Below are 230,686 nucleotides of genomic sequence, written 5' to 3' on the forward strand. Positions count from 1 at the left end.
CTAGCTGATGGCGTTAGCAGTACAGGTAAAACCGTAGGAGAAATAGATCAAGAGCGTTTTAACTGGCTAGAATACTACAAGGTGAAATTTGATGGTAAGTGGTATACTCCGCTAGTTGGTAAATTTGTCCTACAAACTGGGATTGAATTTGGATGGCTTGGAGCTTATAATCAGGACAGAGGCGTACCGCCATTTGAACGTTTCTTCTTAGGAGGAGATGGTCTAGGTGGCTTCTCACTTGATGGTAGAGAGATTGTACGACTTAGAGGCTACCCTAACCAAGCGGTAACTCCTATTGATAGAGGAACTGCGCTTTCTAGCACGGATCAAGCAAATGATGGAGCGACTATCTACAATAAATTCAGTCTAGAACTTCGCTACCCTATCTCGTTTAATCCACAAGCTACTATTTATGCATTAACTTTTGCAGAAGCTGGATCATCTTATGACAATTTTAGAGACTATAACCCGTTTCAATTGAATAGATCTGCTGGAGCAGGAATTCGTATATTTATGCCAGCCTTTGGTTTATTAGGATTGGATTTTGGATATGGATTCGACCCAATTCCTGGTACTGTAGGAGCAAATGGATGGGAGACACACTTCATTATTGGTCAGCAGTTCTAATTTTTGGCACGATTATTTCTAATGCAATTCTGAACTTATGAAGACACATGTTTTTCTCTTACTAATCGCAACAATGTTGTTATCTACTTCACTAGAAGCTCAAAGAGCTAGTGGTGTGCGTATAGGATACATTGATATGGATTATATTCTTGAAAATGTTCCTGAATACCAAGAAGCATCTACACAGCTAGATAATAAGGTAGGGAAATGGAAAGGTGAGATCGAAACTAAACTTGAAGAGGTTGCTGCAATGAAAAAGCAACTGGATAATGAAAGAGCATTACTCACAAAAGAGCTTATAGAAGAACGTGATGAGGAAATCACTTTTGAAAGAGATCAAATATTAGAATACCAGCAAAAACGTTTTGGACCAGGTGGAGATTTAGCCATCCAGAGAAGACAACTTGTTGAGCCTGTACAGGACCAGGTATTTAACGCTGTTCAAGAAATATCTGCAGCAAAGAAGTTTGACCTTGTCTTTGATAAATCATCAGACTTAATGATGCTGTATACGGCAGACAGACTTAATATAAGTGACCAAGTCCTTAGAAGTATTACTAGAGCTGCAAAACGTAATCAAATCAATAGTAAGAAGGACGAGAGAGATTTTGACATCGATGAGGCAAAAACAGTAGAGCAAGATAAAGCCAGTCAAGAAAGACAACGAGCAATAGACGCAAAGACTGCCGAACGTGATGCAGCACTTGAAGCCCGTAATAAAGATAGAGAAACGCAAAAAGCAGAACGTCAAGCGGCCTTTCAAGAAAGAAGAAGGTTATTACTTGAAGAACGCCAGCGTAAGAAAGATTCTATACAAGCTGTACGTGAAGCAAAAACCACAACATCTAGCGGAAGAGGCACGCCAACATTAGGCACGGATCCTGCAAATGCTAAAGCAGCCAAAGAAGCTGCAATTGCAGATAGAAAAAGAAAAAAAGATTCTATTATTGCTGTAAGAAAGGCAAAAAGAGATTCAATTTTAGAAGCAAGGAAAAAGAAAACTACGCCTCCAGCACAAAATGGAAATGACGGAGACGGTAGATAACCCTTATTAATTATTACACTTAACTCAAATTAGATTAAAATGAAACAGTTTACAAAAGTATTAGCAGCAATTGCACTTATCGTAGGAATGAGTAGCGCTATGCAAGCACAAAGCAAAGTTGCACACATTAACTCACAGTCTCTTGTAGAAGCTATGCCTACCTATAAGAACGCAATGTCTGAGCTTGAAAAGCTACAGAAATCATATGACACAGAAATATCTGCAATGGGTGCAGAGCTTCAAAAAACATACGAGCGTTATAACCGTGAGGCAGAAACTCAAACTGATGAGGAGAACGGAAGACGTATGCAAGAAGTTCAAGAAACACGTACTAACATTGCAAAGTACCAGCAAACTGCATTACAGACACTTCAAACTAAGGAACAAGAATTGATCAAGCCTATTATCGAAAAAGCAAGATTAGCTATTCAAAAAGTTGCTAGAGCAAAAGGTTTTGAATTCGTACTTGATTCTACACCTGGAGCTGCAGGAGTTATCATGGCAGATGGTTATGATTTAATGCCAGACGCAAAAGCTTCTTTAGGAATATAATTTTAAAATATTCTTTCGCTTAAGCGAAAACAAATATTAAAAACTGCCCTTTTTAGAGGGCAGTTTTTTATTTTAGATACATGCAAAATAAAGGTAACATTGGACTTTTTGATAGTGGTATAGGCGGCACTTCGATCTGGAAAGAGGTAGTCACACACCTACCATATGAAAACACCATATACCTAGCCGATAGTAAGCATGCTCCTTACGGTGCAAAATCAAAAGAGGAAATAATTGCGTTATCTATAAAAAACACAGAAAAGCTTATACAACTAGGCGCAAAAATTATTGTTGTTGCTTGTAATACCGCAACCACAAACGCCATTGATTACCTCAGGAAAATTTATGACATCCCATTCATAGGTATTGAACCAGCTATCAAGCCTGCAGCACTCAATTCTAAAAATAAGACCATTGGTATTCTAGCGACCAAGGGAACGCTAAACAGCAGCCTGTTTCAAGATACTTCAGAGAAGTGGACAAAGGGAACTAAAGTTATAGAAGTGATAGGAGAAGGCCTTGTACCGCTTATAGAAAAGGGAGATCTTGAGAGTACGGTTTTAAAAAAACTTCTTAAGTCATATGTAGACCCAATGATCGCCCAAGAAATAGATTATCTCGTTTTAGGATGTAGTCACTATCCATACCTCATCCCACTTCTAACTGAGTTATTACCTCAAGAGGTAACTATCATAGATTCTGGATTAGCCGTTGCTCGCCAGACTAAGTCTGTTCTTACTGAAATAAAAGCCTGCAATACTGCAACGACTGGAAATCATCAATTATTTACAAATGGGGATCCCCGTATTTTAGAAAAAGTATTAGTACGCTTTCGCGAAAGCGTAACCCCTCCACTTGATATCACTATCAAGAAACTTGATTTTTAGCTTACCTAATTATTGAAAATAGGTCAGTAAGTTTGCTTTTTGACTAGCAGAAACCATTACCTCTTTCCCACTACTCAACACGACGCTTCCTCCTTTACCCTTTTTGTAGGCGGTGATTTCGTTTACGTTCACTAAATATGATTTATGAACACGTGCAAATCCAAAATCTGTAAGCGCATCTTGAAAAAATTTAAGTGTTTTACTTACCAATTTCTTCTCGTCATTTTTTAGAAAAATCTCTGTGTAGTTATCATCTGCTTTGCAATATAAAATATCTTGTGCAGATAGCACTTCAAAACCATCTTGTACTGGAATAGTGATTTTACCTTGCTTGTCAATGGTATGTGCAGTGAGCACTTTACTATCTAAAGCATTTTCTTTTATCTTTACCTCGCTCACATAATCTACCGCTTTAATTAGCTCATCTATAGAAACCGGCTTTAGTAGATAGTAAGATGCGTGTGTGTTAAGCGCATCCATGGCATACTGATTATATGCTGTCACAAAAACCGTCTCAAAACTACGGTCGCCTACTTGCTCCAGTAAATCAAAAGCGTTGCCCTTAGGCATTTCTACATCTAGAAAAACCAAGTCAAGCTCATGGTTTCTTATGAGTACCAACGCTTCATCAACATTTGCTGCCTCACCTACGATGTCAACTTTAGGACAGTACTTAGTGAGATAGTTACGCAAGATCTCTCTACTAGTTTCTTCGTCTTCTACTATAATGGTTTTGAGTTTCATGTATTATACTTTTTTAAGCGTGAGCGTCACCTTTGTTCCTTCTCCAGTATCAAAAACATCAGAAACCGCGACAGCAATACGATCACCGTACATCTCATTGAGAATAGCAATTCGCTTTTTAATGTTTCCCATTCCCTTAGATTTTTGTTTCTTTTGATTCTCAGTCTTTAATGCTTTACTACGAGTACGTCCTACCCCATCATCTGATACTGTTATTATTGCTGTATTCTCATCTTTCTGATCAAAACTAATGCGCAGCATACCTTTCTCTTCTTTGTAGCGCATTCCATGCCACACAGCGTTTTCTACATAAGGCTGCAATAACATAGGTGGAATCATAAAGGAGCTTACATCTAGCGCTTCATCTACCTCAATCTCATAATCAAAGCGATCTTTGAATCTAAAATGCTCTAGCATAGTGTACCTCTTGATAAGGTCTATCTCACTAGACAGAGGTATAAAATCTTCCTCACTATTCTCTAGCACGGCTCTCATGAGAATAGAAAAATCTGAAAGATATTTATTGGCAGTACGTTCATCATTAGTTGCTATGAAGCTATTAACCGAATTCAATGCATTAAAAATAAAATGCGGATTCATTTGTGATCGCAAACTTTTGAGAGCAAGTAGGTTATTTGCGTATTGCTGCTTCTTACTACTTCTATACATAGAGAATGCAGTAAGCAGCAATAATGCCGTAACCAGTATGAGAGATCCAATGATTACTTTCTGCCTAGTATCTCTAGCCTCTACAAGTTCTTGTTCTTGGAAAGCAAGCTGATATCGACTCTCATTAAGTTGTCTGTCTTTTTCAAGACTAATAATTCTATTCTGCTTTTCGGTAATATCCTTTGCAAAGCGCGTTGCTTGGGAGATTTCTTGCTCTTTGCGGCTATAACTAAGGTCTACAATATTTTTATATGCCTCATAAGCTTCCTTGGCTTTATCGATATCACCTTTATCGCGGTATACCTCAGAGAGTCTACGTCTTGCATTTTTCTCGACTATGAGGTCTTCCTTATCACGTGCTTCTTCTATACTCTTCTCTAAAAAAGGAATAGACTCTTCATATTTATTCTGTGCTGCTAGCGCAAATCCTATTTTATAGTTTTGCTTTTGTACTGTTATCACATCATCATTAGCTATAGAATCTGGTGCAACAAGATTCATATCTTCTATTGCGGATTTACGTAGTTCAATCTCTGCGTCATAAGATTTATTCCTACTATAATAATCTGCTACTTTTGTCTTTGCTCTTACAGCAGACTCTGTTTTTTCGATATTAGATAACTCGGCAGCCTTAGAGTAATTTAGAGCAGCCGCTTGCGGTGCTCCTTGTTGATCATAAGCATCACCTATTTTGGTATTTAGTCTTGCTGCGTCTGATGGCTTTTGAAGTTGGGTGACTTTTTTCTCCACTTCTTCATAATTTGTAATAGAAGTTACGTAATCTCCAGTTGCAACATAAGCATCACCTAGCCCCTCTTTTACAGTTATTTGTTGTGTTGCAGTAAGTTTCTTCTCTGCAAGCTTCGTGTATAGCCTTATAGACTCTTGATAATTCTTATTGTCATAATATGCCTGAGCAAGCGCAATTTCTACTGCAATACTCGGCTCATTTTTAATACTCAACTTATAATTAGTCACCGCAAGATCGTACTGCTTCCAGTGTCTATAAATATCTCCCAGTAACTTGAAACTTCTAGCTCTTTCACTTGTGGTAATAGTAGGGACAGAAAGTGCTTTTGCAACATTATCAACACCAGCTGCGGCATTTGATTTGTAAACTAACGTTGCTTGATTAATAAGTGAGTTAAAAGTAATAGGAGGAGCTTGAACATCTAAAACCTCATCAAACTCAACCATTTTTTCTATAGGTCTCACCTCTAATTTTATGCGTTGTTGATCTTTAATCGTGTAAAAGACCGTCTCAAAATCTTCACTACGTATCACAAGCTCATCACCTACTTTGGCAGCTATTCTAAACTCACCATCACTCCCTGAAGTGGTGTAAGCTCCACCAGTGACCTCTACATTTGCTTTGGCAACAGGTTTCATATACTCATTATCAAGTATACTTCCCTTCAATATAAAAACTCTATTAGTGCTCCTACTAACCGCCTCGCGTTCCTGTTGCGCAAGAACTGTGTACGTCCCCAGCAAAAGAATAAGTATTAATAATATGTGATTTCTTGTTTTCATTGTAGTCAAACTTACTCTAAAAAAGTAGCATCTTAAAATCGTAAAAAATGCAAACACGCATATTTTCATGGTTTTACACATAAAAACGTTCCTTTCACTAAGCGCACAGGGTTGTTCACTCATTCATATGTTCTGTTTCCTCATTCTATCTAAAATTTGACTTTTGATAATAGTAATTTTGAATTCTATTCATCATAAAAATCAGCAAATGAAAACTCTTTTTATTCTAGCAATGACACTTGCATTACACAGCGGACTCTTAGCCACAAATGGAAATGTGAATGGGCACGCTTTCGCGAAAGCGGAAAAAAATCACGCCTCATCATTAAAAAAAGATCCCGTACAAAATACCATCAAAGTAGCACTACTCTTAGACACTTCTAATAGTATGGATGGGTTGATTGATCAAGCTAGAGCACAATTGTGGGAGCTAGTCAACGAACTAGCCGAAGCCAAATGCGGAAATGAAAGTCGTCCAGCTCTTAAAATTGCTCTTTATGAATATGGGAATGACAGGCTCAATGCAAGAGAAGGATATATACGTATGGTGAGTGCTTTTAGTACAGATCTGGATGAAATCTCTAAAAACCTCTTTTCTCTCACAACAAATGGAGGAAACGAATATTGCGGTAATGTGATTCAAAATTCGCTCAATCAATTAGAGTGGGGTAAAAACAAAAACGATCTCAACCTTATTTTTATAGCTGGTAATGAACCTTTTGATCAAGGACCAGTGCGTTACCAAGATGCTGCCAGCAATGCCTGCGGAAAGGATGTCACTATAAACACAATTTTTTGTGGTGATTATAATGAAGGGCTCAACACAAATTGGAAAGATGGCGCATCACTTACTCAAGGAGATTACATAGCAATAAATAGTGATCGCGCTACTGTACACGTACCATCACCATATGACGATAAGATCTTACAAAAGAATGAAGAGCTTAACAAAACCTATGTAGGATATGGAAATCTCGCCTCATCTAAGCTTGCTCTGCAAAGTAGTCAAGACAGCAATGCACAATCTTATGGTAATGCAAATGCTGTAAAAAGAGCAGTGAGCAAAAGCTCTAGATTATATAAAAATACTAGCTGGGACCTTGTAGATGCCATGGAAGAAAATGAAGAAATCATAGTAGAGCTCAAAGAAACTAGTCTCCCTCAAGAACTCAAAGGGAAAACCGAACAGGAAATAAAAAAGTACGTTTCTAAGAAAAAAGAGCAACGCATGGCAATACAACAAGAAATTGCTGATCTTAATGCAAAACGTAAAGAGTTTCTTGAATCTAAAACCAATGCTAAAGACAATGAACTTCGCAACGCACTAGTGGATGCCATAAAAAAACAAGGTCGATTAAAAAATTACAGCTGGGAATAACCAATTCAACTATTTAACTACAAACATCTTGCATATGTGGTTAAATGCAAGATGTTTTACTTTATGATATCCTTAACGTCTATACAAAAACCTCTCACCGTATAACTAAGAAGTAAACACTAAACTAAACACTTATGATTATTTCAAGAGTTACAAAGAATACCCTACTTATTGCAATGACTGCTGGAGCACTTACATCTTGCGTCTCAAAAAAGAAATACACTCAGCTTCAATCTGAGTATGACACTACAAAAGTTACTTTGACTAAAACTAAAGTTGAAAAAGAGGAAATAGAAGCAAAATATGCAGCTATTGAGCAACGTGTGGATGATTACAATACTAAAATCAATTCTCTACGTGATACTAACGTTGATTTGCAAGCTTCTAACGATGCTAAATTTGAGATTACTACAAATGGTACCGTAATGTCAGAAAACACAAAGCAGAAGTTAAGAGCAGCACTCGCAAATGTAGATCCAAGTGAGCTTGCTCAAGCACAAACACTAGAAGACTCTATGAACCTTGCAGTTTCTCATAAACTTAAACGTAACCTTGATAAAGATATTTATGGAGCAAATGCCCTTGATGATATTAACATTGATATAGATGATACTGTAGTACAGATTTCTATTTCAGATAAAATGCTATTTCGCTCTGGGAGTTATAGAGTAAGCAAGGAAGCAGATGCTCTTTTGAGACGTATTGCTGCCGTTGTAAATTCTGAACCAGCTGTAGAAGTAATGGTAGAAGGTCACACAGATAGTCGTACTGTAAAGAAAGGCTCATACCTCAAGGATAACTGGGATCTAAGTGTACAACGTGCTACAGCAATCGTACGTGAGCTGCAAACTAAGCACAATGTAGATCCATCAAAACTAATTGCTTCTGGACGTAGTAGCTATGTTCCTTTAGTAGAAAATGATAGTAAAGAGAATATGTCAAGAAATAGAAGAACTAGAATTTTAATTCTACCTAATCTAGATAAATTTCTAGCACTCATGGCTTCTAATGAATAAGAGATATAACCTCATATAATTATAAAACTAAAAATCCCTCGCCATGACTGGCGAGGGATTTTTTCATATTTTAAACTAGATATCTAACCGAATGCTAGTTGATAGCTGGACAGTTACAATCATAAGGTTCTTTATTTTTACCAAGGTTGATACCCAACGTAATTTGGTGAAAACCACCGTTAGTTAACACTACTGAGTTGCTTTGATATGAATACGTATATCCAAACATAAAACGATCATACATACCTCCTACAAATGGTGTTACATACTGAAGTTTTTGAGTGTCTACAGATTCTCCATTAGTAGTAAACTCTGCTCCGTCAAAACTTCTTCTATAAGAAAGACCTCCCCATAATCTACCCCAGTCTGTTTTATAATATGCCTTACCGTTTACATCTATTGTAGCTTCGCCTGTACTATCTGTAGCTTGAAACATTACAGATGGCTCAAAACTCCATTCAGAATAATTAGGAGAAATTGTATACGCCATAGATATTAAATAGCGACGCTGGTTGTTAGGCTCAAAATCTTCACTGAAAATATCACGCTTTACTGGAATGGCATTCTTAACAGTAAAATGTGTAGAGAAATTTAAAAAATTATAAGACATTCCAAAGTCTATATTTAAATAAGAATCACTCTGCTCTATCCCAGCTATAATAGGATCAAAATCTGTAAGGTCAAAATTAGTTTCATCAAGCTTACCTTGAATAATTCCTGCACTTATCCCAAAAGAAAGCTGATTTAAATCTACATAGTTACGCCCTAACATTAAGTGATATGCAAAAGTAGCGTACACCCCTTGTTGAGAAAAATAGCCATTACTATCATTAAAGAGAACACCACCTATTCCTATATTATCTCCTATTCTACCATTTAAACTTACTGTTTGAAGTGCTGGAGCATCATCTACTCCTGCCCATTGTGATCTAGCTGTCCCTCTTAACTTTGTAGTTTGAGAAGCTCCTGCCATTGATGGGTGAAGTAGATATAAATTATCCTGTAAATAATCAAGATATACTGGAATACCTTCTTGCGCCATCGCAAATTGTGCAAAAAACAATGCTATTAGAAAGTAGGATTTCTTTAAACTCATGGACTTTTCTTTTTCTATACGGCTACAAATCGAAGATATTATGACCCTTACGACTGTATACTTTAAACTTGAGTAAAATCTATAAAAGACAATACTTCCATAGCTCTCAAATATAGGACTTTTTACAATACATCACGCTATATAACTCCCCAACTACGATGTAGATACCCTCAATATTAACTAGTACACGCAAATATATGACACGTATGATAACAGACTTAAAGAGTAAATATTCATAAAGCCATTACCCATACTTTATATACCAAGTACGCTCCATCTTCCATACCTTTGTAAAAAAATTATCAATGTCAACATATAGTATATCTGTAGAAGGAACTTCTAACCCTGCTATTAAAAAATTTCAGGCAGATCAGTTTCTAGTTAATCATAACAGCTACGAATTTAAAAATATAGATGAAGCTGCAAATTCGCCGCTTGCTCAACAGTTATTTTATCTTCCATTTGTAAAGACAGTGTATATTACTCAAAACTTTGTTGCTATAGAAAAGTACAACATTGTAGAGTGGATAGATGTACAACAAGAAGTTGCAAATCAAATAGAAGACTATCTTAATGATAATGGACTTGTTATCATAGAAGATGTTGCTGCAAAAAAAATACCAGTAACAGTTTATGCAGAGTCTACACCTAATCCATCAACACTTAAGTTTGTTGCAAACAAGAAGCTTGTAACTACGGCTTTTGAATTTAAAAGTATAGATGACACTGCAAATGCTCCTATGGCAAAGGCTTTATTTCACCTTCCTTATGTAAAGGAAGTCTTCTTTGATGAAAATTATATTTCTGTTCAAAAATATGATGTTGCAGAGTGGGATGAAGTCGTAACTGAAACAAGAGAGTTTATACGTGATTACATCCAAGATGGAAAAGAAATTGTAACAGCAGCTCAACTTAAAACGCCACAGCAAGCAGAAGCGATTGCCGAAGAAAAGTTTGAGACTTTAGACGATATTTCTAAGGAAATAGTAAATATTATTGAAGAGTATGTAAAGCCAGCAGTTGCAAGTGATGGTGGTAACATCATGTTCAAAAACTACGATCCAAAAACACAGAACGTTTCTGTAATTCTACAGGGAGCTTGTAGCGGATGTCCTTCAAGTACATTCACACTTAAAAATGGTATTGAAAACATGCTTAAGCAAATGTTACCTGGAAAAATAAATATGGTAGAAGCTATCAACGGATAATTATCTTCTATTACTACTAAGTGAAAATGCCCTTTACATCATAAATGTAAAGGGCATTTTATTTATTCTCAATTAGTAGTCTCAACCACTAATTCAATTACTATTTAAAAGCATTTTCACCTGTTATATCTAAACCGGTTATAAGAAGGTGAATATCATGTGTTCCTTCATAAGTGATTACACTCTCAAGATTCATCATATGGCGCATGATGCTGTATTCTCCAGTAATCCCCATACCACCTAGGATCTGACGTGCTTCGCGAGCAATTTTTATTGCCATATCAACATTGTTACGTTTTGCCATTGAGATTTGAGCAGAGGTTGCTCTATCCTCATTTTTAAGCTGCCCTAATCTTAGTGCAAGCAACTGTGCTTTTGTAATCTCTGTAATCATCTCTGCAAGCTTCTTTTGTTGCAATTGGAATGCAGCAATAGGCTTCCCAAACTGGATACGCTCTTTTGCATAACGCAATGCAGTATCATAACAATCCATTGCAGCACCTATAGCTCCCCAAGCAATACCATAACGAGCCGAATCAAGACAACCTAATGGCGCTCCTAATCCAGATTTATTAGGCAATAAATTTTCTTTAGGGACTTTTACATCTTGAAAGATCAATTCTCCTGTTGCACTTGCTCTAAGCGACCACTTATTATGAGTTTCTGGAGTAGAAAATCCTTCCATTCCTCTTTCTACAATAAGTCCGTGTATGCGTCCTTCTTCATTCTTTGCCCATACTACAGCCACATCGCAAAAAGGACTGTTTGAAATCCATAATTTGGCTCCATTAAGAAGATAATGGTCTCCCATATCTTTAAAATTTGTGACCATCCCACTAGGATTAGACCCGTGATCTGGTTCTGTAAGTCCAAAGGAACCCATAAACTCACCAGAAGCAAGTTTAGGCAAGAACTTGTTGCGTTGCTCCTCAGATCCATATTTCCATATAGGATACATTACTAGGGATGATTGTACAGATGCAGTAGATCGCACTCCAGAATCACCACGCTCTATTTCTTGCATGATAAGACCATAAGAAATTTGATCTAAGCCAGCACCACCATATTGTTCAGGAATATAAGGACCAAAAGCTCCTATCTCTGCAAGTCCAGGGATGATTGATTTTGGGAATTTTGCATCTTGTGCAGCTTGTTCTATTATAGGAGAAACGTCTCGCTTAACCCAAGCACGCGCAGCATCTCGTATTAACTTATGTTCTTCTGTTAAAAGGTCGTCTAGATTGTAATAATCAGGAGCTTCAAAAAGATCTGGTCTCATAGCATTTATTTTAGCGTAGTAAAAGTAACGAAAACGTTTTCACTGCCCAAAATTCCTACTACATTTTGAGGTAGAAGTCTTTAACTAGAGAAATATAGTCATCTGTATAATCGTGACGTTTATGCTCTATAGTAAGCTCTTTGGTTTTTGGTTCGCTTTCGCGAAAGCGGAATTCCATCAAACTCCTTTTAATAGGCGAAGTTGGGTTACCCTTTACTCGTGTAATTCTAGATGGGAATAAACCAGCACGAGAGCATAACAATATAAAGTCATCCTCCCTTTCATGAGGAATAATCACACTAAACGCCCCATCTTCTGATAGTAACTTTGCCACGGCACCTACGAGTAATTCAAAAGGCATTGACTCTTCTAAGCGTGCTTGTTCTCTAGCTTCTATTGCCGCACCATCCTTAGTAGATCGTGAACGCTGCAATGCTGTGGACTCATCATTGAGCGTCTCCATATAAAAAGGTGGATTGCACACAATGAGGTCGTACTCATCATCTATCTCTGCGGCAAATTCGTATAAATGCGCATGGTAACAAAAGAGTCTGTCTCCCCAAACGCTATTTTCAAAGTTTTCGGTAGCCTGCTCATAGGCATTATCATCTAGCTCTACAGCGTCTACAGTCATAGCATCACTGCGTTGCGCAAGCATTAATGCGATAACACCAGTACCAGTGCCAATATCTAATATACTGTCTGGATACTGAGTCACTGAAGTCCAAGCGCCAAGCAATACACCATCTGTGCCTATTTTCATAGCACAGCGATCTTGGGCTACCGTAAATTCTTTAAATTGAAAAGGCTTTAAAGACATCTACAGGTATAAATCAATCAATCCATCAGGAAGTTCGAAGTGCATTTGCTTGTTCTCGCGGTCTACTTTCTTGATAAACTCGTCTACCATAGGTATAAGCACTTGACTACCATCTCTGTCAATTTCAAAAATGGCCTGCGTGTTACTATCATTTACATATGTGATTGTACCTATCTCACCAAAGTCTTTATCAACCGCAGTAAATCCTACCACTTCATGGAAGTAAAATTGATCTCCTTTTAACTCAGGAAGCAAATCTAGTGGCAGGTATAAACCTGCGCCTATCATATCATCTGCATCTTCTTCTGTATCTATATCTTCAAATTTTACTCGAAGTAAACTAGACTTATGTAACTGAGAAGACTCTATAAAATATGGCACAAGACTAGGACCAAAATCAATAAACACAGAGTCCATGTCTACATATATTTCTGGTTCGTCAGTATCAAGTTTAGCTAGGAGTTCACCTTTAAAGCTATACTTTCTAACTATTTTTCCGAGGTAGAAACAATCTTCTTTTTTCATAGGGTGTAAAAATACGGGATATCTTATAAAAAGATGTAAAAGTTAATCGATAAGCAATCGCACACAGCAAGCTTATTTTATAGGAGGCTTTAGCTACTATTTAGTAATAATAAACTTAGACCATAAAAAATGCCCCAATAATTAAATTAGGGCATTTTCAAAATTTTGCGAAAGCATAACGCTTCCACTAGATTTTTTACTCTTCAGAATCTGAAGCTGCTGCTTCACCTTCTGCAGGTGCATCTTCAGTCTCTGCAACCACTTCTGGTTGAGCTGCTGCGATACGAGCCTCGTTTACAGCTTTTTCAGCTGCAAGAGCTTCTGCTTTTGCTTTTTCTTCTGCTTGAGAAAGATTTCCTTTCTTAGCTTCTACTTTACCAGCTTTCTCCTCTACCCAAGCATTGAATTTTTCTTCTGCTTGCTCTTCAGTAAGTGCACCTTTACGTACACCACCAGCTAGGTGATTTTTAAGCATTGCTCCTTTATAAGAAAGAAGACGCTTTGCAGTCTCAGTAGGCTGCGCTCCGTTTTGTAACCATGTTACAGCAAGATCAACATCAAGGTCAATGATTGCTGGGTTACTGTTAGGATTGTAAGTACCTATTTTTTCTAAGTATTTACCATCTCTCTTTGCGCGAGCATCTGCTGCTACAACCCAGTAAAAAGGTTTACCTTTCTTACCGTGTCTTTGTAATCTAATTTTAACTGACATAAAAGTTAATTTGTGAGGTACCCGACCCCGTTTTTAAATAAGTCTGCAAATATACTATAATTTTTCTGGCACTCATCACGTTATATCTTTAATATAAAGTACTTTTGCCCTCTATTTCTGAATTTTTATTATGCGTAATTTACTATTTGCTCTCATCTCTATTGTTACATTTATTTCTTGTAGTACCATAGAAGATAACACACCTGCACTGCAAGGTGTACGCGACACTGTATTACTGCGTACTTCAGACAGTCGAGCAATTTTTGATGAAGACGGAGATTTATTGATACGCGGAGAACTTGGCGCAGAAGTAATAAGCTTTCAAATAGAAAATCAAGCACAAACTCAAATTACATTTGGCGGTCAGAACAATCCTAGTGTTGCTAGCTATGTTAACAAAGATGGAAAGGTTTTTACTACTGCATCATCCCAAGCTAGCGGTCTATTAGACTTTACATTTAACGGAAACAATACGATTTCTGGTGATTTTAAATTTACTGCCTTTACTCCGTCATTTGCAGATACTGTAGTATTTAGCAGAGGTGTCGTTTATAGAGTACCTATCCTTACTCCAGTAGTAATTCAACCAGAAATTGAGGATATAGATGATAATTTTGAAGCTCTTATCAATACAACGGTATTTAACTCAATAGTTATCAATCATGTTGTTTCTGGTAATGTTATTACGGTTCTAGGTCGCACATCTTCTACCAATATAGCTATAAGTTTCCCTATAAACAGCACACCTGGAACATACACCATTGGTTCAAATCCTGACTTCTCTGCCGCTTACACCACTCCTTCTGGAATATCAAATGCTGTATCTGGTGAGATTACAATTATAGCAAATGATCAAGAAAACAACATTGCTGTAGGAACATTTAACTTCATGACCGCTCAAGGCTTTTCAATTACTGATGGTGCGTTCACCATTAATTATTAGTAGAGCTGATATCCTATTATATCGCCTAATTTTAGTTTGCCCAACTAACAACTGATTACTTTAAATACCAAAAAACAACACTCTGCTATAGATAACCTTCTTAATTATCTATCGATTGTCGCTGCATATAGTTTATGTATTGTATTTACAATGGCAACAAATTACTCGCACTAGCATCAATCGCTTCCTATCTTATCATACTATTAAGACAATTAACATCGATTTACGTTAAAAGAAGCCAATTATAAATGTTTCTGGTTAAAGGTAGTTAAACTACTTATGTATAGTTCTTTATGCCTATATCTTTACATCAATACTAACAACAAAAACACATATTATGAACTATACAGAAGAAGTTGCAAATAAATTAAATAGCCTATTAACTAAGTCGTATGATGCAGAAGCTGGTTACAAGAAAGCAGCAGAAAATGTAAAAAATACTGGCTTAAAAAAATTTTTTCAAAATCGTGCACAAGACAGATATAACTTTGGACATGAAATTAAAGAAGAAGTAAGAAGTTTTGGACAAGAAGTAGATAAGGGAACAAGCTTCCAAGCAGACATGCACAGAGCATGGATGGACGTAAAAACTGCATTTTCTACAGATGACGATGAGTCAACACTAGAAGAAGCAATTCGTGGAGAAAAAGCATCAGTAGAAGCATATAACGAAGTACTCGCAGAGACGTCACTTCCAAGCTCAACAAGAAACGTACTAGAGAAGCAGCGCAATAGCATCCAGAATGCATTAAACGAAGTAAAAACTCTAGAAGAGTGGGCATAAGTATGTTATGCAACCCAGATAAAATTGAAAATCCAGCCATTATGGCTGGATTTTTTTTGTGCATAAAAGTTGATAACTCATAGCCGTAATCTCATGTAAAAAGCACTAAAATGTAGTACTTTTCATATCCACTTTTTCTACGCCTATGTACCTTATTTTTGACACCGAAACCACCGGACTTCCTAAAAATTGGAATGCTCCACTTACAGACTCAGATAACTGGCCTAGAGCGATTCAGATCGCTTGGCAGTTGCATGATGAGATGGGTAATGTCATAGAGCATCAAGATTATCTTATCAAACCAGATGGATTTGACATCCCTTATGATGCAGAGCGCATACACGGTATCTCCACAGCACTTGCCGAAAGAGACGGGATTGAACTTTCTGAAGTACTCTCAAAATTCAATATTGCACTCTCAAAATCAAAGTACGTAGTAGGTCAAAATGTAGGCTTTGATACAAATATCATGGGAGCCGAGTTTCACAGACTCAACATAGGTAATGATCTTCAAGAGTTACCAGTGCTAGACACTTGTACAGAAAAAACAGCAACCTTGTGCCAGCTACCCGGTGGACGTGGAGGTAAGTTTAAACTACCTACACTTACAGAACTACACAAGCACTTGTTTGGAGAAGGGTTTGGAGAAGCTCACAATGCCACGGCAGATGTGGAGGCAACTACACGTTGCTTTCTAGAACTTATACGCCAGCGTGTTTATACAAAGGAAGAGCTAGATGTTGCTCCAGATTATTTTGATAGATTCTCTCAATCTAATCCTCAGCCTATTACTTTTATTGGGCTTAAGCACATAAATCTTAAGAAGGCTTCGGCAAAAATTGCTCAAGCGCTCGCTGCTCAAGATGATACTCCAGAGATTTCTAAGGCAGAGATAGAAGAAAATAAAGAACAGCTTTCTGATGTAAAGTTTGCTCACCTTCATAATCACTCACAATTCTCCATATTACAATCTACCGCAAGCGTTCAAGATATTGTAAAAGCTGCTGCACTACACAAAATGCCCGCTGTTGCTATGACAGATATGGGAAATATGATGGGTGCTTTTCACTTTACAAAAGCGGTAAAAAGTCATAACGCTTTCGCGAAAGCGGAAAACACAAAACTCACAGAAGCTGGAGAAGCAGAAGAGCATGTGCCGCTTAAAGCCATCATAGGTTGCGAGTTTAATGTGTGTGTTGATCACAAAAACAAGAGCCAAAAAGACAACGGATATCAAATTGTCATTTTAGCCAAAAATAAAAACGGATATCAAAATCTCTGTAAAATGGCGTCTATAGCCTACACAGATGGTTTTTATTACGTTCCCCGTATAGACAAACAAGTTGTTGAGCAATACAAAGAAGATCTTATTGTACTTACCGGAAATTTATATGGTGAAGTGCCAAGTAAGATTCTTAATGTAGGAGAAAAACAAGCCGAGGAAGCTCTTATTTGGTGGAAAGAACAATTTGGCGACGACCTCTATGTCGAGATCATGCGTCACGGGCAAGAAGATGAAGATCGTGTGATGCCTGTTTTAATTTCGCTTTCGCGAAAGCATGATGTAAAACTTATCGCGTCTAACAACACCTTCTACATTGATAAGTCTGATGCAGATGCGCATGATGTTTTATTATGTGTAAAAGATGGTGAAAAAGTAGCCACACCAAAAGGTCGTGGTAGAGGATATCGTTTTGGATTACCCAATGACGAATACTACTTTAAGAGTGCTGATGAGATGAAAACGCTCTTTGCAGATGTGCCAGAAGCTATCTTAAATGTACAAGAGGTTGTTGATAAAATTGAACCTTACGAACTAGCAAGAGATGTATTACTTCCAGCATTTGACATACCACAAGAATTTGTATCTCCAGAAGACGCCATAGATGGTGGAAAACGTGGTGAAAACGCTTTCTTAAAACATCTTGTTTACGAGGGGGCAAAAAAACGATATGGCCAAGAGCTCTCTGAAGAAGTGGTAGAACGCTTAGACTTTGAGCTAGATGTAATTGAAAAAACCGGTTATCCGGGATACTTCTTGATTGTAGAAGATTTCATTAGAGAGGCTCGCAAGATGGATGTATCTGTGGGGCCAGGACGTGGATCTGCAGCGGGATCTGTGGCAGCATATTGTCTTTGGATTACAAATATTGATCCGCTTAAGTATGACTTACTTTTTGAGCGTTTCTTAAATCCGGATCGTGTAAGTATGCCCGATATTGATATTGACTTTGATGATGAAGGTCGCGGGCGAGTAATGCAATATGTAATTGATAAATATGGCGCAAATCAAGTAGCGCAGATTATTACCTACGGTACCATGGCTGCAAAGTCATCCATACGAGACACCTCTAGAGCACTAGACTTATCATTAGGGGATGCAGATAGAATAGCAAAGCTTATCCCTACGATGAGTAAGCTTAGAAAGATTTTTGGTAAAACAGATGCAGAGCTACGCAGCGCCTTTAGATCTGATGATTTACCTAAAGTACAAGAACTAATTACCCTAGAACAAGCCGACAATCTTGAAGGCCAGATGCTACGTCAAGCAAGACAGCTTGAAGGATCTGTACGTAACACGGGAATTCATGCCTGTGGTGTGATTATTACGCCTAGTGACATTACAAACTTTGTCCCTGTAGCACTAGCAAAAGATTCTGATCTCTACGTAACACAATTTGATAACTCGGTAGTTGAGGAGGCTGGACTACTAAAGATGGATTTCTTGGGTCTGAAGACCCTTACTTTAATAAAAGACACTGTAAAACTCGTCAAGTATAGACATGACGTAGATCTCGATCCAGAGAATTTTCCTCTTGACGATGAAAAAACGTATGAACTTTTCCAGCGTGGTGATACTGTAGGGATATTTCAATATGAATCACCAGGGATGCAAAAGCACATGCAATCTCTCAAACCTACCGTGTTTGAAGATCTTATTGCAATGAATGCGCTTTACCGTCCTGGACCTATGGAATATATTCCATCTTTCGTAAGAAGAAAGCATGGTGAAGAGGAGATAGAATATGACCTTCCTGCTATGGAAGAGTATCTAAAGGAAACGTACGGTATTACTGTCTATCAAGAGCAAGTAATGCTACTTTCTCAAAAGCTAGCCGACTTTACAAAGGGTGAGGCCGATGTACTTCGTAAGGCAATGGGTAAAAAGCAAATTGCCGTTCTTGATAAAATGAAGCCTAAATTTATAGAGCAGGCTTCTGCCAAAGGTCATGATCCAGAAAAGCTAGAAAAAATCTGGAAAGACTGGGAAGCATTTGCCGCTTATGCATTTAACAAGTCACACTCTACATGTTATGCGTGGATTGCTTATCAAACTGCTTACTTAAAAGCCCACTACCCTGCCGAGTATCTTGCTGCTGTACTTTCTAACAACATGAACGACATCAAGCAAGTAACGTTCTTCATGGAAGAAGCAAAACGCATGGGCCTTGAAGTATTAGGACCTGATGTGAATGAATCTTTTAGAAAATTTACAGTAAACGATAGTGGTGCTGTACGTTTCGGGATGGGTGCCGTAAAAGGTGTAGGTACTGGAGCTGTTGCGACCATTGTTGAAAATAGAAAGGATGGAAATTATAAATCTGTCTTTGACTTTGCACGACGCGTAGATTTACGAGCCGCAAATAAAAAAGCTTTCGAAAGTCTAGCGCTAGCTGGAGGTTTTGATGAAATGGATGGAGACACGCACCGAGCTCAATTCTTTAATCACGACGGAGATAACATTACCTTTTTAGAAAAAGCAGTAAAATATGGTGCACGCTACCAAGAAAATGAAAATAGCTCTCAGGTAAGTCTCTTTGGAGAATCTAGCGAAGTTCAAATACCAGAACCAGAAGTTCCTCCATGTGAGGAATGGGGAACTATGGAAAAACTAAAACGTGAGAAGGAGGTAGTAGGAGTATATATCTCAGGCCACCCGCTAGATGACTTCAAAACAGAAATGGAAACGTTTTGCAATGCAACGGTGTCAAACTTCCACCAGATGGAAGCTTATATTAACAGAGAGCTCACCTTTGGCGGTGTAATATCTGACGTACAACATCGTGTATCAAAAAATGGAAAAGGATGGGCTTCCTTTATAGTAGAAGACTTTACAGACACCTTTGAGTTTAGAATGTTTGGAGAGGAGTACCTCAAGATGCGTCACTTTTTGATTCCCAATAGCTTCATACACGCAAAAGTGTTTATAAAGGATGGCTTTACCAATAGAGAAACTGGTAGAAAAAGTGATCCAAGAACGCAGTTTAATAGCATCCAGCAATTGCAGGATGTAATGGAAACAAATGCAAAAAAACTAACCATTAATATCGATATTAATGAGGTTGCAGAGGCTCGCATAGAAGAAATAAAGAATATTCTTGACCTACATGTGGGTGAGGCTAAACTTCACTTTCAAGTCTTTGAACCACTTGAAAAACTCTTTGTGAAAATGCCCAGCAAGCGCATAAAAGTAAAAATCTGCCAAGAACTTCTTGACACTTTAGAAGAGAATAGCGTCCATTATAAACTCAACTAGTTACGCCACATTACGTGGAGCTACTAGCTCCCTTCGTACAAGTATAGTCACTTCCTCCTTGTAGCTCTCTGTCTGCAATGTGTAGGTGAACGCTTGTGGGTACTCGTTACTTTCGACACTTTGTATACTTGCTTGATGCAAAAGAAATGTTCCATAGTTAGGGTAGCCTAGGTATTTACAGAGCATCTCTATCATCTTTGCATTTGGCGATAGCTCTTCGTTATCTCCATCTTCTAGATAATTATTGTAATAATTAAGAAGTGTTCTTCTTGAGATTTGATAATTACACTCACACCAGAGACTATTTGCTAGGTGATCTGCCCATTGTGTTTTTGTGTTTCCAGGGGTTTCTGTTTGCGCTTTCGCGAAAGCGGACAAAACAATTTTTCTAAACATCATAATGGTAATTTTTGTTTCTAAATCATTCTTATATTTTTTTCAATTAGGGATTGGAAAGTATTTTCCATCGGTTTTCCATCTAGCACTCTTAACAAGCTAGATATTTACGTATCTAAAAGATAATCAGTACACAAAGAACGATAAATAGCAATAGGTTTCATAAAGGAAATCCATAAAATGCATCATATTTCTTTGTTTGTTAAGATTTTTCTTACAAAAAATATAACCCTGAAACATTAAAATTATGAAAGCAACAATTTACATCTTAGCATTTTTATTTATGGGAGTTACATTTACAGCATGTACTCCAGATACCGTAACAGAAGAAAGTGACCACATAGAAAGCACTTGGGGAGAGGATGATAACAATGAAGAAACAGAGGAAGATAAAGATGGTAATTAGACTATTTCTATCTTAATATTTTTTCCTTATTCGTATATTAGAGGGATGAAACAGCTTGTTCTGTCATCCCTTTTTTTGCTGTATAGTTTTACTGCTTACAGCGCCTTCCCACCTCAAAAACATAAAGCTGAGGATAGCTTACTGTATTACAAAAAGTTGAGCCGCACAAAAAAAGAATCTTACAAAGATAGGCTCGCCGCAAATGAAAAGGCTACTTACTGGTCAAAACAAGTATCAGACTCTGTATATCTTAAACAACTAGACTATAGGTGTAGCTTGTATAATTACGATAAGCAATACGACCAAGCTATTACCCAAAGCAAAAAGTTGTTATATGAAGCCACAAGACTTAAAAACAAAAGATTTATTGCTAAATCTTATTCTCTGTTAGGTGACTTTTATAAAAAGAAGCAGAATACCTCTGACGCTTTTACAAACTATGTGCACGCGATAGAGCTCTTTAGTGAGATAAAGGACAGCCTGCAGGTTATAAGAATTTCAAAAAAGGCTAGCTATATACAAGCCAGTCTTGGTGATATAGACGGAGCAGAATACACTATTGTTAATGCCCTTGACTATAGCGATGCACTAGAAGATCCCTCAGAAATTTCTTGGTTTTATGACATTCTAGGTAGGGTATATAGAGAGCGTGGCTTGTGGCAAGAAGCTATACGATATCATCGAAAAGCATTACAAATTGCAAATAACACAAGTAGCAAGGCTTCCCTTATTAACAATTATGCCATCACACTCCTAAAGTCTGGCGATAATGATGGGGCTATACAGCAGCTAGAAGTAGGTCTTTTATATAAAGACAGTATATCGCCTAACACGCTATTCCGTCTCAAAGATAATTATGGATTTGCAAAATCACGTGCTGGACACGATGACGCTATACCACTATTAAAGGAAGCATTAGCGTTGAGAAGTGGTATAGATGACATACCAGGAACATATGCAAGTCATATACACCTCGCCGAGGCTTATATGGCATTAGAAAATACCCAAGAAACTGCATATCACGCGCAACAAGCATATAATATTTCTTCCAAAGCTAACAATACAGAAGCTGTTATAAAGGCACTTGACTATTTAATACCTGTGACCAAAGAATCTAACGTGCTTTTTGAAGAATACACCTCCTTATCAGACTCTCTGACTAAAGCACAAAATAACGCTAAGTTTGAGTTTGCAAAACTTCGCTATGATGTAGAAAAGGCCGAAGAAAGAGAGAACATGGCCTTAAAAGAAATTACAGCTTCACAGCTGAGAGAGGGTGTAGCAATTAGAAAGATAAATTGGGCTCTCGCAGGTATAGGAGGTCTTTTAATCATTGGTGTTGTTTTTATACTTTACCAGCGTGAGCGATCAAAAAAACAGCGACTATTAGACCGTTATGAAACAGAAAAGCGTATCGCAAAAAAACTTCACGATGAGCTTGCAAACGAGATATACTTAGTAATGAACGAGGTTGAAAATGAAATACATTCTCCGGCTGTGGCAGATAGACTTGAGGATATCTACAAATTAAGTAGGGATCTCTCTAGAGAGACAAAACCTATACAGACTGATGAGAACTTTCCAACTGAGCTTGCAATGAACTTGCAAACGTATACCTCATCAGAACGTAAACTTATATTGAGGGGTCTTGAGTCTATAAACTGGAACGTTATTAAACCAGAAGTGAAAATCGAGATATACAGAGTACTTCAGGAATTAATGACTAATATGAGGAAGCACAGTAAAGCTTCTCTTGTAGCACTTGTTTTTAAAAGTGTAGATAAACTTTTAGAAATTAATTACAGTGACAATGGCAAAGGGGTGTCACTATCACGAGATAATCGCGGCAGCGGCTTATTAAATACACAAACCCGTCTAAAATCTTTAGGAGGACAAATAGAGTTTGACTCTGCCATAGACGAAGGTTTTAGAGCAGAATTATCAATTCCCATTTAATTTACGGTACCATGTTTAAAAAAATACTAGCGGCAGAAGATATAGATAACATTAAACTGGGTGTCTCTTCTATTCTTAAACAGCTCAAAATACCAGAAGTCGTACACGTTGAATATTGTGATGAGGCTTTTTTAGAGTTTAAAATGGCAATTCAAGACAATGCTCCTTTTGATCTTTTAATAACAGATCTTTCCTTTAAAGAATCTTATCGAAAAGAACGTCTTATCTCTGGAGAGCATCTTTTTAAAGCACTAAAAGATGTAGACCCTACTATAAAAGTAATCGTATACACTATGGAAGATCATCCTCAACGCTTTGACAGCCTCTGGAAGTCTGGCTTACTAGATGGTTATGTATGCAAGGATAGACGAGGGCTAGAAAACCTTAAAGAGGCCATAGAACAAGTTGCAAAGGGTGAGAAATACATCTCTCAACATCTTGCTGATAACGTTAAGCAAAAAAACCTGGTAGAACTTAACAACTATGACATTGAACTATTGAGTCTTCTTGCAGATGGTGCTACACAAGATGAAATACAGCATTATTTTAAATCTAAAAATATGAAACCCTTTAGCAGGAGTAGTATTGAGAAGCGACTACGCGAGTTACGCACGGAGTTTGGGGCAAAAACAACCATACATCTCATACGACTACTAGCTGATTTACGCCTTATTTAAAATAAATTTTAAATAAAAACACGCAAATAAAGGAAATGCGTAAAATTTTACCTCCATCCACTCCTATCTTTATAACACCATACAGTTCTCTTCCAAGAGGATATGTTTTTATTAAGTACTTGTAATTTGTTTTTTTGGAGAAACTTTATAGCATATTATACACAGTTTAATAATGCTCTGACGACTATTCTAAGGTCCCCCAACCGAAAAGCACCTTATCGATGTACCGATAGGTGTTTTTTTTTGCGCAAATAAAAAAAGCCTGCTCGAGAGCAGACTTTTTTGAAAGTTAAGATAATATCAATATTACATTTCTAATGCTTTCTTGATATCTCCATTCATTAATATATTGATAGGATCTTCTAGCGCTTCTTTTACTGCTACTAAGAATCCTACTGATTCTTTACCATCGATTATACGGTGATCATAAGATAGTGCCACAAACATAATAGGCGCTACAACAATACCACCATCTATTACAACAGGGCGTTCAACAATATTGTGCATTCCTAAAATTCCAGATTGTGGTGGATTGATTATAGGAGTAGATAACATAGAACCAAATACACCTCCGTTAGAGATAGTAAACGTTCCTCCTGTCATTTCATCTACTGTGATTTGTCCATCACGAGCTCTTATTGCAAGTCTCTTTACTTCGCTCTCTACGCCTCTAAAAGAAAGGTTCTCCACATTGCGCATCACAGGTACCATTAAACCTTTAGGTCCAGATACAGCGATAGAGATGTCCTTATAATCAAAAGTGATCATCTCCTTACCATCTATCATACTGTTAACAGAAGGATACATTTCTAATGCTCTTACTACAGCTAGTGTAAAGAAAGACATAAATCCAAGTCCTACACCATGCTTAGCCTTAAAGTCTTCTTTGTACTCCTTACGAAGATCAAAAATAGCTTGCATGTTTACCTCATTAAAGGTAGTAAGCATTGCAGTAGTATTCTTTGCCTCTACAAGACGCTCTGCTACTTTACGACGTAACATTGATAATTTAGTACGAGATTCTCCACGAGCTCCTGGTCCAGGAGTTCCCATAGATGGTCTAGCATTTACTGCATCATCCTTAGTGATACGTCCATCACGACCTGTACCTGTAACCGTTTTAGGGTCGATATCTTTTTCTGCAAGCACTTTCTTTGCTGCAGGGCTAGCAGATCCAGATGCATATGTTTTTTGAGTTTCAGCAGGAGCTTTTGCTCCAGTGTCTGGAGTTTTTGCTTGTTGCTTCTTTAGGTTCTTTTCGACATTTGCATCACCGCCACCTTCGTCACCACCTTCATAAGTAGTGGTTGCAGGAGCCTCTGCAGATGTATCGATAAGACACACAACAGCGCCCACCTCAACAGCATCACCTTCTTCGGCTTTGAGAGTAATTACTCCACTTGCTTCTGCAGGTAGCTCTAAAGTTGCTTTATCACTATCTACTTCGGCAATAGCCTGATCTTTTTCTACATAATCGCCGTCTGCAACGAGCCATTGTGCGATTTCAACTTCTGTGATGGATTCTCCCGGTGAAGGGACTTTCATTTCTAAAACCATAGTTGTTATAATTACGCTTTCGCGAAAGCGGAGTTTAATTCATTAATATCCATGTAAACAGCACTTTGTCTGTCATTATGGTGTTTGTTTATTAGCAATATTCTCAAAATTGAATATATACTAGACTAGTGTTGCGTCAAAAACGCTATCTATTACTTTTTTATGACGTGCTTTTGACCTTGTACTACTACCAGCTGCTGGTGAGGCATACACGCGGCGCGAGGCTACTCTAAGTTTTACTTGCTCAAAATTCATAAGCATATAACCCCAAGCTCCCATATTTTTAGGCTCTTCTTGTGCCCAAACGTAATCTGTTACATTAGGATAACTAGCAATAATCTCTTCCAGTTGCTTTTGTGGCAACGGGAATAATTGCTCGATACGCACCAATGCTACATCTTCACGTCCATTTTCTGTACGTCGTTCTAATAAATCATAGTAGAACTTACCTGTACAAAATACAAGAGAAGTAACCTTTTTCTTATCTACAGTTACATCATCAAAAACTTCTTGGAAGCTTCCAGTCGCAAGTTCTTCTTTACTACTTACTACTAGAGGATGTCTCAATAATGATTTAGGTGTAAAGACAACAAGTGGCTTTCTAAAATTCCACTTCATCTGGCGACGAAGCAGGTGAAAAAAGTTTGCTGGCGTCGTTACGTCTGCCATGATTAAGTTATCTGTAGCACATAGCTGAAGGTAACGTTCCATACGAGCACTTGAATGCTCAGAACCTTGTCCTTCATATCCATGAGGCAATAACATTACAAGACCATTCTGTGTCTTCCACTTAGACTCTGCAGCGCTTATGTATTGATCTAACATAATCTGAGCACCGTTTGAAAAATCTCCAAACTGAGCTTCCCAGATTGTAAGCGTTTTTGGGGATGCCATCGCATAGCCATAATCAAAACCTACAACACCATACTCAGAAAGTAGTGAGTTGTAAATATCCATTCTACCAGCAACGCCTAGACTATTGTGAAGATTAATCTCCTCAACATCATCTTCTGTCTTAATAATAGCATGACGGTGAGAGAACGTACCACGCTCTACATCTTGACCAGATATACGCACGTTAAAACCTTCTTCCATTAGTGAACCATAAGCAAGTAACTCACCCATACCCCAGTCTAACTTGTTAGTCTCTGTATATTGTTTATTACGATCTGCTACAATACGCTGGATTTTACGTATAAATTTTTTATCCTCAGGAAGCTTTGTAATACCATTTGCAATGGTGTCAAGCTTTTTCTGATCATAAGTAGTATCAATAGGAGCAAGGATATCTTCTCTACTACCTAACTCATACCCTTCCCAGTCATCTGCAAGAATTTCAGTAATGACTGTTTTATCTTTTTTACGGGACTCTTCTAGGTCTTCTTCTAGATCGTCTTTGTATTCTTTTTCTAGTTGTTTTACATGTCCATCTTGTATAACACCTTCTTTAATAAGGCGCTCTGCATAGATGTCTCTCGGGCTTGCGTGTTTTGCAATTGCCTTATATAAAAGTGGCTGCGTAAAACGTGGCTCATCACCTTCATTGTGCCCATACTTACGATATCCTAAAATATCTACAAATACGTCACGACCAAATTTCATTCTAAAGTCTAATGCAAATGCAAATGCATGACATACAGACTCCACATCATCTCCATTTACGTGTAGTACTGGTGATAATGTTACTTTACCAACATCTGTACTATATGTAGATGACCTTGCATCTAGATAGTTTGTTGTAAAACCTACTTGGTTATTCGCTACAATATGGATAGTTCCTCCAGTACGGTAACCTTCTAGTTGTGCCATTTGCACAATCTCATATACAATACCTTGCCCAGCAACTGCGGCATCACCGTGTATTGCTATAGGTAGTATTTTCTTCTCGTCTCCACCTAACTGATTATCAATCTTAGCACGAGACATTCCTTCTATAACTGCTCCTACAGTCTCAAGGTGAGACGGGTTAGGCGCTAGATCCATACGGATTTTTTCTCCTTTACTGCTTTCGCGAAAGCTCGTCCAACCCATGTGATATTTTACATCACCATCAAAAAGTTCATCTTCTGCATATTCCTTACCGTCAAATTCTGAGAAAATTGCCTCTGGCGATTTTCCGAAGATATTTGCAAGAACGTTAAGGCGACCACGGTGAGCCATCCCCACTACAAACTGTTCGATTCCATTATCTGAGCCACGCTCGATAAGCGTGTCTAATCCAGGAATCATAGCGTCAAGTCCTTCAACAGAAAAACGTTTTTGACCTACATATTTAGAATGTAAAAATCCTTCAAAAGAAGCTGTTTGATTAAGCTTTTTAAGAATATGTTTTTTCTCTTCGGCAGAGAATTCTGGGTGGTTATCGTTTTTGTTAAGCCAGTTTTGTATCCACGCAATCTCTTCTGGGTTACGTATATACATATACTCTATCCCAATGTGATCACAATAGATAGCTTCAAGGTGATTAACAATTTCGCGTAAGCTAGTTCTACCTAGACCTAAAATAGATCCAGCTTCAAACTGTAAAGTCATATCAGCTTGTGACAACCCAAAGTTTTCTATTTCAAGGGTAGGTGCGTACTTACGACGTTCACGCACAGGGTTAGTTTTCGTAAAGAGGTGACCTCTGTTACGATAAGCATCAATCAATTTTACAATTTGAAACTCCTTCTGTATTGCTTCTGGAATAGCAGCTGGAGTTGTTCCTGAATCGTCAGAAACTGGCTCAGCATTCTCTAGTCCAAAGTCAAAACCCTGGAAAAAAGCGCGCCAACTAGCTTCTACACTATCTGGATTTAGTAAATATTGATCGTAAAGCTCAGCAAAGTGAGCGGTATGTGCGGCATTCAGAAATGAAAATCTATCCATTTGATATTTTTGTTCTGCGTCTTGAGACAATAGAGACGCAAAAATACAATAATTAACATTTTCGTCCATATAATCCTTATATTTATAACACTTAATTATGATACGATTAACAATGAGAGAGAGAATTTCCTGCGCTATATTAGTTTTTAGTTTCCTGTTATTAGGAAACAACACCCTTTTTGCACAACAGACTACTACTACCCCAAAAAGTGATTTCTGGAGTAAGGTGCGTTTTGGTGGTGGATTAGGATTAAATTTTGGCCGAAACAATACAAACATCACGGTTGCGCCTAGCGCATTATACCAACCCAATCAATATGTTGCCTTTGGACCAGGGCTTAACTATACCTATCAAAAATTTGGTGATTTTAAAACTACACTTGTGGGAGCAAGTGCTATTGTGATTTCTAATCCTCTTGATTTCTTACAGCTTTCTGGAGAGTTTGAGCAGCTTCGCGTTTTTCAATCGGTTTCTGGACAACCAGATATTCCAAACTCTTGGAATACTGCACTTTTTCTTGGTGCGGGATACCGTCTTAACGTAGGAGGAAATAGCCTAGGCGCTATCGGAGTGCGTTACAATGTGCTTTTTGATAATGATGATTCTGTTTATGCAGATGCATGGCAACCTTTTGTGAGAGTATATTTCTAAAGAGACTTTTATAACAAGTCGTTTTTGCTAAGTTTGCTTGACATTACATGCAAGCTTTATTATGATACAAAAACTTCGCTTTCTCTTATTACTAGTAGCACTCTGTGTTCTCAATTCTTGTGGTTTCTCATCAGAAACTAAAACTCCAATTATAGAACTAAGTGACACAAATGAGCCTTTCGTGGGCAAAATTGTTCTTGAAAATATTGAAGGCAACACAAAAACCGAAGTTACATTTCACATAGATGTAAAGAGTATACGAAGAGAGCAAACTCACCAAGGCGGTGATGGCTTCCTAGGTGATAAAGCTGGTATCATCGTAAATTATGATAAGGACCAAGTTATCTTATATAACACATATGGAGGAGCAAAATGGACAACATACACTATTGAAGGGTATAAAAATGCATTAGCTAGAGACACCTTCCCATACGCACCTATTGTAGCATCTTACGATTACACCTATAGCTTCTTAAACGATTATACTGCTATTGTCGCAAAAGAAAATGCACTAGAGATTGAATCTCTCCAACTTGACTATAAGCTATATAGCAATCTTAGTATCCGTCAAGAGAATTTTGATACCGATGAGATAAAAGTAAGACGAGAAATGATAGCATTAGTTTTTCCTAACATGCCAGAAAATGTGCACTTCCCATTACTTTTTAAGGTCTCTAAAAACACTGGAGATAATGGGATTGACAATAATACTAATCTCTCAGAAAAGGGATGGAAAGACAAGATAACCCAAGTCTTTAATGAACTAAACACCAAAGAAAACAAAGTAAAAAGTATACAGCGTGGCGAGGTAGATCCTTCTTTATTTGAGTTTAACGATACAGATTTTATTGAAACGCGTCCAGAATATTTTTTCAAATCTCATAATAGCGGAAGCTCTTGGGGTGATGATTAATAGAAAATCACACCTCTAGTAAACTGCCTACAACCACATTCCACTCTTTAATTTCCCAAGAAGAAACGATGCCGTTTTCCACATAAGGGTCTCGAGAGATAAAGTCTTCTATAATACTTTTATCAGACACTTTAAAAATTAAGATTCCCTGGTCTGCAGGGTTTTCTGTGGCGCCACCTAATAATAAATAGCCCGCAGCAACTGCTTCTTTTGCAAGCGTAAAATGATCTGGGCGATACGGCGTGCGCTTCTCGAGATAATCTTCTACATATTGATATATAAGAAGGTAATGCTTCATTAGTTCATCATGATTTCTAGAAGACCTATTGCAGCCTCGCTAATTTTTGTTCCAGGCCCAAAAACTGCTGCAGCACCAGCATCAAATAGAAATTGATAATCTTGCTGTGGAATAACCCCACCTACAATTACCATAATATCTGGCCTTCCTAACGCCTTCAACTCTTCGATTACTTGAGGCACTAATGTTTTATGCCCAGCCGCAAGTGATGACACTCCTAAAATATGCACATCATTCTCCACTGCTTGTTTTGCTGCTTCCTTAGGCGTTTGAAATAACGGACCAATATCTACATCAAATCCTATATCTGCATATCCTGTCGCTACCACTTTGGCACCACGGTCATGACCATCTTGGCCCATTTTGGCAACCATAATTCTTGGGCGTCGGCCATCTTGTTCGGCAAACTCATTTGCGAGTTGTTGCGCTTTCGCGAAAGCGGGATCTTGTTTCATCTCTTTACTATATACACCACTAAAGGATTGGATTTGTGCTTTGTGCCTTCCATATACATCTTCCAGCGCATCTGAAATCTCTCCTAAAGTTGCTCGCTCCTGTGCAGCTGTAACCGCCAGTGCAAGTAAATTATCATTACCCGTACGAGCCGCTTCTGTAAGTGCAGCGAGGGCTTTTTTTACATTTTCGGTATTACGAGCTGCTCTAATATCTGCTAAACGCTTAAGCTGCCCTTCTCTTACTTTTGTATTATCTACATCAAGAATGTCTAGGTGCTCATCTTCTGTAGGTCGGTATTTATTTACTCCTACAATAATATCTTGCGCACTATCTATGCGTGCTTGCTTTCTAGCAGCGGCCTCTTCAATACGCAGTTTAGGAATCCCAGCTTCAATCGCTTTAGTCATTCCGCCTAGCTCCTCAACTTCTTCAATAAGCTCCCAAGCTCGGTGAGCAATATCATCTGTAAGTGACTCTACATAATAACTACCAGCCCAAGGATCTACTGTTTTTGTAATATGCGTTTCTTGCTGTAAGAATATCTGTGTGTTTCTTGCAATACGCGCAGAAAAATCTGTAGGTAAGGCAATAGCCTCATCCAGTGCATTTGTATGTAAGCTCTGTGTGCCTCCAAAGGCAGCCGCAGCTGCTTCAATGGTAGTACGAGCCACATTATTAAAAGGATCTTGCTCGGTAAGACTCCATCCACTTGTCTGGCAGTGTGTTCTAAGTGCTAATGACTTAGGGTTTTTAGGATTAAATTGCTTTACAATTTTTGCCCAAAGCATACGTGCTGCACGCATTTTGGCAATTTCCATAAAGTGATTCATCCCTATTGCCCAGAAAAAAGATAATCTTGGAGCAAAGCTATCAATATTCATTCCTGCAGCGAGTCCGGTTTTTATGTATTCTAGACCATCTGCGAGTGTGTAAGCAAGTTCTATATCACAAGTAGCGCCGGCTTCTTGCATGTGGTATCCTGAGATAGATATACTATTAAATTTAGGCATGTTTGCAGCCGTATATTCAAATATATCTGAGATAATTCTCATTGAAGGAGTAGGTGGATATATGTACGTGTTGCGCACCATAAACTCCTTCAGAATGTCATTTTGTATCGTTCCAGAAAGCAGTGCTGGATCCACTCCTTGTTCTTGAGCTGCTACAATGTAAAATGCCATAATAGGCAATACGGCACCGTTCATAGTCATGGACACAGACATCTTATCTAGCGGTATCTGATCAAAGAGAATTTTCATATCCTCCACAGAATCTATCGCAACACCAGCCTTACCTACATCACCTACTACGCGCTCATGATCACTATCATAACCACGGTGCGTAGCAAGATCAAAAGCTACCGAAAGCCCTTTTTGACCTGCAGCGAGGTTTCTTCTATAAAACGCATTACTATCTTCGGCAGTTGAGAAACCTGCATACTGTCGTATCGTCCATGGACGACGCACGTACATCGTACTATACGGACCCCTTAAGTGCGGAGCGACACCTGCAATAAAATCAAGATGCTCCAACCCTTGTACATCATCCTTTGTATAACGAGACTTTACATCAATCTTCTCTGCAGTAGTAGTGATCTTAACTTCTGCTAATAAAGGAGAATTTTCTTCTTGGGAAGAAAGTGTGATATGTTGAATATTTCTTCTACTCATTACTTTCTTTTATAGGAAGCTCAGTCATTGTAAGCTGTTGATAATAACTATCCAAGGCCACATACAAGGCAGTATATCTGCTTTTTGCTGCTTTACGTCCAAAATCACGCATTCTAGTGCTAAACAATTTTGGATCCATTGTGTTAGTCGCAACTAATGCTTTTACTGTAGTTGACAGCTGGGCATCTTCTATATTATCGATGGTACAATTAACTGCGCTATGGTTATAAGACAGATTGCTTTTAAAACCTCCATCTTTAATAATTCCTGCTTTTAAAAGTTCTTTTCTTATTGCTAATGTATGAGGCGTAGCTAGACGCTCATACTCAGCCGTCCCAGTAAATCCAACGTATAGAAAATTTGCATACCCTTTATTTAGAATTTTGGATTCTGGATCATAAGCATTAATAATATCTTGCTCAAATTGGTACAGTGCTTCATTGAGCAGTGCATTATTTTCATTTTCACAATTAATTACTTGTTCCTTATCTGCGTGTTTATACTCAAGTGAAGCTTGATTTTCACATGATACCACTCCAAATGCTATAACTATTGCAACAATAAGGTTATACACTTTTTTCATAAGACTACTTTTCTGCTTTAATACGTTCTTGTTCTAATGCCTCAGCTAGGCGTTTTGCAATTATAGGCTCCAATAAAGTTTTACGAGGATTAATTTTTACAAAAGGGTAAATTTCTAACTCACCTTTCATAACGTCTTTTGGATTAGGATGTTTATTTGTCCCCAAAAGAATCAACTCTCCTTCATCAAACTTAGCCTGTTCCTTTGCAGCACTTTCTTTTATTTTACGCTGGATAGTCCCTTCTTTAAGTTGTCTCAAAAATCCTCCTTGCGCTTCTATATCTTTATAAAGCGTAAGCGCTTTTTCAGCCAATTGCGAGGTAAGCTCTTCTACATAATAAGAACCATCTGCAGGGTTTTGAACTACATCAAAATAGCTTTCTTCTTTGAGAACGATGAGCTGATTGCGAGAAATGCGTTGTCCAAAATTATTAGTCTTGTGATATAGTGCATCATAAGGCATATTTACCACCCAGTCTGCGCCACCTAACACAGCACTCATACACTCCGTAGTGGTGCGCAGCATGTTTATATTATAATCGTAAATCGTTTTATTGCGTCTTGATGGGTGCGCTATTATGCTAATAGCTGCATCCGTATAATTAAATGCAGACAGCACTACCGCAGCAAGCTTCCTGAGTGCTCTTAGCTTTGCAATTTCAAAAAAGTAGTTAGTTCCTACTGCAACTTCAAAAGTGACAAGATTTACACTAAGCTTCTCTTTCTCACAATGGTTTAAATATTCGGTAAGATGAGCTATGCCGTAAGCTAGTTGCTGTACCATAGTGGCTCCAGCATTCTGATATAAGGTGGTGTCTACAGTAAGTTTACTTTCTTCTCCCTGTAGCAGACTGCTCACTATATCGTGATCCTTTTGCAAATTGTGATACCAGTTACCATCAAGTGCAAGATGATTAATGATATCGAGCTTTGTGGTGATATGATACGCTTTCGCGAAAGCGTGAAAACGTTTATAAAAATCTTCATCAAGAAAGCTGAGCTCAAAATAAAGAGGGATTCCTTTATGCTTTAAACTTTCAAATAACAACTCAAGATCAAACAAAGTATCTGCCTGAAAGTAGATAGCCTCTGCTCCGTTCTCTATAGCTTTATTTGCCGTTTGCGCCGACTTAGCCGCATCTACTATAAATATTTTCTCTCCTATAAACCATTGTTGTGGAGCTTGAACAGCGACGGTTTCTTTTATTTCATCACTGTGATAAAAAGGCTTTACATGTATCCCTTCTAGACTCTGCCAGACAAGCGTCTCATTATAGTCTGCCCCTTTGAGGTCAAACTGTATTTTTTGCTTGAAAGCCTTTGCCGAAACTGCGTCAAATTCTGAAAATAAATTAGTCTTCATTCTCTGTAGATAAACTATCTTGATATTCAATTATATAAATCTCCTCGTTATCCTTTTTCATAAGGTATTCTTCACGAGCAAATCTTTCTAAACCTGCACTATCTTTAAGTTGTAAGATTTGTGCATTATCCTCTGCTATTTCCTTTTTAAAGTATGCCCTATTACCTTCCAGCTTATCGTATTCTTGATTGAGCTCTCTGTGTAACAAGTAAGAACTTCCATCAAAAAACAGCATCCACACTATAAAAATGAAAAAAATGAGCAAGTATTTATTGCTCATTATTCTAAACCATTTTTTCTGTTTTAGTTCCTTGATGTTCATTGTTGTAAATATAACAAAACCTTAATGTAATCGTTCGTTTATGATACTACGAACGATATCTACAGCCACTGTATTGTACCTATTATTAGGTATAATGATATCTGCAAACTCCTTTGTAGGCTCAATGAACTGCTGGTGCATGGGCTTTAGTGTAGTTTGATATCTATTTAACACCTCATCTAGATCACGACCACGCTCTGCAATATCTCTCTTAAGACGGCGTATTAAACGCTCATCACTATCTGCATGCACAAATACTTTAATATCAAAAAGATTACGAATATTAGGATCTGTCAAAATAAGAATCCCCTCTACCACAAGCACGTTTGTAGGGCTAGTAAGGACGGTCTCATCAATGCGGTTATGCGCAACAAATGAATACATAGGCTGCAAAATATTTCTTCCCTCTTTAAGCTCAACAAGATGCTGGCAAAGCAAAGGAAAATCTATTGCGTTAGGGTGATCAAAGTTCACCTTCTTACGATCTTCCATCGATAATGCAGAGAGATCTTTGTAGTATGAATCTTGAGAAATTACTGTTACTTGTCCTTCTGGTAGATCTGACACAATCTGATCTACAACGGTAGTCTTACCACTTCCGGTACCACCGCCTATTCCTATAATAAGCATATAATATTATTTTGAGGTAAAGGTACTATTTACGGATTAGTCTTTTATGAGAGGTTTCAAAAAATCAAGAATAATAGTAAAAGCTCAACCATCGCTTTTGAGCAAAAAAAATCGAAGGCTTTAAGAAAGCCTTCGATTTTTACAATTATAAAGTATTGTATTATTTACCCTTAAATATTTTCACCTCTTTACCACTACTGTAAAATAAATCTTTGGTAACAGGATCATAATCATAGACTGGTTTATTAGTATCAACGGTGATTTTATCTAGCTCCTCACCAGTTTCTTTATCTACACGAATAAGAAGCTTCTCTCCATTTTCACCTTTTGCAAAAATGATAGCATACACATCTGTCTCTTGCAGTGCATTGTATCTGTCTTTTACAAACTGACTACCAATATTTCCTGCTATGAAACCTGCTTTTCCTATCTGTCTTGTCTTTTCGTCAAAACCTATTTCGCCAACTTTAGTAAGCTGCTCGTTTCCATTTTCATCTCGTGTAACTTGACTAATCTCAACATTTGTAGTGGCTACGGCACCAGCTGTTTTTACCACAGACATGGTACCTTTCAATAGTTTCCTGCCAAATTCACCTGGTTGCTTGTATTTATTATGAAAAAGCACTTCTCCATCTTCTTTTACACCAATCACTTCACTCTGTCCAGAAATAGATACGTTATTAGGAAAAATCTCCATGCTCGTAATTAACTTCTCATCTTTGAGTTTAAGCTTTGCATAAGGCTTTGGTCTTTCAGTTGAGTTTTCATTAAATCTATATAACTTTTCATCATTGTAGATTACAAAATCACCTGTGTTCTCGTCAAACTTTGCAACCGTAGGTCGCTTTTCGTTTAGCTTCAAGTTCCCACTCCATATTTTCTTTCCTGTATTATAGTCTACCATATTTGCATAGGTAGCTGTTACGTAGAGTACTTTTCCGTTTTTTGTTTTCTCTAAGAAAAAAACTGGATCTTCATCATCATCACAGATTTTTACATCCTTCTTCCACTTTTTCTGTCCGTCCTTATCGATTAACATCATCTCGTTGTCATACACGTAAAGAAAATCTGTTCCCTCTGGGATTACAGATTTAATATTCTTTCCTTTAGGATCTTTCTCCCACACTTTTTCTCCAGTCTCAAAATCATAGAAATTAAATCCCTTATAGTGCGCTAAGAGCATTTTATTTTTCCAATCTTCAAAAAGAACTAGCTTCTTTGTTTTAATAGGGTCTTCCCACACTGGACTTCCATCTTGTGCATTCTTGAGATATAACAATGACTTCCCTGCAAAGAAACCTTTAGACTCATTTAAAAGCACATACGTTGCATCTTGATTAGCATTAAAACCTGCATAATCATTCTCTTCTGCACTCCACAATAAACTACCAGACTCATTATCTAACACATAAAATTTAGATTTTGCGAGTAAGAAAATTTTATCTTCTATAAGCTCTAACTTATCTGTAACTCCTGTTTGATCCTTCCCTGCTGCTGCTGCGAGCTTCGAAAAAACAGTTCCAAAATTTTCTGAAACTTCTGTTTCCCATTGGTACGTTTCATTCTTAAGATCATACTTAGCAATCACTAAGCTTTTATCTTTCATCCCTCTTAATAGCAGTGCATTTTCGTCAAAAAGATATTCTGACTGGAAAAAGAAAACATCACTATCATCTGATGCAAAAATCACATTTCCATCAAAGCTATTTATAATATAAAGTCTGTTATCAAAAAACTTCTGAAGGAAAGGCGTGTCTGGTATTACGTCAAAACCTGATCCTTTTCTGTTTGTACTAAAAATACTTTCAACAGATAAGTCAGCATTTAGTAATGCAGACGCGCTACTCGCTTTTGGTATAGGAGTTACCCACAGACTCTCATCTGTATCTGGATTATACGCATTTAGATTTGTACCGTCAGAAATAACTACAATACCATTAAAAGGCACAATAATTAAGTCCGTGACTTTTCCGTCAAAATCAAGTGTTTCATCTGCAGCTCTTTGTGAAAAGACTGAGCATGATAAAAACAATAAGACAACAAGAGTAAGTTTATTCATATTTATAATTTTGTGGGAAATTACTGAATAATACTTAATAACTAGAAAGTTTTTTTACGCAAAAAAAATCGACCAACTTTTAAAGTTAGCCGATTTTTCTATTACGCTATTAAGAATAAATAACCCTATTCTTCCTCGCTATTTCCTACTTGCTCCTCATATTCTGGATATAAAAATGCATTGTAAGGAAATCTTGTTACGTGAATCTCTCTTACGCGTTCGTAGATTTTCTTTCTGAACTCCTCAAAGTTATTTTTGTTAAGTGCTGATATAAAGATAGCATCACCATTAGTACGTGACATCCATGTTTCTTTCCACTCATCAAGCGTGTAATGTGCACCAGTGCGCTCTACCATAAGATCCTCATCGTCATAAGCCTCTGCCGTATAAGCATCAATCTTATTAAAAACCATAAGCGTAGGCTTATCCATACTCTCAATCTCATCAAGAATCTGGTTTACAGCATTAATGTGATCTTCAAATTGCGGGTGAGAAATATCTACCACATGCAGTAGTAAATCTGCCTCACGCACTTCATCAAGCGTACTTTTAAAAGAATCTACTAGCTGTGTAGGCAACTTACGTATAAATCCTACCGTGTCTGAAAGTAGAAAAGGAAGATTCCCTACCACCACTTTACGTACGGTAGTATCTAAGGTTGCAAAAAGTTTATTTTCGGCAAATACTTTACTCTTACTTATTACATTCATGAGGGTACTCTTCCCCACATTCGTATAACCTACGAGAGCGACTCTCACAAGTGCACCACGATTACCACGCTGCGTAGCCATTTGCTTATCTATAGTAAGCATCTTCTTTTTAAGCAAGGTAATACGGTCACGCACAATACGTCTATCTGTTTCAATCTCTGTCTCTCCAGGTCCACGCATACCTATACCTCCGCGCTGGCGTTCAAGGTGTGTCCATAAACCTGTAAGTCTAGGCAACAAATATTCATACTGAGCAAGCTCCACTTGTGTGCGTGCATAACTCGTTTGAGCTCTCTGAGCAAAAATGTCAAGTATCAAATAGGTGCGATCTACAATCTTACATTTTAAGATTGCTTCTATGTTACGTTGTTGTCCAGGAGTAAGTTCGTCATCAAAGATCACAGTACCCACATCGTGCTGCTCTACATATGCAGCAACGTCTTCCATCTTCCCTGTCCCTATAAAAGTTTTGGGATTAGGTTTTTCTAATTTTTGAGAGAAACGCTTTAAAACTTCACCTCCTGCTGTATAAGCAAGAAACTCAAGTTCATCAAGGTATTCCGTCATTTTATCGTGTGATTGCTTTTGGGTAACTAGCCCCACCAGCACACACTTTTCATAATCTATTTTTTCTGTTTCGATCATATTAACAAAGGTAGCAAATGGATTGCAGTCTTTTTGACTAAATTGTAACACTCATAGACACTATTCATTATGGAGGATGATTCCGCTTTCGCGAAAGCGCAACAAGAAAAAATACAATGTGCAGTAGGCTTTTACAACCTAGAAAATCTTTTTGACACGACAAACAACCCAGAAACGCTAGATGACGACTTCACACCGAACGGTTTTAAGGAGTGGAATAGCTATAAGTTTAATAAGAAAATAGCCAAACTATCTAAAGTCATCTCAAACATAGGAAAGGATGACACTAAGACCTCACCTTCTCTCCTTGGCGTTGCCGAAGTGGAAAATAGATCCGTATTAGAATCACTTATTGCGACAGACAACCTCAAAGATGAAGGTTATGATATTGTTCATTATGACTCTCCAGATGAGCGTGGTATTGACGTAGCTTTATTATACAAAAAAGCAGATTTTAAAGTAACACAGAGTGAGCCCATCACACTCTACCTAGAAGCCGAAGAAGGTGGCAGAGACTATACGCGTGACATTCTCTATGTACAAGGAGAACTTTTAGGAAATCCTGTTCACATACTAGTAAATCACTGGCCTTCCCGAAGATCTGGTGAGAATGAAACCTCACAAAAGCGCATTGCAGCAGCTCAACGAAACAGAGAGGTTATTGATAAACTCATGAATGAAGATCCTAAAGTAAAGATTATCATCATGGGCGATTTTAACGACGGGCCACACAGCGAAAGCGTAAAAAACAATCTCGTTAAAACTGAGTTTTATAACCCTATGCTGTACTTAGGAACAAGATATGAGGGAAGTTTAAACTATAGATTTGAGTGGTTCATTTTTGATCAGATAATCTTTTCAAACAATTTTGTACAGCTACACGAAAACACACTTCTTTACGAGAAGTCAGATATTTATAATGACTTTTTTCTCACAGAATATGAAGGGAAGTTTAAAGGAACACCCTTCCGTACCTATGCGGGAAAAAGATATTTAGGTGGCTATAGCGACCACTTTCCGGTTTATAGCATTCTATCTACAAGACCTGACTAAAAGGATATTTTAATTTGCTTTAATTTGAATCTCGTCAAGTTCATAAGTACCGTCAAAACTTGCATTTCCAGATCCGTTATATCTAAATGCAACATAGCCAGTACCTGTGACACAAGAGAGATCTACAATACCAGAGTCAATCCAGTTTCCAAAGAAATCATTATCTGTCACAATATCTGCTGCTGCTAGCACATCCCAAGTAGAAGCAGCGATTGTTGTGACATCGCCATCCCAATCGTTAGAAAAAAGTATGGTCAACCTACTGCCGTCTGCAAAACTATTTGAGGTTCTAAAACGTAAGGTTTCTCCCGTATTTGATGTAAAATCTAATGGCGGAGTGATTAACCAAGATACCGTTCTCGCATCTCCAGAAAAAGCAGATGCAATTCTTGCAGACCTACCTAATGAGGCATTTTGACCTGTGCTCGTATAAGCTTCCCATGCTTGTGTACCTTCTTCTTGATAATTAGTCCAGCCATTACCTATTATAGGGTTGTTATTAGTTTGCGACTCAAAAAACTCTTCAAATAGTATATTTTCTCCCATTCCACTAGCTGGACCACAATCTATTTCTACAGGATCACAGCGGTCTGTCTCATCAAAAATGACTGCTTCTGGATTGTTAATCATATGTTTATATGTAGTCTGCAAAAAAAATGAATGTATTTTTACATTTATAATCTAATTAACCGAGATGTCTATTAAAACTATTTATTTTTGACAATTGAAGGAGTAGCTGATAATGAATGTAATAAAGTTATTTTACTAATAATCTACAGTCAAATACGGTAATGTTTTAGAATCTTAATAAGTTCTAACATTACAACAAATTGGATATCTCCAAATAATAAAGACTCCTCTTAAATTTTAAGACTTTAAAGTTATAAAGAGTAATACCTAAATTCAAAATGACAATAATATTTAAACTAGACGATTTTATATATAGTTTATTTCCACAAGCGAATAATAACTTAGAAAATCTTGAGAAGGAATTAATTGATTTTTATACAGTTAACAATATTAAACCAAGTGTAAATTTTGAAGAAGATGTAATTAAAATATCAATTGATGGTCTTCGTGTAGGTGAAGAAAATAGAGAATATAACGAATTGATATCTCTATGTGAGTCAGGGAAATTTGAAGCAGCAAAAATCATCTCTTTAAAATTAATTGAAAAACATCCAAATAATTCAGAATATTTTAGACTTAATGGTCAAATAGAATCTGAACTTGGTAATCAAGATGAGGCAATTAATTCATTAATAGACAGTCTAAGATGGAACCCTAAAAATGAGTGGGCACTTCTTATGATGGGTAACATTTTTGCGAAACACTTCAATGACACCCAAACTGCGATGAAATATTATAATCAAGTTTTGGTTATAAAGCCTGACGACTGTATTACACTAAATAATATAGGCGTGCAGTTAATGCAAACAAACAATAAGAAAGATGCTGTCAGTTATTTTGAAAAAGCATTAAGCGTTGACAAAGACTACCCAAATACTTACTACGCACTTGCTCTAGTCGCTAACCAAGATGGTAATAGTGAAAAAGCATTTAATCTAGCTTTGACCTCATTATCAAAAACAAACAAAAGTTTAAACAGAGAATTGTATCAAAATTCTTTCAATCTAGCAATAGAGAGCGCTAAGACAATAGCAACAGAAACAAATAATGAAAAAATTATAAGTGATTACGTTAGCAAGCTAGAATATCTGTCAGGAAGAACAATAAAAATTGAAAGCGATGATTCAATTGATACTGCAGCTAAAATTGAATTCGCAGAGAATTACAAACGTGACCACCACCTAGTAAAATATAAGTCTGACAGACTTGGCATCGACCATTTAATACTTCATGAACTCATACACCTTGAGTTAGTACTCGAAGCTAGAGAAAAAGAGTTAAATGAATTATTTACAACCAACGAGTCTAATAAAGCAAAATTTAAATATTCTTTAGAAAATGAAATTAAAAAATTTCAAAAACGTGGCGTAGCTCAGGATAATATCGAGAGCTATATAAACGCCCTTTTTAATGGGATAAATAGTCAATTGTATAATACTCCAATAGACTTATTTATAGAAGATAGAATTTATAATACTTGGAAATCCATAAGACCAATTCAGTTCTTATCTCTTTTATCAATATTACAAGAAGGTGTTGAAGCTAACACGAATAAGGATATTGTAAAAAACACCCCGAAAGATATTCTTTCAACATCAAAAGTTTTTAATCTTATCAATGCTATTCATTTTAAGAATTTGTTCAATATCGACCTATTAGAACTTTTCAATCACTCAAAACGAGAAATGAATCAAGCACAATCTTTTTACAGTGAATTCGAAGAATATAGAGACGACAAAAAACCAGGAGAAGAATATGAAATTATAAAACATTGGGGAGAAGATTTAAACTTAGATAACTTCTATTCATTAATACCAGAAACAGAATATAGAAAAAAAACTATTGATTCTGTATTGCAGGAAATCAGTGAAGATCCTCTAGGAATTAACCATAGTAACCCTTCGAATGACAGGAAAATGAAAAAATTCCTCGAATCGAACACTAATGATGAAATTAACAAAGCCGTAGCAATGTATATGGCTGATGCACTCAAATACTTTGGAAGTATACCTGTTGATGACATTAAAAAAATAGCTTTTGAAATAGCCACTATAGGTACACAAGGTATCGACCCTTCAAAGGACAATTACATAATACCATCAATTAGCAATAGCTATTTTTCAGGATATAAGACTTTAGCTTACTACTACGTTAGTTGGGCACTATCTATACCTGAAATGCTACCACAACTCCAGTTACCATTTGAAAAGGAGTACGAATTAGCAACGAAATTTTTGAAAAATTAATATCATGAGTGATTTAAAAGAAATAACGAACGCTTTATTGAAATTTAGAAATGAAAGGGATTGGGAACAATTTCACAACCCTAAAGATTTAGCTATCGCTATTAATATTGAATCAAGTGAACTACTCGAAGAATTTCTTTGGAAGAAAAATGATGAAGCAGATATAAATAAGGTGAAAAAAGAGTTAGCTGATGTCTTTTCATATAGCTTTCTACTGGCTGAGAAATATAATTTTGATATCAAGGAAATCGTTTTAGAAAAAATAGAGGAAAATGGAAAGAAATATCCAATCTCTAAATCCAAAGGTAATTCGACAAAATATACAGATTTATGATTATCTACAATAAGAAGAAAATCGACTTTAGTAGCGATATATTAACTAATGATATTGGAAATATAATAACTGAGCATATTTTAGAAAGAACTGGAAATAAAGTTTCCCCAAACGAAGTTCGTTCATTCCAGAACTCCTTAGGTTATATGGAAAGAGTTGTTTCTGACAATGAAATACCTAACGACTGTGGTATCTCAATAGAATATCACCTCCCTCACACTTCCAAAAGAGTTGATTTTATCATTACAGGGAATGATGGAAATCAAGAAAATGTTGTTATTATTGAGCTTAAGCAATGGGAAAATTCAGAATTAACTAGTAAGGATGGGATTGTAAGAACAAGATTCCAACACGGTAAGTCTGAAACAAGTCACCCTTCTTATCAAGCATGGTCTTATGCAGCTTTACTTACTTCATTTAACGAAACTGTAGATGAAGAATCAATATCATTATACCCCTGCGCATACTTACATAATTATATCCCTGACACTACAATTCGTAACGATTTTTACAACTACTACTTAGAAAAAGCACCTGTATTCTTAAAGCCAGACGCATTGAAGCTTCGTGAATTTATCAAAAAGTACATAAAACAAGGTGATACATCTGACATTATGTTCAGAATAGATAATGGCAAAATTAAACCGACAAAAAGCCTTGCTGATAGCCTAAAAAGCATGATTAAAGGAAATAGAGAGTTCATCATGATTGATGACCAAAAAGTTGTTTACGAGACAGCTCTCGACTTAGCCTTGAAATCACATGAAAAAAATAAAAATATATTAATTGTTGAGGGTGGTCCAGGTACTGGAAAATCAGTAGTGGCAATTAATCTTTTAGTAGAGCTTAACAGAAGAGGTAAAATGACACAATATGTTACCAAAACCTCCGCACCTCGAGATGTTTTTTTCGAAAAACTAAGAGGACAGAAAAGAATGACTGAGCTTAAATCTCTCTTCGTTGGCTCTGGAACCTTTATAAATGCTCCTAAAAACCTATTGAATACACTATTAATTGATGAAGCTCATCGACTTACTGAAAAAACTGGGTTTTTAAAGAGAGGAGATAATCAAATCAAAGAGATACTAAATTCATCATTATCTTCAGTATTTTTTATAGATGAAAATCAACGTGTATCTGTGAGCGACTACGCTACAATTGATGTGATTGAAGATATCGCTAAAGAATTAGGTATTAAAGTTCATAAACTTAAACTTCAATCACAATTTCGATGTAACGGATCTGATGGCTACTTAGCTTGGCTTGACAATACATTACAAATTAAAGAAACAGCCAACTATGATTTGAAATCTTTGGATTACGACTTTGATTTTAAAGTTTTCGATACTGCCAAAGAATTACAGCAAACAATTTATGCTAAAAATAAAATTAAAAATAAAGCTCGCATAGTTGCTGGCTACTGCTGGAAGTGGGTCAGCAAGAAAAATCCAGAGCAATATGATTTCAAAAATGAAGAATTTGGATTCGACATGCGCTGGAATATGATGGATTATGGCGGCAAATGGATTATTGAACCAGAATCAGTAACCGAAATTGGTTGCATACACACTTCACAAGGTCTAGAGGTAGATTATATTGGCGTTATCATAGGGAATGACCTTATTGTACGTAATGGAGAAATAATTACAGATTCAACCGCAAGAGACAGTGGTGACAGAACTATTTTCGGAGCAAAGAGTGGTTTAAAAAAGAACCCTGACTATTGGAAACCATTATTAGATGAGGTTATAAGAAACACTTATCGCACATTAATGACAAGAGGCATGAAAGGCTGCTATATATATTGTACTGATAAAGAAACCAATGAGTATTTCAAAAATTTATTATAATTTAAAAAAGGAATAGGAACCCTTGCATATCGCGATGGGTGGAACCTCTTTGACCAGATAATTATAAGTGCGCCATTACTAGATGATGACTACACCTCTTTCAGATATTATAAAGCCGGCATTTACAACAAAAGCTTCTTGAGCAACCCTAAGGGTCGCTACAAAGGATATCCTTACAGAAGCTTTGCAAATGGAGGATATACAGGTGGCTATAGCGACCACTTTCCGGTTTATATTTATGTGATTAAGAAAGAATTTGCAGACTAATAATTCAGCATACATAAGAAAGCCCAAAATCAATTAAGATTTTGGGCTTTCTATTTTTTCTATTGCGCTTTCGCGAAAGCGTAATAATAACCTTTATAAGTATTTAATCATGGCTATTAAAACCATTGATTCCATGGTATAATTGCTAGCACTGCGATAAGTGCAAGTGTGTAAAAGATTGCTATCTTCTTAAATTTAGGCGTAGATAGGCGTTGTTTTTTATGCTTAGAATAACCAATGGTTACAAGTACCACTGCAATGATCATTAAAAATGGATGTTCTACAGCAAGTTGTCTTGCTTGACTAGAGAGTCCTCCCATACCATTTGCTTTTATAGCCTGCAATCCATTAGGAGAAACGACCCACAGCACAAGGCCTATAAGCAGTTGTATGTGCATCGTTATAAGGGTGAATAAAGCCAAGCTCATATCCTTCCCGCCATACTCTTTTTTTCCAAAGAATTTTGTGAGTGCATTAAATGTGGCAACCACAAGAACGATAACTACAAGGTAAGCCCAATACGAATGGACAAATTGAACAACTGAGTACATAAATAAATGGTTTAATAAGTTTAAAGCTCAAAGATAATCCATAAAAACAAAAGCCGCTACTGTTTCCAGTAGCGGCTTTATTATTGCGATTGCAATTATGTGATAATAGTTCTTAGTTAAAGATATAACGAAGACCTATTTGCATTTGCCATCTTGAAGAGTTAAATCCTGCATCATCAATCTGATCAAGACCTCTTTCTACACCATCGTTAAATGTGAATTCTGGAGTAGTACCATCATCAGCAAATCCTTCAAAGTTGACAAGAGTAGCAGTATCAAATCCACTTGTAAAGTATCTTCTTCCCCAATCCTTGTTGATTAAGTTTGTGAAGTTAAATACATCTGCAGATAATTGGAAAGCATGTTTCTTCTCACCGAATTGAAGTGCAAAATCTTGAGTAAACTTTAAATCTACTACGTGACTCCATCTTGCTCTGTTTCTGTTACGTTGAGCAAATTCTCCTCTACGTGTGCTTAAGTAATCATCGCCTTCGATAAAAGCATTAAGTGCTACCCACTGCTCCTCTGCAGTTGCAGTTACGTTACCATCTCTATCTGTATCATCAATTAAGTTTGCGTCTGCAAAATTAGCTGGTACAAATGGTAATGGAGTAAATCCTTCACCTGTATCATTAATTAAGCGGTTACTGTTACCTCCACCTACAACATAGCTATATGGAGTTCCTTCTGCTCCTTCATAGAAAAGACCAATAGATGTTTTTATATTTTCTGACCATTTAATATCAACAACTGCGTTTGCAAGCGTTCTATGTCCTTGGCTAAAGTCAGAAACTGAAGTTCCAAGTTGGTTAGACCCATTTACACTTTCGTTAAATGCCCAGTTAGATATATTCTGAGAAGATGTCCCTTCAAATACAGTAGTAGAACGACCATAAGAATAAGTTGCACTAGCTCTCACGTCTACCATTGTAGAGTAAAAATTCTTAGATAATGTAGCAGATGTATTAAAAGCCTCACCATCATTTGTATTAGATATTAAGAAAATTCCTCCATAAGTACCGTCTACGTCTTGTCCACCATAGTTTGCACGGCTTCCAGCTCCTGTAGTCATAAACTGTGGTCCTTCTAAGTTTAAGTTTTCAAGTTGAAGACCAGTAATTACACTACTGTGAGAAACCTCAGCAGATACTGTAAATCCATTCCCTAATTTTTGATCAACCGCTAAACTCTTTTTAAATACCTGTGGTAATTTAAGATCTTCGGCAAGTAAATCAATGTTTCCTTGAAATTCTCCTTCTTGTTGAAATTGATTGTTAACATCAGGATTAAAAGCAGGAACTCCGTCTCCAAATATTCTTGTGTTTGCTACAACAGTACCTGTATTGTTATACGCTCCACCTGGCCACACTAATGGTATTCTAGAAGTAAATAAACCTAGACCTCCACGTATTTGTGTTGTCTTATCTCCTTTTACATCCCAGTTAAACCCTAAACGCGGAGAGATGTGTGCAGTTGTTTTAGGCCCTTGACCTACACGTGCACCTTGTAAATCTTTTCCAGCAGCTTCTAATAAACCAACAGTTCTTGTGTTGAAGTCAGAGTTTCCTCTTCCATCATCCCAAACCGGTAAATCTACTCTTAAACCAGCAGTCATTTTAAAAGTCTCAGACATTTGTACTTCGTCTTGAGCATAAAATCCTAATTGGAATAAATCAAATTCAGCAGCTCCAACAGAATCATCACCTATACCACCTAAAAGTGAATAACTACTGCGATATTCGTTAGCATCATCATTATAGAAATCCTCTAAAGAGTTATAAGTGTACTCTCCAAAGTTACGTCCAAAAAACACATTCTTTACTTTACTGTACTCGTTGTGAGTTCCTAAAGTAACTGTATGACGTCCAGAAAATATCTGAAAGTTGTTTGTTAGTGTGAAGATATCTTGCTCAAGTAAGTTTGCTGTTGAGAAAGGCTCAGATCCAGCAAAAATTCTTGCATCACCATCGTTAATCTCAATAGTAGGAAAAGGACTTCCATTAGTTCCTCTATCATCACGTACTCTTGTGTAACCAAGGATGAATCTGTTTGCATACTTATTACCAAAAGTAGAGTTAAGCTCTAAAGATGCAGTATTTGTATTAGATTCAAAGTTTTGAGCAGCTCCTGTGAAGTTAATTGTTCTTGAACTAGAACGACCTATTCCAAAGAAATCAGCTTTCACCAAGTTATTACGTACAGATAATTTATGATTCTCGTTGATGTTCCAATCTAACTTAAAAAGAATTTTGTTACTTTCTAAAGTTCTTGTGTTGTTATCAAATGTTCCTGGGTTGTATCCGTATTCATCAATTAAGAATTGCTTAAAAGTTGCAACTCCTTCTAGTCCTGAATCTCCTGCATAGTCACCATCAAATGGTTGTGGAGTTTCATCGTTTTGACCTTCATAGTTTACAAAGAAGAATAATTTATCCTTGATAATAGGTCCTCCTGCACGTATACCAAAAGTCTTTGCTGAAAACTCAGCAAGCTTTTCTCTATCATTATCATCTTCAAAATCACCAGGAGTTTTTCCTGCAAGAGATTCGTTTCTGAAAAGGTAGTAAGCAGAACCTTCAAATTCGTTAGAACCAGATTTTGTTACAGCACTAATCGCACCACCAGCAAATCCTCCAATAGTCACATCATAAGGAGCAACGTTTACTTGAAAAGATTCAATAGCATCAATAGAGATTGGGTTTACACCAGTCTGACCTCCATTTGTTCCTGATCCAGAAAGACCAAATGCATCGTTGTTTACTGCTCCATCTACATAAAGAGCATTGTAACGATTGTTTTGACCACCAATAGATAATTGGTTATCACCTCTCACCTGTGCTTCAGGAGTAAGACGTGCAAAATCTGAAATAGATCTAGAAATGTTAGGTAACGCATCTACTTGACGTTGACTAATAGCAGTTTCAGATCCAGTTTTGTTAGCATCAAAAATGCTGTTAGGCTGTGCAGTAATTACAATTTCATCTAGAGAATTTGCATTCTCTGCCATTGTAGTACTAACTCTCTTAGTCTCCCCAAGAGTAAGTGAAAAACCATTAAGTGCATAATCCTCAAATCCTACGTAAGTAATCGTAACATTGTAAGGACCACCTGGTCTTAAGTTCGTTAGACGGTAAAAACCATCAAAATCTGTTACTGCTCCATACACAGAACCTGTAGGTACGTGTGTTGCAACAATGTTTGCTCCAGGCAATGGACCTTCTGTGTTGTCTAACACACGTCCAGAGATAGAACTTGTCGTTACCCCTTGTGCTAATGACGATACCGTCACTAGAAACATGGCGATCAATGATAAAAATGTAATTTTCTTCATGATATTTGTTAATAATTAGCGCTGCAAAATTACTCTAAATTTGTGGAGTGCCAATATTAACTTAACGTTAACTTATACGAGAAGGTTTTTTCATTTCGTAAAACCAAAAAAACCCTTCAAACATTAGCCTGAAGGGTTTCTCAATAAAATACTAATAGTCAATCGCTTACTACACTTCTTTATAGTATTTCATTAAATTCTTAGTAGAACCATCATGATTTTCACTTGTTCCAGTACTAAACTCATTAAGCACTTTTTTTGCAAGTTGTTTTCCTAGTTCAACGCCCCATTGATCATAAGAGTATATATTCCATATCACTCCTTGTACAAAGATTTTATGCTCATACATTGCTACCAGTGACCCTAAGCTCTCTGGAGTAAGCTTCTCCCCTAAAATAGTGGTAGTAGGCTTATTTCCTTCAAAAACTTTAAACGGGGTAAGTTCTTCTATACGCTTTCGCGAAAGCGTACTACCTTCAAAATCCTGCTCCACTTGAGAAACAGTCTTACCATTCATGAGTGCTTCAGTTTGTGCAAAGAAATTTGCCATAAGCTTATCATGGTGATCTTGATTACCGTGAAGTGACTTTTTGAAACCAATAAAATCTGCAGGAATTAATTTCGTTCCTTGATGTATCAATTGGAAAAATGCGTGTTGTGAGTTTGTTCCAGGTTCACCCCAAATAATATTTCCAGTTTCATAGGTAACACGGTCACCGTTGCGATCTACGCTCTTCCCGTTACTTTCCATAATTGCTTGCTGCAAGTATGCCGGAAGTCTGTGTAAATATTGAGAGTAGGGAATAACAGCTTCTGTTTCTGCTCCATAAAAATTATTATACCACACACTTAAGAGTGCCGTAATCACTGGAATGTTTTGATCAAATGACGTGTTTTTAAAATGCTCATCCATTTTAAATGCGCCATGCAGTAAGCCTTCAAAGTTTTTATAACCAACAGCAAGCGCTATAGATAAACCTACTGAGCTCCAAAGAGAAAAGCGTCCTCCTACCCAGTTCCACATAGGGAATACATTATCTGAAGAAATACCAAAGCTAGCAATAGCCTCCTCATTTGTTGACACTGCAACAAAATGGTTACTTACCGCTTCTTCTCCTAGTTGATTTACAAACCACTTTCTTACTGTTGTGGCATTACTCAATGTCTCTTGAGTTGTAAACGTCTTAGATACTATTACAAAAAGCGTTGTTTCTGGATTAAGATTTTTAATGGTCTCCATTACATGATCACCATCTACATTTGATATAAAATGCGTAGTCAAGTGGTTTTTGTAATACTGCAATGCCTCAACAACCATCACTGGCCCAAGATCTGATCCACCTATACCTATGTTCACAACGTCTGTAATCTCTTTACCGGTAGCTCCTTTATGCTTACCAGAAATAACTTTTTCAGTAAAAATTTCGATTGACTTTTTTACTTCATTCACCTCTTCCTTAGCAAAAGCGTCACTCTTTTCATCACGTAGCGCGGTATGCATCACTGCTCTATCTTCGGTAGCATTTATTGCATCCCCACCAAAATAGCTGTCAATTGCCTCTTTTAAGCCAACCTCTTCTGCCAGTTGCACGAGTAGCTCACGAGTTTTTGTTGTGATTCTATTTTTACTATAATCTACATATAAAGAATCCCAAATGATTGTGAACTCTTCTGCACGAGCGCTATCCTTAAAAAGATCAACTAATAGCGTATCTTTTGTTTCCTTGTAATGCGTTTCTAATGCTTTCCAAGCTGCCGTTGTAGTTGGGTTTATACTTTTCATTAGGTAGGTTCTATAAGATTATTGTTGTTTTTCTTCTGTTTGCTGTTGTGCAAATTCCATTTCTGCTTCACTCATAAATGGAATATTATCTAATTGCAATCTGAGAGGCTTGCGTATACTATCGTAAATAGGCTTGAGTAGCTCATCTAGCGGTTTTGATGCTGGAAGATCTTCTCTAAAAGGATCCACTTGTTTTCCATTTTTCCAAAAACGATAACACACGTGAGGTCCACCAGAATTTCCTGTCATCCCTATAGTTCCTATTACATCTCCTTGACGCACAGACTGCCCTACTTTTACAGCTCTTTTTTGCATGTGTAGGTATTGCGTATCATAAGTAGCATTGTGGCGTATTTTTACATAATTACCGTTACCTCCACGTCGTTCAGATTTAGTCACCACCCCATCTGCAGTGGCAAGAATAGGAGTACCTATAGCTCCAGCAAAGTCTGTTCCCTTATGTGGACGCAACTTATAACCATAGTACTTTATACGTCGCTTAAGATTATATCTAGATGAGATTCTATTGAACTTAAGTGGGCCTTTTAAGAATGCACGACGTAGGTTGTCTCCATTTTCATCAAAGTAGTCAAAACCTCCAGCTAGCGAGTCATTTGCAAATCTAAATGCATAAATCTCACGTCCTGCATGTTCAAAAAGAACAGCTTTAATTTTACCTACTCCCGCAGGAATTGTATCATTTACAAAGCGTTCCTCATAAATTGCCTTGAAGCGGTCACCTTTTTGAAGTTTAAAGAAATCAATGGTCCACGCATAAATATCTGCCATTTTATAAGCAACATTTACACTTACGCCAAGATCATCAAAAGTAGAAGATAGATTGCTGTTTATTACTCCAGAGATTTCACGCTCATAAGTTGTTGTAGGATGTTTTCTTGCCGCAGCTTTTACATTTTCTTTAAAATCTACCACGACGTAATCTTCCCTATTTTGCTCATAAATAAATACCTGAGCAGCCTCAAGAGAGTCTTTTGATTTAAGTAAGACATATGGCTTTCCTTTTCTAATTTTCCGAGTATCAAATACCGACACAACAGAGTCAGAAATCTCTTCTATAGTTGCATAATCTACATTTGCATCAAAAAGAATTTTTCCAAAACTATCTCCAGACTGCACAGTATCTCGCTCTACAATATAATCATCAAGCACGTAACCGTACTCTTTGACTACTTCTGGTGGCGCCGTATAAATTTCTTCGTCATCTACCGTATCTGAGGTAGCGTCACCGCAAGCAAAAACTAAAAAACTAAAAAAAACTAAAAGATATAGGTGGTTATATTTCACAAAAAGTAAGTTGTCATTCATTATACATCATGCCCCCAGTTTGCAAGCTCTTCTGCAGTCCAGACTTCTGGAAAGAAAATACGTCGCTGGTATTTAGGGTGCATATATTTTGTCCATTCGCTTCCGCCTGTTGCCTCTACCACTTTCTCACCATTATTTAAGTAGTGATTTGCAGCATGATAATGAGACATTACCCAAGTAACATTTACTGTGTAATCGTAGTGACGCATAGCATCACGTAACTTTTGATTCTCACGGACTTCTTGAGGTAAACTTTTAAAGCGGGCATACAAATTTATAGTATTATATTCTTTTGTAAACGCTACAAAGTCGTTTTTATACTTCTCTTCAAAGGCTGTGAGCAAATAAGATTTTTTACCAGTATGATAATTCTTGCCGGCGGCTTGCCAATATAGATGTTCTAACGCATGTTCGTAAGGAGTATTGCGGTCTATGCTTTCGCGAAAGCGATTATCTATAAGATTTATTAAATCTGTACTTGCAAACTCAATTTTTCTATACTGCGCACTTTGAAAACCACTAGCTGGAGTAAGGGTTTTTCTAAATTTCATGTACTGCTCGACATCCATTCCTTCTTGCATAATCGAGAAAGAACTTGTAAGCATATCAAAATACCTACTTATGCGCCCTAAACGAGAACTAAAAAAATCTACTGTAAGATTAGGATGGTGAGCTACTTGCTCAATCTCCCAAAGTACCATTTTAAATAGCAGCTCATTAACTTGATGGTACATGATAAACACATTTTCATCTGGCATGCTCGTGCGTGGCAACTGCAAACTTAATAATGCGTCTGTATGGATGTAGTCCCAATAAGTAATAGGCTTACTTTGCAGTAATCCTTCAAGATGATCATCAAGATCTTGATCTATCTTCTCATACTTATCATCAAGCTGATTGATGATTTTTTCTATGTCTGGTTGAATGGGCTTTTTCATGAGTGATTATTGGACTGTAAATATTGAGCTTATCAAATACTTCATATTTGATAAACATCAACGCTGTGTTGCCTGATTTATTAAGTGGCAATTTACAAAATCCTTAATCAAACACGATCTCAAAAGGATGCTTAAGTCCTTTATAAGCGTCTAGATCTGCTTTAAGTGAGCCTACAGATAATTCCGCCTTAATACGAAGCGGTATTTTATTATCATCATCACTTACCCATATGGTAAGACTTTCTTTTTCTTGGAAAACACGACCAGACTGTACAAGTGGTCTAAAAACTAATGTCTTTACCTTCCCAAACTTCGTGCGAATCGTCTCTCTTTCCAAAAAACGCATTTTAAATGGATAGTTTTCCCCATCAAAAAACATAGTGAGATTGACTTCATCACCTGCCTTTAGCCCGTCTGTAGTAAGATTATTACGCAAGTAATACATTGCAGAGACCATGTCCTGAATGCCTGGCTCTGTATCAATAGTGGTTTTCTTATCACGCTTTATATCGTTTATATGCGCTTTATGTGCCACTTGATCAAACTCTATGACTTTATTCTTAGTATGACCACCCTCATCTATTTTACGAAGAAACTTATATGGCAAATCTGTCTTTTTATCTACCCAGCTTTCATAGTAATCTTCTACTCCGAAGGCTAATCCCACAATACCTGTAGTCTCGCCAAAGCCTTTTATGTGATGCACTGGCTTTCCTTTATAAGTAGCATCTTTAATGTCAATAGTAGCATAACCGCCAGTAAGAAGCCCGTAGTGTACTCTAAATTTGAGCCATTCTCCCGCTTGATATGTATCCTTATGTTTCATCACACCATTACTTACTGGCGCCTGCATAAAGGCAGTACTCACAAGAAGTACTATCATTATTAATAAGGCAGGTATGTATTTGTTATGTGACTTCATCTTAGGTCGTTATTTGGTTGTACAAAGCATATAATACAATTGTTATTCCAAAAATAGAATAACAAAAAACTCCGTCCTATTTCTAAGACGAAGTTTTAGTTAAATAATTGTAATTGTGTAAATAACAGCGTTACGCTTTCGCGAAAGCGCACTTAAGAAGTTATAAAGTTCCTCTCTGTGCTTGCTCTCTTTCTATAGACTCAAAAAGTGCCTTAAAGTTTCCTGCTCCAAATCCTTTTGCTCCCATACGTTGTATGATTTCAAAAAATAGGGTTGGTCTGTCTTCTAATGGTTTTGTAAATATCTGAAGTAAATATCCATCCTCATCTGCATCTACAAGGATAGAAAGCTCTTGTAAACGTTCTATATCCTCCTTCATCACTTTCATGTGCTCACCCAGCCTTTGTGGGATATCGTCATAATACGTTTGTGGCGGTGGTGGTAAAAACTCGATACCACGAGCCTTAAGCTGCGCTACTGTTTTAATAATATCATCTGTAGCAAGAGCTAGGTGCTGTACACCAGCTCCTTCATAAAAATCTAAATATTCTTCTATTTGGGATTTCTTTGCTGCCTCTGCTGGTTCATTTATCGGGAATTTAATACGACCGTTCCCGTTACTCATCACTTTACTCATAAGTGCCGAGTATTCTGTGTGAATTTGCTTATCATCAAAAGACAAGAAATTTACAAACCCCATCACCTCTTCATAAAATTTCACCCAAGTATTCATCTGGTTCCAGCCCACATTACCTACCATATGATCTACATATTTTAAACCTGTAGGCTCTGGATTATAATCTGACTCCCATTTTCTAAATCCTGGTAAAAATACTCCTTTGTAGTTTTTACGTTCTACAAACATGTGTACGGTTTCCCCATAAGTATAAATTCCTGCGCGTACAGTCTCACCGTGTTCATCACTCTCTACAAATGGCTCGCAATATGATTTTGCTCCACGTTTTGTGGTTTCTTCATAGGCACTTCTTGCATCTTCTACCCATAAAGCAACCACCTTTACACCATCACCATGCTTTACAATGTGATCGTTTATAGGTGACTTACTGTTAAGCGGTGTAGTAAGTACAATGCGTATTTTATCTTGCTTAAGCACATAACTTACCTCATCTCGAGATCCAGTTTCAAGACCTTTGTAAGCATATGATTGAAAACCAAATGCCGTTTTATAAAAGTGTGCTGCTTGTTTTGCATTACCCACATAAAACTCCACATAGTCTGTCCCTAGAAGCGGAAGAAAATCCTGCGCTCCTTCAAATATTTTTTCTAATCCGTAGTCTACAGATTTTAAGTCTTTGCTCATAGTTGTTACTTTTCGGTGAAGTTAGTTTAAGCTATTACTTCACTATTAATACTAATTGATAAGTCTTCTGCCTAAGCAGATTGTTATGTTGTTTTTGTTACGCTTTCGCGAAAGCGTAATTAATCAATACTATCTCTTTCTGAAAATACCTCGTTTAAGAAAATAGAATCTGTACTTATAGAGTCTACTTCTTCTTCCATAAACACATCATCATTAAAGTCATCTTCATACTCCCAGTTGTTATCTGTACTGTATGCGTCATTTGTAAGATCATCAAATGCTCCTGTCATACCAGCAACTCCTAAAAATGCAAGTGCTCCTATCACGATAAGTAAAAACAACCCATTTAAAATGATGGAAATAATATTAAGAACGCGTGCTATGGAAACGTTGCTCCTGCTCGACTCAGAAAATTCTTCTGGGTTTAAGCGATATAGTTTCATGCTCTTATTTGCCATCACAAGTCCTGCGATACTCAATCCTAATGGAATGATTGCTGTAAATCCATAACAGCAGCAACCGGCAATACCTATCACTAGGCCAACGATTCCTAATATTAATGCAGACGGATCTGCAGGTAATTTATTTTGCATATTGATGTTTAGTGGTCTAGCCAGCTTTGATAATAACTCTCGTCTGCAATTGCCATGGCATCTTTACAAACCATAAGTGGTTTAAAAGTATCTACCATTACTGCAAGCTCTTCTGTCCCCTCTTTTCCTATACTTTTCTCTGCAGTTCCTGGGTGCGGACCGTGAGGAATACCTGCTGGGTGTAAAGAAATATGTCCCGCCTCTACATCTGTACGGCTCATAAAATCACCATCTACATAGTACAACACCTCATCACTATCTATATTACTATGATTGTATGGCGCTGGAATACTGAGCGGGTGATAATCATACTTTCTAGGCACAAAACTACAGATTACAAAGGCATCTGTTTCAAATGTCTGGTGCACTGGTGGCGGCTGGTGGATGCGACCAGTTATAGGTTCAAAATCATGAATTGAGAATGCATATGGATAATTATATCCATCATATCCTACTACATCAAAAGGATGAGAAGCATATACCATCTCAAAAATATCGTCTTGCTTTTTAACCTTGATTAGAAACTCTCCTTTCTCATCGTTAGTTTCTAGCTCATACGGCTGTCTTAAGTCACGCTCACAAAATGGAGAGTGCTCAAGCAGTTGACCAAAATAATTACGGTAACGCTTAGGAGTATAAATAGGTCTGCGCGACTCTACTATAAAGAGTCTATTATCATCCGTATCAAAATCTATCTTGTAGATAACTCCTCTAGGAATGAGTAAGTAATCTCCATATTTAAAATCAAGATTTCCTAAGTGTGTGCGCAGTTTTCCGGTGCCTTTATGAACAAATATAAGTTCATCTGCATCCGTGTTTTTATAAAAATAATCTTGTGTGCGTTCTTGAGGGGCTGCAAGTATGATAGTACAATCACTGTTAGTAAGTACGGCTTTCCTACTTTCTAAATAATCCTTTTCTGGCTTTATTTGAAAACCACGAAAACGATACGATTGCATGTTATTTTCCTTTGCAATTTCTGGTTTTACCGAGTATTGCTTTAGTATTTCCTTTACTTGCGTAGGTCTATGTACGTGATAGCTATTTGTACTCATCCCGTCAAAACCTATGGTACCAAACAATTGTTCGGAATATAATGAACCATCTGGCTTACGAAACTGAGTGTGACGCTTATGAGGGATATCTCCCAACTTATGATAAAAAGGCATTGTTGTGTTTTTAGATTGTCTTAAAGTTACTCAAAATCAAGTAAAGCAATCTATTCTGGGTTCCTCTTTATGAGGAAATTAAGAAGTATAGGTAAGTTTATCCAGCCTTGTGCGTTCATGAGCGTAAATATAGGGGATTTTTACCGTGTTGTAAAAATGGAATTTAGAAAGTTCTATCTGGATGAAACATAGTCATATCCATACTAGGTGTTACCTCATCTATAATTTCTTGCACTAGTTTACCTGTACTAGGTCCTAACGTCCACCCCATCATTGCATGACCGGTTGCAATAGTGAGGTTTTTACATTTTGAGCTTTTACCTATATATGGAATTCCATCTGCAGATACTGGTCGCAAGCCACAGGCAGCACCAGCTTTTTCTTCTGCTGTAATATGCACTTCTGGAAAATACTTATTGACACCATCTGCAATAGAGTCTACTCGAGCCTTATTTATTGTATGATTGATTCCAGCGATCTCCATCGTTCCCGCAAAACGGGTAAATCCATTCATTGGAGTTATTGCCACTTTTGCTTCTGCAAGTATAGATGGATAGGTAATTCCTGTTTCTTTGGTGGTTTGGACACGATATCCTTTTCCAGCCTGAAGGAGTAGGTTGATGTTTAGCTTTCGCGAAAGCGTACTTGTCCAACTTCCAGCTGCCATCACAACCTCATCTGTTTTAAGAACTTCTTTATCCGTCTTTACACTGGTGATTTTACCATTATTGACTTCTAAATCAATCACTTTCTCCTCTTGTCGAATGACAACACCTTTTGATAAAAGATGCGCTTTCATTTCTGCCATGAATTCGCCAGGAGTGCTGTGATGATCACACTCAAAATACGAGGCGCCCACGATATCAAGCGTAGCATCTGGTATCATCCTCTTAACATCTTGCGCAGTAATGGTTCTTGCACTTAGCCCTTCTTTTATTGCAATTTGTACAAGTTGGTCCTCGTGATGAAGTGTTGCTTCTGTCTGGCAAAGCATAAGCAATCCTTTTTTTTCTAAGTGAAAAGAAAATCCTTCTTCTTGCTTGATCTGATGATATAAATCACGGCCCAGCACCGCAATTTCTTTCATTACGGGAACAGCGCTATTTACATGTTTCTGAGTACACGACCTATTAAAAGCTAGCGACCATTTTAAGAAATCTGTATCAAGACGTGGCTTAATATACAGCGGACTCTTTTTATTAAACATCCACTTTATTCCTTGCCTCATGACTCCAGGAGCTGCCAGTGGTACGAGATGACTAGGAGACATATACCCAGCATTTACATAACTCGCGCCGCCATCCATTTTAGATTGATCTATTACCGTGACTTGATGTCCAGACTTTTGTAGAAAGTATGCACAACTTAATCCTATAATCCCTCCACCTATGATGATAATTTCTTTTGACATAAATACTTCTTTTACCCAATGCTATATTACAGAAAACCCGAATGCATAAGGATCTTCCTCATCTATGGTAATGGTATTATGTCCATATATTCTTGCCCATCCTTGTATGCTAGGTATAATGGCCTGTTGAGTACCTGTCAATGTTTCTTTTGTTACACGACCTATAAATTTTGAACCTATAAAACTCTCGTGGACAAAAGGCTCTCCTACTTTTAATTTCCCTTTTGCATATAATTGTGCGAGACGAGCCGAAGTTCCCGTACCGCAAGGGCTCCGATCAATTGCTTTATCTCCATAGAAAACAGCATTACGCCCATCTGATGTTGCATTTATAGGGTTACCCGTCCATAACATATGAGTGACATCTCTTATGGTCTCATTTTCTGGATGGATAAACTGATTAGGATATTTCTCATTAATACGCTCACGCACTACTTGACTCATTTGTATAATCTGACCAGCCGTAAACTCGTGTACGCCAGCAAAATTCTTTTGTGAATCTACAATTGCGTAGTAATTCCCTCCATAAGCAACGTCAAACGAAATTTCGCCGAGATCTGGGCAATCGACGGTTAGATTTTCGGCAGCTAGAAAAGAGGCTACATTAGTGAGACGTACCCATTCTACTTTATCACCAGTTTGTTGGTATTCAATTTCAACTAATCCTGCTGGGGCTTCCATTTTAATAATACCAGGCACTCTAGGTGTGATGATCCCTTCTTCTATTGCAATTGTTATCGTCCCGATAGTTCCGTGACCACACATAGGCAAACATCCTGAAGTCTCTATAAAAAGAATAGAGAAATCATTTTCAGGATCATGCGGAGGAAACAATATGCTCCCGCTCATCATATCATGACCGCGTGGTTCAAACATCAATCCTTTGCGTATCCAGTCATACTCTTTAAGAAAATGCTGTCGCTTCTCGCTCATAGTTGCTCCCTTTAGATCTGGCCCACCATGAGCGACGAGTCTTACGGGATTTCCGCAGGTGTGTGCGTCTATACAAGTAAAAGTGTGTTTCATATTAAATAGGTGCTAACTATTTTTTTCAATCCAGTGTTTCACTCGTCTATCAAGTATAGCGAGTGTCACCGTTCCCTGCTCTAAGATTATCTCATGAAACTCTCTAATGTCAAACTTAGCACCTAGCTCCTTTTCTGCTAGTGTTCTCAATTCTCTTATTTTGAGTTCGCCCATTTTATAGGCAAGCGCTTGTCCCGGCCATGAGATATATCTATCTGTCTCGGTATTAATTTCATGTATGGAAAGTGCCGTGTTTTCAGACATATAATCTACCACTTGCTCCCTTGTCCAGCCTTTTGCGTGTAATCCTGTATCTACTACAAGTCTGCAAGCACGCCACATCTCATAAGTCAATTGTCCAAAACGCTCATACGGTGTTGTATACATTCCCATTTCGGCAGCGAGGTATTCGCAGTACAATCCCCATCCCTCACCGTATGCATTTACATACATGTTTTTTCTAAATGTTGGGATGCTATCGCCCAGCTCTTGATTAAGCGATCCTTGTAAGTGATGCCCAGGAACGGCCTCATGAACTGTAAGTGATGGCAGCACATACACCGGACGACTAGGTAAATCATAAGTGTTTACCCAGTAATATCCAGGATTTGTGCTTCCTTTTGCACTACCTACATATCGCCCTGTTGTATACTTAGGAGCAATTGCGTCTGGTACTGGCGCCACTCCGTATGGTTTGCGAGGTAAGGTTTTAAAAAACCGTGGTAATTGTGCATCTGCTCTTTTTGCCATGTCACGAGCAATCATAAGTAGTTCCTCTGGAGAAGTGGCGTAAAACTGTTTATCTGTGCGCAAAAATTGTAAAAAGTCTGCAAAAGAACCTCCGAAGTTTACTTCCTCAATAATTTTCTCCATTTCGGCTTTAATGCGAGCAACCTCAGCGAGTCCCTTGTTGTGCACCTCATCTGCAGTGATATCTAGGGTTGTATAATAATTTATACGGTTTTGATAATATGCTTTTCCATTAGGTGTTTCAGAAATACCTAGTGTAGTTCGTGTTTTGGGAAGATATTCTGTTTCAAAAAATATTTTTACACGCTTAAAAGATGGAACAACCTGTTGTTCTATTGCGCTTCTAGCAGCTACCAATAGCGAATCTCTTTGCGCGCCCGATATTGAGCTTGGTAATTTTAAGAATGGTTCATAATAGAAGCTATCCTCATAGTCAGATACAATTTGTGAATCATACGTACTCTCATATCCATTAAATATTACGCGCGGCTGTGAGACACCTTTTGCTACTCCTTCTCTCAACAATGGCAAATATTGATCTACTACTTCTGGTAACGCTTTCAGCTTATTGAGGTATGAAACAGCTTGCTTATACGTACTTATGGGACGCACCATATAATTCCAACTACTGTGGAAACCCGAGTCTGATAACAGCGGGTTTAGATAACTTTCGTATTCGTAATAATCTACCGTTTCCTGAAGTTTAAACTTCAAGAGTTCTAGAGATATACGTTCTGTCTCAGACAAAGTTGATGGTGATATAGCCTGTAGTTTTTTAAGTTGCGCTTTCGCGAAAGCGGACTCCTTTTCAAACCGTTCTTTTGAAAACACACCCATGGGATGTTCATCTGCTAAATCATCTTGCCACTTGAACTCCTGACTATCTTCTATAATTTTTGCAAGCTGCGCCAAAGAATTCTGAGCGCAAACATTCATTGAAATACAAAAAACGAGCAGTATAATTATATGCTTCATAAGATATTATTTTAGATAATCTGGCAACAGCGCCGAAGGAAAGTCTTGAAAACTAAAAGGTCTTACCCAACGCAAAATACTATGATTTCCTACCGCCGTAAAGCGACTATCTGTACTTGCTGGATATGGTCCTCCGTGTGTCATACCATCTTCTACCGCAACTCCTGTGGGAACTCCGTTATAAATGATGCGACCTACCTTGTCTTGTAAAGCTAGTGTAATATCTTGTAATGTGGCAACCTCTTCATCTTGAGCGATAAGAGTTGCCGTAAGCTGCCCTTCTAGATTTTTTATAATCGCTAACTGTTCTGCTTCATCTTTTGCAAGCACAACCATAGAAAAGGGACCAAAAACTTCTTTGTGCAACTGAGAATTTTTTATAAAATCTACTCCATTTACTACCGCCAGTGTGGGAGCTGCATGGTTTTCTTTACTGCTATCTGTACTCATCACAAAATTAACTTCAGGTACTTTTGCCATTTCTTTCTCTCCGCTACTATATCCAGCCTTTATACGTGGATGCAACATACACCCTTCCTCTACCTTGCTCAGATTATTTGCTAGATCTTTAACAAAAGCCTGAGCTTCATCACTCGCGATTGTAATAATAAGTCCAGGGTTTGTACAAAACTGACCAACACCTTGGGTTATGGAACCTGCATATGTTTCGGCTATTTGAGAGCCTCTATTACTTAAAGCCTCCTGCGTTATAATCACAGGATTTATACTTCCCATCTCTGCAAAAACTGGAATAGGAGTATCTCTTTGTGCAGCGAGATTATACAGTGCACGACCACCAGTATGACTACCCGTAAATCCAACGGCTTTTATTACCGTGTGTTTTACGAGTTGCTCTCCTACATCAATACCTGCACTATTAAGATTAGAAAAAACACCCTCTGGCATTCCTGTTTTTTGTGCAGCTTTTATAATTGCTGTTGTCACCATCTCTCCCGTACCTGAATGCATAGGATGTGACTTTACAATAACAGGACAACCGGCTGCAAGCGCACTAGAGGTATCACCACCAGCCGTAGAAAAAGCCAGCGGAAAATTACTTGCCCCAAAAACAACTACAGGCCCTATAGCAATCAATGCTTTTTTAAGTCCGCTGGTGTTACCAACTCCTATAGGATTACGCCACTTGTCTTGTGACACTAGCTCTGCAAACATTCTAAGCTGCCCTAAGGTTCTGCCTAGCTCTCCTTGTGCCCTACCTTCTGGCAGACCGCTTTCTTGCGTATACATATCTGTAAGATCTGAGCCAAGAGCCTCTATCTCGTTTGCAATAGTATTTAAAAAGCTTGCGCGTTTACTTCCTTTTATTTGACTGTAGGGATGAAAAGCGTTGTGAGCAAGCGCGCAAGCTGTGTCTATTTCTTGTTGAGTAGCCTCGTAAAATACGGTTGGATTTTCCTTATTTAATTGAGGATTTATAGTTTTATAGGTAACGGCGCCCTTAGCACTCTGTGTAAAACCTATTTGATTCTCTCCTGTAATCATAATGCTTTAATTTTTTGCTGGTGCAATACTACGTTTACTGGTTTATGCACTGTAATTGTAGATGCCGGATACTTTTGTAATAGATGCTCTGGTCGTATTGGTCTTTTCTCAAAACCACCTCCGCAGTTAGGACATACTTGTAATAATATATCATCTACACATTCTTTGCAAAAGGTACATTCAAAAGTGCATATCATTGCATCACTAGCATTATACGGCAATTGCTTATTGCAATGTTCACATGATGGTCTTATCTGTAACATTATAAGTTTTTATAGGCAGGTAAACTAGGTCTGCTAGCCAGTCCACTTTTAATTATTTGTAAGACATGTTCTCTCTCATCACCAGAAAGTGGCAACCTAGGTTTACGCACATTCTCTGTTCCTATCCCAGTGTGGACTTCTGCAAGTTTTATGTTTTGTACCAGTTTAGGATTTATATCTAATTCTAGTAGTGGTAAGAACCAGCGATAAATCTCAATTGCTTCTTTAATTCTACCAGCCTTTTGTAATTCATAAATAGCCACAGTCTCTGCTGGAAAAGCACATACTAAACCTGCGACCCAGCCATCTGCTCCCATCAACAATGACTCTAGCGCTAGTGTATCAACACCAGTCATTATTTTAAGCCTATCTCCAAAGTTATTTTTAATGCGTGTTACATTAGAAATGTCACGAGTACTTTCTTTTACAGCTTGAATATTATCCTGTTTTAACAAGGACTCAAACATGTTGAGCGTGACCTCTATTTTATAATCTATAGGGTTATTGTAAATCATAATAGGTAAGCTAGTACTACTTGCAACGTCTTGAAAATAAGTAACCACCTCTGCGTCTCCTGCATTATATCGCATAGGAGGAAGCATCATAAGACCACTTGCTCCGTCTTCTTCGGCTTTGTGTGCAGCAGCTATGGCGCCTTTTGTAGATTGCTCGGCGATGTTTATCATGACGGGTACACTACCTTTTACAAGTTTTACCGTCTCCGTAGTAAGTGTGCGCTTTTCATGGTCTTCCAGAGTGCTCGCCTCCCCAAGTGTTCCGCCTAGTACAATACCATGAACTCCCGCATCAAGTTGGGCTTTGATGTTTACAGCAAACATGTCAAGATCTAGCTCGTCTTTTTTTGTGAATTTTGTCGTTACCGCAGGCATGACACCTTTCCATTCTATGCTCATAATGATGTTATTTTGGTCAAAGATAATGGCGCCATAAGCTTAAGATTAAATACTGTTTTATCCATAAATAATAGTATATTATCCAAATTAATGTGACTTGCTAATTAATTAAAACAAAAAAGTACCTTTATATATGCGTGTACTTCCTTTTAAAATTCCGAAGCCTAGCAATGCTGCTATTCTATTTCAAGTAGATCAAGGTGTATTATACAATGCACTCCATCATCATGAGGAAATCCAAATAAGCTACATTAAGAAAGGAACGGGAACTCTAGTGGCAGGAGATACTGTTCATTCATTTTCGGCTGGAGAGGTAATTGTTTTAGGTAGCTTTCAGCCCCATGTATTTAATAGTGACACCGCAGATTGCTTGATGTATTCTGTGTTCTTTAGTGCAGCATCTTTTGGCGATACGTTTTTACAACTAGAAGAAGGAAAAGGTATTGCTGATTTTAACGCTTTCGCGAAAGCGGGATTTAAAACATCCGTAACTCCTGAAATTGACTCTTTGTTCCAACATATAAACACGGCTCAAGGAATGCATAGACTAGGGCATTTTATAGACCTAATTACTGTCTTGAAAATCAAGAAAAGCATCTCGCTCTCGACGTTTATCTATGAACGTCATATTTCTGAAAAAGATGGAAAACGCATGAGTGCAATCTTTGACTTTACACTAGCAAACTACAAGCAAGAGGTGCATTTAAATGATCTCGCATCACTCACATCTATGACGCCTCATAGCTTTTGCAAGTACTTTAAACAGCGCACAAACAAGTCATATTTTAGTTTTCTTACTGAAGTTCGCATTGCACATGCCTGCTCCTTACTAGAAGCTCAACAAGAAATTTCTATAGCAGATGTTGCAGATCGCTGCGGTTATAAGACCCTATCGCATTTTAATAAAAATTTTAAGAAATTGATGAAAATCACTCCAAGCGCCTATAGAGATAAGGATAGGACGTAATTATTTAAGTGTTTCTTTTCTTAGATTTTTATAAAAATGTTAAGAAAGCTACGATATAATATCTCATATCTTTACATAAACAACCTAGACTAACCAAAAATGATTGATACTCCACTACGCATACTTATTGTAGAAGACCTAGTATCTGATGCTTTTCTCGTACAAAAACAGATTAAACGCTTTTGTAACAATGTTGAGATCAGCATTTCAGACAAAGAGCTTTCACTCGCTGTGGCTCTCAAACAGTTTTTACCAGATATCGTAGTAAGTGACTTCAACCTTGAAGGATTTACTGGGTTTGACGTAATTAAACAAGTCAAGGAATTTAATAGTGAGATCCCAGTAATTATTATTACAGGAAACCTCAACAATGAAGAGAAAGCAGCAGAGCTTATCTTACAAGGGGCTTCTGGATTTTTCTTGAAAGAAAACCTTCAAAATTTACAACAAAAACTACAACCGCTTTTTGAGAAATTTATTTCAGAAAAGCAGGAGCTTATCACACGTTTAGAAAGACAACGTGAAAAAGATGCTAGAGAGCGCGAGCTTACAGATTACTTGCGTCATCATGACTTTGAAGCTTACGAGCACAAGGAAGCAATAGAATCACTTAAAGACAAAGTTCTCAAATTTTTATCCATAAAATAATCTATGGATACTACCGAATCTAAAAATATAGTCAGGTCACTTTACTTAAGTTTTTTTTCGACACTTGCTGTAATTGTTTTAGTTACGCTCTTATATCTCGCGTCACAGTATTCTCAAAAATGGATTGTTCATACAAATGAAACAACCACTCAAATACACAATGTATCTGAGACATTATTGAAAGCTGAGAGTATGCTGCGAGGGTATTTAATAAGTAAAGACCCTGAGTATCGCATTGACTACAAGGTTCAAATAGCAAAATTGAGAGGTGAGATAGATCAACTCGAAATAAAAACGCTTGAAAATCCTTCTCAACAAGAAAACTTAAGAAAATTTGAGGCGCTAGTAAATGAGCGCATACTGGGCATGGATAATAATATGGAGAATTATGTGCTCCGTACTCCAGAAGAAAATAGAAAACGCACCGGAAGAACAGAAACCTTGCGCCTTATAGACGCTATTGATAACATGAGAGACATCATGCTTATTGAGGAAAATGCATTGCTTCTTGAGCGTAAATCTACATATGATACCATTTATATTTTAAGTCTTATAGCATTATCTATAGCGCTGCTATTAATGCTATTTAATGTTTACGCCGTAAGAAAAAGGCTTATTCCGCTATTTACAAAGCTTGCCGAAAACAATGATGCCCTTACCGAGTTAGTTCACTCACGAGATCAAGAAATTGCTCTTAAGGAAGCGCAAATGGAAATGAATGAAGATCTCATTCACCAGATGGAGGACAAAAACAAGCAGCTTAATCAATTTGCCTACATAGCTTCTCACGATTTGCAAGAACCTCTGCGTACCGTAGATAACTTCATTGCACTTTTTGAAGAAGATTATGGAGACAAATTAGACGGCGAGGCTGCAACTTATTTTGACTTTATAAAAGGCGCTACGGCACGTATGAAGAGCCTCATTACCGGCTTACTTAATTACAGTAGACTAGGCAGGTCTGGCACTCGCTCAAAAATTGACCTCAATAAACTTTTAAACGAGATTAACGTAGATCTAAGCACACGCATAGAAGAGAGTGAAGCGGTTATTACTAACGATACACTCCCTACCGTATCTGGCTATCCAGTAGAACTACGACAACTTTTTGTAAACTTAATTACAAATGCCATCAAATTCACTCCGCCGGAACGAGCTCCAAAGATCCATATAAGTGTAAGCGACTCGAGACTTTACTACACGTTTAAAGTTTCTGATAACGGATTAGGCATTAAGAAAGAGCACTTAGATAAGGTATTCAATATGTTTACACGCCTTCACAGTGCAAAGGAATATGAAGGGACAGGCATAGGTCTTGCCTTCTGTCAAAAAATTGTAGAATTACACAAGGGAAAAATAAGTGTTGCATCTACCGTAGGTGAAGGCAGCACATTCACATTCACTTTAAAAAAATAATAGCATGCAACCACTAAGAGAGATATTACTTATAGATGATTCTGAGTCTGATAATTTTGTACACTCACGAGTAATCAAAAAGGCTAAGGTTACCGCTAGAGTAACCATCAAGTATTCTGGAGAAGAAGGACTTACCTACCTTAAAACTCTTATTGATGAAGATTATCCACGCCCTGACCTAATTTTCTTAGACATCAACATGCCAGGCATGGATGGATTTGAGTTTTTAGAGCATTATGAAGAATTAGAAGATGTGCAAAAAGCAGGAGTGGTGATTGCGATGCTTACGACCTCTACATCTCCAGTAGATAAAAAGAAGGCCGAAAAGTATGACCTATTGCAGCATTTTGACAACAAACCGCTTACTCAAGAAAATCTTTTTAAAATTCTAAAAGAGCAATTCCCTGGACGTTTTGACGATTAATTCCCTTTAATTCTCGTCCATAGATTACCTAATACAGCATTCATATTTGACGTATCTGGGCGGTCTTCTGTAGCTGTGATTGTCCCGTTATTTTCCTCTAGCTTGTATCTAAAAACAAACTGAGGATTATCTGGATCTATAGCGATAAGTCCAAAACGGAGATCATTATAGATCCACTCATCTTGAATTTTCTCAAGAATATACCAACCTTCAGAAATGGTAATGAGTCGTTGTACTTGTGACGTATTGACAAGCGCTTCACTTTCTGAGCGCTTTTTGGGATATGCCTTAAAAGCAATTGGCTTGGAATCAAAGAAAGAGTAATCACCTATAAGATAATTTTCGCCTGCATCAACATTTATATTCCACAACACAGTATTCATAGGGGCTGGACGCGTTGATATTTGAGTATATGCTATGTCCTGCTGTTCAAGATTTTCAACCACCTTTTGATGCGCTACATATTTTATCACGACTGTGAGTAATAAATATGCAGTACTCATGTAAATGCCAAGGTTGTTAGTACGCTTTCGCGAAAGCGAACCACGTTTTTTAGTAGCTGCTATAAGGACACATATTAAGAAAGGAACAGTGTATAATGGATCTATAACAAAGATGCTATTAAAAGCAACTCTCCAATTAAATGGCCAAAATATTTGCGTTCCCCATGTAGTAAATGCATCTAGCAATGGATGTGTAAAAAGACCCCAGAAAAATAGCTTTGACCATCCTTGCCACCCTACATCTGGTCGTTTCTTAAGCTGATGGACAAGCCATCCAAGCAATGGAGCTGCGAGTATAGAAAACACGATACTGTGGCTAAAACCACGGTGCATCTCGGTCGCTGTGATAGTATCTGTAAGATATCTCCACACAATGTCAAGATCTGGTATCGTACCCGCTACCGCTCCCCAGATCATTGCTCTATTACCTATCTTTTTGCCAAGTACTGCCTCGCCTACTGCGGCACCAAGAACTATCTGAGTTAAACTATCCATACTATCTTATTAAATAATGCTATGATACAATGCCCATTTTCTTCAATAAGAAACTAGCATTCATATTCTGGCAAATACCTTCTTTAAAGGTGTAATCAAAGAACAATTCGTCGTTTATAATTTGTGCGTCAAAGTAATAGTTCTTCACCTCCTTGAGATCATTTGCAGCCTCACATAAACTTAAATCGTGTGTAGCTATAATACCAGTCGCTCCTGCACCTACAAGCTTATCTATAAACTTACGAGAACCCTCTGCCTTATCCGTACTGTTAGTTCCTTTTAAAATTTCATCTAGGATAATAAAGTAACGATCTGTTTCTATCTGATCTACAATAAACTTAAGACGTTTGAGTTCGCTAAAGAAGTAACTCTCATCATCTGTAAGACTATCTGTGGTGCGCATACTAGTAATTAACTTTATAGGCGTATATGAAGCGCTCGTTGCAAATATGGGCAAGCCTACGTTACCCATCACAATCTGTAAAGCCACCGTTCTTAAGAAGGTACTTTTACCAGCCATATTTGCTCCTGTGATGATAAAGAACTCATCGTTTTTTATAGTGATATCATTGCGCACAGCAGTTGTAGGATCAAGAAGAGGATGCGCTGCTCCTGTAGTAACTAGTGTAGTTCCAGTTTCTGTAATCTCAGGAAATACATGAGCTTGATGATTAAAAGCATAATTACCTAAACTATTATAAGCATCAAAAAAGGCGATTACTTCAAACCAATCTTCTACGGCATCGCGATGTGTTGCAATCCATCCTTCAATGTTGTGTACAATACTTAAATCTCTCAGAAAAAATCCATTAGATATGAGTCCAATTATAAAATTATTACGTTGATCAAGTGCGTCTAGATGTTTTGAAAAAGCTCTTAAAATGGACGAACTTGATTGCTCTGACGTAATGACCATTTTACGCTTAATTACTAGCAGATCACTCGCAAATTCTTGCTCTTCTATTCTAGATAATAAGCTCGCATATTGTGTAAATGTGGTTTGAATTTTCCCCGTATGTGCAGAGAGCATATTGATTCTGCCAAAGAACCTGCCGCTTATTAACAAACCTATCCCAAACACTACAAACACCCACCATCCAGCAATAAATCCTATAAAATAAGCTCCAAGCGTAAGTAATGAGATTGCAGAAAATATGCGTGAAATAAGTTTCATGTGCTTAGGCACAAAGGAGGTGTACTCTTTTAACCACACGAGCACACTATCTGCAGAAATGTCTGTGGTGACCAATGATGCTATCGCACTAAATAGTTGTCTCCACTCTGGCAGCTCGCCTAACTCTTTTACAGCTTCTTGCTTTTGTGATATTGCTTCAATATCGTTTGAAAGAAGCATGGAAGCAAGCTTTGAAGAACCACTATCAAGGGCTGTCCTATTGAAGTACTGAAAGAAAGAGCCACGCCCAAAAAGGTCTATATCTTGGCTAAATACATGCTCTGGATTATGAAACTCACTTCCATCTGGCAGGTCATAAAAATCCCTGTTTAGTACTTTTAATTCTGTCTCATTACGCTCTAGAAGCGCTTTAGTAAGATCACGCTTGTGCTGTAACTGGCTGTGGCGACTCACGAGTAATAAAAAAGCTATTATACCTGCGATTATACATCCCATAAGTAATTGCGTGTTACCTAAAGTGAAGTACACACTCGCTCCTGTAGCCAAAAACACTACAAGTCTTATGGTACTTGAGATATTGAGTTTCCTTTTAATCTCAGATAATTCTTTCTGATATGTTTTGATTTGTCCTTCGTAGAAGGCTGTAGGTGCTGTCATATTATAGAGCCGCAAGTTCGGCTTGTTGTTTTTTTGTCATTTTTGATACGACCAGATTGTAAGAATGGTCAATAAGCTCTGCTAGTAATTGTGGTGGCAACTCTTCCAGAACACAGGTATTCCAGTGAGTTTTATTCATATGCCATCCAGGAATAATAGCTCCATCATGTTCTTCTCTTAAAACGACAGCACGATCTGGATCACATTTTAAATTTGCCGAAAGTGGAATTCGTTTCAAAGAGCAAAGTGTAAACATTTTACCCATCACTTTAAAAACTAGGGTGTCTGCATCAAAAGGAAACTCCTCCGTCACTCCTTTTTTATCAAGGCAATATGTTCTAAACGCTTCTATATTCACTTGGTAATTATTGTTGCTTCTATGAGTTCATCTTCTACAGGCGGTTCAAACCAGATTTCCATAAATTCAAAATCTTCCGCCGAAACGTCAAATTCGTAGGTGGCTCCTTGCTCTTTATTGCGCTCTTGTACTCTTTCTTTCCTCAATTCTTTATCAATATCTAAAAAGTGTAGCTCGTAAGGTATTTGGTGCGCTTTCGCGAAAGCGTAAAAATGTTCTCTTCTATCTCGCTTTGCAAAACCCAAATCTAAAATTGTGGGAGTATCAGCCTCTTCAAGCTGTAATACTAGTGATTGAATCATCTGGTCGCTACGCGCTATGCGTTCTAAAAACCAATCAACTCCGTCTGTCTCTTGTTTATCATCTAGAAATAGTGTCTTATTCCAATGATCAATGGAAAATAAGATACCATTAACGCTTTTCTTAAGATCTAATGAATACGTAGTTTTTCCAGCTCCTGTATTTCCAGTAATGAGATATATCACTAAGATTCAATTTTCTTAGGCTCCTTACTCGCAGGTATTTCAAGTGATGAGTAGTCTAGTTTCCAGCCTATGGTTTCTACAAGTTTTTGCATTAACTGTACTGTTTCTAGCGCCTGTGTTTTTGCTTCCTCAAAGAGTCCGCTCTGTGGAATTTTATCGCGTATGTGTTGCTTTGCCTCTCTGTTTATCTCTGTAAGATCTGTGCTTGTAAATGGATTTGCCCAGCCTTCTTTCTTATCATAATATTTAAAATCTGTCTCTACAGATAGTAGTTCTGGCTCTGGGAAATCAAATAGTTTTATGGTTCTATTCTTATCATCTGCCTCCATTTTAATCTTAGTGAGGTCAAAACCTATGTGTGCTTTTGCATCTATGAGGACAATAGCCTTTTTTGAACCTAAGAGCAGGTTCATCCATTTATTTTTTAAACTTTCGTAGTGATATATCTCTGCAAAGTCACCCTCTACGGTGATAAATTTACACACCGTTCTTATACGCTCCATAAGCACAACAGATTGTGCTTGAGCATCTGGCGTTTTAGATTTTCCAGATATAAAGTTAAATACAAAATAAGAGAGTATCGCTCCTACGGCGAGCCCTATAAATACTAATTCCATAAAGTAAAGATACTAAAAGCCCTCAAAGACTTCACCATATAAAATGCCAGTAACCACAATGGGACACTGGCATCATAATTTAATATCAAGAATCTTTATGCTAGTCTATTATTTACTCTCAGACTTAAAGCTTTGTATTGCCGCATTAGGCTCCATAATGGTATACCCTTTCCAGAAATTAGGATCATAATTAGACAAGTATGTTGCCTCCATCTCTTTAATTTCCTCTACAGCATCATAAGTACTTTGATCAATACTAGTGGTACTAAAAACAACTAGCTCCTTTTTTGAATAGCTAGTGTTTGCTATTTCAATCTCCATCGCTACTTCATTTTGCTTTCGGCGACCTCCTACATTTTTATTTTTTTCAATGATTTTTAAAGGCCTATCTATACCAACGCGTTCTCCGTTTTCTAGCTCCATAAATCGCAATGAGTAACCACCATTATCATCTTTTGCATAGATGCTTTTACCCTTATACAAGTACTTCTTGTAGCTTATGCCAAACATCCCAAAACTTGATAACTTACGTACATTTTCATATTCTAGTCGCATTACTGCAAAGTCATCAGTATTTACATAAAGGGTCCCCTTAAAATCTTTTCTTCCTTTAGGCTCAAAGTCTATTACGTAAACTATATCATCACCTATTGCCGTAAATTCTCTTTTGGTAAATCGATAACGATTGGATTTTGTTAAGAAGTCAAGTTTTGTATCCTCCTTATAAAACATAGCCTCAAACAGATCAGAAAGGTCAGATTTTATACTTTCTGTAATGGCTTGCTCCTTGTCATTTTCTTCTTGCTCTGTATCTACCTCTATTTTAAGTCCGCCATTTGAGCTGCCCATTTTTGTAGAGTCATCTACTTCAATAGTGGTACCTATGATTCCAGATTTTATTTTAAAATAAGAATCTGCTTTTACATTTTTCTCAATAATTTCTTCAAGCCTTTTTCCAAAACTCTCCACCCCTACATTTTCTTTAGTTTTATCGTAGAGCTTTGCGGCTTTATCTATAACGAGCTTTTGATTGTCATAATTTCCAGAAAGTGTTCCTACAGACTCACTGTAGTAATCACTCTTTTTAGCGACAGACCCCACTAGACTATCCATAAAGACTTGGTTAAATTCTGGAATAGTCGTTTTTTCTACTTCGATATCCATTTTATCAATACGATCTGACTCAGACTGTCTGAAGAATATTTTTTTCTCAGTGAGCGCATTAGGATAATTGACAACTATATTCTCTTTAACGCGCTCTATAATCTCCTCTGCATCTAGCGGATTATTTGTGAGAAACACATTATCCAGTTCGTTTGTTTTCACACGCAGCGATATAATGGTATCCATCACTTTCTTAGGAAAAATAGCCACCTCTTCATATCCCATAGATGAGATATACACAGAGTCCCTAAGTGCAGATAGCTTATGCTCTCCAAGAGTAAAGATGCCTTCTTCATTTGTGATTGTGCCTGTATTTTTAGATAATTTTACAGTCGCAAAAGGTATGGGCTCTTTAGTCCTTTCATCAATTACGGTTACACTATAAGATTGTGCTGCCGCTGTAGTAGCGCAGGTTATTGTAAGTAATGTGAGAATGAATTTTATAAGTGTCGTCATAAGATGGTTATTTAATATATAGACGCTAGAAAAATTAAAATAGTTGCCTAAACTATTAAAATGACGTCTTAATTGTCAATATGTTACGCTCTAAAACTAAAAAAGCGTCCATCGGGACGCTTTTGTTATTCTTCTTCTTTCTCTTTAAGAGCTTTCATCTTTTCTTTTGCTTCGAGTAATCGCGCTTCACTAGCGTCTCTCTTCTCACGCTCTTTCTTTTTCTTACGATCCATAAGCTTAGAATGCTTTGCTTTATTTTTCGTGTTTTTAGGAGTTCCTCGTTTTGCCATGGTGCAAATATAGTAAAGGTTAGGTATTCGCTTTCGCGAAAGCGTTTTTCATCTCAATAAATGCTGCTACGGGATCATCTGCATTCCATATGCCGCCTAGCGCTCCTACTCCTTTAAAGCCAAGTTTTAGTGCTTCTGGAGTCGTAGTTGCATTTATTCCTCCCATGCCTACTATATCTTTATTAATGTGACGCACATCAAAACCTCTTCCTTGCATATCACTCTTAGATATTGCCGAAAACACAGGACTTAATAAGGTATACGCAAAACTTACTGCTTGCGATGCTAGATCTTCTGGTTCGTGGTAAGAGGAAGATACGCTATTATCTTTGCTGGTAAATGAGTTCACATAGGCTTCTAGACGATCACCTTGGGCTCTCCACATCGCTTCTTCTAGATGCACACCCATAATGTTAAACTGACTACACAGCTCTTTATGAAAGTTATGCGTTATTATACGATTATGATACGTAGCATCAACCATATTCAAGTATGCTATGTGATCATCAAGACTCGCATCTGGTTTTCTAAGATGAAAATGAGATAACCCAGCTTCAAATAGTTGATGCAGTGTGGCAATCTCGTTTTCACTCGTTTCCTCAGGAGAAATTAATATGATCATCTATGCAGTTTTTACAACATCAATGATAGCATTTTTCTCTAGCACTCCAGATTGTCTCCACACCTGCTTTCCTGCTTTATAAAGGATCATAGTAGGTACTCCTCGCACATTATACTGTGCAGCAAGCGGCTGATTTTTATCTACGTCTATTTTTACAATTTTTACTTGATCACCTAGCTCGTCTTTTACTTGTTCTAGAATAGGCCCCAGTGTTTTACAAGGTCCACACCATGTTGCATAAAAGTCTACTAATACAGGAGTTTCAGATTGGATTATATCAAAAAAGGATGATTTCATCGTTGTGTATATTTTAGATTTATTGAAATATAATAAAATACCTCTGTACCATTAATGGCTTTAAGAGATTTATAACCTTAGTCGTTTTTGATGTGTGTTCCTTAATATCTAAACTATCACATTTTTGAACCAGCAAACATCCTCAGAATTACTCTATTCTACAGGTCTAATTTTCAAATACCTCCATTCACATTTTTTAACAATGGATGGTTAAGGTTTATTAATTGCTTTGAAAAAAATGAGGTTTCAAATTATCTTTAAGTGAACATTAAAAATTAAAATCATGAGTAATACAACACCTAATCCAGAGAAAACTAGTAAGAAAGAACAAGCGATTAATCTTGAAGCCACACATGGAAAAGAGATTAATAATCAGGTAAAAGATAAAAAAGAGTTTACCCAGCCACGAGATAATTTAAAGAGTTAATCACTCACTATATATAAGAAACCCCGAAGAAATAATCTTCGGGGTTTTATGTTATAATAGCGCGTTGTCCTTTACACTCTGCACAACCTCAGGATTAAGTAGCGTACTTATATCGCCTAGATTGTCTCCTTCTCCAGAGGCAATCTTGCGCAATATGCGTCGCATGATTTTACCAGATCGTGTTTTAGGTAATCCATCTGTAAACTGGATTTTATCTAGCTTAGCAATCGGGCCTATTTTTTCTGTGATAAGCTGATTAATTTCTTTGCGTAAATTATCATGATCACGCCCTTCACCAGTCTCCTTTAAAGTTACATAACCGTACAAAGCATTTCCTTTAATAGTATGAGGAAAACCTACAATCGCACTTTCGGCAACAGCTGGATGTTCATTAATAGCATCTTCTATAGGTGCTGTACCTAAGTTGTGACCAGAAACGATAATGACATCATCTACACGTCCTGTGATTCTATAATAACCCGTAGCATCTCTCAAAGCACCATCTCCAGTAAAATACATATTATCAAATGCCGAAAAATACGTGTCTTTATACCTTTTGTGATCTCCCCATATCGTTCTAGCTATACTAGGCCATGGAAATTTAATGCACAATCTTCCTTCTACTTGGTTTCCTTTTATTTCTTTGCCTTGTTCATCCATTAAAGAGGGTTGTATTCCTGGTAAAGGCAAGGTTGCAAATGTGGGAATTGTAGGCGTTGCAAAGGGGATAGGGCTGATCATAATCCCACCGTTTTCAGTTTGAAACCAGCTATCAACAATTGGACATTTTTTCTTCCCTATATTATCATTATACCAGTGCCAAGCTTCCTCATTTATGGGTTCGCCTACGGTTCCTAAAACCTTGAGAGATGATAAATCATACTTCTCTACATAACTCAAGTTCTCCTTTGCAAGTGCTCTTATCGCCGTGGGTGCTGTATAAAATTGGTTTACTTGATGTTTATCTATTATTTCCCAAAAGCGTCCCCAGTCTGGAAAACTTGGAACTCCTTCATAAAGTACAGAGGTGGCACCATTTGCAAGTGGCCCGTAGACAATATAACTATGCCCAGTAATCCATCCTATATCTGCACTACACCAGTACACATCATCCTCTCTATATTGGAATACATTTTTAAATGTATATGCACTATACACCATATATCCCGCGGTAGTGTGCAACATCCCCTTAGGTTGCCCTGTAGAGCCAGAAGTGTATAATATAAAAAGAGAATCCTCTGCTTCCATAGTTTCGGCAGGGCATTCTGTTGATGCCTCCTTTAACAGTGGTGCTACCCACTCATCACGCCCCTCTTTCATTATTACATCACCACTAGTGCGCTTTACAACAAGTACGCTCTCCACAGATGGAGTATTTTCTAATGCATCATCTACAATACTTTTAAGGTCAATTGTTTTATTACCACGATAGGAGCCATCGCTCGTAATAACCATCTTACAGCTTGCATCATTAATACGCGTGCTCAATGCAGTACTAGAAAAGCCGGCAAATACTACCGAATGTACCGCTCCTATACGCGCACATGCAAGCATAGATACCGCAAGTTCTGGTATCATGGGTACATAAATACACACTCGGTCACCGCGCGTCACCCCTTTAGCCTTAAGCACATTTGCAAACTTGCACACGCGTTCATGGAGGTCTTTATAAGTAATATGTTCGGCAGGATCTTCAGGGTTATTGGGCTCAAAGAGCAATGCAGTTTTATTACCACGAGTATAGAGATGCCTATCGAGACAATTTTCTGTAATATTTAATTGGGCTCCATCAAACCACTTTACTTCTGGCTTTTTAAAATCCCATTCTAATACGGTATCCCAGCGCTTACGCCAGACAAAGTTTTCTTCGGCAATTTCTTCCCAGAACTGCTCAGGCTTATCTACAGACTTTTGGTAGACTTGAAAATACTCTTGTAGACCTTTTATGTGGTAATTACTCATTATATATCCTATTTGATTGATAAAAGATATAGAGTATGACGCTAATAATGAAAACATTTAACGCTTTCGCGAAAGCGCACCACATACAACACCCATCACAATTTGCTTTAAATATAAAATTTTAACTAGTTAAGCTATAAATGTGCAACAGAGAGCCTTTTTATAACATTAAAATTATTCATTACTGATAATTAGCGGCTTACAAAAAATTTAAAATCAATCTTAATAAATAAAAAAACTCATCAAACATCTCAAACAATCGGTGAAAAGCAGTATTTTTTAGATTAAAAGAATATTATTAGTTAATTAAATACATTTTCTGATGTAACAACTGCTCTAGGGGCAATTGCTTAAATTTTAATTCCCAAATCAATATTTATGACTAGACTAACCATACTACTGCTAGTTGTTTTAAGTACTGTATACTCTTTTAAATCCTACAGTCAAGAGACAATCTCTCAAGAAGAAATCTTATTAATAAAAGAAAAGCAATTCACCGTAGCAGAGATAGACTCTCTGATGCCCGCCATACTTGCCTTATTTAATGAGTCCAGTTATGAAAAAGTTATTGAGGTTGTACCACACCTTCTAGATAACGCTAAGAGAGTCAAATCACCTATCACTACATCCCGTTTAAGAAGTATTCTAGGAAATGCATTTATACAAGTAGACAATTTTCAGGGTGCAGAAGATCTTTTTAATAACGCCATTGAAGAAAATAAAAAATCTAATGACACCTTTAATTTGGCAAGAAATCTTACTAATCTGGGAAATACTTTTTTTAAAGAAGATCCAGACAAGGCCATCACCTATTTTGAAGAAGCACTCGCCATAAGCCCAGAAATTGAAAATAGTATCCTAGTTGATTTTATATCAAATAACAACCTAGCTGAGTTATATGTAATAAAAAAGCAGCCAAATGAGGCGCAACACTATCTAAATCAAGCAAAGGAATTACTAATGAAAGGTGATTTTAATGGAAGGAAAAACAACTTTGAAGGAACCGTCTATCACGTTCAAAGTTCCATCTATCTATTACAAAATAGACCTAAAGAGGCGATTGAAGCAATTAATTACTCTATGGAGGTAGCTGGTGATGAACAAGATGACAACTACAAGATTGATAATTATAAAAACCTAATGAAGGCCTATGAAAGCATAGGCAACTACGAGCAAGTAAATAACATACGTAAAACCTATGACGTACTCGTCGAAAAGAGATACGAAGCAAACAAAATAAAGCAGCAAAAAAATGCTACCTCTCGCTTTAACCTCAATAAATTTAAACAAGAACTACGAGCCTCAAAATTAGAAAATGAGCTCACGCTTCAAAAGGCTGGTGAAAACAAATTACTTTTAAGAACTTCACTCGCACTAGCAGCCATCCTGCTCTTATTTATCGGGACTTTATTACATGGTAGAAAGAAGCGAAAAAGGCTCCTTGATAATTTAAAATCAAAGAACAAACAATATCTTCAAGCCAAAAAGAAATCTCAAAAACTAGCTAGAAGTAATACTAAATTTCTTTCTACAGTAAGCCATGAGTTAAGAACTCCGCTTTATGGAATTATAGGACTTTCTTCTGTGTTTCTTGAAGATCCAGCGCTCAAAAACCATACAGAAGATTTAAAATCTTTAAAATTCTCTGCCGACTATCTACTAGCGCTTGTAAATGATATATTAAGCTTAAATAAGTTTGACTCAAAAGAAGGCGAGCGTATCCAGAAGACTAACTTTAGACTACATAAATTAATACCTCACATTGTACAAACCCTTGAGTTTATAAATAAGAAAAATAATAACACTACAAAGGTGATTATTGATCCTAATATACCAGACACCTTACTAGGCGATAAGACTAAAATCTCTCAAGTCCTCATGAACTTATCGAGTAATGCTAGCAAGTTTACCGAGGATGGCACAATCACCATAAAGGCCACACTCCAAGAAAAGAATAAAGATGTAAACACCATACTCTTTAGTATAGCAGACACAGGACAAGGCATTGCCAAAGAAGAACAAGCAAAAATCTTTACTGAATTTGCTCAGGTAGGAGCTATGTCAAACCATCAAGGTACAGGCTTAGGTCTTCCCATTGTCAAGAAGATTTTACACATTCTTGGTAGTAAATTATCCCTAATAAGCAGTCCAAATAAAGGTTCTACTTTTTCATTTACAATTGACCTAGAAACCGGATCCGACTCCTACCTAGAAGTCCAATCAGATATCTCAAGTTACGAACGTCTCAAAGGCAAAAAAGTGCTTATCGTGGACGATAATAGCATTAACCAACTAGTTACTAAAAAGGTACTTGAACAATACGGTATAAAAAACGAAAGTGCCAGTGATGGACAACAAGCTGTGAGCGCAGTAAAGAATAATGCCTATGATTTCATATTAATGGATATTAATATGCCTGTAATGAACGGTATTGATGCCAGTATTGTTATTAGAAAGTTTGACAGCATAACTCCCATCATTGCTCTTACAGCCACAAGCTATAAAGAGGGAGATAAAGAACTGACAAAATACGGCATTAACAATAGCATACTCAAACCCTATAAGACAGAGATTCTTTTAGACATGCTCTTAATGTACAGCTCGACTTAAATGGTCACAAATGCATTTTCACTTAACCTCGCTGGCTTTTTGTAGAATCTGACCTGCTTATAATATGTTATCTTATTCTTTACGCTTTTGCAAAAATGGCTCTTTCAGTCAAGTTTTCTTCTAGCCTGAAGGTTATATATAACGGAGTGTTTTTTAATATCTAATCCTCTAAAAAAAAATAAAAACTTCAAATTTTCAAGGAAATTTAAGTCTCTTTCTCGCGCTATACCATGTAAACAACCTTTATTCTTCTAAAAATTCTCTAAAACAAGGAGTTCTAACTCAACAGACTACAAAAACCTCAACACACACTAAGTCAGTATATTAAAACGTTTTTAAACGTTTACAAATACTTACAAACGACTATAAACGTAAGTAAACGTTTAAAAGTCGGCTAGGGATTGTGAGCTGTCGCATATTTGCAGTGTTCTTATTTACAAGTGGTTATTATAATTTACTTACTAAGAACAAATGATTTTTTCGGGAACGGCTCGAGAAAGAAAAATAACTCAATTTGGTAGGCTTAACCTACTCAAGAAAAACACATTATTATGAATGCATTACGCAACAAAGTACAGTTAATTGGAAGATTAGGTCAAGAACCAGAAATCACAACATTTCCAGATGGAAATAAAATTGCCAAGTTCTCTATGGCAACAGATGATTCTTATAAAGATAAGAATGGTCAGAAAGTAGAACGTGCATACTGGCACAATATCATAGTACGCGGCGGCCTTGTCAAAGTGGTAGAAAGCTACATCCAGAAAGGACAAGAAATCGCAATAGAAGGAAAACTTACTAATCGTTCTTGGGAAGATAAAGATGGTGTAAAAAGATATATGACAGAGATTGTTTGCAACGAGTTATTAATGCTTAGTAAAAACAATTAATATTACATTTTTAATAATAAAGGCGCTCTCACGAGCGCCTTTTCTTATTTTATATGCTCTAGGATAACAATATCGTAATTACGTATATTTATATCTTAAAATACAAGCGATGAGCAACACCTATAAAACCACCGTAAACGAGGAGCATGAGTTCGAAGTTTCTCGTGATCAGCTATCTCAGTTAGACGCGGTACATACCTCTCAGAATTCTTACCATATTCTAGAGGATAATTCTTCTTTTAAAGCAACTGTGGTCTCCTCAGATTTTAGCAAAAAGACGTACAACATTCAGGTAAATAGCAACAACTATGAAGTTGTTATTAAAGACGAAATTGACATTCTTATTAAGGAGATGGGCTTCACGGTAGGAGCTTCAAAACAGCTCAACAATCTTATTTCTCCTATGCCAGGTCTTATTATCGATGTGCAGGTCACTGCTGGTCAAGAAGTAAAAGAAGGTGACACGCTGGTGATTCTAAGTGCCATGAAAATGGAAAACAGCTTTGTATCCCATACAGACGGAGTTATCAAGGCCGTGCACGTTGTAAAAGATGACGCGGTAGATAAAGGGCAATTACTTGTAGAATTTGAAGAAGAAAAATAGATGAAAACTATAAAGAAAATATTGATTGCAAACCGTGGTGAGATAGCCATCAGGGTAATTCGTACGGCTAAGAAAATGGGTATTAAAACAGTAGCCATTTACTCTACTGTAGACCGTAATGCACCACACGTGCGCTATGCAGACGAGGCCGTTTGCGTGGGTAATGCACCTTCATCAGAGTCGTATTTACTAGGTGATAACATTATTAAAGTTGCTCAAGAACTTAACGTAGATGCAATCCACCCTGGCTACGGATTTTTGAGTGAGAATTCCGCTTTCGCGAAAGCGGTAACCGAAGCACAAATGATCTTCATAGGCCCAGAGGCACAAGCAATAGAAATCATGGGAAGTAAGCTCGCAGCCAAAGAAGCTGTAAAAGCATACAACATCCCGATGGTGCCAGGTATTGATGAAGCCATCACAGATGTAGAAAAAGCAAAAGCTATTGCTGCCGAAATAGGATACCCTATTCTCATAAAAGCTTCTGCCGGAGGTGGTGGAAAAGGAATGCGCGTGGTAGAAAAAGACAGCGAACTAGCATCACAAATGAGTACGGCTATTAGTGAAGCGACTGCAGCCTTTGGCGATGGATCTGTTTTCATAGAAAAATATGTTGCATCACCTAGACACATTGAGATACAAGTGATGGCAGATAATCACGGTAATGTGATTCACTTGTTTGAACGTGAATGTAGCATCCAGCGTCGTCACCAGAAAGTAGTAGAGGAAGCTCCATCTGTAGTCCTTACTCCGCAACTTCGAGAAGAAATGGGGCAAGCTGCAATAAAGGTGGCAAAAGCATGTAACTATCGCGGCGCAGGTACCGTAGAGTTCTTGCTAGACGATCAACACAATTTCTATTTCTTAGAAATGAATACTCGATTACAAGTAGAACACCCTGTAACCGAACTTATCTCAGGTACAGATCTTGTAGAATTGCAGATACGCGTTGCTCGTGGTGAGCAATTATCTATCTCTCAAGAAGACCTCAGCATTAAAGGACATGCCCTAGAATTACGTGTGTATGCAGAGGATCCTCTTAATGACTTCTTACCTAGCGTAGGTAATCTATCTACTTACATACTCCCAGAAGGAGAAGGTATACGTGTAGATAATGGATTTGAGCAAGACATGGATATTCCTATCTATTATGACCCTATGCTTTCTAAACTTATTGTTTATGCTCCTACACGTGAAGAGGCAATAGAATTATTATCTAAGGCCATAGATGATTATAAAATAGAAGGTGTGCAAACTACACTTCCTTTTGGAAAATTTGTTTGTGAGCACGATGCCTTCCGTTCTGGAAATTTTGATACGCATTTTGTGAAAAATTATTATTCTCCAGAAGCTTTAAAAGAAGGGTTTAAAGAAGAAGCACGTATTGCTGCTCTTATCGCTCTCAAACAACATATTAAAGAACAAAATATCTTACGCCTACCAACTGTATAACCTATGGATGCTAACATAAAAACGCTTAACGAAAAAATTGAACTCGCTCACTTAGGTGGCGGTCAGAAACGTATAGACAAGCAGCACGAGAAAAAGAAACTTACTGCTAGAGAACGCATACACTACTTACTAGACGATGGCTCTTTTGAAGAAATAGGTATTCTTGTTACACACCGTACTACAGATTTTGGTATGGAAAAAGAAATCTATTATGGAGATGGTGTAGTTACTGGTTATGGTACTGTAAACGGTCGTTTGATTTATTTATTTGCACAAGACTTTACGGTTTTTGGAGGTGCACTCTCTGAGACACACGCCGAGAAAATTTGTAAAATCATGGATCTCGCTATGAAAACTGGAGCTCCATTAATAGGGCTTAATGATTCTGGTGGGGCACGTATACAAGAAGGTGTACGCTCACTAGGAGGTTATGCAGATATCTTTTTCCGTAATGTGCAAGCATCTGGTGTGATTCCGCAAATCTCGGCTATTATGGGACCTTGTGCGGGTGGAGCAGTATACTCTCCAGCAATGACAGACTTTACTATGATGGTAGAGAACACAAGCTACATGTTTGTAACGGGACCTAGCGTTGTAAAAACAGTGACTAATGAAGAAGTAACCTCAGAAGAACTAGGTGGCGCAAGTACACACAGTTCAAAATCTGGTGTGGCACATATCACCTCTTCAAACGACGCACAATGTCTTGAAGATCTTAAATCTTTATTAAGCTACTTACCTCAAAATAATACAGAAACACCGAAGAATTTACCGTTTACACTTAAGGATGAGGTGCGCGACCAGCTTGCAACCATTATCCCAGATAGTGCAAACAAGCCTTATGATATGCATGAGGTCATTACGGGTATCATAGATGAAGATTCTTTTTATGAAATTCATAAAGATTATGCTGAGAATATCATTGTAGGTTTTGCTCGTTTAGGAGGTCGTAGTGTGGGTATCGTTGCAAATCAGCCTATGTTTCTTGCCGGAGTGCTAGATGTAGATAGCTCAAAGAAAGCCGCACGTTTTACAAGATTCTGTGACTGTTTCAATATTCCTTTACTCGTTCTTGTTGATGTTCCAGGTTTCCTTCCAGGTACAGATCAGGAATGGAATGGAATTATTACAAACGGAGCAAAGTTATTATACGCACTTAGTGAAGCTACCGTACCAAGAGTAACAGTGATTACAAGAAAAGCATACGGAGGTGCTTATGACGTGATGAACTCTAAGCACATAGGTGCAGACCTTAACTATGCATGGCCTAGTGCTGAGATAGCAGTTATGGGTGCAAAAGGAGCCAGCGAGATTATCTTTAGAAAAGAAATAAGCGCAGCAGATAATCCTGAAGAAAAACTACTTGAAAAAGAAAGTGAGTATGCAGAGAAGTTTGCAAATCCTTATCGCGCAGCACAACGTGGATTTATAGACGAAGTGATTATGCCACAAGACACTAGACGCAAGCTTATAAAAGCATTTAGCATGCTAGAAAATAAGAAAGTAGAGCTTCCTAAAAAGAAGCATGGCAATATTCCTTTATAGCGCCTTGTTTTAAGAAAATAAATACATCATTGCTGTATAAAGAGGCGCTCATAAGAGCGCCTCTTTTAATTGGTATTAATAACTTTGTAAGATGGTTGCAACACAAGAATTACACTCCCTTTTAAAAACTCATTTTGGCTACGATAATTTCCGCCCTAACCAGCAAGAAATTATAGAATCTGTGTGCCGTGGAGATGACGCACTTGTCATTATGCCTACGGGTGGTGGTAAATCCATGTGTTTTCAATTGCCTGCACTTGCGCTAGATGGGGTTGCTCTTGTGATCTCACCTCTCATTGCCCTAATGAAAGATCAGGTAGATGCGCTACGTGCAAACGGCATAAAAGCAGCCTACTATAATAGCACACAACCACTTGAAGAAACTCAGCAAGTATTAGCCGATTTACAAAGCGGCGCGATAGACCTGATTTATGTTGCTCCTGAGAGCTTACAAATGTTAGACGGAGCACTTAATGCCGCAACCATTTCATTAATCGCTATAGATGAAGCACACTGTATCTCATCATGGGGTCACGATTTTAGACCCGCCTACACACAACTAGGCTATTTAAAAAGACGTTTCCCGAAAGCGCCACTTATTGCCCTTACCGCAACTGCAGACAGATCAACACAAGATGATATTGCAGATCAATTAGGAATAAGCAATGCAAAAAAGTACGTCTCTTCTTTTGATAGACCTAACCTCTATCTTGATGTGAGACCTGGCCAAAAACGTAATGATCAAATTCTTGATTTCCTTGAAGAGCACCCTGGAGAAAGTGGTATCATTTACTGTCTTTCAAGAAAAAGCACAGAGTCTCTAGCTGCCAAACTACAAGCTAACGGGTATAAAGCTGCTGCATACCATGCAGGGATGCACGCAGAGCAACGTTCAAAAGTGCAAGAAGATTTTATAAACGATACGACGCCAATAATCTGTGCTACCATCGCCTTTGGTATGGGAATAGACAAGAGTAACGTACGATGGGTGATTCACTACAATATGCCTAAAAATCTTGAAGGTTATTATCAAGAAATAGGTCGTGCTGGACGTGATGGTTTACCTGCTCACACCTTGCTTTTTTATAGTTATGCAGATACCTTGCAGCTAAGACAGTTTATAGACGGAGCAAAAAATGCCGACTACCAAATGGCAAAGCTCGATCGTATGCAACAATATGCAGAAGCGCTGAGTTGTAGACGTAAAGTGCTTATCAACTACTTTGGTGAGTTTCTCTCTGAGGATTGCGGAAACTGTGACATTTGTAATAGTCCGCCGGCTTATTTTGACGGTACTGTACTTGCTCAAAAAGTACTTTCAGGCGTTGCTCGTATGCAACAAAAAGAAGCGATGGGTACCGTGATTGACGTTTTAAGAGGTTCGCAAAACGCTCAAGTATATGACAAAGGCTATCAAGAAATAAAAACATATGGAGCTGCAAAAGATGTTCCCTGGAGAGATCTTCAGCAATATATTGTGCAGCTTATCAATCAGGGATTGTTAGAAATACGCTTTCGCGAAAGCGGAAGATTATTACTCACCCCACTTGCTAAAGAAGTGTTGTACGACGGGAAAAATATACAACTGGCTAAACTCACCAAGGTTAAAACCGAACCTGTTACCAAAGAACGCAAACCTAAAAAACCAAAAGGAACCCTCTTTGAAAAGCTGCGCGAACTACGCTCAGAACTGGCTAGAGATGCAAATGTGGCTGCATATATCGTATTTTCTGATGCTTCCCTCAAGGATATGGAAGATCAAGAACCCGTCACTCAAAAGCAGTTTTTAGACATTCAAGGTGTAGGACAAGCCAAAATGGAAAAATATGGCGCAGATTTTATTAAGGTGATCAAAGAGCATGTCCAGAAACCAAAGCCTAAAAGCGGTAGTAAAACGTATCTAGAGACTAAAAAACTCATACAGCAAGGCCTATCTCTAGAAGAAATTGCAGAGACTCGTAAACTCACTATAGGCTCCGTATACAATCACTTGATGAAGTTGCATGATGAAGGTATGGAGGTAGATTTTTACCAATTTATACAGCCCGTAGAAGTAAAGCAAGTACACGACGCCATCTTAAAAGTAGAAGACGCAGATAAGCTCAAATCTTTTTACGAATATTTCAAGGAAGAGCTACCATATTGGAAAATAAGACTTGCCCTATATTTAAAGGGGAAGTAGTATTCTTTTTTGCCTATTTTTAAGGCTATGAAAGAATTTACGCCTTCGCGAAAAGTAGGCTTTATCATCGGCCCTTTGCTATGTATTTTATTACTCGCAGCACCCGTTGAGCTCATAAATCCAGCGATAGACAAGGTGATTGCTGTCGCTTTGTGGATGATTATCTGGTGGGTTACAGAAGCTGTTTCCATCTCTGTTACGGCACTTATTCCGCTTGCTCTATTTCCCTTACTCGGTATTGGAGATATTAAGGAAGTCGCCAGTAACTATGCAAATCCTATTGTGTATCTATTTTTTGGAGGATTTGTAATCGCGCTAGCGCTAGAAAAAGTTAACCTGCACAAACGGATAGCCCTCTCTATTCTTAAAATTACGGGCACAAAGGCAAACGGAATCATACTAGGCTTTATGATTGCCACTGGTTTAATGAGCATGTGGATTTCAAACACAGCAAGTACTGTGGTGATGCTCCCAATCGCCGTTTCTGTGATTCAACTTCTTATAGATGACGAGGATGGTTTTACAAAAAACGACCGCAACTTTGCTCTTAGTATTATGCTAGGTATCGCCTTTGGCGCTAATATAGGTGGAATGGCGACCTTAATAGGCACACCGCCAAACTCTGTAATGCTTGCATTCCTTAATGAGAGTTATAATATAGACATAGGCTTTTTCCAGTGGATGAAAATGGGAGTTCCATTCTCCATCATACTGATGATCATCACATATTTTATGATTACAAGAGTCTTCTACAAGAATAACCTAGGCACCATTGGAAAGTCTGGAAATATCATACAGACCGAGTTAGATAAACTTGGTCCTATTTCAAAAGGTGAGAAAGTAGTCTTAGCCATATTCCTCATTACAGCAATCTCGTGGATGCTACGCTCTTATCTCAACCAGCTACTACCAGAAATCACACTTACAGACACAACCATCTCTGTGATTGCGGCGCTGTTGATGTTTATAGTACCTATTGATTATAAAAAAGGTTCTTTTCCGCTCAATTGGGAAGATACTTCTCGATTACCTTGGGGAATTTTAATCCTCTTTGGCGGCGGTCTCGCACTTGCCTCTGGACTAGCACAATCTGGATTTATAGATATGATAGGTTCCTACATATCACAGCAGGAAGACTGGAGTATGTGGGTAGTTACAGCAGTACTCATTTTCTTAATGCTCTTTATGACCGAGTTGATGAGCAATGTTGCACTTGTCACCATTTTAGTTCCGCTAGTCGTAGGTATTGCGATAGGGATGGATGTGCCCATTTTACAAATGGTGATTCCAGTGACCCTTGCTTCTAGTTGTGCATTTATGCTACCTATGGCAACACCACCTAACGCCATTGTTTTTGCAAGTGGTCACGTACGCGTAGACCAGATGGCGCGTGTGGGTGTGGTTTTAAATTTAATTTCGGTGGGCTTACTCTTTACGCTGGCTTACTATGTGGTTCCAGTATTGTTTTGATTTTTAATCATTAAAGGTATATTTGTAAGAAAAATCATTCTATGAAGTTAAAATTACTCTTTGGTTTATTAATGTTTCAGAGTGTCGTAGCTCAAGCTCAAGAAATTTTTACTGATTCATTTGCGGGGCAGGGAGCTCCATTTTCACTATACACCATAGATGATGAATTATATGTAGGCCTTTTCGACCTAAACGCTAACAATATGGCTTACATTCAAAAGGTGCCGTTTAACGACCCTACTAATAAAACTACAGTAGCTGAAGCCCCGCCTGCAGTTGGTTTTATAAAACTAGCTTATGACGAAGATTCTAACACTCTTATAGGTGGAACAGCTAGTACTTTGTACAAGCTGAATTTAAATGATGCATTACCTGTACAAGGAGAGGCGATTAACAACTCTGCTATAAATACCCAAATGGGTGTAGTATTATCTAACAGTGTACTGTACTTTGTACGAGGTAATACAATTTTAAAATATTCTATAAATGACACTAACTACACAGAGACCATAGTTTTTGAGAATAATAACTCCATAATTATTGGAGAGGTTTTTAATAATGAGCTTTATTTCTTTGAGCGCACAGGAACCACAAACAACTTAGCCTTATATAAAATCAATATTAATGACAGCTCTCCAGATTCTATACTAGTTTCAAATATGGATGGTTATGCTGGATTTGTGCAAGATGTCTACTTAAAAAATAGTTTGCTATACGCTACAATTGAACTCTCGGCAAACCATAGTATCATTAAGTTTGATCTAGACAACGCGCTACCAATTAGTCCCGAATTTCTTTTAACTCCGGACAATGCTCCTTTAGGCATCACTAGCTATGAATCCAATCTATATTATATCACTGGATCACAGAATATTTTCTTAATAGAAGATCCAGAATTATTAAATACAAAAGATTTCAAGAGAGAAAATTCAATCGTTTATCCCAATCCTGTGGTAAACGATAGACTGTACATAAGTTCGACATCTAGTGATAACTTTCAGTTAATTGATATTAATGGGAAAATAGTTTTACAAGGAACTCACAATCGCGAGGCAATTACTTTACCCAACCTAAATTCTGGCGTGTACTTTTTGAAACTATTCAATAGAGATGGTGAAGTTCTAGAAACACAAAAAGTGATAAAAAACTAGCCACTGCGTACTATAGATTTTGTAAAAGCAAATTATGATTTAACAGTATTGTTTTAAAATTACGCTTTCGCGAAAGCACACTCATATCATAGCTCTGTAGGTTGAATACCACTTACACTAATGCCCAGATTTGTGAGTGTTTTGGTTTTCTTTTCATTACCCGTAATCATCGTGATGGAATTTACTTCTAGATGTTTTAAGATTTTTGCGGCTGCACTAAAATCACGATTATCATTATGGAAACCTACAGCCTCGTACGCATCTGCTTGAGGCATACCTTGTTTTTTGAGCGGTAAGGTATTGAGGAGTGCATAATGACCATTTCCTTTTCCTTCTTGCTCTAGCCAGATTACAATACCCTTTCCTGCTCGTTCTATAAGTTGCTGTGATATTTCCATTTGCTCACGGCAATCACACTCTATACTATTAAAATGGTGAGCAAAAATGCACGAAGAATGTACCCTACAAAGCACATCCTCTTCTCCGCTCACATCTCCCATCACTAGCGCGTGACACTCCTTGATGCCATCATAAAAGAGAATCTCTTTATAGATGCCATATTTGGTTTTAATAGTTCCTTCGGCGAGTTGTACGATCATTGTGTTGCGATATTAGTAGATTTACTTTTTTACCATTGAGATAAACAACTCCTTACCTGCACGAGCAGCTACTGAGTTATAGGAAGTCTCCATTTTCTGAATGTCAAAGTATTCTGAAAACAAGTTTTTATATTCGGTAGTGCTTCCTCCGTATGGCGGTCCTTTTTCGGTGAGTGGGAAGTAAAAAAGCAAGCCTACAATCTTCCCTTCAGGTTTAAGCAATGTGTGCATATGTGAGACGTAAGCAGGTCTTAATTCTGGCTGTAATGCGCAGAAAAATGTTTGCTCTATAATTACATCAAACTGCCCTTCATATGTAAAGAAATCTTGTTGTATGAGTTGCGAACTAGGAAAATGTGGCACTCTCTGTTTCAAATTTTCTAATGCAAGTTGAGAAAAGTCTACTACATACACATTTTTAAACCCCTGCTCCCAGCAGTACTGAGCCTCATAGCTATAACCGCCACCAGGGATTAAAATTTTAAGGTCCTTATTTTCTAATTGATTGAGGTAGGCTTTAATAGGTGGAGACACCTTTTTTAGGTCCCAACCTGTACTTCCCTCTGCATAGCGATTATTCCAATAGGTTGACGTGAGTTCCATCTTTTAGGCTTTAGTTTTAAAACAACATCTAGTGCATAGCAATTTAAGTAAATTACGTATAGCGAGTGATAAATGTAGTATGTGTTACTTGTAGTTACGCTTTCGCGAAAGCATAAAAAATCACATTACTCAGCTTCAGGATTCATAGGGATAGTAAAATAAAAAGTGCTCCCTTCATTAATTTTTGAAGTCACCCAAATATTTCCTTTATGTATCCCGACAATCTTCTTACAATGCGCAAGTCCTATTCCGGTGCCTTTATACTGATCTGTTGTATGTAATCGCTGAAAGATAGAAAAAATACGTTCCTGATGATCTTTACGAATACCTATTCCGTTGTCTTTAAAAGAAAATTGCCACATCTTCTCATTAGGATTTTCTAGGCTCGCAGTCTTGCTCACTTCTATATGTAATGTAGGCGATGTACCTTCTGCACAAAACTTTAAAGCATTTGTAATTAAGTTTTGAAATAATAAGCGTAGTTCAACTTCTGAGCCCATAAGTATGGGAAGCTTAGCATATGTGATAGATGCTTTTTTCCTTTTTATAAGTGCATAGATATCCTTCTCTAAGTCTTCTACCAACTTGTTACAATCTACCTGCTTAAAACTTCTAGTCTTACCTATGCGTGAGTATTCTAGCAACACATTAATAAGCTTAGCCATCCTCTCACTTGCCTCTTCTATAAATTCAAGACTCTGATTACCTAAATCGTCAAACTGTGCACTATAATCATTCCTTATGAGCCCAATGAAGCTAGATATGGTATTGAGAGGTTCTTGTAAATCATGGCTTGCTATGTAGGCAAACTGCTCGAGGTCTTCATTTTTCTGACTGAGCTCTTCTGCTTGGGCTTGTATTTTTGCATTTTGCAATGCAAGCTGTTTTGCAAGATTACTTTTACTTTGATAATTCTTATAAATTATAAATCCTGCCACCAGAAATAAGAGAGCGATAATACCTAAAAGCCAGTTGATATTCTCTCTAAGAGATAGCTCTACAGACTGCTCATCAAGCACTTTTTTCTGGACACTGAGGTTTAAGTTTTGATTATCAATACTATCTTGATTGCGCTCTATTTCTTCTGCATTTTGAACTAAAATGCGCTGTCTTCTCTCAAGTTCTTCCAGTTGAGATTCATTTTCTACTTCAAGCTCTTTTGCAATTTCTTGCTTTTCTTCTATGGTTTGTTTTTGAATCTCATCCTCATCGAGCAAATCTTGAATGGAGTTATTTTTCAATTTTACAATCTCTTGAATTGTATCTATAATCTCGTTTTTGCTATTAATCTCTCTTTGATGAGCAATAATTAAAGAGTCCTTTCTCTTTGCGTTTTGCTTAGCTATCTTAAGTGAGTCTTGTGCTTCTATAAAAAGTGATTGCCACTTTTGCGAAGTTTTAATGGCGTAAAATTTTAAGGAAGGAGCAATAACAAAGTCATTACTGCGCAGTAGTTCCTCATTGATTTGATGTCTAAATGTATTTCCAACTCTAACAATATTTATCATCGAGGCATTGAATGCATATCCCTCAGACATTACTAATATACCCTTCCCTTCTGAAGACTGAAGGATATATGGCATTTGGAAATTATATTTTTTATTAACGTACAATATATCTACATCTGCTATATCTTTTACAGTAAGAAAATTGATGATTTCAACCGGCTTAGACTGTATCTGTCGTTTTTGAGCTATTGACTTAAAATCAATAATGGTTCTATCAGGACCCAGCACTCCTATCTTAAAGGTGTCTCCAGATTGAGGTGACCAGTTTACTTGTTGTGCAATATTAAAGACGTAGATAGCACGTTGAACTCTAGAAACTTGTTCAATGCTAGTCTGCGCTTGAATTTGAGTAGAAGACCCAAAGATTATTAAGGCGACCATAATCTTAAGTGCCGTTAATAGTTTGAAGTCTTTCATGAATAATACATCCTTATTATAAGCTTAGAGATAAACTTACAAAGTAGTTTCTACCTTGTACACCAAACTGGCCTACTCGTCTACTATAGGTAAAATTACCGTTGCTCGTATTTGATGAATGCGTGTGCTTATCTGGATACACATTAAAAATATTATTCCCTCCTATAGCAGCACTTACTCGTGAGTGGAACTGATAATGAATAGAGAAATCTGTGAGAACCTTTGCCGAAAACTTTTGATCTCGGGACTCTACATTTCCTGTAAAGTCATTTACAACCCAGTTGTCGCTATTTCCATCATCTGGGTGGAAATATTCTACAGGTCCAAATAAGGTGTTATTGAAGTGAATTTTAAACTTTTCAATATCATAAAAGCTTCTCCAGCTCAATTTATATTTAGGCTGTCCTTTCTCTAGCCTTCCAATTTCTTCTCTACTAAAAATGACTTCTTCTGCTCCCTCAAAAGCAATAGGCACTCTTATATCTTTTCCTACAGTTGTGGTATTGACATTAAAACCTAAAGAACTTTCTAGATTACCATTACCTACTTTGTTTTTATAAACTAACGCTAGATCTACACCTTGGGTATCTGTATCTATTGCATTTGTAAAGAACTGAGCTGCTCCAACCCCAAATGGCTCTAGAATTTCTTCATAACCATCAGATATGAGTCCTGAAAGTACAATCCTATCCTTGATTGCTATGTAGTAATAGTCAAGCGCAAGAGAAAAGTTTGCATTAATCTTACTACTTAAACCTATGCTATAGTGATTAGATAGTTCTGGACTTAGTCTATCTACATTAAAAGCTTGAGCAGCAAGAGCACTTTCATTATTAAAAGTACCTACCTGTAAGATATTACCATCAATAAACTGCGTGCTTATATTTTGAAAAAACACTTGATGTAGTGATGGCGCTCTAAATCCTGTAGCAATACCACCTCTCAAACTTGTATTATTAGTTAACTTATAACGAGAGGCCACTTTCCAAATCACTTGACTCCCAAAGTCATTATAAAGCTCATTTCTGGCTGCAAGTTGTATGAGCCACTTATCATTAACGTTTGCTTCGATATCTAGGTAAAACGAGCTGTTTGTTCTAAACTTATTAAGTTCATTTTCTGGTTGAATTCCAGGAAATACTTGCGCCCCTGCAATTCTTGGTGCCTCAAGCCCTTCACTATTCGTGAAGACGCTGCCGCCATTAATATACGAAGCCTCCTCTCCAGCACCTATCTGATAATTCTCTACTCTTAACTCTGCTCCAAAAGAGAAATTAAGACCTGATCTCCAATCAAAAGACTTTGAAAGATCTAAGTTTGAAGTATTCTGACTATATAAAAAGCCTCCTGCATAAAAAGTAGTAGGTGACGCAATACCTAAAGACGCATTATTAGAGTTATTAATAGTATAATCAAGAGCGTTCATCCCAATAGTATGACTAAAATCTATTCCCCAATTATGCTTACTTCCTCTTAAACCAAGTGTCACAGCGTCATCTTGAATGTCTGTTAGGATCTCCGGAGAAAATCCATTAGGAAACAAATCTGTAATTACACGGTCTTCATCTTTGGGAAATCTATAAAAACCAGCAGATTTTCCTTCTCTATAATTTCGTCCACCGTGCAGGTACACTTGGGCACTGTCTGAAACTTTAATTTCTCCATTAAAGTGAATGGCTAGATTCTGTGTTTCGGCATTACCTACCTGCATTACTTGCCTATCAGAATAACCAGTTTGATCAAAGAAATTATTCTGATCTATGAGCGCATTATCCTCTTCTTCATTATCTACATATACACGTCCAGTGTAATTACCAGCTCTATTAGTGGCTTCTCGTTTTCTATATTCACCTGTAATATTTAAAAATCCTTCCTTGCCTAACTTCATACCAAAATTTGCTCCTGCAAATTGTGTTAGACCATCACCCTCTTCATTAATTTTTAATAAATTATTTAAGGTAACAGCGTTAGTTTGTTTTTTTAGAATGATGTTGATAACCCCTGCAATCGCATCAGATCCATATTGAGAAGTTGCGCCATCTCTTAGTATCTCAATACGTTCTATAGCACTTATGGGGATAGCATTAAAATCTGTACCTACGGCACCCCTACCTATCGTACCATTTACATTGAGTAACGAGCTATTGTGCCTTCTTTTTCCATTGATAAGCACAAGAACTTGATCTGTACCTAATCCTCGTAGTGTCGCTGGATCTATATGATCCGTACCATCAGAAATTGTCTGTCTAGTCGAATAAAATGAGGGTGAGAGGTAATGTAATATTTGGCTTAACTCTATTTGAGAAGAGTTTGTAATTTGTTGTGGTGATATGATATCCACAGAAGCCGTGTTCTGAAATGAGGAAACAGGATCAGATCTTGTACCCAATGATATAGGCTCATCTACAGAGAAACCAGTCTCTAATTTAAAATCTACTTTTTGTGTTTCACCAGCTTTTACTACAACTGTTTTATAAAGTACATTATACATTACAAAACTTGCAGATAATACATACTCTCCTTCATCTACTTGAAAAGAAAAAGTACCATTAATGTCTGTTTGTGTAGTCTTATTGTAACCTTCTATACTTATGGTAGTACCTGGTAATATTCCAAAATTATCTGTAACCACTCCTTCTATCGTAGCTCTAGATTGAGCAAAACTAAGAGAAGATATTATGCACGCAATAAATAACGTAATCTTTGATAAAAAAGACATTAACTGGGGGTAATTTATGGTCTTAGCTCAACGGCTAATGTATTATTGATTATTTCTGTTAGTACAGTGTTAGAAAGCATCTTTTCTCTTATTCCTTTAACGCAATCATATGTATTCAATCTATCTTGATTTTCTTGTGACGGCAAAGTCCCTAAAAGCATTATAATTTGACTATTTCTAAGCTTTCTGAGATGATATTTATCAAGAAATTCCCATCCATTCATCACAGGCATATTAAGATCTAAGAAGATAATATCAGGATTAAATCCTGCATCTAATACCTTAATTGCCTCTTCTCCATTAACAGCTACCAGAATTTCAGAAAAAAGCGAAGACCTCTCTAAAATTATTTTATTAAAGAAAGTTATTGGTTTGCTATCGTCTATTATTAAGGCTTTATAAGTCAAGCTAGTGAATTATTCTGAGTACAATTAGACAATACATTGTTATATACTTTCAATACATTATCTAGTATGTCGAAGGATAGTGGTTTATTAATAAAGTCAATAACCTTATAATTTTGAATTGTTTTATTTACGTGCTCTGGGTTTGAGGAACTAGAGAGAATAATTACTTTAATATCTTTTCTGAAATCTGAGCACATCTTCTCGTATTCATCTAAGAATTCCCAGCCATTCATAGCTGGCATATTTATGTCTAAGAAAATAAGATCTGGCTTAGGCGCTTCTCCTGATTTTACCTGAGATAAAAATGCAAGACCTTCGTGTCCGCTTTGAACAGTCTTAATGTGTTCAAAGGAGTTGTGCTTAATAACGACGTGCTGATTAAAAAAATTTACGGCTTTATCGTCGTCTATAAGGAGGACTTTCATCATGTTATTGCTAGGGAGTATTTGAATTGCTCACAAATAACAAAAAGTTGAGCATTCATTTTAGCCAATCAAGAAAAATTTTTATTTATTCGACCAAATATCATATTTAAACGGCTAAATACCTAATCAAATAGCATTGTTTGCACCAACTATTAATAAAAGTTAATAAAATGAGCCATTTCCACACTTATTTACTCTTAATGTAGGGCCTTCTCATTTTTTTCATCTATCCAATCTTGTCCTTTTCGACGTCTCATGAAGTTGTCATAATGTCTCATGTAAAAGACATTGTACAAGGCTTTCCTGAGGTTAGAAAAATTTCGCGGAAGCGATCTTAAACTCATACTAAATCCAGGCGTTTCATACTTCATATAATGCCAATATCCTTCTGGCATATATAAGGTCTCACCGTGGTTGAGGTGGCATATAAACCCCTTAGCTTCCTTAAGCTTAGGGAACTCTTCATAATCTGGATTATCAAAATTGATATCCTCTCTTGTAATTAGAGAATAAGGTACTTTGTAAAGGTTAGGCGTTTCACTAGGAGGGAATAATACACATTGCTTTCTACCTTCAAAATGGAAATGCAAAATATTTGCCCAGTCTATATCATGGTGCATAAATACCTTACTTCCCTCGCCTCCAAAAAAGAGCATAGGTATCTGCTTGAGTAATCTCAAACCTATTTTAGGAAATTTAAAATCGTTTTTAAGAGAAGGGACCTCCTTCATAAGGTTATATAAGAAGATGCGATAATTAGTAGGTCCTTTTTTAAGTAAATCTATATAATCGCTCATACTCATTGTAGCATGAGCTTGGTTAAAGCCTTCATCATGCTTTACAGGTCTATCATCATAAAGAGGCACTTCTTTATCACCAGCCACCTCCTTGATGTAAGAAAGACGCCATTTCTCATAAGCATCCCAGTCATCTACTAGATGCTCGATCACTACAGGTTTCTGGGGCTTCACGTAATCCCTTACAAACTCCTTCTTAGTTATGGAATGTACTCTGGGAATGGATTGTAACTGCATAATAAATAGAATTAATTAACCTAAATAATCAAATACCTAAAAGCACTAACTCCCTGATGGGAGTTAGTGCTTAGTATAAAACTATTTTATATACCTACGATATTTACAAACCAGCAGTTCTCTTTATTTTAAAGATTTTCCTGCAAGCTTTGCTTCTTCGTTTCTATCGATTTTGTGTCCAGGTCTTGACCATTTTGGCTTTTCACCTAATGACTCAAACTTTGAATCCACGGCTTCTACAGATGCTGGCTGCGCCTTTTTTACAAATGGTTTTTGAGGAGTAAGACCTAGTAGGTCAAACATCTTCATATCCTCATTTACATCTGGATTAGGTGTAGTAAGAAGTTTATCTCCTGCAAAAATAGAATTTGCACCAGCAAAGAAGCACATTGCTTGCCCTTCTCTACTCATATCTGTTCTACCTGCAGATAGTCTCACTTGCGTTTGTGGCAATACAATTCTCGTAGTTGCTACCATACGTATCATCTCCCAGATAGAGATAGGATCAATATCTTCCATTGGAGTTCCTGGTACCGCAACAAGTGCGTTTATAGGCGTAGATTCTGGCTGCGGATCTAGTTTTGCGAGCGCTACAAGCATTCCTGCTCTATCTTCTATTGCCTCACCCATTCCTATAATTCCACCAGAACATACCGTAACATTTGTTTTACGTACGTTTGAGATGGTATCAAGACGATCCTCAAAAGCTCTTGTAGAAATTACATCTTTATAGTAATCTTCTGAGGTATCTAAGTTGTGGTTGTATGCGTATAATCCTGCTTCTGCAAGACGTTCTGCTTGATTCTCGGTTACCATACCTAGCGTACAGCATACTTCCATATCAAGCTTATTAATCGTGCGCACCATTTCTAGCACGTTGTCAAATTCTGGTCCATCTTTTACATTACGCCATGCCGCTCCCATGCATACACGAGAACTTCCAGACGACTTTGCTCTTAATGCCTGCGCTTTTACTTGCTGTACAGACATTAAATCATTTCCTTCTATATCTGTGTGATATCTCGCAGCTTGCGGGCAATACCCACAATCTTCTGGACATCCACCAGTTTTAATAGAAAGTAACGTAGAAACTTGTACTGTATTAGGATCGTGATGCTCGCGATGTGTAGTTGCAGCTTCATATAAAAGCTCCATCATCGGTTTATTATAAATAGCGAGTATTTCCTCTTTGGTCCAGTTGTGTCTTATTTCTGTCATAACGTAAAAATATGAAATAGTCTTAAGCAAGTAAACGGCTATCGCTTGATTTTTTTTGAGATTTTAATAACCCTTGCTTGTGTAATATAAGATATGGTGGTTCTAATTACGCTTTCGCGAAAAAGCACGCATAATTCACCTAAGCTCTCTCCACAATAATACTTACCGCATTTCCTCCGAAACCAACAGCATTCACAAGTATCTTTTTCAGTTCGCTATCCTTAGATTTATCTTTAAGATATGGAACTCCTATAAAACGTTGTTCTTGTAACATTTTTACAGCAAGCTCAAGGCTTAATAACCCACTAGCTCCAAAAGTGTGTCCTATTTTCCATTTATTAGTAGTAAGCATAGGCACCTCTTCTCCAAAAACTTTCTTTATTGCTGCCATCTCAGAGGTATCTCCCTTAAGAGTACCTGGAGCGTGCATTACAATTGCATCTATTTCTGAAAGATCAGTCCCATCAAGTGCCATTGCAATTGATTTCTGGAAACACTCACCTTCACTAGAAATAGAAACTGCATGTTCTAGCTTTTCTGTAGCATAACCTACGCTAGTCACGTATGCCAGTGCATTTTTCTTCTTGCCCAGTTCTAGACAGGCCATTGCTGCACCTTCGCCTAAAACCATTGTATTATTTTTCTTAAAAAGATTGAGCGCCATACTTGGATATGCACTTGTTCCCTCTTCTGTAGGTGTAAGTTTCATTGCTCTTATTTGAGCAATTGTAAATGGAGTAAGCGCTGCCTCAGAACCTCCTACTAAAAACTTTTTGGCCATTCCAGATTGTAACCAAGCCACCCCATTAAGTAATGCGTGTAATGCAGTACTACAAGTAATAGAGTGAGAAATATCTGGACCGTTAGATTTTAAATCATTTGCTAGCCATGAAGATATATTACCTAATGTAGTAGATGGAGATGCTTGTGTAGGTACAATATTACGTTCCTTATAAGTCTCAAAAAACTTTTCAAAAAGCTGCGTTGCTCCTCTTGATGACCCTACATTAATTCCAAAATCACCGTCTTTCCATCCTGCTTGTGCTACAGCTATTCTTCCTGCATATATAGCATAAAGAACAGATGGATCTATGCGTAAATAGTTTTTATCTTCTCGACGTATAGCCTGAATGGCTTTTTGCCCTTCTGGTGTTAACCTTGCCGTAAATGCTTCTAGATCTTCTTCCCAAGCAATTTTTGTAGTTGTTTCTTGGTATGCGTTCCACTGCTCTTCAGCATTTGAACCTAATGGAGAGATAGAACCTAGACCGGTAATGGCTATGGGAGTTTTCAAAGTATAATTTAATTTTAGTTTGCGTACACAAAAGTACAATTTCGCGTAAGCGTACCCCATCAATTTGCAAGTTTTCTTGAAAAGTTCTGTAACTTTTACAGCCAAAACGGTACCTATCTAAAAATCAATCACAATGGATAATCAAAACGAACTTATAGAACGCCCTAGCTGGTGGAAACGCAATTGGAAGTGGGCAGTGCCCGCAGGAGGATGCCTTACCATAATCATTATCGCAGTCATTTTGATAGTGGGTGGCGCCTTTGCTTTTGCAAATAAAATTAAAACAGCCTCTGGAAGCGACGAAGCGCTCATTCAAGTTCAATCCAATCAAGAAGTGATCGCTGTGCTAGGCACACCTATAGAAAGTGACGGTTTTGGGAGTTTTAACATCTCTATTAATAATGGAGAAAAAAGAAGTAACGCCACTACTCCCATAAAAGGCCCTAACGGAACTGGCGTCATACATATCATCACCAGCGGTGAGGATGATGAGAAAGTGTATGAGGTTTATAATGTAACTATAGACGGCAGCGACCAAGTCATTGAGCTGGAGCCAAAAGCGATAGAGTAATCCTTAAAAATGATCTAAAGCCTCTTGTATTGCCGTATAAACCTGAGTGAGCTCATTATCTGTAATCACATACGGCGGAAGCACATAAACAGTATTACCTAGCGGTCTAAGTGCCACGCCGCGTTTCATAAAAAATTGGTAGAGCTCATCACGTAAATTCCCATAGCGCTCCATTTCTATGTTGAGATCTATGGCTATAATTACACCTTTTGTGCGTACATCTCGCACTTTAGGATGCGCTGCTACTTGTTGTGCAAATACTTGATGTGCCTTTTCTATACGCTTTCGACTGTCTGTAATTTCTGAGCTTTGCAATACTTCCATTCCTGCAATAGCAGCGGCGCAGCCTACTGGGTGAGCGCTAAATGTATGTGCATGAAAAAAACCTTTGTGCACCTCGTCGCTCAAAAAGCTATCAAAAACTGCTTGCGTACAACTTGTAATACTAAGCGGAAACATTCCTGCAGTAAGTGCCTTGCTCAAGCACATTATATCTGGCTTGTTTTCCAATTGGTCACAGGCAAAAATGGTTCCCGTTTTTCCAAAACCAGTCATTATCTCATCTGCAATGGTGAGTACATTTGCCTCTCGGCATTTTTTAATGAGTGCATCAAGACCATTTACAGAGTGAAATTTCATTCCGGCAGCTCCTTGCACTAGTGGCTCAAAAATAAAAGCAGCGCATTTATTTGTTGCGAGTATCGCATCTAGCTTAGCCATCACTTCCTCTAGATTATCTTCTTGAGGGGTAGGTATTCTTACAACTTTAAGTAAAAAATCTTCAAAAGGTCCATTATACGAGCTCAATCCAGAGGCACTCATTGCTCCAAAAGTGTCTCCATGAAAACCGTCTTCAAAAGCGATAAGTGTATCTCTCTTATCACCTTTATTGTGATACAACTGGATGGCCATTTTTATAGCTGCCTCAACCGCTGTAGATCCGTTGTCATTAAAGAAAATCTTCTCTTGATTTTCTGGTAGTATCTCCATTAACTTTTCAGCAAGTGTGATTGCTGGAGGATGTGTAAACCCACTAAACATTACAAAATCCAGCGCCTGCATCTGCTTATGCATTGCCGTTGTAATATGCTCATTGCCGTGACCATACATGGCGGTATACCATGAAGCAATACCGTCTATATATTCTTTACCATCTTCATCATACATTACCGCTCCCTTTGCTCTCGTAATCACAACAGGATCCTGCGCAGTCTGATGTTGCGTGAGCGGATGCCAGAGATGTTTTTTATCTTTTTCTTGAGTAGTCACAGTAGTAAATTTTGAGTAAAGTTAGCTAAGGAATTGATTATCTTAAATCTCTAGTTAGTAAAGATCTATAGGGCTTGTAAGCTTTCGCGAAAACGTTCTGCATATTCTGCTATTACATTTTCATCAAAATAAGGCTCTTCATCAATGCGACCTATGATGGTAACACCAGTCATCTTCTCAATGATTGCCTCCGTTGTAGGATGTTCTTCTCCAGAAAAAATAATTCCAGCCACAGAGAGCCCTCTTGCTTTGAGTAGCTCGATAGTCAATAAGGTGTGATTTATACTTCCTAAATAATGACGAGATACTACAATCACTTTATCTGAAGGCACTATTAAATCGGCTATGGTTTCTGTATTATTTATAGGTACGAGTATACCACCGGCTCCTTCTACTACGAGAGGTTTAGTCGTTTCAGGACGCTTTATAGAGGCGGCAGTAACTGTAATGCCATCAATCGCTGCAGCAGCGTGCGGACTCATAGGTGTCTTGAGCGAATAACTATTATCGTGATATTGCGATATTTCATTATTAACTAGACGCTTTACTTTATGCGTATCACTATTATCAAGATCTCCAGCCTGTATTGGCTTCCAGTAGTCCGCTTCTAGTGACTGTGTCACGATTGCTGCAGCTACCGTCTTTCCAACATCTGTAGAGATTCCTGTTATAAAATATGTCTTATTTGATTTCATTAAATTTTGTTTTACAGTTATCACAGCGATACTCGTATTTTGTATAAAATGGAAGCGCGCCAAAAACAAAACCTAGGAGAAAAGCTCCTAGAGATCTAATATCTGAAACGGTTGTAAAAAGTGCAACTTCCTCACTATTACAATTGGGACAATGCACAGGTGAACCATCTTCGGCAACAGAATACGCTGAGATTTCACTTAAGATTTCTTTCGCTCTTGACTCTTGATCTGAGGGCACTCGTAGTTTTACACCTCCAATGGCATTACTCACTAGCGGATCTGTATCTATTGTATAATTATCTGCTAGAAAAGCCTCAATACCTTCTGCAAGTAAACGACCTTTAAAAATTTGAGCTTCACTTGAATATTGAAACTGAGCAATAGTTACAAATGTGTTTGACATAGCACAAATATAATCTTCACATTACATATTAGTAAGCTATAACTGCGCTTTTAAAATAGCCAGCAATGCTGTTATTTCATCTTTCGTATTATATGCGTGTAGGCATATCCGTAAGCGCTCTTGACCTTCTGGAACTGTGGGTGATAAAATAGGCTTCACTTCAAAATTTTCCTTTTCAAGCTTTCGCGAAAGCGTTCTAACCTTTTCATTACCCACCACCACAGCACAATGTATGGCAGAGTCACTCTCTATGAAAAAGCTATCAAGCCCTATCTTTTTGACAAGACTATTGAAGTGACTTATAAGTTGCTGTAAACTTCCCACTACTAGCAACTGCGTATCGCTCCGTACATCTAATTGCTCGTAAGCCGCCATTATCGTAGCTACAGCATGTGGTGGCAACCCCGTTGTGTAAATAAATGATCTCGCAAAATTAATAAGATACGCGCGCAATGACTCACTGCATAAAATTGCTGCTCCATGTGCTCCCATACCTTTTCCAAAAGTGATAATACGTGCAAAAACTTCATTTTCTAGCGCCAACTCTTGCACTAAACCAAGTCCTTTTTTACCCATAACGCCCGTTGCATGAGCTTCATCAATTATGAGGTAGATATTATGCTTTTTACAAATTTGAGAAATAGCAGTTAGATCTGGCGTATCACCATCCATCGAAAAAACTGACTCCGTAACAAGATATATCGCCGTTGAAGTTTCTTGATCATCTAGGTGATGCATCGCTTTAAGACGATTGACTACAGTTTCTATATCTGCAATATCATTATGTTTAAACTTATAACCTCTAGCAAGGCTCATCTGGATACCATCACGTATGCTAGCATGAATAAACTCATCATAAAGAATGAGATCACCGCGCTGTGGAACGCTTTGGAAAAAACCAATATTTGCATCATAACCGCTGTTAAACATAAGAGCAGTCTCACTATTATGAATACCAGCAATTAAGGTCTCTGCCTGACTATAAAGTGTATGATTACCAGATAACAGTCGGCTGCCGGTGGCGCCATTTGCAATAATTTGATGTTCGTCTAAGATCTCTTGTGCTCGCTGCGCAATATTTCTAGCAATAGGAAGGCTACTAGAAAAACCCAAATAATCGTTAGATGAAAAATCCACCAGACCTAACGAAGTATTAAGTGTTCGCAAAGAATCACTGTCTCTGCGTATGCTAAGTTTTTTCTGTAGTTTTTCTGGTAACATACGGTAAAGATACTTCACGTGTTTGACATATATAACCCATGGAAGTGATCTTAGTTTCTTACTTTTAAATTCTAAATATTCTACTATGAGATTTTTATGTATCGCCCTTTTACTCACTAGCCTTTGTTATGGACAAACTAATGCGTACGAGATATCTTTTGATAACGCACACCACCACGAAGCGCAGATAGCTATCACTTTTCCTGAACTCAAGAAAAAGACCATAGTGGTGCGCATGAGTAGATCCTCACCAGGACGCTACGCAATACATGAGTTTGCAAAAAACGTTTTTAATTTTAAGGCTACAAACAGCAAGGGAAAGGCGCTAGAAGCAACACGCCCAGATCCATACTCTTGGGAGATTAAAGATCATGATGGAGAGGTAAACGTATCATACACACTATTTGCAAATAGAGCAGACGGCACGTACTCGCAAGTAGATGAGTCGCACGCACATCTCAATATGCCAGCAACGTTCATGTTTATGGAAGGAGAAGACCACCGTCCAATTGAGATAAATTTTAAACTAAGGAAAGATTTGAACTGGAAAGTAGCGAGCCAACTCAAAAAAATAGACGATGCACGTTACAGCGCACCAAACTTGCAATACTTTTTAGACAGCCCGACGGAGGTAAGTGATTACCAGCTTAGAGAATTTACTGTAGATGGTCAGAACATACGTTTTGCATTACATAGTGATGACACCTCAGAAGATTTTGATACCTATTGGGAGAAGGTAAAAGCTATTGTACTGGCGCAAAAAAAAGTGTTTGGAACATTACCTACCTATGATTTTGGCGAGTACACCTTTCTTGCTTGTTATGCTCCGCACGTTTCTGGAGATGGGATGGAGCACCGCAACAGCACGATACTTACAGACAGAGAGTCACTAGCAGCAGGAGGAATGGAAGGAAATATAGGGACTGTCTCTCACGAGTTTTTCCACTCTTGGAATGTAGAGCGCATACGTCCTGCAGATCTGGAGCCTTTTGACTTTACAGCGGCAAATATGAGTGGCTCACTTTGGTTTGCCGAAGGTTTTACAAGCTATTACACAAATCTTATACTTGCCCGCGCCGGTGTTATCACTAGTGAAGACTATGTAAAAAGTCTCAACGGGACGTTTAACTACGTTTGGAACTCACCTGCCCGCAACTATTTTAACCCGATTGAGATGAGCTACCAGGCGCCCTTTGTAGACGCCGCGACCTCTGTGGATCCTGTAAATAGAAACAACACCTTTATCTCCTATTACTCATATGGTAGTGTACTCGGGCTTGCGCTTGATCTCTCACTACGCCAGCAAGGACTTAATCTTGACGATTATTTTAAAGCGGTGTGGAATCAGTTTGGAAAGAAGGAAATCTCTTATTCTATACAAGATCTTGAGAACGTCCTAGCTGAGTATGCGGGTGACGCTTTCGCGAAAACGTTCTTCTCTCAATATATTTATGATAGTCAAATGCCAGATTATCAAAACCTACTTACAAATGCGGGGCTCACAATCACACAAGAAGCAACAAAGCCATACCTAGGAATACGAATAAACGCTACTGAAACTGGATTACGCATTGCACGAGCTACCTCAAAAGGAACATCAGCCTATACAGCCGGCCTTAATGAAGGGGATCTTATTACTGCCATAGATGGCACGGAGTTAAGAACTAGTGAGGCTTATGAAACTTATTTGAATTCGCTTATCGTAGGACAGACGATAGCTGTAAACTATGAGCGATTTGGCAGAAAACTTACAACTAAACTAACAGTAAGCGCAGACCCCACCTACACAATAACAATGAATCCTAACCCAAGTAAAAAACCTAGCAAGCTCAGAAAATACTGGCTTCAAGAAAAATAAAAAGGTAGCTTTTACAAGTTATATCCCCAATACTAAAAATAGTATTGGGGATTTTTTATGCGTGATTTTTGAATAAAATTATTGTTTTTCAATAATTTTTATATCTTTGTTATTGTAAAACGATAATATATTACAATTATGAAAAAAATTAAAATTCTTTACGTAACTACCATTCTTATGGCGATTATGTATATAATAGGTTACTTAACCACATTTATTGTTATAGGAAGAGCTTCGGGTAATTATGTTTATACAGGAAAAGAACTTGTATTTGGAAGCTATAATATATACATGAATGATGCGCAATCTTTAATAATTTTTATCGGCTTAATTGTCAGTATACTTAGTCTAAAAAGTATAGTTAAAGAGGGCTACTTTTCAATAAACGCCAAAAGATTAATGAGTATAGCTGGATACATCTTTTTCTTCTCAGGCGTCTTGATGACCATTTTAGATATTGTAAGACTTAAAAGCGGCGGTGAGTCATTAACAATAATTTATATTATTTTAATGGATTTTATGTTTATACTACTTGGCTTTATAGTCCTTATCATTGCAGATATGGCTCAAACGGGATACCAACTCAAATCTGAAAACGATTTAACTATATAACCTATGCCTATAACTATTAACTTAGACAAGGTACTGGCAGATCGTGAGATGAGAAGCAAAGAGCTTGCAGAGATTGTAGGTATTACAGAAGCAAACCTCTCTATCCTTAAATCCGGCAAGGCAAAAGCAGTGCGCTTCTCTACGCTAGAAGCCATATGTGAAGCGCTAGATTGCCAGCCAGGAGATATTCTAGCGTACACGCACACTTAAAAAAGTGATAACATGGTCAACTATAAAAGGGCAGAAAGTGATAACGAACTCCAGCAAATTCTAAACATTCAGAAAAAAGCGCTAAAAACGAATGTATCACAAGAGGAGCAAAAGGAACAAGGATATGTTACTGTACCGCATACTTTTGAAATCTTAAAGAAAATGAATGACGCCTGCCCACATTTACTAGCAGTAGTAGATGGGAATGTGGTTGGTTATGCATTAACAATGCTCGAAAGCGCTCGCTATGAAATGCCAATTCTCACACCTATGTTTGATATTGCAGATGGACTATATCCTAATAAAAACTATCTCGTGATGGGACAAATCTGTATAGACAAACCATATAGAGGTAAAGGAATCTTTAAGGGGCTCTATTCATATTACAGAGATGAGCTTTCCTCACAATTTAAATGTCTTATTACTGAGGTCGCAACACTCAATACACGATCACTTAATACTCATAACGCCGTAGGATTTAAAATCCTAGAAAATCATGTTTCAGAAGATATATGTTGGGAAATCATCTCTTGGGAGTGGTAATCACTACCCTACTTGCACTTCTTCCCATCGTCCATTATAAGGATCTGTGCCCGCATCATACAAATCTAATGCTAGCAATTGTGTAATTTCTTTTGCTCCCATAAGTGCATCATCTAACTCAGCATAATTAGAAAGATTAAAACGTCTATTTTCATCGTACCACAAGTTGACTTCATAAAAATCTTTTGCATTGAGAAAAACAGCTACATAATTCAACTCATCATACTGCACCCAATCACCCCACTCAATAGGACCTATTGCAGACATGTCTCTAAAACGATTGGCTTTAAAATTAAACCGATAGTACTTGGAGATAGAAAATCGTAAACCCAACATAAAGCAAGTAGTACCAAAATAAGCATACCCTCCTACGTGTTTTAAATCTGTAAAACACCGGTATAAACAGAAAAGAGCTATCGTGTAACACGCAGCTGCAATGATATTCTCTAGAAGAGTTCTTGAGCCTTGGGAGATTACTACATCCTTTTTTTCCATACTTTAATAATACAAAAAAGCCCAAACTCTAGGTAGAGTTTGGGCTTTTAAACTTATTTCAATGCGCTTTAATCTGCTAGCACAATCACTTTATTGTTGTTCATCTCTACAGTACCACTTGCAATGACAAGTGACCACTTACCGTCTGGTGTTTTGGTAAATTTACCTTCCTGACCTGCGGCAATTGTAGGATTTCCTTCAAATTTTACAGTACCTGCTCCTAGTAAAGAAACCGTTGCTGCGTGATTATCTAACATTTGGTATTCACCATTCACACCTGGTACAGTAACCGATGATACTTCACCGCTTACAAGAGATGCCTCTGGAGTTACAATTTCTAAATGCATAGTATATTATTTTGAGTACGCTTTCGCGAAAGCGTAATTAAAAATCTCTTAAGCTTCTTGAAGCATTTTTTCTCCTGCTTCGATTGCCTCTTCGATAGTTCCTTTAAGGTTAAATGCTGCTTCTGGAAGGTGATCTAACTCTCCGTCCATAATCATATTAAATCCTTTGATAGTTTCTTTAATATCCACTAGACATCCTGGGATACCTGTAAACTGCTCTGCTACGTGGAATGGCTGAGAAAGGAAACGTTGTACACGACGTGCACGTCCTACTGCCATTTTATCTTCTTCAGATAATTCCTCCATACCTAAGATGGCGATAATATCTTGAAGCTCCTTATAACGCTGTAACAACTCTTTTACACGCTGCGCAGTGTTGTAGTGCTCGCTTCCTAATATCTCTGCAGTAAGGATACGTGATGTAGAGTCTAGAGGATCTACCGCTGGGTAAATACCAAGCTCTGCAATCTTACGTGAAAGTACTGTTGTTGCATCAAGGTGAGCAAACGTTGTTGCTGGTGCTGGATCTGTTAAATCATCTGCAGGTACGTAAACCGCCTGTACAGATGTAATTGACCCTCTTTTTGTTGAAGTAATACGCTCTTGCATCGCTCCCATCTCTGTTGCCAGAGTAGGCTGGTAACCTACGGCAGATGGCATACGTCCAAGTAGTGCAGAAACCTCAGATCCTGCTTGTGTGAAACGGAAGATATTATCTACGAAGAAAAGTACATCTTTTCCTTGTCCTTCTCCTGCTCCATCACGGAAATACTCAGCTATAGTAAGTCCTGAAAGTGCAACACGTGCACGTGCTCCAGGTGGCTCATTCATTTGACCGAAAACGAAAGTAGCTTTAGAGTCTCTCATTCCCATTTTATCTACTTTAGAAAGATCCCATCCTCCTTCTTCCATAGAGTGCATAAAGTCATCTCCGTATTTGATAATACCAGACTCAAGCATCTCTCTCAAAAGGTCATTTCCTTCACGTGTGCGCTCTCCTACTCCTGCGAATACAGAAAGACCACCGTGACCTTTTGCAATATTGTTAATCAACTCTTGAATAAGTACAGTTTTACCTACTCCTGCTCCACCGAATAAACCAATCTTACCTCCTTTTGCATAAGGCTCAATAAGGTCAATTACTTTAATACCTGTAAAAAGTACTTCTGTAGATGTTGATAAATCTTCAAATTTTGGTGCGCTACGGTGTATTGATAAACCAGCATCACCTGCCTTAGGCAAGTTATCCATTCCATCAATAGCATCACCTATAACATTAAAAAGGCGTCCATAAATATCTGGACCCACAGGCATTTGAATAGGCGCTCCAGTCGCAACTGCATCTACCCCACGGCTTAATCCATCTGTAGAGTCCATAGAGATTGTACGTACCGTATTTTCTCCAATGTGTGACTGTACTTCAAGAACAAGTAGTGCTCCGTTTGAATTTGTAACTTCTAGTGAATCGTAGATTTTTGGTAACTCAGATCCGCTCTCGAAAGCGACGTCTACTACCGGGCCTATAATCTGTGCAACTTTACCTGTAACTTTTGACATTAGTATCTATTTAATGTTTAGCGAAATAAAAGCGAAAAAATTATCGTTTTTCGTGGTGCAAAGATACTGTTTAATATTTTATACAAAAATGCAAAATGTAAGTTTTTATAAGCCTTTTCGTGATTCCGATGATTCAACGATTAAAGAATATACACGGCGGCTGTAATAATTTGATTTTCTTTAAAATAGATGCAAAATAAAAGGACTTATCCAGCTTCTAGCGAATAAGTCCTTTTATAAAAAATTAAATAATCTAGTTAGCGAGCATTCTAAAATACCCTAAGTAAAACAGTAGATTATTAAAATATTACTCAACCGTAACCGACTTTGCCAAGTTACGTGGTTGATCTACATTTTTACCAAGCATCAATGCTATGTGGTAAGATAATAACTGTAACGGAATAGTAGCCAAAATTGGAGTAAGAGGCTCTAGCGTCTCCGGAATTTCTATCACGTGATCTGCAAGTCTTTTAACCTCCGTATCACCTTCTGTAACAATACCGATAATCTTACCGCTACGTGCTTTAATTTCTTCAATGTTGCTCACCACCTTCTCATAATGACCCTTTTTCATTGCAATAACAAAAACTGGCATCATTTCATCTATGAGAGCAATAGGTCCGTGCTTCATTTCTGCCGCAGGATAACCTTCAGCATGAATATAAGATATCTCCTTAAGTTTAAGCGCTCCTTCAAGTGCCACTGGAAAATTATAACCACGTCCTAGATAAAGAGCGTTAGGCGCATCTTTATATTGTGCAGCAACAAGCTCTGCTTGATCATTACATAATAATGCTTTTTCAACTTTTGCTGGGATACGTTCTAATTCTTGTAGATATTTTCTAAACTCAGAATCGGCCATTTTACCTGTTGCTTGAGCAAGTCTTAAGGCGATTAGAGTAAGTATTGTTATCTGAGTAGTAAAAGCCTTTGTAGATGCAACACCAATCTCTGGACCTGCATGTGTATATGCTCCTGCATCTGTTATTCTAGAAATAGAAGAACCTACAACATTACAAACACCAAAAACAAACGCTCCCTGTTCCTTAGCAAGTTTAATTGCCGCCATTGTATCTGCAGTTTCTCCACTTTGAGAAATTGCTATGATAACATCATCCTTAAAAACTACTGGGTTACGATATCTAAATTCTGAAGCATACTCAACCTCTACCGGCACACGAGCAAACTCTTCAAATATATACTCAGCTACAAGTCCTGCGTGCCATGATGTACCACAAGCTATTATAATAATACGTCGAGCGTTTTTAAACTTCTCTATATTATCATCAATACCTGCCATTTTGATAATACCTTCTTTAACGAGCATTCGCCCACGGAAAGTATCTTTAATTGCTTGAGGCTGCTCATAAATTTCTTTAAGCATAAAGTGATCATAACCACCTTTTTCTATTTGCTCTAGATTAAGCTTCAACTCCTCTATATACGGATCAACTAAAGAATCATCTTTAATTTTACGTACTTTTAATTTCTTATGATTGCGTATTACCGCCATCTCACCATCCTTAAGATAGATGGTCTTATTTGTGTACTCAATAAATGGCGTAGCATCTGAAGCAATGAAGAATTCATCTTCGCCTACTCCAATAGCAAGAGGACTTCCTAAACGGGCAACCACGATTTCGTCAGGTTTTGTTTTATCAAAAACCGCAATTGCATAAGCACCTATGGTTTGGTTAAGTGCAATTTGCACTGCCTTACCTAGCTTAACTCCTTCATTTTTCTTTACATCTTCAATTAAGTTTACTAATACTTCAGTATCAGTATCTGATTGAAAAGTGTAGCCACGCTTTATTAGTTCTTGACGCAAAGCATCATAATTCTCTATAATTCCATTGTGAATGATTACTAATTCACCAGAATTAGATAAATGTGGATGACTATTAACATCATTAGGAACACCATGAGTTGCCCATCTTGTGTGCCCAATACCTATACTACCTGTCGTAGAAATTTCAGATTCTAGTTTTGAACGCAAATCTGCAACTTTACCTTTTGTCTTAGAAACCTTCAGATCAGTACCGTCATACAATGCAATTCCTGCACTATCATAACCTCTATATTCTAGTCTCTCTAAACCTTGAACGACAACTGGGTAAGCATCCCTATGCCCTATATAACCAACTATTCCACACATACTTAATAAATTATTATAGTCCTAAAGCTAAACCACAAGGGCTGTTAGGATCAATTTCTTCTGTTATTGTATAATACAATCTTAATCTTAATTTCTTCTCTTCATCAGAACTTGCCGTTCCATGTAATATAGTTCCCTCTGGAGAAATCACTCCAGAAAATGGAACTCTCTGCCCATCTTCCACACCACCTGTACCACCAATTAACGCTGTGTTATCAATAGTCACATTTTGAGAGACAGACAAGGCCAATCTCACATTTGTAGAGTCATTTTTAATGATATTATTTATGTGCTGTGTAAGACGTATTCTATAACTGACACCATTACTTGAAAGATCACCATCTATTTCTCTAGAAAGTCGACCTAAGTGGTTAGTTCTTGTATCAACTACTCCATCATCTCCTGTCGTATTATCGATAAGAGCATCTAGCAGTGTAGCATTATTTTCATAATCATAAATGAATATTCTCTCCGGCTCTAGCTCTCCACTACTACCAATACTCAGTTCGTCTTGTTGAACATAAAATTGCAAGTTTGCTTCGTTAACAATAATATTACATGATCTTAAAGCTTCCAACTGATCTGCTACACCGTTGTCATCCTCATCTGCCCCAAATAGATCAATTAACGCAATACTTCCATCACCACCTTTTAGATACAAGTTTTCTTCGCCATCAATTAAATTTTGAGAGTCATTAAAACTGGTAGATCCTATAGGACTCTGACTAAAATCGTTTTCATATGCTATTGCACGCACACCCGAAGACCTTAAAGATATGTTTCCAGTTCCTGTTGAAACCTCATCACCTGAATCATCTACTGTCGAATCCTCATTAGTAAAAGAATAGTATATAGTAACATTTAGGTTTGCAACATCAAATAGAATAGCACTTCCCTTATCGTCAATAGCTTCTGCTTTTAAATATAATCCTCTAAAATAATCGTTTACCGTATTTTGATTTAACAATGTACCTTGACCTTCTTGGTCAATGATTGTCTGTTTCCAATAATCTAAGACAGCGGCATCGCCAGCATTTCCGTTTGTGTATGAAAGTCTAATTCTTGGACTCAATCTATCTACCTCATTAGTTCCATCTGGATCGCCAGCATCGTCAAGATTTGGCGTAGTCAATACGATTTCGCTAGCATCTGGCACAAAACCTTCTGCTTGCGTTCCATTAGCTGACTCATCACGCACCTCAAATAACAAATCCCCTTCTACTCCTTGAAATTCAGAAATCTCATTAGAATAATAAATTGCTGAGCTTTCGAAGTCTTCAGCAGGATCCAGACTATTCAAAAAGAAATTTGATCTGTAAACAGATAATTTCATTTGACCTGGAGTATTCCCAAAAATAGAGTCTAGTGAATAAGTAGAATTTCCATCCGTATCCGTTTCTTCTAATGTAGAATAATACGGAAGTGAGAAAACAACAGAATCAATTTCAGTTTCATCACCAAAATCAGGATCAGTACTAGACAAAGCTACCTGAGTTAACAACGAACTAGTTGTAGAACCATAAGTTGGGTCTTTATAGAAACCAACAACTCCAACAGATGTACCACTAGTTTGAACCCCATTAAAACCTGAGGCATCTGCATAGTTCCGACTGTAAGCTGCGATTTTTAAATCTTGAGCAAGCTCTGTATCAAAGTTGACTTCCCCTACAATACTAGTCCCTATAGAACCAAACTCGTCCTCGCAGGAAATAATCAACAGCGCAAGCCCCAAAACCATGGCTGCTTGCTTAAGCATTTTATTCAATCTCATAAATAGTCTATTCTTCTAAAACTTGAGTAGTGTAAAAATCTTCGTAAGCCTGAGGGAACTCCTCTTTCTTCTTATACGACAAAACAGGAATTTTAGTCGTATTAAGGATTTTCATTAAGTCTTCATTTAACTCCTGAGAACCTACAATTGCAGCATCACTATTTTTAATAGTAACCTTCATAAGGTTTTCGTAAGTAGGATTTTCCAATTCTTTTATAGTTTCTGGATCTATACCATCAAAAGCGATTTTATTAATAAGCTCCTCATTAAGAGACCCCTCAAATCCTTGATTATATATAGAGGTCACTATTTTGCTCTTTGAAAATAATGGCTCACTTGCATAGTAATGCTTAAGATATAATGGCAATAAAGATGCTAGCCATCCTTGAACGTGAATAATATCTGGCGCCCAGTTTAGTTTTTTAACCGTCTCCACAACTCCTTTTGCAAAGAAAATGGCACGCTCGTCGTTATCAGGAAAAAGATTTCCTTCTTCGTCTGTAAAAGTCGCTTTACGCTTAAAATACTCTTCGTTATCTATAAAATATACCTGAATACGCTCCTTAGGTATAGAAGCAACCTTTATAATAAGTGGCATATCAAAATCATTGATAACCAAATTCATTCCAGATAATCTAATTACTTCGTGTAGTTGATGTCTACGCTCATTGATATTACCGTAACGCGGCATAAAAATGCGTATTTGCCCACCCTTGGAATTAACCATTTGAGGAGCTTCAAACGACATAGAGGCAATCTCGGTCTCTGGTAGGTATGGAATCACTTCAGATGACACGTATAATATCCTCTTATCTTTCATATATGTAAAAATTAGGTTGTTAATCTATTCAAAAAACACGCAAAAGTACAAATTTTTACGCACTTAGTCTTAATATTAGTAAGTTTGCATCCCGTTAAAATTTTAATAAAGTGCAAGCAATAACAGCTCATAAACAGATTTCTAAGATCGTCCATCAAGCAAAAAGCAATGGCAAATCCGTAGGTTTTGTCCCTACAATGGGCGCCCTACATCATGGACATGCATCACTTATTGATTATGCACTCAAAGATTGTACCCTAATTATAGTAAGCATTTTTGTTAATCCTACACAATTCAATAACGCCTCAGACTTAGACAAGTATCCTCGCACTCTCAATAAAGATCTAGACTTTCTAGCGCATTATGGAGATAAAGTGCTAGTCTACGCACCCACGGCTACAGAAGTTTATGGAAATGAGGTCTCCTCTACCCCTTATAATTTTGGAGCCATAGAGAAGGTTATGGAAGGAGAGCACAGACCAGGACATTTTGATGGTGTAGGCACTGTTTTAAATCTCCTTTTTAGACAAGTAAATCCAGACAAAGCATATTTTGGAGAGAAAGATTATCAACAACTCGCTATTGTGCGCAAGCTTGTAGAAAAAGAAAAACTACCTCTAGAAATTATAGGCTGCCCTATTCACAGACAAGAAGACGGCCTTGCCATGAGTAGTCGCAATGCACGACTTACTGAGACTCAACTTGCTATTTCGCCTTTTATTTATGAAGTGCTGCAGTATGTGAAGAATAATTTTGACACGCACTCTGCACTACAATTGAGAAAATATGTTTCAGCGGCTTTTGAGAAAAAAGAAGGTCTCGAGCTTGAATACTTTGAGATTGCAAATATTAAAAATTTAAGTACGCTTTCGCGAAAGCGTAAAAATCAACAATACCGAGCTTTTCTTGCCGTTTATGCTGGTGAGATTAGACTTATAGATAATATAGCCCTAAATTAAACTTATTATTACCTTTGCACTATGCTAGTAAATGTTGTAAAATCAAAAATACACCGCGTTAAAGTAACGGGTGCCGAGTTACATTATATTGGAAGTATTACCATTGATGAAGACTTAATGGACGCTTCAAATATAATTGAAGGAGAACGTGTACAAATTGTAAACGTAACAAACGGAGAGCGTCTTGAGACGTATGCAATCCCTGGACCAAGAAAGAGTGGAGAAATCACCTTAAACGGTGCTGCTGCTCGTAAAGTTGCAAAAGGAGATACGCTTATCTTAATTGTATACGCCTTTATGGAAGTAGAAGAAGCAAAAAAGTTTAAACCTACTTTATGCTTCCCTAATGAAGAAACAAACTTGCTCAACTAACGTTGATAAGTAATAAACATAAAAGTCTCGCGCTTAAAATCTTACTCCCACTCGTGGGAGTTTTTTTGGTTTGGTATCAACTTAGTAAAATGACTGCGGTAGAGCGCAGCGATATGTGGGAAGCGATAAAAATGGTCAATCCTATATGGATTGTTATCTCGCTGCTATTTGGTTTATTTAGCCATTTTTCTAGAGCATACCGCTGGAAATATTTACTAGAGCCTTTAGGGTACAAGCCTAAGTTCATCACCAGCTTTATGGCTATTATGATTGGCTATTTTGCAAATACATTTATTATTAGATCTGGCGAGGTTCTAAGAGGTGTAAGCCTTTCAAAAACAGATAACATTCCTTTTGAAAAAGCATTTGGAACTATTGTAGCAGAGCGTATTGCAGATCTCATCGTACTACTTCTCATCATGACTACCGCCGTAATATTACAATCTACAGCGCTCGTAGCTTATTTTCAAGAAAATGCAAACCCCACTGGTTTTGTCATACTACTTGCTGTCGGTCTTACTGCTGGAATCTTTGGTTTACGATTACTTAAAAAGTCCTCACATCCTTTTATTCAGAAAATTAGAAAGTTTGGACTCGGACTTCTTGATGGGGTAAAAAGTATTCTAAATATGCAGCATAACACTGCATTTATACTACACACCTTATTTATATGGGGTATGTATATAGGTATGTTTTGGATCATGAAATATACGGTACCTGGCACTGCAGAGGCTCCACTAGGGGTTATTCTTGCTTCCTTTGTAATAGGTGCATTTGCAATGAGTGCTACAAATGCAGGAATGGGATTATATCCCATAGCTATGGCTGCAATATTTACCTTTTTTGGATATGAAGATGGCGCAACCTTTGGCTGGCTCCTCTGGGGAACCCAAACTATTTTTAATGTAATCATAGGCGGCATTTGCGCACTTATCTTGCTACTCATTAAAAGACGGTAATTTTTCATATTTTAGGACTATCCTAATAACTAAAAAGTTATTCCCACATGAAAACAAACCTACTTACCCTAATACTCTGTATTTACAGTGTACTAGCTTCTTCTCAAATTGACTACAAAGAGATTCAATCAGAAATTCTAGGCACATCCAGACAGCTTAAAATACAGTTACCTCGCAATTATGATGAGAATATAGAAAAATCATATCCTGTAATTGTAGTTATGGATGGCGACTACTTATTTGAGCCCGTAGCTGGTAATGTAGATTATTATAGCTACTGGGAAGAAATGCCACAAGTAATTGTAGTAGGTATTAATCAAGTAGACAGTAGAGATGATGATACATTTTATGATGATGTAAGCAACCTTCCATCTGATACTGGAGCTTCATTCTTTGAATTTTTAGGCTTAGAAGTAATGCCTTATCTTGATGAAAATTACAGAACTAGTACTTTTAGAATTGCAGTAGGCCATGATATGACCGCAAATTTTATGAATTACTACTTAATGAAAGATCCTGCGCTATTTCAAGGATACATTTCCTTAAGCCCAGATCTCGCACCACAAATGGAAGAGCGCCTTGTTGCTAGATTAGGACAAGCAAAGCAAAAAATATTCTATTACCTCGCAACAGCAAGTGACGATATAAGTGTACTACGCGACCCTATTATCCAACTAGACGCTCAGATGAAACAGGTGCAAAATGAGAATGTTCAATATAATTTTGACAATTTTGACGGTGCTACGCACTACTCACTCGTAGGTCGCGCTATACCAAAGGCACTAGAAAACATGTTTTCTATTTATCGCCCTATTAGCAAAAAGGAGTACAAAGACAAAATACTACCTAGCGAGTCTCCTTATAACTATCTCATAGATAAGTATGCAACGGTAAAAACGCTTTTTGGCCTAGATGACCCTATACGTATTAATGACTTTATAGCAACATCTACAGCGCTTGAGAAAAAAGGAGACTGGGAAGGCCTTGAAGAACTTGGAAAAGTTGCTCGTAAGCAATACCCAGAAACGATGTTAGGAAACTACTACCTTGCATTATCACTAGAAAAATCTGGAGAACCTAAAAAGGCGATGCGTGCCTATCAAAATGCTTTCCTATTGGAAGAAGTATCATTTCTTACTAAAGATTTAATGCTAGATAGAGCAGACCAAATCAAACAAGACTTTGGTTACTAATTACTTCTAACATCTACTTTTTATAGCGCACTCTTGTGCCGTAGTTTAGAAACTATTTAAATCAAAATAATTTTAAAAGGAGGTGTGATTCTCTAATTTTGCAAGTACATTACTCATTTTATGGCCAAAATAAAAACTACCTTTTTCTGTCAAAACTGTGGCACACAGCATGCCAAATGGCAAGGCCAGTGTAATGCTTGTAAGCAATGGAATACCATTGTTGAGGAGGTTGTACAAAAAGTAGATAAAAAGGACTGGAAGTCTGAAACCGCAAAGGTTTCTGGACTTACTCGTACAAGCAAACCCCTTAAGATTGCCGATATTTCTACCGCTTCTGAGGCTAGAATGAATACTAAAAATGGCGAACTCAACCGTGTTCTAGGTGGTGGCTTAGTACCTGGATCTCTTACTCTTCTAGGTGGAGAACCTGGAATAGGAAAAAGTACTTTGCTATTACAAATATCACTAGCACTACCTTACAAAACACTCTACGTCTCTGGAGAGGAAAGTCAGCAGCAAATAAAAATGCGTGCTGAGCGCATTAATCCAGAAAGCGACCAGTGTTATATTCTTACAGAGACAAAAACTCAAAATATCTTTAGGCACATAGAAGAGATGCAGCCAGATATTGTGATTATAGACTCTATACAAACACTACATTCTGATCATATAGAAAGCACCGCAGGGAGTATCTCACAAATACGTGAAACCACCTCAGAGCTGATACGATTTGCTAAGGAAACAGCAACACCTGTAATTCTTATAGGTCACATCACAAAAGATGGAAATATTGCTGGACCAAAAATTCTTGAACATATGGTCGACACCGTCCTTCAATTTGAAGGAGATCGTAACCACGTTTATAGAATTTTAAGAGCACATAAAAACCGTTTTGGAAGCACTAGCGAACTAGGTATCTATGAGATGCAAGGCTCAGGATTGAGAGAAGTGAGTAATCCAAGTGAGATTCTCATTTCAAAAAATGACGAAGACTTGAGCGGTACAGCAATCGCAACCACAATGGAAGGTATGCGACCGCTTATGATTGAGATTCAAGCGCTTGTGAGTACTGCAGTGTATGGAACACCACAACGTAGCTCTACAGGATACAATGTAAAGCGACTCAATATGCTTCTCGCTGTATTAGAAAAACGAGCAGGTTTCAAACTAGGGGCAAAAGATGTTTTTCTCAACGTGACTGGAGGAATCACTGTAGATGATCCTGCTATAGATCTTGCAGTTGTTGCAGCAGTATTATCGAGCAACGTAGATATACCTGTAGATAAATCCATGTGTTTTGCAGCAGAGATAGGTCTCGCAGGAGAAGTACGCCCCGTAAATCGTATTGAACAACGCATCGTAGAGGCAGAAAAACTAGGTTTTACAAGTATTGTGATTTCAAAATATTGCAAAATACCTGATACTAATTATCACATCAATGTAATTAAAGTAGCCAAAGTTCATGATGTCGTAAGGCATCTTTTTGGATAAGCTACTAGATAAACGAGCATCATTTTACAGCAGTCTTTAAAAACGTTCACATAAAATCAATTGCGTCAATATCTGACTGATTCTTGTATGCACATGGCACCTTTTCTGTATAGTGGCTGCTATGTTTAAAAAGATTCTATATACCTTATTACTTCTTGCCATAGTAAGCTGTAACCAAATTCAAAAAGCCACAGACGCCATCACGCAACCTACGGCTCGCGAAGTTTATGCTCGTGGTTTTGAGAAAGATGATAGTATTTATAAATCATGGAATTCCGCTTTCGCGAAAGCGTATCAAAAAAAAGTACTTCCTAAAGACCAGAATGTACTCTCCGCTCTTCCTTACACTACTGTAGGCACTTATTCTTCTACCTATTTGATTCCCTACCGCTATACATTCACACTCGCTGCAGGTGAGATTTTTCATGCGGAAGTTGAAAACAATGTAGACTCAACCGCCATATTCCTTGATCTTTTTACATGGAAGAATGACTCTATAATGAATTCAACGCCTAGGTTATCCAATGCTCCTAATGAGAGAAAAATCACTACCGAGATTACTGCATCCGGATTATACACACTCCTCGTACAACCTCAAATAGGCGCAAGCTCATCCTTTGCATTAAAAATATACACAAAACCACAATACAGCTTTCCAGTACTGGGAAAAGGCAATAAGGCTGTGCAAAGCTTCTGGGGAGCTTCTAGAAGTGGCGGCAAGCGTAGCCATGAGGGTGTAGATATTTTTGCAGCAAGAGGAACCCCCGTCGTAGCGATTACTGATGGTATGATATCCTCCACAGGTAATCGTGGTCTAGGAGGTAAACAAGTGTGGTTACGTGACGGTATTTTTGGTCAATCCCTTTATTATGCCCACCTAGACAGCATCATCGCTACCACTGGACAGCGTGTAAAAATAGGAGATACACTTGGCTTAGTAGGCAATACTGGGAATGCCAGAACGACACCTCCACATTTACATTTTGGCATTTATAATCGTACAGGCGCCATCAACCCATATCCATACATTAAACAAACGGAGTCACCTCTTATTTCCGATTCGTTATCTAGCAATCTAGGTTTACTTAAGAACAATAGTACGATGCGCGTATCACCTACTTCAACTTCAGAAAAAATTGGCACATTAAAGAGAAAGGATACTGTCTTGTTGCTAGAAAAAACAGGCAATTGGTTTCATGTACGTGTTCATGATAGTTTACAAGGATATCTATATAAAACAGCTATCAAGCCCATTCCATATACTTAAGTATACATTTATAATTCCGCTTTCGCGAAAGCGTAAAAAGAAAAAGGCACGCTTTACAGCACACCTTTTTTACACACTACAATTTTATTTTATTATGGCGCAGGATTTGGTATTGCTGCGTGGACCTCGTCTATCGCTTTTAAAATCTCTTCAGATAGTGTCACATCTGCACTACCGATGTTTTCTTTAAGTTGCTCCATACTTGTAGCCCCTATAATATTACCAGTTACAAAAGGTCTATCTGTCACAAATGCAAGTGCCATTTGTGTAAGACTCAATCCATACTCATCTGCAATCTTTTTATAACGACGTGTTGCTTCAAATGCGTTGTCGTTATGGTAACGATTGTAGTTAGGGAACAAAGTCACACGTGCATCTTCTGGATAACCGTTTAGATATTTTCCTGTAAGTTGCCCAAAGCCAAGAGGAGAATATGGTAACAAACCTACATTCTCGCGATGTAAGCCTTCTGTAAGACCTATCTCATCCTTTCTATTAAGAAGGTTATAAGGATTTTGAACGGTGACCACCTTTGGCGCACCTTTTCTAGCTTCTTCTATAAAACGCATCAAGCCAAAAGGGGACTCGTTAGACAGTCCTATATTTCTAATTTTTCCTTGTTTTACATAGGTGTCTAGAGACTCAAGAATCTCTGCAATATTATCTTCCCACTGCTCATCTGGATTGTGAGTGTACCCTCGTTTTCCAAAGAAATTTGTGTTACGCTCTGGCCAGTGTAATTGGTATAAATCAAGATAATCCGTCTGGAGACGTTTTAAACTCTTGTGTAATGCATCATCAATAGCCTCTTTAGAAAAACCAAGGTTATCTCTTACAGAAGCAAATGTTGGACTAGGTCCAGTGATCTTAGATGCAAGAACAATCTGATCTCGATTCTTATTTTTTACAAGCCATGTACCTATTACCTTTTCTGTTGCACCATACGTTTTCTCTTGAAAAGGTACACTATACATCTCTGCCGTGTCAATAAAGTTTACACCCTGAGTAAGTGCATAATCCATTTGCTCATGACCTTCGGCCTCCGTGTTCTGTCGGCCCCATGTCATTGATCCCAAACAAATTTTTGAGACTTTTATATCTGTATTTGGTATTGTTGTGTATTTCATAAGTATTGGATTTGACGCAAATTATTGCGTCCGTGTACAACTATACAACTATCGTTTTATCTAATCAATATCATTAAGCAAAGCCGTCACCTCATCTAGTTTAGGTGTCAAGATTACTTCTATACGCCTATTTTTTGCTTTGTTCTCTGCGTTATCATTTTCGGCTACGGGTGCATATTCTCCACGGCCCGCTGCAGTTAGATTCTTAGGGTCTATATCTCTGTTTGTGCGTAAAATTTCAACAATAGCTGTTGCTCTTTTTGCAGAGAGATCCCAGTTTCCTGCTAGATTTCCGCTACCTCCGTAAGGCACATTATCTGTGTGTCCCTCGATAAGCACAGCAATGTCTGGATTATCTGCTAGCACGCTACCTAATTGCTTTACCGCCTTTGTTCCGTTTGCACCTACGGTCCAGCTACCAGAATCAAATAAAAGCTTATTCTCAAGTGATACATACACTTTACCATCACGTTGCTCTACGGTAAGCCCTTTTCCTTCAAAGTCTGTAAGTGCTTTTGAGATAGATTCTTTAAGGGCTCTCATTGTAGCATCTTTTGCTGCAATTACACCTTCTAGCTCATCTACTCTCGCAGAGCGTTCTGCTAGATCCTTTTGTAACTTTTCAAGACGAGTCCGTTCTGCTTCAAGAGCAGCAGTTTTTTCGGCAAGATCATTTTGTTTTGTCTCTAGTTCGGCTAGAAGTTGTCTGTTTTTCTGAGAATTTTCGGCAATAGTCGCACTACTATTAGATTCTAGTGCGTTATAACTTGCTTGTAGTTGCTCCAGATTAGCTTTCGCGGAAGCGTACTCCCCTTCTAACTCCTCTACTCTAATTATACTTGAGCCTAAATCTTTTGAGACTTTATCATACACTGCGTTCGTCTTTTTAAGCTCAGCTTTTAAGTCCTTTACATTATCCTCAAGGCTACGATTATCCTTGCGCAACCTGCTATAGCTTGCTTCAAGATCTTTAAACTTTTTTGCAGGAACGCAAGAAGTAAGTGCGCTTATCGCAAGTATTATAAGAAGGGATTTTTTAAACATTGTATTCATTTTTTTTAAGATAATTTTAATTCTACCATGTGCGGACAGTGGTCACTGTGCACAGCATCAGAGAGAATCACAGCACATTCAATATTATTTTTAAGAGGCTCGCTTACCATGTTATAATCAATGCGCCATCCTTTGTTATTTGCTCGCGCATTTGCACGATAACTCCACCATGTGTAGTTATCTGGCTCTTTGTTAAGATGACGGAAAGAGTCTATAAAACCACTATCCATAAAATTACTTATCCACTCACGCTCTACAGGTAAAAAGCCGCTCACATTTTTATTACGTACGGGATCATGAATATCTATAGCTTCGTGACAAATATTGTAATCTCCACCTATCACAAGATTTGGAACATCCTGCTTAATCTCGTTTACATAATCTTGTAATAACGACATGTATTCCAGTTTATGCTCTAAACGGGCAATATTTGTTCCTGATGGCAAGTACATGCTCATCACAGAAACATCGTCAAAGTCAACTCTTATATTTCTACCTTCAAAATCCATGGATTCGATTCCCGTTCCATAAACTACATTTTTAGGTGTTTTCTTTGTGAGAATAGCCACACCACTGTATCCTTTTTTTTGTGCGCTAAACCAGTAATGCTCATAACCTAGACTTTCAAAAACTGCTGTATCCACTTGGTCTGGCGTTGCTTTTGTCTCTTGCAACAGCACCACATCTGGATCTGTATGTTGCAACCAAGTCGCAAAATCTTTGCGCAAAGCTGCACGGATACCGTTTACGTTATAAGAGATAATTTTCATAGTATGCTGTATTGGACTGCTAAGTTATAAATTAGGTTTTTCCACACCTCGTAAAAAACTTATAAAGTTTACCTTTGAGTCATTGTAATATTTACCTCAGCCTAGAGTTTTACTATTGATGCGCGTATTTTACACAGTTCTTTTACTATTATGCACCAGTGCTGTTCTAGCACAACAAACGCGTACCAAAAGAATTGCAGTAAGAGACTCTGTACTTTTAGACTCTGTAAGTATAAATCCATCCTTATTTAAAATTACCACGCTACAAGGCACAACAATAGACAGTACAGCTTATAGTGTTGATTATGGAAAAAGTATCATTACGCTTAGCGCGAAAAATGGAGCACTTCCAGATTCTCTCATTGTTACATATAAAGTTTATCCAGATTTTCTCACGCGTGCTTACTCTCAGTATGACCCTAGCCAGATTGTGACGAGTACTGGGAGCCTTAATAAGGTGATAAGCCTAGGTGAGGACAGGAGAACAAATACTGTCACTCCATTTTCTGGCCTTAACGTGAGCGGAAGTATACTGAGAGGAGTCGCTGTAGGCAATAGTCAAAACAGCACCTTAAACTCAGAGCTTGACTTACAAATAAGTGGAAAGCTAAGTGAGCGCGTTACCTTACGCGCTTCTATACAAGATGCAAATATACCTAGCCAGCAAGGCGGATACTCTCAAAATCTAGATGAGTTTGACCAGGTTTTTATCGAGCTATTTTCTGATAATTGGAATATAAGAGCTGGTGATATTAATCTAGAAAACAAGGACACCTATTTTGGTAGGTTTACAAAGAAAATTCAAGGCTTATCCTTAGGTGGAACCTTGAATCACTCAGATGATAAACAGACAGATTTACATGCTTCTGGAGCTTTAGTGCGAGGTGTTTTTACACAAAGTACATTTACAGGGCAAGAAGGAAATCAAGGCCCTTATAAACTTACTGGGCCTAATGGGGAGCTATTCGTTCTAGTAGTTTCCGGGAGTGAGACTGTTTATGTTAATGGCATCCCGCTCACACGTGGAGAGAGCGAAGACTATATTATCGATTATAATGCTGGTGAAATTAGATTTAATGCCACTTATCCCATCACTAGTGAGATGCGTATCAATGTTGCTTATCAATTTTCTGAACGTCGTTACACGCGCTTTCTGGCGTATGGAGGAGGAAGCTTTCGCGAAAGCGATAAACTCAAAATATCTGCTCACGTATACTCAGAAAGTGATGCTAAGAATCAACCACTACAACAAAATCTCACCTCCGAACAGGTTGCTATTTTACAAGAAGCTGGTGATGATATGCAAGAAATGATTGCTCCTAGTGCAATCTCAGACACCTTTGATGAAAATAAGATTCTCTACAGGCAGATTATTATAAATGGCGTCGAGGTTTTTGAATTTAGCGCTGATCCAGAGGAAGAACTATTTCAAGTACGTTTTACTAATGTAGGAGAAAACCAAGGAGATTACATTTTAAGCACGACAAATACTTTACAGCGTACATTTCAATATGTTGCCCCTATTAGTGGTATTTCGCAAGGTTCTTTTGCCCCTCAAGTACAACTTTTTGCTCCTACCGTATTACAATTAGGCGTAGTAAATGGAAGCTATACGCCCTCAGAAAAAACTACGATAAACTTTGAAGCTGCGGGAAGTAACAATGACACCAACACATTCTCTACGCTAGATGATGATGACAATAATGGTTATGCTGCACATGTAGACATAAATCAGCTGCTTTATAAAAAGGATAGTTTATCAAGCTTTCGTGCTTTTGGAAGTTGGGACTTTATACAAGAAGATTTTAGAAGTATTGAAGGGCTTTACAATATAGAATTTAACCGTGACTGGAATGTAGAGAACTCGCTTGCACAAGCTGGAGGAACCTTATTAGGAACTCAACACTTTACTACGGTAGGACTCAATTATGCTCGTGCAGAACAAGGAGCTATTACTTATCAATTTCAACATTTAAATTTTCAAGATGCTTACAATGGTTACAGACACAGCTTAAATGCCAACTGGCACCTTGGTAATTTGAGAACTGCGATTAATGCAAGTACGCTTAGTACAGATGATGTACAACTCAATACAGACTTTACACGAGCAGACGTAAATGCCATTTACGGATTTAAAAAATCATGGATTGGCGCTTCATTTAATATGGAGGACAACGTTAGAGTCACAAAGAGGAATGACTCTATAACGGCAAACAGTCAGCGATTTAGTGCTTACAAAGCTTTTGCTGGCGTGGGAGACAGCACAAACGTCTATATGGAAGCTGGATATAAATATCGTATAAATGATAGTGTGCGACTTAATCGCATCGCACGTGTAAATACTTCCAATACGTATTACTTAAAATCCCAATTGATAAAAAATGAGAAAACGAACGTCTCACTCTTTCTAAATTATCGTAATCTTAGTTATGAAGATCAACGAGAAGATGAAAATTCGCTCAACTCAAGACTACTTTATAATCAGCGATTTGCAAATGACATCATCCGTCTCAATACGGTTTTTGAAACCAATAGCGGAACACAACCTCAGCAAGAATTTACTTTTATTCAAGTAGATGAAGGTCAAGGAACCCACACATGGAATGATTATAATGGAGACGGTATCCAAGAGCTGGAAGAGTTTGAGATAGCGCAGTTTCAAGATCAAGCAGATTACGTGAGAATACTACTCCCAAATCAAGTATTTGTAAGAACTCATCAAAACAAACTAAGCCAGCAACTCACACTACAGCCTGGACAGTGGTCTGGACTTAAAGGAATAAAAAAGTTTCTTTCCCACTTCTACAATCAGTCTAGCTATATCTTAGATAAACGAGTATTGCGCACTGATAACGATTTTAGCTTGAACCCATTTAATGAGGATGAAAATGAAATAGGCGCTACGGTTAACTTTAGAAATACATTGTTTTTTAATAGAGGAAAGCAACGCTACACGACCTCCTATTCATTTCTATCAAATACATCAAAAATTCTTCTCTCTACGGGATTACAAGAAAGTGTAGTACAAAGTCATCAACTCAACTTCCTACACAAAATAAAGGAGAGCTGGCTATTTAATGCCCAAGGAGATTTAGGCTCGACAGAAAGTAGTGCAGAGAATTTTACCACTCGTAATTTCAGTATAGACAACTTCGGTGTTAATCCTAAGCTCTCATATCTCTTTGGCAAACAATCGAGGGTCTCACTTTTTTACGAATACCAAAATAAGAATAACACGACGGGCGAGCAAGAACAACTTGACCAACAGAATCTTGGTATCTCCTTTGCGTTAGCAGATTTAGAAAAAGTATCATTAACTGGGGAGTTTACGTATATCAATAACGATTTTAGCGGAAGCGCATTTAGTCCAGTAGCATATCAGATTCTAGAAGGATTACAACCAGGAACAAATTTTACTTGGAATGCTATCGCACAAAAAAGAATTACCAAATTTTTAGATTTGAATGTATCTTATTTTGGGCGTAAAAGTGAAGAAACACGAACTATCCATACGGGTAACATTCAGATTAAGGCTTTCTTCTAAATTTTGACGACCTTTAAGGAAACGAAAACTACCTAATTATGAAAACAAGATTATACATTAGCGGTATGTCACTTGTTGCAATCATGGCCTTTTCTTGCTGTGGGCAAAAAGCGGTTGCTACAGAAGACACTAAAACAACACTTATGGATTTTGACACGACTGGATATACATCTGGAACTATTGTACATTCTAAAGCGGAAGGCGATTGTGAGTGGACAATTAAGCTTGAAGATGGACGTCATCTTGACCCTATGACCATCGATAAGGATTTCATGCAGGATGGAGCAAGCGTTTGGTTTAAGTATAATCCACAACGACGCATGAATAGATGCGACAAAGCTAGCCCTGTAGGCATTACGGAAATGAAGATGAATATGTAGATTGAGAATGTACTTAGCTTTTCTACAAAAAGAAAGCTCAACAAGAAATTCCTTGTTGAGCTTTTTTTATTTAATGGATACTTACGGCCTATGTTTTAGCAGTATCGATTATTTATCTAACTACTATCTTCTCTACTAATTTAGATCCACCATCTATATCTGTAAACTGAACGATATAAACGCCAGCTGCAACGTATGACATATCTAAATCATATGTATAACCATTTCCTTCTTTATTAAGATTGTTGTGGGCAAGTCTTTGTCCAAGAGTATTAAAAACAGAAATAGCAGCTCTTCCCTCAAATGGTGTGTTCACATTTATAGCAAAGTATTTATTATCTGTGCTTGTAATATTTAAAGAAGTTTCTAAAAATACATTGTTCTCTACCGCGAGCACTTCTGGGGTAAATGTTGCCGTATAATCATTAGTTCTTCCATATTGAAGATCATCACAAGGATTATTAACATCACCAGCACCACTTTCATCTTCTCCTCTCACACGCATAGTCAATGGCCCTGCGGTAAGCTGTGCCATATCAAAACTTGTAACGTCAATTGAAAATGCAAAATCAGTATCTGCCGTTGGAACTTGTCCAGAAGAAACAAGCTCGTCTTCGCTAAAGGTTGCATCATCATTTATATCAATCCAAATTGCAAATGCAGAGTCCGTAAAGCCAACTTGCAGAATTCCAGTTAATGACTCTGGACTGTCAAATGCAAATTCAATCCCTGAATCATCACTATATCCTGTAGACGTACAATTTGTTACTAATGCATTTTGATTTGCTAATGTAATGGTAGTCACTCCGTCACCAAAGCCTTCACAATCTCCATCGGGTTGACATGCTAGTCCCACAGTATTTGTTGCTACACACACCAATGAATCATTATCAACATTGCTATCATTACTTAATAAAGTAGATACATTAAGTGTATAGTTACCTGGCTCAGAAAGATCTGCGCCTTGAGCAAACGTAAATTCGGTACTTAGCCCTGGCTCTATAGTTCCTGTAAAAGTTTCTACTACTGCTGCTCCACCATTTACAGTGTATTGCACAGTTGGATTTGTGATTGCATTTGATCCGTAATTTCTTATAGTTACAATTATATCCTCATCACCTGTATATTCTCCTTCTCCTACAGGAGTTACAATACTAAAAACACTAAGGTCATCTGGCTGGGCTGCGTCTAGTGTAAAATTAGCAACCACATCTCTACGCGTTGGATCGAACTGCTCTGTAATAAACCAGAATGACTCGTTCTCTGGATCAAGAGTTAAGTGTACATAATCTGCAAATCTATCACTAGGAGACGCTGCTGTACTTCTAAAAAGTTCTTGCTCATATACTGTCATTACTCCTAATGGATCCCCATCAAAACGACCAGTATAATTCATTGCTATACGATCTTCATCTGATGATGAAATATAGCCTAAGGCAATATTTCCTTGAGAATCCATCGCCATACTTCCTTGATATGCGTTACGCTTTCCTGGAGTAACATAAGTGCCTTCTTGATATATAGACCATGGTTGTCCATCTCCATCTTGTCTTAGCTCATACCATCTTATTCCTGCCTTTTCTCCTGGGTCTAACACATCGACTACAAAATTCATTACAACCGTGTTATAAGTAGGAAAACGTCTATATTGTACTTGGTTCATCATCGTAGCTTGCAATGCATCTACATCTGGACCTCCACCTCCTTGTGGAATATTTGAGAATGATCCTCCATCAAAAACGCTTACAAAATCTGCCGTTGTGATTTCTTGAGCCAGTTCTATACTTGCATTTGCAGCATCTGCCCAATCTATAGTAGCTTCCCATACTTTAAGGTGGTCATCATCGACTCCTCCCCATGCGTCATCTTGAAGATAAACTACAGGAACTGGAGTACCTGCTGGAGCGCTCTCATCTCCTGTAGTATGAAATCCTTGTGGGCTATAAAAACCATTTCTTTCAATTCCAGGAAGTCCAAAAGCTACAAACTGAGCCGCTTCATCGTTTAACATTTTATTACGCTCGAGTAAGAAAACTTGCTCTGTAGTTGAGTTTATATTTGCCGTAACTACATAAGATTCACCGAATACAGAAAATTTTGTATAATCAGGGAATGCTCCTGCATTAAATTGTGCTTCATAAATATACCATGGGTCATTCACTGGATCGGGACCCGCAGATATTGCTACATCAAATCCATTACCTCCAGGCGCTCCTCCATTACGGAATTCTGTGATAACGTATCTTCCTCTAGGTTTTCCTGCACCATTATCTACGTTTGCATCAAAGAAAACAATTGGATCTCCCGTTGAATTTCCAGGAAACAAAGTACTTAAATCCATTTCTGGAGTAGCATCTGTCCCGTCCTTATTGAATATTTTGAAACCTACATTCCATGCAGCTATATAGTGGTTAGGTCCCGCCGCACCTGTAGGGTCAGAAGGTGTAAAAGAAGATACATCTGCTACAAATGTAGTGAGAGGTGATCTTGTTTGTGTCATGCTAACCTCTTGACTACGTTGTGCGTTTACGAGAGGATCATTACCTACAGAACCCTTACCTGGAACAACATTTGGAGACCCTATGCCTTTGGCACGACCTAATTTTGGTGTATCATCTGCATATATAAGTGTCCCTGCTTTAATTTGATCTGCAATGCTGGGTATTACAACAGGAGTGGAAAGTAGCCCACTTTTACTGGCTTTATTAGTTTGCTGAGCAGACACCCCGAAGCTAAAGGCTAAGAGAGCTGCGACCAGCAGTGAGTAAATTTGTTTCATAATGTAGTTTTTTAGTGGTTTGTTTGTTAAATAGTTATTAAAAATACAAAAATCCAAACCTAAAGCATAAAAAAACACCCATGAAATGAGTGTTTATAGTATAATCAGCAATTAAATTTAAGCTATCCAATGTCTAAAATTCACCTTTTTATTGAGAATATCTGGTAAATCTGTGATTAAAACACGTTGTTGTTCCATTGTATCTCTATCTCTTACTGTCACCATATTGTCTTCTAGTGTATCATGATCAACAGTGATACAAAGTGGTGTTCCAGCTGCATCTTGACGTCTATAACGACGACCTACTGCATCCTTCTCATCATATGCTACTCGATAATCATATTTTAAATCATCTATAATTTTTTGTGCTACTTCTGGTAGTCCATCTTTCTTTACTAGAGGCAAAATTGCAGCCTTTACAGGAGCTAAAATTGCTGGTAATTTTAATACTACTCTTGAAGTTCCATTTTCTAACTCTTCATCTTGAAGTGATGCAGAGAATACTGCTAGAAACATTCTATCAAGCCCTATTGAAGTTTCTACCACATAAGGCACATAACTCTCATTAAGCTCTGGGTCAAAAAATTGTAATTTCTTTCCAGAATGCTCTTCATGTGCTTTAAGATCAAAGTCTGTTCTAGAGTGTATTCCTTCAAGCTCTTTAAACCCAAATGGAAAGTTGAATTCTATATCTGTTGCTGCATTTGCATAGTGCGCAAGTTTCTCATGATCGTGGAAACGATAATTCTCTTCTCCAAGGCCTAATGATTTATGCCATTTTAAGCGTGTCTCTTTCCAGTGCTCATACCACTTCATCTCCTCTCCTGGACGCACAAAAAATTGCATTTCCATTTGTTCAAATTCTCGCATACGAAAGATAAACTGACGCGCAACAATCTCGTTTCTAAATGCTTTTCCTGTTTGAGCAATTCCGAAAGGAATTTTCATGCGTCCTGTTTTTTGGACGTTTAAGAAATTCACAAAAATACCTTGAGCCGTTTCTGGACGTAAGTATAAATCTGTTGCTGTCTCTGCAGATGCTCCTAGTTTTGTGCCAAACATCAAATTAAACTGGCGTACATCTGTCCAGTTTTTTGATCCAGACTCTGGACATCCTATTTCCAGTTCTTCTATAAGTGCTTTTACTGCTGGTAGATCTTCTGCATCTAGATATTGCGCAAGTCTTGCAGTTGCACTTTTTTGCTTCTCGCGATACCCCATAACTCTAGGATTTGTCGCTTCATATTGCACTCTATCAAAGCTTTCTCCAAAACGTTTTGCAGCCTTAGCAATTTCTTTCTCTGCTTTCTGATTGAGCTTTTCTGCGTAATCTTCAACGAGCACATCTGCACGGTAGCGCTTCTTTGAATCCTTGTTATCAATAAGTGGGTCAGAAAATGCGTCTACGTGACCAGATGCTTTCCATGTAGTAGGGTGCATAAATATTGCGGCATCTAGACCTACAATATTTTGGTTCATTTGCACCATACTCTTCCACCAGTACTCGCGTATATTTTTCTTAAGTTCAACACCGTTTTGACCGTAGTCATACACAGCACTTAGGCCATCATAAATCTCACTACTACCAAAGATGTAGCCGTATTCTTTTGCGTGAGATATTACTTTTTTAAAATGATCGTCTTGTTGAGCCATAGTCTGTAGATTAATTATGCAATCTATTAATATTGATGAGGTATGAGGTCACGCTTTCGCGAAAGCGTAAAAACCTCTCAAACCAATAAAATAAAGTTATTTGTTTCCGTTTGTAACAAGCTGTAAAAATAGCAATCCCTCCGAAATAACGGAAATTGCGATTGCCCTATTTTAAAGAAAGTATGGTAGAGAGTAGCATGGAGCCTTCGTGGTAGACATTTATAGTGTAATCACCACCTTCCATCTGTTGCACAGGCAGAACAAGCTCGCAGATGGTATATGCGGTTTTATTAAATGCAATCGTAGTTTTTGTATTATAGCGTACCACAGACCCGTCTTCAAACTTTTCATTACGTTCTACGCCTATCATGCGACCTCGCCCATTAAGTACCTGTACGTAAAAAGATTTATTTTCTGCTTCTGCAAGTTGATTATCGTTTACGGTAAAACATACCTGCATCATCTCAACGCGACTCGCTCTAGAAGTCATAAAAAACTTACCGCTATTACGCTGGATCACTCCTCTTGCTGCGAGATTACTTACTGTAAGACGTGCTCCCTGTGTAAGTCTCTCTGCTAGATCTCTATTAGATTTCTGTATGCTGTCTTGAGATTTTGTCGCTAGGTCAAGTGCTTTTTGTGTTTCTTGTTGCAATGCAACAAGACGTTTTGTTTCTAATTGTAAACTATCATTTGCACTTATAAAAAATTCTCGCTCTCGACGCAGTCTTTGTATTTCCATTTGAAACTGCTGCATTTTTGACCTGCTCAGGTCGTCATCTCTTAATGTTTCCTTGAGTTGTAGGAGTCTTGATTGCGCTTGTTTAAGCGCTCCTTTTAATGCATCTCTCTCTTTTATAAGTGTGCTGTATTTTGACAACTCTTCATCTAGCTGTGCTGTAACTCTTTCTTTATCATTCACTAGCTGTGCCTCACGTTGCTGCACTTCATTTTGAAAATTATAGGTATGAAATCCTAGGCCCGCTACAACTAAGCAGAGTAAGATTACAAGGAGTAATAAGGTGTTATTGGTACTTTTAGTACGCATAGATGTTCTATTATTCACATAAAGGGGTTAATTTAGAAAAAAAAAGTATAAGCCATTGCTACAATCGCTCCGTTCTCTATTTTTTCCAGAAACCTGTAAATCTTGTGACAGCGAACTCATCGCTGCCGAAAATATGATATGTACACATTGTAGGCATACATTACCTCTCACAGATTTTCATAGGTACAACGACCCTGCAATTAAAAAAGTATTTTATGGACGTCTCAATATAGAAAATGCGACAGCATTATTTTATTTTGAAAAGAAAGGTCCTGTGCAAGAACTCATGCATAATCTCAAATACCGAGGACAGCATGAGATAAGCGGCTTTCTAGGAGCATGGCTAGGTGAAGATCTTAAAATTCTTGAAGAATATAGTCGTATAGATGCAGTAGTTCCAGTACCTATACACCCAAAGAAGAAAAGAAAAAGAGGGTACAATCAAGTGGAAGGCTTTGGTAAATCACTAGCCAAAGCATTAGATTCTCATTATGTAGATGATGTGCTTGTCAAATCAAAAAACACAAAAACGCAAGTATTTAAAGGACGTTTTACACGCAGTGATGAAGTACTTGATGCTTTTTCAATTGTAATGAATAGCAATCTTGAAGGTAGACACATCTTACTATGTGATGATATCCTAACGACTGGAGCAACATTAGAATCATGTGCGTTACAGCTTCTTAAAATACCTAATCTTAAATTAAGTATTGCCGTGATGGCAATAGCACAATAGGTATTTCGTTTTGGTTAAAATAATTGTTTCTTTGTAGTCGCATGACAGATAATCCTTGGTATCATTTTAATAGAAGACGCGTAGCTACATTTATAGTAGTTATGGTGAGTATGGCACTTACTCTCGTAAACTGTGCAAAACGCGGATCTCCTACAGGAGGACCTATGGATAGTTTGCCTCCAGTTTTTGTAAAGTCTACACCTCCAAACTTTACTACAAACTTTGAAGGAGACGAAATTCGAATTTATTTTGATGAGTACGTAAAACTCAAAGATCTTAGAAAACAACTTATTATCTCGCCTCCTATTATCAATAGAGTAATCTCTCCACAGGGGTCTGCATCAAAATACATAGAGATTAAAATCCAAGATACACTTGCTCCTAATACGACCTATGTTTTCAATTTTGGACTCAGTATTGTGGATAATAATGAAGGAAATCCTTTTCCTTCGTTTAAGTATGTGATGTCTACAGGAGACTATATAGATAGCCTTACTGTGTCTGGAACAATTGTAGATGCGATCTTAGACAAGCCTGATAATTTTGTAACCGTGATGCTTTATGAAGCAGATAGCACGTATACAGATTCTACTATTTATAATAAGCCTCCATTATATGTTACAAACACTTTAGATAGCCTCAACACGTTTGAACTAGACTATCTAAAACCTGGAACGTATGCGCTTGTAGCTTTAAAAGATGAAGACGCAAATTATACTTTTCAACCTAAAAAAGATAAGGTTGCTTTTATAGAAGATTTTGTAACTGTCCCAACTGACTCGTCTTATACACTCAAGTTATTTTCAGAAACACCCGCTTATAAAGCCTCTCGCCCTAAACATGCTGCCGAGGGTAAAATAGCCTTTGGTATTAGTGGTTATACAGATAGCATTGCTATAAACCTCTTAACGGATGTGGGAAATAATCACGAAACCACCATCACAAAAAAAGGAGAGGACACTTTATATTACTGGTACAAGCCACGAGTATCACTTGACTCGCTCGTCTTTAATGTTACTGCACCGGGTTATAGTGACACCCTGCAAGCTAGAATACGTAAGCCAAAACTAGACTCTCTAGCCTTTTCTTCAAAATACCGCAATGCCGTGTTGTTAGACAAACCGTATCGCATACTTAGCAATATTCCAATTGACACTATTAATCAGTCTTTAATAACCGTTGTAAAAGACTCTGTCGAGATTCCTTTTACCTATTCTTTACAAGATAACAGGACTTCTTTAGATATCGATTTTGAGAAAGAGGAAAAAGCTAGTTATAGTATCAAAGCGCTACCTAATGCGATTACAGACTTTTTTGGCCAGAAGAATGATACTCTTTTCTACAAAGCAAATACTAAGGAGTTCTCAGATTATGGAGATATAGAACTCACCCTCAAAAACGCAAAGAACTTCCCGTTCATCATCCAGCTAATGGATAAAAGTGATGAGATCATAGAAACACAATACTCCCTTCAAGAAACGGTGTTTAATTTCAAACTCCTCAAACCAGGCTCGTATAAAATACGCCTTATAGAGGATGCCAATAATAACCGTCTTTTTGACTCTGGAAATTATTTACAGAAAAAACAACCAGAGGTGATTATCAATTTCCCTGGAGAAATTGATGTGCGACCTAGTTGGTTTGCCAAGGAAACTTTTGAACTACTTCCTAAAAAGACGAAGGTTAAGGATACTATTCAAGAGTAAATCTGTCTTTGTCTTCTAGAAAAGGCAACTTACATCTGGTTTCATTTACATGCGCTTTGGTTAACATAGTGGTCACTACGCCTTCTTGAGTGTGTGCTGTCACCATCTCATCTCCTAGCACATCATACACAGCAGAGTGACCTATGTATTCAAGGTTATTACCATCTACTCCCACGCGGTTTACTCCTACACAATAAGACATGTTTTCTATAGCTCTAGCTTTAAGGAGCGTATCCCAAGCCGCTATTCTAGTTTTTGGCCAGTTTGCAACGTAGATAATGAGATCATAATCAGATATATTACGCGCATACACCGGAAAACGCAAGTCATAACAAATCTGCGGAAAAATCTTCCAACCTTTATAGTTAATAAGCACCTGTTTATCACCCGCTTTATACTGCTCTCCCTCACCAGCCATATTAAATGTATGGCGTTTATTATAGCTCGTTATTTCACCTTCTGGAGTGACAAATAAAAACCGATTGTAATAGAGACCTTCTTCACTTATTATTAAACTTCCGCAGATGGCTGCTTGTGACTTAAGAGCCTGTTGCTTCATCCATTGGACAGTTTCTCCATCCATAGTTTCGGCCAGCGATTGCGGACTCATAGAAAATCCAGTAGTAAACATCTCTGGCAATACAACAAGATGAGTTCCTTCAGACACCTTTGCTATCAATGTTTCTTGATGCGCTCTATTGCGATTTGCGTCTTCCCAAAAAAGCGAAGTTTGTATAAGACTTACTTGTAATGTTTCTGATTTCATAGTATAAAGATACATTTATGGTAGAACTTTCCATCTGTACTATCTTTACAATGAATACGTACCCGCTATGCAAAACACAATTGCTCAAAGAATCTATGATTTTTTAAAACAGTTTCCGCCGTTTCAATTTATGGCAGAGAGTGATTTGCTGGATATTTGTAGCCAAGCTTCTGTGCTTTACCTTGATAAGGATGAAGTTATTTTTAAACGTGATCAGGCCTACAGTGATCGTTTTTATATCGTTCAGCAAGGGGCTATAAAGCTTACGAGACCATCCAAGGATGTGATTAAGGTAGTAGACATTTGTGATGAAGGAGACCTTTTTGGCCTCAAAGTGACCTCTACAGATACTTATAGAACGACTGCTACGGCAAACGAGGAGACGATACTCTATACATTACCTATGGAGGAGTTTTCCGCTTTCGCGAAAGCGAACAAAGCCATTTCAAACTACCTCATCGCTAGCTTTGCATCAAACATAAAAGATCCATATACCTTACAGCAAAGTGGCTCTTTACTGAACACCTATGAGCCCGAACGTAGTGCACATTTATTAGGGTTAGAACAAGCACGATATAGCACATCTATCATCACTTGCTCTCCAGAAACTTCCATACAAGAAGCAGCAAGATTGATGCAACAACACCGTATAGGATGTTTAGTAATTACAGTCAATGCAATTCCAGTAGGTGTTCTCACAAATCGAGAATTGCGCAATGCTATTGCAAATAATATCATCTCTAGTGATCACGTAGTACGCGATGCAATGATTACTCAGGTTGTCTGTGCCGTTACAAAAGTAACCGTAGCTCAAGCACAACTTATACTGCTCAAAAATGGAATAAGTCATCTCATAATTACCGAAGATGGTACAGCCAGCACAAAGGTAGTAGGCGTGCTAAGCAAGCATGACATCGTGGTCGCTTACGGTAACAGCCCCGCCGAACTCGTTAAGGAAATAAAACGAGCAAAAAAGACAAAAATGCTGCGCTTTACTTGGGAAAAAGCAACGCTTCTTCTTGAGCGCTACCTAGACCAAAACTTACCTATATCACATATTCTTAATATTTTTTCTGAGCTTAAAGACGCTCTCATGCAACGTACCATGGAGCTCTCATTAAGTAAAATGACACATGATCCTCTAGTACCATTTACATGGCTTGCATTAGGTAGTCAAGGGCGAGAGGAGCAATTACTATATACAGATCAAGATAACGCTCTTATTTATGAGGATGTGTCTCCAGAAAACAATGAGGCGACTAAAAATTACTTTCTGCATCTAGCAAATAGGATGAATAAACGCCTACATAAAATAGGTTATGATTACTGCCCTGCAGATATGATGGGAAGTAATCCGCTATACTGTTTATCACTTTCTGAGTGGAAAGCGCAGTTTTCTACATGGATTAAAGATCCGTCTCCAGAAAGCATGTTAATGTCAGGCATATTTTTTGATTATAGGTTAGTGTATGGAACTCAGGAACTAGTAGCACAACTCACTACTTCTATCTATGACCAACTATCTACATCTTCTGTCTTTTTTAGATTTATGGCAAAGGATGCACTTAAAAATCCGCCGCCGGTGAGTTTCTTTCGCAACTTTCTTGTGGAGTCAGATGGTGCACATAAAGATGAATTTGATATAAAAAACCGGGCTATGGCTCCATTAATAAGTGGCGCCAGAGTGCTTTCTCTTTATCATAATTTACGCACCATAAATCACACCTCAGAACGTTTTGAAAAACTTGCAGAGCTCGAACCTCAAAACAAAGAACTCTTTGAGAGCTGCGCTTATGCATTTAAAGCACTTCTTAAATTTAGAGTCAAACAAGGATTGCGCAATGATGATAGCGGCCGTTTCATTAAACTAGCAGATTTATCTAAAGAGGAACGCCTCAAACTAAAACGATGCTTTAAGCCACTGCGCGATTTACAAGAAGTGTTACGTGTACGCTTTCAAACTCAAAATTTGAGCTAGATGGGATTATTTACTACATCACCTCAAAGAGATTATCCGTCCTTCTGGACACAGTATCTTGCTGCTTTTGCTCAGGAGAAGAGCCAGGCAGGGTTTTTAGGTAGTACTCTAGATGGAAAAAAGCTTCACACCACTCGTTTTGTAGTATTTGACACCGAAACTACAGGCTTACATTATAAAGAAGATCGTATTCTATCTATAGGAGCGGTAACCGTGATTAATAATGAGATTTCTATAGCACAGAGCCTAGAGCTATATCTCAAGCAAGACATATATAAGCCTGAAAGTGCAAAAATACATGGCATCCTCCGCAATGGAGGTTATGAGCAAGTAAATGAACAAGAGGCAATAGAAAGATGCTTAGAATTTATAGGAACAGATATTCTCATAGGGCACCACATAGGTTTTGACGTTGCAGTAATTAATGCAGCACTCAAACGTGCCCAGCTTGGAAAATTAAAAAATAAAGTACTCGATACAGAAACGTTGTACAAAAGACTTGTGCATCCTATAAATAGACCTTTACAAGAAAAAAGGTACACGCTAGATGAACTTGCCGAAGCGCTCAAAATTCCTCTACACGATAGACATACCTCTGCAGGAGATGCGCTTATTACAGCCATAGCTTTTATAAAAATTGTGAAGCGGTTGAACAGCGATGGCTCACTCACAGTAAAACAATTATTCAGAAAAAACTAGATGATTACAAAAGACACACTTTTCGTTTTTGACATAGACGGAACACTTACAGATAGTATTCCAACATATCTACCTGTTATCACCAAAGTTCTAGCAGATATAGGACTTCAAGATATAGACACCGATTATGACAACTATCTACACCACACAGATCTGTATGCGCTAGAGTATAATTACGAGCGTACTTTTAACAAGAAAGCTCCAGCCAACTTAAGATATGAGCTAGACCACTTACTGGGTGAAGAATTATCTAAATGTAGTCCCGTTACCGAAATTCCAGGCGCTCGCTCACTGCTATTAAAATTACAAGAAATGCAGATTCCATTTGCTTATGGAACGGGTGCTTTCCCAAAAGCTACTGTTATAAAAATGGAGGGTTCTCAAGTTCCTTTTATTCCAGAGGTACTTGCAACTTCGTTACATAATGTTTCTCGAGTGGGATTTGTAAAAGAAGCTATAGAGAAGTCTAAAGAATATTACAATAGAACGTCCTTTGATAATATCATTGCTGTAGGTGACGGACTTTGGGATCTAAAAGCCGCGCAAGAACTCGATATTTCGTTTTTAGGAATAGGAACAAAAAATCGTAAAGCAATGCTGGATAATGGCTGTAAAAACTGGATAGAAGATTATAGAAAATTTGACCTGAACTCACTAAAGTAAGAAGCGCATAAGGGTCTAGCTACGAACTATTTTTAATGAGTCACATTTTCGCGAAAGCGAAATTACTCATACTAACTTATTTCTCTTCTAAGATTTCCATCAGGTTTGTAGATCCTTGCATTTTTGCGTGATCAAAAGCGGTGTTACCTTTCTCATCTTTATGAGACAAGTTGGCTCCATTTTCAATGAGCATTTGTGCAATTTCTGACTGGGCAAAAGTGGCTGCATAAATAAGCGCTGTCGCCTGGTTAAGATTTACAGCATTTACATCTGCCCCACTCTCGATAAGAAGTTTTGCAATCACTGGATATCCTTTAAAACAAACACCCATAAGCGCTGTATTTCCAGAGCTATCCTTAGCGTTAAGATCTGGCTTATGCTTTAAAATAGCCTCGCTTATGTCTTGGTTTCCGTAGTAAGTGGCAAGTAATAAAGGTGTAGAACCACGTTGATCTTTAATATTTACAAGTTCTGGATGCGCAGTAATAATTGCATGTACCATCTCTAGATCTCCGTTGCGTATTGCATCAAATAATTTGTCATTCATAACTTACAGTCTATACTACATGGAGTTGCTTTTTGTGATTACTCCGAAAACATAAAGATAAAAACAAAAATGATATACTCCATTTAAATTAACGTCTCTTGCGAGAATTGATACTTATTATTTTACTGCAGTTATATATTAAGGCAATAGTTATTTAATTAATTGTTAATTATAATTACCTTAAGAGCTCTACTACATCTTAAAAAGTACTTTAGAGTTATAAAACGCAAACTAACTATGAGTAATACTGCACTTTCTAACTGGCTTGAAAAAGATAATATAGCATCTACCGCTACTCGCGGAGTGATTGCTGGAGTATTAGGTGGTCTAGCAGGTACCATTGTTAAGAGCGCTATAGAACGAGTATTACCAGTAAGACAACCCAATACTGAAAGTGCACAACTTAAGCTAGTAGATAATATCTCTGAGAAGCTCACTGGCGAACCTATAAGCACATCAAATCGTGATCTTGCAGAACAATTAGTGAATATCCCTATTGGCCTTACATTAGGAGCTAGTTTAGGCTATGCAAAGCGTGATAGACCAGAAACCAACCTTGTAGAAGGAGCGCTCTTTGGCACCACAGCATATCTAGCAACACATGAAACCTCACTACCATTAATGGGCCTAGAAGACGAGCCTAAAGATATACCAGTAAAATTACAAGCAAATGAATTTCTTGCACATGTAGCTTTTGGGGTTACAGCAGAGCTTATACGTGGATGGGTTGCTCGTAAACTAGACGACTAGATACTAGTTAAAATTTCGGCAGCTTTTTTTAGTGTTTCGTCATCTTTGGCGACACAAAATCGTAGCATTTTAAAATCTTCTTGATCCACATTAAATACAGAAGTAGGTATAGATGCTAGTTTATGGTCTATAGTTAACGCTTTCGCGAAAGCGGTATCACTCTCACTAGTAATAGCAGAATAATCCAACATCTGAAAGTAGGTGCCTGCGGCAGGCTTTGCTGTAAATCGCGAACCTTCAATTAGGTTTAAAAATAAATCTCTTTTCTGCTGATAAAAATCGTTGAGTTCTAGATAATGATTAGGCTCCTTGAGGTAATGAGCGAAGGCTCTTTGTGAAGGATGGTGTACAGAAAACACGTTAAACTGATGTACTTTTTGAAACTCTGCCATCAACTCCTTTGGAGCTACAGTATATCCCATTTTCCATCCTGTGTTATGAAAAGTCTTCCCAAAGGATGCCGTAATAAAACTGCGTGCTCTTAATACTGGGTAACGAGCCACACTCTCATGACGCTTGTCATCAAAGACGATGTGCTCATACACCTCATCGCTTAGTAATATTATATCTGTACCTTCAAGAATGCGCTCTAGCTCCAGCATATCTTCCTTATGAAGAATAGTTCCCGTAGGATTGTGTGGGGTATTAATAAATAACATTTTAGTCTTAGGCGTGATAGCATCTTCCACAGCTTTCCAGTTCACCTTATAATCTGGCGCTTTGAGTTGGATAGGAATCACTTTACCGCCATTTACAATCACTGCAGGCTCATAACAGTCATAAGCTGGTTTCAATATAATTACTTCATCATCTGTACGTATAAAAGCAGATACGATTGTGTAAATAGCTTGGGTAGCTCCAGCAGTTACTGTAACTTCTGTCTCAGGATGATAATCACTTCCATATAAGGTATTGAGCTTTTGAATGATTTGTTCTCGCAAGCTGTAAACACCTTGCATAGGAGCATACTGATTATACCCATCACTCATTGCCTTTGTAACAAGCTGTTGCAGTTTTGGATCACTATCAAAGCCTGGAAATCCTTGTGCGAGATTAATGGCTTGATGTTCATGTGCCATCTTACTCATCACCGTAAAAATGGTAGTACTAACGTCAGGAAGTTTTGAATGAAAGTGCATGTATTGTCTTTGTGATTAAAGATAATGTATCTCAAAAGATTACATACATACTTTGTAGTATAGGACTTTTATGTCCGTACAGGATACTACATTATTTACCCATTTCTTGAGCGGTCTTCTCTAGTTCTGTATACCACTCTTCTCCAAATTTACGTATCAATGCATCTTTAGTAAATTTATAAACAGGCACAGATAGTTCTTTCCCTAGAGAACAAGCATCACTACAGATAGGCCAGCGATGATAATTTACTGCAGAGAATGAGCTATATTTTTGCACGCGAATAGGGTACAAATGACAAGAAATAGGTTTGCGCCACGAGACTTCACCAGCATTGTAAGCATCCTCTATACCGCAGCTTGCCCATCCTTTATCATTAAAAGTCACATAAGCACACTCGGCTCCATTTACTAGTGGTGTCTCTAGCTCACCGTCACGCACAATACTCGTTCCTTGCTCCTCAATTGCCGCAATTCCTTCTGGACGCAAAAAAGGTTTTACCTTATCGTAAATATCTGCCATGATAGTAACCTCATCTTCTTCAAGTGGCGCGCCAGCTTCACCTGCAATGCAGCACTCCCCTTTACAGGCATTAAGATTACAGACAAAATCTTTTTCGATAATGTCTTCAGAAACGATGGTTTTTTTGAGTTGAAACATAGTTGGGCAAAGATACTTGGAAAGTATGAAGTAAGAATGTGTGAGTAGCGAGATTATTAATGGTTATATAAAATTACGCTTTCGCGAAAGCGTAACATCTCACACTAACTACTCTGCGTACATCTTATCAATGAGTTCTTTATATTTTTGCTGAACTACTTTGCGCTTTATTTTTAGTGTAGCCGTGATTTCACCAGCTTCTATGCTGAACTCACGAGGGAGCAATGTAAACTTCTTTATCTTTTCAAATGTTGAAAATTCTTGCTGTAACTCGTCAAATCGTTTTTCAAAAAGTGCTACGACCTTATTATTCTTTATGAGCTCCTCCATGCTCTCAAATGAGATACTTTGCTCATTTGCATACTTCTTTAAGTTTTCAAAATTAGGAACGGCAAGTGCCGTCACATATTTCTGCTGATCACCTATTACCGCAATTTGTTCAATGAGAGCATCACTGATAAGTGCTGTTTCTAATTTTTGAGGAGCTATGTATTTACCTCCAGATGTTTTCATTAAATCCTTGATTCTATCTGTGATGTATAGATTTCCATGTTCATCTAATCTCCCTGCATCACCTGTACAAAACCATCCGTCCTTAAAAACCTGAGCTGTTGCTTCTGGCTTTTTATAGTAGCCTTGCATGACTCCAGGGCCTTTTACAAGGATTTCATCATTATCTCCTATTTTAATCTCAGTACCTTCTATGCTTTTTCCAGCAGAGTTGAATTCAAAATTTGTGTATCCAAATAAAGAAACTGTTGCGGTAGTTTCTGTAAGGCCATAGCCACATTTTACATCAAGACCAAAGGAGTGAAAAAATGAAACCATCTCTGCCGCAAGAGGTGCTCCACCACAAGGCATAAATTTAATACGCCCTCCAAAGAGTGCACGCAGTTTGCTTAACACAAGCTTATCTGCAATTTTATATTTGAGATTTAGTGCTAGTGGTACATTTTTCTCTAGTCGCTGGTGGTTGTTATAATAATCGTTACCTATCCCTAGTGCCCAGCTAGCGAGTTTCTGCTTTGTAGGCGAAGCTTCTTTTGTTTTAGCTTGTATCGCTGCATAAATTTTTTCAAAAATACGAGGCACCGTACACATAACTGTTGGCTGTACTTCTTTGAGCACCTCTGCAATTTTCTTTGGGTCTTGGTTAAAATAAACTTCAATCCCCATGTGCAAACAGAAAAACACCCAACTACGTTCAAATATATGACTGAGTGGTAAAAAGCTTAACGACACATCTTGGTCAGATATATCTAATTCATATTTATGCGCTGCTAGGGAAGCTCCTATATTAGTATGGTCTATCATCACACCTTTAGGTTCTCCTGTAGTTCCAGAGGTATAGATGATACTCGCTAGATCCTTTACATCAAGATTTTGCTGTCTTTTTAAATAGATCTCTTCAATTTCTTGAGTAGGGCTAGCGGCAACAAAATCTTCTAAATACATAGAAGAAACAGATGACTTTAACTTTATGGTATCTGTAAGAGCTACTATAAGCTTTAAATAGGATGAACTTTCTAGAAGCCCATAAGCCTGATCGTATTCATGCTGATTACCCACAAAAAGCAAACTTACCTCAGCATCATTAATTACGTAGTCTACTTCCTTTGTAGAGCATGTTGCATAGATAGGTACTGTTACTGCTCTTATGCTCATTATCGCAAGATCTGCAATAATCCAGTTAGGCATATTTTCGGCAAAGATGGCTACGTTATGCTGTGTTCCAATCCCAAATTGCAGCAAACCTTTAGCAAGGTTTTCTACTTGCTCATACATTTTCTTCCAGCTTATACCTTCCCAAGTATTAAGTGTCTCATTCTTTACGTAAAGCGCATTCTTGTTTTCAAAGCGTAGCGCATTTTCCTTGACATTTACTACTAGGTGTTTGTAATCCATAAACTGTAATTAATTACGATATTTAATCATTGAGGTTTTCCAAAATTAAACATTAATAGCCCGTTTCTTCTTTTATTAACCGTAGTAGCGTGTATTAACACGCTTTTATTAACCTCTGTTAATAGAAATGAAGCATCCCTGTAGAAAACCTTATATTTATCTAACATACAGTTGTACTTAACACAGCAACTATTCTTAAAATTCTCTTCTATGAAACTCTGGCCTCTCTGTCTCTTTTTTACTGCTCTTATAGGTACTGCTCAAACTCCTACAGATGTACTCATAGACCAAAATCTCAAGAAAACTCTTATTGAACATAAAGCATTTGTGAGCATTCCTAATTTGCCTTCAAACCCAGCTTTGATGCTAGAAAATATTGCTTTTGTAGAAAAGCGCTACAAGGCGCTAGATTTTACAACCAGCTTATTAGAAACTAGCACGCTCCCTATTCTTCTTGTAGAGAAGGTATATGACCCAAATTATAAAACGGTGCTCTTTTATGTTCATATAGATGGACAGGCAGTAAACCCCGCAACCTGGGATCAAGAAGATCCATTTATACCTGTACTCAAGGAGAAAAATAGCTCTGGAGACTACAAAGCTATTTCTTGGGATCAACTAGATAGTAAAATAGATGATGACTGGCGTATATATGGCCGAGCCGCTGCAGATGATAAGGCACCTATTATGATGTTTATTACTGCGCTACAACTTTTACAAGAACAACAAAAAGAGCCTGCTTTTAATATCAAGGTGATTTTTGACCCAGAAGAAGAATACAACTCGACGGCTTTGCTTTCTACCCTAGACACTTATAAAAATAGATATGCAGCAGATTATTTTGTGGTAATGGATGGTCCTGCTCATGATTCTAACAAGCCTACACTCACCTTTGGATGTAGAGGAATTGCTACTGCAGCAATTACCACTTACGGTGCCCGCCTACCTCAACATAGCGGTCATTATGGCAACTATGCGCCTAACCCTGTTTTTAGACTTGCAAACTTACTTACAACGATGAAAGATGATGATGGCAAGGTGCTCATTGAAAATTATTATAACGGAATTACCATCACTCCAGAGACGGCTCAGGTACTCTCTTCTGTACCTTTTGAGGTAACTGAATTTAATAAAAAACTTGGTGTTCACACCGCCGAAAAAGTAGGAAGTTCATACCAAGAAGCTTTGCAATTTCCTTCTCTAAATATTAGACAGATAGGTACTTCATGGACTGGCGAAGGTTTAAAAACTGTAGTTCCAGAGTATGCCATAGCACATCTAGATATACGCCTTGTTCCTGAAACAGACGGTGATGCACAACTGGAAAAGATTAAAAATCATATCACTAAACAGGGTTATTATCTTATAGACCGAGCACCCATAGATGAGGAAAGGCTTACCTACCCTAAAATAGCCACTTTTACGGGCAAGACCTCCGTAAACGCGTTTAGAACAAATCCAGATGATGCTTTTGGTAAAAAGATGAGGGGAGCACTATCACAATCTTTTGGTGAAGACCCCATTACTATTAGAATGATGGGCGGCACTGTGCCTATTGTTCCCGTGATTAAGGCGCTAGATGTTCCTACAGTCATACTTCCGCTGGTTAATATGGATAACAATCAGCATAATCCTAATGAGAATATACGCATAGGGAATATTAGACAAGGCATCAAGGTATGTCTAGCTTTACTTGAGACAGCTTTTTAAGGAGGTTTTTATGCTGTTACGCTTTCGCGAAAGCGAACTAACACGCACTGGTGAGAAGCAATGCATAAAAAGCAAAACGTCCAACTTATAATAAGTTGGACGTTTTTATTGTGTACTTACGCTTTCGCGAAAGCGTTATTTATTTACTTAATATCAAAACGATCTGCGTTCATCACTTTAGTAAATGCACTTACAAAGGTGTTTACAAAACGCTCTTCACCATCATTTGCTCCATATACTTCGGCAATTGCTCTTAGCTCTGTGTTTGATCCAAAAATAAGATCTACTCTTGAGCCTGTAAACTTCATATCTCCTGTACGTCTATCTGTTCCAGAAAATAATGTATCGTCTGATGATAGTGCTTTCCAAGTATAGGTAAAGTCTAATAGGTTCTCAAAGAAATCATTAGTAAGGGCTCCTACTTTATCTGTAAATACTCCTACTTTAGACCCGTCATAGTTACAGCCTATCACACGCATACCTCCTACTAAGGCAGTCATCTCTGGAATAGAAAGTCCCATAAGATTTGCTCTATCTATAAGAAGCTCCTCTGCGGCAGTTTCCATACCACCTTTCTGGTAGTTTCTAAAACCATCTGCTCTAGGCTCTAGGTAACCAAAAGAGTCAATATCTGTTTGCTCTTGACTAGCATCAGTACGTCCCGGGGTGAAAGGCACCGTTATTTTATGGCCAGCATTGTGAGCGGCACGCTCAACACCTACTCCACCTGCAAGTACAATAAGGTCTGCCATAGATACATCAAACCCAGCATTATCTTGTACATCTTTAAGAGCATTAAGCACTCTTCTTAATTGTTCTGGGTTATTTACTTCCCAGCTATTTTGTGGTGCAAGACGTATACGAGCACCATTTGCTCCACCACGCTTATCACTATTTCTAAATGTAGAAGCAGATGCCCAAGCTACGCTTACCATATCTGAAGCAGATAAATCTGTTGCGTCGATAGCCGTTTTAAGTGTTTCCACCTGACTATCTGATAATGTATATCCGTTTGCTTCTGGGATAGGATCTTGCCATAATAATTCTTCTTTTGGTAATTCTGGACCCAAGTAACGTGATAATGGTCCCATATCACGGTGTGTCAATTTATACCAAGCTCTCGCAAATGCATCTTCAAATGCCTTGTGATCCTTATGAAATCTCTCCGAAATCTTACGATATTCTGGATCCATTTTAAGAGCCATATCTGCTGTAGACATCATTATGCCTTGAGTACCATTTCCTCCTGCAGCTGGTGCTTGTGGTGCATCTGCATTAGACGGTTTCCACTGGTGTGCTCCTGCTGGACTTGTAGTAAGTTCCCAATCTAAATTAAGTAATACGTCAAAGTACTCTGCATCCCAACGTGTAGGGTTAGGTGTCCAGGCTCCTTCAAGACCAGAAGTAATAGTATCATCTAGCACCCCGCTCTTGTACGTGTTTTTCCACCCAGTACTCATTTCTTCTAGAGTTGCTCCGTGTGGCTCTGCTCCTACATACTTTTCTGGGTCTGCCGCTCCATGTGCTTTTCCGAAGGTATGCCCTCCAGCAACGAGTGCCACTGTTTCTTCATCATTCATTGCCATACGACCAAAGGTCTCTCTTATATCATATGCACTCCCTATAGGGTCTGGCTTACCGCTAGGTCCTTCTGGATTTACATAAATAAGTCCCATATGAGTAGCACCTAAAAATCCTTTAAGCTCTCTATCTCCCTCGTGACGCTCTTTTTCTCCTAGCCACTCATCTTCATAACCCCAGTTAATATCTTGTTCTGGCTCCCATACATCTTCTCTTCCTCCTGAAAAACCAAAGGTTGGGAATCCCATTGACTCTAAAGCCGCGTTACCCGCAAGGATAAATAAATCTGCCCAAGAGAGATTTTTACCATACTTCTTTTTGATAGGCCACAAAAGTAAACGTGCCTTATCTAAGTTACCGTTATCTGGCCAACTGTTAAGTGGCGCAAAACGTTGTGATCCCGAACTAGAACCACCACGGCCATCACCTATTCTATAAGTACCTGCACTGTGCCAAGCCATACGTATCATAAATGGCCCATAATGACCATAATCTGCCGGCCACCAGTCTTGTGATTCTGTCATTAGATTTATAACCTCTTGCTTTAATAGTGGAAAGTCAAGACTATTAAAAGCTGCGGCATAATCAAAATCTTTATCCATAGGGTCACTACTTGTACCGTTTTGACGCAGGATGTTTAATTTTAACTCATTAGGCCACCAGTCTCTATTTGTTGTACCCTTACCGGCTACTAACTGATCTGGATTACCAAGAAATGGACATTTTGCTGCTGCACTGGGATCATTTATGTCCCATACGTTTGTGTGTTTACTACTCATAATGCGAAGTTTTACTAGGTTGATGTGGTAAAAATATTTATAATAAGCTAAGTAGACTATAGTTTATCATTAGAATAAATTAAAGTTTAATAGTTAAAAACTATGACGTGGATTTATATAGAACATTACAAATGTTTTAAAATAAAATGTTACCAGCTTATTAATAGCGTATTAAGTTACGCATAGTATTTATAATTCTCCTTGATGATGCGTTAAGTATCCTTTAATTAAAGTTACCTTTGCGCGCATTTTAAAATGGATATGCAATGAAAATAGATCTTAAAGAAATACTTACTGCCGCAATGGTACTTTTTGCTGTAATTGATATAATAGGGAGTATTCCTATTATATTAAAACTGCGAAAAAAGGCAGGACATATACAGAGTGAGAAGGCCGCCTTAGTAGCACTTATTGTAATGATCCTATTTGTATTTGTAGGGGAGAGCATACTAGGACTCATAGGTGTTAATGTATATGAATTTGCAGTAGCAGGTTCTTTTATTCTATTCTTTATAGCCCTAGAAATGATCCTAGGTGTTAGTATTTTTAAAGATGATGATGGCATTAGTGCAAAGACCGTATCTGTGTTCCCACTCGCCTTTCCATTAGTAGCAGGACCAGGTACTCTTACCTCGCTTCTTGCATTACGCGCAGAATATGACCTTAGCAATATTATAATTGCTATCATACTCAACATCTTGCTAGTCTATATCGTATTAAAAACTTCTAAACACATAGAACGCTTCTTAGGAAAGAACGGTATTGCTGTAATACATAAAGTTTTTGGTGTAATTTTGTTAGCAATCGCTGTAAAGCTTTTTACCGCAAACATTCAAGAACTCTTTAAGTAATACTATGAAGTTTATAATCCCTATTGGAATCTTACTGGCGCTAGGCCTTCTTATTTATAATGTAACGTTACTAGACTTTTCTAATCTCCTTGAAGGTGAAAGCAGTATTGCTTTAATAGGAGTTATTGCGTGTGCGTGTGCGATATTGTTATTACTTATTTTACGCACCTCTCGCAAGATTGCAGAGAAACATAAATAGCATACAGCTACATTAGGTATATAATGTATGGGTTATATATCTCGTAAACAATTCCAACAATTAAAGTGAGTATTGCTAGTGCTGTAAAAGCAATGTGCAACTTTTGATACCATAGATTACGTCGCAATTTCCAGATGAGTTTCTCATCATCTAAATCTTCTATTTGGGCTAGAATAATAGGTGGCTTTAGATAAAAAGGACTTACAGATATACCGTGACGTATAAGTAGTGCAGCGCTATTATCTAGCAATCTAAAGATGATTGCGATAATATACACATATATAGCTACTACCATTAACATAGGTTATTCTTTTTCAAGGGTAAGTTCTATTACTTTTTGAATTACGGCGTCTTCTTTATTTACCATCATCTCAAAAGCATTGTTGTCAAAAAGCTGTCTAGCCATTGTAGCTTTGAGGTATTTCTTATACAAGTCTTTATACTTACTTGCTTTCAAATTAATCTGTCTAAACTGTGCGAAAGATATAAAATCTTCTACTACTTGATCTGATATAACAACCTCTTCTTGAAATTGCTCCATACTCAAGCTGTTGTAGTACGTTCTATCTTTTTCTAATTGCTCAAATATAAATAAGCGCATATATCCAGAACGTAGCACGTAATTGAGATGCTCAACCTCATAGTCTGTATTTTTAGGAACAAAAATGTCTGGTATGATTCCGCCTCCGCCGTATACAATTTTACCTTTAGGAGTTCTAAATTTAAGAGAGTCTGCCACTTTGATACTATCTACACTGCGTAGCTCGCCATTTTCATATCTATTGAGATAATCTTCAAAATAATCTTTATCTCCTAGCTCATAAGGCTTCTGTATAGAACGTCCAGTAGGAGTGTAATAACGAGCAATAGTTAATCTTACAGCACTGCCATCACCTAAATCCATTTCTCGCTGCACAAGTCCTTTACCAAAGGATCTTCTCCCCACTATTACTCCCTTGTCATTATCTTGTAATGCTCCCGCAACAATCTCACTAGCACTTGCAGAGTTCTCATTGATAAGTATAAACACTTCTCCTTCTTCAAAAATACCACCGTCATCGGTGTAGCTATTTGATATGTTTCCTGTTTTATTTTTTGTAAAAAGTATGAGCTTGTCCTCTTCTAAAAATTCATCTACCACTCCCTCTGCACTAGAGATATAACCTCCTGGATTATCCCTTAAATCTAATGCAATTTTAGTCGCTCCTTTATTTTTAAGATCTATGAGCGCTTTCTTGAACTCTTCATGAGTAGACTCTGCAAAACGGTTGATCTTGATGTACCCAAGATTATTAGTAAGCATATAACTGCCTACCACACTAAAAATAGGCACATGATCACGTTTAAAATTAAACGTCAAAAGGTCTTTAACTCCAGGTCTTTTTATTTTAATTTCAATAGGTGTTCTTGCTTTACCCTTTAAAATACTAGATAGAGAGTCATCTGTAATTTCTTTGGTAGATAAATTGATGCCATCTGCATAAACAATGCGGTCTCCACCTTTGATTCCGGCACGAGCACTAGGCCCTCCTTTAATAGCCTGTATTACCGCAAGCGAATCATTATAAGGATAAAAACTCACTCCTATCCCTACAAAATCGCCTTTCATATTCTCCTCCATAGCGCTATACTCATCTGGCGGTATATAAGTAGAATGTGGGTCTAGATTGTCTAAAATACCATTTACAGTAACATCTACAATGCTATCTGTATTAATGACATCTACATACTCATAATCTATGTAATCGATAAGCTTATTAAGTTTATCCTTTTTTGCATTTGAAGTAAACAACGCGGTATCATTATATCCAAAATCTAGTAAGCTTCCTAGCAAAATGCCTAAAGCAATGCCCAAGCCAAAGAGTAGGGGAATATATTTGCGTTGTATTTTCATTTATGAATCGATATCTTGAAGATGTACTATCTCAACGCCTGCTTTTTCTAAAAATTTCACACCCGTTAAATCTTTATAAGCATTATGATATACAACACGCTTAATACCTGCTTGATGGACTAATTTACTGCAGTCCTTACAAGGACTCAGTGTGATGTATAACGTAGCTCCATGGCATGATTGTGTAGAGCTAGCAACCTTTAAAATTGCGTTTGCCTCTGCATGCAATACATACCACTTCGTATTATTTTCATCGTCTTCACAAATATTTTCAAAACCAGTAGGTGTACCATTATATCCGTCAGAGATAATCATCTTGTCTTTTACAATGATTGCTCCCACTTGCTTACGGTTGCAGTACGACAGTTTCCCCCATTCTCGAGCCATTCTCAAGTAAGCGATGTCATATTTATGTTGTTTTGAAGCCATTAGCTATTGTGATGTATGTATGTACGCTTTCGCGAAAGCGTAAAAAAATATAATATATAACTTATTTACACACTACTAAAAGCATGCAAAACAATTATTAAAAATTAATGCTAGAAAGTGCTGTTTTAAACACTGGAATGGCGACTCCAATCACTATGGATGAAATAACCATTACCCAATCCCTAAGTGAAAATCTAAAAATTGCCTGACCCACAAAACTTATAATAAGCACTACAAATACAATGATTAATTGTGCTGCTTCAATACCTAAAGTATATTCTATTAATGGTAGCAGCTTACTTTCTGAGCTTGCTGTCATCATTTTAAAATATGTAGAAAAACCTAGCCCGTGAATTAATCCGAAAAAGAGCGCTGCAAAAAGGTGAATACCTATCTTCTGATTGCGATTCTTTTTACCAGCTGTAAAAATATTATATAGAGCAGTAATTAAAATTGTTATAGGTATAAGAACCTCTACTAATGATGAATTAACTCTTACAACTCCATAAGCCGATAGTGCCAGCGATAAGGTATGACCCAGTGTGAAAATGGTTACTAATGTCAATAGTTTCTTCCAGTTAGAAAACAAGTACGGCACTGTCAGTACTACTAAAAAAAGTATGTGATCATAGGCGTTCCAATCTAGTACGTGGAAGAGGCCTTCTTTAAAATAAAATAAGAATGAATCCATCTAAAAAAATTAGGGGTTTTATCAAATGTACAAATTAAAAATCTTGATTAAATAGCTATCTTTGATGCTTACTTTAAATTAAGAAATATGTCTTTTTCAGATTTATATGATAGCGGGTTCCGCAAGAGAAACGAAGATCACTTTGCATCTATTGTGAGAGTGGCAATGGATGATGGTGTAATTTCAGACAAGGAAAAAGCTTTTTTAGACAGGCTTGCTCGTAACCTTTCTATATCTGCAGAGGATTATGAAATTATTTTAGGAGACTACATGTCTCACCCTATTAACCCTCCTACTACTTATGACAGAAGGTTAGAGCGTTTATACGATCTTACACGTATGATTCACATTGATCATGATTTTGAGGAAGAAGAGCCTCTTTTAATAAGACTTTCTATAGGTTTAGGTTTTGCTACAAGTAATGCACCTTATGTTGCACATAAAGCACTTACTCTTGTAAGAGAAGGCACTGATCTTGATACATTTCAAGATGAAATCAAAAATATGAGCCGCTAGATTGTAGCTTTTATCATAAATCAAAAAGGGGAAGATCTTCATGAGATCTTCCCCTTTTTGATTGTTTTTTAAGAAGATTTTACTCTTCCTCTTCTTCTAAAGAAAGTACTTCTTTACTTTTTCTTTTATAACGCGTTAAGAGTCTCTCTATTGTTTCAAAAAGAAGCTCTGCATCTATAGGCTTTGTTAAGTAAGCATTCATACCTGCTTCCTTTGCTGCATCTTGCTCTTCTTGAGCCGTTCTAGCAGTAAGCGCTATAATAGGTAGTTTACTTATTTTACTATTAGAATGACTTCGTATCTGTACTGCAGTATCAAGCCCATCCATTATAGGCATCGTAAGATCAAGTATCACTAAATCATAAGTGTTTCTATCTAAAAATTCTAGAACACGCTCACCATCTTTTGCAATATCAATACTATAAGCACCATGGTCTACAAATAGACGAAGCATTAACAACTGATTCACCTCAACATCTTCTCCTAATAAAATACGTGGCTTTTTACCAGCAGCTTTTTTATTCTTTGTCTTCTTAGTCTTTTCTTTCTTCTCTCGTTTCTGGTTATGAGAAACCCCCATATACACCGTAAAACTAAATGTAGATCCTTTGCCCTCTACACTGCTTACCTCTAGATCACTCTCTAACAAGTGTGTGAGTTGTTTTACGATACTAAGTCCTAATCCAGACCCTCCAAAAAGACCTCTTTTTTCTAACTGTGTAAAGCTATCAAAAATACTATCTATCTTCTCCTTAGGTATTCCTATTCCAGTATCTGTTACTTCAAAAGTGACAGGGATTCTTCTCGCATTTTGAGAATCTGTTTTTACACAGAATTTTATATTTCCTTGATGCGTGTATTTAAGTGCATTCTCTAATAAGTTTACAAGGATCTGATTGATTCTAAGATGATCGCCCACTAAGAAACGTGGAATCTTTGAACCCATCTCAAACTCAAAAGAAAGTCTCTTCTCATCTGCCCTGAGTTGATAGGTTTTCCCTAAAACTTCTATAAATTCTTTAAAATCAAAGCGCCTCTTTTTAATTTCTAACTTGCCTGCTTCAATCTTAGATATATCCATCAAGTCATCCAGAATAGTCACTAGGTTCTTAGATGAATCTTTTACAATATTAAGGATGTCTAGTTGTTCTCTTGTGATATCTGTATTTTCTAGCACAGAAAGAAAGCCCACAATACTATTGAGCGGAGTGCGGATTTCGTGGCTTACGTTTGCAAGAAACTTATTCTTAAAACTACGCTGTATTTCTAACTCTTGATTAAGTTCTTGTGTAATATTAAAACCTATAATAGACTCATTACGCACCTGTTTAATCTGATGTACCGTCTTATAGTGATCTGTGAGATCGTTTAAAATTACGACTAACGTATCGTCATCTCTTAATATGGTCTTTATATCTAAGAAATAAAGTTTTCCTAGCACCTCTACTTGAACACAAAAGAAAGTATGTTCTTTTTTTGTCTCCTCAAAGACATTCATCAGTGAGTAGAAAAATGGGTGAAACTCTGTTATATCAGAGTTTTTGCTAATAGAAAATAGGTTTTGATCTGAGTCTACAACGTTCAGTCCTCTATTAACAATAAGTAATTGTATGGTTTTATTAAAAAAATCCTGTCTAAGGTTATCAAGCATTTTTAAGCAATTGCGCTGCTACATCATTAAACAGCTGTTCAACATTTTCTCCGGTTTTTGCACTGGAAAGATAGCTATGTTGAACATCTTGAGCCTTGAGAGCTGCCATGATTTCATCCTTGTCGACTAAGTCTACTTTATTTCCGATAATGTGCACAGGCACTTGGGGATACTTATCTTTTAAGTGACTTAAGTTATATTTTAAATCACCATATGTTACTGCTCTAGATGCATCAAACACATAAATAAAGCTAGAAGCTCCCATTAAGTATGATGGTCTGTATTTTGTAAAATCATCTGTCCCTTCTACGTCCCATATGATTAACGTTACTTTATCGGAGTTAATAGTTACCTCCTTCTTCATTATATGCACACCAATAGTCACTACATAGTTATCTGAGAAGTTATTCTCAACAAACCTGCGAAGCAGTGAAGACTTACCAACACCAAAATGTCCTAGTAATACTATTTTTTTAGATACGCTCATCTGTAAAATACTCTTTTAATTTTTTGGTAAATTTTTGATTGTCACTTAAATCATCTTTGTTTATCACAAACTGAGCAAAGTCAAGTAACACATCATCAAGTTTATTTTTATATTCATCATCATAAATACCGCTCAAAATTACGGCAATATAATATTCTGAGAAATTTTGTAAATGAATAGTATAGAGCTGATAATCTATCCTCTCTAATTCCATATCCCCTCTCTCAAAAGCATCCTCTGCAAAGCTTTTTATCGCCGTGAGCATACCCGCCATCATATCCTTGTCCATCGTTTTGGTTTTTGAATAGCTTGCTTTAAGCAATCCAGAACCTTTTTCGATTACAAGTATTTGTTCAATATACGCTTTATATTCTTCTTTAAGCAGTGCCGCTGCAGTAGGTCTTTCCTTACCCTTAGACTTAAACATACTTCTAAATGAAAATGCATTATCTATTTTCTCACTTATGGAATCGTTAAGCTTTTTTATTTCTGCCTGGACATACCTTTTTATCATTTTACCCATAATAGGGTATAATGCTTCTACCACTGCGTCTTGAGAATTTTTAATTTCAGATTTTAATGTTTGGGTAATAGTTGGCCCTAGAGTTTCGGGCATCTCTTTTACAAAGTTCAACAAACGTTCATCTAGAATGGGACCTACTCTATCTGATAAATGTTGCTGTCTCTCTTCTAGATCCTTGAGTTTTCTGTATATATCATTCTCAGGCTTTTTCTCATCTGTGAGTAAAAGCTCTTTTAAAATTTCAAGACGTTCATCAGTTGTCATTAAAAATTTTCAGAGATTGATCTAAGCTTTTATATTCTCACCAAGACGTATGAGCATATCACCTAAGCTATCACGGCTTACCTTTCTATTATCAAGGTCTTGAGTTTTATCATCAAGTGCTTGTTCAAGATCAGAAATACGAATATTTACATCTGTACTTAGATTATCTATAGCCGTCATGATCTCTTTACGAGCATCATCTACATAAGAGAGCATTTCTTCACGCTTTTGCGTGATATCTGCCTTTAGAGTGTCAAATTCGTGATTATATTCTTGAATATTTTCACCGAAAATGAGGTTCTTGATAGCCTCAATTTTAGAATTTGCAACATCAGGAAGTTGGTCATTCTGTGTAGGGTCTTTTTTAGCCATAATAGGAGAAGCCTTGATATTTGTTTAATCAAAGATAAAAAAAATCCCCCGCCTTATGAGTTTTAATCCTTCTTAACTCAACAATTAAGACTCCTTCATAAAACTTTCGGCTTTTTCGACCATTAATTTGCTTCCACAAAAGAAAGGAACTCGTTCATGCAGCTCTGTAGGTTGAAGGTCTAAAATAGCTTCAAAACCATCACTTGCTTTACCTCCTGCTTGCTCTGCTATAAAAGCCATAGGGTTGCATTCATACAGTAAGCGTAGTTTACCATTGGCTGCTTTTGAGCTTTTTGGATACATATAGATCCCTCCTTTTATCATATTTCTATGAATATCAGAAACTAATGAACCTATGTACCTAGACGTATAAGGACGGTCATCCTTTTCTTCTTGACAGTATTTTATGTACCTCTTAACTCCATCTGGGAAGTGTACATAGTTACCTTCATTTACAGAATAAATACTTCCTGTTTCTGGAAACTGCATATTAGGATGAGAAAGATAAAAAGTTCCAATGGCTGGATTAAGAGTAAATCCATTTACACCATGACCTGTAGTATATACAATCATGGTAGAAGTTCCATAAATGATATATCCTGCTGCTACCTGCTCTCTACCTTTTTGTAAAAAGTCTTCCATTGTTACAGGAGTTCCTGCAGGAGTTACACGTCTGTAAATTGAGAAAATCGTTCCCACAGAAACGTTTACATCTATATTAGAAGAGCCATCTAGAGGATCCATAAGTAATACATACTTATTATTGTTATCCCCATTTTGACCTTGTATTGAAATAAAATCATCATTTTCCTCACTTGCGATTCCACAAAGAATGTTACGATTAGTAAGGGTACGTATAAAGGTATCATTAGCCATTACATCCAGCTTTTGCTGGTCTTCACCTTGGATGTTTGTCTCTCCCACAGCACCCACTATATCTACAAGGCCTGCCTTGTTTACTTCGTGGTTTACTACTTTGGCCGCAAGGCGGATAGAGTTGATCAAGCGAGAAAGCTCTCCAGAAGAATACTGGAACTCAGCTTGATTTTCAATAATAAACTCTCCTAATGTTTGGTTTTTTCTTGACACGATACGTGTTTTTTGATTTAGTGCAAAAGTAACTTTAATCTTAAATTACTACAACGTTTTCGTTTAAGAATAGTTAATGTAATTATTTACCTTAGCGTCGCTTAGACAAAAACAACCCTATATATGAACATCTCTATTCAAAAAGCAACACCAGAAGATATGCCCGCTGTACTGGGTCTCATAAACGAACTAGCAGTTTATGAAAAAGAGCCAGAAGCTGTAAAGATTACAGAAAAAACACTCTTAGAAAACGGTTTTGGTGAGCATCCTCTTTTTACTTGTTTTGTAGCCAAAACAGCAACCGAAGTTGTAGGTATGGCATTATGCTACTTCCGCTTTTCTACTTGGGATGGAAAATCACTACACCTAGAAGACCTGGTGGTAAAGGAATCTTTACGTGGCAAGGGAGTAGGGCAACAGCTCTATGATCAGGTTATGATTTTTGGAGCAGAGAGCGGTGTAAAACGTGTAGAATGGGTTGTGCTAGACTGGAACACTAGCGCTATCGAGTTTTACAAAAAAAGTAATGCAAAGTTTTTAAAAGATTGGCATCTTGTACAGATGGATGAGCAACGTCTTAAAGATTACATTAAAAAAATTAATGCTTAACAATTCTTAGAACTGTTGTGAGGTATACGCTTTCGCGAAAGCGTAACAACAACCCATACAACAACATATTCCCATTTGTTTATTAATAAGCTCTCTCTTGAAAGGAGCAACTCACTTAGAAAAGTAAGATTACCAATATGCAGGTATTTAAATTTGGAGGAGCATCTGTAAAAGATGCAGATGGCGTAAAGAATGTAGCAACTGTGCTGCAAACTATGGGGGCTGGAGAAAAGCTCGTTATAGTCTCTGCAATGGGAAAAACGACTAATGCCATGGAGGCTATTGTTACAGCTTACTTTGATGATAAAAGCAGTCTTCCAGAACATATAGAGCACACGGTAGCTTATCACAGAGAGATTACTAATCATCTTTTTGAAAAAGGTGATGAAGTTTTTGAAAAAATAAAAAAACTTTTTGCCGAACTCAAAGGCTTTCTTGCCTGGAACAAATCGCCAAAATATGATTTTGTTTATGATCAAATCGTCTGTTATGGCGAGCTTATATCTACAACCATCATAAGTGCATACCTCAACAAGCAAGGGCTTGCAAATACCTGGCTAGATGCGAGACGTCTTATAAAAACAGATAGCAGTTATCGCGATGGACGCGTAGACTGGAAGGAAACGCAAGCAGCGATAAAAGAGCATGCAAACCCAAAGGTGCTTACTATCACTCAAGGATTTATAGCATCAGACAGTAATAACTTTACAACCACATTAGGCAGAGAAGGATCTGATTATACGGGAGGCATATTTGCATACTGCCTCGATGCAGAAAATCTGACCATCTGGAAGGATGTTCCTGGGGTATTAAATGGCGATCCTCGAGTTTTTAACAACACCGTTTTATTACATGAAATCCCATACGAAGAAGCGATTGAGCTTGCATTTTATGGAGCTTCTGTTATTCACCCTAAAACGTTACAACCGTTGCAACGTAAAGAAATACCGCTTTATGTAAAATCCTTCCTCAACCCTACGGCAGCTGGCACGATGGTAAGTAGCGTATCTACGCTAGCACCTATGGTTCCGTGTTATATTGTCAAGAAAAACCAAGTACTCATATCACTATCTTCACTAGATTTCTCCTTTATGGTAGAAGATAATATTGCCGAGGTTTTCCAGTTGCTTTCTACTTACAAGCTCAAAGTTGACCTTATACAGAACTCTGCGATAAGCTTTTCTGTATGCGTAGATAACAAATTTAATGGCCTAGAAAAGCTTACAAAACAGCTCAAAGGGAAATTTAAAGTAAGAGTTACCACAGGGGTTTCTCTTTATACAATAAGGCATTTTGCACAAGAAGCTCTTGATAAATTTCAAGAGGATAAAACCGTGCTTCTCAAGCAAGTTGCTCAAAACACAGTGCAACTTGTGACACAAAACTAGAAGTATGCGGTCTCTAGGTTAATAAAATGTAACTATAGCAAACCCTATTTGTTATATTTGCCTACTTAAAATAACCACAAAAATAATGGGTCTAGTCACCGCCAAAGAAGTTGCACGAGCTATAAATGTCGATAAATTTGGCTTTATAGGCACCTTTGCTGGGTGGTCATTAATGAAGATTCTTAAAATCTCTTCTCTCAATAAAGTCTACGACCGCAATAAACATTTAGGAGACCTTGAATTCCTTAATGCATTGCTTGATGAATTTAATATCAAGTTTGAAATCCCAGAAGAAGATTTAAAAAGGTTACCTAAGGATGGTGCTTATGTAACGATATCAAATCACCCACTGGGTGGTATAGATGGCATATTACTACTCAAATTAATGCTTGAGCAACGTCCAGATTTTAAAATCATCGCAAACTTTTTACTACACCGCATTGAGCCGCTTAAGCCTTATGTAATGCCAGTAAATCCTTTTGAAAACAAGAAGGATGTAAAGTCAAGTATCGCAGGTTTTAAAAGTGCGATATCTCACCTTAGAGACGGTCATCCTCTAGGTATTTTTCCTGCAGGAGAAGTCTCTACTTATAAAGATGATAAACTTATTATAGACAAACCATGGGAAGAAGCAGCTATGAAGCTGGTTAAAAAGGCAGAAGTCCCTATTGTGCCCATATATTTTCACGCAAAAAATAGTAGGCTCTTTTATCAATTATCACGCTTAAGTGATACACTTAGAACGGCTAAGCTACCTAGCGAACTCCTCACGCAAAAAAATCGAGTAATAAAAGTACGCATAGGAAACCCTATAAAGGTCACAGCTCAAAAGGAACACGAGTCTCTTGAAGACTTTACAGAGTTTTTACGCAAGAAAACGTACATGCTGGCAAATTCCTTTGAGAAGAAGAGTATTTTAAAAGAGATTCCTCAAAAATTAAAAACTCCAAAGGAACCTAAAAAGATTGTTACAGAAATGAGTAGCGATCTTATAGAAGACGAAATTTTACGCTTGCGCGAAAATGATCGTCGCCTTCTCACTAGTAAAAACTATGAAGTATATCTAGCTCCTGCTCAAGAGATGCCTAGCATTTTGAGAGAAATAGGAAGGCTTAGAGAAATCACCTTTAGAGCGATAGGAGAGGGAACAAATGAAGCTATAGATCTTGATAAATTTGATAGATACTATTACCACATGTTCTTATGGGACAATGAAGCAAATGCACTTGCAGGAGCCTATAGAATGGGTCTTGGTTCTAAGATTTATAAAGAGCACGGTATTGACGGGTTTTACCTTCAAGATCTTTTCCGTTTTGAGCCAGAGCTTCACAAAATGATGAGTGAGAGTATTGAAATGGGTCGTGCCTTTATCATAAAAGAATACCAACAAAAACCTATGCCACTTTTCCTTTTATGGAAAGGTATAGTACATACTACATTACGCTTTCCAGAGCATAAATACCTCATAGGTGGAGTGAGTATTTCAAATCAATTTTCAAACTTCTCAAAGTCACTGATGATTGAATTTATGAAATCACACTATTACGATCCTTATATCGCACAGTTTATACGTCCTAAAAAGGAATGGAAAGTAAACCTCAAAGATGCCGATAAGGAGTTTGTTTTTGATGAGAGTAAAGCAGACCTTAATAAGTTTGACAAACTCATTGAAGAAGTAGAACCAGGGTCGCTACGTCTTCCTGTGCTCATAAAAAAGTATATTAAGCAGAATGCAAAGGTTATTGCCTTTAACGTAGACCCACTGTTTAATAATGCCATTGATGGGCTTATGTATATCCGCATTGCAGATCTACCAGAGAGCACTGTAAAACCTGTTATGGAAGAGTTTCAAGCAGAGCTCGAAAAAAAATATAACCAGCGTAATACAGAAGAGGAGTAAAATACACCTACTCCTCTTTCTATATAAATCTTATACTACCTGTATTCTGGATTTTCAAAGTTCCAGCGAGTACCATCATCCCAGTCACCTCGAGAATTCCCATAAGCTGGATATCCCCCTTGTGCTTTGAGCATACTTGCAAGATGCAGTAAGTTATATGTCATGAAGGTCGTGTTGCGATTTGTAAAGTCATTATTTTTTGCTCCACTTTCCTCATCATTATAGCTAGCACCAGGACCAGCTTCACCTATCCATCCGCAATCTGCTTGTGGCGGGATACTATAACCTATATGTTGTAATGAATACAGTGTACTCATGGCTACGTGCTTAATACCATCCTCATTACCTGTGATGATACAACCACCTGCTTTTCCATAAAAATAGTATTGCCCTTTCTCATTTCTGTTACCACTTTCTCCGTATAAACGTTCTATAAGCTTTGTTGCAACAGAAGATTTCTCACCAAGCCAGATAGGAGTTCCTACTACGAGAATATCTGCCTCTTCTATTTTTTTAAAAATTTCTGGCCATTCATCTGTCTCTTCTCCATGCTCTGTCATGTCATGATACACCCCAAAGGCTACATCATGATTTACAAATCTTAAATATTCTACAGTAACACCTTCAGCCCGCATAATATCTATAGAGACATCCATGAGTGCCTTAGTATGACTCATGTGAGGTGTTTTTTTGAGCGTGCAATTTATATACAGCGCTTTTAGGTTTGAGAAATCAGGTTTTTCTTTCATATCTAAGATTTGACGTTTAAACTGTTAATAACTTACATTTTTTAAATACAAATTATATTAAAACTCAATTTACATAGCTTCAGACTTCTATTTACTGTGGATAGTACGCTTTCGCGAAAGCGTAAAAATCAACCTTCCATTTGCGCCATCAAATCGTTGAGCTTATCTTGAGTAATAGGCTTGACAATAAAGTTTTTTACATTACTGTATGATTTGGCTTTCTCTTTATCTCTAGGATCTATGGAACTTGTTACAATAAAGATGGTAATTTTCTTAATTACTTCTATAGTAATAATACCATCTAAAAATTGCCACCCATCAAGAATAGGCATATTTATGTCTAACAGTATCACATCTGGAATTGCAGACTCTACAGTACCTCGCAATACAGGAGCAAGGTGATTGAGTGCTTGTTCTCCATCATGAAAAATTAAAAACCCCTTACAGAAGTTACTCATTTTCATTAATCGCTGTGCTCCAAAAACAAAAATTGGATCATCGTCTATTATGCAGGCTATATCTATTTGCTTCATCGCTTTAAATAAATTTTAAATGTAGATCCTTTACCTACTGTACTGTCTACTTGAACACATCCTCCTAATGCTTCAATCTGGTTTTTTACAATATATAAGCCTAAGCCTCTTGAACTTTCATTTCTATGAAAAGTCTTGTAGAGACCAAAAATTTTACTTCCGTGTAGATCTAAGTCTATTCCAAGTCCATTATCTGTAAAATGTATGATTGTATAATTATCATCTTGTGTAGCACTAACTACAACTTTTAACGGCTCATTCTCACGTCTGTATTTAATAGTATTAGATAGAATATTTAAGAATATACTTCTCAGATATTCTGGTATCGCCATAACCCTGAGCTGAGGAGATACGCTTACTGTTACAGTACCACAAACCTCATGAAATAAAGTGTTTAGGCTTGTGAGTGTCTTATCTATAATCTGGACTACATTGATCTCTACAAAATCATCTGAGGTGACATTTTCAAAAGAAGATACTTCGCTTAAATTCTCAATAGTTTCTTCTAGATTTCCAAATGCATTTTCTAGCATTTGAAATACAGAGGATTCTTCTATTTTAGGAATATCCTGTTTTAAAAAAGTCAATAACATATCCAAATTACTGGTATGTGATCTTAAATTATGCGAGACAATGTGTTTAAAATTTAATAATTTCTCATTTTGCCCTTCTGTCTTACTTAACAAATCTTCTATTTGATGGTTTGCATTTTTGAGAGATGTTATATCTGTAATCTGGCATATATAATAATCTGGACTTGAAATCTCAGATCTTACTAATGACACAGAAATAAGCGCCCAGATAGTTTTACCCGTTTTATGTATAAAACGCCTCTCTGCTTGATAGTTCTCAGTATCTCCAGATAGCAATTTATCTTTGAGAATTATATTAATAGCAAAATCTCCTGGGTAATTCAAATCGCGAAGTCTTAGTGCACTAATTTCATCTACTGTATATCCAAAAATCTTAGATACCTGAGGATTAAATTGCATCCACTCTCCTTTAAGTGAAATGAGAGCCACTCCATTAGGCGCATTTAGAAAGGTTTTTCTAAATTTTTGCTCTTTCTGTTTAAGCTCTAATTGTGCTTTTTTTTGAGAATCTATATCTTGAAAAATACCATAAATTTTGGTGCACGATCCATTTTCAACTACTGGAACTCCTACAGATCGAACCCACTTCTCTTTACCACACGCGGTAATAATTATATAATGACCATCAAATTTTTGTGCGTGAGTAATAGCATTTTCAAAGTCTCGCTGTACCTTATCACGATAAAAACCTTCTTTATAAAATTTTATAGCCTGCATCACTGTAGGCTCAAAATCACAAGAAACTCCGTGTAACTTTTTTGTACCTGCACTCCAGTGCACTTTTTCTCCTCCCACATTAAACTCCCACATACCAATTGAGGCCGCTTCTTGTAGCAATAATGATACATCCTCATCAAGTGATGGGAATATTGAAGTGGGGGAATTAGAAGTTTTCATTTATAGGGTTGCTATAACATTCTGATTTACAGAGCTGTTATATTACATTAGTAGACTAAAGTAGTTATTTTTAGTTCCATAGCATTCTAAAATTAATTTTAAATTTGGCAAATGCGAATGATTAACATTTACTTAACGCTACTGTTGCACAATAAAAAAGTCTAACTAATCAATCAAAAAATAGATTATATCCTGAATAATTAACTCAACCCTAGAAAAATCATTTCCAAATTATTACAAGGATGTTGTGGCGGCAACTTCTCTAATAACATTAAGTAGACGCTCTGTGTGCTTTGTTGTCGTAAAGGGATTCATAAATGTGGTTCTTAAATAGAATTCTCCACGTAAAGAGGTTCCCACAATATAAAACTCTCCATCCTCTAGCAATGCTTTTCGTATGTTTTGATTGATACGATTGATATCACCAGCGCTCGCTTTGTATCTAAAACATACAATATTTGAGACAGGAGCTAGCGCCACCTCAAAATCTTCTTGCTGCTCCACCAGCGCACCAAAATCCCTTCCCGCATCATAAAGCGTAGTAACAAAATCATCAAAAAACTGAAGTCCATATGCATTTATAATAGCATAAAAACGCAAACTCATCATGCTTTTTGTACACTCAAAAGTCCTTTTGGCTAGGTTAAACCAGTCTGCATCTTCGTTCTTTTCCCAGAGATATTGTGCTTTTTGCTCAAAAGTAGCATAGCTCGCCGTACTTTCTTTAAAGACCACTGCGGTTGCCAGCGCACTTGTGCCCATCATTTTGTGACCGTCTATAATGATAGAATCGGCTTTATCTGCTCCATTTAAGAGATGTTTATACTTTGGTGAAAAAATAGCTGCTCCACCGTGTGCTGCGTCTATGTGAAACCATATTTTTTTTGCTTTCGCGAAAGCGTGAATCTTTTCTAAATCGTCATAAACCCCAGTACTTGTGCTAGGTGCACTACCCACAATGGCTATCACTTCATAACCCTTTCCCACAGCCGAATCATAATAAGCATCTAGCAACTCTGTGCGCATCTTGTAACCGTCATCTGCGGGCACTTTTATAATGCCTTCACTCCCAAGACCCATAATTCTAGCGGCTCTATCTACGCAATAGTGCGCCTCCTCAGATACCATAATAGCAAGTTTACTACTGTGCCCTTCATTCCAAACATCATCTTCTGCCATCACTCTACGAGCAGCAAGTAGTGCCGTAAGGTTTGCGAGCGTCCCTCCAGAAGTTAGAAATCCGTCGCCATTTTCAAAACCAATAGTTTTTGCGAACTGCTCGATTATTAAACGCTCAAGCGCGGTAGATGCCGCGCCCATCTCATAGACTGCCATCCCATTATTAAGCTGTGCGCTTAACAATGTGGCTAAAGCAGATACAGGCACCGTAGGCGCCACCTGATGGCCTATATACTTAGGATGGTGCGTATGTATAGATCTCGCGATAACAGTCTTAAAAAAGTCTGAGGTTGTATGAGCAGCTGAGATATACTTTTTCCAAAATTGATACTCATTTCCTGGCGTTGTCCAAGTGATGACTTTCTCAGACTTTCCAGAGGTAGTGTCAGACAGATATTGAGATATCTGATTTACGAGATCTGTTCCTTCTTCTTTGAAGAGTGAACTATCGTACGCTTTTTTTAATAGGGATGTACTCATTACTTCTCAGACATTTTTGATTTTGTATGCTCAAAAAAGTCGTAAAACAGTCCTTGCAATTGCTCCCATTTACGGGCATCTATGCTGTAATATTGAGCCTTGCCTTTAAACTGACTTTTTAAAACTCCTGCTCTTTTAATTACTTGTAGGTGTTGTGAAGTAGTAGGTTGCGATAGCCTTATTTTTTCAGAAATATCTTGACATAGGCAGCCATCACAATCACCTATGTATTCTATGATAGCCACACGTGCCGGGTTAGAGAGAATCTTTGCCAGATCTGCAATCTGATTTGCCCTCATAGAATGTATATGCCTTTTTGTAACTCCCATAATATTGCGTTGTTTATACTCTAAAGATATACATAAATTGTAATATCGCTATATTACGATACAATATTTAACAAAAAAGCCCAGACTAGCTGGGCTTCTATTATACTAGAACCAAGGTTTTCTACCTACTTGGTATGTATTATAAAATTCTTCATCAGATTTCGTTAGATAAATAATACCCTCGATTAATCCTATTAATCCTGTTGCCCAGACTACTAGTACACCTATCCCTACACAAGAAAGAATAATACCCACAATACTTATAACAAGCATAATAATTCCTTCCTTTTGATATCCCAAAATAAACTTATGTACTCCAAATGCCCCAAGAAAGATCCCTAGAAGACCAGCGAGCATTTTTTTGTTATCAGTACCGTTAGTTACTTTATTCCACTCTTCTTTTGCACTATTGCCAAATTCATTGGCAGTATCTTTTGCTTCGTTAGCAAAATCACTTGCAGCTTTCTTTGCATCGTCTGCCATGTTTTTTGCATCATTACCTGGCTTGTCACCCGGTATTTTTTCGTCTTCTAAACTCATCTGGTTGGTTGTTGGTTAATTAGCTCTAAAACTACAAAAAAGATTGAGATACTTCTACGCTATTCTTCCTTTAAAAACTCACTATCAATAGGCTCCCACAATTCGATTTTGTTTCCTTCTGGGTCAAGTATCCAGCCAAATTTCCCATAGCTATATTCTTCTACCTTACCTACAATTGTTACACCTTCTTCTTTGAGGACAGCTAATAAAGCAATTAAATCATCAACCCTAAAGTTAAACATGAATTGTTTTTTACTAGGAGAAAAATAGGTAGTATCATCATTCATAGGACTCCATTGTGTAGAGCACTTCTTTCCATTCTCATCACGCCACCAGAATGTCCAGCCGTATTGATCTGTAGGAATGCCTAGGTGATTTTTATACCATGCCTTTTGTGCATCTGGATCTTCACTTTTAAAAAACATTCCTCCTATACCTGTGACTCTTTTCATAACGCTATATATTTAAGTGACTTACTCTTTCTTGAGAATAAATGCTGCAATAAGACTAACCACAAAACCAAGTATAAACGTCATTACAAACATCATAAGTCCAGCAATAAATGACATCTCTGTCCCGCTATATTGACTATACATTTCTCTTTGAGCCTTAAGCTGAGAGATAGCAACTGGATTCTTCGACTCCACAGCAAGCTCCATAGCATAGTCATTATACTCTATAAAAAAGGATGGGTTTACAAATAAGGTATACACAATGTCTGCTAGCGCCACTCCTAACCCTCCAAGAGCCGCAATAATAATTCCTGTTTTTAAAGCTTTCCCGAAAGATATTTTTCCAGCATATACCGTATCACGCTGATAAGCAACACCAAAATACACCATAGCCGCTGTCATACCCATAACTCCCCATCCTACGAGCTCTTGTGTGCCATAATCAAGACTCTTACCCAAATACAGTGCTAGTGAAAAACCAAGCAAGCCTATAAAAAAGGCAATCATTCCAAACTTCTTTATTACTAAACTCATAGTATTATATGTATAATTAATAGATTGAATCTAAGCGAATCGTTTCAGTATCTTATCTACAATCGTTTGAGATAATTTGATTTTACTTTCTACTGTCCAGCCCGCGATGTGCGGAGTAAGTAGTACATTGTCTTGCTTAATAAGGTATTCCAATGGTGCTGGCAGATTTGAACTTCCGTCTGTGGTAAATAAATTCTCAAAAGAGAGCTTTTCATACTCTAGCACATCAAGTCCTGTACCTAATACTTTACCACTTTTCATAGCTGATACCAGATCTGCAGTAACTACAGATTTCCCCCTAGCGGTATTTATGAGGTAAAATGGTTTTGCAAATGCATTCATAAAAGTGGCATCTACCATTTTATCTGTTTGCGGAGTCCAAGGTGTGTGCAAACTCACAACATCTACTTGCTCTTGAAATTCTTGTAATGATACTTGGCGTGCACGCTCGTCTCCCACATTTTCTTTAATATCATAGCAGAGCACCTCACAATCAAAACCCTGAAGCTTCTTTGCAAAAGCCTTTCCCATGTTACCGTAACCTATGATTCCGACCGTCTTGCCTTCTAGCTCAACACCTCTGTTTGCTTCTCGGTTCCAGTTACCTGCTTTTACTTCTGCATCTGCACGATTTAAGTTATTGAAGAGACTCAACAACATTCCTAGCGCTTGTTCTCCTACGGCATTTCGATTACCCTCTGGCGCACTTATGAGATAAATTCCCTTGCTCTCTGCATAAGGAATATCAATACTTTCCAGTCCCGCACCCACACGAGCAATAAATTTGAGATTGGGCGCTGCGTCGATAAACGTTTTATCAATATTAAAACGGCTTCTTATCACAATCCCATCATATAAAGCAATGATAGCTTCTGTCTCCTTTTTTGTAATTGTGTAATTCTCCACATTCTCATGACCCGCAGCGGTGAGCTGCTCCATAAGGAGTGGGTGGTTATTATCTAAGTGTAATATCTTCATTAAATGTTTTTTATTTTTTTCTCACAGGAATCCAGCCTAAAAAAAGACCTAACCCTATTGCCATCATTATTCCAGACACAAAACCTATACCTCCAGTTACATCGTCAAAACCAAAAATCAACACTCCAGCAATTGCCATGATAATAACACCTACAATTTTTTTATTGTTCATAATCCTAGTTTAAATTTTAGGGTAGCTAGTTTGTGTTTTTTCATGACTTACTTCACCTGTATGCGCAGTACTTGTTTTCTCAAAAAGTAGTAGGTGCACTTCTTCACCTTCTTTGGTTGTAGGGCAGTGCTCTACACCTTTAGGCACGACAATTATTTCGCCTTGATTTACAATTTCAGACCACTCATTTTCTGGGTTTCCGCTTTCGCGAAAGCGCATTTCTAACACCCCTTTTTGCACATAAAGCAACTCGTCTTCATCCTTATGACTATGCCATACAAAGGATCCAGAAATCTTAGCAAGCAAGACTTGCATATCATCTACCGTGGCAATCTGATGTGGATGCCATTGCTTATCAAATTTGGAGTGCTTTTCTTTTATGTTGATGGGTTTCATCGTATCGTATTTACAATAAAGGTATTTAAAGTGGTTGTTTAAAAGCAATAGAAGTTATTAAAAACTTAATTTTTTGACCTATCGACTAAAATACAGTAGTTTACACATTAAATAATCATCTATATGAAAGTACCATATTTTATGCTGGCAATTTTGGGTATTGCATTGCTCGTAAGTAGTTGCCAGGAAGAGAGTCCAGAACAGTTAACAATCATAAAAGGAACATTTAAAAACGCTACAACCACAGAGGCATATCTTTGGGGTAATTTAAGGGTTTCTCGCCTAAGTGAATTAGATGAAAATGGCAGTTTTACTGATACACTAGATATAGATGCTGATGCATATTTAACAACAGGCGCAGGTGGGATTGATTTTCCGTTGTTTATAAAAAAAGGAAGTACTACAGCATTTACAGTAGACCTTAAGACAGATAATCCCTCACTGCAAATTACAAGAGGTAATCAAGCTATTGTTGACTATCTAGCTAAGAAATCCAATACATTAACAATAACACGCGACAACTCATCCGAATTAGTTGGGAAAGAACCAGAAGCTTTTAAACAAAAATTGGACAGTATATTCAATTCTTTAAAAAAAAATCTTTCTAGTCTCACTGCAGATACGTCCTTTAAAATACTAGAAGAACAAGCTTTAAAATTTGATCAAATATATATTTACAATGAATATCCACTCTGGTACAAAAACATTCATCAACTAGAAACTTTCGAGGTTCCCGCAGCATTCAAGGACATGTACAATAACTTAGATAAAGACAATGAAATGTATGCCTCTAGTTTTCAAAAGTACCGATGGATGATTACAGATAAAGTAAAGGATGATGCTTACAAAAGAGGCGGAGATGAAAGATTGACTGAAGAAATTATCAAAATTTTGAAAGAAAAGAAAAGTCCTTCTATACGTGATGCCAGCATTTATGACATTTTGTTTTTATATATCCCTAAAGAAAATAGTGCAGAAGTCAAAGAAGAGCTACTAAATCTAGCAACTGCTAATGAGACTAAGAAAGCGATACAAGATCGCTTTAAAAAAGTGAGCAATCTTCTTAAAGGAAAAAGCTCTCCCACTTTTGATTTCGAAAATTTTAAAGGAGGAAAAACTAAACTTGAAGATTTCAAAGGTAAATATGTTTACATAGATGTTTGGGCTACATGGTGCCGTCCCTGCATTGCAGAGATACCAAGTTTAAAAAAGCTAGAAAGCGAGTATAAAGATGCAAACATAGTCTTTGTAAGTATCTCTATAGACTTCGAGGAGGATTATGATAAATGGAGAATGATGGTGACTAACAAGTCTCTTGGTGGCTCACAACTAATCGCAGACAACAACTTTGAATCTGCGTTTGTTAAGGATTATGCCATACGTGAGATTCCTAGATTTATTTTAATAGATCCTAATGGAAATATTCTAAGTGCTGACGCGCCAAAACCCTCTAGTGAACAACTTACAGCAACCTTCACTCAACTGGGAATTAAATAAGAAAAAGTATTAGAAATAATAACTATAAAAAAGTGCTGTCATCTGACTGCACTTTTTTTTATTAAAACAATTCTAATATCTCCTTAGGCACACGCATAGGTCTGCCTTCGGGCATTTTGAGTAAGCACCAATTAGTTACTGCGCTTACAAGAATTTTTTCTTCTCCCTTACGTCGTATTTCTGTGTGACGGACAGAGGTTGCGGCAGTAAACATTTTCACGAAAGTGGTGACCACAATCTCATCACCCTCAAAAGCTTCTGCTTTATATTTGATATGGTGATCCATAACGACCCACGCCATTTTATGAATCCCTAGACGTTCTTCCTCTGGGTCTTCATCCTTGAAATAAGTTGATGTGGCAGCATTCCAGTGTTTTGATGCAGCTACTTGCACCCAATCTAAGTATACTACATTATTCACGTGACCCAATACATCTATAGCAGATGGTGGAACGGTGAGGTGATATGAAAACGGTTGTTTTTTCAAATACCTAACACCATTTTTGCAATCCAGAAGTAAATTAATATTCCGAAAATATCATTACTTGTAGTAATAAATGGTCCCGTTGCAATCGCTGGATCAATCCCACGTTTGTGCAGAAATAATGGAATAAACGTACCTATAATTCCTGCCATGATAATTACTACAAAAAGTGATGCAGAGATTGCAATCGCTGCTCTCACATCTCCATACCACAATGCCGTAAAGGCAAACAACGCAAGTCCTAATAGGAGTCCGTTAAGTGCTGCTAGTAGCATTTCCTTTACAAGACGATTACCTATACTTCCTTTTACATCATCATTAGCCAATCCTTGCACAATAATCGCACTAGACTGTACACCTACATTTCCAGCCATCGCTGCAATAAGCGGTGTATAGAAAAAGAGCAATGCGTAGCTCTCTAGTATATCTTCAAATCCCCCCATGATAGTCGCAGCTCCTACTCCACCTACTAAGCCTAAAAACAGCCATGGCAATCTTGCTCGTGTGAGTGTAAGAATACTATCATCTGCCTCAACATCTTGAGAGATACCTGCAGCCATCTGGTAATCTTTTTCTGCTTCTTCTTTTATAAAATCTACAATATCGTCAATGGTAATACGTCCCATTAAAATATTTTTATCATTCACCACCGGTATCGCCTCTAGGTCATACTTCTGCATGAGCTTAGCTACATCTTCTGCACTGTCATTAATATTTACAGAATCAACCTTAGGAATATATATTTCGGCAATTTTAGTTTTTGTATCAGAGGTAAGTAAATCCTTAAGAGATAAGCGACCTATAAGCTCGTCTCTTTTTGTAACTACATAAATGGAGTGTACTCTAGTGACTTCTTCTGCCTGACGACGCATCTCACTTACACAACCACCTACAGTCCAAGAATCCTTTACTCTTATGAGCTCTTTTGCCATTAATCCACCAGCACTATTCTCATCATATTGCAGCATCTCTCGTATGTCTGCCTTGTGCTCCTCATCTTCTATTTGATTAATAACAGCAAGCTGCACATCATCATCAAGCTCTGCAATCATGTCTACCGCGTCATCGGTATCCATTTCATCAACTTCGTCTGCTATTTCTGCTGGAGTAAGATTGCCCAGTAATTTTTCGCGTACGTCCTCGTCAAGCTCCATAAGAGCTTCTGAGGTTTGCTCACTATCTAGTAAAAGAACTAGGTATGCAGCTTCATCTGCATCTACCTCATCTAATACTTCGGCAATATCTGCATGGTGAAGCTCAGAGAGCAACTCTTTAAGTGCGGTCTCATTTTGAACAGCTACATATGCTTGTATTTGATCGATAAGATCGCTAGTGAGTTCAAATTGCATAGGGTAATTTTTGGTAGTTGGGCAAATATAGGAAAAGCGCTTACGGAGATAGAATAGTTACCTCATAGAATTTATGAAGTAGCGATATCATCTGTAATTGCTGCCGTAAGTGCTATAAATTCTTGTACAGATATTTGTTCTGGTCTCCTCGTTAAGATTTCTCGCTCTCTAAACTCATCACTTAGTCCCATCCCTTTCAGACTATTTCGTAAGGTCTTTCTGCGCTGCTGGAAAGCCATTTTTACAACCTTAAATAGCATCTCTTGTGTACAACCTATATCTTGATATCCTTCTTTTCGCTTTAAGCGTAAAACACCACTATCTACTTTTGGTGGCGGTATAAATACGGTAGGCGGTACCGTAAATAGGTATTCTGCATCATAAAAAGCTTGTACTAGTACAGACATAATTCCGTAAGTCTTACTACCGTGATCTGCACAAATACGAGCAGCCACTTCTTTCTGAAACATTCCGGTAAACTCTGGTATGCGCTCCTTATGTTCTATGGTCTTAAATACGATTTGAGTACTAATATTATAAGGGAAGTTGCCAGTAATTGCAAGTTGCTCCCCTGGATATATCGTATCGAGATCATATCGTAAAAAATCTGCTTCAAGAACCGTAAAATGCACATCATTGAGCTTATGCTCTAGTGTAAAAGCACTCTGTAAATAAGCAATAGATTCTCTATCGAGATCCATCACACTAAGATGTGTGGGTTTTTCAAGAAGATACTTTGTAAGTACTCCTGTACCAGGACCTATTTCTAGCACATGACTATATCCCACATAAGTAAGGGTGTCTGCAATATTCTTTGCAACAGATTCATCTCCTAAGAAATGCTGTCCTAAGTGCTTCTTTGCCTTAATGCCTTGATCGTGCGTATCACGATGTGCATGTGGCTTTTCAAACTTACGTTTTGAGCTGTGCTTCGCCATTAGTGCTGACTGATTATTTCTAGTTCTGTTCTAAAAGCGACAAACTTACCAGCAAACTTATTACTCGCAAGTCTTAGTCTATCTGCATCTTGCTCGTAGTAAGCATCTAGATGTTGCTGGCTAGGGCAACCATATTGAACAGAGTATGTCACTCCGCCCATTTCTTCCTCCGTGCGCACTCTAGTCATTAATGCTTTTACAAATTTACCTGTAGCAATCACCTCTGGAATATGCACTTGTTGCATCCAGGCAAGCCATTCTTTTTCTACAGATTCTTCTATGTTTATGGTAACGTTATATATAAGCATTTTCTATGTTTTCTAATTAATTGCATCTCCTCTCAGGTTCCTAAATCGCTTCTGTGCCTCTACATAATAGATGCTGTCTGCTAGGTCAAAAATAATGCGTTCGTAATTATTTTTTGCCTTTTCTGGTTGATTGAGTGGTCCTTCGTATAATCTTGCTAAGCCATAATAAGCATCATCTGCTAGTACGCCATCGCTATAATATTCTATGATTGTGAGGTAGTTTTTTTCTGCTTTCGCGAAAGCTTCTTTACGCTCATACAGTTTAGCCTGAGAAAGCAATGCCTCGTCTTCTATCTTTTCTCCCTTGTGCTTCCCTAAAATATCATCGTATAATGCGATAGCCTCTTCAGGCTTGTTTTGGAAAGCTAGCAAATCTGCAGTGGCATATTTTTTAAGTGCCGTTTGTAAACTATCATCCATAGAGTTATCTCTAATAACGAGTAATAACTCTAGTGCATCATTTGCAATAAGTTGTGTTGCACCAGCCTTCAAGACATTGAGTTGCGACTCTGCCCAGTCAAAATCTCCTTTGTAATAGCTCGTCTTTGCCACCTTAAATCGAGCTTCCTGCGAGATTACATTATTCTGGATCTCATTCTGAATTTGAGAATAATAGATAAGTGCCTGATTAAACTTTTCTGTAAGCACCAAAATATCTGCTAGCTCCATCTTGAGACGAGCGTGGTCAAATCTATCACGAGGGATTTCAATTCCCTTTTTAAGATATGAAATAGCCTCATCTGGCTGCTCCATTTTAAAAGCAAGAAAATGTGCATAGTCTATTTGCAAAGGTACCGTGTATTCTTTCTTGATATATTGATCAAGTAAAGCTTCAAAACGTGTTTTGACAAGCGCTTCATCTTCTGCCGTGACTGCCTTTTTTACCGCTAGTTGTATTAACTGTTGCTCTGCATAAAGCTTAACACTACCCGCAACTACGTTATCTCTTAGAAATTCTAATATCTCTGTCGCATCTTCAATAGCATTTTCTTCTATCGCTATTTCGGCTAGATTTACGATGCCTTCATGTCTTCCTTCTGTACGACGATAAATCGCCTTTTCTTGTGCAAATGCTTTTCTATAATCCTTTTGCTGTATAAAAAGCCAACTAAGCAACTCATTATAAAGCACATTTTGTTCTGCTTGTAATCGTTTTAACAAGGTCTTTCTAAAGATGATGTTAGCCTCATTAAGCGGGTCGTCATTTACGTAAATCGCAAAGTTGCGTTGTGCGGCTTGTACATAGTTTTCACTCTTATTAATAAGATCTAAGTAGGCATTAAACATCTTCTCTACCTCTCCTAGCTCTCCATAAAGTCTAGCTAGTTGCACATTGTAGTTTGCTCTTGGATTATTTGCCATCGCAATCTCGTATGCTTGAACAGCCCTTGTAAGCAAGCTATGCTCTTGAAAAGCCCGAGCAGCGCGATATGCACTCATAGTATTACTCTCTATACCTGCAATTACTTGGTTATAATAATCCTGAGCGATAGAGTCTCGCTGTTGTAATTGATGATTATAACCTATCTCTACATAATAAAAACCTTTATCGCGAGTAGCGGCAAGGTTTTCGTTAAGCACACTTTCGGCTTCTTTATATTTTTCTAACTGCTGGTAGCTTTTTACAAGACCGGTAATGAGTACATGATTACCCTTCTGCTTAAGTAATGCTTTTTTATAAGAAATGATGGCCTTCTCAAACTCACCTTGATCTGCATAGTTGCGAGCAAGTTGTTCTGTTTGCGCTTTCGCGAAAGCGAAAAAACCAAACACACAGATGAGTATTAAAAACCAATTTTTCTTCATATCCTAAAGATAACGAAAAACGTGCCATAGCAATTGCTCTGACACGTTTCTTATCACTGTTAATGCGTTATTAGTTAATCATATCAAATCCGCAATAAGGGATAAGTGCCTTAGGAATTTTTATTCCTTCTGGCGTCTGGCAGTTTTCAAGAATTCCTGCAAGTACGCGTGGCAGCGCTAGTGAGCTACCATTAAGTGTATGTGCAAGCTTGTTCTGACCATCTTCATCCTTAAAACGAAGTTTTAAACGGTTTGCTTGAAAGGTTAAGAAGTTGGACACAGAACTAATTTCTAACCAGCGATCTTGCGCTGTAGAAAATAATTCAAAATCATAAGTTAGGTGCGCTGTAAACCCAAGGTCACCACCACAAAGACGTAAAATTCTGTATGGTAATTCTAACTCATCAAGTATTGTTTTTACGTGATCTACCATCCCGTCTAGTGCAGCCGCACTATCTTCTGGACGTTCTATACGTACAATCTCAACTTTATCAAACTGGTGCAAGCGATTTAAGCCACGCACGTGTGCACCATAAGAACCAGCCTCACGACGGAAACATGGTGTGTACCCAGTACATGTAATAGGCAGTTCATTATGATTGCGTAAATCACCGCGAAACATATTTGTCACAGGTACCTCTGCCGTAGGGATTAAATATAAATCATCTTCGGTCACGTGATACATTTGCCCTTCCTTATCTGGAAGTTGGCCAGTACCAAAACCTGACGCCTCATTTACAAGGTGCGGCACTTGGTATTCTGTATATCCAGCCTCTGTATTTTTGTCTAAAAAATAAGCGATAAGCGCGCGTTGTAGTCGTGCTCCCTTGCCTTTATACACTGGAAAACCAGCCCCAGCAATCTTAGTCCCTAGTTCAAAATCAATAATATCATATTTCTTTGCAAGCTCCCAGTGTGGCTGTGCTGCTTCATGCAACTCAGGAATATCTCCCTTGCGAAAGATTTCTTCATTATCCTCATCACTGTTACCCTCAGGAACACTATCATGTGGGATGTTTGGAATTTGATAAAGCAAGTTTTGCAAATCCTCAGAAGCAGTGTTTAATTGCTCTTGGAGGGTTTTAGATTGCTCTTTTAAACCTGCAGTTTTCTCTTTGAGAATATTTGCTTTTTGAGCTTCTCCACTTTTAAAAAGCATTCCTATTTCCTTGGAAAACTTATTACTATCTGCAAGTACTTCATCAAGTTGCGCCTGCGAACTACGGCGAAGATCATCTGCCGCCACTACTTGATCAAGTAAGGTTGCGGCGTCTATATTTCTTTTAGATAACGCTTTCGCGAAAGCTTCTTTGTTTTCTCTAATGTGTGCTACTTCTAGCATAGTGGAATGGTTTTTAAAGGAAAAGGTAAATTTAAGGAAATGTACTAAAGAAAATGAATCTTTTGCTAATTGATAAGTACTGATTCTACGAACTGCTTAAGTCGCGGTTGTAATCTCATAATTTTTTAGAATCTTCCTCTTCAGAAATACTCTTAAAACTAGGAAACAACCCCTTATCATCCAGATAACCATCGCTATCTAGCACCCAAGGATTGTGAGAGAACCAGTTCCAGTCTACACTCGCCAGATCCACTCCTGGATCTATGAGCTCCTGTGATTTACGGCCGTTTATGCGAATTCTACATTTTACGTAGACCGCTACATCTTGCCCTTCTGTCTTCTTGAGCTGTTTAATGTATTGAGCAAATTGCCATATCACATCCGGCTTTGATCTGATATTGCGTTGTTGGTTTTTTGTAAGGTACTCTTTATGGTCTAGTGTAGTTCGCTTACCAGTTGCCTTATCTTCTACTGTAAACGTAACCGTTCCACCTTTAGAGCGCAGCATCATACGCCAACTCAAACGATGTCCTTCCTCAGACCACAACACATTGTCTTGTATAAAATGCTGTCGCAGTGGCAAGCCTATTTGAACTATAAAATATACTGCAAACACAGCAAGCATTGCTGTTTTATATTTAGGAATAATTAAAGTTTGAGGTGAGTCACTAAATGAATCAGTTGTAATTTCTTGATGGTAAGAGTTTACTTCGCTGCGCTCGTAAAACGGTTTCCAGCGTTTAAGAAACAAATTATGAATGGTCCTCGGCTCAAAAAAGAATACCGTAAATGCCAGTGACATATATGGAAAAATCCCAATCTGAAACACAAAAGAGTTAAAGAGATGAAAGAATATAGATATAAAAAATGCCCACGTGCGTGTTCGTTTCCACAGCAATAGTGGGATGATTAGTCCATCAAATGCGATTCCTACGTAAGAAATAATCCAGTGTGTCCAGTTCTTTTGAAGCACACCACCCACGAGCCAGTAATCCTTCTTACCACGCATTAATATCTCTGGTACCGTCGCATCTAGCCAGTCTGGATATATTTTGGCAATAGACGCGTAGGTATAGACAATCCACAGTTGGAGAATGATAAACAAAGTCACCCAGCGTGGCATACTTATGTTTCTTATGCTTTCGCGAAAGCGTGCATCAAGAGAAAACGCAGCGTTTGCAGGGAGTATTGCCATAATCCATAATAGCAGCATTAATAGATAATAGTGGTTATTATAGGCTGTTTTTTGCATGAAATACACGGTACTCCACATAATTGCATAGCCAATAATCGCTACACGATATTTAAAACCAAGCATTACCATCACCCCAAAGACTCCCATTAAACCAAACCACAGATACATTTGTGGTCCAGGTCCTGGAAATGTTTGTAAAAAGTCAAAACCTATAAAGTTAAAAGTAAATTCTGGTGTTACGAGTATACGTCGCACCCACCCGGTAGCAAGCGCTCCCCAAGCCTCACAAATAATAAGAAAACCAAAAAAAACGCGAAACACAATGAGCGCGCTGTTATCTATTCTAGTAAAGAGGAGCTTATTAAGTGACATCTTATTTGATTAGAGCTTATTTATATAATCGCGTGCATACTTCTCATCCTCTTTCATCGCTTTTACGAGTTCATCTACACTCGCAAAGGTTTTCTCATCGCGTATACGGTCTAGCAATTGTATTTCTAGCTCTTGTCCATATAAGTCCTTACTAAAATCAAAGAAATAGGTTTCAATAGTTTGCGCACTTCCTCCTACTGTTGGGTTTGTGCCTATATTCATCATTCCGTAGACAACGCCTCCATTAATACGAGACTGCACGACATAAACGCCTTGCGCGGGTATTAGTTTATAATCTTCGGCTATGTCTAGATTTGCGGTAGGATACCCTATCGTTCTACCTAGACTTCTGCCTTTTACAACGGTTCCCGTAAGCATAAAAGCTTGATCGAGGTAGCTATTTGCAAGTGCTACGTCTCCTGCTTCTAGTGATTTACGCACTTTAGTTGAGCTTACAGCTACATCCTCTAGTTCTTGCTTTGATATCTCTTCCACCTCAAAACCTAGTTGTTCTCCAAAACGTTTGAGGTCCTCAATATTTGCATTACGATTGCGTCCAAAACGGTGATCGTATCCTATAATTACTTTCTTTGCGTTAAGAGAATTTACAAGAATCTCTTCAACAAAAGTCTCTGCATGATACCTTGAGAAATCTAAGGTAAAAGGATGAATCACGAGGTGATCTAGACCTAGACCTTTCAATAGTTGCGCTCGCTCATCTATGGTGTTTATAAGCTTGAGCGAAGTGTCTTTTTGTAACACCATCCTAGGATGTGGAAAAAAGGTAAGTACACATGACTCCCAGTCATTTGCCCGCGCACTTTCGTTAAGCCTATTAATAATCTGGCGATGCCCTAAATGTACTCCGTCAAAGGTACCTATCGTAACGACAGTTCCTTTTTCTGAGTTAAATGTATGTGCGCTATTGTGAGTTTTCAAGATTATTTACCGTTGTACGCGTTCATTGTATTATTAATTCCTCCACTCACAAAAGAAGTGATTACCTCACAACTCATATCCAGTCGCTCTGGAAGGCTTGCTTGCTCCTCTGGCGTCCATTCTCCTAACACATAATCTACCTGACGTCCAGTTGAAAACGCATCACTTATGCCAAAACGAAATCTATTATATGCAGAAGTATTAAGTTGAGCTTGCGTGTCTTTTAATCCATTATGTCCTCCAGCAGAACCTTTTGTTTTCACTCTTATGGTTCCAAATTCCAAGTTCAAATCATCTGTAATCACAAGAAGATTTTCTACAGGAATTTTTTCTTGCTGCAACCAGTATCTTATAGCCTTACCACTTAAATTCATAAAGGTATTAGGCTTTAATAAGATAACGGTTTTGCCTTTTATTTTGGTACGCGCGATGTCACCTAGTTTTTCAGTTTCGAAAGTGGTTTCTTGCGCTTTCGCGAAAGCGTCTGCCACCTTAAATCCTATATTATGCCTAGTTTCTGTGTACTTAGGACCTATGTTTCCTAAACCAACGATGAGAAATTTTTTCATGGGGTCTATTACTTCCTCTTCTACCGTTACTCTACCAAATAGTCTACCGAAAAAAGAGCGCATCATTTGCTGTTTATTATCTTATAATTTACCGCTACTATCCATGGTGTCCCATAATAGCGAGCGTTTTACTATTGTATAAAAATAAAAAAAGCATCTCGAAGAACGAGATGCTTTTGTATTAAATATAACGGATTGATTACTCTGCTGCTGCAGCTGCATCATCTGTTTGAGAAGAAGGAACATCTCCAGCTTCAGTTTCTTCTTCATCATCGTCATCATCAAGGATTGCCGTACGTGAAGTTCTTACTTGACACACTACTGTATTATCAGGGTGCATAAGAGTTAAGTTTTCTTGTGGTAAAGCTCCTATGTATAATTTGCTTCCTATTTTTAAGCTAGTAATATCTGCAACTAGGTAATCTGGAAGATCTTTTGGAAGTGCTTTAACACGTAACACACGGTTAGTTTTACGTAAAACACCACCATTCATTACTCCACGAGAGTTACCTGTGAAGTGTACTGGGATATTCATAGTTACTTCTTTACCATCAAAAATCTGGTAGAAGTCTATGTGTAAAATACGATCAGTTACCGGGTGGAACTGGATATCTTGAAGTATCGCCTTTACGGTTACACCGTCTAATTCGATTTCTACTGTGTGCGCGTCTGGAGTGTATACCAATTCTTTGAACGCTAGTTCTGGTGCGCTAAAATGCAATGGCGTGTCCCCTCCGTATACAACGCAAGGTACCAGTCCAGCATTACGTAAGGCCTTTGTAGCTTTCTTGCCTACGCTTTCTCTTTTAGATCCGTGGATCGAAACTGATTTCATATTAAATAATTATAGTTAAAAAAATATTACATAATAAACTTCGAAGCAATACTCGTGTTACTATTAACACGGTGCATTACATCTGCAAAAAGTGGCGCACAGGTCAATACCCTTACTTTTCCACTTTTGTGTTCCTTAGGAATTGAATCTGTCACGATTAATTCTGCCAGTTTACTGTTTTCTATTTTATCATAAGCGTTACCACTTAAAATAGCGTGGGTACAGATCGCTCGTACACTAAGCGCACCCTTTTCTATCATCAAATCTGCTGCCTTTGTTAAGGTTCCAGCAGTATCTACCATATCATCTACAAGCACTACGTGCTGCCCTTTTACCTCACCTATGAGTTCCATGTGTGAGATTACATTTGCTTTTGCACGTTGCTTGAAGCATATAACTACATCACTCTCCATCGCCTTGCTATATGCATAAGCTCTCTTACTACCTCCCATATCTGGAGAAGCAATCGTAAGATTTTCTAATCCTAAACCTTTTAAATAAGGCAAGAATATAGTAGACGCAAATAAATGATCTACCGGCTTCTCAAAGAAACCTTGTATTTGATCTGCGTGTAAATCCATCGTGATAATACGAGTAGCACCAGCTGTTTCCAGTAGGTTTGCCATAAGCTTTGCAGCTATAGGCACTCTAGGTTTATCCTTACGGTCTTGTCTCGCCCATCCAAAATAAGGTATCACTGCCGTTATGTGTCTTGCACTAGCACGCTTTGCAGCATCTAGCATCAATAACATTTCCATCATATTATCTGATGATGGCATTGTGCTTCCTATTATAAATACACGTGATCCACGTACAGATTCTTCAAAAGAAGGTTGAAATTCTCCATCACTATATGTCGATGTTATGACGTTACCCAGCGGCTGCCCAAAGGCTTTTGCAATTTTTTCGGCCAGTGGTTTGCTGTTTTGACAAGCAAATATCTTCGGTTGCGGTACGGTAGCGGTCATCAGTTGTGACAGTTAAATGGTTTAATTACAATTCTTTTCCCTCTAAGGAGGTGCAAAAATAGGAATTAAAAATGAGTAGAGCAGTACAATAAATGATGTTTTATACGCTGTATTTTAATTAATTCTTTAATTTTGCACTTCCAAAAAGCCTAGGTGGCGGAATTGGTAGACGCGCTCGACTCAAACTCGAGTTTCTTTGAAGTGTGGGTTCGATTCCCATCCTAGGTACAAAAGCCTCAATCTGTAACGATTGAGGCTTTTTTTATTCCATATCTCGTAGCTGTATAGAAAGCGCCTTTGTAGAAAGTTGTACTTCTATTAATGAAAGCACAAGCGACAGAATTAATGCAAATAGACTAATCCCAAAGACAATCTTTGCATAAAAAGCCTCTTCTATATAAATTAAGAACATCGTAATTACCGCGAGTAGAAAGCTCACAATCGCTACTGCTTGCATGTTTTTTATTATTGTAAGGCGTTTTCTTAACTTTTTAACCTGTAGTCCTACTCCTTCTGAGTGCGTTTCTTGATAAGAAGCATGTAAACTACGTATCAAACCTGCAATTGCAAGATAACGGGCATTATAAGCTAGCATCGTAAGTGATATTGCCGGAAATAGCAATGCGGGAATACTTAAGGATAGGTTCATCTTTTTTCTTTTTCTCAAAGCTACATCATCACTCTTACATTTATAATAATGAAGTTATAAATCCTCCACAGTATCATGTTGTTAATTTTTCATACCCTTAACATTCTCTCACAAACAATGGTTAATTAAAAATCGATAGGCTAAGACTAGCGCTATATTTATACTCAGTAAGCAACTATATCAGCTTACCGAAGCTAACTAAACCATCGATATTATGAAGACCATACTTATATTATTCAGCACTGTTTTATTAGGAATGAGCCCTTTTAAGACAACAGAGAATTCTAAAGAAGCATTTACAGAGCATCTCACATTTGACGCTTACGAGGGAGGATATTTCTTCTTTACTGATGGCGACAATGAGCCTAGAATTTTAGAAATTGATGCTACTACAAGTATTAATGGTAAGCTACTTACAAAGAATGATAATGTAGGTCTAGAATATTTAGTTCACTATAAAACCGTAGACAAATCTAAAGACAGCTCAAGTGATGGAATCATACTCCATTTAGAAGTAATCGAATAATAATTGATCTTAAAATTCATAAAAGCCTCTTGCAATAAAGAGGCTTTTTTATGCCCTAAAGTTTTCCTAAAACCCTAATGTAAAGGTATGTCGACCCGTATCTTTAAGATGAAAAAGAAAAAAACTTGAAAAAACCACTTCTAGAATTTACAGATAAGGGCATCTACTGCCCGCCCGCAAAGGTCTATCTAGACCCGTGGAAACCTGTAGATAAAGCCCTCATCACGCACGGCCACGCAGACCATAGCCGGTGGGGACATAAACAGTACATCACACACGAGAGCAATGTGCCTATCATTTCTCATAGATTGGGAGATATCAATGTTTCTGGGGTACGCTTTCGCGAAAGCGTAAACATCAACAATGTAAAATTCACCTTTCACCCAGCTGGTCACATTCCTGGATCTAGTCAGATACGTGTAGAACACAAGGGCGAAGTGTGGGTGTTTACAGGTGATTATAAGACTGAAATTGATGGCGTTTCTGAGCCCTACGAACCCGTAAAATGTGACACTTTCATCACCGAATGTACCTTCGGACTCCCAGCCTTCAAGTGGACTCCACAAGCCGAAGTAATGCACGACATAAACACCTGGTGGGCACAAAATAAAGCCGAAGGGAAATGCTCTGTACTTTTTGCCTACAGCTTAGGTAAAGCGCAACGGCTGCTCAAACATCTTGACCCGAGCATCGGCAAGATACTTACACACGGCGCTATAGAAAAAATGACAGAGATCCTGCGCCCTATGATTGATATGCCTGCTACAGAACTCATTACTAGAGATACTAAAAAAGAAGATTTTAAAGGAAGTATTGTCCTTGCACCACCAGCAACTCACGGCAGTACGTGGATACGCAAGATGGTACCGTATGTAACTGCAAGCGCAAGCGGCTGGATGGCTTTTAGAGGAGCGCGAAGACGCAGAGCTATTGACAAAGGATTTGTAATGAGCGATCATTGCGATTGGCCTAGCTTACTAGAAAGTATAGAAGCTACAGGTGCAGAAAAAATCATTTGTACTCACGGATACACAGATATATTTTCCAAATACCTACGCAGTATAGGGTATGATGCGCGCACAGAAGAAACGCAATATGAAGGCGAACTAGCAGAAGGAGATGCAAAAAAAGAGGAGGAGGAAACTAGCGTATGAAATTATTTGCAGCACTCATAAAGACACTCGATTCCACAAATAAGACTAACGAGAAGGTCAAGGCACTTGCGCATTACTTCAGAGAAGCGCCAGATGAAGATAAGGTGTGGACGATTGCCATCTTATCGCACCGTCGCCCTCCACGACCTGTAAACACAACCTTACTTAGGGAATGGGCGAGCGAACTATCTAACATTCCATTATGGCTTTTTGAAGAAAGTTATCACATCGTGGGTGACCTAGCAGAAACGATTGCACTTGTGGTTCCAGCGGCAACAGCATCTTCAGAGAAGTCGCTTACTCAGTTTCTGGAAGAGATGATTTCGCTTAAGCGAAAAACGGATGAAGAGAAAAAGGAATACCTCTTTGATAACTGGGCAAATCTCAACTATTATGAACGTTTTGTATTTACAAAGCTTATTACCGGAGGATTTAGAATAGGCGTGAGTCAAAAGTTAATGACACGTGCATTATCACAAGCAACAGATATAGAAGAAGACGTGCTTGCTTATAAATTAATGGGCGACTGGAAACCGCAGACGGTCACCTTTCACGACTTGGTTATCGAAGAAGATGCAAGTCAAGAGTTTTCTAGACCGTATCCATTTTATCTTGCCTATGCAGTTGAGGACGAACCTTCTGTTCTAGGGAATGTATCAGACTTTCTGGCCGAACATAAATGGGACGGTATACGCTCACAAACCATCTTTCGTAATGGGGAGATTTTTATCTGGAGTCGCGGTGAAGAGCTAGTGACAGATAAGTACCCAGAACTAGAGATTCTCAAAGAACACATACCAGACGGAACGGTCATAGATGGTGAGTTACTGCCTTTTTATGATGGGCAGATTGGCACATTTAACGACTTACAAGCGCGTATAGGACGTAAGACGGTGAGCAAGAAAATGCTCAAAGAAGTGCCTGTGATTATCAAGGCTTATGACATTTTAGAATGGGAAGGAAAAGACTTGCGTGAGATCGCTTTCGCGAAAAGGAGAACAATACTCGAATCGTTATATCGCAATATCACAGATAAAGTTCTGCCTATAGGCATTTCTGAAACAATGGAGTTTGATAGTTGGGAAGCAATGGCACAAGAAAGAGACCGTAGTAGAGAGATGCGCTCTGAAGGATTAATGATTAAGCGCAAAGACAGCCCCTATCGCGTAGGTAGAAAAAAAGGCGACTGGTGGAAATGGAAAGTAGATCCGCTCACCATTGATGCTGTGCTCACCTATGCAATGCGTGGTCACGGTAGACGAAGTAATTTATTTACAGATTACACCTTTGGGTTATGGAATGAAGATAAAACCGAGCTCGTTACTTTTGCAAAAGCTTACTCAGGACTAACAGATGCCGAGTTTAGAAAAGTAGATAACTGGATTAAAAAAAACACGTTAGAACGTTTTGGCCCAGTGAGATCTGTAACTCCGCATCACGTGTTTGAAATTGCCTTTGAAGGTATAGCGTTATCCAAAAGACACAAAAGTGGTATAGCCACGCGCTTCCCAAGAATGCTGCGCTGGCGACACGACAAGAAGATAGAAGATGCAAATACACTAGAGGATTTGAAAGGGATGATTCCGAGCAACGAGGCCGAAGGGCAAGTTGTGAAGGAATCTCTTCCGTCCACAAAATAATTGTGCTAGAAAGCAACATATAAATCTCCGCATAAGAGTAAGAACATTTGCAATATCAACTTCATTAAGATACCATATTACACTTATATACTAACTAATAAGAATAAAACTGTTCTTTATGTAGGAGCGACTCGCAATCTTAAAATACGAATGGCTCAACATAAGACTAAATATTACCCCAAGTCTTTTAGCGCGCAATACAATTGCTACAACTTGATGTACTACGAATTATTTGAAATGCATAATGAAGCTCTCGCAAGAGAAAAGCAGTTGAAATCTGGAAATAGAAAACGGAAAATTTCATTAATCGAAAGTAAAAATCCTGATTGGTTAGATTTGGCAAGTTCCTACGCTTCGCTTGGGAATGATGATTATTTAATAAAAGAAATATGGTAATAGGTGTATTTGGTTTGGTGGTTATTGAATCGCAACAGATTACTTCGCTACACTCGTAATTATGAATAATAAGCAACTACTAGATATCGCAAATAACTGGTTCCAGTCGCAAGACTGGAAACCTTTTCCGTTTCAAAAACAAACGTGGAAGGCGTTTCTTGCGGGTAAAAATGGATTGCTTAATGCGCCTACGGGGAGTGGTAAGACGTATGCACTTTGGTTTCCGGTGGTTCTTAATTACATCAAACGAAACCCTGATTACAAGACCAAACATAAAAAAGGATTAAAGGCCATTTGGATCACTCCGCTGCGCTCGCTTTCTAATGAGATTGAGCTTTCGGCTTCTCGTATTACACAAGATCTCGGCACACAGATGACGGTAGGAATACGCAATGGCGATACTTCTCAGTCTGAACGTGCCAAGCAAAAACGTTCTATGCCAGACTTGCTCATCACCACGCCCGAGAGCTTGATGCTTTTGATTGCTTCCAAAGGGTATGAGAAAGTTTTTAAAGACTGCTCTGCCGTAATAGTTGATGAATGGCACGAACTTCTAGGGACTAAGCGCGGTGTACAGATGGAACTCGCCTTGAGCCGATTGAAAACTGTCGCTTCAGATATGCGTATTTGGGGAATTTCGGCTACTATTGGCAATCTAGAGCAAGCTCGAGAAGTATTGCTGGGTTATGAAAGTGACGCTTTTCGCGAAAGCGTAATTATCAAAGCAAACATCAACAAAAAAATTACTGTCAAGTCTATAATTCCAGACGAGATGGAAACCTTTCCTTGGCGTGGTCATTTGGGATTGCATTTGCTGGAATACGTAGTACCCATTATCAACAACAGCAAGACGACCTTACTGTTTACGAACACACGCAGCCAGTGTGAAATCTGGTTTCAGCGTATTCTTGCGGCACATCCTGAGTATGCTGGAGAGATTGCAATGCACCACGGGAGTATCAATAAAGAGACGCGTACCTGGGTTGAGGGCGCTATTCGGAATGGCTCTCTCAAGGCGGTAGTTTGTACTTCTAGCCTTGATCTCGGAGTAGACTTTGCGCCTGTTGAAACCATCATCCAAATAGGCGGCCCGAAAGGTGTCGCTCGCTTTTTACAACGTGCTGGGCGATCTGGTCACAGCCCTGGCAAGGAGAGTGTGATTTACTTTTTGCCTACACACGCCATAGAGCTAGTAGAAGCCTCTGCGTTGCAGCGCGCCGTTAAGGAAAGCACGGTGGAAGATAGAATTCCGTATCTCAATAGTTTTGACGTACTGATTCAATATCTCGTGACGCTAGCCGTGTCTGACGGATTTTTACCCGAAGATATCTGGCCAGAGATACAGACTACGTTTTGCTTTCAGGCAATGACAAAAGAGCAATGGGAATGGTGCCTTAATTTTATGACGATGGGTGCGCAATCTCTACAAGCTTATGATGAGTATAAGAAGGTGGAGATTCTTGAGGACGGCAGATTTAAAGTGAATTCTCGTATGGTGGCAATGCGCCATCGCCTACAAATAGGCACTATTGTGAGCGATGCAAATCTTGTAGTCAAATATCAAAAAGGTGGTTACATAGGCACTATTGAGGAGTTTTTCATCAGTAAATTAACGCGTGGTGATGTGTTTACTTTTGCTGGTCGCAACCTAGAATTTATCCGTATCAAAAATATGGAGGTGCACGTGCGTAACAGCTCAAAGAAAACTAACAAAGTCCCCTCGTGGATGGGCGGCCGACTTACCTTGAGCAGCCAAATGTCCCAACTACTACGGGAGGAACTTTATACTGGGAATTCGCTTTCGCGAAAGCGGTCTCTAGAGATTAATGCGCTAGAGCATATTTTTAGACAGCAAAAGGTAGAGAGCATCATCCCGAGTGATGAGCAACTGCTCATTGAGACTTTTAAAACACGCGATGGCTACCATCACGTTTTTTACCCTTTTGAAGGTCGTTTTGTGCACGAGGCAATGGGAAGTTTACTTGGGTATCGCCTGAGCCTGCTAGACCCTATCACCTTCTCCCTCGCCTTTAATGACTACGGTTTTGAGCTACTTTCAGACCAACCTATAGACATACAGCAGTTACTAGATAACGACTTATTTACGACGGCATATATGCACGACGACTTGCAAAACAGTCTTAATGCTACGGAGATGGCCAGACGAAAATTTAGAGATATTGCGGTAATCTCTGGGCTTGTTTTTACTGGCTTCCCAAACAAGCAAATCAAACAGAAACACCTACAAAGTAGTAGTCAGCTGTTTTTTGATGTGTTCCGAGATTATGAGGCAGAGAACTTACTGTTTCAACAAGCATTTACAGAGACTTTTGAGCATCAACTAGAAGAAGGTCGATTGCAGCAAGCGCTTGAGCGTATAGAGACGCAAGAAATTGTCTGGATGGATTGCGAGCAACCTACGCCATTATCTTTCCCTATTATTACAGACCGCTTACGCGAAAAATTGAGCAGCGAAAAACTAGCCGATAGAATCAAAAAAATGACTGCGAAGTTGATGCGGAAAAAGAAATAATTGCTTTACGAAAGATTGCACTAAAAGTAAATATCTTGTGCCGTTCTAAAGGTATTTGCGTGCGCGTCAATTATCACTTTTATATCTGGAGAATAGCCGCCGCCCATACTACATTGTACAGGGATTTTTAAATCATAACAGGTTTGTAACACAAACCGATCGCGCTCTTTACAACCTTCTATGCTACATCCCAATTTACCCAATTTGTCACTCGCTAAAATATCGACTCCGCACAGATAGAAGATAAAATCTGGTTGTTGTTCTTTAATGAGATTAGGCAATGTTTTTTTAAGAATAGTGAGGTACTCCACATCACCTGTATCGGTCTCTAGTGCAATATCGAGATCTGAGATTTCTTTTCTAAAAGGATAGTTTGCCTTACCGTGCATAGAAAACGTAAACACCGAATCGTCACCCGTAAAAATCTCTGCCGTTCCATTACCTTGATGAACATCGAGGTCTACAATGAGAATTTTTTTTGCAAGCTCGTTTGCTTGTAAATATCGCACAGCAATTGCTTGATCGTTGAGAAGGCAAAATGCCTCTCCGTGATCTGTATAAGCGTGGTGCGTACCTCCAGCAATATTCATCGCAATACCATTTTCAAGCGCGTAGTGACACCCATCAATGGTTCCTTGAGTGATGATTAATTCACGATCTACAAGTTCTTGTGAGAGCGGAAAACCGGTTTTTCGCTGTACTCTTGGGTCAATAGTAAGTGCTTTAAGACTCTCTACATATTCTGTAGTATGACATCGTAAAATATGCTCGTGAGCTACCTGTGTAGGGACAAAAAAGTTATCTGCATCACACGTACCTTCATATACTAACTGCTTAGGAAGCAAATCATACTTCTCCATAGGGAAGCGATGCCCCTCCGGCAATGGGTGTTTGTAAATGGGATGGAATGCGATTTTGAGCATTAAGTATATTATGGTGAGTATACAAATATACAATCACTCGTCATTTCGAGCTTGTCGAGAAATCGCATAAGAGTGAGCATATAAAAAAAGAAAGTGAGGAGCTACTCGTGTGATCTCTCCTATCGTCGAGATGACAATCCCTCGTCATTTCGAGCTTGCCGAGAGATCTCATAGGAGTGAGAACATAAAAAAAAGAAAGTGAGGAGCTACTCGTGTGATCTCTCCTATTGTCGAGATGACAATCACTCGTCATTTCGAGCTTGCCGAGAAATCGCATAAGAGTGAGTGTTAAAAAAAAATGAGGAGCTACTCGTGTGATCTCTCCTATTGTCGAGATGACAATCACTCGTCATTTCGAGCCTGTCGAGAAATCTCATAGGAGTAAGCGCATAAAAATTTAGTCGTGTGACCTCTCGACCCGCTCGAGGTGACAAGAATGCTTTCTTACAAATACGCTATATTTATGATTTACAATCTATTATGTTTACCAATTACTATATCTACATAACTACAAACCAATACCGAACGACTGTATATATAGGCGTAACAAACAATATTCAAAGAAGGATTAGTCAGCATTATTTTGACTCTCAAAATGAGAAAAAATCATTTGCAGGTAAGTACAATTGTTATGAACTCGTCTATTATGAGGGTTTCCAATATGCAACAGATGCTATTGCTAGAGAGAAACAATTAAAAAGGTGGAGTAGAAAAAAGAAAAACCAGCTTATAGAAACTGTTAATCCTACCTGGGAAAGCTTAAACAGTGAAGTGTTTTAAAGAGTAAATTCTTAGTTTCTCGTGTGATCTCTCCTAACGTCGAGATGACAATCCCTCGTCATTTACAGACTGTCGAGAAATCTCATAGGAGTAAGTGCGTATCTGAGCAACTCGTGCGACCTCTCGACAAAATCGAGGTGACTGCGGCTACAACACAAACAATCAAGTTTTCTGGAAGTTGTGCTCTTGAGCTACTTTCTTGATCTCCCCTTACGTCGAGATGACAATCCCTCGTCATTTCGAGCTTGTCGAGAAATCACATAGGAGTCAGCGCTCAAAAAAACAAAATGACTAGCTACTTGTGAGACCTCTCGACACGCTCGAGGTGACAAAATTTTTACTTCTCCAACTTCAATTGTATCCTCTTTCTTGCGATATCAACTTCCAGTACTTTTACAATCACCTGCTGTTGTAAACTTACGTGTGCGCTTACATCACTCACAAAACCATCTGCAAGGTTTGAGATGTGTATGAGGCAGCTTTCTTTAATACCTATGTCTACAAAGGCTCCAAAAGCGGTTACATTATTTACAATCCCTGGTAGCAATTGACCTGGCTGTACATCTTCTATGGTGCGTATATTTTGATTAAAAGTAAACACCTTTGCTTTTTCTCTAATGTCTAGCCCAGGCTTTTCTAGTTCGCTTATAATATCAGTGAGTGTAGGAAGTCCTACCTCATCGGTTACATATTTTTGAAGGTCTATCGATTTAAGAAGGCTTGTATTTCCTATCATTTCGGCGACAGAGACTTTTTGGTCTTTGGCGATACTTGCAACGAGCTTATACCTTTCTGGATGTACAGACGAGTTATCTAGCGGATTTTCGGCACCTGTGATTCTTAAGAAACCTGCGGCTTGTACAAATGCTTTACCTCCCAGACGTGGTACCTTTTTAATCTCTTGACGTGTTTTAAAGGGTCCTTCGCTTTCGCGAAAGCGTACTACGCCCTCGGCCAGTTTTGGTCCAATACCTGATACATAGCTCAATAGCGGAGCACTTGCAGTATTTATATTGACACCCACGGCATTTACACAGTTTTCTACCGTTTGATCCAATGATTTCTGAAGTGCGGTTTGATCCACATCATGTTGATACTGGCCTACACCAATTGACTTTGCATCTATCTTCACAAGCTCTGCCAGCGGGTCTTGCAACCTACGACCTATAGAAACTGCACCACGAACTGTCACATCATAATTAGGGAACTCATCACGGGCAATCTTACTCGCACTGTAGATGGATGCACCTGCCTCGCTCACCACAAAAACCTCCATCGCATTCTTAAAGTGAATGCGTTTTACGAGTCTTTCGGTCTCGCGGGAAGCCGTACCATTACCTATGGCGATTGCTTCAATTTTATAAGCATCTGTAAGACTAGAAATCTTCTTTATAGCGCCTGTATCATCGTTTTTTGGTGCGTGTGGATAGATAGTTTCATTATGTAACAACTGTCCCTGTGCATCAAGGCACACCAGTTTACAACCCGTTCTAAAACCTGGGTCTAGTGCAAGAATACGTTTCTCTCCTAGAGGCGAACCAAGGAGTAACTGCTTTAAGTTTTTTGCAAAAACTTGAATAGCAGTTTCATCTGCAGTTTTCTTTGCTTCAGATAGCGTTTCATTTGAAAGTGCAGGAAATAGTAGTCGCTTGTAAGCGTCTTTTATAGCAAGCTCAATCTGTGCAGCGCTATCTCCACGAGAGCGTATGAGTTTGCGTTCTATTTTGTCAAGCGCGCGGTCATCGTCAATGACAACTTTCACACGAATGTAACCTTCATTTTCGGCTCTTAAAATAGCGAGGAGCCTATGCGAAGGACAGCGGCTTAATGACTCAGACCAATCAAAATAATCACGGAATTTCTGCGCTTTTTCCTCATCTGCCATTTTTTTTACCACCTTCGTCTCTATGGTGGCAAAACGCTTTAACTGCTCACGGATGTTATCGCGTATATCTATGCGCTCATTAATCCACTCAGCTATAATGTGACGTGCTCCTTCTAGCGCACTTTGTGCATCCGGAACCTCCTTATTAGTATATCGATGCGCTAGCCCTTCTGGATCTTGCGCATTTTGAGACATAATGATTTTGGCAAGTGGTTCTAGTCCGTTTACACGTGCTGTCTCGGCTTTCGTTTTACGCTTTTTCTTGTACGGTAAATACAAGTCTTCTAGCGTAGTAAGATCTTGCGTTTTTTCAATCTTATCTTTGAGTTCGCTGGTAAGAACGTCTTGCTCTTCTAGCGATTTAAGAATTGATTTTTTACTTTTTTCTAGGGCTTCAAACTGCTCTTTAAGCTCGATAATCTTTCCAATCTCTACCTCGTCTAGTCCACCCGTCGCTTCCTTGCGGTAGCGCGCTATAAATGGAAGTGTGCAGTCTTCGTTGAGGAGATCTAGTGTGTTTTTTACACCTTTTTCTGATAAGCCTGAGCTTTTGATTACGTATTGTAAAACCTCCACACGCTTAACTTATCATATTCCCATTACTCACCCCATCCGTATCAGGGTTTACAAACACCAACTTACCAGAGGCATCCTCCGTCATTAAGATCATTCCTTCACTCTCTACACCGCGTAGTGCTCTAGGAGCTAGGTTTACAAGTACCGTTACTTGTTTCCCTATTACTTCTTCTGGAGTAAAGCTCTCTGCGATACCAGAAACGATAGTACGCACATCTATACCTGTATCTACTTTTAAGATGAGGAGTTTCTTCGTTTTCTTCATCTTTTCTGCTTCAATGATGGTACCTACTCGCATATCGAGTTTTGTAAAATCGTCAAAGTTTATAAGTTCTTTTTGTGGCTCTACTACCGCATTTTCGGCAGCGGCTTCTGCTTCATTTGCAGCTTTACTTGCTTCTAGTTTATCTAGTTGAATCTGAATTTGGCTGTCTTCTATTTTTGAGAAGAGCAATTGAGATTCATTAATTGTATGTCCAGCTGATAGTAACACTTCTTTAGATGATATATCACTCCATTGCAATGCGTTCTGAGCCTCACTCGCAGGTAGACTAAGAATGTTTTTAAGCTTTACACTTGTATGTGGTAATAATGGTTCGCTTAACACAGCAAGTGCTGTTGCAATCTGCAATGCAACATACATCACTGTTTTAGTGCGTTCTTCGTCTGTTTTAATAGTCTTCCACGGCTCTTCGTCTGCTAGGTATTTGTTTCCTAGACGAGCGAGGTTCATGAATTCTGTTTGGCTTTCGCGAAAGCGGTATTTTTCAATACTACTACCTATCACCGCTGGATATGCTTTTATAGCATCTAGCACTTCTTTATCTAGCTCATTAAAAGCTCCAGGCGTAGGCACAACACCTCCATAATACTTATGTGTAAGCACCGTCACGCGGTTAATTAAATTACCAAAAATCGCCACGAGTTCGCTATTATTTCTAGTTTGAAAATCCTTCCAAGTAAAATCATTATCCTTAGATTCTGGTGCATTTGCGGTAAGTACATAACGCAACACATCTTGCTGATCTGGAAATTCTTCCAGATACTCATGTAACCATACTGCCCAGTTTTTTGACGTAGAAAGCTTGCGGCCTTCTAGGTTTAAAAACTCGTTTGCAGGTACGTTATCTGGCAAGATATACTCACCATGTCCCTTTAACATTGCAGGAAAAATCAAACAGTGAAAAACGATATTATCCTTCCCAATGAAGTGAAGTAATTTTGTGTTTTCATCTTTCCAATAAGGTTCCCAATCCTTTCCTTCACGTGCTGCCCACTCCTTTGTAGAAGAAATATAGCCAATAGGCGCATCAAACCAAACGTACAATACCTTGCCCTCTGCTCCTTCTACTGGCACAGGGATTCCCCAGTCCAGATCACGAGTTACGGCACGAGGACGTAGTCCATCATCTATCCATGATTTACACTGCCCGTATACATTAGTTTTCCAGTCTTTTTTATGTCCTTTTATGATCCACTCCTTAAAGAAGTCATTGTATTGATCTAGTGGTAAAAACCAGTGTTTTGTTTCCTTAAGTGTAGGTACAGCTCCCGTAATCGCACTCTTAGGATTAATTAAATCTGTTGCGTTGTGCGACGTACCACAACTCTCACACTGATCTCCATAAGCTTCTTCAAAGCCACACTTAGGGCAAGTTCCCGTCACAAAACGGTCTGCAAGAAACTGGTTTGCCTCTGCATCATACAACTGCTCGTTAGTTTCTTCTATAAACTTACCTTGATCGTACATGTTTTTAAAAAACTCAGACGCTGTGTCATGGTGAATTTTTGCAGAGGTACGTGAGTAGTTGTCAAAAGTGATCCCAAAATCTTCAAAAGATTTTTTGATAATCGCATTGTATTTATCTACTACATCTTGCGGAGTTACCCCTTCCTTTTTTGCCTTAATTGTAATAGGCACTCCATGCTCATCACTACCACATATAAAAGCAACATCTGCTCCCTGCATACGCTGGTAACGCGCATAAATATCTGCCGGAACATACACTCCTGCAAGGTGGCCTATGTGTATAGGTCCGTTAGTATACGGCAGTGCCGCTGTAATTGTATATCGTTGTGGATTCTGAGACATATTGTGTTCTTTAAGAAGCGACAAAAATAAAGAAAAACAAGCAAGGAGTATCTATAAAGTAATCTAGCTTTAACTCGGTATTGTTATGCTAGGAGCGCTGCAGTAGTTGTAATAAGCAGCTGCCTCTTCCCGCTATTCATTACAATTCCTCACCTTGCTATCGCTAGGTTGCGGGATTTTCATTGCTATCGGGGCTATGGAGCATGGTTTAGGAGTTATAAGCACCTCTCAAATCACCTAGTTTTAAAATAATAAGTAATTAACCTTTTCACCAAATTACCAGTTGGTTTAAAATCCAAACTGCCGTTAAGTTAGTATATTGAGGTGTGAAAAATACACTAATGATTACACCTCCTTATCTTGTACAAGGCGACAAAGTCGCAATCGTTGCTACGGCTCGTAAAATTTCTAAAGAAGAACTCAAAGACGGCATTGCTTTGCTTAAAAGCTGGGGCTTAGTTCCCGTGTTAGGCAACACCATTGGACTAGAAGATAATCAGTATGCTGGGACAGATTTTCAGAGAGCACAAGACTTTCAGCAAATGCTGGATAATACGGAGATTAAAGCTATCTGGTGTGCTCGTGGCGGCTACGGGACGGTGCGCATAGTAGATGATCTAGATTTTTACAAGTTTGTCAAATATCCTAAATGGATAGTTGGCTACTCTGACGTGACTGTTTTACATAGCCACATTCACAAAATCGGGTTCAAAACGATACATGCGACCATGCCTGTATCTCTTGATGACAATACCGCTTTCGCGAAAGCGTCATTAAAACAATCCCTTTTTGGCGAGCAACCTAACTTTGATTACAACACCACAAATAAGCTTAACAGACTAGGCACTGCAAAAGGGACGCTCGTAGGCGGAAACCTGTCTATTCTTTACAGCCTTTGCGGAAGCAACTCTGATCTTGATACGACTGATAAAATATTATTTATAGAAGACCTCGATGAGTACCTCTATCATATAGATAGAATGATTGTCAACCTAAAACGCAACGGGATGCTGGATCACTGTGTCGGCATGGTGGTGGGCGGCATGACTAAGATGCACGATAACAGAATCCCTTTCGGTAAAACGGCACAAGAGATTGTGCTAGATGCTGTAAAAGAATGTGACTTTCCGGTAGCTTTTGATTTTCCTGCGGGACATGTAGATAATAATAACGCATTGAAGTTGGGGAGCGAAATAACCTTAGAGGTAACTAAAACAAACGCAACAATTTCTTATGAAAATTAAAGTCACCTTAATACAAGATAGCCCTGTTTTCTTTGATAAAGAAGCGACCCTTCAAAAAGTAGAAACCCTCACAAAAAAACACGCCGCACAAGGAAGTGAGCTCATCGTTTTTCCAGAATCCTTTGTTCCTGGATATCCACGTGGATTCATGTTTGGCACTAAGGTAGGAAGCCGCACAGAGGAAGGAAGAGCGACATTTGCCACCTATTACGAAAATAGTTTTGACGCAGAAAGTGAGGACTTAACCAGAATAGAAACGCTGGCAAAAGAAAATAACATCTACATTGTTCTTGGTGTTACGGAGCGCAAAGCCATCAACGGGACGTTATATTGCAGTATGCTTTATGTCTCTCCTAAAGTAGGTTTACTAGGTATACACCGTAAAATAAAACCTACTGGTTTTGAACGCATCATATGGGGAGAAGCCGGAGGAGAAGGTCTCGTTACTTTTCATACAGATATAGGGAAGCTAGGCGGTCTTATCTGTTGGGAAAACTACATGCCAGAAGCTAGAATGGCTATGTACAATAAAGGGGTCGAAATTTACATTGCGCCCACAGCAGATGCTAGAGATAGCTGGACTTCTACCATGCAACATATTGCGCTAGAAGGAAGATGTTTTGTACTAGGATGTAATCAGTTTTTTACAAAATCTATGTATTCTAAGGAACATCAATTACTGGCCGTAGACGAACCTGAAATGATGTCTCGAGGAGGTAGTGTGATTGTGAGTCCTAGCGGTAAGATTATAGCAGGACCTTTGTTTGATAAAGCTGGTTCCTTAACTGCAGAGATTGATTTACAAGAAATCACTCGTAGTAAATTAGATTTTGATGTGATAGGTCACTATGCCCGCCCTGATATTTTTAAATTTAATGTGGTTGACCAACCTCAAATGAAAAAGGAAGAATGACCCCAAAAGAACTAGGCGAATACGGAGAAGAACTAGCAACCCTGCATTTAATAAAGCAGGGTTACACCATTCTTGAACGCAATTGGTTTTTTGGCAAATTAGAGGTTGATATTATCTGCCAGAAGGAAGAAGGCGTCCTCGTTGTAGTAGAAGTAAAAGCCCGTAACTCAGATTATTTTGGCGATCCGCAGAGTTTTGTAAGTCCTGGAAAACAGAAAACAATCGTTAAAGTAGCAAATGAGTATGTACTAGAAAATGATTTAGATGTAGAAGTACGTTTTGATATTATCGCAGTACTCAAAAACTCAAAGCAAGAACGCCTTGAGCATTTTGAGGATGCGTTTTACTTTTTTTAAAATGATAGTTCTTATTAACCTACTTGCTTTTTTATTGTCTCATACACTTTTAGTATAAGTGCGACATTTATAGCTTGTGCCAGTATACTTGCCGGTCCTGCTACAATAGCAAGAAATATTGTCAGCATCATAAAACCGAGTACCATTTGTATAATACCAGATGTTTGTGGCAACTGCCCTAGGCCTTTAAGCTTAAACAAGCTATACCCAAAAAAAATTGACATCACACCAAAAAACACTACGTACATAATACCGTAAGCCTTCATAGGCATGACAACATAATTCATGTCAATAAGGGCATATCCTGCAAGAATTGCATTTATGATAATAAATAGCGTGGCAATTATTTTTAAAAAAGTATTCTTAAATAAGTTTCCAATAAGTATGAAAGTGCGCATAAATACTGAAAAGAAAACAATAGAAAGTAACCCAAGTATAATAGTAAAAACTTTCCCGAAATAATAAGTTTGTTGAGTGACTAGATAAATGTCGTCAATAGATTCAAAAACAAAAACGATCATACTTAAGATTCCTGCAATCCATCCAATATGTAATTGTGTGAATAGAAATGACACATCTTTTGTCTGATCTATCTCAAAAAGCATCACCTCTTTGACCTTGGTCTCAAAGACCGTATCTTCTCGTAAATCATCTAGATCTCTATCTAGTGCAGAGAGGATTGTTTTAATCGTGTAAATACGTGGCATTGATTCTCCAGCTTCTATGCGTTGTATTGTGCGCACAGAGATATTACACTGTTCCACAAGTTCTTCTTGTGTTAATCCTTTCTGCTTGCGCAGTTCTAAAATCTTTTGTCCTAATTCTGGTTGTTTCATCATAAATGTTTTGCCTTGCAATGATGCGCATCAAATGTACAAGAAGTTCTACACTACAATAGTATGGCTCGTTTATGATTTGTTTCATTTTTTGAGCAGTATTTAACCCGACATTTGCATGTCACTTCAGTAAATACAACGTTTTGCACGTTTTACGCTTTCGCGAAAGCGTACCCTTTAATACGTATCTAACCATCCAAAATGCTTCTCATTAAGCGCTGTTTTATGCTCCTCGAGGTAACTCACAAAGGCTTGTGCGGTGGGAGAAAGCTGCTTGCTTTTTTGCCAGATGAGATTCCAGTGTGTGGTAATAGGCAATCCTTTGCTCGGGATGATTTGAGCATCACCGCTCGTAAGTGCATTTTTAAGCCCTACTAACGGGAGTATAGAAATACCTATTCCAGAAATGACAGCTTGCTTTACCGCTTCATTTGAGGTGAGTTCTATTTTTTTACGGGTGGGAAGTTGTCTGTCTGCAATATAATTTTCCATAGCTGCCCGTGTTGCAGATCCTTTTTCTCTATACACCACAGGTAATTTATCAAAGTCTTTTTTTGATATGGCCTTACCAGAATAAGTATGCTGCCTGCCTCCTACTAAGAATAATTTATTGGGCATGAGCGCGACAGTTTCTATAGCGATATGATCTGGAACTACAGATACCAGTGCAAAATCTGTTTCATTTTTCTCAAGATGGCGCACCACGCGAGTCTTATTTGTCACATCCATTTCTAAATCTACACCAGGATGCATATTCATAAAATCTGCGATGTAATAGGGCATTAAATATTTACCCGTGGAGACGATGGATATCTTTAATTTACCCGACAGCTGACCCTGATAAGCCATCGTTTTGTAATTAATTGCATCCACTTCGGCTATTATTTTACGTGCTGCAGCTGCAATTTCTTCGCCAAAATCTGTTACAAATAATTGTCTCCCCACGACCTCCGTAAGCGGAATAGGAAACTGATTTTGAAAATTTTTAATCTGTATCGAGACCGCTGGCTGCGTGAGATGTAGCTCCTCTGCAGCTTTTGTGATGCTCTTAAATTCTGTGACCTTCAAGAAAACTTGAAGCTGGTGCAATGTATAATGCATAAAAATAATTTATGTAATTCATTATAAATATAAATAAAAATATATGAACTCCAGCCCACATCTTTGCACCATCAAAAAATAGAGATATGTTACACAAACTTAAAATGACCACACTCAACGCTCGTGATTATTCTCAGAAAGAAGGCACTTCACAACCTGAAATACAATGGGCTTCCCTTTTTAAAACTATTCAAAAGGTAGTGCTTATAGCGATTCCCATCATGGCCGTAGCGCTATCTGTCCTTAGTGATTTTCTCTTTTTTAAAGAAATAGCATCTGCTTCGTTTTTAATCTTACTCATCTCGTTTATCAATATTGCTGGCGGAAAGTCATAATTCATTCACATTTTAAATACATACTATCATGAACACACAAACAACAGACGTACTCACAATGACAGATCAAAAAATCAACCTTATAGATGGAGTATTTACAGCAACCGAAGCTGGAGATATTTTACACGCAATGCTTGACAAGAAAATAAACTTTCACAAATTACAACGCTTAAGCCGCACAGAAGGCAACATAGGCGATGCATGTGAGTATGATAGCGGCCGCATCATCGAACTTATAGATGAGAAAGGAAAATTAAAAGACTTTTTAAGCGCCATACGAGCAGAAGGTTGCAAACTAGAAATAAAAAGCACCGTTCAAATAAATCTAAAAAAGTAATCACCTCGCGACAATATCTAACCCATATTTATGGACTTACACCTACTAGTTGATAACTTGACTAATCCAGCACTCTTGTTTTTCTTTTTAGGATTACTAGCGGTACAACTCAAAAGTGACTTAGCCATACCGCCTAGTTCTTCAAAATTTATATCGCTATACCTACTATTATCCATAGGATTTAAAGGAGGTCAAGAGCTAGCTCACTCAGAGCTTAATATGGAGATTGTCTGGTCCTTAATTTTTGGAATCGTTCTAGCTCTTGTGGTTCCATTATATGCGTTTTTTACGCTCAAAAAGCGCGTCGGAGTTCAAAATGCTGCAGCTATCGCCGCTGCTTACGGCTCCGTTAGCGCAGTGACTTTTGTAACTACTGTAGCATATCTCGATATGGAGCAGATATCCTACAGTGGTTATATGGTCGCAGTTATGGCAATCATGGAGGCACCATCCATTATTATAGGTGTATTATTAATGATGGTCTTTACCGCAAACCGTGACAAGACAGTATCTATGGGTAGTATCATAAAGCACTCGGTGACGAATGGTAGTGTTCTTCTAATTATAGGAAGTCTTATCATAGGTTTTATGGCAAGTGACGCACAAGCACAAGGTATTGCACCTTTTACCACAGATATTTTTAAGGGATTTCTCGCCGTCTTTTTACTAGATATGGGAATCTCAAGTGGTAAAAAAATAGGAAGTCTCAAGGAGTATGGTGCTTTTCCCTATGTATTTGCAATCGCTGTTCCTATTGTAAATGGTATTATCGTGAGTTTACTAAGTGGGTTTATAACAGAGTCTGTAGGCAACAGGTTGTTGTTTGCCATTCTCGCCGCTAGTGCCTCCTATATTGCAGTCCCTGCAGCTATGAAACTCGCTGCGCCTAAAGCAAACGAAGGCCTATACTTACCTATGGCACTCGCCATTACATTCCCCTTTAACATCACCCTAGGGATGCCGCTTTATCTCTGTATTATAAACTGGAGTTAATGATGTTTTGAGGTTGCGCTTTCGCGAAAGCGTACCTAAAACCAAAGCCATAGAGAATGAACGCTCCTAATGATTGTTCAATGCCGTTTTAAGTCTTAAAAAATGAAATAATGGCTACCTTAACGCAAAACCACCAAGGTATGACAGCTATATTAAAATCACTTTCTGAGTATGTACAAATAGCAATAGGTATCGCCCTTGCGAGTATAGGCCTCAAAGCCTTTTTACTGCCTAATGGTTTTCTGGATGGTGGAGCGACGGGTATCGCGATTTTATTAAGTAAAAAATTAGATCTAGACATCTCCTTACTGCTCTTTATTGTGAGTATTCCGTTTCTTGTGTTGGGTTTTTATAAGCTTTCGCGAAATATTCTATTAAAAAGCACGGTGTCCATCTTAATACTAGCAGTGCTTATCGGGGTTGAGTCCTTCCCAGTAATAACAGAAGACAAGCTGCTTATTGCAATTTTTGGCGGTATGTTTCTAGGAGCTGGTATCGGTATTAGTATACGCAACGGTGCGGTACTCGACGGATCTGAAATTCTAGGAATTTATGTCTTTGATCTTTTTGGTATAAGCATAGGTAAGACCATTTTGGCTTTCAATATTATTCTATTTATTATCACCGCATTAGTACTTAGTGTAGAGGTAGCGCTATATTCCATACTTACCTATATCGTTACGGCAAAGTTTATCGATTTTTTTATAGAGGGATTTGAAGACTTTATAGGTATTACTATCATATCACCGTCATCTGAAGAAATAGAACAAAAGATTCTTAATGAGCTTGGCACTGGTATTACCGTCTACAAAGCCGCGGCAGGTTATGGAAGTACGGGTCATAATAATGAACGCCGCGTGATACAAACCGTGATAAACCGCATACACCTGCGCAAAATACACAAACTCATAGACTCCTGCGATCCCGATGCTTTTATCGTAGAGTTTGATGTAAATAATGTGAAGGGAGGAGTTTTGAAAAGATATTTGAATCCTAAAAGTTCAAAAAAGCTGGCTAGTCTTTAGGGTTTCTCCAAATCTCAACATTGTTTTACACCTCAAACACAGAATTTTACAATATTAAAAGCATGTTAATTCGCTATTGATTGTGGATTTCCTTTTTTCTACTTCTGTTTTATGTGCTATTTTGCTGACTAACATACAAAATCACGCTTTTAAAGCTATATTTTGCAGAGATGAGCTCAATAATCCACTAAATAAAGTCAGATGTTTTTAAAAAAAGTAATTGTTCTATTATCTGTTTTTATATCTAGTACTTTATTAGCTCAAAACGAACTACATATATTTGAATATGAAGCTCAGTATAACTTAGGTAAGTCCTTAGTAAAGAAAGGGTCCCTTTTTAAACATAATAACCAAGTACGTTATCAAACTAGTGCTCCTATCTTTCTAGAAAACCTCCCCAAACTTAATCTAGATACAGCAGATGGAGTCCCAGAAATAAATATAAAGTTTGGTCACTCTAATGAGAATACAATCATAAATCTAGAAGAAAAAGTACTTCTTAATGTAAACTCCATAGGCAATGATGTGTATGTAACTGAAGAAGTTATAAAACCAAACACTTGGATACCTACGGGAATTTCTAAAAAAATAGCAAATAGAAATTGCACCGAATTTGCAACCACTTTTAGAGGAAGAGATTACAAAGCCTATGTTGACCTCTCAGTACCTGTCAACTACGGCCCTTGGAAGTTACAAGGACTACCTGGTCTAATTGTATATGCCGAGGCAGATGATGGAATTCTCAAATGGCAATTAGTTACTATTACTAAGAAAAAGGTAACAGAACTCGCATCCTTTATACAAGAGCAAGATGCATTTATAACTTCTCATGAGGTCATCTCTTTAAAAGAATTTGTTTCGCTAGATGATGAGTGGAGAGCAAATGGCTCTCCAGTGATTGCGTCTCGATTACCTAGAGAGTACAGACGCTCTGGTTCAAGAAGAGCAAGAAAAAGAGGTGGTAAGGAAATAGCTTATGAATGGGAAGAATAAACACTTTATTACTTCTATTATTCATCCTTTGCACATCTATTACTTCTTTACGAGGACAAACGTCTTTGAGAGGTAAGGTTATTGACACTTCTGGACTAGCCATAAGTCAGGTTAATTTGCTTTTATTTCAAAATGATAAAATCATTAGTTATACAAGTAGTGACCTTAAGGGTAGCTTTACTCTTACAATTCCTAGCGCTGGCAAGTATATTTTAAAAGCAACTAGCTTAGGCTATAGCGCTTATCAAAAAGAGTTAAATATCACCGCTACAGAGACACTTCCTATTGAAATTCCTTTAATTCCAGAAACTACAAGTCTAGATGAAGTTGTGCTTAATGTAGAAAAGAATATAGAAGTACGTAATGACACCCTCATTTTCAAAGCGGATGCCTTTAAAAGGAAAAGCCAAATAGTTCTTGAAGATTTATTAAAAAATATACCTGGGATACAGATAGGAGATAGTGGTAATATCACTTTTCAAGGAAAAGCGATATCAAAGATAAAGATTGATAATGATGACCTCTTTGGTCAGGGTTATAAAATTTTATCAAAAAACTTAAACTCAGAGGTAGTTGATAAAATAGAAATTCTACAAAACTACAACGATAGCAAAATTTTGAAACAAGTTCAGAAAAACGACGAAGTAGCTATTAACCTCACACTTAAAGATGATAGAAAAAGTAGCCTGTTTGGTAATGTAGATGCTGGAGCAACCTTTAATGGTCGCTATAAAATCAAGTCAAATACAATCTCATTACTAAACAAGAATAAGGCATATCTTTTTCAAGATTTTAATAATATAGGAGATGAAATAGCAGACAATATTGACGGAATCTTATCGCCTTCTTCAAACAACCGTCTGTATAATTTTGGCACAAATGCAAATGCTACATTTTTTATTGATGTGGATAGAGTTAGACCCACCTTTGACGATCGTATCTCAAATAGAAATAACGCTCAATTTTTATCTCTAGCAGACATCTACACCTTTTCAAAAGACCTTAAACTTACCGTAAACGGAGTTCTTACTTATGATAAAAAACGCTATAATCAAGAAGAGTTTACCACATTTTTGGTGGAAAACCCATTTACACTAGAAGAAAGCTATGACATCCAACAAAAAGACAATCTAGCAGCTGGTAAGATAGCGCTAGACTATAACCGTAATAATGATGAAATACATTTTGATGCATTATACTATACAGGTAACCAGCGAATAAATAACAATTTAATTCAAAATGAAATAGACATACGTGAACACCTTAAAAACAATGCCTCGGTGTTTCAATTACAAGGAAACTATACCCGAAGTATAAATAGTAATAAAGCTATTGTACTCACCAGCAAATATAAAAAAGACAGTAAGCCTCAAGGATATAATATAAGCCCTAATATATATGAAGATTTTGTCACAGATAATGAAACGGTCTTAGGGATTGGTGCTCGAAGCAAAGAAGTTTCTGAATTTACTGGTGCTCAAGCTGCTTTTGTGACTAATTCTGAGAAGTCAAACTACGAATTTGTCTTAGGACTGGACAGCCAAAATCAACACTTAACAAGTGATATAAATAGCGTTAACACTGCAGGTGAAGAGCGAGCATCAGATGCTATTTTTAATAACAATTTTACGCTAGAAAATCAACAAACTTATGCAGGCCTAAGAGCAAGCTATGATCTAGATAAAGTAGATATTCAATTCTCCTTAGATGCTTCTCTCAAAAAAACAACTCAAAAAGATAATGCAAATTCAACCTCACAGCATTTCTTTCAGATAAATCCTTTTTTGAAAATAGATCTTACTCCTATCAAAAATCACAAATTTGAAACAGTACTCGCAATTAATCAGAACACAGCGGGCTTAGGGAATTTATATACGGGTTATATCCTGAGAAATTATCGAGCTTTCATTCAAGGAAATGCAAAAAATGACATTATAAACACTTTTCAATCAAGTTTGAAATATACATACGGGAATTGGACTGACAGATTTACTGCATCTGCCATTGCAGATTATAGTAGCACTAAAAATTTCTACTCGGTAGACGCTTTACTCTCTCCTCAATTTAATACCGTGACTGCGGTATCTGGACAGAAATCTGAACAATTCAAAGCAGAGGTTCACACTGATTACTTCTTAAAGTTTATGAAAACTAACCTCAAACTTAACGGGCAGTTTTTGACAAATAATTATAACGACATTATCAATAATCAAGAAAGAAATGTCATTTCCAATCAGTTGGGGTATGGATTCTCTTTAAGGTCAGATTTTAATAGTATTTTTAATTACAATCTTGGTGTAAACTGGATTAAAACTGCATTTGACATAGGTACATTTAATAATAGCGTGACTAATAACAAAATGTTTTTAGACATCGATTTAAATATAAATGACAAGTTTAACATGTACTTCAAGAATGAAAAGTACTTCTTTGGGAACCTACCTATTGATTCTAACTTTTACTTTAGTAGTATAGAGGCAGATTATGATGTCATTCCAAAAACTATAAGAGCTCACGGGAGAATTCATAACTTATTTGATAGTGACTCATTCAATATTTCATCACTCACCGGAGTATCCACTTTCACATCTCAAACCCAACTTATAGGGCGATATGTAATGCTAGGTCTTGATTATAGGTTTTGATATATTTCATAATGGATTCTCAACATTTCTAAGTAAACCTCTTTTATTTGTCATAACCTTTCCATCATCTAATATAGAGATACGCGGGTTTACAATTCCCAGTTATGTCTCAAGGCATGACAGACTATAATTATTAATCAAAAATGAATTTCACTTAATTCATTTACGCTTTCGCGAAAGCGCAACCCTACAAACTCAGATAATATCCCAGATTTATCCAGAATCGATGATTTGCAGTAGCATCGAGAAATGAATCGATACGGTAGTCTACGCCAATCTCAAGTTTATTTGCATCGTTTGCGAAATAGCCTAAAGTAGGAACAATCCTGACTTCCAGATCTGTTACATTTCCTTGGATAGAATACACGTACTCATTTCCTAGTTTTAAATACACTTCTCCTGGGTCAATAAACTCGCCATTGAGCGATATATCTGAAGATAGTCTGTATCGCGCACGAAACTCAGCTTTCTGGTTAGCACTAAATGTTTGATCTGTACGGAAGCGATGTCCCAAACGGAAACCAAAATAAGGGACGGTAAAAGAGTACTGTTGTATCGAGCGATGTATAAGTTTTTTATCACGGAAACGGGCTAAATATCCTATCCCCACTTTTGCATCTACTCCCACAGTGCGCGTGGCAACCGTCGTGACATCTAGCAAGGAGTAAAATACATCTGTATCATTAGCACCCTTAAAATCGCCTTCACTTACTTCAAAACGTGGCGCAAATTCTACATTGATGTTCCACAGCGCATTGATTTTTGTGCCAATATTTACTTCTGGAAGTATACCCACTTCATAAAGCGATTGCCCGTAAAGCAACGTGCTCGTAAAAAATATGAGTGTAAAGGATGAGAATTTAAACATACTTAAAAGCGTAAAATATTATCACGTCGTATGCTTATTTGAGACCTACTTATGAAGGCTCCTTTCTCGTTAAAGAGAACTTCATAACGCTTTGATTTTCTACCCGAATTACGTGTTTTTACAACGACCTCATAATGCGGAATGAGTGTTGAGGCTACGAGCTTTTTTGCAGTCCTATTTATTATTTCTTTTACCGTATTATTATACTGTGCTTGTATTTTTTCTACCTTAAAATAATCAAATTCTTGCGTAAAATAGCTGGTTATCTCTTGTTTTGTATCTTCAGGTAAGTCTCCTAACCCAATAACTATTTCTACATCTTCTAGGTCTCCATCTCTAGTAAACTCTACACTATGACGTTTTCCTTGATGTCTAAATTTTGCTTCAATACTAGCGCCATCATCACCTACTTCTTGTAGCCATTTTACAGAACGATTTATATGGAAGGTGGCAATAAAGTCTTTTGCTTTTTGTGGAACAAGCTCGGGTTTAATTCGGTATTCTCTTTCCGTTTTTACAGCATCTTGTACTTGCGCACGACACATAGATGTCTGTAGCAAAACACAAATACACATTAAGGAGAAAGAATATCTAGTCCACACGATCTTCCTTTTTTGAATTAAATAGCCATCCTAAGGGCAGCCATATCACAAAGAAGAGGAACTTCCCAGTTACCAAACCTATAATGGTGATAATTGCAGCAATTACTGCAAGCGTTGGTTTCCAAGATTTACTCGCCATCATCCATAGGCAGCTCTGCTGCTTTTTTCTTTGTACTCTCTGGCATTAATGGTCGTAGCAATGCTACCACATCATTTACCGTCTTAGCATCGTCAGATTTTAAGAGTAATCGCAGTCCCTTAGATAGTTTTTTCTCTTTTATCCCAATACGGTATGCGTTTTCTTGTACAAATTTAAGCACACGGCCAAAGGCTGGGCTTTGATAGAAGGCACTCTGCTGGTCTGCAATAAAGAAGCCAGTGAGTTTTCCATTTTTGAGAACCACTTTCTCGAGACCTATTTTGGTCGCTACCCACTTGATACGAACAGAATCTAGCAAATCTTCAGCTTCTTCTGGTAATGGCCCAAAACGATCTACGAGTTGGCGTTCAAAATCATCCAGTTGCTCCTCTGTTTTTACATTATTGAGCTGCGTGTATAAGTTTAAGCGTTCTGTGATATTGTTTACGTAGTCATCTGGAAATAGCAGACTAAAGTCAGTATCAATTACAGTGTCTTTTACATAATCCTTTTCTGCTTTCGCGAAAGCGGGATCATCATTATACAACTCTGAAAATTCATCCTCCTTAAGCTCTTCAATGGCTTCATTTAAGATTTTCTGGTAAGTATCAAAACCTATCTCATTGATAAATCCGCTCTGTTCTCCTCCTAGTAAATCCCCAGCACCACGTATCTCAAGATCCTTCATCGCGATATTGAAACCACTTCCTAGTACAGAAAATTGCTCCAGTGCTTGGATGCGCTTACGAGCATCATCTGTCATGGCACTATATGGCGGTGTGATGAAGTAGCAGAATGCTTTCTTGTTGCTACGTCCCACACGCCCACGCATCTGGTGAAGGTCTGACAGACCAAAGTTATTTGCGTTATTTATAAAAATCGTGTTTGCATTAGGCACATCTAGTCCGCTCTCAATAATAGTGGTAGATACTAGCACATCAAACTCGCCATTCATAAACGATAGCATCTTTGTTTCTAACGTTTTTCCTTCCATTTGCCCGTGACCTACTCCCACTTTTGCATCTGGCACAAGGCGCTGAATAAGACCCGCAACTTCCTTGATATTTTCAATACGGTTATGGATAAAGAATACCTGACCGCCACGTTGTATTTCATATTGTACCGCATCTCGTATCACCTCCTCAGAGAAGCGCACTACGTTACTTTCTATAGGATATCTATTAGGTGGCGCTGTATTTATGGTACTTAAATCCCTTGCTGCCATGAGCGAGAACTGCAACGTTCTCGGGATAGGAGTTGCTGTAAGTGTGAGCGTATCTACAGTTTCAGAAATAGTTTTGAGCTTATCTTTTACCGCAACGCCAAACTTTTGCTCCTCATCTATAACGAGAAGTCCTAAGTCTTTAAAGTTTACATTTTTGCTAGTAAGTTGGTGCGTGCCTATCACTATATCGATGGCTCCGCTCTCGATGCCCGCTAGCACTTCGCGCTTTTCTTTAGCCGTTCTAAAACGGTTGAGATAATCAATTTTTACAGGAAAATCTTTGAGACGCTCCTTAAATGTACGTGCATGCTGATAGGCTAGAATCGTTGTAGGAACGAGTATTGCCACTTGCTTTCCTCCGTCAACCGCTTTAAATGCGGCGCGAATTGCAACTTCTGTTTTTCCGAAACCTACATCACCACACACCAAGCGATCCATAGGTCGCTCACTTTCCATATCGCGCTTTACATCTTCGGTAGCGCTACTTTGATCTGGCGTGTCTTCATAAATAAAACTTGCCTCTAGCTCATGCTGCATATGCGTATCTGGCCCAAAGGCATAGCCTTTTTGCAACCTACGTTTTGCATATAATTTAATGAGGTTAAACGCAACGTGCTTAACTCTAGACTTGGTCTTTGCCTTAAGTTTTTTCCAAGCCTGGCTTCCTAGTTTATATATTTGTGGCGGCTTGCCATCTTTACCGTTATACTTTGTGATTTTATGAAGCGAGTGAATACTTAGGTACAAAATATCACGCTCGCCGTAAATCAATTTGATTGCTTCTTGCGGCTTTCCTTCTACATCAATTTTCTGTAATCCACCAAATTTTCCAATCCCGTGATCAATATGCGTCACATAATCACCTACGGAGAGGTGGCTCAATTCCTTAAGCGTAATGGATTGCTTTTTTGCATACCCATTCTTAAGATTAAACTTGTGATAACGCTCAAAAATCTGGTGATCTGTGTAGACCGCTATTTTCTGCTCATCATCTATAAATCCCTGATATAATGACAGTACCACTGTTTCATATTGCTTTACAATCGCATCTGCATCATCAAAAATGTCATGAAAACGCTTTGCAGCTTGCTCTGTCACACAGGCAATATAATTCTTATAACCCTTTGCCGAATTTTCATTCAAGTTTGCAATTAATAAGTCAAACTGCTTATTAAAAGAAGGTTGTGGTTGCTGCTCAAAAGTGATTATTGTATCTGCTGTGGCGCCGTCAATTTTTGCGGTAAGATCTACCGTAGTAAATTGACCTAACTGCTGCTGTAATGCAGCTCCATGCATAAAAAGCTCCTCTGGTGAGTTGCGCTTTATCTCTGAGTCAAGGTTAGAAAATGCTTCTTCCGCTTTCGCGAAATTTTTATCAGTACGATCTACTAGAAGTGATCTGTTTTTTATAAAAACTATCGTTTTAGGCGAGATATACTCTAGAAAACTCTGTCGCACTTCTGTTAATGCCTTGTTCTCCACATTAGGCATCACCGAAATCTTTTTTACCTGCCCAGTTGAGAGTTGGCTCTCCACATCAAACGTCCTTATACTATCTACCTCATCACCAAAAAATTCAATACGATACGGCTCATCATGAGAAAATGAAAACACATCTACAATCCCTCCACGTACTGAGAATTCTCCAGGCTCTGTTACAAAATCAACACGTTTAAATTTATATTCAAACAGCATCTCATTTACAAAATCCAGCGAGAGCTGATCACTCACGGCTATTTTGAGTGTCTGTCTATCTAGTTCTTTACGAGTAACTACTTTTTCAAAAAGCGCATCTGGATAGGTAACTAGCAATGCTGGCTTGCGACGAGAGTTTATTCTGTTTAAAACCTCTGCCCTCAGCAGAATATTTGCGTTATCTATTTCTTCTATCTGGTAAGGCCTTCTATAGCTTCCTGGATAAAAAAGTACATTTTCTTCTTTACGTAATTGCTCTAAGTCATTAAGAAAATAGGCAGCCTCCTCCTTATCATTTAAAATGATGAGAAAAGGCGTTTCTGCTTTTTCAAAAGCGCTGCTTATCATAAATGACAGTGCAGAGCCCACAAGGCCTTTGGCCTGTATATTTGCAATATTTTCCTTAGAATAGGCAATAGATTCCCCTAGTTTCTGCAGTTGCAGAGACTGTGCAAAGTGTTGCGAGAGTTGGATGTTACTCAAGTAATTAGATTTTTTACAAAGATACGGAGTGCAACAGCTTTCGCGAAAGCGTTATTTACTTTTTACCATTTTCATAACACTACGCTACCTTAAGGTTCTATAATTTTAAATTATGAAAAACTGGACAGATCATCAGCTTGCATTTGTAATCGCGCGTATTACAATAGGTATTAATTTCTTATTGCACGGTGTAGTGCGACTTCCTAAAATGGAAGGTTTTGCCAGCGGACTATCAAAAGGTTTTGAAGGAACTATGCTGCCTCCTGCACTTGTAGAGCCTATTGCTTTTGGACTTCCTATTGTAGAACTTGTACTAGGAGTGCTACTCATCATAGGTTTTAAAACACGTCTTGCTGCGGCACTTAGTTTTATATTAATCACATTATTAATGGCGGGCACTTCTTTTAAAGAAGACTGGGATCTGGTAGGCTCACAAATGATTTATGTGATTTTCTTCTTCATTTTTATTAAAAATTTACGTCACAACACCTTTGCAATAGATGGCACATCAAAGACGGTAGTAGATGGATTTACAAGCTCACAGTAATTACAACTACACTGGTTTGTCGTGGTTAATCATACGCTTTCGCGAAAGCGTGATTGACATTTTACCATTTTCATAACAGCAACAAAAGTGTGTGCTCCCTACCTTTATAAAAAAAGGAAAAGATGGGATTTGAACATTACGACATATTTGTTATAGGTACAGGAAGTGCGGGAAGACAGGTGGCAACGCGCTGCGCAAAGGCAGGAATGAAAGTAGCTATTGCAGATAATCGTGAGTTTGGCGGTACATGTGCAAATAGAGGCTGCGATCCTAAAAAAGTATTACTCAACGCTAGCGAAATTATTGCTCGCACCTCGCACATGGCAGAGGTAGGAGTTACAGACGTAGCTACTATAAACTGGCAAGCGCTGCAAAAATTTAAGGAAAAATTTGTTTCTGCAATGCCTGTAAAAACAGAAGATTCTCTCGAACAAGCTGGGATTACCATGTATCACCAGTCTCCAGAATTTATAGAAGAAGGATTACTCATTGTAGAAGGCAAAAAGGTGACTGCAGATAAAGTGGTAATTGCCACCGGACTTATCCCAAGACCACTTCACTTTAAAGGAGCTGAGCTTTTTAAAACATCAGACGATTTTCTTGAGCTTCCAGAGCTTCCAGAAAGCATCATCTTTGTAGGTGGAGGTTATATCGCCATGGAATTTGCACATATTGCTGCTCGTTGTGGTGTAAATGTTACTGTAATAGATCGAGGCGAGCGTGTGCTAAAAATGTTTGACGAGCAAATCACAGACCAGCTCCAGAAAGCATCTTCAGATATAGGAATTAAGTTCATTTTTGAAGCAGATGTAATAGGGGCGGAAATGCTTCAAAAAAACACACGTGTCTATTACAAGCAAGACGGAAAAGAGCATGAACTAAAAGCCGAAATGGTTTTTAATACTTCTGGACGTGTTCCTTCTATTGACATGCTCGCCCTTGACAAAGGTAACGTGGAAGCAACCTCCAGAGGAATCAAGGTGAATAAATACTTACAGAGCGTCTCTAATCCTAATGTGTATGCATGTGGTGATGTGGCAGATAGTGGCTCTTTACCATTAACTCCGCTTTCTAGTTTAGAAGGAAAACATGTAGGGATACAACTCGCAACTGGCGAGCGCAAAGCATATACCTTTCCTGCGATTCCTACCGCGGTTTATACCACGCCACAACTCGCTATTGTAGGTTTAACCGAAGAACAAGCAAAGGCACAAGGAATTGAATACAAAGTGCTAGAAGAGCATGTTCCAGACTGGTTTAGTATAAAGCGTCTTAACTCACCAGACTATTGCTACAAAACCATAAAAGGCCCTAACGATGAAATCTTAGGCGCAGAGATACTTGCACCAGAGGCAAGTGAGATGATTAATCTATTTGCTATGGCAATACAGCAAAAGATGACGTGTACACAGTTTAGAGAAACGATTTTTGCATATCCTACGTTTGCTAGTGATATGCAGAGTATGGTTTAATTATCAAGAAACCGTTCCTTGAATTTTAAATGAGGAGCGGTTTCTTTATTCTTAAAGGCGTGTAACATTGTAATTATTACTAACACTACTGCTCCTAATAATGCATAATAAGCAATGCTTTCATGCTGATCTTTATGTCTTATAAATATCGCGACAAGTGCCCACACAGCTACTAGTGCAAACTCGCGCATATTGCGCATCCACACCATAAGTACGTTTATAAGTACTGCAATTGTGATCATCACCATAGTCCATACTACTTCATTAAGCGGTCCTCCGGTCCAACCTATACTTGCAAAAAAGGCGGAAAAATTTGCAATAGTTGCTACTGCAATCCATCCAGAATAGATGCAAATAGGCCACCACACAAGTCCTATAACTTCAACAGGAGCATCCCATCGTTCCATATTAGTACGCGAGATTACTAGAATTAAGCTAGACAAAATTCCTAGCATGATAAGTACAGATAATCCTATGTAGTCATACGTAAAGGCAACCACCCATGCCGCATTAAGAAAATTTGCAATAGCAAACCACCAGCCAGTCTGTACAATGAAAGGAGATTCTTTTTTACTAAAGAAAGCGCGGCGAATTTGAAAAAGTGAATACCCTAATAGCATTAAGAAAATGACACCCCAGATAGAAAATGCATATCCTGCTGGCGTAAATAAATTCTCATACTTATCAGATGCCTCGCCTATGGTAGTATCGTTCCAGCGCTGGGCTTGTGAAAGTCCGTTTACAGCAAGAACCAATAACACAGAAAGAAAATTTACAATCGCATAGGTCTTTTTCATAATCACTGATTTTTAGTAAAGTTACATAGGCTACTATCTTCAAACACCCATAGCTACTGCTAAAATATTCACAAAACCAAGGCTTTGCTTATCCTAAAATCTCATCTGCAAATTTCTCGCAAAGTGTAAGCGTATCTTGTACGTCGGCAAAAGTAGTGCGCGGATTAATTAAACACATACGCAGCACTACTTGCTTATTAAGTATCGTAGTTACTAGTTGAGCCTCACGAGATGCTGTTACCATACCAGAGATTTTCTGGTTGAGTTCATCTAGTTGCTTCTCTGAAAATTTATTTCCTAAGGGATTGTACCTAAAATTAATAATCGCAAGCGTAGCAGGTGATACAATCTCCCACTTTTTACTTTTACGGAGTAGCTTTTCGGTCTTTTCGGCTATTTTAATGTTGTATGTAATGGCATTTCTAAATCCTTCTAGTCCAAAAGTTTTTAAAGACATATAGAATTTAAGTGCTCTAAAACGTCTTGTTAGTTGGACACCGTGATCATAAAAATTAATCTCAGATTCATTACCTTCTATATCTCTTAAGTACTCTGGCTTCTCAACAAAAGTACTTTTCAGGTATTTGTGATTGCGTATTAACAAGCAACCCATCTCATAAGGTTGGAAAAACCACTTATGCGGATCTACAGTAAGAGAATCTGCTTTTGAAATACCTTTTAAAAGTTCCTTTCCGTTTTTTGCAAGAATCGCCGCTCCTCCATATGCTCCATCTATGTGGAACCAAAGTTTCTCTTCTTTACAGATTTTTGAAATTTCAGTAAGAGGATCTACTGTTCCCGTATTTGTAGTTCCTGCGGTAGCAATTACACAAAACGGATTGTATCCTTCCAGTCTATCACGAGCGATAGCACTACGAAGTTTTATAGTGGAAAATTTAAACTCTGAATCTGTTGGGATTAATCGTATTTGATCTTTCGTAAAGCCTACGATACGTAGCGCCTTAATATTTGATGAGTGTGCTTGATCTGAAAGATAAATAACTGCATTTGCAAAATCTTCTCCGCACATCACACGACGAGCAGTAACAATAGCAGTAAGGTTTGCCATAGATCCTCCACTTGTAAAGATCCCTCCTCCTTTTTTTACTGGAAAACCAAAAATCTTGAGTAACCAACTTATAGTTACAATCTCTAGCTCTGCTGCAGGTGGTGATTGTGACCAGCCTCCAGAAAATATATTAAATCCTGTAGCTAGCGTGTCAGACATAGCACTCACGTAGTTACTAGGTCCCGGAACAAATGAAAAAGACTTAGGATGCGTAGAAATCGCACTTTGTTTCATCACTTTTTCTATCACAAATTCAAGTACTTCTTGTGGATCTGAAGCTTTTTCTGGCGCTTCTTCTAGAAACATCTTATCCATTTCTTCACGAGTTCCAGAAGCCAAAGGAAACTTACTATTTTGTGTGTCAAAATGTTCTACTACGGCATCTACAATACGGTATCCGTAGGCAGTCATTTCTTCTTTTGAAAGCTCTAATTTGTCTTTATCCATCACCTGTTGTATTAAAGCTGCAAAGTTAGACTATTGCTCAGACCATTAAAAATGTGTGCCGTGGTAATTAAAAAGAAGATTGCAGGAACTAGTATTTCCTCATGATGCTGCACATAAATTATGCTATTAAAATTACTTCATTTGGAGTTAGTACAAATACCTCATCTCCTTCTTCTGGTTCTAATAAATAATTACCTGTAAAAGTTCCAAAGGCAGGTAATATGAGTTGGCTTTTCTTCTTGAAAAAACAAGGCATTTTTAGCGCTTGTCTTCCCATACCCTGCAGTCGAACTCCTGGGTGAATATGACCACAAAAATTATATAGCCCATCTCGTTCTTCAGGATGGTGCGTGAGTAAAAAACCATCAATGATTCTTTCGTCATAAATTGTAATGCCCAGTCCTTCAAATCGTAATGGAGAGATGATGTCATGATTTCCAATCACCAGCGTGAATCTCACAGTCTGGTCACTTATCCATTTTTCAAAATAAGCCCATTCTATATTAAGATCAGAGTGAAATAAGTCTCCTAGAAAGCAAACCTCCTTAGGGTTATAATAAGCAATTGCTTTATCCAACTGCTCAAAATTAGTTTGTATCGCCTCTTGAGGAACGGCACTACCGTGTTTTCTAAAATGAGCTACTTTCCCAAAATGCACATCGGCGATGAGTAATACATCTTGCTCCTTCCAGTACATTGCGCCAGTAGGATGTAGTAAAAATGTATTATTAAATATTGTAGTTTGAGTCACTTTGTAAAGTTACAAATGACGCTACTTCTTTTACAACTTCCCCGTATCTTTATCATGTGCAAAATCAATACGATTATATTATTCTAGGTGCTGGTCTTTCTGGACTAACAACAGCGCTTCGTATGGCAAGAGATCCTTTTTTTAAAAATGTGTCTATTGCTATCATCGATCAAGATCTCCATAAAAAAAACGATCGCACTTGGTGTTTTTGGGAGACCATTCCAGATCTATTTGAAAGTGTCGTTTCTTACTCTTGGCCTTCGGTGCTCATTAAAGGAAATAAACAAAGTACGACCATAGACATATCTCCATATACCTACAAAAAGGTGGAGAGTGAACAATTATACGCTTTCGCGAAAGCGGAATTATCGCAACATAGCAATATCACGTTTATACAAGGTAAAGTAACACAAGTCACTGAAAAAGAAAACGGAGCAATAGCAAAAACTGTTGATCTTGAATATCATGCTACCACAATTTTAAATAGCATTTACAAACCAAAGCAATTAGAAAATCAGCAAGAAGCTGTGGTATTGCAACAGCACTTTATAGGCTGGTTTGTAAAAACTGACAAGGCTGTTTTTAACCCTAAAGTAGCAACGTACATGGATTTTAGCATACCTCAAAATGGTAATTGCAGATTTATGTATGTACTTCCTACTTCGACTCACGAAGCACTTGTAGAGTACACATTGTTTTCTAAAGATTTACTCCCAAAGGAAGAATATGAAAAAGCTATAAAAGATTATTTAAATAATCTTGGAGTAACAGATTATGAAATCACAGATCAAGAATACGGGAGTATCCCTATGACCACTTATGATTTTGCTCAACATAATAGCAAGCATGTGCTACATATAGGTACCGCAGGCGGGTGGACTAAAGCGAGTACAGGATATACTTTTAAGCACACCTTGAAAAAATCGGCAGCGCTTATTGATTTTTTAAAAAGTGGTAAACCTCTAAAAAATTATAGCCTTAAAAACCGCTGGACTTTTTATGATGGCGTATTACTTGAAGTGCTTGCTGCGCACAATGAACGTGGTGCAGAGATTTTCACACGCATGTTTAAAAAAGGAAAAGCCGCACATATCTTTAAATTTCTAGATGAAGAATCATCCTATAAAGACGAGCTTGCAGTTATTTTAAGTGCGCCTAAAATTCCTTTTATAAAAGGAGCATTTGAGGTGTTATTTAAAAAGTAGTAGGTTATTTATTTGAAAAGATGTCTACCAGACCATCGAGTGTATCGACAGTATAATCTGGCTTTTGAGCTAGTGGATACATTTGTTTACCTGGCCTGCTTATAAACGTAGTTTGCATTCCTGCTTTTTTTGCACCAGTAATATCCCAACCGTGAGCAGCAATCATCATAGCATCTTCTGCTTGTACATTCAATTTTGAAAGTGCCCAACTATAAACTTCTAAGCTAGGTTTAAAAGCTCCTACAGTCTCGCAACTCAACAAGGTGTCAAAATTATCTTTTATTCCAGCATATGCTAACTTATCGGCTAGTCCAGAAGTTGATGAATTTGTGAGCGCAACGAGCTTGAAGCCTTGATCCCTGAGTGCCTCTAATGCTTGTTTTACCTCTTTATAAGGCATCAAACTTTTAAAAGGCTTAATTACCGCATCTTCAGCTTGCTCCTTTGTAATGGTAATATCATTGCCTGCGGCTACCATTTGCAATGCTGCGACACCTATCTCGCTAAAATCTTTATAATCTCCTGTTACGTTTTCAACTAGTGAGTAATGTAATAACGTGCTGAACCATAATGGCACAAGCTCCTCTCTCCCATCTAAAACAGTAGTGATACTTTTTTTTAAAGCTGTAAGCTCTAAAAGTGTCTCGTTAACATCAAAAAATAATACGGAAGGCGTCTTCATAACATTGTTTTGCTGCAAAGTTAGTCAGTGCTTTACACAATGTATCTTAAAGAAATAGTAAGGTTATACTAAGAAAGACGTTAAATGCCACGTTCTTTTTGAATCTGCTCGTAAGCTTCTTGCACGTTTCTAAACTTCTCCTCGGCACCCTTTCGGTAGGCTTCATCCATGTCCATAAGTTTATCTGGGTGATATTTTTTGGCCATGGTTCTAAAGGCTTTTTTCACCTCATCATTACTAGCAGATTTATCTATTTCAAGTATTTTATAGGCACTGTCTGCTTTCTTAACAAACATGTTTTTGATACTCTCAAAATCTTGATGGTTGATTCTAAAATATCCTGCAATTGTACCCAGCACATTTACCTCTGGCTGACTTATTTGCCCATCTGCTCCTGCGATGCCAAATAAGAAGTGTAAAATCTGTAATCGCACCTCATAACGTGTTCTCGCATTAAGGTATGTACATATGTTTGATGCCGAAATCTCACGATTTTTAATCACATCATTAAAAGTTCTAAAGGTTGCATTTGCTCGCTCCTTTCCATATGCTCTCACAAAGTAGGCTCTAGCATAGTCTAGCTCTGTCTGGCTTATTTTTCCATCTGCCTTGATCACGATAGATGCGAGTGAAAGCAAGTTAAGTTCAAAATCGCCAGGTGAGACATTCTGCTGTGTGGCTTGCTCAAAAACGTCTTTAAAGCGTTGCCCACGAGATCCACCTTCAGATTCGCCCTTATTCTTACTCATCATCATGTCTATCGCACTACCGATAAAGTAGCCTATGACAGCGCCAAAAAACCCACGTGCCAAAAACCAACCTACTACGGCTCCTATATATTTAGTCATATGTACTTTTCAATCTTTTAGAACTGCAAATCTACGAGTTCTTAAGATTAGACGAGAGCAAATTCTGTTTGTTACGCTTTTGTGCCATAGTTACAGCTTGTTATAAAAGCGGTAGGAAATAATTGTAAGAATCTGCCATATTTTCCGTCATACAAAGGAGGAACACTTTTTGTACCTTTGTTATCAAAATATATTGATTATGTATCCACCAGATTTAGTAAAACCTATGCGTGAAGATCTTACCAGAAATGGCTTCACAGAATTACATACAACAGACGACGTACACGCTGCAATGAAAAAAGAAGGAACGACCCTTATGGTTGTAAACTCTGTTTGTGGTTGTGCTGCTCGTAATGCACGTCCAGCTGCTGTACATGCTACAGTAAACGGGAAGACGCCAGACAACTTATTTACTGTGTTTGCAGGAGTAGACGGCGAGGCAACAGATCTTGCTCGTTCTTTTATGGTACCATTTCCTCCATCAAGCCCTTCTATGGCGCTTTTTAAAGATGGCGAATTAGTACATATGTTAGAGCGTCACCACATTGAGGGAAGACCTGCAGAAATGATTGCAGAAAACCTTATGGATGCTTTTAACGAGCACGTAAAGTAGTCTGTAGACTTTAGTCGCTAGACGGCAATAAAAAATAAGCCACTCTTTTTAGGGTGGTTTTTTTATGCGTATGAATTTTGTTATCAGTGCGCTTTCGCGAAAAAGTAACAATTCAAACTGCATAGTTTTGCCGTAAGTAACCTTGTAGGTATGAATCAAACTGCCGACATTTGAGATTATAATCTATCCTATTCCTTCTAAAGATGACACAAGAACACCAAGAACTCATAGACAACACCATCACCTTTGTAAAAACTACCCTTGCAAACGCCGAAGGTGGTCACGACTGGTTTCATATAGAACGGGTGTATAAAAGCGCCGTAAAGATTGCCGAAGGAGAAAAAGTAAATCCTCTCGTAGTAGCTCTTGGTGCATTATTACATGACATCGCAGATTCCAAATTTTTTAATGGTGATGAGACCATTGCTCCAAAAATGGCTACAGAGTTTCTGTTAAGTCAAAACTGCGATAGTACCGTGATTGAGCATGTCGTACAGATTATAAAAAACATCTCTTTTAAAGGAGGAAACAAAGCACAAGCGTTTACATCCCCAGAGCTTGATGTAGTACAAGATGCAGATAGACTAGACGCAATAGGAGCCATAGGGATTGCACGTACCTTTAACTACGGTGGGTTTAAAAACAGAAAACTCTACGATCCAGCAATAGCGCCTCAGCTAGATATGACAGTAGAGGAGTATAAAAAAAGTACCGCTCCTACCATCAATCACTTTTATGAAAAGCTATTACTATTAAAAGATAGAATGAACACCAAAACCGGTAAGAAAATGGCAGAGAAACGTCACCAATATATGGAAGGCTTCCTAGCCCAATTTTATGCCGAGTGGGAAGGATTAAAATAGCAGATTATATCTCATTAAAAACCCTGAATGTCAAATGACATTCAGGGTTTTTTTTATTCAAATTTTCGCGAAAGCGTAAAATATAATCTACTTTTTAAGAGCAACAACTTCTTCTTGTTTTAAGTGCTCTGCAAAGAAGCCCATCATTGCTTTGTACAATTCTAGCGTGTTTTCTTCTTTCCCAAAACCGTGACCCTCATCATACTTCACCATGTATGGCACCTCGACTCCGCGAGCTCTTAACTGCTCCACAATTTGATCTGCCTCGTCTATATTTACTCGAGGATCATTTGCTCCTTGCACTACAAATAGTGGCTTTACAATCTTGTCCACATGCAAGGCTGGAGAAATCTCATCCATGATTTTCTTCTCTTCTGGTTTGTTTGGATTGTACCAGATGGTATGCAACATATCACGATACTTCTCCCAGTACGCCGGGATAGTTTCCATAAAAGTATGCAAGTTACTTACACCTACATAATCAACACCACAAGCATATTTTTCTGGTGTTTTGGTCATTCCGCGTAGCACGGCATATCCACCGTGACTTGCACCGTAAATAGCAACTTTATCTTTGTCAATCTGTCCAAGGGAAACTGCATAATCAACACCATCTTCTACATCATCCATCGCTTTACGACCTATTTGTCCAAAACCAGAGGTGTAAAATTCCTTACCATATCCGCCAGAAATTCTAAAGTTTACTGCTAGCGTAGCATACCCTCGGCTTGCAAATAATTGTGCTTCTGGGTTGAAACCCCAGCTATCACGTATTCCTTGCGGTCCTCCATGCGGATTTACAATCATAGGCACTTTTTGACCTTCTTTAACTCCATTAGGCATGGTAACATACCCGTGTAATGTAATCCCATCACGACTCTTAAAAGTGATAGGAGTCATTGCAGCCATATCTTGCTCCTCAAGCTGAGGAAGAATTTTATACAGTAACGTTACCGTATCCTCTTCCACATCATAGAGGTGATACTCGCCTATAATGCGATCGCTCGTTACTACCACCATCATTTTACTCTCATCATCTGTGCGTCCTACAACGTAAAAATCTTTGTCGCCAAAATCTTTCTGCAAACGCTTTTGCACCTTTTTATAGGTGTCACTTACAGGTACGATAACCGCTTTCTCACCATTGTGCGAAAAATAATCAATCTCGTAGTTACGCTTTCGCGAAAGCGTAATTCCGCTCACATCATATGTCTCATCCTTGTACATCGTTGCCAGCACCTTATTTGCTCGCAAGTCATAACGCTGAATCTCTATTTTATCTGTCTCAAGATTAGAAACCACATAAGCCGCATCCGGATTATCTGAAGCATAATCAAAACGACTGATACCGAAAGTTTCTCCAAAAGGGACTTCCATTATTTTTACAAACTCACCGTCTATATTGTAAAGCAACTCCATGTCTATCCCATTGATAATTCTTGAGATTGCACGTAAGTTTCCATGCTTGTCAAAATCGTATCCTGCTACCGGTGCATCTCCCTCATGTACGGTGTACAGCTTCTCAATAGCACCCGTGTTGATGTTTAATTTATAAGGCTCCTCTTGTGCAGGATTGTCCTTATTCATCTGCACGATAACGTGATCTTTATCTTCTTTAAGAACAGCTAGTACGGCTACGCGTACCTCATCAAAAGGTGTTAACTCTTCATTACCGCTACCGTCTAGATTTACTCCAAAAAGATGGTAGTTTTCATCACCTCCTTTATCTTGAGAGTACACAATGCGATCTTCACTTGCCCAGAAGTAGCTACGTATTAAATCTTCCTGCTGTTCTACAAGCTTGATTTCAGTTTGTGTAGCAGTATTTTTAAGAAATAAATCTCTTTTTCCATCTTCTCTACGCTTCATGTACGACAAGTACTTTCCATCTGGTGAAAGTTTAAACGCATATGCTTCTGGCGTCTGGAAGTAATCTTCTACTTTATATTTAAAATCCCCATCTTCTTGCGCAATTAGCTTTGCAAGTGCCTCGCTTGATGACGGTAATGATGTATTTCCTGGAAGTGTTTTTTCTGTTTTCATTAATTGTAATGGATAGTCAGTACCTAGCTGAGTGTAGGTTCCTGAGATGTTATCATTTGTAATAGTCCCAAGATACTTCATTTTTAGTTTTACACTTGTTATAGAAATCTTATTTTCTTCAAGTGTGGCGCTGACTGCTGTATTTTTACAGGCCTTTTTCATAGCTCCTCTATTACGCTTTCGCGAAAGCGTATAACATAGTAAAGTATAAATTACTTAATGAAAAGAAGCTTTTATAATAGCAATCTACATTGTGATTTTTTGAACTGTGTATTTTTGATCTAACTGAGAGATAGGTATAATCAAGATTTGTTCTTGCTCATCAATACCGCCATAGTTCGATTGTATCGTCATCTTTACGAAGAGAGGTACTCTTGACTTCTTAAAAGTGTTATTTGTGATATTTATAATCCACTCACCTTTATTAGAGTCATCATCAATTATAAATTCCTTTGATAACAAACCATTAGTGATAACATCAGATTTATCTGGTGTACTCAAATTTTGTGACCAATTGTAGAATTTTTTTGCAGGGTTTACAAACTGTAAATCAAACTCCATTTGAGGGTCATTCCATTCAATTAAAATCCTTTTATCAATTAATTGTACCGTCTCATAAAATGCCGAAGGCACTTCATCATAATTTATACGATCTTTATTTTTAGTAAGAAGATGTCTTAGTTCTGTGTCAGCTATCTTAATGAGTTCTGGAGAAATATTATAAGTGGTAGAATCTGCAGAGAGTATCCTTTTGAGAGTTTCAAAACTCTTAACAAATTTACCTTCTCTTTTATACGACTGTGTAATATCGAGGTGTGACTGCGACTCTTCTGGAGCTAATTCTAAAACACGCTCATGTATTTTTAAAGCTTGTTTATATAAATTCTGTTCTTCTAAAAAAAAAGCAAGCGACCTTAACACCCTTGTATTACTGTCTGCTATGTCTAAGATTGTTGTTAGTCCTCTAACTGCTTGATCTTTGTCTAGCGGTTCTAAAACCCTATAATAAGCTATATAGTTATTTACATCTAAAGGATCTTCGTCAATTTTATTCAAAAACTGCTGCTGCAATGTTTTTAGATTTTCCGTAGTTGCTGCATTGTATATTCCAGTCTTTCTAGACGACGAAAAAATTTTTGCACCTTCTTGATAATCATTATTTTTTGCGAGTGCACTTTGTGATTCTTTAGTATCTATAAACTCTCCACCCATAGTTGTAATTTCTATAACTCCGTTTCGTCCTAGCGCACCATACTTATTGGTTCCCGCTAGTGTAGACTTAAATGTTATATTTTCAATTCTATTTAAATCAAGAAATGTAGGAGGTGTTTGAGTCAACACTCCATCTACAGCAAATAGAATCTCATCACCTTGTAGAATTGATGATCGCTTTCTAGTATGATAGGTTGCTTGATCACCTTCTCCTTTAACGAGAATAGTAAGAAAACGTCCTCTTATTAGGTCTGCTAGAAATGAAAAACCACCTGGATTAAAGTCTTCCTTATCTATCGATTGATATCCTATCCCGGATCTATCTTTTTGGGCAAGTCTCTTTTCCTTATCAGTTAAGTTTTTATCTTTCTTTTGTTTTGCCTCACCAGTAAGAGCTACTTCATTTAATATCTCATACTGAGATTCTAGTTCCACTTTTAAGAACGAGTTATCTAAAATAATGGTTTCCTTTGCCTTAGTGTCTTTATACTCAAAACTTAAAATAGCACCCTCTTGAGTAGTGATTACAAACTCACCATTACTATCTGTTATCACCTCATTAAGTGATCCCTTTTCAATAACATAGCATCCATAAACAGGTTTGTTATTTAATAAAACTTTTCCTCTAACTTCAATTTTTTTATCAACACCTATCACCTTGTCAGAAAGTTTTTTCTCAAAACTATTTATTGAGTTAGAATAGTCTAATTGAGAAAGGTTTCCTTCATAATCATTCCCTTTTACTAAGGCGCTATTTGCCTCTTTATTTACTATTGTATTGATTATGATTGCTCCATTGCTGGCTGCAGATCCATATTTAAAGTATGCCATATCACCTGGCATTACATATATGCTAGAAATAGAGCTAGCGTCGAGATATAGTGGCAATGATGTAAAAGGAATATCATCTACAATAAAATATCCTATTGGATTAACATTAGTTATAAATTGAGCAAATCGACCAGTTCCTTTTACCGTTAATCCCGGAACAATTTTTAAAACATCTGCTACATACTTTGCTCCTGAAGGAAAATCCTCTTTTGTCAATATACCATAAGCTTCTTCAACAGAAGATTGCTTATTCTTATTTACAGCACCACTACCCGTTAATACCACCTCATTGAGAACATCAAATGATTTAGTTAACCTTATCGAGAGATCTCTTATATTGTCCTCAACAACTACTTGTTTTGAGTCCATACCTAGGAATTCAAAATTTAATACATCCCCTTTTTTAGTAGAGATTTTAAAACGCCCACTACGATCTGTTCTAACCTCCTTAAAAGTATTATTCATACTTACTAAAACTCCCGAAAGTGGTTGCTCATCAAAGTACACGGTTCCTGATATCGTATTATTATCATTTTCCGAAATCTCAATAGTCTCAATAAATACACCGTCAGATGTATTCAGTAAACTTTTGGCTTCTTTTATTTTTCTATTGTACAATGGTATGTACTTACCCTCATTATATTGAGCCCATTCATTGAGAACTATGTGATTAGCACTCGGAGTACTGCTCACAACTATAAAATCCCCGGATGTATATATAGGATCATGACTCCCCAAATTAATATACCCATCAGAAAATAAAAAAGTCACATCAGAATTTTGAGGAGTTTCTGCCAATTCACTAACATCTGTATTACCAAAATATGATTGATTCTCTAAAAACCGATATAAGTCTTCCTGCGATGATCCGTAATTAAAAGATTTTTTATCATTTATTGTATTACTAAAAACAATTACATCAACCTCTGTAGGGTTGACATCACCTAAATATTCTTTCAAGAGTTCTATTTCCTTATCTAAAGATCGATCCATCATTGACCTAGATACATCCCAAAGAATAGAAACACGATCCACCTTGATGTTAGAAATCTCAGAATCATTTTGAAGTGATGGCTTTGCTAGTATAGATAAATCTACACCGTTTGAATTTTGTTTAACCCAACCGTCTTGACTGACCGACCTTAAAAAAGATCGTTTTGAATTAAGACTTTGAGAGATTGCAAGACCTAACTCTTCACCATAAACTTCTAGGAGCTCTATGCTTAGAACTATATCTTGACTTACAACAATATTAGCTGGTATCAAATCTATAGTTTCAATACCACCCCTAGAAGAAATAGTATGGTAGATAGGCTTAGACAGAAATTGCTCTCTTGGGAATCCTTTATCGTAATTATAAATATTCACACGTATTTTTATACTATCGGAAATATTTTCAACAACATTGAAGCTAACCTTTGATAATTTATGCCTTCCTTTTGGAATCTTAATAAAGCTAGCTATTTCTCCCCCTAATGCCTCCTTATCTTTCCAGTAGGCTAATAATTCATTAGTGCGCTGTTTAGACCCAAATCGCACTGCTTTTCCCCATTTTGAAGTCAGCATCACTTCATCTAAACCATAGACATCTTTAATGAGTTCAATAGTGTTATCTTTTTGAAATTTACTAACCAATTCTTCAAAAGAATAGCTCTGTGTTTTATACCCTACAACTGAAAATTGGATGATATCGCTATCTACAATTTTACTTTCATCAAATTGCAAGGACATTAAACCATCTTTATTAGTTACGGTTCCAATTGCTTTACCCACGAAACCAGCATTCACATATGGAATACCTAAACGAGTATCGCTGTCAATAATATTAGCCTCTATAGTTATTACATACTGAGCACTACATAGAGAACTAAAAAAAAGAATGATTAAAAAAGTAAATTGTTTCATAAAAGTGATTTTTGATTGATTAAGCTATTTTAACAAAAAAGATGCCAAAACCACTATAAATTTACATTTACTCGCTCATTATCTTCACTTTACATATAATTAGCATGATATAATTGATATTAGTAGACATCCACATATCAAACATTTAATCTCAAAAAATAATTGGTTTACACCAAGTAAACTTTACTATTTACATAATTATTCAAAATACAATTTAGCCAATGCTGCCAGTGGTATACCGCTCACAAAGAATATTTATTCTTTTTAAATTATGGTTGTTGTGTACGCTTTCGCGAAAGCGCAACAACCCCTATTAAACATTATATCCAATTGATTTTCAATATCTTTAGGAGAGATTCAAACAAGCAACCCTTATGAAACGTCGTTCCTTTCTTCAAAAAAGTGCTGCAGCTAGTGCTGCTTTTACTATCGTCCCCAGCTTTGTGCTAGGTGGAAATCACGTGCCTCCTTCTGATACTTTGTATATAGGAGCAATAGGAGTGGGTGGTCGCGGAGGTGGCGTGGTAAATGATCTTACAAACTATGGTAAAGTGAAGTTTGTAGCTATGTGTGACGTAGATGATAAGATGGGTGCTGCGAGCTATGCCATGCATCCTAAAGCCAAAACGTATAGAGACTTTAGGGAGTTATTTGACAATCATATTAAAGGAATAGATGCTGTAATGGTGGGAACACCAGACCACACGCATGCTACCATCGCATTACCTTTTATGCGTGAGAATAAACATGCCTATGTAGAGAAGCCTCTTACGCATAATATTTATGAGGCTCGCTTAATGGCAACCGTAGCACAACAACAAGGCATTGTAACCCAGATGGGAAACCAAGGAGCTTCTGGCGATGGGATTAGAATAGCGCAGGAATGGATTAACTCCGGAGTAATTGGCACTGTATCCCGCGTAGATTGCTGGACTAATCGTCCGGTGTGGCCACAAGGATTTAAACACATAACAGAAGGACATCCAGTGCCCGAAAACCTAGATTGGGATTTATGGTTAGGACCTGCTAGTTATAGACCTTATAATGAAAATTATCTGCCTTTTAAGTGGCGTGGCTTTTGGGATTTTGGTACAGGAGCCATGGGAGATATGGGTTGCCACATTATGGAAACTCCATTTAAAGCATTAAATTTAGGTTTTCCTTATGAAGCCGAGGCTAGTTGTACGAGCATTTGGTCTGGTGATTTTGTGGAGGCAGATTATCGCGAGGCTTGCCCACCAAGTTCTATAGTACGATTAAAGTTTAACTCGCCTACGCAAGGTGACGTGGGCCTAAACTGGTATGATGGAGGGATTATGCCGGATTTACCTAGCGAACTAGGAGAAGGTGAGAAGCCAGGTGATGGCGGTGGTGGTAGCATTTTTCACGGTAGTGATGGGATTATGGTTACAGATACCTATAGTGCAAACCCGCGACTACTACCTAGCGAGCGTATGAACGATATGGCGGAAATACCGCAAACTATAAAAAGGGTAACCGCTGGTCACGCAGGAGAGTGGATTGAGGCCTGTATCAATGGCGGTACTACCTCATCACCATTTTCTTATGGAGGGCCGCTTACAGAAGCTGTACTTATGGGCAATCTTGCGATTAAAGCTTACCAACACAAAGAATTGAAAGAAGGTAAAAAATCAGGAGACTGGGATCCGTATAATTATCCTGGACGTCGTACGATTAAGTGGGACGGAGATAATATGCGTGTAATTAATTATGAGGAAGCAAATGCTTGGGTGAAGCGTGACTACCGCGAGGGATGGGAGTTATAATTATTTCATTTAAAAACAAAAAAAATCCGCAATCATACAATTACGGATTTTTTTATGGAAATGAATAAAATGGCCTATTTTGCTTTTTTCTCTCTCTTTTCTGCTTTTTTCTCTTTGGCAGTTTTAGTAGGTTCTTTCTTCACGTTCTTCTTTGAATCTTTACTCTTTGCCATAATACCTGATTTTAAATAGTTGTTTTTAAATAATCATCCATTTCAGTATCCCAATCTATTTATCAAGAACGTAGCGTTGTGATTATTTTATCTAAAGATAGACGAACCTCTAAATTTATAACGAGATATTACTCTTTCTTTCTAAAACTCAGCCTTTCTCTTCTCAAGAAATGCTGTTGTTCCTTCAATAAACTGGTCGGTTCCAAAACAACCTCCAAATTCTTCAATTTCCGTGTCATAACCATCTACACCATCTTCAAATCCGGCATTTACTGCGTTAATTGCTGCTGCGATTGCCATAGGTGAATTACGCATGATTTTACCTCCTAGCTTTTCTGCAAGTGGCAGAAGCTCTTCTTGTGCTACAATATGATTGATAAGACCGTAATCAAGTGCAGTATTTGCGTCTATCATTCCTGCAGTCATAATCATCTCCATTGCACGTCCTTTACCTATTAATTGTGGTAAACGTTGTGTACCTCCATATCCAGGGATAACTCCTAGGCCTACTTCTGGCAGTCCCATACGTGCATTATCACTAGCTATTCTAAAATGTGCCGCCATCGCAAGTTCTAGTCCGCCGCCTAGCGCAAAACCATTAATTGCAGCGATAACTGGAGTTCCCATATCTGCTACATAATCAAATAGCATTTCTTGTCCCATGCGAGCAAGTTCTGCCCCTTCAGACTCTGAGAAATTTGCAAACTCAGAGATATCTGCTCCTGCTACAAAAGCTTTTTCGCCAGAACCGGTTATAATTGCAACGCGTACGGTTGCATCTTCTTCCGCTTTCGCGAAAGCGTTATGAAGTTCCTCAATAGTCTCTTTGTTTAAAGCATTAAGCTTAGATGGACGATTGATTGTGATGGTAGTGATACCGTTTTCTGTAGTTGAAAGAATATTATTGTACATAGTACTATGTTGATTTTTAATGTTGGTTCGTATAAGCCTTAATCGCTACGCCTTGAGACGTCTTATTTTGGAAAAACAACCTTAAAAATGGTTCCTTTTCCTTCTTCTGAAGTAAAGGTAATACTTCCATTATAGGTCTCCATAATATTTTTTACCATTGCTAGTCCTAGTCCCATCCCACTTGATTTGGTAGTAAATTTAGGTTCGAATATTTTAGCTTCATTTTCTTTTGTAATGCCAGTTCCATTATCTATAACACTAATCTCGACCTTAGTATCTAGCTCTTGTACTGCTACGATAATATTAGGGTTATCTGTGTCTTTTGTAGCTTGTACTGCATTCTTCACGAGATTAGTAACCACGCGAATCAGTTGCGTCCTGTCAAAATTTGCAAACAGCTCTTCCTTTTCACTAGAGAAATAGATGTAACGCTCATTAAATATATCTACGGAAAGCTTTACAATATTAGGCACATTAAGAATCTCGCTTTGCTGCGCTGGCATATCTGCAAAGTTCGAAAAAGCACTAGCAATACTACTCATCGTGTCAATTTGCTGAATAAGTGTCTTGCTATATTCCTTAATTTTACCGTGAACCTCTGGATCTTCTGGGTCAAAACGGCGCTCAAAACTCTGCACCGTAAGCCGCATAGGCGTGAGCGGATTTTTAATCTCATGAGCCACCTGCTTTGCCATCTCTCTCCAAGCGGCTTCTCGTTCATTTTGCGCAAGCTTCACAGCACTGCCTTCTAGCTCATCAATCATACGATTATAGGCATTGACCAATGTTGTAAGTTCTGATGGGAGCTCTGTAGTATCAATTTTCTCGTTACGTTTGTCTAGTTGAGTTTCTTTGATATTATCCTCTACCGTTTTGAGTGTTTTTGTAATATATCTAGCCAGAAAATACGCTAGTAGAATAGCTGTGATGACCATCAATATATTTACAACCACAAGACGCCATAAAATCTCACGAAGCTCCTTATTGATAAAAGCCTCGCTATCTTCATACTCGATTTCTAATATAGCCAGTGGTTTATATTTGGGATCGTTTATAAATGAGTATGAAAGCTGTTGTGATACTTCTCCATCTAGCTGATTTACGTATCTCTTTTCTTCAGATTCTTCAAGATTTTGGAGTGTTTCTAGACAAAGCTTCTTTTGTTCTGGGCTATCAAATAGTTGATCCTTTGATGATATCAATGGCTCTCCCTCAAGGTCATACATACTGATATTCTCACCTTGTATACTTGCAATCTCATAGATCTTTTCCTTAAAGATATATGGGATTTTTTCGGTTTTGAGTTCGTAGCTAGTATTATTCAAAACAAAATCTATTGTCTTTCTTATGGAAGACTCCTTGCGCTCTAATCGCTCCTCATTATAATCTCTTATCTGCTCTTTATATTGAAAATAAGTGACCCCTGCTATCATTAAAAAGGCAATCAATACCAGCGTGAGCATGGAAGTAAAGATCTTTGTTCCTAGTGAGGTACGATTAAAAGTGAGCATTAAGCATTTGGGTTTTTGTCTTGTATTTTCTTATACAATTTAATGCCTAACATCAACAATACTGCCAAACCTACGAGGCCTACCATTCCAAAAATCCAATTGGTTGTGCTTTTTGTGACTGCAAGGAAAACCACTGCAAATAAGATAAGCGTTGCGCCTTCATTCCACAGTCTCATCTGGCGGGATGAGTATTTAAAAACTCCCTCTTGTAAACTTCTATGTATACGCCAACTTTTCCAATGATATAAAAATACGAGTACTATGAATGCTAGTTTAATATGCATCCACGGAGCGCTAAAAAGACCAGGGCTTATATAAAACATCAAGCTCCCAAAAATCACAGTAAGCACCATAGAGGGGCCTGTAATTATCTTCCAAAGGCGGTGTGCCATTAAGCCAAGTTGCTTGCCAAGTATTTCTTTATCTGGCGACGGTTTTTCACTAGCTTCTATCTGATATACAAAAAGACGCGGCATGTAAAACAAACCTGCAAACCAAGTGACTACGAAGATGATGTGTAGGGATTTAAAATAAAAGTAGTATTCTGCCATTAGTATTTAGGGAGTTTCTTAGTACTTTGAAAAGCTAATATTCTTACTTCATTAATATGTTGTAAGACCTCGTAAGCTATAAAATTATTTTTATCTACAACTGCTTTATGTACCTCAAATACTGTTGATGAAAGAGGAAAACTTAATGGATTTGAGGAAATCGTTTTTACCGTAGCAGAAATAGCAATATCTAATTTTAAAATTTCTTTTGAAGTCCATTCTTGTTCAAGATAAAGAATAACATCTTGAAGACCTTCCTTCGCGTTAGGCGTCCACGTTACTTTGTACGCCATTTATCAAAAACATTCATTACCTCGTCGTGCGGAATCAATAAACCCTCATCTGCTTGCTTTTTTCCAAGCTCAATAGCTGCTCTTTCTTCGTTACTTAAATTATCCCACCAATCTGTAGGCGCTTCTTCATCAAGAATGCTCTTTATTTTATACAAAGTGCCCTCCTCTTTCACTTTAAGTAAGAGTTCTACGAGTTTGATTTTAGTTGCATCTAAGTCCATAATAGTGGCTTTCTAACAAAGATAAAGGAAATTATGATATGAGGATTTTAGGGTAATAGTACACAAAACAATAAAGGCGCAGAATTTCTTCTGCGCCTTTCAAATAATAAAATTACTTTACCTACTCCTTTGCATCCTCCACAAAAAGGTAATCTAACTTCAAGCTATTAAACTCATCATTAAATTTAGTTACCTCTGCATCTAGCATTGTGTCAAAGGCATCAAGCTGTGTATTTATGGCTGCCGTAAG

Annotated in this window: 209 protein-coding genes, 1 tRNA gene and 1 pseudogene (2 of these 211 only partly in view); 82 read left to right on the plus strand and 129 right to left on the minus strand. The window is 37.8% G+C overall.

Annotated features, from left to right (window positions below):
• The 4 genes from ACJJVU_RS00235 to murI all read left to right on the plus strand — a co-directional run.
• Positions 1-627 carry the 3' end of an outer membrane protein assembly factor gene (locus ACJJVU_RS00235; protein WP_405220956.1) on the plus strand. 2,055 nt of this gene lie to the left of the window's left edge, so the window shows 627 of its 2,682 coding nt (coding positions 2,056-2,682); its start codon lies off the left edge, out of view; the stop codon is at positions 625-627.
• Positions 628-664: 37 nt separating this feature from the next.
• A complete protein-coding gene (locus ACJJVU_RS00240; RefSeq protein ID WP_405220959.1) occupies positions 665-1,672 on the plus strand; it encodes an OmpH family outer membrane protein in 1,008 nt (335 codons plus the stop codon).
• A gap of 39 nt (positions 1,673-1,711) precedes the next feature.
• Positions 1,712-2,224: an OmpH family outer membrane protein gene (locus tag ACJJVU_RS00245; protein WP_298322516.1), complete on the plus strand. Its 513-nt coding sequence runs from the start codon at positions 1,712-1,714 to the stop codon at positions 2,222-2,224.
• A gap of 80 nt (positions 2,225-2,304) precedes the next feature.
• Positions 2,305-3,111: a glutamate racemase gene (gene murI, locus ACJJVU_RS00250; RefSeq protein ID WP_405220962.1), complete on the plus strand. Its 807-nt coding sequence runs from the start codon at positions 2,305-2,307 to the stop codon at positions 3,109-3,111.
• 9 nt (positions 3,112-3,120) lie between these two features.
• Here the strand turns inward: murI and ACJJVU_RS00255 are convergent, their stop codons facing one another.
• Together ACJJVU_RS00255 and ACJJVU_RS00260 are read right to left on the minus strand one after the other, a co-directional pair.
• Positions 3,121-3,855, minus strand: coding sequence for a LytR/AlgR family response regulator transcription factor (locus tag ACJJVU_RS00255; protein WP_405220965.1), 735 nt, complete (start codon positions 3,853-3,855; stop codon positions 3,121-3,123).
• A gap of 3 nt (positions 3,856-3,858) precedes the next feature.
• On the minus strand, positions 3,859-6,057 hold the full coding sequence (locus tag ACJJVU_RS00260; RefSeq protein WP_405220968.1) for a histidine kinase: 2,199 nt from the start codon (positions 6,055-6,057) through the stop codon (positions 3,859-3,861).
• Positions 6,058-6,265: 208 nt separating this feature from the next.
• Between ACJJVU_RS00260 and ACJJVU_RS00265 the strand changes: the two genes are divergently transcribed.
• A complete protein-coding gene (locus tag ACJJVU_RS00265; protein ID WP_405220971.1) occupies positions 6,266-7,435 on the plus strand; it encodes a VWA domain-containing protein in 1,170 nt (389 codons plus the stop codon).
• A gap of 134 nt (positions 7,436-7,569) precedes the next feature.
• On the plus strand, positions 7,570-8,451 hold the full coding sequence (locus ACJJVU_RS00270; RefSeq protein WP_339845446.1) for an OmpA family protein: 882 nt from the start codon (positions 7,570-7,572) through the stop codon (positions 8,449-8,451).
• A 94-nt stretch (positions 8,452-8,545) separates the two neighbouring features.
• Here ACJJVU_RS00270 and ACJJVU_RS00275 read toward each other — a convergent pair whose 3' ends face one another.
• Positions 8,546-9,547, minus strand: coding sequence for a type IX secretion system membrane protein PorP/SprF (locus tag ACJJVU_RS00275; protein ID WP_339845448.1), 1,002 nt, complete (start codon positions 9,545-9,547; stop codon positions 8,546-8,548).
• A gap of 305 nt (positions 9,548-9,852) precedes the next feature.
• On the opposite strand from ACJJVU_RS00275, the gene ACJJVU_RS00280 reads away from it, so the two are divergent.
• Positions 9,853-10,755 (plus strand): NifU family protein, encoded by a 903-nt coding sequence (locus tag ACJJVU_RS00280; RefSeq protein WP_013750336.1) that lies wholly within the window; start codon positions 9,853-9,855, stop codon positions 10,753-10,755.
• Positions 10,756-10,855: 100 nt separating this feature from the next.
• On the opposite strand, the gene ACJJVU_RS00285 is transcribed toward ACJJVU_RS00280, so the two are convergent.
• From ACJJVU_RS00285 to ACJJVU_RS00300, 4 genes are all read right to left on the minus strand, one after another.
• A complete protein-coding gene (locus ACJJVU_RS00285; protein ID WP_339845453.1) occupies positions 10,856-12,034 on the minus strand; it encodes an acyl-CoA dehydrogenase family protein in 1,179 nt (392 codons plus the stop codon).
• Between the two features lie 58 nt (positions 12,035-12,092).
• Positions 12,093-12,854 carry a tRNA1(Val) (adenine(37)-N6)-methyltransferase gene (locus ACJJVU_RS00290; RefSeq protein ID WP_405220976.1) on the minus strand — a complete coding sequence of 254 codons (762 nt, stop codon included), beginning with the start codon at positions 12,852-12,854 and terminating at the stop codon, positions 12,093-12,095.
• Positions 12,855-13,379, minus strand: coding sequence for a ribosome maturation factor RimM (gene rimM, locus ACJJVU_RS00295; protein WP_013750339.1), 525 nt, complete (start codon positions 13,377-13,379; stop codon positions 12,855-12,857).
• Between the two features lie 196 nt (positions 13,380-13,575).
• A complete protein-coding gene (locus tag ACJJVU_RS00300) occupies positions 13,576-14,091 on the minus strand; it encodes a 30S ribosomal protein S16 (RefSeq protein ID WP_108877753.1) in 516 nt (171 codons plus the stop codon).
• A gap of 130 nt (positions 14,092-14,221) precedes the next feature.
• Here ACJJVU_RS00300 and ACJJVU_RS00305 point away from each other — a divergent pair, with 130 nt between their 5' ends.
• The 3 genes from ACJJVU_RS00305 to dnaE all read left to right on the plus strand — a co-directional run bounded on the left by ACJJVU_RS00305 (position 14,222) and on the right by dnaE (position 20,355).
• A complete protein-coding gene (locus tag ACJJVU_RS00305; protein WP_405220980.1) occupies positions 14,222-15,034 on the plus strand; it encodes a DUF6252 family protein in 813 nt (270 codons plus the stop codon).
• 337 nt (positions 15,035-15,371) lie between these two features.
• Positions 15,372-15,818 carry a PA2169 family four-helix-bundle protein gene (locus ACJJVU_RS00310; protein WP_405220983.1) on the plus strand — a complete coding sequence of 149 codons (447 nt, stop codon included), beginning with the start codon at positions 15,372-15,374 and terminating at the stop codon, positions 15,816-15,818.
• A 145-nt stretch (positions 15,819-15,963) separates the two neighbouring features.
• The gene (gene dnaE / locus ACJJVU_RS00315; RefSeq protein ID WP_405220986.1) at positions 15,964-20,355 is read left to right on the plus strand and encodes a DNA polymerase III subunit alpha; all 4,392 of its coding nucleotides are present in this window, start codon (positions 15,964-15,966) and stop codon (positions 20,353-20,355) included.
• Here dnaE and ACJJVU_RS00320 read toward each other — a convergent pair whose 3' ends face one another.
• The gene (locus tag ACJJVU_RS00320; RefSeq protein WP_405220988.1) at positions 20,356-20,754 is read right to left on the minus strand and encodes a hypothetical protein; all 399 of its coding nucleotides are present in this window, start codon (positions 20,752-20,754) and stop codon (positions 20,356-20,358) included.
• 244 nt (positions 20,755-20,998) lie between these two features.
• Between ACJJVU_RS00320 and ACJJVU_RS00325 the strand changes: the two genes are divergently transcribed.
• Genes ACJJVU_RS00325 through ACJJVU_RS00335 form a run of 3 tightly spaced genes read left to right on the plus strand, consistent with a single transcriptional unit; the run spans position 20,999 to position 23,790 of the window.
• Positions 20,999-21,157 (plus strand): hypothetical protein, encoded by a 159-nt coding sequence (locus ACJJVU_RS00325; protein ID WP_298322567.1) that lies wholly within the window; start codon positions 20,999-21,001, stop codon positions 21,155-21,157.
• Between the two features lie 45 nt (positions 21,158-21,202).
• Positions 21,203-23,113, plus strand: coding sequence for a tetratricopeptide repeat protein (locus ACJJVU_RS00330; RefSeq protein WP_405220992.1), 1,911 nt, complete (start codon positions 21,203-21,205; stop codon positions 23,111-23,113).
• A gap of 11 nt (positions 23,114-23,124) precedes the next feature.
• Positions 23,125-23,790 carry a DNA-binding response regulator gene (locus tag ACJJVU_RS00335; RefSeq protein ID WP_405220995.1) on the plus strand — a complete coding sequence of 222 codons (666 nt, stop codon included), beginning with the start codon at positions 23,125-23,127 and terminating at the stop codon, positions 23,788-23,790.
• A gap of 306 nt (positions 23,791-24,096) precedes the next feature.
• On the opposite strand, the gene odhB is transcribed toward ACJJVU_RS00335, so the two are convergent.
• Together odhB and ACJJVU_RS00345 are read right to left on the minus strand one after the other, a co-directional pair.
• Complete coding sequence (gene odhB, locus ACJJVU_RS00340; protein WP_405220998.1) at positions 24,097-25,347, minus strand: 2-oxoglutarate dehydrogenase complex dihydrolipoyllysine-residue succinyltransferase; 1,251 nt, start codon at positions 25,345-25,347, stop codon at positions 24,097-24,099.
• A 120-nt stretch (positions 25,348-25,467) separates the two neighbouring features.
• Positions 25,468-28,215 (minus strand): 2-oxoglutarate dehydrogenase E1 component, encoded by a 2,748-nt coding sequence (locus ACJJVU_RS00345; protein ID WP_405221001.1) that lies wholly within the window; start codon positions 28,213-28,215, stop codon positions 25,468-25,470.
• Between the two features lie 97 nt (positions 28,216-28,312).
• Between ACJJVU_RS00345 and ACJJVU_RS00350 the strand changes: the two genes are divergently transcribed.
• Positions 28,313-28,867 (plus strand): alpha-ketoglutarate decarboxylase, encoded by a 555-nt coding sequence (locus ACJJVU_RS00350; protein ID WP_298322583.1) that lies wholly within the window; start codon positions 28,313-28,315, stop codon positions 28,865-28,867.
• Positions 28,868-28,928: 61 nt separating this feature from the next.
• Positions 28,929-29,780, plus strand: coding sequence for a hypothetical protein (locus ACJJVU_RS00355; RefSeq protein ID WP_405221004.1), 852 nt, complete (start codon positions 28,929-28,931; stop codon positions 29,778-29,780).
• 7 nt (positions 29,781-29,787) lie between these two features.
• Here the strand turns inward: ACJJVU_RS00355 and ACJJVU_RS00360 are convergent, their stop codons facing one another.
• The 8 genes from ACJJVU_RS00360 to hflX form a co-directional block, all read right to left on the minus strand.
• Positions 29,788-30,078 (minus strand): YciI-like protein, encoded by a 291-nt coding sequence (locus ACJJVU_RS00360; RefSeq protein ID WP_405221007.1) that lies wholly within the window; start codon positions 30,076-30,078, stop codon positions 29,788-29,790.
• Entirely contained in the window at positions 30,078-32,204 is a 2,127-nt protein-coding gene (gene scpA / locus ACJJVU_RS00365; RefSeq protein WP_405221010.1) for a methylmalonyl-CoA mutase, read from the minus strand. Before scpA ends, ACJJVU_RS00360 begins: the two co-directional genes overlap by 1 nt.
• Positions 32,197-32,787, minus strand: coding sequence for a hypothetical protein (locus ACJJVU_RS00370; RefSeq protein ID WP_405221013.1), 591 nt, complete (start codon positions 32,785-32,787; stop codon positions 32,197-32,199). The genes scpA and ACJJVU_RS00370 overlap by 8 nt, the downstream gene beginning before the upstream one ends.
• Positions 32,788-32,791: 4 nt before the next feature.
• Positions 32,792-34,150, minus strand: coding sequence for a methylmalonyl-CoA mutase subunit beta (locus tag ACJJVU_RS00375; protein ID WP_405221016.1), 1,359 nt, complete (start codon positions 34,148-34,150; stop codon positions 32,792-32,794).
• Positions 34,140-34,430: a septum formation initiator family protein gene (locus ACJJVU_RS00380; RefSeq protein ID WP_317047396.1), complete on the minus strand. Its 291-nt coding sequence runs from the start codon at positions 34,428-34,430 to the stop codon at positions 34,140-34,142. The genes ACJJVU_RS00375 and ACJJVU_RS00380 overlap by 11 nt, the downstream gene beginning before the upstream one ends.
• Positions 34,431-34,493: 63 nt before the next feature.
• A complete protein-coding gene (gene udk / locus ACJJVU_RS00385; RefSeq protein WP_013750357.1) occupies positions 34,494-35,102 on the minus strand; it encodes a uridine kinase in 609 nt (202 codons plus the stop codon).
• A 160-nt stretch (positions 35,103-35,262) separates the two neighbouring features.
• The gene (locus tag ACJJVU_RS00390) at positions 35,263-37,161 is read right to left on the minus strand and encodes a PQQ-binding-like beta-propeller repeat protein (protein WP_405221020.1); all 1,899 of its coding nucleotides are present in this window, start codon (positions 37,159-37,161) and stop codon (positions 35,263-35,265) included.
• A 125-nt stretch (positions 37,162-37,286) separates the two neighbouring features.
• The gene (hflX, locus tag ACJJVU_RS00395) at positions 37,287-38,516 is read right to left on the minus strand and encodes a GTPase HflX (protein ID WP_144782857.1); all 1,230 of its coding nucleotides are present in this window, start codon (positions 38,514-38,516) and stop codon (positions 37,287-37,289) included.
• A gap of 69 nt (positions 38,517-38,585) precedes the next feature.
• Here hflX and ACJJVU_RS00400 point away from each other — a divergent pair, with 69 nt between their 5' ends.
• Complete coding sequence (locus ACJJVU_RS00400; protein ID WP_405221023.1) at positions 38,586-39,569, plus strand: endonuclease; 984 nt, start codon at positions 38,586-38,588, stop codon at positions 39,567-39,569.
• 9 nt (positions 39,570-39,578) lie between these two features.
• Here ACJJVU_RS00400 and ACJJVU_RS00405 read toward each other — a convergent pair whose 3' ends face one another.
• A complete protein-coding gene (locus tag ACJJVU_RS00405) occupies positions 39,579-40,199 on the minus strand; it encodes a choice-of-anchor J domain-containing protein (RefSeq protein WP_405221026.1) in 621 nt (206 codons plus the stop codon).
• A gap of 278 nt (positions 40,200-40,477) precedes the next feature.
• Here ACJJVU_RS00405 and ACJJVU_RS00410 point away from each other — a divergent pair, with 278 nt between their 5' ends.
• The 4 genes and pseudogenes from ACJJVU_RS00410 to ACJJVU_RS00425 form a co-directional block, all read left to right on the plus strand.
• The gene (locus ACJJVU_RS00410) at positions 40,478-42,445 is read left to right on the plus strand and encodes a tetratricopeptide repeat protein (protein ID WP_405221029.1); all 1,968 of its coding nucleotides are present in this window, start codon (positions 40,478-40,480) and stop codon (positions 42,443-42,445) included.
• Positions 42,446-42,449: 4 nt separating this feature from the next.
• Entirely contained in the window at positions 42,450-42,779 is a 330-nt protein-coding gene (locus tag ACJJVU_RS00415; protein ID WP_405221032.1) for a nucleotide pyrophosphohydrolase, read from the plus strand.
• Positions 42,776-44,629, plus strand: a complete 1,854-nt coding sequence (locus ACJJVU_RS00420) for a DNA/RNA helicase domain-containing protein (RefSeq protein ID WP_405221034.1) — start codon at positions 42,776-42,778, stop codon at positions 44,627-44,629. Before ACJJVU_RS00415 ends, ACJJVU_RS00420 begins: the two co-directional genes overlap by 4 nt.
• A gap of 3 nt (positions 44,630-44,632) precedes the next feature.
• Positions 44,633-44,896, plus strand: a pseudogene (locus ACJJVU_RS00425) (endonuclease/exonuclease/phosphatase family protein); the annotation flags it as partial.
• A 116-nt stretch (positions 44,897-45,012) separates the two neighbouring features.
• On the opposite strand, the gene ACJJVU_RS00430 reads toward ACJJVU_RS00425, so the two are convergent.
• The 15 genes from ACJJVU_RS00430 to ACJJVU_RS00500 form a co-directional block, all read right to left on the minus strand.
• Positions 45,013-45,447 carry a hypothetical protein gene (locus ACJJVU_RS00430; RefSeq protein ID WP_405221037.1) on the minus strand — a complete coding sequence of 145 codons (435 nt, stop codon included), beginning with the start codon at positions 45,445-45,447 and terminating at the stop codon, positions 45,013-45,015.
• 112 nt (positions 45,448-45,559) lie between these two features.
• Positions 45,560-48,778, minus strand: coding sequence for a carboxypeptidase regulatory-like domain-containing protein (locus tag ACJJVU_RS00435; protein ID WP_405221040.1), 3,219 nt, complete (start codon positions 48,776-48,778; stop codon positions 45,560-45,562).
• 169 nt (positions 48,779-48,947) lie between these two features.
• On the minus strand, positions 48,948-50,561 hold the full coding sequence (gene pgi / locus ACJJVU_RS00440) for a glucose-6-phosphate isomerase (protein WP_405221043.1): 1,614 nt from the start codon (positions 50,559-50,561) through the stop codon (positions 48,948-48,950).
• Positions 50,562-50,579: 18 nt separating this feature from the next.
• Positions 50,580-51,887 (minus strand): peptidoglycan DD-metalloendopeptidase family protein, encoded by a 1,308-nt coding sequence (locus ACJJVU_RS00445; protein WP_405221046.1) that lies wholly within the window; start codon positions 51,885-51,887, stop codon positions 50,580-50,582.
• Positions 51,887-52,825, minus strand: coding sequence for a tryptophan 2,3-dioxygenase family protein (locus ACJJVU_RS00450; protein WP_298322627.1), 939 nt, complete (start codon positions 52,823-52,825; stop codon positions 51,887-51,889). The genes ACJJVU_RS00445 and ACJJVU_RS00450 overlap by 1 nt, the downstream gene beginning before the upstream one ends.
• Positions 52,826-52,928: 103 nt before the next feature.
• A complete protein-coding gene (locus ACJJVU_RS00455) occupies positions 52,929-53,747 on the minus strand; it encodes a DUF3108 domain-containing protein (RefSeq protein WP_405221049.1) in 819 nt (272 codons plus the stop codon).
• Between the two features lie 160 nt (positions 53,748-53,907).
• On the minus strand, positions 53,908-55,068 hold the full coding sequence (gene hppD, locus ACJJVU_RS00460; protein ID WP_405221052.1) for a 4-hydroxyphenylpyruvate dioxygenase: 1,161 nt from the start codon (positions 55,066-55,068) through the stop codon (positions 53,908-53,910).
• A 119-nt stretch (positions 55,069-55,187) separates the two neighbouring features.
• On the minus strand, positions 55,188-55,661 hold the full coding sequence (locus tag ACJJVU_RS00465) for a CCC motif membrane protein (RefSeq protein ID WP_405221055.1): 474 nt from the start codon (positions 55,659-55,661) through the stop codon (positions 55,188-55,190).
• An 8-nt stretch (positions 55,662-55,669) separates the two neighbouring features.
• Entirely contained in the window at positions 55,670-56,830 is a 1,161-nt protein-coding gene (locus tag ACJJVU_RS00470) for a homogentisate 1,2-dioxygenase (RefSeq protein WP_405221058.1), read from the minus strand.
• A 163-nt stretch (positions 56,831-56,993) separates the two neighbouring features.
• Entirely contained in the window at positions 56,994-58,241 is a 1,248-nt protein-coding gene (locus ACJJVU_RS00475) for an NAD(P)/FAD-dependent oxidoreductase (RefSeq protein WP_405221061.1), read from the minus strand.
• Positions 58,242-58,262: 21 nt separating this feature from the next.
• Entirely contained in the window at positions 58,263-59,267 is a 1,005-nt protein-coding gene (locus tag ACJJVU_RS00480; protein WP_405221064.1) for a 4-hydroxyproline epimerase, read from the minus strand.
• 12 nt (positions 59,268-59,279) lie between these two features.
• Positions 59,280-60,992: a DUF885 domain-containing protein gene (locus tag ACJJVU_RS00485; protein WP_405221067.1), complete on the minus strand. Its 1,713-nt coding sequence runs from the start codon at positions 60,990-60,992 to the stop codon at positions 59,280-59,282.
• 6 nt (positions 60,993-60,998) lie between these two features.
• Positions 60,999-62,495 carry an aldehyde dehydrogenase (NADP(+)) gene (locus ACJJVU_RS00490; RefSeq protein WP_405221070.1) on the minus strand — a complete coding sequence of 499 codons (1,497 nt, stop codon included), beginning with the start codon at positions 62,493-62,495 and terminating at the stop codon, positions 60,999-61,001.
• Positions 62,492-62,758 carry a DUF1272 domain-containing protein gene (locus ACJJVU_RS00495; protein WP_405221073.1) on the minus strand — a complete coding sequence of 89 codons (267 nt, stop codon included), beginning with the start codon at positions 62,756-62,758 and terminating at the stop codon, positions 62,492-62,494. The genes ACJJVU_RS00490 and ACJJVU_RS00495 overlap by 4 nt, the downstream gene beginning before the upstream one ends.
• Complete coding sequence (locus ACJJVU_RS00500; RefSeq protein ID WP_405221075.1) at positions 62,758-63,672, minus strand: dihydrodipicolinate synthase family protein; 915 nt, start codon at positions 63,670-63,672, stop codon at positions 62,758-62,760. The genes ACJJVU_RS00495 and ACJJVU_RS00500 overlap by 1 nt, the downstream gene beginning before the upstream one ends.
• 133 nt (positions 63,673-63,805) lie before the next feature.
• On the opposite strand from ACJJVU_RS00500, the gene ACJJVU_RS00505 reads away from it, so the two are divergent.
• The 4 genes from ACJJVU_RS00505 to ACJJVU_RS00520 all read left to right on the plus strand — a co-directional run bounded on the left by ACJJVU_RS00505 (position 63,806) and on the right by ACJJVU_RS00520 (position 67,127).
• The gene (locus ACJJVU_RS00505) at positions 63,806-64,639 is read left to right on the plus strand and encodes an AraC family transcriptional regulator (protein ID WP_405221078.1); all 834 of its coding nucleotides are present in this window, start codon (positions 63,806-63,808) and stop codon (positions 64,637-64,639) included.
• A gap of 99 nt (positions 64,640-64,738) precedes the next feature.
• Positions 64,739-65,287 (plus strand): response regulator, encoded by a 549-nt coding sequence (locus ACJJVU_RS00510; RefSeq protein ID WP_013750379.1) that lies wholly within the window; start codon positions 64,739-64,741, stop codon positions 65,285-65,287.
• 3 nt (positions 65,288-65,290) lie between these two features.
• Positions 65,291-66,703 carry an ATP-binding protein gene (locus tag ACJJVU_RS00515; protein WP_405221081.1) on the plus strand — a complete coding sequence of 471 codons (1,413 nt, stop codon included), beginning with the start codon at positions 65,291-65,293 and terminating at the stop codon, positions 66,701-66,703.
• A 4-nt stretch (positions 66,704-66,707) separates the two neighbouring features.
• Positions 66,708-67,127: a response regulator gene (locus ACJJVU_RS00520; protein WP_298322666.1), complete on the plus strand. Its 420-nt coding sequence runs from the start codon at positions 66,708-66,710 to the stop codon at positions 67,125-67,127.
• Here ACJJVU_RS00520 and ACJJVU_RS00525 read toward each other — a convergent pair.
• The 9 genes from ACJJVU_RS00525 to trxA all read right to left on the minus strand — a co-directional run bounded on the left by ACJJVU_RS00525 (position 67,124) and on the right by trxA (position 74,206).
• Complete coding sequence (locus ACJJVU_RS00525; RefSeq protein ID WP_405221085.1) at positions 67,124-68,125, minus strand: metal-dependent hydrolase; 1,002 nt, start codon at positions 68,123-68,125, stop codon at positions 67,124-67,126. The two genes, ACJJVU_RS00520 and ACJJVU_RS00525, sit on opposite strands and share 4 nt — an antisense overlap.
• A 19-nt stretch (positions 68,126-68,144) precedes the next feature.
• Complete coding sequence (locus ACJJVU_RS00530) at positions 68,145-69,917, minus strand: MutS-related protein (protein WP_405221088.1); 1,773 nt, start codon at positions 69,915-69,917, stop codon at positions 68,145-68,147.
• Position 69,918: 1 nt separating this feature from the next.
• Complete coding sequence (locus ACJJVU_RS00535) at positions 69,919-70,275, minus strand: MmcQ/YjbR family DNA-binding protein (RefSeq protein WP_405221091.1); 357 nt, start codon at positions 70,273-70,275, stop codon at positions 69,919-69,921.
• On the minus strand, positions 70,272-70,760 hold the full coding sequence (locus tag ACJJVU_RS00540; protein ID WP_405221094.1) for an AAA family ATPase: 489 nt from the start codon (positions 70,758-70,760) through the stop codon (positions 70,272-70,274). The genes ACJJVU_RS00535 and ACJJVU_RS00540 overlap by 4 nt, the downstream gene beginning before the upstream one ends.
• The gene (locus tag ACJJVU_RS00545) at positions 70,760-71,377 is read right to left on the minus strand and encodes a DUF4230 domain-containing protein (protein ID WP_013750386.1); all 618 of its coding nucleotides are present in this window, start codon (positions 71,375-71,377) and stop codon (positions 70,760-70,762) included. The genes ACJJVU_RS00540 and ACJJVU_RS00545 overlap by 1 nt, the downstream gene beginning before the upstream one ends.
• A 108-nt stretch (positions 71,378-71,485) precedes the next feature.
• Positions 71,486-72,997 carry a carboxypeptidase-like regulatory domain-containing protein gene (locus tag ACJJVU_RS00550; RefSeq protein WP_405221098.1) on the minus strand — a complete coding sequence of 504 codons (1,512 nt, stop codon included), beginning with the start codon at positions 72,995-72,997 and terminating at the stop codon, positions 71,486-71,488.
• Positions 72,998-73,122: 125 nt separating this feature from the next.
• Positions 73,123-73,287, minus strand: a complete 165-nt coding sequence (locus ACJJVU_RS00555; protein WP_013750388.1) for a hypothetical protein — start codon at positions 73,285-73,287, stop codon at positions 73,123-73,125.
• A gap of 19 nt (positions 73,288-73,306) precedes the next feature.
• On the minus strand, positions 73,307-73,909 hold the full coding sequence (locus ACJJVU_RS00560; protein ID WP_405221102.1) for a thiamine phosphate synthase: 603 nt from the start codon (positions 73,907-73,909) through the stop codon (positions 73,307-73,309).
• Positions 73,910-74,206, minus strand: coding sequence for a thioredoxin (gene trxA, locus ACJJVU_RS00565; protein ID WP_379952902.1), 297 nt, complete (start codon positions 74,204-74,206; stop codon positions 73,910-73,912).
• Positions 74,207-74,489: 283 nt separating this feature from the next.
• On the opposite strand from trxA, the gene ACJJVU_RS00570 reads away from it, so the two are divergent.
• A complete protein-coding gene (locus ACJJVU_RS00570; protein WP_013750391.1) occupies positions 74,490-74,633 on the plus strand; it encodes a hypothetical protein in 144 nt (47 codons plus the stop codon).
• Between the two features lie 51 nt (positions 74,634-74,684).
• Here the strand turns inward: ACJJVU_RS00570 and acs are convergent, their stop codons facing one another.
• Positions 74,685-76,595 (minus strand): acetate--CoA ligase, encoded by a 1,911-nt coding sequence (gene acs / locus ACJJVU_RS00575; protein WP_405221106.1) that lies wholly within the window; start codon positions 76,593-76,595, stop codon positions 74,685-74,687.
• 378 nt (positions 76,596-76,973) lie between these two features.
• Between acs and ACJJVU_RS00580 the strand changes: the two genes are divergently transcribed.
• From ACJJVU_RS00580 to ACJJVU_RS00615, 8 genes are all read left to right on the plus strand, one after another.
• On the plus strand, positions 76,974-79,205 hold the full coding sequence (locus tag ACJJVU_RS00580) for an ATP-binding protein (protein WP_405221109.1): 2,232 nt from the start codon (positions 76,974-76,976) through the stop codon (positions 79,203-79,205).
• A gap of 551 nt (positions 79,206-79,756) precedes the next feature.
• On the plus strand, positions 79,757-80,095 hold the full coding sequence (locus tag ACJJVU_RS00585) for a single-stranded DNA-binding protein (RefSeq protein ID WP_013750394.1): 339 nt from the start codon (positions 79,757-79,759) through the stop codon (positions 80,093-80,095).
• A gap of 109 nt (positions 80,096-80,204) precedes the next feature.
• Positions 80,205-80,699 carry an acetyl-CoA carboxylase biotin carboxyl carrier protein subunit gene (locus ACJJVU_RS00590; protein ID WP_405221113.1) on the plus strand — a complete coding sequence of 165 codons (495 nt, stop codon included), beginning with the start codon at positions 80,205-80,207 and terminating at the stop codon, positions 80,697-80,699.
• Complete coding sequence (accC, locus tag ACJJVU_RS00595) at positions 80,700-82,151, plus strand: acetyl-CoA carboxylase biotin carboxylase subunit (RefSeq protein ID WP_405221116.1); 1,452 nt, start codon at positions 80,700-80,702, stop codon at positions 82,149-82,151.
• Between the two features lie 3 nt (positions 82,152-82,154).
• A complete protein-coding gene (locus tag ACJJVU_RS00600; protein ID WP_405221119.1) occupies positions 82,155-83,696 on the plus strand; it encodes an acyl-CoA carboxylase subunit beta in 1,542 nt (513 codons plus the stop codon).
• A 91-nt stretch (positions 83,697-83,787) separates the two neighbouring features.
• Positions 83,788-85,878, plus strand: a complete 2,091-nt coding sequence (gene recQ, locus ACJJVU_RS00605; protein ID WP_405221122.1) for a DNA helicase RecQ — start codon at positions 83,788-83,790, stop codon at positions 85,876-85,878.
• A gap of 27 nt (positions 85,879-85,905) precedes the next feature.
• Entirely contained in the window at positions 85,906-87,348 is a 1,443-nt protein-coding gene (locus ACJJVU_RS00610; protein WP_405221125.1) for an SLC13 family permease, read from the plus strand.
• Positions 87,349-87,389: 41 nt separating this feature from the next.
• A complete protein-coding gene (locus tag ACJJVU_RS00615) occupies positions 87,390-88,499 on the plus strand; it encodes a T9SS type A sorting domain-containing protein (RefSeq protein WP_405221128.1) in 1,110 nt (369 codons plus the stop codon).
• Positions 88,500-88,585: 86 nt separating this feature from the next.
• Here the strand turns inward: ACJJVU_RS00615 and ACJJVU_RS00620 are convergent, their stop codons facing one another.
• From ACJJVU_RS00620 to ACJJVU_RS00660, 9 genes are all read right to left on the minus strand, one after another.
• Positions 88,586-89,098 (minus strand): GTP cyclohydrolase, encoded by a 513-nt coding sequence (locus ACJJVU_RS00620; RefSeq protein ID WP_405221131.1) that lies wholly within the window; start codon positions 89,096-89,098, stop codon positions 88,586-88,588.
• Positions 89,099-89,119: 21 nt separating this feature from the next.
• Positions 89,120-89,701, minus strand: a complete 582-nt coding sequence (locus ACJJVU_RS00625) for a methyltransferase domain-containing protein (RefSeq protein WP_405221133.1) — start codon at positions 89,699-89,701, stop codon at positions 89,120-89,122.
• 125 nt (positions 89,702-89,826) lie between these two features.
• The gene (locus ACJJVU_RS00630) at positions 89,827-91,626 is read right to left on the minus strand and encodes a YfiR/HmsC family protein (protein WP_405221136.1); all 1,800 of its coding nucleotides are present in this window, start codon (positions 91,624-91,626) and stop codon (positions 89,827-89,829) included.
• A gap of 16 nt (positions 91,627-91,642) precedes the next feature.
• A complete protein-coding gene (locus ACJJVU_RS00635) occupies positions 91,643-94,345 on the minus strand; it encodes a TonB-dependent receptor domain-containing protein (protein WP_405221139.1) in 2,703 nt (900 codons plus the stop codon).
• Positions 94,346-94,359: 14 nt separating this feature from the next.
• A complete protein-coding gene (locus tag ACJJVU_RS00640; protein ID WP_405221142.1) occupies positions 94,360-94,752 on the minus strand; it encodes a response regulator in 393 nt (130 codons plus the stop codon).
• Complete coding sequence (locus ACJJVU_RS00645; protein WP_298322729.1) at positions 94,749-95,180, minus strand: response regulator; 432 nt, start codon at positions 95,178-95,180, stop codon at positions 94,749-94,751. The genes ACJJVU_RS00640 and ACJJVU_RS00645 overlap by 4 nt, the downstream gene beginning before the upstream one ends.
• A gap of 194 nt (positions 95,181-95,374) precedes the next feature.
• Complete coding sequence (locus tag ACJJVU_RS00650) at positions 95,375-96,211, minus strand: cupin-like domain-containing protein (RefSeq protein WP_405221145.1); 837 nt, start codon at positions 96,209-96,211, stop codon at positions 95,375-95,377.
• A gap of 123 nt (positions 96,212-96,334) precedes the next feature.
• Entirely contained in the window at positions 96,335-97,429 is a 1,095-nt protein-coding gene (bioB, locus tag ACJJVU_RS00655) for a biotin synthase BioB (protein WP_405221148.1), read from the minus strand.
• A 139-nt stretch (positions 97,430-97,568) separates the two neighbouring features.
• Positions 97,569-98,723 carry a beta-ketoacyl synthase N-terminal-like domain-containing protein gene (locus tag ACJJVU_RS00660; protein WP_405221151.1) on the minus strand — a complete coding sequence of 385 codons (1,155 nt, stop codon included), beginning with the start codon at positions 98,721-98,723 and terminating at the stop codon, positions 97,569-97,571.
• A 133-nt stretch (positions 98,724-98,856) separates the two neighbouring features.
• Here ACJJVU_RS00660 and ACJJVU_RS00665 point away from each other — a divergent pair, with 133 nt between their 5' ends.
• Positions 98,857-99,294 (plus strand): cytochrome c oxidase assembly factor Coa1 family protein, encoded by a 438-nt coding sequence (locus ACJJVU_RS00665; RefSeq protein WP_405221154.1) that lies wholly within the window; start codon positions 98,857-98,859, stop codon positions 99,292-99,294.
• 3 nt (positions 99,295-99,297) lie between these two features.
• Here the strand turns inward: ACJJVU_RS00665 and bioA are convergent, their stop codons facing one another.
• The 4 genes from bioA to ACJJVU_RS00685 form a co-directional block, all read right to left on the minus strand.
• Entirely contained in the window at positions 99,298-100,563 is a 1,266-nt protein-coding gene (gene bioA, locus ACJJVU_RS00670; protein WP_405221157.1) for an adenosylmethionine--8-amino-7-oxononanoate transaminase, read from the minus strand.
• 65 nt (positions 100,564-100,628) lie between these two features.
• On the minus strand, positions 100,629-101,258 hold the full coding sequence (bioD, locus tag ACJJVU_RS00675; RefSeq protein ID WP_405221159.1) for a dethiobiotin synthase: 630 nt from the start codon (positions 101,256-101,258) through the stop codon (positions 100,629-100,631).
• Positions 101,245-101,661, minus strand: coding sequence for a DUF2007 domain-containing protein (locus tag ACJJVU_RS00680; protein ID WP_298322749.1), 417 nt, complete (start codon positions 101,659-101,661; stop codon positions 101,245-101,247). Before ACJJVU_RS00680 ends, bioD begins: the two co-directional genes overlap by 14 nt.
• Positions 101,662-101,697: 36 nt before the next feature.
• Positions 101,698-102,882 carry an aminotransferase class I/II-fold pyridoxal phosphate-dependent enzyme gene (locus ACJJVU_RS00685; RefSeq protein WP_405227405.1) on the minus strand — a complete coding sequence of 395 codons (1,185 nt, stop codon included), beginning with the start codon at positions 102,880-102,882 and terminating at the stop codon, positions 101,698-101,700.
• An 85-nt stretch (positions 102,883-102,967) separates the two neighbouring features.
• On the opposite strand from ACJJVU_RS00685, the gene ACJJVU_RS00690 reads away from it, so the two are divergent.
• The 4 genes from ACJJVU_RS00690 to ACJJVU_RS00705 all read left to right on the plus strand — a co-directional run bounded on the left by ACJJVU_RS00690 (position 102,968) and on the right by ACJJVU_RS00705 (position 106,105).
• Positions 102,968-104,740: a M61 family metallopeptidase gene (locus tag ACJJVU_RS00690; RefSeq protein ID WP_405221162.1), complete on the plus strand. Its 1,773-nt coding sequence runs from the start codon at positions 102,968-102,970 to the stop codon at positions 104,738-104,740.
• A gap of 138 nt (positions 104,741-104,878) precedes the next feature.
• Entirely contained in the window at positions 104,879-105,352 is a 474-nt protein-coding gene (locus ACJJVU_RS00695) for a DUF2975 domain-containing protein (protein WP_405221165.1), read from the plus strand.
• 3 nt (positions 105,353-105,355) lie between these two features.
• Positions 105,356-105,562: a helix-turn-helix domain-containing protein gene (locus tag ACJJVU_RS00700; protein ID WP_405221168.1), complete on the plus strand. Its 207-nt coding sequence runs from the start codon at positions 105,356-105,358 to the stop codon at positions 105,560-105,562.
• 12 nt (positions 105,563-105,574) lie between these two features.
• Positions 105,575-106,105 carry a GNAT family N-acetyltransferase gene (locus ACJJVU_RS00705; protein WP_405221170.1) on the plus strand — a complete coding sequence of 177 codons (531 nt, stop codon included), beginning with the start codon at positions 105,575-105,577 and terminating at the stop codon, positions 106,103-106,105.
• A 3-nt stretch (positions 106,106-106,108) separates the two neighbouring features.
• Here ACJJVU_RS00705 and ACJJVU_RS00710 read toward each other — a convergent pair whose 3' ends face one another.
• The 6 genes from ACJJVU_RS00710 to ACJJVU_RS00735 form a co-directional block, all read right to left on the minus strand.
• Complete coding sequence (locus ACJJVU_RS00710) at positions 106,109-106,600, minus strand: hypothetical protein (protein ID WP_405221173.1); 492 nt, start codon at positions 106,598-106,600, stop codon at positions 106,109-106,111.
• A gap of 68 nt (positions 106,601-106,668) precedes the next feature.
• Positions 106,669-106,947 (minus strand): F0F1 ATP synthase subunit epsilon, encoded by a 279-nt coding sequence (locus ACJJVU_RS00715; protein WP_405221176.1) that lies wholly within the window; start codon positions 106,945-106,947, stop codon positions 106,669-106,671.
• Between the two features lie 48 nt (positions 106,948-106,995).
• Entirely contained in the window at positions 106,996-108,504 is a 1,509-nt protein-coding gene (atpD, locus tag ACJJVU_RS00720; protein WP_108877678.1) for a F0F1 ATP synthase subunit beta, read from the minus strand.
• Between the two features lie 307 nt (positions 108,505-108,811).
• On the minus strand, positions 108,812-110,659 hold the full coding sequence (glmS, locus tag ACJJVU_RS00725) for a glutamine--fructose-6-phosphate transaminase (isomerizing) (RefSeq protein WP_405221179.1): 1,848 nt from the start codon (positions 110,657-110,659) through the stop codon (positions 108,812-108,814).
• A gap of 13 nt (positions 110,660-110,672) precedes the next feature.
• Positions 110,673-112,430, minus strand: a complete 1,758-nt coding sequence (locus tag ACJJVU_RS00730; protein ID WP_405221182.1) for a DUF4270 domain-containing protein — start codon at positions 112,428-112,430, stop codon at positions 110,673-110,675.
• A gap of 7 nt (positions 112,431-112,437) precedes the next feature.
• The gene (locus ACJJVU_RS00735) at positions 112,438-113,250 is read right to left on the minus strand and encodes a glycogen/starch synthase (RefSeq protein WP_405221185.1); all 813 of its coding nucleotides are present in this window, start codon (positions 113,248-113,250) and stop codon (positions 112,438-112,440) included.
• A 110-nt stretch (positions 113,251-113,360) separates the two neighbouring features.
• On the opposite strand from ACJJVU_RS00735, the gene panC reads away from it, so the two are divergent.
• The 6 genes from panC (at position 113,361) to ACJJVU_RS00765 (ending at position 119,491) form a co-directional block, all read left to right on the plus strand.
• The gene (gene panC, locus ACJJVU_RS00740) at positions 113,361-114,209 is read left to right on the plus strand and encodes a pantoate--beta-alanine ligase (RefSeq protein ID WP_405221188.1); all 849 of its coding nucleotides are present in this window, start codon (positions 113,361-113,363) and stop codon (positions 114,207-114,209) included.
• 21 nt (positions 114,210-114,230) lie between these two features.
• Positions 114,231-114,581: an aspartate 1-decarboxylase gene (gene panD / locus ACJJVU_RS00745; RefSeq protein ID WP_013750424.1), complete on the plus strand. Its 351-nt coding sequence runs from the start codon at positions 114,231-114,233 to the stop codon at positions 114,579-114,581.
• Between the two features lie 53 nt (positions 114,582-114,634).
• Positions 114,635-115,540 (plus strand): lysylphosphatidylglycerol synthase transmembrane domain-containing protein, encoded by a 906-nt coding sequence (locus tag ACJJVU_RS00750; protein ID WP_405221192.1) that lies wholly within the window; start codon positions 114,635-114,637, stop codon positions 115,538-115,540.
• A 47-nt stretch (positions 115,541-115,587) separates the two neighbouring features.
• Positions 115,588-116,733, plus strand: coding sequence for an alpha/beta hydrolase (locus tag ACJJVU_RS00755; RefSeq protein WP_405221195.1), 1,146 nt, complete (start codon positions 115,588-115,590; stop codon positions 116,731-116,733).
• A gap of 120 nt (positions 116,734-116,853) precedes the next feature.
• Positions 116,854-118,224, plus strand: coding sequence for a DNA repair protein RadA (radA, locus tag ACJJVU_RS00760; RefSeq protein WP_405221198.1), 1,371 nt, complete (start codon positions 116,854-116,856; stop codon positions 118,222-118,224).
• A gap of 121 nt (positions 118,225-118,345) precedes the next feature.
• Positions 118,346-119,491: a peptidoglycan DD-metalloendopeptidase family protein gene (locus ACJJVU_RS00765; RefSeq protein ID WP_405221201.1), complete on the plus strand. Its 1,146-nt coding sequence runs from the start codon at positions 118,346-118,348 to the stop codon at positions 119,489-119,491.
• A gap of 92 nt (positions 119,492-119,583) precedes the next feature.
• Here ACJJVU_RS00765 and ACJJVU_RS00770 read toward each other — a convergent pair whose 3' ends face one another.
• From ACJJVU_RS00770 to ACJJVU_RS00780, 3 genes are read right to left on the minus strand one after another with little or no spacing between them, the layout of a single operon-like run.
• Positions 119,584-120,618 carry an aldo/keto reductase gene (locus ACJJVU_RS00770; RefSeq protein ID WP_405221204.1) on the minus strand — a complete coding sequence of 345 codons (1,035 nt, stop codon included), beginning with the start codon at positions 120,616-120,618 and terminating at the stop codon, positions 119,584-119,586.
• Between the two features lie 60 nt (positions 120,619-120,678).
• Entirely contained in the window at positions 120,679-121,662 is a 984-nt protein-coding gene (locus ACJJVU_RS00775; RefSeq protein WP_405221206.1) for an OmpA family protein, read from the minus strand.
• Positions 121,663-121,676: 14 nt separating this feature from the next.
• Positions 121,677-122,441 carry an exodeoxyribonuclease III gene (locus tag ACJJVU_RS00780; protein ID WP_405221209.1) on the minus strand — a complete coding sequence of 255 codons (765 nt, stop codon included), beginning with the start codon at positions 122,439-122,441 and terminating at the stop codon, positions 121,677-121,679.
• Positions 122,442-122,559: 118 nt separating this feature from the next.
• Here ACJJVU_RS00780 and ACJJVU_RS00785 point away from each other — a divergent pair, with 118 nt between their 5' ends.
• On the plus strand, positions 122,560-125,985 hold the full coding sequence (locus tag ACJJVU_RS00785) for a hypothetical protein (protein WP_405221212.1): 3,426 nt from the start codon (positions 122,560-122,562) through the stop codon (positions 125,983-125,985).
• Between the two features lie 38 nt (positions 125,986-126,023).
• Entirely contained in the window at positions 126,024-126,365 is a 342-nt protein-coding gene (locus ACJJVU_RS00790; RefSeq protein ID WP_405221215.1) for a hypothetical protein, read from the plus strand.
• A gap of 112 nt (positions 126,366-126,477) precedes the next feature.
• Here ACJJVU_RS00790 and ACJJVU_RS00795 read toward each other — a convergent pair whose 3' ends face one another.
• From ACJJVU_RS00795 to ACJJVU_RS00805, 3 genes are all read right to left on the minus strand, one after another.
• Positions 126,478-129,144: a GEVED domain-containing protein gene (locus ACJJVU_RS00795; RefSeq protein WP_405221218.1), complete on the minus strand. Its 2,667-nt coding sequence runs from the start codon at positions 129,142-129,144 to the stop codon at positions 126,478-126,480.
• A 117-nt stretch (positions 129,145-129,261) separates the two neighbouring features.
• Positions 129,262-130,797 (minus strand): glycine--tRNA ligase, encoded by a 1,536-nt coding sequence (locus ACJJVU_RS00800; RefSeq protein WP_405221221.1) that lies wholly within the window; start codon positions 130,795-130,797, stop codon positions 129,262-129,264.
• A 166-nt stretch (positions 130,798-130,963) separates the two neighbouring features.
• Positions 130,964-131,863, minus strand: a complete 900-nt coding sequence (locus ACJJVU_RS00805) for a hypothetical protein (protein ID WP_405221224.1) — start codon at positions 131,861-131,863, stop codon at positions 130,964-130,966.
• Positions 131,864-131,900: 37 nt separating this feature from the next.
• Here ACJJVU_RS00805 and ACJJVU_RS00810 point away from each other — a divergent pair, with 37 nt between their 5' ends.
• A complete protein-coding gene (locus ACJJVU_RS00810) occupies positions 131,901-132,581 on the plus strand; it encodes a ComF family protein (protein WP_405221227.1) in 681 nt (226 codons plus the stop codon).
• Between the two features lie 41 nt (positions 132,582-132,622).
• Positions 132,623-134,287 (plus strand): Ig-like domain-containing protein, encoded by a 1,665-nt coding sequence (locus ACJJVU_RS00815; protein WP_405221230.1) that lies wholly within the window; start codon positions 132,623-132,625, stop codon positions 134,285-134,287.
• Here ACJJVU_RS00815 and ACJJVU_RS00820 read toward each other — a convergent pair.
• The gene (locus tag ACJJVU_RS00820) at positions 134,274-135,053 is read right to left on the minus strand and encodes an amidohydrolase (protein ID WP_405221233.1); all 780 of its coding nucleotides are present in this window, start codon (positions 135,051-135,053) and stop codon (positions 134,274-134,276) included. The two genes, ACJJVU_RS00815 and ACJJVU_RS00820, sit on opposite strands and share 14 nt — an antisense overlap.
• Positions 135,054-135,120: 67 nt before the next feature.
• Between ACJJVU_RS00820 and ACJJVU_RS00825 the strand changes: the two genes are divergently transcribed.
• From ACJJVU_RS00825 to ACJJVU_RS00835, 3 genes are read left to right on the plus strand one after another with little or no spacing between them, the layout of a single operon-like run.
• Positions 135,121-137,031, plus strand: a complete 1,911-nt coding sequence (locus ACJJVU_RS00825) for a DUF294 nucleotidyltransferase-like domain-containing protein (protein ID WP_405221236.1) — start codon at positions 135,121-135,123, stop codon at positions 137,029-137,031.
• Positions 137,032-137,730, plus strand: a complete 699-nt coding sequence (locus ACJJVU_RS00830) for a PolC-type DNA polymerase III (RefSeq protein WP_405221239.1) — start codon at positions 137,032-137,034, stop codon at positions 137,728-137,730. It abuts the gene before it with no gap.
• A complete protein-coding gene (locus tag ACJJVU_RS00835; RefSeq protein ID WP_405221242.1) occupies positions 137,731-138,393 on the plus strand; it encodes an HAD family hydrolase in 663 nt (220 codons plus the stop codon). It abuts the gene before it with no gap.
• A gap of 76 nt (positions 138,394-138,469) precedes the next feature.
• Here ACJJVU_RS00835 and ACJJVU_RS00840 read toward each other — a convergent pair whose 3' ends face one another.
• Positions 138,470-138,940: an ankyrin repeat domain-containing protein gene (locus ACJJVU_RS00840; RefSeq protein WP_405221245.1), complete on the minus strand. Its 471-nt coding sequence runs from the start codon at positions 138,938-138,940 to the stop codon at positions 138,470-138,472.
• A gap of 237 nt (positions 138,941-139,177) precedes the next feature.
• Here ACJJVU_RS00840 and ACJJVU_RS00845 point away from each other — a divergent pair, with 237 nt between their 5' ends.
• Entirely contained in the window at positions 139,178-139,690 is a 513-nt protein-coding gene (locus ACJJVU_RS00845) for a DUF1440 domain-containing protein (protein WP_405221248.1), read from the plus strand.
• Here the strand turns inward: ACJJVU_RS00845 and ACJJVU_RS00850 are convergent.
• The 3 genes from ACJJVU_RS00850 to ACJJVU_RS00860 all read right to left on the minus strand — a co-directional run bounded on the left by ACJJVU_RS00850 (position 139,687) and on the right by ACJJVU_RS00860 (position 143,392).
• Positions 139,687-140,829 carry a methionine aminotransferase gene (locus tag ACJJVU_RS00850; protein ID WP_405221251.1) on the minus strand — a complete coding sequence of 381 codons (1,143 nt, stop codon included), beginning with the start codon at positions 140,827-140,829 and terminating at the stop codon, positions 139,687-139,689. The genes ACJJVU_RS00845 and ACJJVU_RS00850 overlap by 4 nt on opposite strands.
• A gap of 91 nt (positions 140,830-140,920) precedes the next feature.
• A complete protein-coding gene (locus ACJJVU_RS00855; RefSeq protein WP_013750447.1) occupies positions 140,921-141,487 on the minus strand; it encodes a DUF3109 family protein in 567 nt (188 codons plus the stop codon).
• A 108-nt stretch (positions 141,488-141,595) separates the two neighbouring features.
• Positions 141,596-143,392 carry an AMP-dependent synthetase/ligase gene (locus ACJJVU_RS00860; protein ID WP_405221254.1) on the minus strand — a complete coding sequence of 599 codons (1,797 nt, stop codon included), beginning with the start codon at positions 143,390-143,392 and terminating at the stop codon, positions 141,596-141,598.
• Between the two features lie 210 nt (positions 143,393-143,602).
• Between ACJJVU_RS00860 and ACJJVU_RS00865 the strand changes: the two genes are divergently transcribed.
• Positions 143,603-145,102 (plus strand): M20/M25/M40 family metallo-hydrolase, encoded by a 1,500-nt coding sequence (locus ACJJVU_RS00865; protein ID WP_405221257.1) that lies wholly within the window; start codon positions 143,603-143,605, stop codon positions 145,100-145,102.
• Between the two features lie 143 nt (positions 145,103-145,245).
• Here ACJJVU_RS00865 and katG read toward each other — a convergent pair whose 3' ends face one another.
• Positions 145,246-147,462, minus strand: a complete 2,217-nt coding sequence (gene katG / locus ACJJVU_RS00870; protein ID WP_405221260.1) for a catalase/peroxidase HPI — start codon at positions 147,460-147,462, stop codon at positions 145,246-145,248.
• 266 nt (positions 147,463-147,728) lie between these two features.
• Between katG and ACJJVU_RS00875 the strand changes: the two genes are divergently transcribed.
• Positions 147,729-148,313, plus strand: coding sequence for a MarC family protein (locus ACJJVU_RS00875; RefSeq protein ID WP_108877651.1), 585 nt, complete (start codon positions 147,729-147,731; stop codon positions 148,311-148,313).
• Between the two features lie 4 nt (positions 148,314-148,317).
• Entirely contained in the window at positions 148,318-148,512 is a 195-nt protein-coding gene (locus ACJJVU_RS00880) for a hypothetical protein (protein WP_108877650.1), read from the plus strand.
• Between the two features lie 7 nt (positions 148,513-148,519).
• Here ACJJVU_RS00880 and ACJJVU_RS00885 read toward each other — a convergent pair whose 3' ends face one another.
• The 4 genes from ACJJVU_RS00885 to ACJJVU_RS00900 form a co-directional block, all read right to left on the minus strand.
• Positions 148,520-148,807: a hypothetical protein gene (locus tag ACJJVU_RS00885; RefSeq protein WP_298322872.1), complete on the minus strand. Its 288-nt coding sequence runs from the start codon at positions 148,805-148,807 to the stop codon at positions 148,520-148,522.
• Between the two features lie 9 nt (positions 148,808-148,816).
• A complete protein-coding gene (locus ACJJVU_RS00890; protein WP_405221264.1) occupies positions 148,817-150,406 on the minus strand; it encodes a S41 family peptidase in 1,590 nt (529 codons plus the stop codon).
• On the minus strand, positions 150,407-150,835 hold the full coding sequence (locus ACJJVU_RS00895; protein ID WP_035334863.1) for a dCMP deaminase family protein: 429 nt from the start codon (positions 150,833-150,835) through the stop codon (positions 150,407-150,409).
• Positions 150,836-150,932: 97 nt separating this feature from the next.
• The gene (locus ACJJVU_RS00900) at positions 150,933-151,526 is read right to left on the minus strand and encodes a HupE/UreJ family protein (RefSeq protein ID WP_298322882.1); all 594 of its coding nucleotides are present in this window, start codon (positions 151,524-151,526) and stop codon (positions 150,933-150,935) included.
• Between the two features lie 87 nt (positions 151,527-151,613).
• Here ACJJVU_RS00900 and ACJJVU_RS00905 point away from each other — a divergent pair, with 87 nt between their 5' ends.
• The gene (locus tag ACJJVU_RS00905; protein ID WP_041295807.1) at positions 151,614-152,042 is read left to right on the plus strand and encodes a fructose 1,6-bisphosphatase; all 429 of its coding nucleotides are present in this window, start codon (positions 151,614-151,616) and stop codon (positions 152,040-152,042) included.
• A gap of 79 nt (positions 152,043-152,121) precedes the next feature.
• Here ACJJVU_RS00905 and ACJJVU_RS00910 read toward each other — a convergent pair whose 3' ends face one another.
• From ACJJVU_RS00910 to fbp, 5 genes are all read right to left on the minus strand, one after another.
• Positions 152,122-153,693, minus strand: coding sequence for an ATP-binding protein (locus ACJJVU_RS00910; protein ID WP_405221269.1), 1,572 nt, complete (start codon positions 153,691-153,693; stop codon positions 152,122-152,124).
• Entirely contained in the window at positions 153,686-154,180 is a 495-nt protein-coding gene (locus ACJJVU_RS00915; RefSeq protein WP_298322892.1) for a Rab family GTPase, read from the minus strand. The genes ACJJVU_RS00910 and ACJJVU_RS00915 overlap by 8 nt, the downstream gene beginning before the upstream one ends.
• Positions 154,167-154,967, minus strand: coding sequence for a cell envelope biogenesis protein OmpA (locus ACJJVU_RS00920; RefSeq protein ID WP_298322895.1), 801 nt, complete (start codon positions 154,965-154,967; stop codon positions 154,167-154,169). Before ACJJVU_RS00920 ends, ACJJVU_RS00915 begins: the two co-directional genes overlap by 14 nt.
• 21 nt (positions 154,968-154,988) lie before the next feature.
• Positions 154,989-155,339, minus strand: coding sequence for a fructose 1,6-bisphosphatase (locus ACJJVU_RS00925; RefSeq protein WP_405221273.1), 351 nt, complete (start codon positions 155,337-155,339; stop codon positions 154,989-154,991).
• Between the two features lie 84 nt (positions 155,340-155,423).
• Positions 155,424-156,428, minus strand: a complete 1,005-nt coding sequence (gene fbp / locus ACJJVU_RS00930; protein WP_405221276.1) for a class 1 fructose-bisphosphatase — start codon at positions 156,426-156,428, stop codon at positions 155,424-155,426.
• A 123-nt stretch (positions 156,429-156,551) separates the two neighbouring features.
• On the opposite strand from fbp, the gene ACJJVU_RS00935 reads away from it, so the two are divergent.
• The 3 genes from ACJJVU_RS00935 (at position 156,552) to ACJJVU_RS00945 (ending at position 160,325) form a co-directional block, all read left to right on the plus strand.
• Positions 156,552-157,037: a GNAT family N-acetyltransferase gene (locus ACJJVU_RS00935; protein ID WP_405221279.1), complete on the plus strand. Its 486-nt coding sequence runs from the start codon at positions 156,552-156,554 to the stop codon at positions 157,035-157,037.
• Positions 157,038-157,174: 137 nt separating this feature from the next.
• The gene (locus ACJJVU_RS00940; RefSeq protein ID WP_405221282.1) at positions 157,175-158,425 is read left to right on the plus strand and encodes an aspartate kinase; all 1,251 of its coding nucleotides are present in this window, start codon (positions 157,175-157,177) and stop codon (positions 158,423-158,425) included.
• Between the two features lie 85 nt (positions 158,426-158,510).
• Complete coding sequence (locus ACJJVU_RS00945; RefSeq protein ID WP_339845736.1) at positions 158,511-160,325, plus strand: lysophospholipid acyltransferase family protein; 1,815 nt, start codon at positions 158,511-158,513, stop codon at positions 160,323-160,325.
• Positions 160,326-160,360: 35 nt separating this feature from the next.
• Here ACJJVU_RS00945 and ACJJVU_RS00950 read toward each other — a convergent pair whose 3' ends face one another.
• From ACJJVU_RS00950 to ACJJVU_RS01000, 11 genes are all read right to left on the minus strand, one after another.
• Positions 160,361-161,074 (minus strand): flavodoxin family protein, encoded by a 714-nt coding sequence (locus ACJJVU_RS00950; RefSeq protein WP_298322910.1) that lies wholly within the window; start codon positions 161,072-161,074, stop codon positions 160,361-160,363.
• Positions 161,075-161,202: 128 nt separating this feature from the next.
• Positions 161,203-161,607: a response regulator gene (locus ACJJVU_RS00955; protein WP_405221286.1), complete on the minus strand. Its 405-nt coding sequence runs from the start codon at positions 161,605-161,607 to the stop codon at positions 161,203-161,205.
• Positions 161,604-163,097, minus strand: coding sequence for a PAS domain S-box protein (locus tag ACJJVU_RS00960; RefSeq protein WP_405221289.1), 1,494 nt, complete (start codon positions 163,095-163,097; stop codon positions 161,604-161,606). Before ACJJVU_RS00960 ends, ACJJVU_RS00955 begins: the two co-directional genes overlap by 4 nt.
• Before the next feature lie 234 nt (positions 163,098-163,331).
• Complete coding sequence (locus ACJJVU_RS00965; protein ID WP_405221292.1) at positions 163,332-164,756, minus strand: pyridoxal phosphate-dependent decarboxylase family protein; 1,425 nt, start codon at positions 164,754-164,756, stop codon at positions 163,332-163,334.
• Positions 164,756-165,085, minus strand: coding sequence for a helix-turn-helix transcriptional regulator (locus ACJJVU_RS00970; RefSeq protein WP_013750470.1), 330 nt, complete (start codon positions 165,083-165,085; stop codon positions 164,756-164,758). Before ACJJVU_RS00970 ends, ACJJVU_RS00965 begins: the two co-directional genes overlap by 1 nt.
• A gap of 105 nt (positions 165,086-165,190) precedes the next feature.
• Entirely contained in the window at positions 165,191-165,625 is a 435-nt protein-coding gene (locus tag ACJJVU_RS00975) for a TM2 domain-containing protein (protein ID WP_298322924.1), read from the minus strand.
• A gap of 59 nt (positions 165,626-165,684) precedes the next feature.
• Positions 165,685-166,077 carry a VOC family protein gene (locus ACJJVU_RS00980; protein WP_405221296.1) on the minus strand — a complete coding sequence of 131 codons (393 nt, stop codon included), beginning with the start codon at positions 166,075-166,077 and terminating at the stop codon, positions 165,685-165,687.
• A 21-nt stretch (positions 166,078-166,098) separates the two neighbouring features.
• The gene (locus ACJJVU_RS00985; protein WP_405221299.1) at positions 166,099-166,611 is read right to left on the minus strand and encodes a DUF4199 domain-containing protein; all 513 of its coding nucleotides are present in this window, start codon (positions 166,609-166,611) and stop codon (positions 166,099-166,101) included.
• A gap of 30 nt (positions 166,612-166,641) precedes the next feature.
• On the minus strand, positions 166,642-167,589 hold the full coding sequence (locus ACJJVU_RS00990; RefSeq protein WP_405221301.1) for a 2-hydroxyacid dehydrogenase: 948 nt from the start codon (positions 167,587-167,589) through the stop codon (positions 166,642-166,644).
• A 10-nt stretch (positions 167,590-167,599) separates the two neighbouring features.
• Positions 167,600-167,761 carry a hypothetical protein gene (locus ACJJVU_RS00995; protein ID WP_405221304.1) on the minus strand — a complete coding sequence of 54 codons (162 nt, stop codon included), beginning with the start codon at positions 167,759-167,761 and terminating at the stop codon, positions 167,600-167,602.
• A 9-nt stretch (positions 167,762-167,770) separates the two neighbouring features.
• Complete coding sequence (locus ACJJVU_RS01000; protein WP_405221307.1) at positions 167,771-168,157, minus strand: cupin domain-containing protein; 387 nt, start codon at positions 168,155-168,157, stop codon at positions 167,771-167,773.
• A 123-nt stretch (positions 168,158-168,280) separates the two neighbouring features.
• Between ACJJVU_RS01000 and ACJJVU_RS01005 the strand changes: the two genes are divergently transcribed.
• Entirely contained in the window at positions 168,281-169,654 is a 1,374-nt protein-coding gene (locus ACJJVU_RS01005) for a TlpA family protein disulfide reductase (protein WP_405221309.1), read from the plus strand.
• 61 nt (positions 169,655-169,715) lie between these two features.
• Here ACJJVU_RS01005 and ACJJVU_RS01010 read toward each other — a convergent pair whose 3' ends face one another.
• The 11 genes from ACJJVU_RS01010 to ACJJVU_RS01060 form a co-directional block, all read right to left on the minus strand.
• Positions 169,716-170,141 carry a thioesterase family protein gene (locus tag ACJJVU_RS01010; RefSeq protein ID WP_339845757.1) on the minus strand — a complete coding sequence of 142 codons (426 nt, stop codon included), beginning with the start codon at positions 170,139-170,141 and terminating at the stop codon, positions 169,716-169,718.
• Positions 170,138-171,487 carry a magnesium transporter gene (gene mgtE / locus ACJJVU_RS01015; protein WP_108877627.1) on the minus strand — a complete coding sequence of 450 codons (1,350 nt, stop codon included), beginning with the start codon at positions 171,485-171,487 and terminating at the stop codon, positions 170,138-170,140. The genes ACJJVU_RS01010 and mgtE overlap by 4 nt, the downstream gene beginning before the upstream one ends.
• Before the next feature lie 71 nt (positions 171,488-171,558).
• A complete protein-coding gene (gene rsmA / locus ACJJVU_RS01020; RefSeq protein WP_405221314.1) occupies positions 171,559-172,425 on the minus strand; it encodes a 16S rRNA (adenine(1518)-N(6)/adenine(1519)-N(6))-dimethyltransferase RsmA in 867 nt (288 codons plus the stop codon).
• Complete coding sequence (locus ACJJVU_RS01025; RefSeq protein WP_013750480.1) at positions 172,425-172,733, minus strand: DUF4286 family protein; 309 nt, start codon at positions 172,731-172,733, stop codon at positions 172,425-172,427. The genes rsmA and ACJJVU_RS01025 overlap by 1 nt, the downstream gene beginning before the upstream one ends.
• A gap of 12 nt (positions 172,734-172,745) precedes the next feature.
• Positions 172,746-174,539: a tetratricopeptide repeat protein gene (locus ACJJVU_RS01030; protein ID WP_405221317.1), complete on the minus strand. Its 1,794-nt coding sequence runs from the start codon at positions 174,537-174,539 to the stop codon at positions 172,746-172,748.
• A 70-nt stretch (positions 174,540-174,609) separates the two neighbouring features.
• Entirely contained in the window at positions 174,610-175,881 is a 1,272-nt protein-coding gene (serS, locus tag ACJJVU_RS01035) for a serine--tRNA ligase (protein ID WP_396597797.1), read from the minus strand.
• A 115-nt stretch (positions 175,882-175,996) separates the two neighbouring features.
• On the minus strand, positions 175,997-177,448 hold the full coding sequence (locus ACJJVU_RS01040; protein WP_405221320.1) for an HTTM domain-containing protein: 1,452 nt from the start codon (positions 177,446-177,448) through the stop codon (positions 175,997-175,999).
• 9 nt (positions 177,449-177,457) lie between these two features.
• The gene (locus ACJJVU_RS01045; protein WP_405221323.1) at positions 177,458-178,387 is read right to left on the minus strand and encodes a bifunctional riboflavin kinase/FAD synthetase; all 930 of its coding nucleotides are present in this window, start codon (positions 178,385-178,387) and stop codon (positions 177,458-177,460) included.
• Positions 178,388-178,389: 2 nt separating this feature from the next.
• Positions 178,390-179,019, minus strand: a complete 630-nt coding sequence (gene pth, locus ACJJVU_RS01050) for an aminoacyl-tRNA hydrolase (RefSeq protein WP_405227408.1) — start codon at positions 179,017-179,019, stop codon at positions 178,390-178,392.
• A 136-nt stretch (positions 179,020-179,155) separates the two neighbouring features.
• Positions 179,156-179,791, minus strand: coding sequence for a 50S ribosomal protein L25/general stress protein Ctc (locus tag ACJJVU_RS01055; protein WP_339845773.1), 636 nt, complete (start codon positions 179,789-179,791; stop codon positions 179,156-179,158).
• A gap of 26 nt (positions 179,792-179,817) precedes the next feature.
• Positions 179,818-180,759, minus strand: coding sequence for a ribose-phosphate pyrophosphokinase (locus ACJJVU_RS01060; RefSeq protein ID WP_298322982.1), 942 nt, complete (start codon positions 180,757-180,759; stop codon positions 179,818-179,820).
• A gap of 147 nt (positions 180,760-180,906) precedes the next feature.
• Here ACJJVU_RS01060 and ACJJVU_RS01065 point away from each other — a divergent pair.
• Positions 180,907-180,987 (plus strand) — tRNA-Leu (locus tag ACJJVU_RS01065).
• A gap of 34 nt (positions 180,988-181,021) precedes the next feature.
• Here ACJJVU_RS01065 and ACJJVU_RS01070 read toward each other — a convergent pair.
• Positions 181,022-181,408, minus strand: coding sequence for a DUF2721 domain-containing protein (locus ACJJVU_RS01070; protein WP_405221327.1), 387 nt, complete (start codon positions 181,406-181,408; stop codon positions 181,022-181,024).
• A 214-nt stretch (positions 181,409-181,622) separates the two neighbouring features.
• On the opposite strand from ACJJVU_RS01070, the gene ACJJVU_RS01075 reads away from it, so the two are divergent.
• The 5 genes from ACJJVU_RS01075 (at position 181,623) to ACJJVU_RS01095 (ending at position 187,657) form a co-directional block, all read left to right on the plus strand.
• Positions 181,623-181,934 carry a hypothetical protein gene (locus ACJJVU_RS01075; RefSeq protein WP_405221330.1) on the plus strand — a complete coding sequence of 104 codons (312 nt, stop codon included), beginning with the start codon at positions 181,623-181,625 and terminating at the stop codon, positions 181,932-181,934.
• 125 nt (positions 181,935-182,059) lie between these two features.
• The gene (locus ACJJVU_RS01080; RefSeq protein ID WP_405221333.1) at positions 182,060-183,088 is read left to right on the plus strand and encodes a ligase-associated DNA damage response exonuclease; all 1,029 of its coding nucleotides are present in this window, start codon (positions 182,060-182,062) and stop codon (positions 183,086-183,088) included.
• Positions 183,085-184,728 carry an ATP-dependent DNA ligase gene (locus tag ACJJVU_RS01085; protein ID WP_405221336.1) on the plus strand — a complete coding sequence of 548 codons (1,644 nt, stop codon included), beginning with the start codon at positions 183,085-183,087 and terminating at the stop codon, positions 184,726-184,728. The genes ACJJVU_RS01080 and ACJJVU_RS01085 overlap by 4 nt, the downstream gene beginning before the upstream one ends.
• Before the next feature lie 87 nt (positions 184,729-184,815).
• The gene (locus ACJJVU_RS01090) at positions 184,816-185,124 is read left to right on the plus strand and encodes a GIY-YIG nuclease family protein (protein ID WP_405227410.1); all 309 of its coding nucleotides are present in this window, start codon (positions 184,816-184,818) and stop codon (positions 185,122-185,124) included.
• Between the two features lie 61 nt (positions 185,125-185,185).
• A complete protein-coding gene (locus tag ACJJVU_RS01095) occupies positions 185,186-187,657 on the plus strand; it encodes a ligase-associated DNA damage response DEXH box helicase (protein WP_405221339.1) in 2,472 nt (823 codons plus the stop codon).
• A 20-nt stretch (positions 187,658-187,677) separates the two neighbouring features.
• Here ACJJVU_RS01095 and ACJJVU_RS01100 read toward each other — a convergent pair whose 3' ends face one another.
• Entirely contained in the window at positions 187,678-188,580 is a 903-nt protein-coding gene (locus ACJJVU_RS01100) for a histone deacetylase (protein WP_405221342.1), read from the minus strand.
• A 405-nt stretch (positions 188,581-188,985) separates the two neighbouring features.
• Here ACJJVU_RS01100 and ACJJVU_RS01105 point away from each other — a divergent pair, with 405 nt between their 5' ends.
• Positions 188,986-189,360 (plus strand): GIY-YIG nuclease family protein, encoded by a 375-nt coding sequence (locus ACJJVU_RS01105; protein ID WP_405221345.1) that lies wholly within the window; start codon positions 188,986-188,988, stop codon positions 189,358-189,360.
• Positions 189,361-189,697: 337 nt separating this feature from the next.
• On the opposite strand, the gene ACJJVU_RS01110 is transcribed toward ACJJVU_RS01105, so the two are convergent.
• Positions 189,698-191,821 (minus strand): Tex family protein, encoded by a 2,124-nt coding sequence (locus tag ACJJVU_RS01110; RefSeq protein ID WP_405221348.1) that lies wholly within the window; start codon positions 191,819-191,821, stop codon positions 189,698-189,700.
• Positions 191,822-191,825: 4 nt separating this feature from the next.
• Positions 191,826-193,913 carry a methionine--tRNA ligase gene (gene metG, locus ACJJVU_RS01115; protein ID WP_405221351.1) on the minus strand — a complete coding sequence of 696 codons (2,088 nt, stop codon included), beginning with the start codon at positions 193,911-193,913 and terminating at the stop codon, positions 191,826-191,828.
• 341 nt (positions 193,914-194,254) lie between these two features.
• Here metG and ACJJVU_RS01120 point away from each other — a divergent pair, with 341 nt between their 5' ends.
• The 3 genes from ACJJVU_RS01120 to ACJJVU_RS01130 are packed head-to-tail and all read left to right on the plus strand — an operon-like array spanning position 194,255 to position 196,426.
• Entirely contained in the window at positions 194,255-195,157 is a 903-nt protein-coding gene (locus tag ACJJVU_RS01120; RefSeq protein ID WP_405221354.1) for an LD-carboxypeptidase, read from the plus strand.
• On the plus strand, positions 195,147-196,070 hold the full coding sequence (locus tag ACJJVU_RS01125; protein WP_405221357.1) for a carbon-nitrogen hydrolase family protein: 924 nt from the start codon (positions 195,147-195,149) through the stop codon (positions 196,068-196,070). Before ACJJVU_RS01120 ends, ACJJVU_RS01125 begins: the two co-directional genes overlap by 11 nt.
• Positions 196,067-196,426 carry a YraN family protein gene (locus ACJJVU_RS01130; protein ID WP_405221359.1) on the plus strand — a complete coding sequence of 120 codons (360 nt, stop codon included), beginning with the start codon at positions 196,067-196,069 and terminating at the stop codon, positions 196,424-196,426. Before ACJJVU_RS01125 ends, ACJJVU_RS01130 begins: the two co-directional genes overlap by 4 nt.
• Before the next feature lie 14 nt (positions 196,427-196,440).
• On the opposite strand, the gene ACJJVU_RS01135 is transcribed toward ACJJVU_RS01130, so the two are convergent.
• Positions 196,441-197,265, minus strand: coding sequence for a helix-turn-helix domain-containing protein (locus ACJJVU_RS01135; protein WP_405221362.1), 825 nt, complete (start codon positions 197,263-197,265; stop codon positions 196,441-196,443).
• A gap of 174 nt (positions 197,266-197,439) precedes the next feature.
• Positions 197,440-198,363, minus strand: coding sequence for a LysR family transcriptional regulator (locus tag ACJJVU_RS01140; protein ID WP_405221365.1), 924 nt, complete (start codon positions 198,361-198,363; stop codon positions 197,440-197,442).
• An 86-nt stretch (positions 198,364-198,449) separates the two neighbouring features.
• Between ACJJVU_RS01140 and ACJJVU_RS01145 the strand changes: the two genes are divergently transcribed.
• The 6 genes from ACJJVU_RS01145 to ACJJVU_RS01170 all read left to right on the plus strand — a co-directional run bounded on the left by ACJJVU_RS01145 (position 198,450) and on the right by ACJJVU_RS01170 (position 204,691).
• Positions 198,450-198,698 carry a hypothetical protein gene (locus ACJJVU_RS01145; RefSeq protein WP_405221371.1) on the plus strand — a complete coding sequence of 83 codons (249 nt, stop codon included), beginning with the start codon at positions 198,450-198,452 and terminating at the stop codon, positions 198,696-198,698.
• Between the two features lie 28 nt (positions 198,699-198,726).
• On the plus strand, positions 198,727-199,035 hold the full coding sequence (locus tag ACJJVU_RS01150) for a hypothetical protein (RefSeq protein ID WP_339845816.1): 309 nt from the start codon (positions 198,727-198,729) through the stop codon (positions 199,033-199,035).
• Positions 199,036-199,065: 30 nt separating this feature from the next.
• On the plus strand, positions 199,066-200,028 hold the full coding sequence (locus ACJJVU_RS01155) for a sodium-dependent bicarbonate transport family permease (RefSeq protein ID WP_405221375.1): 963 nt from the start codon (positions 199,066-199,068) through the stop codon (positions 200,026-200,028).
• 140 nt (positions 200,029-200,168) lie between these two features.
• Positions 200,169-201,053 (plus strand): YitT family protein, encoded by an 885-nt coding sequence (locus ACJJVU_RS01160; RefSeq protein ID WP_405221378.1) that lies wholly within the window; start codon positions 200,169-200,171, stop codon positions 201,051-201,053.
• 201 nt (positions 201,054-201,254) lie between these two features.
• Positions 201,255-202,046, plus strand: coding sequence for a GLPGLI family protein (locus tag ACJJVU_RS01165; protein WP_405221381.1), 792 nt, complete (start codon positions 201,255-201,257; stop codon positions 202,044-202,046).
• Positions 202,034-204,691 carry a carboxypeptidase-like regulatory domain-containing protein gene (locus tag ACJJVU_RS01170; RefSeq protein WP_405221384.1) on the plus strand — a complete coding sequence of 886 codons (2,658 nt, stop codon included), beginning with the start codon at positions 202,034-202,036 and terminating at the stop codon, positions 204,689-204,691. Before ACJJVU_RS01165 ends, ACJJVU_RS01170 begins: the two co-directional genes overlap by 13 nt.
• Positions 204,692-204,878: 187 nt before the next feature.
• Here ACJJVU_RS01170 and ACJJVU_RS01175 read toward each other — a convergent pair whose 3' ends face one another.
• Genes ACJJVU_RS01175 through mfd form a run of 4 tightly spaced genes read right to left on the minus strand, consistent with a single transcriptional unit; the run spans position 204,879 to position 209,703 of the window.
• On the minus strand, positions 204,879-205,559 hold the full coding sequence (locus tag ACJJVU_RS01175; protein WP_405221387.1) for a DUF2490 domain-containing protein: 681 nt from the start codon (positions 205,557-205,559) through the stop codon (positions 204,879-204,881).
• Between the two features lie 2 nt (positions 205,560-205,561).
• Positions 205,562-206,119, minus strand: coding sequence for a hypothetical protein (locus ACJJVU_RS01180; RefSeq protein ID WP_405221390.1), 558 nt, complete (start codon positions 206,117-206,119; stop codon positions 205,562-205,564).
• A gap of 31 nt (positions 206,120-206,150) precedes the next feature.
• A complete protein-coding gene (locus tag ACJJVU_RS01185) occupies positions 206,151-206,303 on the minus strand; it encodes a hypothetical protein (protein ID WP_298323055.1) in 153 nt (50 codons plus the stop codon).
• Positions 206,290-209,703, minus strand: coding sequence for a transcription-repair coupling factor (gene mfd / locus ACJJVU_RS01190; protein ID WP_405221393.1), 3,414 nt, complete (start codon positions 209,701-209,703; stop codon positions 206,290-206,292). Before mfd ends, ACJJVU_RS01185 begins: the two co-directional genes overlap by 14 nt.
• A 112-nt stretch (positions 209,704-209,815) precedes the next feature.
• Here mfd and ACJJVU_RS01195 point away from each other — a divergent pair, with 112 nt between their 5' ends.
• Positions 209,816-210,250 carry a DoxX family protein gene (locus ACJJVU_RS01195; RefSeq protein ID WP_405221396.1) on the plus strand — a complete coding sequence of 145 codons (435 nt, stop codon included), beginning with the start codon at positions 209,816-209,818 and terminating at the stop codon, positions 210,248-210,250.
• Positions 210,251-210,372: 122 nt separating this feature from the next.
• Positions 210,373-211,722 (plus strand): dihydrolipoyl dehydrogenase family protein, encoded by a 1,350-nt coding sequence (locus tag ACJJVU_RS01200; RefSeq protein ID WP_405221399.1) that lies wholly within the window; start codon positions 210,373-210,375, stop codon positions 211,720-211,722.
• Here ACJJVU_RS01200 and ACJJVU_RS01205 read toward each other — a convergent pair.
• The 3 genes from ACJJVU_RS01205 to pdeM all read right to left on the minus strand — a co-directional run bounded on the left by ACJJVU_RS01205 (position 211,719) and on the right by pdeM (position 214,786).
• Complete coding sequence (locus ACJJVU_RS01205; RefSeq protein WP_405221402.1) at positions 211,719-212,519, minus strand: tryptophan-rich sensory protein; 801 nt, start codon at positions 212,517-212,519, stop codon at positions 211,719-211,721. The genes ACJJVU_RS01200 and ACJJVU_RS01205 overlap by 4 nt on opposite strands.
• Before the next feature lie 88 nt (positions 212,520-212,607).
• The gene (locus ACJJVU_RS01210) at positions 212,608-214,035 is read right to left on the minus strand and encodes a pyridoxal phosphate-dependent decarboxylase family protein (protein WP_405221405.1); all 1,428 of its coding nucleotides are present in this window, start codon (positions 214,033-214,035) and stop codon (positions 212,608-212,610) included.
• A gap of 118 nt (positions 214,036-214,153) precedes the next feature.
• Positions 214,154-214,786: a ligase-associated DNA damage response endonuclease PdeM gene (gene pdeM, locus ACJJVU_RS01215; RefSeq protein ID WP_405221408.1), complete on the minus strand. Its 633-nt coding sequence runs from the start codon at positions 214,784-214,786 to the stop codon at positions 214,154-214,156.
• 56 nt (positions 214,787-214,842) lie between these two features.
• Here pdeM and ACJJVU_RS01220 point away from each other — a divergent pair, with 56 nt between their 5' ends.
• The gene (locus ACJJVU_RS01220) at positions 214,843-215,991 is read left to right on the plus strand and encodes a lycopene cyclase family protein (protein WP_405221411.1); all 1,149 of its coding nucleotides are present in this window, start codon (positions 214,843-214,845) and stop codon (positions 215,989-215,991) included.
• A gap of 4 nt (positions 215,992-215,995) precedes the next feature.
• Here ACJJVU_RS01220 and ACJJVU_RS01225 read toward each other — a convergent pair whose 3' ends face one another.
• Together ACJJVU_RS01225 and ACJJVU_RS01230 are read right to left on the minus strand one after the other, a co-directional pair.
• A complete protein-coding gene (locus tag ACJJVU_RS01225; protein ID WP_405221414.1) occupies positions 215,996-216,673 on the minus strand; it encodes a haloacid dehalogenase type II in 678 nt (225 codons plus the stop codon).
• An 80-nt stretch (positions 216,674-216,753) separates the two neighbouring features.
• Positions 216,754-217,521, minus strand: a complete 768-nt coding sequence (locus ACJJVU_RS01230; RefSeq protein ID WP_405221416.1) for a TerB family tellurite resistance protein — start codon at positions 217,519-217,521, stop codon at positions 216,754-216,756.
• Positions 217,522-217,720: 199 nt separating this feature from the next.
• Here ACJJVU_RS01230 and ACJJVU_RS01235 point away from each other — a divergent pair, with 199 nt between their 5' ends.
• The gene (locus ACJJVU_RS01235; RefSeq protein WP_108877581.1) at positions 217,721-218,134 is read left to right on the plus strand and encodes a BrxA/BrxB family bacilliredoxin; all 414 of its coding nucleotides are present in this window, start codon (positions 217,721-217,723) and stop codon (positions 218,132-218,134) included.
• Between the two features lie 203 nt (positions 218,135-218,337).
• Positions 218,338-218,997 (plus strand): HD domain-containing protein, encoded by a 660-nt coding sequence (locus ACJJVU_RS01240; protein WP_405221421.1) that lies wholly within the window; start codon positions 218,338-218,340, stop codon positions 218,995-218,997.
• An 87-nt stretch (positions 218,998-219,084) separates the two neighbouring features.
• On the opposite strand, the gene ACJJVU_RS01245 is transcribed toward ACJJVU_RS01240, so the two are convergent.
• Both ACJJVU_RS01245 and ACJJVU_RS01250 read right to left on the minus strand, forming a co-directional pair.
• Entirely contained in the window at positions 219,085-221,202 is a 2,118-nt protein-coding gene (locus tag ACJJVU_RS01245; protein WP_405221424.1) for a prolyl oligopeptidase family serine peptidase, read from the minus strand.
• 84 nt (positions 221,203-221,286) lie between these two features.
• Positions 221,287-224,988: a carboxypeptidase-like regulatory domain-containing protein gene (locus tag ACJJVU_RS01250; protein WP_405221427.1), complete on the minus strand. Its 3,702-nt coding sequence runs from the start codon at positions 224,986-224,988 to the stop codon at positions 221,287-221,289.
• 374 nt (positions 224,989-225,362) lie between these two features.
• On the opposite strand from ACJJVU_RS01250, the gene ACJJVU_RS01255 reads away from it, so the two are divergent.
• Positions 225,363-226,775: a Gfo/Idh/MocA family protein gene (locus ACJJVU_RS01255; protein ID WP_405221430.1), complete on the plus strand. Its 1,413-nt coding sequence runs from the start codon at positions 225,363-225,365 to the stop codon at positions 226,773-226,775.
• A gap of 314 nt (positions 226,776-227,089) precedes the next feature.
• Here the strand turns inward: ACJJVU_RS01255 and ACJJVU_RS01260 are convergent, their stop codons facing one another.
• From ACJJVU_RS01260 to ACJJVU_RS01285, 6 genes are all read right to left on the minus strand, one after another.
• A complete protein-coding gene (locus ACJJVU_RS01260; protein ID WP_405221433.1) occupies positions 227,090-227,860 on the minus strand; it encodes an enoyl-CoA hydratase/isomerase family protein in 771 nt (256 codons plus the stop codon).
• Positions 227,861-227,922: 62 nt separating this feature from the next.
• Positions 227,923-229,371: a sensor histidine kinase gene (locus tag ACJJVU_RS01265; protein WP_405221436.1), complete on the minus strand. Its 1,449-nt coding sequence runs from the start codon at positions 229,369-229,371 to the stop codon at positions 227,923-227,925.
• Positions 229,371-229,922 (minus strand): CopD family protein, encoded by a 552-nt coding sequence (locus tag ACJJVU_RS01270; protein WP_405221439.1) that lies wholly within the window; start codon positions 229,920-229,922, stop codon positions 229,371-229,373. The genes ACJJVU_RS01265 and ACJJVU_RS01270 overlap by 1 nt, the downstream gene beginning before the upstream one ends.
• A complete protein-coding gene (locus ACJJVU_RS01275; RefSeq protein ID WP_339845869.1) occupies positions 229,922-230,215 on the minus strand; it encodes a type II toxin-antitoxin system RelE/ParE family toxin in 294 nt (97 codons plus the stop codon). The genes ACJJVU_RS01270 and ACJJVU_RS01275 overlap by 1 nt, the downstream gene beginning before the upstream one ends.
• On the minus strand, positions 230,200-230,436 hold the full coding sequence (locus tag ACJJVU_RS01280; protein WP_339845871.1) for a hypothetical protein: 237 nt from the start codon (positions 230,434-230,436) through the stop codon (positions 230,200-230,202). The genes ACJJVU_RS01275 and ACJJVU_RS01280 overlap by 16 nt, the downstream gene beginning before the upstream one ends.
• Positions 230,437-230,557: 121 nt before the next feature.
• Positions 230,558-230,686 carry the end of a glycosyl hydrolase gene (locus ACJJVU_RS01285; RefSeq protein WP_405221443.1) on the minus strand. Its footprint extends 2,979 nt past the window's final position, so the window shows 129 of its 3,108 coding nt (coding positions 2,980-3,108); its start codon lies off the right edge, out of view — the gene reads right to left on this strand; its stop codon occupies positions 230,558-230,560.

The sequence above is a fragment of the Dokdonia sp. Asnod1-B02 genome (genome assembly GCF_045063955.1).
Classification (GTDB): domain Bacteria; phylum Bacteroidota; class Bacteroidia; order Flavobacteriales; family Flavobacteriaceae; genus Dokdonia.

Excerpts from the sequence above, each read along its gene's own strand:
- ACJJVU_RS01280 (WP_339845871.1), bottom strand. The coding sequence starts at position 230,436 with ATGGACTTAGATGCAACTAAAATCAAACTCGTAGAACTCTTACTTAAA.
- ACJJVU_RS00530 (WP_405221088.1), bottom strand. The coding sequence starts at position 69,917 with ATGACAGCACCTACAGCCTTCTACGAAGGACAAATCAAAACATATCAG.
- ACJJVU_RS00665 (WP_405221154.1), top strand. The coding sequence starts at position 98,857 with ATGGATAATCAAAACGAACTTATAGAACGCCCTAGCTGGTGGAAACGC.
- ACJJVU_RS00505 (WP_405221078.1), top strand. The coding sequence starts at position 63,806 with ATGCGTGTACTTCCTTTTAAAATTCCGAAGCCTAGCAATGCTGCTATT.
- ACJJVU_RS00730 (WP_405221182.1), bottom strand. The coding sequence starts at position 112,430 with ATGAGATTGAATAAAATGCTTAAGCAAGCAGCCATGGTTTTGGGGCTT.
- ACJJVU_RS00955 (WP_405221286.1), bottom strand. The coding sequence starts at position 161,607 with ATGAAGCAAATAGATATAGCCTGCATAATAGACGATGATCCAATTTTT.
- ACJJVU_RS01000 (WP_405221307.1), bottom strand. The coding sequence starts at position 168,157 with ATGAAACCCATCAACATAAAAGAAAAGCACTCCAAATTTGATAAGCAA.
- ACJJVU_RS00275 (WP_339845448.1), bottom strand. The coding sequence starts at position 9,547 with ATGAGTTTAAAGAAATCCTACTTTCTAATAGCATTGTTTTTTGCACAA.
- radA (WP_405221198.1), top strand. The coding sequence starts at position 116,854 with ATGGCCAAAATAAAAACTACCTTTTTCTGTCAAAACTGTGGCACACAG.
- ACJJVU_RS00840 (WP_405221245.1), bottom strand. The coding sequence starts at position 138,940 with ATGAATGACAAATTATTTGATGCAATACGCAACGGAGATCTAGAGATG.
- ACJJVU_RS00815 (WP_405221230.1), top strand. The coding sequence starts at position 132,623 with ATGACAGATAATCCTTGGTATCATTTTAATAGAAGACGCGTAGCTACA.
- ACJJVU_RS01210 (WP_405221405.1), bottom strand. The coding sequence starts at position 214,035 with ATGGATAAAGACAAATTAGAGCTTTCAAAAGAAGAAATGACTGCCTAC.
- ACJJVU_RS00525 (WP_405221085.1), bottom strand. The coding sequence starts at position 68,125 with ATGGATAGTTTAACTCAGATAGTTCTTGGTGCCGCAGTAGGCGAGGCA.
- ACJJVU_RS00570 (WP_013750391.1), top strand. The coding sequence starts at position 74,490 with ATGAGTAATACAACACCTAATCCAGAGAAAACTAGTAAGAAAGAACAA.
- accC (WP_405221116.1), top strand. The coding sequence starts at position 80,700 with ATGAAAACTATAAAGAAAATATTGATTGCAAACCGTGGTGAGATAGCC.
- ACJJVU_RS00945 (WP_339845736.1), top strand. The coding sequence starts at position 158,511 with ATGGGTCTAGTCACCGCCAAAGAAGTTGCACGAGCTATAAATGTCGAT.
- ACJJVU_RS00240 (WP_405220959.1), top strand. The coding sequence starts at position 665 with ATGAAGACACATGTTTTTCTCTTACTAATCGCAACAATGTTGTTATCT.
- bioB (WP_405221148.1), bottom strand. The coding sequence starts at position 97,429 with ATGACAGAAATAAGACACAACTGGACCAAAGAGGAAATACTCGCTATT.
- ACJJVU_RS01155 (WP_405221375.1), top strand. The coding sequence starts at position 199,066 with ATGGACTTACACCTACTAGTTGATAACTTGACTAATCCAGCACTCTTG.
- ACJJVU_RS00405 (WP_405221026.1), bottom strand. The coding sequence starts at position 40,199 with ATGATTAACAATCCAGAAGCAGTCATTTTTGATGAGACAGACCGCTGT.
- udk (WP_013750357.1), bottom strand. The coding sequence starts at position 35,102 with ATGCTTATTATAGGAATAGGCGGTGGTACCGGAAGTGGTAAGACTACC.
- ACJJVU_RS00885 (WP_298322872.1), bottom strand. The coding sequence starts at position 148,807 with ATGGTAGTAGCTATATATGTGTATATTATCGCAATCATCTTTAGATTG.
- ACJJVU_RS00370 (WP_405221013.1), bottom strand. The coding sequence starts at position 32,787 with ATGAAAAAAGTGTATAACCTTATTGTTGCAATAGTTATAGCATTTGGA.
- ACJJVU_RS00335 (WP_405220995.1), top strand. The coding sequence starts at position 23,125 with ATGTTTAAAAAAATACTAGCGGCAGAAGATATAGATAACATTAAACTG.
- ACJJVU_RS00895 (WP_035334863.1), bottom strand. The coding sequence starts at position 150,835 with ATGGCTTCAAAACAACATAAATATGACATCGCTTACTTGAGAATGGCT.
- ACJJVU_RS00550 (WP_405221098.1), bottom strand. The coding sequence starts at position 72,997 with ATGACGACACTTATAAAATTCATTCTCACATTACTTACAATAACCTGC.
- ACJJVU_RS00755 (WP_405221195.1), top strand. The coding sequence starts at position 115,588 with ATGAAAACAAACCTACTTACCCTAATACTCTGTATTTACAGTGTACTA.
- ACJJVU_RS00555 (WP_013750388.1), bottom strand. The coding sequence starts at position 73,287 with ATGGCAAAACGAGGAACTCCTAAAAACACGAAAAATAAAGCAAAGCAT.
- ACJJVU_RS01235 (WP_108877581.1), top strand. The coding sequence starts at position 217,721 with ATGTATCCACCAGATTTAGTAAAACCTATGCGTGAAGATCTTACCAGA.
- ACJJVU_RS01150 (WP_339845816.1), top strand. The coding sequence starts at position 198,727 with ATGAACACACAAACAACAGACGTACTCACAATGACAGATCAAAAAATC.
- ACJJVU_RS00270 (WP_339845446.1), top strand. The coding sequence starts at position 7,570 with ATGATTATTTCAAGAGTTACAAAGAATACCCTACTTATTGCAATGACT.
- ACJJVU_RS00935 (WP_405221279.1), top strand. The coding sequence starts at position 156,552 with ATGAACATCTCTATTCAAAAAGCAACACCAGAAGATATGCCCGCTGTA.
- glmS (WP_405221179.1), bottom strand. The coding sequence starts at position 110,659 with ATGTGTGGAATAGTTGGTTATATAGGGCATAGGGATGCTTACCCAGTT.
- ACJJVU_RS00890 (WP_405221264.1), bottom strand. The coding sequence starts at position 150,406 with ATGAAAATACAACGCAAATATATTCCCCTACTCTTTGGCTTGGGCATT.
- ACJJVU_RS01255 (WP_405221430.1), top strand. The coding sequence starts at position 225,363 with ATGAAACGTCGTTCCTTTCTTCAAAAAAGTGCTGCAGCTAGTGCTGCT.
- ACJJVU_RS00775 (WP_405221206.1), bottom strand. The coding sequence starts at position 121,662 with ATGTTTAAAAAATCCCTTCTTATAATACTTGCGATAAGCGCACTTACT.
- mgtE (WP_108877627.1), bottom strand. The coding sequence starts at position 171,487 with ATGCAATTTGAACTCACTAGCGATCTTATCGATCAAATACAAGCATAT.
- ACJJVU_RS00255 (WP_405220965.1), bottom strand. The coding sequence starts at position 3,855 with ATGAAACTCAAAACCATTATAGTAGAAGACGAAGAAACTAGTAGAGAG.
- ACJJVU_RS00855 (WP_013750447.1), bottom strand. The coding sequence starts at position 141,487 with ATGTTTCAACTCAAAAAAACCATCGTTTCTGAAGACATTATCGAAAAA.
- ACJJVU_RS00865 (WP_405221257.1), top strand. The coding sequence starts at position 143,603 with ATGAAACTCTGGCCTCTCTGTCTCTTTTTTACTGCTCTTATAGGTACT.
- ACJJVU_RS01030 (WP_405221317.1), bottom strand. The coding sequence starts at position 174,539 with ATGAAGAAAAATTGGTTTTTAATACTCATCTGTGTGTTTGGTTTTTTC.
- panD (WP_013750424.1), top strand. The coding sequence starts at position 114,231 with ATGCTAGTAAATGTTGTAAAATCAAAAATACACCGCGTTAAAGTAACG.
- ACJJVU_RS00330 (WP_405220992.1), top strand. The coding sequence starts at position 21,203 with ATGAAACAGCTTGTTCTGTCATCCCTTTTTTTGCTGTATAGTTTTACT.
- ACJJVU_RS00500 (WP_405221075.1), bottom strand. The coding sequence starts at position 63,672 with ATGAGCATAGAATGGAAAGGTGTCATGCCTGCGGTAACGACAAAATTC.
- ACJJVU_RS00285 (WP_339845453.1), bottom strand. The coding sequence starts at position 12,034 with ATGAGACCAGATCTTTTTGAAGCTCCTGATTATTACAATCTAGACGAC.
- hflX (WP_144782857.1), bottom strand. The coding sequence starts at position 38,516 with ATGATCGAAACAGAAAAAATAGATTATGAAAAGTGTGTGCTGGTGGGG.
- ACJJVU_RS01165 (WP_405221381.1), top strand. The coding sequence starts at position 201,255 with ATGTTTTTAAAAAAAGTAATTGTTCTATTATCTGTTTTTATATCTAGT.
- ACJJVU_RS01160 (WP_405221378.1), top strand. The coding sequence starts at position 200,169 with ATGACAGCTATATTAAAATCACTTTCTGAGTATGTACAAATAGCAATA.
- ACJJVU_RS01075 (WP_405221330.1), top strand. The coding sequence starts at position 181,623 with ATGAAGACCATACTTATATTATTCAGCACTGTTTTATTAGGAATGAGC.
- ACJJVU_RS01275 (WP_339845869.1), bottom strand. The coding sequence starts at position 230,215 with ATGGCGTACAAAGTAACGTGGACGCCTAACGCGAAGGAAGGTCTTCAA.
- ACJJVU_RS00490 (WP_405221070.1), bottom strand. The coding sequence starts at position 62,495 with ATGATTACAGGAGAGAATCAAATAGGTTTTACACAGAGTGCTAAGGGC.
- ACJJVU_RS00915 (WP_298322892.1), bottom strand. The coding sequence starts at position 154,180 with ATGAGCGTATCTAAAAAAATAGTATTACTAGGACATTTTGGTGTTGGT.
- ACJJVU_RS00400 (WP_405221023.1), top strand. The coding sequence starts at position 38,586 with ATGGAGGATGATTCCGCTTTCGCGAAAGCGCAACAAGAAAAAATACAA.
- ACJJVU_RS00695 (WP_405221165.1), top strand. The coding sequence starts at position 104,879 with ATGAAAAAAATTAAAATTCTTTACGTAACTACCATTCTTATGGCGATT.
- ACJJVU_RS01200 (WP_405221399.1), top strand. The coding sequence starts at position 210,373 with ATGGGATTTGAACATTACGACATATTTGTTATAGGTACAGGAAGTGCG.
- ACJJVU_RS00770 (WP_405221204.1), bottom strand. The coding sequence starts at position 120,618 with ATGAAATACACAACAATACCAAATACAGATATAAAAGTCTCAAAAATT.
- ACJJVU_RS00850 (WP_405221251.1), bottom strand. The coding sequence starts at position 140,829 with ATGCACTTTCATTCAAAACTTCCTGACGTTAGTACTACCATTTTTACG.
- ACJJVU_RS00480 (WP_405221064.1), bottom strand. The coding sequence starts at position 59,267 with ATGAAACACACTTTTACTTGTATAGACGCACACACCTGCGGAAATCCC.
- ACJJVU_RS00345 (WP_405221001.1), bottom strand. The coding sequence starts at position 28,215 with ATGGATAGATTTTCATTTCTGAATGCCGCACATACCGCTCACTTTGCT.
- metG (WP_405221351.1), bottom strand. The coding sequence starts at position 193,913 with ATGTCTCAGAATCCACAACGATATACAATTACAGCGGCACTGCCGTAT.
- ACJJVU_RS00380 (WP_317047396.1), bottom strand. The coding sequence starts at position 34,430 with ATGAGCAATAAATACTTGCTCATTTTTTTCATTTTTATAGTGTGGATG.
- ACJJVU_RS00260 (WP_405220968.1), bottom strand. The coding sequence starts at position 6,057 with ATGAAAACAAGAAATCACATATTATTAATACTTATTCTTTTGCTGGGG.
- ACJJVU_RS00515 (WP_405221081.1), top strand. The coding sequence starts at position 65,291 with ATGGATACTACCGAATCTAAAAATATAGTCAGGTCACTTTACTTAAGT.
- ACJJVU_RS01100 (WP_405221342.1), bottom strand. The coding sequence starts at position 188,580 with ATGCTCAAAATCGCATTCCATCCCATTTACAAACACCCATTGCCGGAG.
- ACJJVU_RS00590 (WP_405221113.1), top strand. The coding sequence starts at position 80,205 with ATGAGCAACACCTATAAAACCACCGTAAACGAGGAGCATGAGTTCGAA.
- ACJJVU_RS00620 (WP_405221131.1), bottom strand. The coding sequence starts at position 89,098 with ATGATCGTACAACTCGCCGAAGGAACTATTAAAACCAAATATGGCATC.
- ACJJVU_RS00685 (WP_405227405.1), bottom strand. The coding sequence starts at position 102,882 with ATGTTACCAGAAAAACTACAGAAAAAACTTAGCATACGCAGAGACAGT.
- ACJJVU_RS00635 (WP_405221139.1), bottom strand. The coding sequence starts at position 94,345 with ATGTCTTTTTTATCAAAGATTACGTTATTTATTGCGTGCATAATATCT.
- ACJJVU_RS00630 (WP_405221136.1), bottom strand. The coding sequence starts at position 91,626 with ATGAAAGACTTCAAACTATTAACGGCACTTAAGATTATGGTCGCCTTA.
- ACJJVU_RS00975 (WP_298322924.1), bottom strand. The coding sequence starts at position 165,625 with ATGAGTTTAGAAGACGAAAAAATACCGGGTGACAAGCCAGGTAATGAT.
- ACJJVU_RS00965 (WP_405221292.1), bottom strand. The coding sequence starts at position 164,756 with ATGAGTACATCCCTATTAAAAAAAGCGTACGATAGTTCACTCTTCAAA.
- rimM (WP_013750339.1), bottom strand. The coding sequence starts at position 13,379 with ATGAAAAAAGAAGATTGTTTCTACCTCGGAAAAATAGTTAGAAAGTAT.
- ACJJVU_RS00680 (WP_298322749.1), bottom strand. The coding sequence starts at position 101,661 with ATGTCAAACACATTTGTAACTATTGCTCAGTTTCAATATTCAAGTGAA.
- ACJJVU_RS01140 (WP_405221365.1), bottom strand. The coding sequence starts at position 198,363 with ATGCATTATACATTGCACCAGCTTCAAGTTTTCTTGAAGGTCACAGAA.
- acs (WP_405221106.1), bottom strand. The coding sequence starts at position 76,595 with ATGAGTAATTACCACATAAAAGGTCTACAAGAGTATTTTCAAGTCTAC.
- ACJJVU_RS01245 (WP_405221424.1), bottom strand. The coding sequence starts at position 221,202 with ATGAAAAAGGCCTGTAAAAATACAGCAGTCAGCGCCACACTTGAAGAA.
- ACJJVU_RS00585 (WP_013750394.1), top strand. The coding sequence starts at position 79,757 with ATGAATGCATTACGCAACAAAGTACAGTTAATTGGAAGATTAGGTCAA.
- ACJJVU_RS01225 (WP_405221414.1), bottom strand. The coding sequence starts at position 216,673 with ATGAAGACGCCTTCCGTATTATTTTTTGATGTTAACGAGACACTTTTA.
- ACJJVU_RS01230 (WP_405221416.1), bottom strand. The coding sequence starts at position 217,521 with ATGACTAAATATATAGGAGCCGTAGTAGGTTGGTTTTTGGCACGTGGG.
- scpA (WP_405221010.1), bottom strand. The coding sequence starts at position 32,204 with ATGAGTAGAAGAAATATTCAACATATCACACTTTCTTCCCAAGAAGAA.
- ACJJVU_RS00580 (WP_405221109.1), top strand. The coding sequence starts at position 76,974 with ATGACTAGACTAACCATACTACTGCTAGTTGTTTTAAGTACTGTATAC.
- hppD (WP_405221052.1), bottom strand. The coding sequence starts at position 55,068 with ATGAGCAAAGACTTAAAATCTGTAGACTACGGATTAGAAAAAATATTT.
- ACJJVU_RS00615 (WP_405221128.1), top strand. The coding sequence starts at position 87,390 with ATGAAGTTAAAATTACTCTTTGGTTTATTAATGTTTCAGAGTGTCGTA.
- ACJJVU_RS00845 (WP_405221248.1), top strand. The coding sequence starts at position 139,178 with ATGAGTAATACTGCACTTTCTAACTGGCTTGAAAAAGATAATATAGCA.
- atpD (WP_108877678.1), bottom strand. The coding sequence starts at position 108,504 with ATGTCAAAAGTTACAGGTAAAGTTGCACAGATTATAGGCCCGGTAGTA.
- rsmA (WP_405221314.1), bottom strand. The coding sequence starts at position 172,425 with ATGGCGAAGCACAGCTCAAAACGTAAGTTTGAAAAGCCACATGCACAT.
- ACJJVU_RS00985 (WP_405221299.1), bottom strand. The coding sequence starts at position 166,611 with ATGAGTTTAGTAATAAAGAAGTTTGGAATGATTGCCTTTTTTATAGGC.
- ACJJVU_RS00560 (WP_405221102.1), bottom strand. The coding sequence starts at position 73,909 with ATGATCATATTAATTTCTCCTGAGGAAACGAGTGAAAACGAGATTGCC.
- ACJJVU_RS01130 (WP_405221359.1), top strand. The coding sequence starts at position 196,067 with ATGACCCCAAAAGAACTAGGCGAATACGGAGAAGAACTAGCAACCCTG.
- ACJJVU_RS00485 (WP_405221067.1), bottom strand. The coding sequence starts at position 60,992 with ATGAAGCATATAATTATACTGCTCGTTTTTTGTATTTCAATGAATGTT.
- ACJJVU_RS01135 (WP_405221362.1), bottom strand. The coding sequence starts at position 197,265 with ATGATGAAACAACCAGAATTAGGACAAAAGATTTTAGAACTGCGCAAG.
- ACJJVU_RS01055 (WP_339845773.1), bottom strand. The coding sequence starts at position 179,791 with ATGAAATCAGTTTCGATCCACGGATCTAAAAGAGAAAGCGTAGGCAAG.
- ACJJVU_RS00950 (WP_298322910.1), bottom strand. The coding sequence starts at position 161,074 with ATGAAAGAAAAACCTGATTTCTCAAACCTAAAAGCGCTGTATATAAAT.
- ACJJVU_RS00390 (WP_405221020.1), bottom strand. The coding sequence starts at position 37,161 with ATGAATAAACTTACTCTTGTTGTCTTATTGTTTTTATCATGCTCAGTC.
- ACJJVU_RS00795 (WP_405221218.1), bottom strand. The coding sequence starts at position 129,144 with ATGAAACAAATTTACTCACTGCTGGTCGCAGCTCTCTTAGCCTTTAGC.
- ACJJVU_RS00860 (WP_405221254.1), bottom strand. The coding sequence starts at position 143,392 with ATGGATTACAAACACCTAGTAGTAAATGTCAAGGAAAATGCGCTACGC.
- ACJJVU_RS00835 (WP_405221242.1), top strand. The coding sequence starts at position 137,731 with ATGATTACAAAAGACACACTTTTCGTTTTTGACATAGACGGAACACTT.
- ACJJVU_RS01145 (WP_405221371.1), top strand. The coding sequence starts at position 198,450 with ATGTTACACAAACTTAAAATGACCACACTCAACGCTCGTGATTATTCT.
- ACJJVU_RS00800 (WP_405221221.1), bottom strand. The coding sequence starts at position 130,797 with ATGGCTCAACAAGACGATCATTTTAAAAAAGTAATATCTCACGCAAAA.
- ACJJVU_RS01125 (WP_405221357.1), top strand. The coding sequence starts at position 195,147 with ATGAAAATTAAAGTCACCTTAATACAAGATAGCCCTGTTTTCTTTGAT.
- ACJJVU_RS00360 (WP_405221007.1), bottom strand. The coding sequence starts at position 30,078 with ATGAAGCATTACCTTCTTATATATCAATATGTAGAAGATTATCTCGAG.
- katG (WP_405221260.1), bottom strand. The coding sequence starts at position 147,462 with ATGAGTAGTAAACACACAAACGTATGGGACATAAATGATCCCAGTGCA.
- ACJJVU_RS00430 (WP_405221037.1), bottom strand. The coding sequence starts at position 45,447 with ATGTACTCAGTTGTTCAATTTGTCCATTCGTATTGGGCTTACCTTGTA.
- ACJJVU_RS01120 (WP_405221354.1), top strand. The coding sequence starts at position 194,255 with ATGATTACACCTCCTTATCTTGTACAAGGCGACAAAGTCGCAATCGTT.
- ACJJVU_RS00880 (WP_108877650.1), top strand. The coding sequence starts at position 148,318 with ATGAAGTTTATAATCCCTATTGGAATCTTACTGGCGCTAGGCCTTCTT.
- ACJJVU_RS00920 (WP_298322895.1), bottom strand. The coding sequence starts at position 154,967 with ATGACAACTGATGAACGTCTTGAAATTTTAAAAGAGCTTTTACTCACA.
- ACJJVU_RS00765 (WP_405221201.1), top strand. The coding sequence starts at position 118,346 with ATGTTTAAAAAGATTCTATATACCTTATTACTTCTTGCCATAGTAAGC.
- ACJJVU_RS01095 (WP_405221339.1), top strand. The coding sequence starts at position 185,186 with ATGAATAATAAGCAACTACTAGATATCGCAAATAACTGGTTCCAGTCG.
- ACJJVU_RS00415 (WP_405221032.1), top strand. The coding sequence starts at position 42,450 with ATGAGTGATTTAAAAGAAATAACGAACGCTTTATTGAAATTTAGAAAT.
- ACJJVU_RS01240 (WP_405221421.1), top strand. The coding sequence starts at position 218,338 with ATGACACAAGAACACCAAGAACTCATAGACAACACCATCACCTTTGTA.
- ACJJVU_RS01260 (WP_405221433.1), bottom strand. The coding sequence starts at position 227,860 with ATGTACAATAATATTCTTTCAACTACAGAAAACGGTATCACTACCATC.
- dnaE (WP_405220986.1), top strand. The coding sequence starts at position 15,964 with ATGTACCTTATTTTTGACACCGAAACCACCGGACTTCCTAAAAATTGG.
- ACJJVU_RS00305 (WP_405220980.1), top strand. The coding sequence starts at position 14,222 with ATGCGTAATTTACTATTTGCTCTCATCTCTATTGTTACATTTATTTCT.
- ACJJVU_RS00350 (WP_298322583.1), top strand. The coding sequence starts at position 28,313 with ATGATACGATTAACAATGAGAGAGAGAATTTCCTGCGCTATATTAGTT.
- ACJJVU_RS00495 (WP_405221073.1), bottom strand. The coding sequence starts at position 62,758 with ATGTTACAGATAAGACCATCATGTGAACATTGCAATAAGCAATTGCCG.
- ACJJVU_RS01195 (WP_405221396.1), top strand. The coding sequence starts at position 209,816 with ATGAAAAACTGGACAGATCATCAGCTTGCATTTGTAATCGCGCGTATT.
- pgi (WP_405221043.1), bottom strand. The coding sequence starts at position 50,561 with ATGAAAAGTATAAACCCAACTACAACGGCAGCTTGGAAAGCATTAGAA.
- ACJJVU_RS00735 (WP_405221185.1), bottom strand. The coding sequence starts at position 113,250 with ATGAAAGATAAGAGGATATTATACGTGTCATCTGAAGTGATTCCATAC.
- ACJJVU_RS00465 (WP_405221055.1), bottom strand. The coding sequence starts at position 55,661 with ATGCAAAATAAATTACCTGCAGATCCGTCTGCATTAATATTAGGAATC.
- ACJJVU_RS00625 (WP_405221133.1), bottom strand. The coding sequence starts at position 89,701 with ATGGAACTCACGTCAACCTATTGGAATAATCGCTATGCAGAGGGAAGT.
- ACJJVU_RS00320 (WP_405220988.1), bottom strand. The coding sequence starts at position 20,754 with ATGATGTTTAGAAAAATTGTTTTGTCCGCTTTCGCGAAAGCGCAAACA.
- ACJJVU_RS00970 (WP_013750470.1), bottom strand. The coding sequence starts at position 165,085 with ATGGGAGTTACAAAAAGGCATATACATTCTATGAGGGCAAATCAGATT.
- ACJJVU_RS00470 (WP_405221058.1), bottom strand. The coding sequence starts at position 56,830 with ATGCCTTTTTATCATAAGTTGGGAGATATCCCTCATAAGCGTCACACT.
- ACJJVU_RS01025 (WP_013750480.1), bottom strand. The coding sequence starts at position 172,733 with ATGCTTATATATAACGTTACCATAAACATAGAAGAATCTGTAGAAAAA.
- ACJJVU_RS01060 (WP_298322982.1), bottom strand. The coding sequence starts at position 180,759 with ATGACCGCTACCGTACCGCAACCGAAGATATTTGCTTGTCAAAACAGC.
- ACJJVU_RS00280 (WP_013750336.1), top strand. The coding sequence starts at position 9,853 with ATGTCAACATATAGTATATCTGTAGAAGGAACTTCTAACCCTGCTATT.
- ACJJVU_RS00300 (WP_108877753.1), bottom strand. The coding sequence starts at position 14,091 with ATGTCAGTTAAAATTAGATTACAAAGACACGGTAAGAAAGGTAAACCT.
- ACJJVU_RS00600 (WP_405221119.1), top strand. The coding sequence starts at position 82,155 with ATGGATGCTAACATAAAAACGCTTAACGAAAAAATTGAACTCGCTCAC.
- ACJJVU_RS00925 (WP_405221273.1), bottom strand. The coding sequence starts at position 155,339 with ATGGCTAAAAAAGACCCTACACAGAATGACCAACTTCCTGATGTTGCA.
- ACJJVU_RS00705 (WP_405221170.1), top strand. The coding sequence starts at position 105,575 with ATGGTCAACTATAAAAGGGCAGAAAGTGATAACGAACTCCAGCAAATT.
- ACJJVU_RS01250 (WP_405221427.1), bottom strand. The coding sequence starts at position 224,988 with ATGAAACAATTTACTTTTTTAATCATTCTTTTTTTTAGTTCTCTATGT.
- ACJJVU_RS00475 (WP_405221061.1), bottom strand. The coding sequence starts at position 58,241 with ATGTCAAAAGAAATTATCATCATAGGTGGAGGGATTATAGGATTAAGT.
- ACJJVU_RS01185 (WP_298323055.1), bottom strand. The coding sequence starts at position 206,303 with ATGATGGCGAGTAAATCTTGGAAACCAACGCTTGCAGTAATTGCTGCA.
- ACJJVU_RS00455 (WP_405221049.1), bottom strand. The coding sequence starts at position 53,747 with ATGAAGTCACATAACAAATACATACCTGCCTTATTAATAATGATAGTA.
- ACJJVU_RS00905 (WP_041295807.1), top strand. The coding sequence starts at position 151,614 with ATGTCTTTTTCAGATTTATATGATAGCGGGTTCCGCAAGAGAAACGAA.
- bioD (WP_405221159.1), bottom strand. The coding sequence starts at position 101,258 with ATGAAATCAAATAAGACATATTTTATAACAGGAATCTCTACAGATGTT.
- ACJJVU_RS00520 (WP_298322666.1), top strand. The coding sequence starts at position 66,708 with ATGCAACCACTAAGAGAGATATTACTTATAGATGATTCTGAGTCTGAT.
- ACJJVU_RS00265 (WP_405220971.1), top strand. The coding sequence starts at position 6,266 with ATGAAAACTCTTTTTATTCTAGCAATGACACTTGCATTACACAGCGGA.
- ACJJVU_RS00980 (WP_405221296.1), bottom strand. The coding sequence starts at position 166,077 with ATGAAAAGAGTCACAGGTATAGGAGGAATGTTTTTTAAAAGTGAAGAT.
- odhB (WP_405220998.1), bottom strand. The coding sequence starts at position 25,347 with ATGGTTTTAGAAATGAAAGTCCCTTCACCGGGAGAATCCATCACAGAA.
- ACJJVU_RS00910 (WP_405221269.1), bottom strand. The coding sequence starts at position 153,693 with ATGCTTGATAACCTTAGACAGGATTTTTTTAATAAAACCATACAATTA.
- ACJJVU_RS00830 (WP_405221239.1), top strand. The coding sequence starts at position 137,032 with ATGGGATTATTTACTACATCACCTCAAAGAGATTATCCGTCCTTCTGG.
- pth (WP_405227408.1), bottom strand. The coding sequence starts at position 179,019 with ATGCGCTCTTTTTTCGGTAGACTATTTGGTAGAGTAACGGTAGAAGAG.
- ACJJVU_RS00450 (WP_298322627.1), bottom strand. The coding sequence starts at position 52,825 with ATGAAAAAGCCCATTCAACCAGACATAGAAAAAATCATCAATCAGCTT.
- ACJJVU_RS01070 (WP_405221327.1), bottom strand. The coding sequence starts at position 181,408 with ATGAACCTATCCTTAAGTATTCCCGCATTGCTATTTCCGGCAATATCA.
- ACJJVU_RS00825 (WP_405221236.1), top strand. The coding sequence starts at position 135,121 with ATGCAAAACACAATTGCTCAAAGAATCTATGATTTTTTAAAACAGTTT.
- serS (WP_396597797.1), bottom strand. The coding sequence starts at position 175,881 with ATGCTAGAAGTAGCACACATTAGAGAAAACAAAGAAGCTTTCGCGAAA.
- ACJJVU_RS00785 (WP_405221212.1), top strand. The coding sequence starts at position 122,560 with ATGCGCGTATTTTACACAGTTCTTTTACTATTATGCACCAGTGCTGTT.
- ACJJVU_RS00435 (WP_405221040.1), bottom strand. The coding sequence starts at position 48,778 with ATGAAGAAAATTACATTTTTATCATTGATCGCCATGTTTCTAGTGACG.
- ACJJVU_RS01085 (WP_405221336.1), top strand. The coding sequence starts at position 183,085 with ATGAAATTATTTGCAGCACTCATAAAGACACTCGATTCCACAAATAAG.
- ACJJVU_RS00650 (WP_405221145.1), bottom strand. The coding sequence starts at position 96,211 with ATGCAGTTACAATCCATTCCCAGAGTACATTCCATAACTAAGAAGGAG.
- ACJJVU_RS01175 (WP_405221387.1), bottom strand. The coding sequence starts at position 205,559 with ATGTTTAAATTCTCATCCTTTACACTCATATTTTTTACGAGCACGTTG.
- ACJJVU_RS01205 (WP_405221402.1), bottom strand. The coding sequence starts at position 212,519 with ATGAAAAAGACCTATGCGATTGTAAATTTTCTTTCTGTGTTATTGGTT.
- recQ (WP_405221122.1), top strand. The coding sequence starts at position 83,788 with ATGGTTGCAACACAAGAATTACACTCCCTTTTAAAAACTCATTTTGGC.
- ACJJVU_RS00545 (WP_013750386.1), bottom strand. The coding sequence starts at position 71,377 with ATGGAATTAGTATTTATAGGGCTCGCCGTAGGAGCGATACTCTCTTAT.
- ACJJVU_RS01040 (WP_405221320.1), bottom strand. The coding sequence starts at position 177,448 with ATGTCACTTAATAAGCTCCTCTTTACTAGAATAGATAACAGCGCGCTC.
- ACJJVU_RS00940 (WP_405221282.1), top strand. The coding sequence starts at position 157,175 with ATGCAGGTATTTAAATTTGGAGGAGCATCTGTAAAAGATGCAGATGGC.
- ACJJVU_RS00410 (WP_405221029.1), top strand. The coding sequence starts at position 40,478 with ATGACAATAATATTTAAACTAGACGATTTTATATATAGTTTATTTCCA.
- ACJJVU_RS00960 (WP_405221289.1), bottom strand. The coding sequence starts at position 163,097 with ATGAAAACTTCTAATTCCCCCACTTCAATATTCCCATCACTTGATGAG.
- ACJJVU_RS00715 (WP_405221176.1), bottom strand. The coding sequence starts at position 106,947 with ATGCATTTAGAAATTGTAACTCCAGAGGCATCTCTTGTAAGCGGTGAA.
- ACJJVU_RS00995 (WP_405221304.1), bottom strand. The coding sequence starts at position 167,761 with ATGAACAATAAAAAAATTGTAGGTGTTATTATCATGGCAATTGCTGGA.
- ACJJVU_RS00510 (WP_013750379.1), top strand. The coding sequence starts at position 64,739 with ATGATTGATACTCCACTACGCATACTTATTGTAGAAGACCTAGTATCT.
- ACJJVU_RS00310 (WP_405220983.1), top strand. The coding sequence starts at position 15,372 with ATGAACTATACAGAAGAAGTTGCAAATAAATTAAATAGCCTATTAACT.
- ACJJVU_RS00325 (WP_298322567.1), top strand. The coding sequence starts at position 20,999 with ATGAAAGCAACAATTTACATCTTAGCATTTTTATTTATGGGAGTTACA.
- ACJJVU_RS00700 (WP_405221168.1), top strand. The coding sequence starts at position 105,356 with ATGCCTATAACTATTAACTTAGACAAGGTACTGGCAGATCGTGAGATG.
- ACJJVU_RS00420 (WP_405221034.1), top strand. The coding sequence starts at position 42,776 with ATGATTATCTACAATAAGAAGAAAATCGACTTTAGTAGCGATATATTA.
- ACJJVU_RS00645 (WP_298322729.1), bottom strand. The coding sequence starts at position 95,180 with ATGATGAAAGTCCTCCTTATAGACGACGATAAAGCCGTAAATTTTTTT.
- ACJJVU_RS00290 (WP_405220976.1), bottom strand. The coding sequence starts at position 12,854 with ATGTCTTTAAAGCCTTTTCAATTTAAAGAATTTACGGTAGCCCAAGAT.
- ACJJVU_RS00445 (WP_405221046.1), bottom strand. The coding sequence starts at position 51,887 with ATGAATGACAACTTACTTTTTGTGAAATATAACCACCTATATCTTTTA.
- ACJJVU_RS00900 (WP_298322882.1), bottom strand. The coding sequence starts at position 151,526 with ATGGATTCATTCTTATTTTATTTTAAAGAAGGCCTCTTCCACGTACTA.
- ACJJVU_RS01170 (WP_405221384.1), top strand. The coding sequence starts at position 202,034 with ATGGGAAGAATAAACACTTTATTACTTCTATTATTCATCCTTTGCACA.
- ACJJVU_RS00355 (WP_405221004.1), top strand. The coding sequence starts at position 28,929 with ATGATACAAAAACTTCGCTTTCTCTTATTACTAGTAGCACTCTGTGTT.
- ACJJVU_RS01270 (WP_405221439.1), bottom strand. The coding sequence starts at position 229,922 with ATGGCAGAATACTACTTTTATTTTAAATCCCTACACATCATCTTCGTA.
- ACJJVU_RS01005 (WP_405221309.1), top strand. The coding sequence starts at position 168,281 with ATGAAAGTACCATATTTTATGCTGGCAATTTTGGGTATTGCATTGCTC.
- ACJJVU_RS00820 (WP_405221233.1), bottom strand. The coding sequence starts at position 135,053 with ATGAAATCAGAAACATTACAAGTAAGTCTTATACAAACTTCGCTTTTT.
- ACJJVU_RS00875 (WP_108877651.1), top strand. The coding sequence starts at position 147,729 with ATGAAAATAGATCTTAAAGAAATACTTACTGCCGCAATGGTACTTTTT.
- ACJJVU_RS00780 (WP_405221209.1), bottom strand. The coding sequence starts at position 122,441 with ATGAAAATTATCTCTTATAACGTAAACGGTATCCGTGCAGCTTTGCGC.
- ACJJVU_RS00375 (WP_405221016.1), bottom strand. The coding sequence starts at position 34,150 with ATGAAGACTAATTTATTTTCAGAATTTGACGCAGTTTCGGCAAAGGCT.
- ACJJVU_RS00610 (WP_405221125.1), top strand. The coding sequence starts at position 85,906 with ATGAAAGAATTTACGCCTTCGCGAAAAGTAGGCTTTATCATCGGCCCT.
- ACJJVU_RS00690 (WP_405221162.1), top strand. The coding sequence starts at position 102,968 with ATGAGATTTTTATGTATCGCCCTTTTACTCACTAGCCTTTGTTATGGA.
- ACJJVU_RS00245 (WP_298322516.1), top strand. The coding sequence starts at position 1,712 with ATGAAACAGTTTACAAAAGTATTAGCAGCAATTGCACTTATCGTAGGA.
- trxA (WP_379952902.1), bottom strand. The coding sequence starts at position 74,206 with ATGAAATCATCCTTTTTTGATATAATCCAATCTGAAACTCCTGTATTA.
- ACJJVU_RS01265 (WP_405221436.1), bottom strand. The coding sequence starts at position 229,371 with ATGCTCACTTTTAATCGTACCTCACTAGGAACAAAGATCTTTACTTCC.
- ACJJVU_RS00790 (WP_405221215.1), top strand. The coding sequence starts at position 126,024 with ATGAAAACAAGATTATACATTAGCGGTATGTCACTTGTTGCAATCATG.
- ACJJVU_RS00990 (WP_405221301.1), bottom strand. The coding sequence starts at position 167,589 with ATGAAGATATTACACTTAGATAATAACCACCCACTCCTTATGGAGCAG.
- murI (WP_405220962.1), top strand. The coding sequence starts at position 2,305 with ATGCAAAATAAAGGTAACATTGGACTTTTTGATAGTGGTATAGGCGGC.
- ACJJVU_RS00710 (WP_405221173.1), bottom strand. The coding sequence starts at position 106,600 with ATGGAAAAAAAGGATGTAGTAATCTCCCAAGGCTCAAGAACTCTTCTA.